The organism is Polynucleobacter tropicus (assembly GCF_013307225.1).
Lineage (GTDB): Bacteria > Pseudomonadota > Gammaproteobacteria > Burkholderiales > Burkholderiaceae > Polynucleobacter > Polynucleobacter tropicus.
In genome coordinates this window covers 1379679-1610364 of the sequence record NZ_CP028942.1, presented here as the reverse complement: position 1 = coordinate 1610364, position 230686 = coordinate 1379679, and the positions used below count along the sequence as shown (strand labels likewise).

240 protein-coding genes, 1 tRNA gene and 1 pseudogene (2 of these 242 only partly in view) are annotated in these 230686 nt (G+C 45.0%); 165 read left to right on the top strand and 77 right to left on the bottom strand.

All coding sequences use genetic code 11. The features are described from left to right. The 6 genes in view from pstA to DCO17_RS08285 are tightly spaced (at most 56 nt apart) and all read left to right on the top strand, a layout consistent with a single transcriptional unit that may run on beyond the window. A protein-coding gene (gene pstA, locus DCO17_RS08310) for a phosphate ABC transporter permease PstA (protein ID WP_173956262.1) crosses the window boundary here: on the top strand, positions 1-278 show its end. It extends 589 nt beyond the left edge of the window; the window shows 278 of its 867 coding nt (coding positions 590-867); the start codon falls outside the window, past its left edge; it ends in the stop codon at positions 276-278. Positions 279-334: 56 nt separating this feature from the next. Continuing rightward, positions 335-1123 (top strand): phosphate ABC transporter ATP-binding protein PstB, encoded by a 789-nt coding sequence (gene pstB / locus DCO17_RS08305; RefSeq protein WP_173956768.1) that lies wholly within the window; start codon positions 335-337, stop codon positions 1121-1123. 12 nt (positions 1124-1135) lie between these two features. Continuing rightward, positions 1136-1840, top strand: coding sequence for a phosphate signaling complex protein PhoU (gene phoU / locus DCO17_RS08300; RefSeq protein ID WP_173956261.1), 705 nt, complete (start codon positions 1136-1138; stop codon positions 1838-1840). Positions 1841-1854: 14 nt separating this feature from the next. Then, positions 1855-2568 carry a phosphate regulon transcriptional regulator PhoB gene (phoB, locus tag DCO17_RS08295; RefSeq protein ID WP_173956260.1) on the top strand — a complete coding sequence of 238 codons (714 nt, stop codon included), beginning with the start codon at positions 1855-1857 and terminating at the stop codon, positions 2566-2568. A 26-nt stretch (positions 2569-2594) separates the two neighbouring features. Beyond that, the gene (gene phoR / locus DCO17_RS08290) at positions 2595-3896 is read left to right on the top strand and encodes a phosphate regulon sensor histidine kinase PhoR (protein ID WP_173956259.1); all 1302 of its coding nucleotides are present in this window, start codon (positions 2595-2597) and stop codon (positions 3894-3896) included. 11 nt (positions 3897-3907) lie between these two features. Continuing rightward, a complete protein-coding gene (locus DCO17_RS08285) occupies positions 3908-5461 on the top strand; it encodes a Ppx/GppA phosphatase family protein (RefSeq protein WP_173956258.1) in 1554 nt (517 codons plus the stop codon). Here the strand turns inward: DCO17_RS08285 and DCO17_RS08280 are convergent, their stop codons facing one another. Genes DCO17_RS08280 through DCO17_RS08265 form a run of 4 tightly spaced genes read right to left on the bottom strand, consistent with a single transcriptional unit; the run spans position 5462 to position 8675 of the window. Continuing rightward, positions 5462-6388 carry a GNAT family N-acetyltransferase gene (locus DCO17_RS08280; protein ID WP_367652083.1) on the bottom strand — a complete coding sequence of 309 codons (927 nt, stop codon included), beginning with the start codon at positions 6386-6388 and terminating at the stop codon, positions 5462-5464. It lies immediately after the preceding gene. Positions 6389-6420: 32 nt separating this feature from the next. After that, positions 6421-6828 (bottom strand): diacylglycerol kinase, encoded by a 408-nt coding sequence (locus DCO17_RS08275; RefSeq protein ID WP_173956257.1) that lies wholly within the window; start codon positions 6826-6828, stop codon positions 6421-6423. Between the two features lie 12 nt (positions 6829-6840). Next, a complete protein-coding gene (locus DCO17_RS08270) occupies positions 6841-7869 on the bottom strand; it encodes a glycosyltransferase family 4 protein (RefSeq protein ID WP_173956256.1) in 1029 nt (342 codons plus the stop codon). Next, complete coding sequence (locus DCO17_RS08265) at positions 7866-8675, bottom strand: UDP-2,3-diacylglucosamine diphosphatase (RefSeq protein ID WP_437342800.1); 810 nt, start codon at positions 8673-8675, stop codon at positions 7866-7868. The genes DCO17_RS08270 and DCO17_RS08265 overlap by 4 nt, the downstream gene beginning before the upstream one ends. A gap of 103 nt (positions 8676-8778) precedes the next feature. Between DCO17_RS08265 and DCO17_RS08260 the strand changes: the two genes are divergently transcribed. Together DCO17_RS08260 and ppk2 are read left to right on the top strand one after the other, a co-directional pair. Beyond that, positions 8779-9573, top strand: coding sequence for a lysophospholipid acyltransferase family protein (locus DCO17_RS08260; RefSeq protein ID WP_173956255.1), 795 nt, complete (start codon positions 8779-8781; stop codon positions 9571-9573). 48 nt (positions 9574-9621) lie between these two features. Further along, positions 9622-10527 (top strand): polyphosphate kinase 2, encoded by a 906-nt coding sequence (gene ppk2, locus DCO17_RS08255; protein WP_173956254.1) that lies wholly within the window; start codon positions 9622-9624, stop codon positions 10525-10527. A gap of 7 nt (positions 10528-10534) precedes the next feature. On the opposite strand, the gene DCO17_RS08250 is transcribed toward ppk2, so the two are convergent. Continuing rightward, the gene (locus DCO17_RS08250; protein ID WP_173956253.1) at positions 10535-11947 is read right to left on the bottom strand and encodes an MltF family protein; all 1413 of its coding nucleotides are present in this window, start codon (positions 11945-11947) and stop codon (positions 10535-10537) included. Between the two features lie 175 nt (positions 11948-12122). On the opposite strand from DCO17_RS08250, the gene DCO17_RS08245 reads away from it, so the two are divergent. Beyond that, positions 12123-13079, top strand: coding sequence for a sodium-dependent bicarbonate transport family permease (locus tag DCO17_RS08245; RefSeq protein ID WP_173956252.1), 957 nt, complete (start codon positions 12123-12125; stop codon positions 13077-13079). A gap of 78 nt (positions 13080-13157) precedes the next feature. Next, entirely contained in the window at positions 13158-15059 is a 1902-nt protein-coding gene (htpG, locus tag DCO17_RS08240) for a molecular chaperone HtpG (protein ID WP_173956251.1), read from the top strand. Between the two features lie 80 nt (positions 15060-15139). Here htpG and DCO17_RS08235 read toward each other — a convergent pair whose 3' ends face one another. The 3 genes from DCO17_RS08235 to DCO17_RS08225 form a co-directional block, all read right to left on the bottom strand. Further along, on the bottom strand, positions 15140-15952 hold the full coding sequence (locus DCO17_RS08235; RefSeq protein WP_254598752.1) for a hypothetical protein: 813 nt from the start codon (positions 15950-15952) through the stop codon (positions 15140-15142). 72 nt (positions 15953-16024) lie between these two features. Continuing rightward, positions 16025-16660, bottom strand: coding sequence for an NAD(P)H-dependent oxidoreductase (locus tag DCO17_RS08230; RefSeq protein ID WP_173956250.1), 636 nt, complete (start codon positions 16658-16660; stop codon positions 16025-16027). A 54-nt stretch (positions 16661-16714) separates the two neighbouring features. Next, complete coding sequence (locus DCO17_RS08225) at positions 16715-17629, bottom strand: LysR family transcriptional regulator (protein WP_173956249.1); 915 nt, start codon at positions 17627-17629, stop codon at positions 16715-16717. Between the two features lie 124 nt (positions 17630-17753). Between DCO17_RS08225 and DCO17_RS08220 the strand changes: the two genes are divergently transcribed. The 3 genes from DCO17_RS08220 to DCO17_RS08210 are packed head-to-tail and all read left to right on the top strand — an operon-like array spanning position 17754 to position 20340. Beyond that, on the top strand, positions 17754-18947 hold the full coding sequence (locus tag DCO17_RS08220) for a CaiB/BaiF CoA transferase family protein (protein WP_173956248.1): 1194 nt from the start codon (positions 17754-17756) through the stop codon (positions 18945-18947). Positions 18948-18972: 25 nt separating this feature from the next. Next, the gene (locus tag DCO17_RS08215; protein WP_173956247.1) at positions 18973-19899 is read left to right on the top strand and encodes a hydroxymethylglutaryl-CoA lyase; all 927 of its coding nucleotides are present in this window, start codon (positions 18973-18975) and stop codon (positions 19897-19899) included. Positions 19900-19941: 42 nt separating this feature from the next. Further along, positions 19942-20340: a VOC family protein gene (locus DCO17_RS08210; protein ID WP_173956246.1), complete on the top strand. Its 399-nt coding sequence runs from the start codon at positions 19942-19944 to the stop codon at positions 20338-20340. On the opposite strand, the gene DCO17_RS08205 is transcribed toward DCO17_RS08210, so the two are convergent. After that, positions 20337-21098, bottom strand: coding sequence for an SDR family oxidoreductase (locus DCO17_RS08205; protein ID WP_173956245.1), 762 nt, complete (start codon positions 21096-21098; stop codon positions 20337-20339). The two genes, DCO17_RS08210 and DCO17_RS08205, sit on opposite strands and share 4 nt — an antisense overlap. Positions 21099-21173: 75 nt before the next feature. Beyond that, a complete protein-coding gene (locus tag DCO17_RS08200) occupies positions 21174-21518 on the bottom strand; it encodes an HNH endonuclease (RefSeq protein ID WP_173956244.1) in 345 nt (114 codons plus the stop codon). A gap of 60 nt (positions 21519-21578) precedes the next feature. Between DCO17_RS08200 and DCO17_RS10560 the strand changes: the two are divergent. The 3 genes and pseudogenes from DCO17_RS10560 to DCO17_RS08185 all read left to right on the top strand — a co-directional run bounded on the left by DCO17_RS10560 (position 21579) and on the right by DCO17_RS08185 (position 23546). Beyond that, positions 21579-21847 (top strand): annotated as a pseudogene (locus tag DCO17_RS10560) (TIGR03643 family protein). Further along, entirely contained in the window at positions 21844-23379 is a 1536-nt protein-coding gene (locus DCO17_RS08190) for a cryptochrome/photolyase family protein (protein ID WP_173956243.1), read from the top strand. The pseudogene DCO17_RS10560 and the gene DCO17_RS08190 overlap by 4 nt, the downstream one beginning before the upstream one ends. 5 nt (positions 23380-23384) lie before the next feature. Then, positions 23385-23546 (top strand): DUF2256 domain-containing protein, encoded by a 162-nt coding sequence (locus tag DCO17_RS08185; protein ID WP_173956242.1) that lies wholly within the window; start codon positions 23385-23387, stop codon positions 23544-23546. 7 nt (positions 23547-23553) lie between these two features. Here the strand turns inward: DCO17_RS08185 and DCO17_RS08180 are convergent, their stop codons facing one another. Continuing rightward, positions 23554-24249, bottom strand: coding sequence for an SDR family NAD(P)-dependent oxidoreductase (locus tag DCO17_RS08180; RefSeq protein ID WP_173956241.1), 696 nt, complete (start codon positions 24247-24249; stop codon positions 23554-23556). Between the two features lie 59 nt (positions 24250-24308). Here DCO17_RS08180 and DCO17_RS08175 point away from each other — a divergent pair, with 59 nt between their 5' ends. Genes DCO17_RS08175 through DCO17_RS08165 form a run of 3 tightly spaced genes read left to right on the top strand, consistent with a single transcriptional unit; the run spans position 24309 to position 25812 of the window. Next, the gene (locus DCO17_RS08175; protein ID WP_173956240.1) at positions 24309-24704 is read left to right on the top strand and encodes a thiol-disulfide oxidoreductase DCC family protein; all 396 of its coding nucleotides are present in this window, start codon (positions 24309-24311) and stop codon (positions 24702-24704) included. Beyond that, complete coding sequence (locus DCO17_RS08170; protein WP_173956239.1) at positions 24704-25267, top strand: chalcone isomerase family protein; 564 nt, start codon at positions 24704-24706, stop codon at positions 25265-25267. The genes DCO17_RS08175 and DCO17_RS08170 overlap by 1 nt, the downstream gene beginning before the upstream one ends. Next, on the top strand, positions 25264-25812 hold the full coding sequence (locus DCO17_RS08165) for a DUF3833 domain-containing protein (protein WP_173956238.1): 549 nt from the start codon (positions 25264-25266) through the stop codon (positions 25810-25812). The genes DCO17_RS08170 and DCO17_RS08165 overlap by 4 nt, the downstream gene beginning before the upstream one ends. Positions 25813-25884: 72 nt before the next feature. On the opposite strand, the gene ahpF is transcribed toward DCO17_RS08165, so the two are convergent. Both ahpF and ahpC read right to left on the bottom strand, forming a co-directional pair. Beyond that, positions 25885-27465 carry an alkyl hydroperoxide reductase subunit F gene (ahpF, locus tag DCO17_RS08160; protein ID WP_173956237.1) on the bottom strand — a complete coding sequence of 527 codons (1581 nt, stop codon included), beginning with the start codon at positions 27463-27465 and terminating at the stop codon, positions 25885-25887. A gap of 100 nt (positions 27466-27565) precedes the next feature. Continuing rightward, positions 27566-28129, bottom strand: a complete 564-nt coding sequence (gene ahpC, locus DCO17_RS08155) for an alkyl hydroperoxide reductase subunit C (RefSeq protein WP_173956236.1) — start codon at positions 28127-28129, stop codon at positions 27566-27568. Positions 28130-28348: 219 nt separating this feature from the next. On the opposite strand from ahpC, the gene DCO17_RS08150 reads away from it, so the two are divergent. Both DCO17_RS08150 and DCO17_RS08145 read left to right on the top strand, forming a co-directional pair. Then, on the top strand, positions 28349-29011 hold the full coding sequence (locus tag DCO17_RS08150; RefSeq protein WP_173956235.1) for a lipid-binding SYLF domain-containing protein: 663 nt from the start codon (positions 28349-28351) through the stop codon (positions 29009-29011). A gap of 112 nt (positions 29012-29123) precedes the next feature. Then, positions 29124-29657, top strand: coding sequence for a phasin family protein (locus tag DCO17_RS08145; protein ID WP_173956234.1), 534 nt, complete (start codon positions 29124-29126; stop codon positions 29655-29657). A gap of 8 nt (positions 29658-29665) precedes the next feature. On the opposite strand, the gene DCO17_RS08140 is transcribed toward DCO17_RS08145, so the two are convergent. Beyond that, on the bottom strand, positions 29666-30565 hold the full coding sequence (locus tag DCO17_RS08140; RefSeq protein ID WP_217425415.1) for a histone deacetylase family protein: 900 nt from the start codon (positions 30563-30565) through the stop codon (positions 29666-29668). Between the two features lie 111 nt (positions 30566-30676). Between DCO17_RS08140 and DCO17_RS08135 the strand changes: the two genes are divergently transcribed. The 35 genes from DCO17_RS08135 (at position 30677) to DCO17_RS07970 (ending at position 61475) form a co-directional block, all read left to right on the top strand. After that, positions 30677-31657 (top strand): quinone oxidoreductase family protein, encoded by a 981-nt coding sequence (locus DCO17_RS08135; RefSeq protein ID WP_173956232.1) that lies wholly within the window; start codon positions 30677-30679, stop codon positions 31655-31657. 76 nt (positions 31658-31733) lie between these two features. Beyond that, complete coding sequence (locus DCO17_RS08130; RefSeq protein ID WP_173956231.1) at positions 31734-32144, top strand: carboxypeptidase-like regulatory domain-containing protein; 411 nt, start codon at positions 31734-31736, stop codon at positions 32142-32144. Positions 32145-32275: 131 nt separating this feature from the next. After that, positions 32276-33121, top strand: coding sequence for a metal-dependent hydrolase (locus DCO17_RS08125; RefSeq protein ID WP_173956764.1), 846 nt, complete (start codon positions 32276-32278; stop codon positions 33119-33121). 130 nt (positions 33122-33251) lie between these two features. Further along, positions 33252-33671 carry a MarR family winged helix-turn-helix transcriptional regulator gene (locus tag DCO17_RS08120; protein WP_173956230.1) on the top strand — a complete coding sequence of 140 codons (420 nt, stop codon included), beginning with the start codon at positions 33252-33254 and terminating at the stop codon, positions 33669-33671. 35 nt (positions 33672-33706) lie between these two features. Continuing rightward, positions 33707-34261, top strand: coding sequence for a flavodoxin family protein (locus DCO17_RS08115; RefSeq protein WP_173956229.1), 555 nt, complete (start codon positions 33707-33709; stop codon positions 34259-34261). A gap of 1 nt (position 34262) precedes the next feature. Then, the gene (locus DCO17_RS08110) at positions 34263-34808 is read left to right on the top strand and encodes a cytochrome b (RefSeq protein WP_173956763.1); all 546 of its coding nucleotides are present in this window, start codon (positions 34263-34265) and stop codon (positions 34806-34808) included. Continuing rightward, positions 34798-35373, top strand: coding sequence for a YceI family protein (locus DCO17_RS08105; RefSeq protein ID WP_173956228.1), 576 nt, complete (start codon positions 34798-34800; stop codon positions 35371-35373). Before DCO17_RS08110 ends, DCO17_RS08105 begins: the two co-directional genes overlap by 11 nt. Positions 35374-35481: 108 nt before the next feature. Next, a complete protein-coding gene (locus tag DCO17_RS08100) occupies positions 35482-36057 on the top strand; it encodes a YceI family protein (RefSeq protein ID WP_173956227.1) in 576 nt (191 codons plus the stop codon). A gap of 162 nt (positions 36058-36219) precedes the next feature. Further along, the gene (locus DCO17_RS08095) at positions 36220-36678 is read left to right on the top strand and encodes a single stranded DNA-binding domain-containing protein (protein WP_173956226.1); all 459 of its coding nucleotides are present in this window, start codon (positions 36220-36222) and stop codon (positions 36676-36678) included. A 166-nt stretch (positions 36679-36844) separates the two neighbouring features. Then, complete coding sequence (locus DCO17_RS08090) at positions 36845-37339, top strand: hypothetical protein (RefSeq protein ID WP_173956225.1); 495 nt, start codon at positions 36845-36847, stop codon at positions 37337-37339. A 326-nt stretch (positions 37340-37665) separates the two neighbouring features. Beyond that, positions 37666-39696 carry a PAS domain S-box protein gene (locus tag DCO17_RS08085; protein ID WP_173956224.1) on the top strand — a complete coding sequence of 677 codons (2031 nt, stop codon included), beginning with the start codon at positions 37666-37668 and terminating at the stop codon, positions 39694-39696. Beyond that, the gene (locus DCO17_RS08080; protein ID WP_173956223.1) at positions 39693-40337 is read left to right on the top strand and encodes a response regulator; all 645 of its coding nucleotides are present in this window, start codon (positions 39693-39695) and stop codon (positions 40335-40337) included. The genes DCO17_RS08085 and DCO17_RS08080 overlap by 4 nt, the downstream gene beginning before the upstream one ends. Before the next feature lie 143 nt (positions 40338-40480). After that, positions 40481-40837, top strand: coding sequence for a c-type cytochrome (locus DCO17_RS08075; protein WP_173956222.1), 357 nt, complete (start codon positions 40481-40483; stop codon positions 40835-40837). A 69-nt stretch (positions 40838-40906) separates the two neighbouring features. Further along, positions 40907-41878, top strand: coding sequence for a DmsE family decaheme c-type cytochrome (locus DCO17_RS08070; protein WP_173956221.1), 972 nt, complete (start codon positions 40907-40909; stop codon positions 41876-41878). Positions 41879-41909: 31 nt separating this feature from the next. Then, on the top strand, positions 41910-44276 hold the full coding sequence (locus DCO17_RS08065; RefSeq protein WP_173956220.1) for an MtrB/PioB family decaheme-associated outer membrane protein: 2367 nt from the start codon (positions 41910-41912) through the stop codon (positions 44274-44276). A gap of 27 nt (positions 44277-44303) precedes the next feature. After that, a complete protein-coding gene (locus DCO17_RS08060; RefSeq protein ID WP_173956219.1) occupies positions 44304-44900 on the top strand; it encodes a NapC/NirT family cytochrome c in 597 nt (198 codons plus the stop codon). 96 nt (positions 44901-44996) lie between these two features. After that, positions 44997-45620, top strand: a complete 624-nt coding sequence (gene ccmA / locus DCO17_RS08055) for a cytochrome c biogenesis heme-transporting ATPase CcmA (protein ID WP_217425414.1) — start codon at positions 44997-44999, stop codon at positions 45618-45620. Continuing rightward, a complete protein-coding gene (gene ccmB / locus DCO17_RS08050) occupies positions 45617-46282 on the top strand; it encodes a heme exporter protein CcmB (protein ID WP_173956218.1) in 666 nt (221 codons plus the stop codon). The genes ccmA and ccmB overlap by 4 nt, the downstream gene beginning before the upstream one ends. Continuing rightward, positions 46279-47046: a heme ABC transporter permease gene (locus tag DCO17_RS08045; protein WP_173956217.1), complete on the top strand. Its 768-nt coding sequence runs from the start codon at positions 46279-46281 to the stop codon at positions 47044-47046. Before ccmB ends, DCO17_RS08045 begins: the two co-directional genes overlap by 4 nt. Next, positions 47043-47237, top strand: a complete 195-nt coding sequence (gene ccmD / locus DCO17_RS08040) for a heme exporter protein CcmD (protein WP_254598748.1) — start codon at positions 47043-47045, stop codon at positions 47235-47237. The genes DCO17_RS08045 and ccmD overlap by 4 nt, the downstream gene beginning before the upstream one ends. Next, a complete protein-coding gene (gene ccmE, locus DCO17_RS08035; RefSeq protein ID WP_173956216.1) occupies positions 47234-47665 on the top strand; it encodes a cytochrome c maturation protein CcmE in 432 nt (143 codons plus the stop codon). The genes ccmD and ccmE overlap by 4 nt, the downstream gene beginning before the upstream one ends. An 11-nt stretch (positions 47666-47676) precedes the next feature. Next, entirely contained in the window at positions 47677-49599 is a 1923-nt protein-coding gene (locus DCO17_RS08030) for a heme lyase CcmF/NrfE family subunit (RefSeq protein WP_173956760.1), read from the top strand. A 7-nt stretch (positions 49600-49606) separates the two neighbouring features. Further along, positions 49607-50137: a DsbE family thiol:disulfide interchange protein gene (locus tag DCO17_RS08025; RefSeq protein WP_173956215.1), complete on the top strand. Its 531-nt coding sequence runs from the start codon at positions 49607-49609 to the stop codon at positions 50135-50137. After that, a complete protein-coding gene (locus DCO17_RS08020; protein ID WP_254598747.1) occupies positions 50138-50602 on the top strand; it encodes a cytochrome c-type biogenesis protein in 465 nt (154 codons plus the stop codon). Then, positions 50599-50871, top strand: coding sequence for a c-type cytochrome biogenesis protein CcmI (ccmI, locus tag DCO17_RS10500; RefSeq protein ID WP_254598746.1), 273 nt, complete (start codon positions 50599-50601; stop codon positions 50869-50871). Before DCO17_RS08020 ends, ccmI begins: the two co-directional genes overlap by 4 nt. Before the next feature lie 7 nt (positions 50872-50878). Continuing rightward, positions 50879-51814 (top strand): tetratricopeptide repeat protein, encoded by a 936-nt coding sequence (locus DCO17_RS08015; RefSeq protein WP_254598745.1) that lies wholly within the window; start codon positions 50879-50881, stop codon positions 51812-51814. After that, positions 51814-52311: a hypothetical protein gene (locus DCO17_RS08010; RefSeq protein WP_217425413.1), complete on the top strand. Its 498-nt coding sequence runs from the start codon at positions 51814-51816 to the stop codon at positions 52309-52311. The genes DCO17_RS08015 and DCO17_RS08010 overlap by 1 nt, the downstream gene beginning before the upstream one ends. A gap of 208 nt (positions 52312-52519) precedes the next feature. After that, positions 52520-53743, top strand: a complete 1224-nt coding sequence (locus tag DCO17_RS08005) for an NAD(P)H-dependent flavin oxidoreductase (protein ID WP_173956758.1) — start codon at positions 52520-52522, stop codon at positions 53741-53743. Next, positions 53724-56108 carry an adenosylcobalamin-dependent ribonucleoside-diphosphate reductase gene (locus DCO17_RS08000; RefSeq protein ID WP_173956213.1) on the top strand — a complete coding sequence of 795 codons (2385 nt, stop codon included), beginning with the start codon at positions 53724-53726 and terminating at the stop codon, positions 56106-56108. Before DCO17_RS08005 ends, DCO17_RS08000 begins: the two co-directional genes overlap by 20 nt. Further along, complete coding sequence (locus DCO17_RS07995) at positions 56065-56514, top strand: hemerythrin domain-containing protein (RefSeq protein WP_173956212.1); 450 nt, start codon at positions 56065-56067, stop codon at positions 56512-56514. Before DCO17_RS08000 ends, DCO17_RS07995 begins: the two co-directional genes overlap by 44 nt. Before the next feature lie 126 nt (positions 56515-56640). Further along, positions 56641-57945, top strand: coding sequence for a TAXI family TRAP transporter solute-binding subunit (locus DCO17_RS07990; protein WP_173956211.1), 1305 nt, complete (start codon positions 56641-56643; stop codon positions 57943-57945). 72 nt (positions 57946-58017) lie between these two features. Further along, a complete protein-coding gene (locus DCO17_RS07985) occupies positions 58018-58986 on the top strand; it encodes a Bug family tripartite tricarboxylate transporter substrate binding protein (RefSeq protein ID WP_173956210.1) in 969 nt (322 codons plus the stop codon). Between the two features lie 26 nt (positions 58987-59012). Then, positions 59013-59768: a 2OG-Fe dioxygenase family protein gene (locus DCO17_RS07980; RefSeq protein ID WP_173956209.1), complete on the top strand. Its 756-nt coding sequence runs from the start codon at positions 59013-59015 to the stop codon at positions 59766-59768. Between the two features lie 10 nt (positions 59769-59778). Further along, complete coding sequence (locus DCO17_RS07975) at positions 59779-61155, top strand: acyclic terpene utilization AtuA family protein (protein WP_173956757.1); 1377 nt, start codon at positions 59779-59781, stop codon at positions 61153-61155. After that, positions 61152-61475, top strand: coding sequence for an AtuA-related protein (locus DCO17_RS07970; RefSeq protein ID WP_173956208.1), 324 nt, complete (start codon positions 61152-61154; stop codon positions 61473-61475). Before DCO17_RS07975 ends, DCO17_RS07970 begins: the two co-directional genes overlap by 4 nt. Positions 61476-61490: 15 nt before the next feature. Here the strand turns inward: DCO17_RS07970 and DCO17_RS07965 are convergent, their stop codons facing one another. Then, complete coding sequence (locus DCO17_RS07965) at positions 61491-62462, bottom strand: Bug family tripartite tricarboxylate transporter substrate binding protein (protein WP_173956207.1); 972 nt, start codon at positions 62460-62462, stop codon at positions 61491-61493. An 84-nt stretch (positions 62463-62546) separates the two neighbouring features. On the opposite strand from DCO17_RS07965, the gene DCO17_RS07960 reads away from it, so the two are divergent. The 9 genes from DCO17_RS07960 to DCO17_RS07915 all read left to right on the top strand — a co-directional run bounded on the left by DCO17_RS07960 (position 62547) and on the right by DCO17_RS07915 (position 71780). Continuing rightward, a complete protein-coding gene (locus DCO17_RS07960) occupies positions 62547-63782 on the top strand; it encodes an MFS transporter (protein ID WP_173956206.1) in 1236 nt (411 codons plus the stop codon). Between the two features lie 4 nt (positions 63783-63786). Beyond that, positions 63787-66231 carry a heavy metal translocating P-type ATPase gene (locus DCO17_RS07955; RefSeq protein ID WP_254598744.1) on the top strand — a complete coding sequence of 815 codons (2445 nt, stop codon included), beginning with the start codon at positions 63787-63789 and terminating at the stop codon, positions 66229-66231. A gap of 9 nt (positions 66232-66240) precedes the next feature. After that, a complete protein-coding gene (gene ccoS, locus DCO17_RS07950) occupies positions 66241-66420 on the top strand; it encodes a cbb3-type cytochrome oxidase assembly protein CcoS (RefSeq protein WP_173956205.1) in 180 nt (59 codons plus the stop codon). 164 nt (positions 66421-66584) lie between these two features. Beyond that, complete coding sequence (ccoN, locus tag DCO17_RS07945) at positions 66585-68024, top strand: cytochrome-c oxidase, cbb3-type subunit I (protein WP_173956204.1); 1440 nt, start codon at positions 66585-66587, stop codon at positions 68022-68024. 12 nt (positions 68025-68036) lie between these two features. Next, positions 68037-68687, top strand: a complete 651-nt coding sequence (gene ccoO / locus DCO17_RS07940; RefSeq protein WP_173956203.1) for a cytochrome-c oxidase, cbb3-type subunit II — start codon at positions 68037-68039, stop codon at positions 68685-68687. 196 nt (positions 68688-68883) lie between these two features. Further along, a complete protein-coding gene (ccoP, locus tag DCO17_RS07930; protein WP_173956202.1) occupies positions 68884-69810 on the top strand; it encodes a cytochrome-c oxidase, cbb3-type subunit III in 927 nt (308 codons plus the stop codon). A gap of 21 nt (positions 69811-69831) precedes the next feature. Next, on the top strand, positions 69832-71289 hold the full coding sequence (gene ccoG / locus DCO17_RS07925; RefSeq protein WP_173956201.1) for a cytochrome c oxidase accessory protein CcoG: 1458 nt from the start codon (positions 69832-69834) through the stop codon (positions 71287-71289). A 30-nt stretch (positions 71290-71319) separates the two neighbouring features. Next, positions 71320-71523: a FixH family protein gene (locus tag DCO17_RS07920; RefSeq protein WP_173956200.1), complete on the top strand. Its 204-nt coding sequence runs from the start codon at positions 71320-71322 to the stop codon at positions 71521-71523. Then, entirely contained in the window at positions 71520-71780 is a 261-nt protein-coding gene (locus DCO17_RS07915) for a hypothetical protein (RefSeq protein ID WP_173956199.1), read from the top strand. The genes DCO17_RS07920 and DCO17_RS07915 overlap by 4 nt, the downstream gene beginning before the upstream one ends. A gap of 3 nt (positions 71781-71783) precedes the next feature. Here DCO17_RS07915 and fnr read toward each other — a convergent pair whose 3' ends face one another. Beyond that, positions 71784-72554, bottom strand: a complete 771-nt coding sequence (gene fnr, locus DCO17_RS07910) for a fumarate/nitrate reduction transcriptional regulator Fnr (protein ID WP_173956198.1) — start codon at positions 72552-72554, stop codon at positions 71784-71786. 73 nt (positions 72555-72627) lie between these two features. On the opposite strand from fnr, the gene DCO17_RS07905 reads away from it, so the two are divergent. Beyond that, positions 72628-73347, top strand: a complete 720-nt coding sequence (locus DCO17_RS07905) for a sulfite exporter TauE/SafE family protein (protein WP_173956197.1) — start codon at positions 72628-72630, stop codon at positions 73345-73347. Here the strand turns inward: DCO17_RS07905 and DCO17_RS07900 are convergent, their stop codons facing one another. Then, positions 73348-73602 carry a GIY-YIG nuclease family protein gene (locus tag DCO17_RS07900; RefSeq protein ID WP_173956196.1) on the bottom strand — a complete coding sequence of 85 codons (255 nt, stop codon included), beginning with the start codon at positions 73600-73602 and terminating at the stop codon, positions 73348-73350. 106 nt (positions 73603-73708) lie between these two features. Here DCO17_RS07900 and clpB point away from each other — a divergent pair, with 106 nt between their 5' ends. The 9 genes from clpB to DCO17_RS07855 all read left to right on the top strand — a co-directional run bounded on the left by clpB (position 73709) and on the right by DCO17_RS07855 (position 83737). After that, the gene (clpB, locus tag DCO17_RS07895; RefSeq protein ID WP_173956195.1) at positions 73709-76312 is read left to right on the top strand and encodes an ATP-dependent chaperone ClpB; all 2604 of its coding nucleotides are present in this window, start codon (positions 73709-73711) and stop codon (positions 76310-76312) included. 48 nt (positions 76313-76360) lie between these two features. Beyond that, positions 76361-77593, top strand: coding sequence for an MFS transporter (locus DCO17_RS07890; protein WP_173956194.1), 1233 nt, complete (start codon positions 76361-76363; stop codon positions 77591-77593). 304 nt (positions 77594-77897) lie between these two features. Next, entirely contained in the window at positions 77898-79196 is a 1299-nt protein-coding gene (gene aceA / locus DCO17_RS07885; protein WP_173956193.1) for an isocitrate lyase, read from the top strand. A 103-nt stretch (positions 79197-79299) separates the two neighbouring features. Next, positions 79300-79740 carry an HIT family protein gene (locus DCO17_RS07880; protein WP_173956192.1) on the top strand — a complete coding sequence of 147 codons (441 nt, stop codon included), beginning with the start codon at positions 79300-79302 and terminating at the stop codon, positions 79738-79740. 65 nt (positions 79741-79805) lie between these two features. Beyond that, positions 79806-80477, top strand: coding sequence for a 3-oxoacid CoA-transferase subunit A (locus tag DCO17_RS07875; RefSeq protein ID WP_173956191.1), 672 nt, complete (start codon positions 79806-79808; stop codon positions 80475-80477). Further along, a complete protein-coding gene (locus DCO17_RS07870) occupies positions 80474-81139 on the top strand; it encodes a 3-oxoacid CoA-transferase subunit B (protein WP_173956190.1) in 666 nt (221 codons plus the stop codon). The genes DCO17_RS07875 and DCO17_RS07870 overlap by 4 nt, the downstream gene beginning before the upstream one ends. Before the next feature lie 27 nt (positions 81140-81166). Then, complete coding sequence (locus tag DCO17_RS07865) at positions 81167-82114, top strand: tripartite tricarboxylate transporter substrate binding protein (RefSeq protein WP_254598743.1); 948 nt, start codon at positions 81167-81169, stop codon at positions 82112-82114. Positions 82115-82148: 34 nt separating this feature from the next. Then, the gene (locus DCO17_RS07860) at positions 82149-83330 is read left to right on the top strand and encodes a thiolase family protein (RefSeq protein ID WP_173956188.1); all 1182 of its coding nucleotides are present in this window, start codon (positions 82149-82151) and stop codon (positions 83328-83330) included. Further along, complete coding sequence (locus DCO17_RS07855; protein WP_173956187.1) at positions 83327-83737, top strand: Zn-ribbon domain-containing OB-fold protein; 411 nt, start codon at positions 83327-83329, stop codon at positions 83735-83737. Before DCO17_RS07860 ends, DCO17_RS07855 begins: the two co-directional genes overlap by 4 nt. A gap of 25 nt (positions 83738-83762) precedes the next feature. Here DCO17_RS07855 and DCO17_RS07850 read toward each other — a convergent pair whose 3' ends face one another. From DCO17_RS07850 to DCO17_RS07830, 5 genes are all read right to left on the bottom strand, one after another. Continuing rightward, positions 83763-84194, bottom strand: coding sequence for a DUF1841 family protein (locus tag DCO17_RS07850; protein WP_254598742.1), 432 nt, complete (start codon positions 84192-84194; stop codon positions 83763-83765). After that, positions 84181-84837: an endonuclease III gene (nth, locus tag DCO17_RS07845; protein ID WP_173956754.1), complete on the bottom strand. Its 657-nt coding sequence runs from the start codon at positions 84835-84837 to the stop codon at positions 84181-84183. The genes DCO17_RS07850 and nth overlap by 14 nt, the downstream gene beginning before the upstream one ends. Then, on the bottom strand, positions 84837-85514 hold the full coding sequence (gene rsxB, locus DCO17_RS07840; RefSeq protein WP_254598840.1) for an electron transport complex subunit RsxB: 678 nt from the start codon (positions 85512-85514) through the stop codon (positions 84837-84839). Before rsxB ends, nth begins: the two co-directional genes overlap by 1 nt. Positions 85515-85580: 66 nt before the next feature. Beyond that, positions 85581-86849 carry a polyhydroxyalkanoate depolymerase gene (locus DCO17_RS07835; protein ID WP_173956184.1) on the bottom strand — a complete coding sequence of 423 codons (1269 nt, stop codon included), beginning with the start codon at positions 86847-86849 and terminating at the stop codon, positions 85581-85583. A 28-nt stretch (positions 86850-86877) separates the two neighbouring features. Next, positions 86878-88077, bottom strand: a complete 1200-nt coding sequence (locus tag DCO17_RS07830) for an amino acid aminotransferase (RefSeq protein WP_173956183.1) — start codon at positions 88075-88077, stop codon at positions 86878-86880. Between the two features lie 159 nt (positions 88078-88236). Here DCO17_RS07830 and uvrB point away from each other — a divergent pair, with 159 nt between their 5' ends. From uvrB to DCO17_RS07780, 10 genes are all read left to right on the top strand, one after another. Then, positions 88237-90393, top strand: coding sequence for an excinuclease ABC subunit UvrB (uvrB, locus tag DCO17_RS07825; protein ID WP_173956182.1), 2157 nt, complete (start codon positions 88237-88239; stop codon positions 90391-90393). A gap of 145 nt (positions 90394-90538) precedes the next feature. Beyond that, positions 90539-91108 carry a Fe-S cluster assembly transcription factor gene (locus DCO17_RS07820; RefSeq protein ID WP_173956181.1) on the top strand — a complete coding sequence of 190 codons (570 nt, stop codon included), beginning with the start codon at positions 90539-90541 and terminating at the stop codon, positions 91106-91108. Positions 91109-91136: 28 nt separating this feature from the next. Next, positions 91137-92396: an IscS subfamily cysteine desulfurase gene (locus DCO17_RS07815; RefSeq protein WP_437342799.1), complete on the top strand. Its 1260-nt coding sequence runs from the start codon at positions 91137-91139 to the stop codon at positions 92394-92396. Positions 92397-92430: 34 nt separating this feature from the next. Next, positions 92431-92817, top strand: coding sequence for a Fe-S cluster assembly scaffold IscU (gene iscU / locus DCO17_RS07810; RefSeq protein ID WP_173956180.1), 387 nt, complete (start codon positions 92431-92433; stop codon positions 92815-92817). Between the two features lie 40 nt (positions 92818-92857). Next, positions 92858-93181 carry an iron-sulfur cluster assembly protein IscA gene (gene iscA / locus DCO17_RS07805; protein WP_068948041.1) on the top strand — a complete coding sequence of 108 codons (324 nt, stop codon included), beginning with the start codon at positions 92858-92860 and terminating at the stop codon, positions 93179-93181. Further along, on the top strand, positions 93147-93686 hold the full coding sequence (hscB, locus tag DCO17_RS07800; protein ID WP_173956179.1) for a Fe-S protein assembly co-chaperone HscB: 540 nt from the start codon (positions 93147-93149) through the stop codon (positions 93684-93686). The genes iscA and hscB overlap by 35 nt, the downstream gene beginning before the upstream one ends. Before the next feature lie 17 nt (positions 93687-93703). Next, a complete protein-coding gene (gene hscA, locus DCO17_RS07795; protein WP_173956178.1) occupies positions 93704-95569 on the top strand; it encodes a Fe-S protein assembly chaperone HscA in 1866 nt (621 codons plus the stop codon). A 38-nt stretch (positions 95570-95607) separates the two neighbouring features. Then, complete coding sequence (fdx, locus tag DCO17_RS07790) at positions 95608-95946, top strand: ISC system 2Fe-2S type ferredoxin (protein WP_173956177.1); 339 nt, start codon at positions 95608-95610, stop codon at positions 95944-95946. Positions 95947-96217: 271 nt separating this feature from the next. Continuing rightward, entirely contained in the window at positions 96218-96526 is a 309-nt protein-coding gene (locus DCO17_RS07785; RefSeq protein ID WP_173956176.1) for a DUF485 domain-containing protein, read from the top strand. After that, complete coding sequence (locus DCO17_RS07780; RefSeq protein ID WP_173956175.1) at positions 96523-98250, top strand: cation acetate symporter; 1728 nt, start codon at positions 96523-96525, stop codon at positions 98248-98250. The genes DCO17_RS07785 and DCO17_RS07780 overlap by 4 nt, the downstream gene beginning before the upstream one ends. Before the next feature lie 49 nt (positions 98251-98299). Here the strand turns inward: DCO17_RS07780 and DCO17_RS07775 are convergent, their stop codons facing one another. The 8 genes from DCO17_RS07775 to DCO17_RS07740 all read right to left on the bottom strand — a co-directional run bounded on the left by DCO17_RS07775 (position 98300) and on the right by DCO17_RS07740 (position 105784). Next, positions 98300-98956: a 3'-5' exonuclease gene (locus tag DCO17_RS07775; RefSeq protein WP_173956174.1), complete on the bottom strand. Its 657-nt coding sequence runs from the start codon at positions 98954-98956 to the stop codon at positions 98300-98302. Then, positions 98953-100782, bottom strand: coding sequence for a putative nucleotidyltransferase substrate binding domain-containing protein (locus DCO17_RS07770; protein ID WP_173956173.1), 1830 nt, complete (start codon positions 100780-100782; stop codon positions 98953-98955). The genes DCO17_RS07775 and DCO17_RS07770 overlap by 4 nt, the downstream gene beginning before the upstream one ends. A 105-nt stretch (positions 100783-100887) precedes the next feature. Continuing rightward, positions 100888-102222 (bottom strand): sulfate adenylyltransferase subunit 1, encoded by a 1335-nt coding sequence (locus DCO17_RS07765; protein WP_173956172.1) that lies wholly within the window; start codon positions 102220-102222, stop codon positions 100888-100890. Then, entirely contained in the window at positions 102222-103145 is a 924-nt protein-coding gene (cysD, locus tag DCO17_RS07760; protein WP_173956171.1) for a sulfate adenylyltransferase subunit CysD, read from the bottom strand. The genes DCO17_RS07765 and cysD overlap by 1 nt, the downstream gene beginning before the upstream one ends. 45 nt (positions 103146-103190) lie before the next feature. Beyond that, positions 103191-103919: a phosphoadenylyl-sulfate reductase gene (locus DCO17_RS07755; RefSeq protein WP_173956170.1), complete on the bottom strand. Its 729-nt coding sequence runs from the start codon at positions 103917-103919 to the stop codon at positions 103191-103193. Continuing rightward, a complete protein-coding gene (locus tag DCO17_RS07750; RefSeq protein ID WP_173956169.1) occupies positions 103916-104710 on the bottom strand; it encodes a sulfite exporter TauE/SafE family protein in 795 nt (264 codons plus the stop codon). The genes DCO17_RS07755 and DCO17_RS07750 overlap by 4 nt, the downstream gene beginning before the upstream one ends. A gap of 13 nt (positions 104711-104723) precedes the next feature. Further along, a complete protein-coding gene (locus DCO17_RS07745) occupies positions 104724-104888 on the bottom strand; it encodes a hypothetical protein (RefSeq protein WP_173956168.1) in 165 nt (54 codons plus the stop codon). Between the two features lie 119 nt (positions 104889-105007). After that, the gene (locus DCO17_RS07740; RefSeq protein ID WP_173956167.1) at positions 105008-105784 is read right to left on the bottom strand and encodes a ferredoxin--NADP reductase; all 777 of its coding nucleotides are present in this window, start codon (positions 105782-105784) and stop codon (positions 105008-105010) included. A 163-nt stretch (positions 105785-105947) separates the two neighbouring features. Between DCO17_RS07740 and DCO17_RS07735 the strand changes: the two genes are divergently transcribed. Beyond that, positions 105948-106436: a disulfide bond formation protein B gene (locus DCO17_RS07735; protein ID WP_173956166.1), complete on the top strand. Its 489-nt coding sequence runs from the start codon at positions 105948-105950 to the stop codon at positions 106434-106436. 99 nt (positions 106437-106535) lie between these two features. Beyond that, on the top strand, positions 106536-107510 hold the full coding sequence (gene cysK, locus DCO17_RS07730) for a cysteine synthase A (RefSeq protein ID WP_173956165.1): 975 nt from the start codon (positions 106536-106538) through the stop codon (positions 107508-107510). Between the two features lie 90 nt (positions 107511-107600). Here cysK and lysS read toward each other — a convergent pair whose 3' ends face one another. The 4 genes from lysS to DCO17_RS07710 all read right to left on the bottom strand — a co-directional run bounded on the left by lysS (position 107601) and on the right by DCO17_RS07710 (position 113028). Continuing rightward, the gene (lysS, locus tag DCO17_RS07725; RefSeq protein WP_173956164.1) at positions 107601-109157 is read right to left on the bottom strand and encodes a lysine--tRNA ligase; all 1557 of its coding nucleotides are present in this window, start codon (positions 109155-109157) and stop codon (positions 107601-107603) included. A 12-nt stretch (positions 109158-109169) separates the two neighbouring features. Next, positions 109170-110274, bottom strand: a protein-coding gene (gene prfB / locus DCO17_RS07720) for a peptide chain release factor 2 (RefSeq protein WP_173956163.1) whose coding sequence is annotated in 2 segments (ribosomal slippage) — positions 109170-110201 and positions 110203-110274 — 1104 coding nt in all. Because the reading frame shifts where the segments join, the coding sequence is not laid out codon by codon here. 34 nt (positions 110275-110308) lie between these two features. Then, the gene (gene recJ / locus DCO17_RS07715; protein ID WP_173956162.1) at positions 110309-112066 is read right to left on the bottom strand and encodes a single-stranded-DNA-specific exonuclease RecJ; all 1758 of its coding nucleotides are present in this window, start codon (positions 112064-112066) and stop codon (positions 110309-110311) included. Further along, entirely contained in the window at positions 112063-113028 is a 966-nt protein-coding gene (locus tag DCO17_RS07710; RefSeq protein ID WP_254598741.1) for a hypothetical protein, read from the bottom strand. Before DCO17_RS07710 ends, recJ begins: the two co-directional genes overlap by 4 nt. A gap of 70 nt (positions 113029-113098) precedes the next feature. On the opposite strand from DCO17_RS07710, the gene DCO17_RS07705 reads away from it, so the two are divergent. The 4 genes from DCO17_RS07705 to DCO17_RS07690 all read left to right on the top strand — a co-directional run bounded on the left by DCO17_RS07705 (position 113099) and on the right by DCO17_RS07690 (position 118390). Next, the gene (locus DCO17_RS07705) at positions 113099-114358 is read left to right on the top strand and encodes a lipoprotein-releasing ABC transporter permease subunit (protein WP_173956750.1); all 1260 of its coding nucleotides are present in this window, start codon (positions 113099-113101) and stop codon (positions 114356-114358) included. Continuing rightward, positions 114351-115061: an ABC transporter ATP-binding protein gene (locus DCO17_RS07700; RefSeq protein ID WP_254598740.1), complete on the top strand. Its 711-nt coding sequence runs from the start codon at positions 114351-114353 to the stop codon at positions 115059-115061. Before DCO17_RS07705 ends, DCO17_RS07700 begins: the two co-directional genes overlap by 8 nt. Positions 115062-115068: 7 nt before the next feature. Continuing rightward, entirely contained in the window at positions 115069-115905 is an 837-nt protein-coding gene (locus DCO17_RS07695) for a TatD family hydrolase (protein ID WP_173956752.1), read from the top strand. A gap of 64 nt (positions 115906-115969) precedes the next feature. Then, positions 115970-118390, top strand: coding sequence for a DNA internalization-related competence protein ComEC/Rec2 (locus DCO17_RS07690; RefSeq protein WP_437342798.1), 2421 nt, complete (start codon positions 115970-115972; stop codon positions 118388-118390). 54 nt (positions 118391-118444) lie between these two features. Here DCO17_RS07690 and DCO17_RS07685 read toward each other — a convergent pair. Continuing rightward, positions 118445-118521 (bottom strand) — tRNA-Met (locus tag DCO17_RS07685). A gap of 257 nt (positions 118522-118778) precedes the next feature. On the opposite strand from DCO17_RS07685, the gene DCO17_RS07680 reads away from it, so the two are divergent. Genes DCO17_RS07680 through radA form a run of 3 tightly spaced genes read left to right on the top strand, consistent with a single transcriptional unit; the run spans position 118779 to position 122520 of the window. Further along, a complete protein-coding gene (locus DCO17_RS07680) occupies positions 118779-120620 on the top strand; it encodes a potassium transporter Kup (protein WP_254598839.1) in 1842 nt (613 codons plus the stop codon). A gap of 14 nt (positions 120621-120634) precedes the next feature. Then, complete coding sequence (locus DCO17_RS07675; RefSeq protein ID WP_254598739.1) at positions 120635-121126, top strand: hypothetical protein; 492 nt, start codon at positions 120635-120637, stop codon at positions 121124-121126. Positions 121127-121155: 29 nt separating this feature from the next. Further along, positions 121156-122520 carry a DNA repair protein RadA gene (radA, locus tag DCO17_RS07670; protein WP_173956157.1) on the top strand — a complete coding sequence of 455 codons (1365 nt, stop codon included), beginning with the start codon at positions 121156-121158 and terminating at the stop codon, positions 122518-122520. A 23-nt stretch (positions 122521-122543) separates the two neighbouring features. On the opposite strand, the gene prmB is transcribed toward radA, so the two are convergent. The 3 genes from prmB to dapD are packed head-to-tail and all read right to left on the bottom strand — an operon-like array spanning position 122544 to position 125489. Further along, positions 122544-123440 (bottom strand): 50S ribosomal protein L3 N(5)-glutamine methyltransferase, encoded by an 897-nt coding sequence (prmB, locus tag DCO17_RS07665; RefSeq protein WP_173956156.1) that lies wholly within the window; start codon positions 123438-123440, stop codon positions 122544-122546. Between the two features lie 39 nt (positions 123441-123479). Next, on the bottom strand, positions 123480-124631 hold the full coding sequence (gene dapE / locus DCO17_RS07660) for a succinyl-diaminopimelate desuccinylase (RefSeq protein WP_173956155.1): 1152 nt from the start codon (positions 124629-124631) through the stop codon (positions 123480-123482). A gap of 30 nt (positions 124632-124661) precedes the next feature. After that, positions 124662-125489, bottom strand: a complete 828-nt coding sequence (gene dapD, locus DCO17_RS07655) for a 2,3,4,5-tetrahydropyridine-2,6-dicarboxylate N-succinyltransferase (RefSeq protein ID WP_173956154.1) — start codon at positions 125487-125489, stop codon at positions 124662-124664. A gap of 174 nt (positions 125490-125663) precedes the next feature. On the opposite strand from dapD, the gene smc reads away from it, so the two are divergent. From smc to DCO17_RS07635, 4 genes are all read left to right on the top strand, one after another. Beyond that, positions 125664-129185, top strand: coding sequence for a chromosome segregation protein SMC (smc, locus tag DCO17_RS07650; RefSeq protein ID WP_173956153.1), 3522 nt, complete (start codon positions 125664-125666; stop codon positions 129183-129185). A gap of 18 nt (positions 129186-129203) precedes the next feature. Continuing rightward, a complete protein-coding gene (locus DCO17_RS07645) occupies positions 129204-130262 on the top strand; it encodes a cell division protein ZipA C-terminal FtsZ-binding domain-containing protein (protein WP_173956152.1) in 1059 nt (352 codons plus the stop codon). An 8-nt stretch (positions 130263-130270) separates the two neighbouring features. Further along, positions 130271-132286, top strand: a complete 2016-nt coding sequence (gene ligA / locus DCO17_RS07640) for an NAD-dependent DNA ligase LigA (protein WP_173956151.1) — start codon at positions 130271-130273, stop codon at positions 132284-132286. A 65-nt stretch (positions 132287-132351) separates the two neighbouring features. Then, positions 132352-132846 (top strand): NUDIX hydrolase, encoded by a 495-nt coding sequence (locus DCO17_RS07635; RefSeq protein WP_173956749.1) that lies wholly within the window; start codon positions 132352-132354, stop codon positions 132844-132846. Here the strand turns inward: DCO17_RS07635 and DCO17_RS07630 are convergent. Together DCO17_RS07630 and map are read right to left on the bottom strand one after the other, a co-directional pair. Beyond that, complete coding sequence (locus DCO17_RS07630) at positions 132835-135432, bottom strand: [protein-PII] uridylyltransferase (protein ID WP_173956150.1); 2598 nt, start codon at positions 135430-135432, stop codon at positions 132835-132837. The genes DCO17_RS07635 and DCO17_RS07630 overlap by 12 nt on opposite strands. 4 nt (positions 135433-135436) lie before the next feature. Beyond that, a complete protein-coding gene (map, locus tag DCO17_RS07625) occupies positions 135437-136273 on the bottom strand; it encodes a type I methionyl aminopeptidase (RefSeq protein ID WP_173956149.1) in 837 nt (278 codons plus the stop codon). A gap of 268 nt (positions 136274-136541) precedes the next feature. On the opposite strand from map, the gene rpsB reads away from it, so the two are divergent. The 16 genes from rpsB to DCO17_RS07545 all read left to right on the top strand — a co-directional run bounded on the left by rpsB (position 136542) and on the right by DCO17_RS07545 (position 151512). Then, positions 136542-137291, top strand: a complete 750-nt coding sequence (rpsB, locus tag DCO17_RS07620) for a 30S ribosomal protein S2 (protein ID WP_173956148.1) — start codon at positions 136542-136544, stop codon at positions 137289-137291. Beyond that, the gene (gene tsf / locus DCO17_RS07615) at positions 137291-138175 is read left to right on the top strand and encodes a translation elongation factor Ts (RefSeq protein WP_173956147.1); all 885 of its coding nucleotides are present in this window, start codon (positions 137291-137293) and stop codon (positions 138173-138175) included. Before rpsB ends, tsf begins: the two co-directional genes overlap by 1 nt. Positions 138176-138352: 177 nt before the next feature. Then, positions 138353-139063 (top strand): UMP kinase, encoded by a 711-nt coding sequence (gene pyrH / locus DCO17_RS07610; protein ID WP_173956146.1) that lies wholly within the window; start codon positions 138353-138355, stop codon positions 139061-139063. A gap of 11 nt (positions 139064-139074) precedes the next feature. Beyond that, on the top strand, positions 139075-139635 hold the full coding sequence (gene frr, locus DCO17_RS07605; RefSeq protein ID WP_173956145.1) for a ribosome recycling factor: 561 nt from the start codon (positions 139075-139077) through the stop codon (positions 139633-139635). A 21-nt stretch (positions 139636-139656) separates the two neighbouring features. Further along, entirely contained in the window at positions 139657-140430 is a 774-nt protein-coding gene (uppS, locus tag DCO17_RS07600; RefSeq protein WP_173956144.1) for an undecaprenyl pyrophosphate synthase, read from the top strand. A gap of 18 nt (positions 140431-140448) precedes the next feature. Beyond that, positions 140449-141276, top strand: a complete 828-nt coding sequence (locus tag DCO17_RS07595; RefSeq protein ID WP_173956143.1) for a phosphatidate cytidylyltransferase — start codon at positions 140449-140451, stop codon at positions 141274-141276. After that, entirely contained in the window at positions 141276-142466 is a 1191-nt protein-coding gene (gene ispC / locus DCO17_RS07590) for a 1-deoxy-D-xylulose-5-phosphate reductoisomerase (protein WP_173956142.1), read from the top strand. The genes DCO17_RS07595 and ispC overlap by 1 nt, the downstream gene beginning before the upstream one ends. 25 nt (positions 142467-142491) lie before the next feature. Next, positions 142492-143619, top strand: a complete 1128-nt coding sequence (locus DCO17_RS07585) for a M50 family metallopeptidase (RefSeq protein ID WP_173956141.1) — start codon at positions 142492-142494, stop codon at positions 143617-143619. A gap of 29 nt (positions 143620-143648) precedes the next feature. After that, positions 143649-145964: an outer membrane protein assembly factor BamA gene (bamA, locus tag DCO17_RS07580; protein WP_173956140.1), complete on the top strand. Its 2316-nt coding sequence runs from the start codon at positions 143649-143651 to the stop codon at positions 145962-145964. A gap of 19 nt (positions 145965-145983) precedes the next feature. After that, positions 145984-146511: an OmpH/Skp family outer membrane protein gene (locus tag DCO17_RS07575; protein ID WP_173956139.1), complete on the top strand. Its 528-nt coding sequence runs from the start codon at positions 145984-145986 to the stop codon at positions 146509-146511. 3 nt (positions 146512-146514) lie between these two features. Beyond that, complete coding sequence (gene lpxD / locus DCO17_RS07570) at positions 146515-147567, top strand: UDP-3-O-(3-hydroxymyristoyl)glucosamine N-acyltransferase (RefSeq protein ID WP_173956138.1); 1053 nt, start codon at positions 146515-146517, stop codon at positions 147565-147567. Positions 147568-147622: 55 nt separating this feature from the next. After that, entirely contained in the window at positions 147623-148072 is a 450-nt protein-coding gene (gene fabZ / locus DCO17_RS07565) for a 3-hydroxyacyl-ACP dehydratase FabZ (protein WP_173956137.1), read from the top strand. After that, positions 148072-148869 carry an acyl-ACP--UDP-N-acetylglucosamine O-acyltransferase gene (lpxA, locus tag DCO17_RS07560; protein ID WP_173956136.1) on the top strand — a complete coding sequence of 266 codons (798 nt, stop codon included), beginning with the start codon at positions 148072-148074 and terminating at the stop codon, positions 148867-148869. The genes fabZ and lpxA overlap by 1 nt, the downstream gene beginning before the upstream one ends. Then, complete coding sequence (lpxB, locus tag DCO17_RS07555) at positions 148829-150094, top strand: lipid-A-disaccharide synthase (protein WP_173956135.1); 1266 nt, start codon at positions 148829-148831, stop codon at positions 150092-150094. The genes lpxA and lpxB overlap by 41 nt, the downstream gene beginning before the upstream one ends. Continuing rightward, the gene (gene rnhB, locus DCO17_RS07550; protein ID WP_173956134.1) at positions 150091-150684 is read left to right on the top strand and encodes a ribonuclease HII; all 594 of its coding nucleotides are present in this window, start codon (positions 150091-150093) and stop codon (positions 150682-150684) included. The genes lpxB and rnhB overlap by 4 nt, the downstream gene beginning before the upstream one ends. Positions 150685-150687: 3 nt before the next feature. Further along, complete coding sequence (locus DCO17_RS07545; protein ID WP_173956133.1) at positions 150688-151512, top strand: TrmH family RNA methyltransferase; 825 nt, start codon at positions 150688-150690, stop codon at positions 151510-151512. A 10-nt stretch (positions 151513-151522) separates the two neighbouring features. Here the strand turns inward: DCO17_RS07545 and ppsR are convergent, their stop codons facing one another. Next, the gene (gene ppsR, locus DCO17_RS07540; protein WP_173956132.1) at positions 151523-152350 is read right to left on the bottom strand and encodes a posphoenolpyruvate synthetase regulatory kinase/phosphorylase PpsR; all 828 of its coding nucleotides are present in this window, start codon (positions 152348-152350) and stop codon (positions 151523-151525) included. A 105-nt stretch (positions 152351-152455) separates the two neighbouring features. Here ppsR and ppsA point away from each other — a divergent pair, with 105 nt between their 5' ends. Continuing rightward, entirely contained in the window at positions 152456-154861 is a 2406-nt protein-coding gene (ppsA, locus tag DCO17_RS07535; protein WP_173956131.1) for a phosphoenolpyruvate synthase, read from the top strand. 39 nt (positions 154862-154900) lie between these two features. Here ppsA and DCO17_RS07530 read toward each other — a convergent pair whose 3' ends face one another. The 5 genes from DCO17_RS07530 to smpB all read right to left on the bottom strand — a co-directional run bounded on the left by DCO17_RS07530 (position 154901) and on the right by smpB (position 159627). Further along, on the bottom strand, positions 154901-155782 hold the full coding sequence (locus DCO17_RS07530; RefSeq protein ID WP_173956130.1) for a proteasome-type protease: 882 nt from the start codon (positions 155780-155782) through the stop codon (positions 154901-154903). 63 nt (positions 155783-155845) lie between these two features. Further along, positions 155846-156643, bottom strand: coding sequence for a transglutaminase family protein (locus tag DCO17_RS07525; protein ID WP_173956129.1), 798 nt, complete (start codon positions 156641-156643; stop codon positions 155846-155848). A gap of 12 nt (positions 156644-156655) precedes the next feature. Further along, entirely contained in the window at positions 156656-157633 is a 978-nt protein-coding gene (locus tag DCO17_RS07520; RefSeq protein WP_173956128.1) for an alpha-E domain-containing protein, read from the bottom strand. Positions 157634-157636: 3 nt separating this feature from the next. After that, positions 157637-159049, bottom strand: a complete 1413-nt coding sequence (locus DCO17_RS07515) for a circularly permuted type 2 ATP-grasp protein (protein WP_173956127.1) — start codon at positions 159047-159049, stop codon at positions 157637-157639. 125 nt (positions 159050-159174) lie between these two features. After that, on the bottom strand, positions 159175-159627 hold the full coding sequence (gene smpB, locus DCO17_RS07510; protein ID WP_173956126.1) for an SsrA-binding protein SmpB: 453 nt from the start codon (positions 159625-159627) through the stop codon (positions 159175-159177). A gap of 25 nt (positions 159628-159652) precedes the next feature. Here smpB and DCO17_RS07505 point away from each other — a divergent pair, with 25 nt between their 5' ends. Genes DCO17_RS07505 through DCO17_RS07455 form a run of 11 tightly spaced genes read left to right on the top strand, consistent with a single transcriptional unit; the run spans position 159653 to position 168390 of the window. Then, the gene (locus tag DCO17_RS07505; protein WP_173956125.1) at positions 159653-160084 is read left to right on the top strand and encodes a type II toxin-antitoxin system RatA family toxin; all 432 of its coding nucleotides are present in this window, start codon (positions 159653-159655) and stop codon (positions 160082-160084) included. Then, positions 160077-160427 (top strand): RnfH family protein, encoded by a 351-nt coding sequence (locus tag DCO17_RS07500; protein WP_173956124.1) that lies wholly within the window; start codon positions 160077-160079, stop codon positions 160425-160427. Before DCO17_RS07505 ends, DCO17_RS07500 begins: the two co-directional genes overlap by 8 nt. A gap of 26 nt (positions 160428-160453) precedes the next feature. Continuing rightward, positions 160454-161917: an IMP dehydrogenase gene (gene guaB / locus DCO17_RS07495; RefSeq protein WP_173956123.1), complete on the top strand. Its 1464-nt coding sequence runs from the start codon at positions 160454-160456 to the stop codon at positions 161915-161917. A 36-nt stretch (positions 161918-161953) separates the two neighbouring features. Further along, positions 161954-163561, top strand: a complete 1608-nt coding sequence (gene guaA, locus DCO17_RS07490; protein ID WP_173956122.1) for a glutamine-hydrolyzing GMP synthase — start codon at positions 161954-161956, stop codon at positions 163559-163561. A gap of 15 nt (positions 163562-163576) precedes the next feature. Then, positions 163577-164374, top strand: coding sequence for a ferritin-like domain-containing protein (locus tag DCO17_RS07485; protein WP_173956121.1), 798 nt, complete (start codon positions 163577-163579; stop codon positions 164372-164374). A 25-nt stretch (positions 164375-164399) separates the two neighbouring features. Then, positions 164400-165101 carry a hypothetical protein gene (locus tag DCO17_RS07480; RefSeq protein WP_173956120.1) on the top strand — a complete coding sequence of 234 codons (702 nt, stop codon included), beginning with the start codon at positions 164400-164402 and terminating at the stop codon, positions 165099-165101. Beyond that, positions 165077-165805, top strand: a complete 729-nt coding sequence (locus tag DCO17_RS07475) for a hypothetical protein (RefSeq protein WP_217425411.1) — start codon at positions 165077-165079, stop codon at positions 165803-165805. Before DCO17_RS07480 ends, DCO17_RS07475 begins: the two co-directional genes overlap by 25 nt. Before the next feature lie 28 nt (positions 165806-165833). Further along, positions 165834-166487, top strand: coding sequence for a 7-carboxy-7-deazaguanine synthase (queE, locus tag DCO17_RS07470; protein ID WP_173956119.1), 654 nt, complete (start codon positions 165834-165836; stop codon positions 166485-166487). Between the two features lie 38 nt (positions 166488-166525). Then, positions 166526-166990 (top strand): 6-carboxytetrahydropterin synthase QueD, encoded by a 465-nt coding sequence (gene queD / locus DCO17_RS07465; protein WP_173956118.1) that lies wholly within the window; start codon positions 166526-166528, stop codon positions 166988-166990. Beyond that, positions 166991-167449 carry a tRNA adenosine(34) deaminase TadA gene (gene tadA / locus DCO17_RS07460; RefSeq protein ID WP_173956117.1) on the top strand — a complete coding sequence of 153 codons (459 nt, stop codon included), beginning with the start codon at positions 166991-166993 and terminating at the stop codon, positions 167447-167449. Beyond that, positions 167446-168390, top strand: coding sequence for an LD-carboxypeptidase (locus tag DCO17_RS07455; RefSeq protein WP_173956116.1), 945 nt, complete (start codon positions 167446-167448; stop codon positions 168388-168390). The genes tadA and DCO17_RS07455 overlap by 4 nt, the downstream gene beginning before the upstream one ends. Positions 168391-168421: 31 nt before the next feature. Here DCO17_RS07455 and DCO17_RS07450 read toward each other — a convergent pair whose 3' ends face one another. The 5 genes from DCO17_RS07450 to DCO17_RS07430 are packed head-to-tail and all read right to left on the bottom strand — an operon-like array spanning position 168422 to position 173963. Beyond that, positions 168422-169291 carry a 23S rRNA (adenine(2030)-N(6))-methyltransferase RlmJ gene (locus DCO17_RS07450; RefSeq protein ID WP_173956115.1) on the bottom strand — a complete coding sequence of 290 codons (870 nt, stop codon included), beginning with the start codon at positions 169289-169291 and terminating at the stop codon, positions 168422-168424. 5 nt (positions 169292-169296) lie between these two features. Next, positions 169297-170088, bottom strand: a complete 792-nt coding sequence (locus DCO17_RS07445) for a phosphatase PAP2 family protein (protein ID WP_173956114.1) — start codon at positions 170086-170088, stop codon at positions 169297-169299. Positions 170089-170092: 4 nt separating this feature from the next. Continuing rightward, positions 170093-171352: a glycosyltransferase family 9 protein gene (locus DCO17_RS07440; protein WP_173956113.1), complete on the bottom strand. Its 1260-nt coding sequence runs from the start codon at positions 171350-171352 to the stop codon at positions 170093-170095. Between the two features lie 15 nt (positions 171353-171367). Continuing rightward, the gene (locus DCO17_RS07435) at positions 171368-172417 is read right to left on the bottom strand and encodes a lysylphosphatidylglycerol synthase transmembrane domain-containing protein (protein ID WP_173956112.1); all 1050 of its coding nucleotides are present in this window, start codon (positions 172415-172417) and stop codon (positions 171368-171370) included. 49 nt (positions 172418-172466) lie between these two features. Then, complete coding sequence (locus tag DCO17_RS07430; protein ID WP_173956111.1) at positions 172467-173963, bottom strand: glycosyltransferase family 39 protein; 1497 nt, start codon at positions 173961-173963, stop codon at positions 172467-172469. A gap of 47 nt (positions 173964-174010) precedes the next feature. Between DCO17_RS07430 and DCO17_RS07425 the strand changes: the two genes are divergently transcribed. Further along, positions 174011-174808, top strand: a complete 798-nt coding sequence (locus tag DCO17_RS07425; protein WP_173956110.1) for a DUF3047 domain-containing protein — start codon at positions 174011-174013, stop codon at positions 174806-174808. Between the two features lie 18 nt (positions 174809-174826). Here the strand turns inward: DCO17_RS07425 and DCO17_RS07420 are convergent, their stop codons facing one another. Continuing rightward, on the bottom strand, positions 174827-177103 hold the full coding sequence (locus tag DCO17_RS07420) for a heavy metal translocating P-type ATPase (protein WP_173956109.1): 2277 nt from the start codon (positions 177101-177103) through the stop codon (positions 174827-174829). Positions 177104-177154: 51 nt separating this feature from the next. On the opposite strand from DCO17_RS07420, the gene DCO17_RS07415 reads away from it, so the two are divergent. The 14 genes from DCO17_RS07415 (at position 177155) to DCO17_RS07350 (ending at position 189901) form a co-directional block, all read left to right on the top strand. After that, positions 177155-177349, top strand: a complete 195-nt coding sequence (locus DCO17_RS07415; RefSeq protein ID WP_173956108.1) for a heavy-metal-associated domain-containing protein — start codon at positions 177155-177157, stop codon at positions 177347-177349. 67 nt (positions 177350-177416) lie between these two features. Continuing rightward, on the top strand, positions 177417-178064 hold the full coding sequence (locus DCO17_RS07410; protein ID WP_173956107.1) for a DUF47 domain-containing protein: 648 nt from the start codon (positions 177417-177419) through the stop codon (positions 178062-178064). An 80-nt stretch (positions 178065-178144) separates the two neighbouring features. Beyond that, complete coding sequence (locus DCO17_RS07405; protein WP_437342822.1) at positions 178145-179086, top strand: inorganic phosphate transporter; 942 nt, start codon at positions 178145-178147, stop codon at positions 179084-179086. Positions 179087-179219: 133 nt separating this feature from the next. Beyond that, the gene (gene apbC / locus DCO17_RS07400; protein WP_173956105.1) at positions 179220-180308 is read left to right on the top strand and encodes an iron-sulfur cluster carrier protein ApbC; all 1089 of its coding nucleotides are present in this window, start codon (positions 179220-179222) and stop codon (positions 180306-180308) included. A gap of 31 nt (positions 180309-180339) precedes the next feature. Then, complete coding sequence (locus tag DCO17_RS07395) at positions 180340-180858, top strand: DUF3305 domain-containing protein (protein WP_254598738.1); 519 nt, start codon at positions 180340-180342, stop codon at positions 180856-180858. Further along, positions 180855-181457, top strand: a complete 603-nt coding sequence (locus DCO17_RS07390; RefSeq protein WP_173956103.1) for a DUF3306 domain-containing protein — start codon at positions 180855-180857, stop codon at positions 181455-181457. The genes DCO17_RS07395 and DCO17_RS07390 overlap by 4 nt, the downstream gene beginning before the upstream one ends. Positions 181458-181467: 10 nt before the next feature. Then, the gene (locus tag DCO17_RS07385; RefSeq protein ID WP_173956102.1) at positions 181468-183558 is read left to right on the top strand and encodes a 4Fe-4S binding protein; all 2091 of its coding nucleotides are present in this window, start codon (positions 181468-181470) and stop codon (positions 183556-183558) included. Then, the gene (locus DCO17_RS07380) at positions 183555-184205 is read left to right on the top strand and encodes a TorD/DmsD family molecular chaperone (protein ID WP_173956101.1); all 651 of its coding nucleotides are present in this window, start codon (positions 183555-183557) and stop codon (positions 184203-184205) included. Before DCO17_RS07385 ends, DCO17_RS07380 begins: the two co-directional genes overlap by 4 nt. Positions 184206-184320: 115 nt before the next feature. Further along, positions 184321-184542, top strand: coding sequence for a hypothetical protein (locus tag DCO17_RS07375; protein WP_173956100.1), 222 nt, complete (start codon positions 184321-184323; stop codon positions 184540-184542). 64 nt (positions 184543-184606) lie between these two features. Next, entirely contained in the window at positions 184607-187582 is a 2976-nt protein-coding gene (locus tag DCO17_RS07370) for a formate dehydrogenase subunit alpha (RefSeq protein WP_173956099.1), read from the top strand. Positions 187583-187608: 26 nt separating this feature from the next. Then, positions 187609-188265 carry a formate dehydrogenase FDH3 subunit beta gene (fdh3B, locus tag DCO17_RS07365; RefSeq protein WP_173956098.1) on the top strand — a complete coding sequence of 219 codons (657 nt, stop codon included), beginning with the start codon at positions 187609-187611 and terminating at the stop codon, positions 188263-188265. Next, positions 188265-188498, top strand: coding sequence for a hypothetical protein (locus DCO17_RS07360; RefSeq protein ID WP_173956097.1), 234 nt, complete (start codon positions 188265-188267; stop codon positions 188496-188498). The genes fdh3B and DCO17_RS07360 overlap by 1 nt, the downstream gene beginning before the upstream one ends. A 55-nt stretch (positions 188499-188553) precedes the next feature. Beyond that, the gene (locus DCO17_RS07355) at positions 188554-189609 is read left to right on the top strand and encodes a formate dehydrogenase subunit gamma (protein WP_173956096.1); all 1056 of its coding nucleotides are present in this window, start codon (positions 188554-188556) and stop codon (positions 189607-189609) included. A gap of 10 nt (positions 189610-189619) precedes the next feature. Then, a complete protein-coding gene (locus tag DCO17_RS07350) occupies positions 189620-189901 on the top strand; it encodes a hypothetical protein (RefSeq protein ID WP_173956095.1) in 282 nt (93 codons plus the stop codon). 11 nt (positions 189902-189912) lie between these two features. Here the strand turns inward: DCO17_RS07350 and DCO17_RS07345 are convergent, their stop codons facing one another. After that, complete coding sequence (locus DCO17_RS07345) at positions 189913-190620, bottom strand: ATP-binding cassette domain-containing protein (RefSeq protein ID WP_173956094.1); 708 nt, start codon at positions 190618-190620, stop codon at positions 189913-189915. Next, entirely contained in the window at positions 190613-191308 is a 696-nt protein-coding gene (locus DCO17_RS07340) for an ABC transporter permease (RefSeq protein ID WP_173956093.1), read from the bottom strand. Before DCO17_RS07340 ends, DCO17_RS07345 begins: the two co-directional genes overlap by 8 nt. A gap of 67 nt (positions 191309-191375) precedes the next feature. Here DCO17_RS07340 and DCO17_RS07335 point away from each other — a divergent pair, with 67 nt between their 5' ends. The 3 genes from DCO17_RS07335 to cls are packed head-to-tail and all read left to right on the top strand — an operon-like array spanning position 191376 to position 193800. Further along, complete coding sequence (locus tag DCO17_RS07335; protein ID WP_173956092.1) at positions 191376-191570, top strand: (2Fe-2S)-binding protein; 195 nt, start codon at positions 191376-191378, stop codon at positions 191568-191570. 38 nt (positions 191571-191608) lie between these two features. Then, the gene (locus tag DCO17_RS07330; RefSeq protein ID WP_437342821.1) at positions 191609-192328 is read left to right on the top strand and encodes an endonuclease/exonuclease/phosphatase family protein; all 720 of its coding nucleotides are present in this window, start codon (positions 191609-191611) and stop codon (positions 192326-192328) included. After that, positions 192325-193800, top strand: a complete 1476-nt coding sequence (cls, locus tag DCO17_RS07325) for a cardiolipin synthase (RefSeq protein ID WP_173956090.1) — start codon at positions 192325-192327, stop codon at positions 193798-193800. Before DCO17_RS07330 ends, cls begins: the two co-directional genes overlap by 4 nt. On the opposite strand, the gene DCO17_RS07320 is transcribed toward cls, so the two are convergent. Together DCO17_RS07320 and DCO17_RS07315 are read right to left on the bottom strand one after the other, a co-directional pair. Further along, the gene (locus DCO17_RS07320; RefSeq protein ID WP_173956089.1) at positions 193797-194981 is read right to left on the bottom strand and encodes a CaiB/BaiF CoA transferase family protein; all 1185 of its coding nucleotides are present in this window, start codon (positions 194979-194981) and stop codon (positions 193797-193799) included. The two genes, cls and DCO17_RS07320, sit on opposite strands and share 4 nt — an antisense overlap. 13 nt (positions 194982-194994) lie before the next feature. Then, complete coding sequence (locus tag DCO17_RS07315) at positions 194995-196164, bottom strand: acyl-CoA dehydrogenase family protein (RefSeq protein WP_173956088.1); 1170 nt, start codon at positions 196162-196164, stop codon at positions 194995-194997. A gap of 147 nt (positions 196165-196311) precedes the next feature. Between DCO17_RS07315 and DCO17_RS07310 the strand changes: the two genes are divergently transcribed. Beyond that, entirely contained in the window at positions 196312-196815 is a 504-nt protein-coding gene (locus DCO17_RS07310; RefSeq protein ID WP_173956747.1) for a YqaA family protein, read from the top strand. Between the two features lie 48 nt (positions 196816-196863). Next, positions 196864-197640 (top strand): 3-hydroxybutyrate dehydrogenase, encoded by a 777-nt coding sequence (locus DCO17_RS07305; protein ID WP_173956087.1) that lies wholly within the window; start codon positions 196864-196866, stop codon positions 197638-197640. Between the two features lie 37 nt (positions 197641-197677). Here the strand turns inward: DCO17_RS07305 and DCO17_RS07300 are convergent, their stop codons facing one another. Beyond that, positions 197678-198664 (bottom strand): Bug family tripartite tricarboxylate transporter substrate binding protein, encoded by a 987-nt coding sequence (locus DCO17_RS07300; RefSeq protein ID WP_173956086.1) that lies wholly within the window; start codon positions 198662-198664, stop codon positions 197678-197680. Between the two features lie 174 nt (positions 198665-198838). On the opposite strand from DCO17_RS07300, the gene DCO17_RS07295 reads away from it, so the two are divergent. After that, entirely contained in the window at positions 198839-199432 is a 594-nt protein-coding gene (locus tag DCO17_RS07295) for a urate hydroxylase PuuD (protein WP_173956085.1), read from the top strand. 76 nt (positions 199433-199508) lie between these two features. Here DCO17_RS07295 and DCO17_RS07290 read toward each other — a convergent pair whose 3' ends face one another. Next, positions 199509-200678, bottom strand: coding sequence for an NAD(P)/FAD-dependent oxidoreductase (locus DCO17_RS07290; protein WP_173956084.1), 1170 nt, complete (start codon positions 200676-200678; stop codon positions 199509-199511). A 62-nt stretch (positions 200679-200740) separates the two neighbouring features. Further along, on the bottom strand, positions 200741-200908 hold the full coding sequence (locus DCO17_RS07285) for a rubredoxin (protein ID WP_217425410.1): 168 nt from the start codon (positions 200906-200908) through the stop codon (positions 200741-200743). Positions 200909-201029: 121 nt separating this feature from the next. Here DCO17_RS07285 and DCO17_RS07280 point away from each other — a divergent pair, with 121 nt between their 5' ends. Next, the gene (locus tag DCO17_RS07280; protein ID WP_173956083.1) at positions 201030-201977 is read left to right on the top strand and encodes a hydrogen peroxide-inducible genes activator; all 948 of its coding nucleotides are present in this window, start codon (positions 201030-201032) and stop codon (positions 201975-201977) included. A gap of 8 nt (positions 201978-201985) precedes the next feature. Here the strand turns inward: DCO17_RS07280 and DCO17_RS07275 are convergent, their stop codons facing one another. The 4 genes from DCO17_RS07275 to DCO17_RS07260 form a co-directional block, all read right to left on the bottom strand. After that, entirely contained in the window at positions 201986-202162 is a 177-nt protein-coding gene (locus tag DCO17_RS07275) for a hypothetical protein (protein WP_173956082.1), read from the bottom strand. Positions 202163-202174: 12 nt separating this feature from the next. Next, positions 202175-202717 carry a cytochrome b gene (locus DCO17_RS07270; RefSeq protein WP_173956081.1) on the bottom strand — a complete coding sequence of 181 codons (543 nt, stop codon included), beginning with the start codon at positions 202715-202717 and terminating at the stop codon, positions 202175-202177. A 100-nt stretch (positions 202718-202817) separates the two neighbouring features. After that, positions 202818-203543 (bottom strand): bestrophin-like domain, encoded by a 726-nt coding sequence (locus DCO17_RS07265; protein WP_254598735.1) that lies wholly within the window; start codon positions 203541-203543, stop codon positions 202818-202820. A 60-nt stretch (positions 203544-203603) separates the two neighbouring features. Then, the gene (locus DCO17_RS07260; RefSeq protein ID WP_173956080.1) at positions 203604-204749 is read right to left on the bottom strand and encodes an alpha-hydroxy acid oxidase; all 1146 of its coding nucleotides are present in this window, start codon (positions 204747-204749) and stop codon (positions 203604-203606) included. 104 nt (positions 204750-204853) lie between these two features. On the opposite strand from DCO17_RS07260, the gene DCO17_RS07255 reads away from it, so the two are divergent. The 7 genes from DCO17_RS07255 (at position 204854) to DCO17_RS07225 (ending at position 211937) form a co-directional block, all read left to right on the top strand. Further along, positions 204854-205768: a DMT family transporter gene (locus DCO17_RS07255; protein ID WP_173956079.1), complete on the top strand. Its 915-nt coding sequence runs from the start codon at positions 204854-204856 to the stop codon at positions 205766-205768. Between the two features lie 62 nt (positions 205769-205830). Then, a complete protein-coding gene (gene tcuA, locus DCO17_RS07250) occupies positions 205831-207243 on the top strand; it encodes an FAD-dependent tricarballylate dehydrogenase TcuA (RefSeq protein ID WP_173956078.1) in 1413 nt (470 codons plus the stop codon). Further along, positions 207230-208372, top strand: coding sequence for a tricarballylate utilization 4Fe-4S protein TcuB (gene tcuB, locus DCO17_RS07245; protein WP_173956077.1), 1143 nt, complete (start codon positions 207230-207232; stop codon positions 208370-208372). The genes tcuA and tcuB overlap by 14 nt, the downstream gene beginning before the upstream one ends. A 66-nt stretch (positions 208373-208438) precedes the next feature. Continuing rightward, entirely contained in the window at positions 208439-209368 is a 930-nt protein-coding gene (locus DCO17_RS07240) for a fumarylacetoacetate hydrolase family protein (protein WP_173956076.1), read from the top strand. Positions 209369-209373: 5 nt separating this feature from the next. Beyond that, positions 209374-210321 (top strand): Bug family tripartite tricarboxylate transporter substrate binding protein, encoded by a 948-nt coding sequence (locus DCO17_RS07235; RefSeq protein ID WP_173956075.1) that lies wholly within the window; start codon positions 209374-209376, stop codon positions 210319-210321. Between the two features lie 54 nt (positions 210322-210375). Beyond that, positions 210376-211524, top strand: coding sequence for an aminotransferase class V-fold PLP-dependent enzyme (locus DCO17_RS07230; protein WP_173956074.1), 1149 nt, complete (start codon positions 210376-210378; stop codon positions 211522-211524). A 155-nt stretch (positions 211525-211679) separates the two neighbouring features. Beyond that, positions 211680-211937: a protein tyrosine phosphatase gene (locus tag DCO17_RS07225; protein ID WP_173956073.1), complete on the top strand. Its 258-nt coding sequence runs from the start codon at positions 211680-211682 to the stop codon at positions 211935-211937. A gap of 24 nt (positions 211938-211961) precedes the next feature. Here DCO17_RS07225 and DCO17_RS07220 read toward each other — a convergent pair whose 3' ends face one another. Further along, complete coding sequence (locus DCO17_RS07220; protein WP_173956072.1) at positions 211962-212936, bottom strand: DMT family transporter; 975 nt, start codon at positions 212934-212936, stop codon at positions 211962-211964. Between the two features lie 6 nt (positions 212937-212942). Next, on the bottom strand, positions 212943-213899 hold the full coding sequence (locus DCO17_RS07215; RefSeq protein ID WP_254598734.1) for an NAD(P)H-hydrate dehydratase: 957 nt from the start codon (positions 213897-213899) through the stop codon (positions 212943-212945). On the opposite strand from DCO17_RS07215, the gene DCO17_RS07210 reads away from it, so the two are divergent. Then, positions 213898-215313, top strand: a complete 1416-nt coding sequence (locus DCO17_RS07210) for an MBL fold metallo-hydrolase RNA specificity domain-containing protein (protein WP_173956071.1) — start codon at positions 213898-213900, stop codon at positions 215311-215313. The two genes, DCO17_RS07215 and DCO17_RS07210, sit on opposite strands and share 2 nt — an antisense overlap. 17 nt (positions 215314-215330) lie before the next feature. Here the strand turns inward: DCO17_RS07210 and DCO17_RS07205 are convergent, their stop codons facing one another. After that, positions 215331-216068 (bottom strand): ABC transporter substrate-binding protein, encoded by a 738-nt coding sequence (locus DCO17_RS07205; protein ID WP_173956070.1) that lies wholly within the window; start codon positions 216066-216068, stop codon positions 215331-215333. A 127-nt stretch (positions 216069-216195) separates the two neighbouring features. Next, complete coding sequence (locus tag DCO17_RS07200; protein ID WP_173956069.1) at positions 216196-216399, bottom strand: hypothetical protein; 204 nt, start codon at positions 216397-216399, stop codon at positions 216196-216198. A 170-nt stretch (positions 216400-216569) separates the two neighbouring features. Between DCO17_RS07200 and DCO17_RS07195 the strand changes: the two genes are divergently transcribed. Genes DCO17_RS07195 through DCO17_RS07185 form a run of 3 tightly spaced genes read left to right on the top strand, consistent with a single transcriptional unit; the run spans position 216570 to position 219211 of the window. Next, complete coding sequence (locus DCO17_RS07195; protein WP_173956068.1) at positions 216570-217427, top strand: LOG family protein; 858 nt, start codon at positions 216570-216572, stop codon at positions 217425-217427. Between the two features lie 42 nt (positions 217428-217469). Next, positions 217470-217982, top strand: a complete 513-nt coding sequence (locus DCO17_RS07190; protein ID WP_173956067.1) for a hypothetical protein — start codon at positions 217470-217472, stop codon at positions 217980-217982. An 11-nt stretch (positions 217983-217993) separates the two neighbouring features. Next, a complete protein-coding gene (locus DCO17_RS07185) occupies positions 217994-219211 on the top strand; it encodes a BaiN/RdsA family NAD(P)/FAD-dependent oxidoreductase (protein WP_173956066.1) in 1218 nt (405 codons plus the stop codon). Between the two features lie 18 nt (positions 219212-219229). Here DCO17_RS07185 and DCO17_RS07180 read toward each other — a convergent pair whose 3' ends face one another. Then, entirely contained in the window at positions 219230-219997 is a 768-nt protein-coding gene (locus DCO17_RS07180) for a TerC family protein (protein ID WP_173956065.1), read from the bottom strand. Positions 219998-220059: 62 nt separating this feature from the next. On the opposite strand from DCO17_RS07180, the gene DCO17_RS07175 reads away from it, so the two are divergent. Then, positions 220060-221037, top strand: coding sequence for a Bug family tripartite tricarboxylate transporter substrate binding protein (locus tag DCO17_RS07175; RefSeq protein WP_173956743.1), 978 nt, complete (start codon positions 220060-220062; stop codon positions 221035-221037). Here DCO17_RS07175 and DCO17_RS07170 read toward each other — a convergent pair. Beyond that, entirely contained in the window at positions 221034-221423 is a 390-nt protein-coding gene (locus tag DCO17_RS07170) for a group II truncated hemoglobin (protein WP_173956064.1), read from the bottom strand. The two genes, DCO17_RS07175 and DCO17_RS07170, sit on opposite strands and share 4 nt — an antisense overlap. A 124-nt stretch (positions 221424-221547) precedes the next feature. Here DCO17_RS07170 and DCO17_RS07165 point away from each other — a divergent pair, with 124 nt between their 5' ends. Continuing rightward, on the top strand, positions 221548-222078 hold the full coding sequence (locus DCO17_RS07165; RefSeq protein ID WP_173956063.1) for a phasin family protein: 531 nt from the start codon (positions 221548-221550) through the stop codon (positions 222076-222078). A gap of 58 nt (positions 222079-222136) precedes the next feature. Here DCO17_RS07165 and DCO17_RS07160 read toward each other — a convergent pair whose 3' ends face one another. Next, complete coding sequence (locus tag DCO17_RS07160; RefSeq protein WP_173956062.1) at positions 222137-222370, bottom strand: TIGR02450 family Trp-rich protein; 234 nt, start codon at positions 222368-222370, stop codon at positions 222137-222139. 19 nt (positions 222371-222389) lie between these two features. Beyond that, positions 222390-222656: a hypothetical protein gene (locus DCO17_RS07155; protein ID WP_173956061.1), complete on the bottom strand. Its 267-nt coding sequence runs from the start codon at positions 222654-222656 to the stop codon at positions 222390-222392. Positions 222657-222833: 177 nt separating this feature from the next. Here DCO17_RS07155 and DCO17_RS07150 point away from each other — a divergent pair, with 177 nt between their 5' ends. Beyond that, the gene (locus tag DCO17_RS07150; RefSeq protein ID WP_173956060.1) at positions 222834-223883 is read left to right on the top strand and encodes a fumarylacetoacetate hydrolase family protein; all 1050 of its coding nucleotides are present in this window, start codon (positions 222834-222836) and stop codon (positions 223881-223883) included. Between the two features lie 30 nt (positions 223884-223913). Here DCO17_RS07150 and DCO17_RS07145 read toward each other — a convergent pair whose 3' ends face one another. Further along, positions 223914-225503: a rhodanese homology domain-containing protein gene (locus DCO17_RS07145; protein WP_173956059.1), complete on the bottom strand. Its 1590-nt coding sequence runs from the start codon at positions 225501-225503 to the stop codon at positions 223914-223916. A 46-nt stretch (positions 225504-225549) separates the two neighbouring features. Then, a complete protein-coding gene (locus DCO17_RS07140; protein ID WP_173956058.1) occupies positions 225550-226521 on the bottom strand; it encodes a Bug family tripartite tricarboxylate transporter substrate binding protein in 972 nt (323 codons plus the stop codon). Positions 226522-226684: 163 nt separating this feature from the next. Here DCO17_RS07140 and DCO17_RS07135 point away from each other — a divergent pair, with 163 nt between their 5' ends. After that, complete coding sequence (locus tag DCO17_RS07135; RefSeq protein WP_028819023.1) at positions 226685-226873, top strand: Hc1-related histone H1-like protein; 189 nt, start codon at positions 226685-226687, stop codon at positions 226871-226873. Between the two features lie 56 nt (positions 226874-226929). Here the strand turns inward: DCO17_RS07135 and DCO17_RS07130 are convergent, their stop codons facing one another. Further along, entirely contained in the window at positions 226930-227232 is a 303-nt protein-coding gene (locus tag DCO17_RS07130) for a DUF1330 domain-containing protein (protein WP_254598733.1), read from the bottom strand. Positions 227233-227286: 54 nt separating this feature from the next. Between DCO17_RS07130 and DCO17_RS07125 the strand changes: the two genes are divergently transcribed. Beyond that, the gene (locus tag DCO17_RS07125; RefSeq protein ID WP_173956056.1) at positions 227287-227556 is read left to right on the top strand and encodes a cupin domain-containing protein; all 270 of its coding nucleotides are present in this window, start codon (positions 227287-227289) and stop codon (positions 227554-227556) included. A 12-nt stretch (positions 227557-227568) separates the two neighbouring features. Then, a complete protein-coding gene (gene mmsB / locus DCO17_RS07120) occupies positions 227569-228447 on the top strand; it encodes a 3-hydroxyisobutyrate dehydrogenase (protein WP_173956055.1) in 879 nt (292 codons plus the stop codon). A gap of 12 nt (positions 228448-228459) precedes the next feature. Here the strand turns inward: mmsB and selD are convergent, their stop codons facing one another. The 3 genes in view from selD to DCO17_RS07105 are tightly spaced (at most 31 nt apart) and all read right to left on the bottom strand, a layout consistent with a single transcriptional unit that may run on beyond the window. Further along, entirely contained in the window at positions 228460-229521 is a 1062-nt protein-coding gene (gene selD / locus DCO17_RS07115; protein ID WP_173956054.1) for a selenide, water dikinase SelD, read from the bottom strand. A gap of 31 nt (positions 229522-229552) precedes the next feature. Next, positions 229553-230095 carry a TlpA family protein disulfide reductase gene (locus DCO17_RS07110; RefSeq protein ID WP_173956053.1) on the bottom strand — a complete coding sequence of 181 codons (543 nt, stop codon included), beginning with the start codon at positions 230093-230095 and terminating at the stop codon, positions 229553-229555. Between the two features lie 21 nt (positions 230096-230116). Then, positions 230117-230686 carry the 3' portion of a transglutaminase-like domain-containing protein gene (locus DCO17_RS07105; RefSeq protein WP_217425409.1) on the bottom strand. Its footprint extends 540 nt past the window's final position, so the window shows 570 of its 1110 coding nt (coding positions 541-1110); its start codon lies beyond the right edge, outside the window; the stop codon is at positions 230117-230119.

Below are 230686 nucleotides of genomic sequence, written 5' to 3'. Positions count from 1 at the left end.
CTGCGCAAAGTGGAGTTATGACTGGAATTTTGCTGGCACTTGCTCGTGTAAGCGGCGAAACTGCACCACTTCTATTTACAGCGCTTAATAACCAATTTTTCTCAACAAATATGAATGCGCCAATGGCGAACTTGCCAGTGGTGATATTTCAGTTTGCAATGAGTCCATATGACAATTGGGTAAGTTTGGCATGGGGTGGGGCGCTGTTGATTACATTCGCCGTACTTGGATTAAATATCTTGGCTCGTGTGGTTTTTCGAGACAAGGTTAAAGCGTAATGAGTGATATGAGAACAATGTTTGACTTAAATCAGATTGATGGTCAAGGAGCTGGAATGAACACTGGTATTCAAGAGCCGCAGAATTCGGCCGTTAATGCGATTGAGGTTAGAAATTTAAATTTCTTCTATGGCTCATTTCAAGGCTTAAAGAAAATAAACCTTGATATTGAGCAAGGCAAGGTAACTGCATTTATTGGACCATCCGGCTGCGGTAAATCTACTCTTCTCAGAACCTTAAATCGAATGTATGACCTTTATCCAGGGCAGCGTGCTGAAGGAGAGATTAATTTTTATGGTCAAAATATCCTTGAGCCTGGTTTAGATTTAAATTTATTGCGTTCTAGGATTGGTATGGTTTTCCAAAAGCCAACACCTTTCCCAATGTCAATTTATGAAAACATTGCTTTTGGAGTTCGACTCTATGAAAAGCTTAGTCGCTCAGAGATGGATGAGCGAGTGGAATGGGCGTTGAACAAGGCTGCCCTCTGGTCTGAGGTTAAAGATAAGCTAAATCAAAGTGGTTTATCTTTATCTGGTGGTCAGCAGCAGCGTTTATGTATTGCTAGGGGCGTAGCCGTTAAGCCTTCGGTGATATTGCTTGATGAGCCAACTTCAGCGCTTGACCCTATATCTACTGGCAAGGTTGAGGAGCTTATTCATGAGCTAAAAAATGAATACACTATTGCAATCGTTACTCATAATATGCAGCAAGCGGCACGCGTATCGGACTATACGGCGTATATGTATTTAGGAAGCCTGATTGAATATGGTAAGACTGATGAAATCTTCATCAAGCCAAAGCGCAAAGAAACTGAAGATTACATTACCGGTCGATTCGGTTAATAGGAGACTGCTATGCCAGATAAACACTTATCCTCACAATTTGATGCCGATTTAAATTCCTTGTCTAGCCGCCTCTTGGAAATGGGCGGATTGGTAGAGTCTCAAATCGCTACTGCGATGCGAGCATTTACTCAAATGGATGTAGATACTTGCAACGTGGTTATTGAAAATGAAAAGCTAGTAAATGATCTTGAAATTCAGATCGACTTGGCTTGCACTGAATTAATTGCCCGTAGACAGCCGACTGCAAGAGATTTGCGTTTAGTAATGGCGGTTTCTAAAGCAATTACCAATTTAGAAAGAGCTGGTGATGAGGCTGAGCGAGTGGCTAAAAGAACCAAACGACTGATTGAATCCGGGGTTAACAGCAAAATCAACGTGGCTGAAATTCGCCTGTCTGGTCAAATGGCAATTTCACTCCTGAGGCGTAGTTTGGATGCATTTGCGCGACTCGATACGGTTGCGGCTGCTGAGGTGGTTCAAGAAGATCGTCAAATTGATGAAGAGTTCCGTGCATTTGTGCGTAAACTAATAACCTATATGATGGAAGACCCCCATACAATTTCAACAGGTCTGGATATGCTCACCATAGCAAAGGCTATTGAGCGTATTGGCGATCATGCAAAAAACATTGCTGAATTTGTCATCTATGTGGCTAAAGGCTCTGACGTGCGTCATATGCCGCATGAAGATCTTATTCGTGAGGCAAGTAAATAGGATTTAAGAGTCAGTTGGCACAGCAAATACTCATTGTTGAAGACGAACCATCAATCGCTGAACTGATTGCGGTGAATTTGACGCATGCAGGCTATATTGTTAGCAGGGCTATGCAATCTGATGAAGCAATATCTATGCTTGCTACCCAAGTGCCTGATCTAATCGTGCTCGACTGGATGTTGCCTGGTAAGTCTGGCGTTCAACTTGCTAAAGAGTTAAGGGCCAACGAAAATTACAGCGGTATTCCAATCTTGATGTTAACTGCCAAAGGGGAAGAGGCTGATAAGGTGGCTGGCCTAGATGCTGGCGCAGACGATTATGTTACCAAGCCCTTCTCGCCAAAAGAGCTAATTGCCCGAGTAAAGGCCTTATTAAGAAGATATTCAGCAACTCCAGAAGAGGGGCCCTTGGTAGTGGGGCCCATGAGTCTCGATGCAGTGACTCATCGAATTTCTGTGAATTGGCCAGATCAAGAGATGAAGAATCTTTCTTTGGGTCCTACAGAATTTAGGCTTCTAAATTTTCTGATGGCTAATCCTGAGAGGGTTCATTCAAGAGCCAATTTACTTGATCATGTCTGGGGTAATGAGGCATACATCGAGGAGCGAACTGTCGATGTTCATGTAAAAAGACTCAGGGCGGCATTGGCGCCATTTGGCTGTGATCAGTTTATTGAAACTGTCAGGGGTAGTGGATACCGTATTACCAAAACACCACTTTCCCAATAAAGCCCCTCATGCTCTAAGATGATGGCATGTTGGCTGTAATTACTCGATTTCTAACTATTTTGGCTGTTGCGATCGTATTCGCATGGCTTGCCAATGGTTTTTGGGGGCAATATGCCGCCTTTGTGGCTGGGCTTACTGTTTTATCAGTGCCCCTTATATATGCCTACTTTAATCTGGCAAGACTTCAGAAATTTATTCTATTAAATAGGGTCGAGGCATTACCTGCTGCAAGTGGTCTATGGGGAGAAGTCTTTTCTCGCCTTGAAAGACTCGTGCGCAATATGAAAGGCCAAGTGCGAAATATAGAGAAGCAGCATGAGCGCTTCATACAGGCATTTCAGGCGTCTCCTAACGGGATCATCATGCTTGATGATCAAGACCAGATTGAGTGGTGCAACTCAATTGCCGAATATTTCTTTGGCCTTAATTTCAAAAGTGACGCCTTACAAAAAGTAAATTACTTAATTAGAAGACCAGAGTTCATTCGTTACTTAAATGATCGGTTGTTTGATGAGCCACTTTTAATAGAGCAAATGGGGCCATCAGCCAATCTTTCCTTAATGTTGCAGGCATTTCCATTTGCTGAAAACCGACGTTTGTTGCTTGTGCAGGACGTTACAGATTTACGTAAAGCAGAGGCAATGCGACGAGACTTCGTCGCCAATGTGTCTCATGAGATGAGAACTCCGCTTACCGTCATGATGGGTTTTTTAGAAACCGTTCAGACTTTAGATTTGGAAGAGCCTCAAAAAGAGCAATATCTTGAGATGATGATGACTCAGGCAAGGCGTATGAAGAACCTCGTAGAGGACTTGTTGACATTGGCAAATTTAGAAGCCAATACCTTGCCAGCCTCGAATCAAAAGGTGCAGATGAGCACCATTTTTGCCTTGTTGAAAAACGATGCCGAAGCTTTGTCGCAGTCTAAGCATTCTTTAAATTTTCATGCTGATGATCAAGTCAATATTTTGGGTGATGAGCGTGAGCTGTTGTCTGCATTTGGTAACTTAGTATCAAATGCTGTCCGATATACCCCAGAGAGTGGAAAAATCGATGTCAGTTGGTCTGTAACAGAACATGGGCAAGGAGTCTTTTCAGTTTCTGATAGCGGGCCAGGTATTCCACCCGAGCATTTGCCAAGATTAACCGAACGTTTTTATCGGGTTGATCGTAGTCGTTCTCGTGAGACTGGTGGTACGGGGCTTGGTTTAGCAATTGTCAAGCATATTGCGAATCGTCACCAAGCGCAGCTATTAATAGAAAGTCTTTCGGGTAGCGGTAGCACTTTTAAGCTCGTCTTCCCTGCGGATAGACTTACCTCTTCATAAAGCCTTCCATAGTGAATTCATCAGTCGTTAATCAAGAGCAAGAGCTTGTTGCCGCAGTTGATCTTGGATCTAATAGTTTGCGCCTTTTAGTTGCACAAGTTATTGATACACCCTCTGGTACTCAATTAAGGCCGATTGATACTTTACGGGAAACAGTTCGTCTAGCTGCAGGCTTGACGGAGGAAAAAATTCTTGGGAATGATGCGTATCAAAGAGGGTTAGTAGCAATTCGTAGATTTGGCGAGCGTATTCGTGGATTCAATCCCGCCAATGTTAGAGCTGTTGCGACCAATACTTTGAGGGTTGCAAAAAATGCGGCTCAGTTTGTAGCAGATGCCGAAAAAGTTTTGGGTTTTCCAATAGAAGTTATTGCGGGCGTTGAAGAAGCGCGTCTAATTTATATAGGAGCTGTACATGAAGTGCAGTCTGTGCCAGGTAATAGATTGGTTGTGGATATTGGTGGCGGATCAACCGAGCTTGTTATTGGCAAGGGATATGAGCCAAAGCAAATGGAGAGCCTTTATATCGGCTGTGTATCTCATAGCATGCGGTTCTTCCCCAAAGGCAATATTGATGCCCATGCATTCAAAGAGGCAGAGTTAGCAGCTCGCCGCGAGATACAAGTTATTTCAGGCGCATATTTGAAAAGTGGTTGGGATCAAGTTATAGGATCCTCGGGAACAGCTCGTGCACTTGCCGAGTTGATTGCCGACAATCAGCTTGGTGGGTATGGCGATAGTCTAAGTATGGGTCGTATCAATGGTGCAAGTGGTTTGATTACGCGCGAAGGATTAAAAAACTTGAAGAAGTATTTGCTCAGGTACGAGCATGTGAATGAAGTCGAATTAATTGGCTTAAAGGATGATCGAAGATCAGTTTGGCCAGGCGGTTTGGCAATTATGTTAGCGGTATTTGATGAATTGAATATTGATAGCATGGAGGTAACTGATGCCGCCCTAAGGCTTGGTGTGCTCTATGATTTATTGGGTCGTTCGCAGCATCATGATATGCGCTATGTAACGGTTGAGCAGTTTATGCAGCGCTATGCGGTAGATCGTGAGCAGGCTGGAAGGGTCAGCAAGTTGTCTGCTGAATTTTTATCACAACTACCTGAATCAAATGCAGAGAGTAGGTCTGACAATATTGCTTTATTGCAATGGGCGGCTAATTTACACGAGATAGGTCTCTCAATTTCTCACAATGGGTATCACAAACATTCGGCATATATTGCTGGGTATGCTGATATGCCGGGGTTTTCTAAAAATGATCAGGCTCGCCTAGCGACTTTATTGCTGGGACACACTGGAAAACTGGGAAAACTTGCAAATAATTTAGCATTTAATGACTGGCGCATGCTTTTTTGTTTGCGTTTAGCCCATGTTTTAAGTCGGGGCAGGAGTGATTTGAGTCAACCTCAGGTTAAGGTATCTGAGAGCAAGGGCTCATTTGCAATTGAGCTACCTAAGGAGTGGGCTAAAAGCCATCCTCTGACGGAGTTTAGTCTGCAAAAGGAGGCGGCCGAGTGGGAGCGTGTCGGCCGATCATTTAAGATTGCCCTAAAGTAGTTAAAGACCTAGGAAATGTTTTGCGTAGCGAGGATTAATTTCCGAAAGACGCAACATGGTTAATACATCTGCAGTATTAAAGTCAGGATCCCAGGCAGGTGCGCTACAAATTTTGGCGCCTAATTTCAAATAACCTTTGATAAGCGGCGGTGGCTGTACATCCAATCCCCCATTTAACTTCTCTAATGGTAATGGTAGCTTCGGAAATGCATGAAACTCTGTTGGCGCTAGGTGACTCTTATCTAATGAGTTGTAAAGGCTTGCTGCAAAGTGGCCGCCATCAGCCATAGGAATGCTGGCACAACCAAGCATTATCTCGTAACTATTCTTTTGCATATATTGAGCAAGACCGCTCCATAGAGCCATAATCACAGCCCCAGATCGATAGTCTTGATGGACACATGATCTCCCTAGTTCTACCAATTTAGGCCGAAGATGATTAAGGCGAGACAAGTCAAACTCGGAATCAGAATACAGTCTTCCAATTTCTTTTGCTTTATGAGGTGGTAAAACTCGATATGTGCCAACTACTTTAAGGTTGTCTTTGTCGCGAATTAACAGGTGATCACAATGGACATCGAAATCATCAATATCCAGACCTTCTGCGTTTTTAGGGAGGTTGGCGCCCATCTCTTCAGCAAATACTTTGTAACGAAGGCGTTGAGCCTCTTTTACCTCGCTGGCACTGCTAGCCCATTCAATTTGAAATGCGGGCTTTTTTACTTTTCCAATCTGCGAGACTGGAGGAACTTCGAAAGTCGCAGCTAACTCTACGCGTGTTTTAGTAGCATATTTTTTACCAAATAGTTTTTTTGCCAATTTTTTAGATAACTTTTCAAGTGGGTGTACTTTTTTGGATTTTGGTGCCTTAACTTGTTTTCTTATAAAAATTTCAAACGCGCCAATTGGGTTTGGGATATCAGACATAAACTCTCTTTCGTGTAAATTAAATAGTGGGTTTACTGGCTTTGTAAAAAAGCGGGTATACAAATGGCAAGCCAGATCAGCAATGCAATCAAAAGAGCTAGCATGACTGCGGCGCTACCAAAGTCCTTTGCCCTTTTGGAAAGGTCGTGATGCTCAAAGGAAATTCGATCAATGGCAGCCTCTACGCTCGAGTTCAAAAGCTCAATGACAAGAACGAGTATTAAGGAGGAAATCAGCAGTGATTTTTCTAATAAGGAAATTGGCATAAGAACTGCTGCTGGGGTTAACAAAGTGATCAGTGTTAACTCTTGCCTGAAGGCACTTTCTTCTTGAAATGCGTAAACTAGACCGCACCATGAGTTCTTGGCTGCATGTATGGCCCTTGCAAAGCCACGGTTGCCCTTATGGGGATTTTGGTCAATGTGGTACGGGTGGCTCACAATGAGATGCTCTTAAGCAAGTGCAGTAATGTGGACTTCAGGCGATGGAACAGGTTTTAGATGCAGAGCAAATTGCTCTGAAGCAGCTTTCCATGAAAACTTTTCAGCATGTGCCCGAGCAACTTCACGCGGAATTTTTAGTGCTTGTAAGCAAGCCTCACGCAGGTCATCATTCATGGCTCCTGCTTTAGAGTTTCCTAAGACATCTATTGGGCCAGTAACTGGGTAGGCTGCGACTGGAGTTCCGCATGCCATTGCTTCAAGCAGAACCAAGCCAAACGTATCAGTCTTGCTTGGAAATACAAATACATCTGCCGCTGCGTATACCTTAGCAAGCTCATGTTGCTGCAGTACTCCTAGATAATTCACCTCTGGGTACTTTTCTTTTATGCTAGCCATTGCTGGACCGTCTCCTACCACCCACTTGGAACCCGGTAGGTCAATTTCTAAAAATGCATTAATGTTCTTCTCAATAGCGACACGGCCAACATATAAAAAAATTGGATGTGAGGTATTTAGTGCTTTGGATTCTTGAACTTTAAAAATATCTAGGTCGACACCTCTTGACCACAGTACGACGTTATTAAGACCATACTTTTCAAGATCGTCCTTAACTATTGTTGTTGGGGCCATTACTGCCATCGAAGGTTTGTGAAACCAGCGAATAAATGTATAGGTGAGCGTTAGGGGTATGCCCGTGCGAGCTTTTACATATTCTGGAAATCTGGTGTGATATGCCGTTGAGAACGGAAGGCCATTTTTAACTGCATAAGCACGTGCTGATAGTCCTAATGGTCCTTCGGTTGCAATATGCATTGCATCTGGAGCAAATTCTTTGATGCGACGAGCGACTTCTTTTCCAGGGAAGAGTGATAAAGCAATATCGGGATAAGTGGGGCATGGAATAGATTTAAATCCAGTTGGAGTAATTAACTCGACTTGATTGCCCATGGCAATTAACTCGGCGCGAGTTTGTTTAAGAGTGCGTACAACTCCATTTACCTGTGGATCCCATGCATCGGTAATAATCATTATTTTCATAGTGTCGCCTCTTCAATGAGTGATTGGATGGCTGGCTCAAGGTCAGCCGCAGAAGTAACAATGGGCTCGCCTTTAATTTGAGTCCAGTGAATGATTTTTAGTTCGCCAGTTTGTGTTTCGACTAGGGCGGTAAGGCTTTCAACCCAATCGCCATCATTGCAATAGAGCAGTCCGTCAATTTCACGAATCTCGGCCTTATGGATATGGCCACAAACTACGCCGTCGCAACCTCGGAGACGCGCTTCTCTGGCCATAATGTGCTCAAAGTCGGCGATATAGCTGACTGCATTTTTGACTTGGTGTTTAAGGTATTGCGATAGAGACCAATACTGCAGTCCCATCTTGACGCGCAGCATGTTGAAATACCGGTTCACATGCAAGATGAATGAATAAAGGGTATCGCCAACGTAAGCAAGCCATTTAGCGTATTGCATTACCCCGTCGAATTGATCGCCATGAGTTACCCATAGCCTTTTGCCATTGGCGGTGGTGTGTATTACCTCTTCAACAACTTTGACATCTCCAAATGAGAGTCCAAAAAATTGTCTAGCGCTCTCATCGTGATTACCTGGCACATATATAACTTCAGTCCCCTTACGAGCCTTACGAAGTAACTTTTGAACCACGTCATTATGTGATTGAGGCCAGTAAAAAGATTTCTTTAGTCTCCAGCCATCAATAATGTCGCCTACTAAATAGAACTTATCGGCTTCATTATGTTTGAGAAAATCCAGAAGGTAATTTGCCTGACACCCAGAAGTTCCAAGGTGTACGTCCGAAATCCAGATGGCTTTGTAATGCATCATGAAATCGTATTAGGCCAAGCCAGTGTGAAGCTAGCATGACAATTTGAAGTCAATTTGATGACATTAAGCCCGCTTCAATAAATGATTTATATTCAGATTGTTTATGTCTGATTCGAATAACGCTACGCAACCTAAAACACCATTCATTATTCAGGCTTGGTGTTGGATTCGTATTGCTATTCATGTGGTTTACGGGATTCTGTTGTTATCCATACGTTTTCCATTTATTCAGCAAGGCGCTAAGAATGAATATATTCAGTCATGGTCTTCAGTATTACTGTCAATATTTGGAGTGAGGCTTAGTGTTCACAATCAGGACATATTGCCTTCATCTCCATTTTTGCTTGCAGCAAATCATGTTTCTTGGATGGATATTCATGCGATTAGTGCATTTAAGGCTATTCGCTTCGTAGCTAAATCAGAGGTTGCTAATTGGCCAATATTTGGCTGGATGGCAAGACAAATAGGCACAGTGTTTATACGCCGCGATAGCTCTCGGCACGGGAAGCATGTTGCCGAAGAATTAAGTAAGGTGCTACAGCATGAATCAATCTGTATTTTTCCGGAGGGCACCTCAACATCAGGTGCAAGCGTTCTACCCTTTAAGCCTAACTTATTCGAGTCGGCAGTTTTATCTAAGGTCCCCGTGTTTTCATTGGCAATTTTTTATGAATCAGCTATTACAAATCAGAGAACAGATATTCCCGCCTTTGTTGGCGATATGAGTTTGCTTGAGTCTATTGCTAATATTCTGAAGCATCGACATTTGTCTGTTAATTTAGTATTTTTGCCGCCATCTGGCTCTAGTCAAGATTCCCCTAATGATCGCAAATGGCTAGCCTTGCATAGTCAAGAGGCAATCCAACGTCACCTCCGTAGCGGTAAAGTACCCATGTAATAAAAGTGTCACTTTTACCCTTTATAAGTACTGTAGGAGCAAAGGGAAATGACATCAAAACGCATTGAAATGGCAGAGTGGTATCGCCGTGCTCAAGAAGAAATTCTGGATAGCATGGATGAAGAGCTTGAAATGGAGCTTGATGATGATCGTTTATCGCCGGATGGTGATAGTAAATCCCAAATTCCCCGAAATCTGTACTTCAAAGAATTATTTCGCCTACAGGGCGAACTTGTAAAGCTACAAGATTGGGTGGTTGCCAACAAGGTTAAGGTTGCTGTTTTATTTGAAGGCAGGGACTCTGCTGGTAAGGGTGGGGCAATCAAGCGCATTACTCAGCGACTAAATCCACGGGTTTGTAAAGTTGTAGCTTTACCGGCACCGAATGAGCGTGAAAAAACGCAGTGGTATTTTCAAAGATATATTTCGCATTTGCCGGCAGGTGGTGAGATAGCCCTTTTCGATCGTAGTTGGTATAACCGTGCGGGCGTTGAAAAGGTAATGGGATTCTGTACCAAAAAAGAATATGATGAGTTTCTTCATACGGTTCCCGATCTTGAGCGAATGATGATTCGCTCCGGAATTATCTTAATTAAGTATTGGTTCTCAATCTCTGACGATGAGCAGTACAACCGTTTTATGATGCGCATTCATGATCCACTGAAGCAGTGGAAACTCAGCCCCATGGATTTAGAAGCACGTCGTCTTTGGGAGGCATATACCAAGGCAAAAGAGACAATGTTAGAAAAGACGCATATACCTGAAGCGCCTTGGTGGGTTGTAGCAGCCAATGATAAGAAAAAAGCCCGCTTAAATTGTATTAGCCACTTGCTTTCACAGATACCGTATCAAGAAATTGATCACCCTGAAATTAAGCTTCCTGCCCGTGTGCACAATCCGGATTACCTCAGGGGTCCTGTTCCACCAGAAATGTACGTACCGGAGATTTTTTAACTAGGATCTATTTAATCAATCGATCAGGAATTAAATTCTCCTGAGTAATGGGAATATTTCTCTGTCGTATGTCATATACAACGTAGTACTTGTAGACGCTACGAACATACAAGAATGTTTCAATGCCAAATAGCTTGGCGGTAGCCATTTCTACATTATCAAACCACTTGTTTGGATCAAAACCCATCGTTTTTGCAAGTGCGCGGGCTTTGCGAATGTTATTTGGGCCTGCGTTATAAGCAGCAACGCCAAAGAAATTGCGCTCCATGTCTGATAAATCACCCTCAATGGAGAGTGCATAAAGTAGGGAGCTCATATATTTGGCTCCAGCATGGATATTAGGCTCTAAGAGATGAATATTCCCGACGCCCAGGGAATCACCGGTTGAGGGAAGTAATTGCATCACCCCGATTGCACCAGTTGGACTAACTGCACTTTGATTGAGCATGGATTCTTGGAAACCCAAGCTAGCAAGAAAGAGTGGGTCTAGCTGATTTTGATGTCCATATAACCTGAAAAAGTTAATCATGCTTTCAAAACGACTCCACTCTTCAGGTGTAACTGGACTTTTCAGAGCATCTTTTCGTTGATTAAATTGATTCTTGCGATAGATCTTCAGGGCATCTTCTATATCAGGGCTTGAGGCAAAGCTCAGAACATCATCGGCTAGGTTCTTATCTCCGGCGCTGACAACAAGATCTCCCGGAGATCCTCCTGGGCTAATGGTTTGTTCATTTAGCTGGAGATTTGTAAAGTAAGGCTTCCAGAGTTGAGCTTTCCAACTGGCTACAAAAGTGTTGGATATGAGGCCTGCATTTAACATCTGCAGAAAATCTTCATCATCAAGAGCATGTTTATCTTGGTAGATATTGATGGGTTTTCTGCCAGACTTGATCAAAGTTTGATTGGCATCTAACAACGCTTTGATATCTTTGAAGCGACTTACGCAAACATCTTGGCCTGATAAATCTAGCAGGCTATTGATTGGATCTGTCCCAGACTTAGAAACAATGAGACTTTCTTCGAAATGAGGTCTTGTGTATCGTAAATACTTTCCGGCTTTCAGTTGCTTATCGTATTCGCTAGAGTAAATTAATACAAAGTCTGCTTTGCCTTCTTCGAGCGCATTTATAAGGTTTCCTGGTGTACTTGGCACCAATGTCACCTTAATTGGCTTCTGATATTTTTTGCTTAGGTAAAGACCAAGATATTTAGCGATCTCTGGAGCATCACCCAGTATTTGTTTCTTGGACTCAACGTAGATAGTTCGCTCATAAGGAACTGCCATGCGGATTTCGCCAAGTTCGAGCATTTGCGCATAACTGCGTTGCGTCTGAGCTTGGCTTTCTGCCGCGAAAGAGGCGAAGGAAGCCATTCCCATCCACAGGGTGGTGATGAAAGTGGTGAGAATGCGATTCATAGCCTGAATTATCAACTGAAATTTAAGTAACTTTGGACTCTGGTTCTACAAATACTGCTTTTTTATTGACGGGTTGCGAGTGCCAGCAAATGCCTGCTTATAGGGCTGGGGTGCTATTAAGCCCACAATTTGAATGGCTAATGCAGAAAATTGAGAACTTACCTAATATAGAAACATGACCAACTTCCTAGATCCGGCAATACTATTTTTCATATTTGGTGTTTTTGCGGGGTTGGTGAAATCCAATTTAGAGATACCGCAACCAATTGCTCGGTTTTTGTCACTCTACTTATTAATGGCACTGGGTTTAAAAGGGGGCTTTGCTCTTCATAAATCCGGCTTCACCATCGAGATTGCTTTAGCTCTTGGTCTAGCGATATTTCTGGCGATTCTTGTTCCTCTGATGGGCTATCTGATTCTCAGAAGTAGGCTCAACAGTTTTGATGCTGCAGCGATTGCCGCCACTTATGGTTCGGTTAGTGCAGTGACCTTCATAACCGCCACACAAGTATTAGGTCAATACAGTATTGAGTATGGCGGTCACATGGCTGCGGCAATGGCATTGATGGAATCCCCGGCGATTATTCTGGCCATCTTATTGGCAAACAAAGCGCGTGCTGAGTCGACTCAAAATAAACAATCCCTGGGCTTATCAAATATTCTTCATGAATCATTTACCGACGGTGCACAGCTTCTATTGTTAGGTTCGATGGTAGTAGGTCTTGTTAGCGGAGATGCAGGTCAAAAATTGATGGCGCCATTCTCCATCGACTTATTTAAGGGGATGCTCGCATTCTTCTTATTGGATATGGGATTAATGGCGGCAAAGAACTTTGAAGGCTTAAAAGGTAAGCCGCCCATTACTTTGCTCTATGCCATTCTTGCCCCTTTGCTACACGCAACGATAGCTCTTGGACTTTGCAAATTATTGGGTCTACCGCTAGGCGACACAGTTCTTTTGATGGTGCTTGCTGCAAGTGCCTCATATATTGCGGTGCCAGCCGTCTTGCGGCACGCCTTACCTGAAGTCAACCCTGCTCTATATATGGGCATGTCGCTAGGCATTACCTTCCCATTTAATATTATTTTGGGCATACCGCTCTATATTTACATTGCCAAATTGGCGTCCTGACCCCCAATTTTGACCCTTGAAATTTGAAAAATAGCCCTTATATACAGGGAGTTATTGGATTTTTTATAGGATGCTGAAATGACAGTTGCAAGTAAAGAAACGATGGGGTTCCAAGCAGAGGTAAAACAGCTTCTGCAGTTGATGATTCACTCTTTGTATTCCAATAAGGAGATATTTCTCCGTGAATTGATTTCCAACGCATCAGATGCTGCGGATAAATTGCGGTTTGAGGGCATCGCACATCCCGATTGGTATGGTGACGATCCTGAGCTCAAAATTAGGGTTGACTTTGATAAAGCTGCTAGAACCATTTCTATTTCCGATAATGGTATTGGCATGAGCCGTGAGGAAGTAATCAACAACCTGGGAACGATTGCCCGCTCTGGCACAAAAGAATTCTTTTCGAAACTGTCTGGTGATCAGCAAAAGGATGCTGCGCTGATTGGTCAGTTCGGTGTTGGCTTTTACTCCGCCTTCATTATTGCGGATCGCATCACAGTTGAAACCCGTCGCGCTGGATTACCTGCGGCAGATGGCGTTCGCTGGGAGTCAGATGGCTCTGGCGAATTCACAATTGAGAGCATTGATCGTCCACAGCGTGGAACAACGATTACCTTGCATTTACGTGAGGGGGAAGATGATTTCCTCAACAGCTATAAGCTGAAATCGATTATTCGCAAATACTCCGATCACATTTCTCTGCCAATTCAGATGCGCAAGGAAGAGTGGGATGAGGAGAAGAAAGAGCAAGTCATCAAAGATGAGCTGGAAAGCATCAATCAGTCCTCAGCTCTTTGGGCGCGCAACAAATCTGAAATCACAGAAGAGCAATACAACGAGTTTTATAAGCATCTCTCACATGATTATGAGAATCCGCTTTGCTACTCCTTAAATCGAGTTGAGGGCAGAAACGAATTTACACAATTACTCTTTGTGCCATCTCGTGCACCATTTGATCTATGGGATCGCAATAAGCGTGGCGGCATTAAGTTGTATGTGAAGCGCATCTTCATTATGGACGACGCTGAAAAGCTCATGCCGATGTACTTGCGTTTTGTAACTGGCGTGATTGATTCTGCTGATTTGCCATTGAATGTGTCACGTGAAATCTTGCAAGAGTCACGTGACATTAAAGTGATTCGTGAAAGTTCTACCAAGCGTGTCTTGAGCATGCTGGAGGAGCTTGCCAACAGCGATGATGAAGCGAAGAAGGAAAAATATCGCACCTTCTGGGCTCAGTTTGGTCAGGTCTTAAAAGAAGGTGTTGGCGAAGATCAAGCCAACCAAGAGCGCATCCTAAAGCTCTTGCGTTTTGCGAGCACCCATACCGATTCCTCTGAGCAGACAGTCTCATTAGCTGAGTATGTGGCTCGTATGAAAGAGGGTCAGGACAAGATTTATTACGTTACTGGCGAAACTTTCAATGCTGCCAAGAATAGCCCCCATTTAGAAATCTTCCGCAAGAAAGGTGTTGAGGTTCTCTTGCTTTCAGATCGGGTGGATGAGTGGATGCTTTCATTCATCACTGAGTTCGATGGCAAGCAATTGGCGTCTGTTGCTAAGGGAGGCTTAGATCTGGGTAGTCTGAGCGATGAAAAAGAGAAAAAAGAGCACGAGGAAACTGAAAAGCAATTCAAGGACTTAATTGATCGCATGAAAAAAGTCCTTGAAGATAAAGCTAAGGATGTTCGGGTTACCTTCCGTTTAACGGATTCTCCAGCATGTTTAATTGCTGATGAGAATGAGCTTTCTGGCAATCTGTTGCGAATGCTTAAGGCTGCAGGACAGCAGGCACCCGACATGAAGCCGATTTTGGAAATTAATCCAGAGCACCCATTGCTATTAAAGCTTAAGGGTAATGATCAGCAATTTGATGATTGGGCTAATTTATTGTTCGATCAGGCGCTGTTGGCAGAAGGTGGTCAATTAAATGATCCAGCAAGCTTTGTGAAACGAATGAATCAATTGCTGCTTAAGTAATTGGTTGAGCCCTAAGATGAAATGCCAACCGGAGGGTTGGCATTTTTATTTCAGTTAACAGTTGCAACAATATTGAGGGCTTAGAAATTAAATGATAGTTTCCCGTAGATAGACCAGTCATATTGGTTGTAGGTTTGCACAACTTGTTTGCTAGCGCCAATTGCAAATAAAAAGTTCTTAGTGAGTCTATGAGTCACCATGGCATCTAGTGGTACAAACCAGCCGCCACCGGCGGAGTTATAAATGACCCCGTTTTCATCCCAAAAGCGGATTTGTGTAGATGGATTAATTTGAAATCCCAGGGTAGGGAAGAGCTGTAAGTTTCTCACCAGGGGTGGTTGGCTAGGATTAACTTGGAACGAATTGTTCTTGGTATCAAAGCCATACATATACCGAGCTAAGGGTGAGAAGTCAGCTAGATTAAGAAAAGCATTTTCCTTCGGCCTAAAACTTGCCCCAACCTGTGGTCCGATGGCCCATTGACCATTATTTCCAAATGGAAAAATAACTCGCGCACCTAAATTGCCTCCCCATTCTGGAAAGAAGTGCGGATGATTTCCCCAAGCAGTCAACATCGTGTTGCCAGCACTGTATTGTCCTGTTGATTGCGCAGGATAACTTGGGCCATAACTAGACACATAGGACGTATCCAATCTTATAGTGCCTTGAAAACTCCCGATATCCAATGGCTGGTAGTAACGAAGCTTAAGAGTGTCCGCGTAATTTTGGTTGCCATGGTATTCATGGTATCCCCAGAACTCTAATATTCGGCTGCGAGAATATTCCTTGGATACATTTTGAAATTCAGCGGAAAATTTAGCCTCATCCTCTGCGCCAAAAGCAGAAGCATGAAGCATTACTAAGATAGTTATTAAAGCGGCATTCGCCTTCATGAGATATCTCAATATGAGATGAGCTAGCTCTACGGCTAGCCCATTCTTTCCAAGTGATGCTGAATTGATTATTTACTTAATCCAACTCACAAATTGCTCAGCAGGACGTCTTACCTTCTTGAGATTTAGCAACCAATCTTCATCAGATTTGCGGTAGCCCAATGGAAGCATAACGACGCTACGCAACCCTTTTTCTTTTAGACCAAGGATCTCATCTAGGGCTTTAGGATCAAAGCCTTCCATCGGAGTGGCATCTACTTCCGCCTCTGCTGCGGCAATCAAAGCAGTTCCAAGACCAATGTATGCCTGCTTGGCTGTGTGCGTGAAATTGACTTCCGGATCTCTTGCTGGGTAATTTTTTAGGAGCATTTGTCGATAAGCAATACCTGCATCATTTTTAAAGTTGCGAACTTGTTCTGTCATATCAAACGCATCATTAATACGCTGTTCTGTGTAGTGATCCCACGCTGCAAAAACTACTAGATGAGAGCAGTCAGTAATTTGAGATTGATTGTTGGCAATCGCTTTAATCTTTTCACGTAAATCTTTATTAGTAATCACTATGAGTTCATAGGGCTGTAAGCCGCTAGAACTTGCCGTCAATCTGATGGCTTCTAGAATTTGCTCTACTTTTTCCGCTGGAACCTCTTTGCTAGGATCCATTTTCTTGGTGGCATAGCGCCATTTCAGTTTATCTAAAAGACTCATATTTTTCCTTATGTACTTTTGTTATTGTGAGTTTGTGGATTGATAGATGGTAGCTTAACTTCTTGATTTTTGAAGGAGGTGCTCAATGAGTAATATGCAGGCCGGAGATTGGCGGCCATGCTCCTTGGTGGCCAGAAGTAGATTGCGCTTTGCCCAAGTATCCTCAAGGCGCACCACTTTGAGATCCATGGCCTTGATCTGTGGGGCACAGGCTTGTAGCGGCAATATGCCTACACCTAAATTTACCCCGATCATTTGGCACATCGCATCGTAACTTCGAACCTGAATTCGTAGGCGCATTTGTTTGCTTAGTCGCTCAGCCTGTCTTGAGGTGAGCTCAAGTAATGAGCTGCCACGATTGAGTCCAACAAAGTCATAGTCCAGACATTCTTCAAATGAGATGCTTTTGCGATTCTTGATTGCGTGAGATTTACTGCAAACTACAACTAATTCGTCTTGACCAATGATGTGGGTTTCCAATCCAGCTGTTGGAGTGCCGTCTGCAAACACGCCAATATCCGCAATGCCATCAAGCAGTGCTTTGACAATATCGCCACTGATTTGTTCTTCTACTTCTACCTGAATGTCGGGATGTGCTTTTAAGAATCCAGCAAGAGAAGTTGGCAAAAACTCAGTCAGCGCAGACATATTGGCCCATAGGCGGACATGCCCTTTGATGCCTTTAGCGTACTCACCAAGCTCATTGCTAAATTGCTCAAAGCCTTGGAAAAGACGTAAGGCGTGTTGCATCACTGCATGGCCAGCCTGAGTCAGAGTGACGCCCTTTGCTGATCGATCAAGAAGTGTCAGTCCAACCGTCTCTTCTAGCTCAGAAATTCTGCGGCTGGCTGCTGAGAGCGCGAGGCTGCATTCATTGGCCCCTTTGGTAATGCTGCCAGATTGGGCAATGGCGCAAAACAGCTTCAGGGTGACAAAGTCGATCCTGGCGGGGTTAATTTGGGGTTTCATGGGGGATATTCTAGCAAGCCTTCGCAAAATGAGAAGGCTTGCGTAAGACATAGCAATTCCCAAGGTGGGCTCAGTGGAGTTATTTTTCTACTATTGAAAAAATAAAGAGACAAAGGGAGCTCGCATGGAGCCGCTTGCAGGGTTAAAAGTGATTGAGATGGGTCAGTTGATTGCCGGTCCATTTGCCGCAAAGACGTTGGCAGATTTTGGTGCGGATGTAGTAAAGATTGAGCCTCCAAAGGTAGGTGATGCATTGCGTAAATGGCGCCTATTGAAAGATGGCACTTCTGTTTGGTGGCAAGTGCAATCCAGAAATAAACGTTCGCTCTCATTGGATTTACGACAAACGGATGCGCAAGACATTGTTAGAAAGCTCGCCACAGAAGCGGATATCTTGATTGAGAACTTTCGTCCTGGAACATTAGAAGGCTGGGGCCTTGCTCCAGAAAAATTACTTGAGCTAAATCCAAAACTCATCATTCTGCGAATCAGTGGGTATGGTCAGACAGGTCCTTATAAAGACAAGCCTGGTTTTGGTGTTGTTGCAGAAGCCATGGGTGGTTTGCGCCATTTAACCGCAGAACCTGGACGGGTTCCGGTCCGCGTAGGCGTTAGCATTGGCGATACCTTGGCATCTTTGCATGGCGTAATCGGAATCTTATTGGCATTGCAAGAGCGTCACCGTAGTGGTAAAGGTCAAGTGATTGATGTGGCTTTATATGAAGCGGTATTTAATTGCATGGAAAGCTTGCTGCCTGAGTACAGCGCTTTTGGTGAAGTTAGACAGGCAGCTGGTAGCGCATTACCCGGTATTGCTCCATCAAATGCATATCAGTGCGCCGATGGTGGCTATGTCTTAGTTGCTGGTAATGGCGATAGTATTTTTAAGCGCTTGATGAAACTCATTGGGCGCGATGATTTGGGTAATGATCCTGAGTTAGAAAATAATGATGGTCGTGTAAAGCGAGTGCAAGAGCTAGACCAAGCTATTGGAATGTGGGCAAAAGCGATTGCTACTGATAAGGCACTTGAATTACTTGATTCAGCAGCCGTCCCCGCAGGACGTATCTACACAGTTGCGGATATTGCCAATGATCCTCATTACCGGGCGCGAGAAAATATTCAAACGATTCAAATGCAGGACGGTAGCAATCTAGAAGTGCCTGGCGTATTGCCAAAGCTGTCACGTACGCCAGGATCAATTAAGACGCTTGCGCCAACAATTGGCCAAAATACCGATGAAATCCTAAAAGAAATCGGTTTGAATGACTCTCAAATTTCCTCCCTAAAAGAACGTGGCGTTGCCTTTACACAATAAGACTCAATAAGACAAAAAGAAGATCATGACCAGAATATATTTCAATGACGTAGTAACTAGAGACGGATTTCAGATTGAGCCGAACTTTATTCCAACGGAAGATAAGGTGCGCTTAATTGATGCCATGAGTCAGTGCGGTTTCGCAAAAATCGAAGTGACCTCCTTTACATCTCCTAAAGCCATTCCAATGCTAAGAGATGCCGAAGAGGTGATGGGGAAGATACACAGAGTTCCTGGTGTTGAATATACGGTGCTGGTGCCCAATCTTCGCGGCGCAGAACGCGCTCTAGAATCCCGTGCGGATGAATTTAATCTAGTGATGTCCACATCCGAAACACACAATCTCGCAAATTTGCGCATGACCCGTGAGAAAAGTTTTGCGGGATTGGCCGAGGTAATTAAATACGTGGATGGAAAAACGCCAATCAATATTTCTTTATCGACTGCGTTTGGCTGCCCTATGGAGGGCGATGTTCCACAAGAGGTGGTTGAGCAATTCTGCCAACGCTTTGCGGATCTAGGGGTTCGCGGTCTAACAATATGTGATACGACTGGCATGGCAAACCCAGCACAAGTTACAAAAATGTCAGAGTCTTTGCAGAAGAAATTTCCGCAATTGCAACTGACTATGCACTTTCATAACACGAGAGGCATGGGTTTGGCCAATGTGCTGGCGGCAGTGCAGAGTGGCATCGTTCGGTTTGATGGGTCTCTGGGTGGTTTGGGTGGTTGCCCATATGCGCCTGGTGCTAGCGGCAATATCTCTAGTGAAGACGCCATTCATATGTTGGATGCTATGGGATATGACACAGGCATGAATATTCCTAAATTATTAGATCTTGCAAGAGAGTTGCCTCAGATAGTGGGTCACTCAGTTCCAGGGCAAGTTGCCAAAGCGGGGCGTAGTTGTGATTTACATCCTGCGCCTGAATATATTCATGATCTTAAATAAGTTAAAAACAATAAATGCAATGGCAAAAAATAAAGGGCTTAAATGATTGATCACTTAGACCACTTAGTATTAACTACTGCTAATGAGTCAGCATGTATTGATTTTTATACTCGAGTGCTCGGTATGAAGTTGGACTCCTTCGTAGGTGGAACTCCGCCGGTGGAGCGCAAAGCATTTACCTTTGGTAATCAGAAAATTAATTTGCATATCAAGGGTAAAGAATTTGAGCCAAAAGCAAATATTCCAACCCCTGGTTCACTAGATTTGTGTTTCATAGCAGATCGACCTCTAACTGAGGTAATCAATCATTTAGCAAAAGAGAACTGGCCCATTATTGAAGGCCCAGTTATACGGACAGGTGCGATATCAAAGATTAATTCAGTCTATGTACGTGACCCCGATCTGAACCTTATAGAGATTAGCGAGTTATTTAAACCTTAGCCTCGACCAACAAACGGCATTTTTGTAGCCATGATGGTCATATTGAGGATGTTGGACTCCAAGGGAAGTTGTGCCATATGGAGTACCGCTTGACCCACATGATCTACATCCATGCGAGGCTCTACCTTGATGGATTGATCCGCTTGTATGATGCCTGCAGCCATGCGCTCAGTCATTTCAGTGGCAGCGTTGCCAATATCGATTTGTCCGCATGCAATATTAAAAGGGCGACCATCTAAAGCGATTGTTTTTGTAAGTCCGCTGATGGCATGCTTCGTGGCGGTATAAGGGGCCGACATTGGTCTTGGCGCATGCGCAGAAATAGAGCCGTTATTAATAATTCTACCGCCTTGGGGTGATTGCGCTTTCATCATGCGAATCGCCTCTTGGGAGCAAAGGAAGGCGCCGCAAAGATTGGTGTTGACTACATTCATCCATTGCTCGTATGTTAAGTCTTCCATAGGAATGGCGGGGGCACCAAGCCCTGCATTATTAAATAGAACATCAATGCGACCAAACTTTGCTTTGGTTGCTGCAAATAAATTTTTTACTTGCTCAGGATTTCCTACATCGCAAGCAACTGCTAAGCAATTATTCTCATTGCCACCAATATCGCTGATAGCCTTCTGTAGCTTTTCTAAATTACGCCCTGTCAGTACGACTTGGTAACCGCCTTGCAACAAAGCTTTGGCGGCAGCTCTACCAATTCCAGCTCCTGCACCAGTAACTAAGGCAACTTTATTATTTGATTGAGTCATGATGTCTTTCTGGATTTGCCTCGATATAAGTTTTTATTAAATTTGTGCCAGTCTACGCTAAATACGCAATACGTCTTAGTTTTTGATGCGGGTACTTTTGCGAACTCTCTCATAAAACGCATCTGGCTTTGTTTTTACCCATTGAATAAATCGTTGCATCTCTGGATGGTCCTGTAAAGCAGTCGCATTATTGAATTGGTTGGCTAGTTCAGTTTCTGTAAAGAGGGCATGTATTTGTCTGTGGCAGATGCGATGCAGAAATTCTGTAGTTCTACCTCCCTTAGATTTCGGGATGAGGTGGTGAGCATCTTTTTGAGATGCTGGAATTGATCGATCGCATATTGGGCAGATGATTGCCTGAGTATTTGAAATTACTCGAGGGGCTTGCGAAATCAATTTTTGACGAATTTTGCCAATCATCTTGAATTGCAGAATTAATGGGTCAGTACAAGTTTAGTGAATAAGTCTTAAACTTGCAGGATGCCAAAAGCTCTGCCTAAAGCCCTTTCCAAGGACGAATTGTCTCGCCTCATTGAGATGGCTTGGGAGGACAGAACGCCATTTGAAGCTATTGAGCAACATTTGGATTTGCAGAGCCTCAAGTGATTCAATTAATGCGTCGAGAACTTAAGAGAAGTTCATTTAATTTATGGAGAGAGCGAGTCTCTGGCAGAGTCACAAAGCATGTGGCACTACGCAGTAAATTGGTTCAACGCGCTTATTGCTCAACTCAATATAAAAATAAATGAGTAAGCCTAAACGACTAGTCCTCATTCTGGGCGATCAACTGGATAGGCAAAGTCCCGCCCTAAGGGATTTTGATTTCCAGAATGATGAAGTCATCATGATTGAATCTATTCCTGAGGCTCAAGTGGTTTGGTCACATAAAGCAAAGATTGCTTTATTTCTATCGGCAATGCGCCATTTTTCAGAAGAACTAAAAGCTGATGGCTATCCGGTGCACTATGTTCAAGAATCCAAATTATCAATAGTAGATTCTCTTAAAGAGATATTGCTTGAGAAGGGCATTAGGCATCTTGTTTGTATTGAGCCTGGCGAGTGGCGCTTAAAGCTGGCTATAGAAAAGCTTGCAAAAGACTCAAAAGTGCAACTTGATATGCGCGAAGATAGTCACTTCTATTGCAGTCATCAAGAGTTTAGGGACTGGGCCGCTAATAAGAAAGAATTGCGACTCGAGTTTTTCTATCGATTAATGCGGAAAACTCACAATATTCTGTTGGATAAGGATGGAAATCCAGAAGGCGGCCAATGGAATTTTGACCAAGACAACCGCAAACCATACCCAAAATCAGGGCCTGGAATTATTGAAACACCTATTTTGTTTGAGCCTGATGCGATAACCCAAGAGGTGCTTCAATTTGTCCAGAGTCATTACTCCGGGTACCCTGGCTCACTGGGGCATTTTCGCTGGCCGGTGACTAGGGATGAAGCATTGGAGGCTCTGCAGTATTTTGTGGATTACCGCTTGAGAAACTTTGGTATTTATCAAGATGCTATGTGGACAGATACGCCGTATGGATGGCATTCCATTTTGTCTAGCTCATTAAATCTAAAGTTATTAAATCCACGCGAGGTTATTTCTGCTGTCTTAGATGCATGGAAAAAATATTCGCTTGATTTATCGACAATCGAAGGATTTATTCGTCAAATATTAGGCTGGCGTGAATTTGTTCGGGGAATGTATTACCTCGATATGCCAAAGATGGCTACAGACAATTTCTATGATCATCAACGCGCTTTGCCCGACTGGTATTGGACTGGCAAAACCAAAATGCGTTGTATGCAAGATGCCGTGGGTCAGACACTTAAATATGGATATGCTCACCACATTCAGCGCTTAATGGTGACTGGTAACTTTGCGCTTTTGGCAGAAATATTACCTTCAGCCGTATGCGATTGGTACTTAGCGGTTTATGTAGATGCGATTGAATGGGTTGAATTGCCTAATACTGCTGGCATGGCCCTATTTGCCAATGGCGGCCGTTTTACCAGCAAGCCCTATATTGCTAGCGGAGCCTACATTAAGAGGATGAGTAACTATTGCGGTGGTTGCCAATACAAATCAGATGTACGATTTGGCGAGAATGCATGTCCTGTAACAACTTTGTACTGGAATTTCTTAATTAAACATCGTCAGCAATTTGACAGTAATCCGCGCACAAGATTAATGACTGCAAATCTAAAGAAGATTAGCGATGATGATCAAGCTGCGATAGTCCAGCATGCCCAACAGGTATTAAACAATCTCAATAATTTGTAAGAGCTATGAAATCCTCTTTCAAAGGAAATAAATCCTTTTTGCCAAGCAAGATTTGTGTTATTTGCAAAAGAGAAATGACTTGGCGAAAGTCATGGGAGAAAAATTGGGAGTCAATTAAATACTGCTCAGATGCCTGTCGCAGGCGCTCTGGTAAAACTCAAACCTAGATTGCTATTACCAGGGTAATCTTTCTCCGGAATAAGAAATAAAGCTGCCAGAATCTTTCGGCTCAATGGTTTTCATGACATTGAGCATATCGGTGCAAGCATCAATTGCAGGCCTACCGATTTGTTGCCCTTTAAAAGGTTTGGATAACCTAGAGTTCACAGTGCCAGGATGCATCGCGATAAGGGTGATGTTAGGTTTAGTTCTTGCAAGCTCAATCGAAGTTGTCTTGATGAGCATATTCAATGCTGCTTTAGAGCTGCGATAGCTATACCAACCTCCAAGACGGTTATCTTCAATGCTGCCCACTTTTGCGGAAAGCGTCACCATCAAACTCCCTGTTGGATCTAGTAGGGGTAGGAAATGACGAATGGTTAATCCGGGCCCAATAGCGTTTATTTGCATTAGCTCAATGAGCTGTTCAGAATTGAGATCATCCAAACGTTTTTCAGGCATCCAGTGGTCTGTATGTAAAACCCCGATCGTATTAATAATGAGTTGATAAGGTCCTTGTTGGGTCAGTGCGCTTGTGCAAGTTTGAATAGTGCTGGGATCAAGGTAATCAATGGCAGGTATAGATTTACGGTGAATGCCTGCAACCCCTATACAAGAGGGGTTATTTTGCAGAAGATCAACAAATGCCGATCCAATGGTTCCGGAGGAGCCGATGACTAATGCGCGAAAGGGTTTGGATAGAATTTGCAAAGTTTTATTAAATAAATTGATGCTCTGCCAGTTTATTCAATAAGTCTTACACTTGCTCAATGGTCAGCAATTTACAAAAACTTACCTTGTTTTACGATGGCACATGTCCTTTGTGTCAGGCGGAAATCTTATTTCTATCAAGGCGTAATCAGCAGGGTCTGCTTGATTTTGTAGATGTCAACTCTGAAAAGTATGATGCTGCCAAACTGGGAATTTCTTGTGAGCAAGCTTTAGCAGCAATGTATGCGCAGTATGCTGATGGCTCTTTGATTCATAGTGCAGCGGTATTTCCCGAGGCTTACAGAAGAGCCAATCTTCTTTTTTTAGCCTGGCTTTTCTCCCGAAAAGCTCTGCAGCCACTTCTGAGATTTTCTTATCAAGTCTTTGCCAAAAATCGGCATGCGATTTCCAATGCTATTGGACCTTTTGCTTTACGTTTGGTGCAGAAAAAATAATGAGATATTTTGCAAAGTTATTTTTAGCTACATTACTGCTTATAGTTTATGGAACTGCCCCCATAAGTTTCGCTCGTGATTTGGTTTACATTGACCAAGCACTCAATCCAGCAAAACTTCAGGGTAGTGGCAAGCTAACTTGGTGGGGCTTACATATTTACGATGCAAACTTTTATCGAGCAGGCTCTTTTAATTCATCTGAATTTGCCTTAGATCTTCAATATCACAAGTCATTAAGTGGATTAGCGATTGCGAATCGTTCTGCGGAGGAGATGAAGAAGTTAGGTGTACCTGATACCCAAGCCCAGATTTGGGGAAAGCAATTAGCGACATTTTTGCCAAACGTAGAGCCAGGCCAAAGTTTGACCGCAATCTATAACCCCAAACAGGGAACCACTTTTTATTTTGATGGCAAGCCACTTGCGCAAATTGCTGGTGCGGATTTTTCAAAGGCATTCTTTGGTATATGGCTGGATTCAAAAACTACTGCGCCAAAATTACGCGATCAATTATTGGGCCAACATTGCCCACCACCTTTATTAGAGGAAACCTGTAAGCAATGAAAAATTTAGCAAAAAGATTTTTAGCTATTACCTTATCTACGCTTTTTTTGTTAGGTTGCGCAGGCCCACAGGTTTCACAATATGCCAATGAAAAGCCGACCCTTGATTTAAGTGAGTATTTCAATGGCACCATTGATGCATATGGCATCTTCACGAATCGAAGTGGCGAAGTGGTCAAGCGTTTTACTGTGCTAATGCAGGCTAGCTGGAAAGTAGCAGATGGTAAAAAAGTAGGCACTTTAGATGAGAGTTTTGAATACTCAGATGGCACTAAACAAAAGCGTATTTGGGTAATTACTGAAGTTTCACCAGGCAAGTATGTTGGTAGGGCTGATGATGTGGTGGGTGATGCCAATGGCGTTGCGGCTGGCAATGCACTCAATTGGGCTTATACGCTGGCATTACCAGTAGATGGCACGATCTATCATGTTCAGTTCGATGACTGGATGTATCTCATGAACTCAAAGGTAATGATCAATAAAGCCAAGATGAGTAAATTTGGCATTGAATTGGGTGAGGTCACCCTAAGCTTTTATAAGCGCTAATAGTTACATTTCAATGTAAAAAATAAAAATCCCCAGAAATTACTCTGGGGATTTTTATTTGCCCAACCCTTATTAAGCTGCAACCAGGGCTGGCTCCTCTTTGCTGACTGAGTGACGAATGAGGTAATCAAACGCACCTAGTGAAGCTTTTGCACCTTCGCCCATGGCAATGATGATTTGCTTGTATGGAACAGTAGTGCAATCTCCTGCAGCAAATATTCCGGGCACGGAAGTTTCACCTTTGGCATCCACAATAATCTCTCCGCGTGGGGATAGATCTATCGTGCCTTTGAGCCATTCGGTATTTGGTAGTAAACCAATTTGCACAAAGATGCCTTCTAGCTCAATCGTATGTTCTGCATTGTTGGTGCGATCTTGATAACGCAAGCCGTTAACCTTGCTGCCATCACCTAATACCTCTTTGGTCAGAGCACTCTTAATCACAGTCACATTAGGCAGGCTGAACAATTTGGTTTGCAATACGGCATCAGCTCGTAATTGACTATCAAACTCAATCAAGGTAACGTGACTTACGATACCTGCTAAGTCAATTGCAGCCTCCACCCCTGAATTGCCGCCGCCAATGACGGCAACACGCTTACCTTTAAATAAAGGACCATCGCAGTGAGGGCAGTAAGCTACGCCTTTATTGCGATACTCTTGCTCGCCTGGAACATTCATTTCCCTCCAACGTGCGCCCGTGCTGATGATGACGGACTTGCTTTTCAGAACTGCACCGTTGGCCATTTCCACTTCAATGCCTGCATTGGTTTTGCGTAAAGCATTAGCGCGCTGCAGATTCATGATATCTACTTCGTAGTCTTTGACGTGTTGCTCTAAAGCTTGAACGAGCTTTGGGCCTTCTGTATGAGAAACGGAAATGAAGTTCTCAATACCCAAGGTATCCATCACTTGGCCGCCAAAACGCTCAGCAACAATACCAGTGCGGATACCTTTGCGGGCGGCATAAATTGCCGCTGCCGATCCAGCGGGGCCACCGCCAATAACTAAAACATCAAAATCACCCTTGGCATTGAGTTTGGCTGCTTCTTCTTCGGCGCTACCAGTATCGAGTTTGGCAATGATCTCTTCCGCACCCATGCGGCCTTGACCAAATACTTCGCCATTCAAGATTACGGTTGGAACAGCCATGATTTGATATTGATCAACCAATGGCTGGAAGAGGGCGCCATCGATCATTTCATGTTCGATATTGGGGTTGAGCGCAGCCATCAAATTGAGTGCCTGAACTACGTCCGGGCAGTTATGGCATGACAAAGAGATAAATGTTTGGAAACGGAACTTGCCATCCAATTTGCGAATGCGAACCAATATATCTTCTTCAACTTTTGGTGGGTAACCGCTGGCTTGCAAGATCGCCAAAATAAATGATGTCATTTCATGACCCATTGGTAGGCCTGCAAAACGAATACGAGCTTCTTCGCCAGTTTTGCTTACGGTAAAGCTAGGTACGTGTTTATCACTACCATTGGTTTCAACGGTGATCTTGTCTGATTGCTCAGCCACTTCATTTAATAGCTCGCGCATTTGAGCGGAAGTTTCGCCGTCATCAAGAGATGCAGTTAGCGTGATTGGTGAAACAATCTTTTCAAAATAAGCTTTTAATTGGGTCTTAATGTTGTTATCTAACATGGTGACATCCTTTGTATAAATTTCAGTGAGTCCATTGGGCAGGATCTTGTCCTCTCCAATAGACTCTCCGGTGAGAGTCTGATTGGCTAGGGATGATTAATTAGATCTTGCCTACGAGGTCCAAAGAAGGAGTCAAAGTAGCTGCGCCTTCTTTCCATTTAGCTGGGCATACTTCACCTGGGTGGGCGGCTGTGTATTGAGCAGCTTTGAGCTTACGCAATGTTTCAGAAACATCGCGAGCGATTTCATTAGAGTGAATCTCAGCTGTCTTGATCACGCCTTCTGGGTTGATGATGAATGTGCCACGCAATGCCAAACCTGCTTCAGGAATGTGTACGCCAAAAGCATTTGTCAATGTATGTGTTGGGTCACCAACGAGCGGGAACTTCGCTTTGCCAACAGCAGGAGATGTCTCGTGCCAAACTTTGTGTGAGAAGTGAGTATCAGTTGTAACGATATACACTTCAGCGCCTAATTTTTGGAACTCAGCATAGTTCTCAGCTGCGTCTTCAATTTCAGTTGGGCAGTTAAATGTAAATGCTGCTGGCATGAAAATGAGAACTGACCACTTACCCTTGAGGGTCTCGTCAGTAATAGTTACAAACTTGCCATTGTGGAATGCTTCGGTTTTAAATGGTTGTACGGCTGTATTGATAATAGACATGGTGCTCCTTTTCCTTTTTTAACTAAATGATTCGTGAAAACTATGACAACGGAGTCCATTCTAGGCACTATCTTGATATTTGTATAATGAATAATATTGATATAAATAATCGATTTATTAGATAATAGAAAAGCCCTAGGAGATAGCTCAAATAGGCCTCTAAAAGAGTGGATAATTGCGGCAAAGCCCAATTTCCTTAATTACGACCCGAATCTGAATATGCGCATCCTATTTCACAAGCTACTAAAGCCAATTTCCTTAATCGCAGTTGCTGCCTTGATTCTTTCGGGCTGCCAATCCACGGGTCAAGATGGCAAACCTCTGACTCAACAAGAGATCATGCAGAAGCGAGAAGCAACCTTGAAGATGGCGCAAACGGGTTTAGATGCTCTGCTTAAGCAAAATCCAGCAGCCAAGAAAGAGATTGATGCGGCGGCTGGTTATGCAGTTTTCAATGCCACAAATATCAATATTGTTTTAGTAGTTGTGGCGCGTGGTGAAGGCGTTCTATATGACAAGCGCCGCAAAGAGCCTGTGTTTATGCAAGACGTTAAAACAGGCGAAGGCTTGGGTGCTGGATACCAAAAACAATATCAAATTGTCATTTTCAAAACAGCTTCGGCTATTGACCAATTCTTGCTGTCCACGATAGATGGTCAACAAGGCGGAATTGATGTAGATGCCAATTTCTCCGCAGGATCTGGTGGAACAATTCGCTCATTTAATCCCAATATCACTATTTATACAGTGGGCTTATCTGGCTACGACTTGCAGGCGAACTACGGTGGTGCGCTTTATTTAGTAGATCAACAATTGAACGACGCTGCTACACTCAACAGCATGCCCAAGAAAGCAGCATCAGGTTCTACAACATCAAAATAGGTGTTTAACGCAGATGGAGCCTGGTGAATCTGGGCTCTACTGGTATTCCTCTATAGCAACACCCTAAAACCGGAGTAGATTGGTATTTACCAATATCTCTAATGGAGGGGTCATGAGTAAAAGTCCACAAAAGGCAATTGATGCAAGCAAGGCGGTTAGCCGTGTTGCCATGGAAAGTGCGCAAGCAATTGCCAGTATCAATCAAAAGGCAGCCCAAGAATTCGCAGAGTTAATTCAAAAGCGTGTTTCTGATCTGATGAAAACGCAAGACCCAAAAACGGCATTTGATTATGTTCATGCCGAGGTTTTGCAAGATGCTGCCAAAGAAGTGGCTCACTATCATCAGCAGCTACTGGATGTCCTTAGAAGCGGGAATAAAGAGTTGTCTGAAATCGCTGAAGAGATGATTCAGGATTCAAAGGCTGATCTTATTCACTTTGTAAATGATGCTACCAATAACGCACCCGCTGGGAGCGAGGCTTATGTTTCAGTCTTTAAGACCTCTTTTAATAATGCGCTACAAAACTTTGAATTAGTGCGAGCTGCAATGGCAGACTCTTTTGCTAATTTTGAAAAAAGTGTCGAGAGCGTAACTAACTTATCTGCCCCTAAAGGTTCTTCAAAGAAGAAGCAGAGTAAAGATTAAGGTTGGCATCAATACCGCATCTGAAACTGCAGGGCGGTTTGAATGGTTTGAAAGTGAATCTCGACGGTAGAGGCAATTTCTTTGCCATAACCACCTGCCATTGAAAATGCGATGGGGATGTTTTGGTCAAGGCCATATTGAAATACGGTCTCATCCCTTAATCGCATTCCTTCTTTAGTGATTTTTAGTCTACCGAGGCGGTCATCCTCATGAGGATCAGCGCCTGCAAGGTAAATGACAAAGTCAGGTTTAAATCGACTATCTAATTGATCAAGACATTCGTTGAGAGTCTGCAAATAAGTTTGGTCATCACAGCCATCTTGAAGACCGTAATCTAAATCACTTACTTCTTTTTGGAATGGGAAGTTATTTTCCCCATGCATAGACAAAGTGAATATTGAGGAATCATGTTGAAGTATCGATGCAGTCCCATTGCCTTGATGAACATCGAGATCAATAATTGCAATCTTAAGTTTGGAGTTGATTTCTTTCTGGAGGGTGCGTGCAGCAACCGCCGCATCATTAAAAACGCAGAACCCGCTGCCACGATTGCGATAAGCATGATGTGTGCCGCCAGCAAGATTTCCTGAGATCCCTTCTTGCATGGCTGTTTTTGCCGCGGCAATAGTTGCGCCTGCGGAACGTCTAGAGCGCTCCACCATTTTTTCACTCCACGGGAAACCAATTTCTTTTTGCTCGGCTTCGCTCAAACTCCCATTTACTACCCTTAATAGATAGCTTGGGTCATGGGCGTAAAGTAATTGCGTATCGCTTGCAGCGGGAGCTTCGATTAGAAAAAGATTGGGTAGTTCACCAACCAAATCACGCAAGCGAGAATATTTTTCCATCGGGAAGCGATGCCCCGGCGGAAGAGGTAAAACAAAGTGGTCAGAGTAATAAGCTTTCAAAGGTTGTCAGTCGAGGGTTTGATTCATTCTAGCGGTGCTTTGCGGCCCCTGCTCAAGAACGTCTTTTGGGGTATGATATTTTTTCTCATAACAAATATAAATAGGTGACACGTGACCAAAGCGCGAGTAGTGAGCTTAGATAAGCTAGGCAGTGCAGACGTAATCAAATTGATTGATAAAGAATTGCCTCCGCCAGCTAAAGGTGAAGTGCAATTGCGACAAACAGCGATTGGCTTTAACTTCATCGATGTCTATCAACGATCAGGGGTTTACCCATTGGATTTGCCAACAGGCTTGGGTCATGAGGCTGTGGGCGTAGTAGAAGCATTGGGCGATGGTGTGACCGGTCTCAAAGTAGGTGATCGCGTTATGTATATGAACGCTGGTATCGGCGCATATGCAAGTGCACGCAATGTTGCGGCCGATAAGGTGGTGCCTGTACCTAGCAATATTTCCGATGAAGTTGCTGCTGCAGTTTTCTTTAAGGCAATGACAGCGCAATATTTGGTGCAAAAGACTTACAAAGTAAAGGCCGGCGATATTGTTTTGGTGCATGCAGCTGCTGGCGGTGTTGGTCAAATATTGGCGGGTTGGGCAAAAGCATTGGGCGCTTTTGTGGTTGGTACGGTTGGTTCGCAAGCAAAAGTGGCGGCAGCAAAAGCTGCGGGTTGCGATGCGGTGGTGGATTACTCCAATCCAAACTGGGTTGAGGAAGTTATAAAGGCAACGGGCGGCAAGAAGGCTAATGTGGTTTATGACTCTGTTGCTAAAGATACATTCTTGGGTTCTTTAGAATGCGCTGCGCCTTTTGGTACTGTTGCACTCTTTGGTGCGGCCTCTGGTCCCGCTCCTGAAATTCAGCCAGAGATTTTGAATAAGAAGGGTTGTTTGTTCTTAACTAGACCGTCTGTTTTTCCGCACAATGCAACGCATGCTTTGCTTCAAGAAAATGCGAAGGCAGTATTTGATGCGATTTCTAAAGGACACGTCAAAGTTCAAATTGGTGCGAAATTCCCTCTGGAGCAGGCTGCGGATGCGCACCGTGCCGCTGAGGGTAGAAAAGTGTTTGGTGCAATCGTGATGATCCCTTAAGTGTATTGATGTTCTTAAATTCAAGCCCTGCCTAGCAGGGCTTTTTTATTTTGTGGGCTAGCGGTAACATTAAAAAATGAATACATTTCTTAAGCACGCAATTGCCGGCCTCTTTCTTATTGTTTCTGGTTTTGTCTTTGCGCAAATTCCAGATACTCAGCATTCCGAAGGGATTGCCTTCATTAGCGGTGGTGTTGGCGATGGTGAAAGTGAAGCCATATTGGCTGAGGCAAAGCAGTGGCCTGTATTACTAGAGCTTTCTCAACTTGAGAATGGTAGGGGAGTGTGGATATTTGGGGTGCAAATTAAGCTAATCAATGAGCAGCAAAAAGTGATATTTAATGCGCAAGCAGACGGCCCATATATGTTGATTAATCTCACTCCAGGCGATTATCAAATTCTTGCAACTTATCAGGGCGTAGAGCAAAAGCGCGCTTTGGCAGTAAAAGCGGGCTCTTCTCAAAAGCTCAATATTTTTTGGAAATAAATCAATGCGGCACTGATTGGATAAAGTATTTCAATATTGTTGCGGTGCCGTACAAATCCATCAAACTGATATCTCTGATATGAGATATAGTTTTCTTATTCATAAATAGATTGGGAGACAAGTTGATGGGAATGCATTCACTTAAAAAACTCTTTGCTGCTGCTTTAGCAATGCCTTTGTTGTTAAACGCTGGACAATCTGCAATTGCTCAGAGTGCTCCTAGCGCACAAGGCAAAACAGAGCTGTTATGGTTTGGTCAAGCAGGCTTTCGGATTAAAACCCCTGAGGGCAAGATGATCTTGATTGACCCATGGATTACTGGCGGACCAAAAACACCGCCGCAGTATAAGAATGATCTTGCTGCAATTGGGCCGATAGATGCGGTGTTGGTAACGCATGCGCACGTGGATCATATTGGCGATGCACCAGCTGTTGCGAAATCGAATAACGTCAAACTATATGGCCCAGCTGATATGGTGACACCACTCATTACTTTAGGAATACTCCCTGCGGATTTGGGTTGGCGCTTTAATAAGACTGGACGTGTTACTCCATTACCGGGTGTAAAAGTAACCGCAGTGCAAGCTGAACATTCTTCTTTATTGGTTTGGAAAAATCCAGCCACTGACAAATTGGAATCCCACCCTGCTGGCGAGCCAGTAGGCTACATCATTGAATTGGAAAATGGATTCAAGATTTGGCACATGGGTGATACCGGCTTATTTAGCGATATGAAATTTATCAGCGAACATTACAAACCAGACTTGGTATTGATTCCGATTGGCGGTAATTTCACAATGGCCCCAGATGATGCAGCCTATGCTTTAAAAACTTGGGTGAAGCCAAAAATGGTGATCCCAATGCACTACAACTCCAATCCAATTGCAAAAGGTACCTTGGCTGAGTTCCAGGCTGCGATGAAGGGAAGTAACATCAAAATCATTCCCATGATCGAGGGAGAAACAGTCCAGTTTTGATGCTTTATATGCCCAAAACCTCTAACCCCACATAAATTGTGGGGTTTTTTATTTGGGAATAGGGGGGTATTGCAATTAGTTCTAATTAGTACTAAACTAGTCCTAGTTAGTACTTTTTAATGTTTATCCAATGCAAACGAACTTTTTGCCCGTTTTGAGAAATTTGGTATCTGCCTATCAAGCTTTTGAGCGGTATTCAGCGCCAGATCTTCGATCTATGGGCTTAACCATGACCCAGTTTGATGTGATTGCGACATTGGGCAATCAACCGCCAATGACTTGTAAAGAGTTAGGAGAAAAAACCTTGGTTACTAAGGGAACTCTAACAGGTGTTTTGGAAAGGCTGGAATCAAAGGGTATTTTGGAGCGCAAGTTAAATCCAGAAGATGCTCGTAGTCAGATGATTGGATTAACTATAGAAGGTCAGAAATTATTTGAGCAAGTATTTCCTGCGCATTTAAAGCATCTAGAAGGCGCATTTCGGAAGTTGAATGTCGAGAAGTTGGAATCTTTACGGGCATCACTTAAATCGTTAGAAGAGATTTTTTAATTTATTTAATCAAACAAAGGAAGAAGGAGATCAAGATGAGTAAAGTCGTTGTGGTGTTCCACAGTGGATATGGCCATACTGTTAAGCAGGCAGAGGCTATTGCCAAGGGAGCGAATGGCTCATTGGTGGCAATTGATGCGGATGGAAATATTTCCGAAGCGCAGTGGGCTGAATTAAATGAGGCTGATGCAATTGTGTTTGGTTCGCCTACTTATATGGGAACGGTCAGTTGGCAGTTCAAAAAATTCGCCGATGCAACTTCTAAGCCATGGTTCTCACAGCAATGGAAGGATAAGGTATTTGGTGGTTTCACAAACTCTGCAACCATGAATGGCGATAAGCATTCAACTTTGCACTATTTCTTCACCTTGGCGATGCAACATTCTGGTTTGTGGGTTGGCACTGGTTTAATGCCATCAAACTCAAAAGCAGCGAAGCGTGATGATGTGAACTACGTTGGTTCATTCGCGGGCGCCATGATGCAAACACCGTCGGATGCAGGTGCGGATGAAGTGAATGCTGGTGATTTAGAAACTGCTCGTTTGTATGGTGAACGTATTGCAAAAATAACCCAGCAACTGCGTGGCTAAGATGCAAAAACGGTACTCTAGTGTCGCGATCATTTTGCATTGGGTGATGGCCTTGCTCATATTCCTTGCTTGGTCTATCGCAATAGCAATTGATGATATGCCGCTTAGTCCAACTCGTATTACAGGACTGAGTTGGCATAAATGGCTGGGAGTAACCGTTTTCTTCTTGGTATTGGTGCGGCTGGTTTGGCGAGCCACCCACCCTGTGCCGCCCTTGGCAATCAAAATGCCAGTATGGCAGGAAAAGGGAATGCATTTAACGCATTGGGGTCTATATGTATTGATGCTGATCGTTCCAGTTGTTGGGTGGTTAATGAGCTCTGCCAAGGGTTATACCGTGAATTATTTTGGCTTATTTGAATTGCCTGATCTTGTTGAAAAAGATAAGGCGCTTGGACATCTTCTAAAAGAAATTCATGAGTTTTTAGCAAATGGTTTGATGCTGTTGGTTGGATTGCATATTGCGGCTGCATTAAAGCATCAATGGATTGATAAGGATGGCTTATTGAGTCGCATGTTATTTGGTGGTTCAAAAAATGAAAAATAAATTGTTAATATTGATCAATGGCGTCGTATTCGCGGCAACAATAGCTTTATCTAGTTCATTGAGCGCCGCCGAGTACTCAGGAATTGATGTTGCTAAAAGTAAAATTGCCTTTACCAGCAAGCTAATGGGTTCTAAGTTATCTGGTGGCTTCGGTAAATTCTCGGGAAAAATATCATTCAACTCCGATGAACCCGAAAAATCTAAAGCAAATCTCGTAATTGATCTTGCAAGTTTTAACGCTGGTGGAGAGGAACTGCAGAGAGAGGCGAAAGGCAAGGATTGGTTTAATACCAAGGTCTTTCCAACTGCTAATTTTGTCGCTGATTCAGTCAAAGTGATCAGTCCAAATAACCTTGAAATACGTGGTTCCTTGGCGATGAAGGGTAAGGCAGTGCCATTGGTGATATCCGCTAAGTATCAGGTGCAGGGTAAGCAGGCTGTATTCGATGCTAGTTTTCAGTTGCTACGACTTGACTTCGGACTTGGCTCTGGAAATTGGTCAGATACGTCAGCTGTAGCCAACGAAGTTCCTGTCACCGTGCATTTGGTGCTCAATCAAAAATAGCAAGGAATGGCAAGAAATAACAAGGAATAGCGAAACAAGTTATTAAGGAAGTTATTAAGTAGTATTCAGCAATTTTTAGTTAAATCATTTTTTATCACGGAGAAATATATGAAATCAAAATTACTAATCGCATTATTTGCAACTATTGGTGTAGTTACTGCGGCTGTTGCAGCGCCAGCTACTTACACGGCGGATGCAAATCACACATTTGCTCAGTTTGAGTACAACCACTTAGGCTTTTCAAATCAGACAAGCCGTTTTAATACAGTTACAGGAACTGTGACGATTGACCAAGCCGCTAAAAAAGGAAGTGCTGATATTACGATTGACGCTAAGTCAGTTGATACTGGGTCTACTCTGTTCAACGGTCATATTCAAGGCGAAGACTTTTTGTCAACAACCGAATTCCCAACAGCCACTTTTCAATCGAATGACATGATTTTTAAGGGTAATAAGCCTGTGGCCCTCAAAGGTACTTTGACTTTAAAGGGTGTTAGCAAGCCTGTAACGCTGAAGATTACCAACCTTGATTGCAAAAAGCACCCTATGACTGGCGTTGATTATTGCGGTGCTAATGCTGAGACAAAAGTAAAGCGTACCGAATTTAATATGGGCAAGTATGCGCCTTACGTCGGTGATGATGTAACGATCTTGATCGCAATTGAAGCCGCAAAGAAAGAGTAAGAAAAAGTGATAAGCCTTTCAGGCTGAGGGTGCAGTTATTTGCCCTAAGTTAATTAAGCTACCTTCGGGTGGCTTAATTGCTTTTTGCCTATGAATAATTCTATTGATTGAATAAAAAGATTAATATAAGAAAATTCAAACCTTATTAATCTATAAATCAATATGAAAACACTACTTTTTGCGATCTTGCTAGGATTTTTTGGCTTATCCTATGCTGTTGATGCCACTACAGCGAATCCCCATGGGAGTTCCCCGCATGGGTCTGTAATGAGTACAGTAGATTTGGGTGATATTAATGTAGGCAAGGCACCCGGCCAAAATGCATACACTGTGGCTGAAGTTGTTGATCAAGCCTCAGCCCTAAAAGATAAGCCTGTTGTAGTGAGGGCTAAGGTTGTCAAATTCAGTCCAGAAATAATGAGTAAGAATTGGATTCATTTACGCGATGGTTCTGGTTCGGTGGCAAATAAAAATAATGATTTGGTTGTTACCAGTAAAGACCAGGCAAAAGTAGGTTCGGTAGTTATTGTTAAAGGGATTGTCCGAACCAATAAAGATTTTGGACATGGCTACAGTTATAGCGTTTTGATAGAGGATGCCTCAGTCAAGGCTCAGCAATAAAGCCAAACATTTCCCAATAAGTTTGAGCTATATCAATATCTAGGCAGTTGCAAGGAGTACATTTACACGACTAGCGGGGGTGTAAATGTACCTATTTTTTCAAGCAGAACTAGAGTATCGCAAGCACCGTGTTGAAAGTGAGGTGCTATCGCTTTATGGATTGCCAGTGCAAGCTGTTCCCCACTATTTTTGTGACAATGCTTTTTGCTCGCGCAAGTCCATTAAAAATTTCAATACATTAGAGTTATTAAAATTCTGCTGGATACAGCAATTTCAACAGTCGGCAATTATGCTGGCCTTGCCAAGAGAAATTGAGTCAGACCATTTATTAATTCAGCACTTTGGTGATGGCTATCTGGGGTGTGTGTCCGGATCCATCAGAAAGAATGAATTATTAACATTAGCTTTATCTTATGATCGTTTGATTAAGGTTGAGGGAAGTCGAAGACTATTTGCTCTTCCTAAATTTGTAGTAGAGGAAAGGCTGAAGCATAGCCCCTTTTCTGAAGCTGAGATTAAAGAATTAACAAAAGTTCAAGAAATGAACTTAAAGCTTGTAGATCAATTTATTGAGAAAAAAACCCAAGAAATACGCAAAGACTTGGATTCATGCCCAAGAATTCTTAAGAGGGGGATTGGGCTTGCGAGCTCTCTAAATTAAGCCATATCGCCAAATTTACAATTACTTTCAGAAATGTTGTAACTTTCATTGTCACGCTTGCCCATTTTTTGTTTCGAAAAGCAACCATCTAACGGGCAAGAGTCATCATCAAAGCATCCATGTACAGAAATGCAATTGGCCTCAGTAATGTCAACACGAACATCTTCGTTTACTCGGGGGCATCTCATGGTTTTCATCTTGAGTCTCCTCTGCTAATTAAGGTTGATTCAGTATAGGCAGATCTAGATTGCAATTGGTATGAATTCTGAAAATCCCAATGGTTTGTTGATATGGATCAAATGTATCTAATCGGGTAATATGCATCCATGAATTTTCATGGGCGCCCAGCCTACCCCATTGGCTTTTTTGCCACTGTAACTATTGTTATAGTGGCTTTGTCCACGACCTTTTTGCTTTGGGATTTACGTAAGCGTGAACTTGCTCATACTCGCGCAGAGACGGTGGGCATTACCAAAATTTTTGTTGAGCAGACCGAGCGTAGTTTTGAAAGTGCAGACTTGGTATTGCGGGGCGTGCAAAATCGTTTAGCCGCTCCTTATGCTGCGCAATTGTCATTGGATAGTTTTGAAATCCATTTACTACTAGCTACCAGAGTTTTGGGTATGCGCCAAATGGATTCCCTATTCTTAATTGACCCAAATGGCTATGTAATTAATTCATCGGTTGAGCAACCTAAGAAAAGGATTGATGTTGGTAGCCATGAGTACTACAAGACCTTCTTAAGCCAAGGAGGTAAAAATCTTTTTATTAGTAAGCCCATTCATGATGCACAAACAAAGTCATGGATTATATATTTGGCAAGAAAAATTATCAGTGAAGATGGTGTGTTTAGAGGGCTGATTGTTGCCACCATCGATATCGCGCATTTTGAGGATGTATACAAACTGATGAAGCTGGATTATCCGCGTCCAGTATCCCTATATAGGGATGATGGTATTTTGCTTGCAAGCTTTCCGCATCGAGACAATATGATCGGTGAAAGAGGTCCTGAGTTGGGTTTGGAATTGCCCAGGTTGGATTATGGAAAATTACTGTTTTTGCCACACCTAAAAAATATCGGAGAAAACGAGGATTTAGTTTTAGGTGCCGTACCCAAGTTTCCATTATTCATTGCAGTGACTAATGATGAGGAAGAGGCTTTGGCTTCTTGGCGTGAGACTGCCATTCCTATCGTCATGAGTTCAACTTTGGTCAGTCTTTTTATCATAGTGGCCGCCGGATTGCTGATTCGTGAAGCAATGCGTCAACAAAAGTTGGCCGACGAATTGGGTATGGTTCATGATCGATATCGACATACCATTGAGTCAGTAATGGATGCGATTATTGCAGTTGATGAGGATAAAAATATCATTTTATTTAACCCCTCGGCAGAGCGTATGTTTGGTTTGGAGGCTAAGGATGTGCTGGGGCAACCATTGGCGATGTTATTGCCTGAACGATTTCGTGATGCCCATCATTCTCATGTGAAAAAATTTGGCAGTTCAGAAGTGGGATCTCGGGCCATGGGCCCTCAGCTCGGTATTGTTGGGCTTCGTTCTGATGGTGTCGAGTTTCCAATTGAGTCGACTATTTCTCAAACGATCATTAATGGCAAAAAGCAATTAACTGCGGTGCTGCGGGATGTAACTGAAAGACGTAAGTCGGAAATTGAATTGCGCGAAATGAACCGTCAATTGAGGGGGTTATCTGAAGCTTTAGAGAATATTCGCGAAGAGGAAAGGGCGCGTATCGCAAGAGAGTTGCATGATGATTTGGGTCAGCAGCTGACGGGCTTAAAGTTGGAATTAACTTGGCTTAATGGCCGTATTAAAGAGGGGCGTTTACCTCCGGAAGATCGCATTTTAGAAATGAAGCAGCAGCTTGATGGGGCAATTGCTTCGGTGCGCAGAATCTCCACTGAATTACGCCCCATCATATTGGATGATCTCGGATTTGCCGAGGCGGTTAAATGGCTTATAGGCGAATTTACAAAACGTACTCATGTGCCTGTAGAGCTGAATTTGAATGCGGAAGTATGTGTGAGCAATTCTGAATTGGCAACTGCACTTTTCAGAATTGTGCAGGAATCATTAACCAATATTGCTCGACATGCACAGGCAACTTTAGTGCAAATTACTTTAGACAAAGATGAGCATTATTTAACTCTAACAATTTCTGATAATGGCATTGGTTTGCCAGCGGAAATGCAGTCTGGCGGATTTGGATTAGTTAGCATGCGCGAGCGAGCGAATGCATTGGGTGCTAAGTTCACCATGGCAAATGGTAGACTGTCTGGAGTTGTCATTCGGGTTGAGTTTGACTTGGATTCCCCAATCTTTTCTGAGGTTAATGCATGAAGCTTGAGGTGTTGGTAGCAGATGACCACGCAATTATTCGGGATGGCCTTAGAAAAATTTTGGCCGATACGGATGATCTTGTTGTTGCTGGCGAGGCTGCTAACGGTAATCAAGTCTTAGAGAGAGTCCGTGAGCGCGACTGGAGTATGGTGGTATTGGATTTATCTATGCCCGGCAGAAATGGCATTGAGCTTATTAAGCTTATTAAAGCTGAAAGCCCCAAATTACCCATATTGATTTTCAGTATGCACCCTGAAGAGCAATATGCGGTGAGAGCAATTCGCGCCGGCGCATCAGGTTACCTTTCAAAAGAAGAGGACAGTGATCATTTCGTTCCTGCGATACGAAAGGTTGCTACTGGAGGTATGTTTATTAGTCAAAAAGTAGCTGAACTATTAGCTACAGATGTAGCGCCTGGTGCCAATAACCATCTTCATAGTGCACTCTCAGATCGTGAACACGAGGTTCTGGTTCGCATTGTGAAGGGGGTAAGTCTGACTGATATTGCAGACGAGTTTTCCTTGAGCATTAAGACAATTAGCACCCACAAAACCCACATTCTTTCAAAGCTTGGACTTTCCAATCAGGCAGACCTCATTCGGTATGCCATTGAGCATAAATTGTTAGATTTAGATAAATAAGCAGATTAGTCCTATCTCCTATAGGAATATTCCTATGGATATTTACCTAAGCAATCCTATATCTAATAACTAGCCTAAAAAATAGAATTCTCCTTAAGTAATTGTGTCTTGGGTATTTCCAAGGCACCCACAAGGAGAATTAAATGACACAAGCTAAACAAATCTTCAGTGCTGCAGTTATCGGTTTTGCAGCCTTGGCATTCTCATCAGTAGCAAGCGCTGCACCAGATGCAGAAGCTGCTAAAGCATTGGCCAAACAAAATAATTGTTTCAAGTGCCACGCTATTGATAAAGATAAAGATGGTCCTTCATATCACAGTGTTGCCGAAAAATACAAAGGCAAACCAAATGCTGAAGCGAAATTAGTGAACCATTTAACTTCTGGTGAAAAAGCAAAGTTCCCAGATGGTCATGAAGAAGAGCACAAGGTTGTAAAAACCTCCCCACCAAAAGATATGGATCAAGTGAAGAACTTGGTGCAGTGGATTTTGGCTCAGTAAGAATTAAAAGCTGAAATTAAAAAAAGAAATAGAAATAAAAACTCGAAATCGTAGTCACGAGGAATGCAAATGAAGATCTTCAAAAAACTTCTAGTAATTAGCGCGGTGTTGGGTGCCATTGGTGTGGCACCCTTTGCATTTGCACAAAATAATCTGCCAGATTTAACTCCTACCAAAGCAGATGTTGCAAAGGCCGCTTTTAAAGAAGATGCCAAGTGCACCAAGTGCCACGATGAGAGTGAAAATGCTCCAATCCTTTCTATCTATCAAACTAAGCACGGTGTAAAAGGTGATTCCAGAACACCATCTTGTACTTCCTGCCATGGCCAAAGTGATAAACACTTGGCCGGTGATAAGGATGGCAAAGGTCGCCCATCACCTGATTTTGTATTTAAGAAGGGTGTTTACGATAAGAGCCCAAGTCAAGAGCGCATGGGTCAGTGTCAGAATTGCCACAAAGGTGAAAAGCGCACTAACTGGAATGGTTCGCAGCACCAAGTAAATGACGTTGCTTGCAATGATTGTCACGTTGTCCACAATCCAGTTGACAAAGTACGTGTCAAGAAAACCCAAACTCAAGTTTGCTACACCTGCCACAAAGAGCAGCGTGCAGATAGTTATAAAACATCTACTCACCCAATTGAGGTTGGAAAAGTAGTTTGCTCTGATTGTCATAACCCACACGGTTCTGCAGGTCCACAACTGCTCAAGAAAAATACGCTCAATGAAACCTGCTTCCTTTGCCATGCAGAGAAACGCGGTCCAGTATTGTTCGAGCATCAGCCTGTGGTGGAGAACTGCGCAAATTGCCACACCCCGCATGGTTCAAATATCACACCGCTATTAAAAGATCGTCCTCCATTCTTGTGTGACGACTGTCATGATAAGCCGCATGATAGTGGTAAGTTGCCTGGCCCCAATGTTGCCGGCAAGCCATTTACTACATCTCCAAGTTCTAGTTTGATGGGGCGTGCTTGTATGAACTGCCACACGATGGTGCATGGCTCCAATAGCCCAGCCGGCGGATATTTGCAGCGTTGATATTTAATGAAATTAATTCAGAGAGCATGAAATGAAAAATGCAAAAATATTTAGTTTCAAAAAAACTGCTATTGCAATGGCAGTTACGACAGTCTTTTTCACCAATACTGCAATAGCGGACTCGGATGAGATTAGGGATTTGACACAGCCCAAAAGTACCGTTCAAGTTGAGGTAATTGGTGTTGATCAAAATTCTGCAAAATTTGGTGAATACAACGGCCTCTATGGAAATCCCTCTGGAATTTATCCGAATGGTGCTTTGAACATTCGTGGTGGAGGTGCTTATAAAAATAACGAGAGTGGTGATACTACTCGCTGGTCGGTTGTTGGCGATAACTTAGGTTTGACCTCCCGTTCAGCTAGTGCGTCATATGAGGATCAGGGGAATTGGAGTGTTGGCGTTGGCTTTGATCAGTTGCAACACAATATTAGCAATACATACAATACGCCATATCGTGGTTCGATGGGTGGGAATTATTATGTATTGCCAAGTAATTTGACTGGTGGAGCTTCGACAGGTACCAATCCAGCGACGTCTTCGACTGTGATTGGTGATTTAAGTAACATGGGCGTATCGAGCACTAGATATAACACTAGCCTATCTGCAAGCAAAATAATAGATAAAGACTTTAACATTTCTTTTGAATTTAATAATTTAGTGCAAACAGGTGCAAAGTTGCAGGCTGTTGCTGGAGCGGTTGCGGCTGGGGGGAATGCTGGTACCTCCCAGACAATTGCAATTTTGCCAATGCCGACGAACTATCAAACGAATACATTTAATTTGGCGGCAAACTGGAAAGGTGATAATTCACACTTTACAGCCTCATATTTTGGCTCATATTTTGAAAATGGCTATAAAGGATTTCAGTGGCAAGCCTTTAATACTACTGGCGCTACATCTGGCTCCGGAAATGGCAATCCAATTCAAACAATAAGCACGGCCCCTAGCAATTTTTTAAATCAGCTGAATTTAGCTGGTGGTTACGATTTTTCCTCAAAAACTAAATTGACTGGAAATTTCTCAATTAGTCAAAATACGCAAAATCAAGGATTTTCGGGAAGTTATGATCCCGGCGTTACGACCAGTAGCGCCAATAACGGGATGATGGCACAAGCTGCGCCTTATGGATCTTTAAATGGGGTTGTTAACACAACCCATGCAGACTTAAAGGTTACCGATCAATCTGTTAAGGATTTAACTTTAACTGCGGCTGGAAAATTTGATCAGCGTGATAATTTAACGCAATCTAATATGTATAACTTTTTTGCGGTAGATGGCACTTCTAGTACACGAAATACTCCTCACATGTCCAATATTCCCAATACACCAGAGAGTATTAAGCAGGCGCAAATATTGTTGGGGGCGGATTATCGTATTACTAATGCCCAGAGGGTAAGTCTTACACTTGAGAATTCTAATGTTAACCGTTGGTGTAATCAGTACGGCACACCTGGTCAGACGCCTGCAACATACTATTCATCTGCAACCATCGCAACCGGATCAACTTTTTACAATAGTTCAGGCTGTATGCCAGCGAATGCCAGTGTGCAAAATAGTGCGAATGCACTTTATAAGGTTAAAGTGGTCGATGGAGTTAATGTTAAATTGGGTGCGGGCTATAGCAACCGGCAAACCACTTGGGATAATACCAATTCAATGATGGCTATTAGCGGAAATTCAAGTCCATCAAATTGGAACATTAATTATCCTGGGTTTTATCCATTTTTTGAGGCTTCTCGCAGACAGTATTCGGGTAAAGGTAGCGTAGATTGGCAAACAACAGAGCAACTATCTTTTACCCTTGGTGGAAAATATACCAGCGATACTTATCCTAATTCAGTGTATGGTGTTCAGAATGGCTATTCTTGGAGTTTAAATTTAGATAGCACATACGCTTATGCCGAGGCTGGAACCATAAACGCTTACGTTACTCAGCAGAGTATGCAGCGGGTATTGAGCGATCAATCAACTGTTGGCGTATATTTTAATCAGCTACAAACCAACGCTACCACTATAGGCTTGGGTCTTAAGCAGGGTGGACTGCTAAATGGCAAGGTAACATTAAATGCGGATGCTACTTTATCTCTTGCTAATTCAATTTACAACACAACATCTACGCCAGGAGTTTGTGCAACTGCAAATGCTGGATATTGTGGAAGCGCACCTGGAATTCAAAATAATTTAGCGATATTAAAGCTAGGCGGTAATTACCAACTAGATAAAAATTCCAAACTAGGAATGCAATATTGGTATCAGCGTTTATATAGCAGCGATTATTTTTATAACGCATATAGCGTTAGTTCAGGAGGCGTATCAGGAATTATGCCCACCAATCAGACTGCGCCAAGCTATGCTGTTAATGCTGTGATGGTTAACTACACCTACACCTTTGATTAACCTTTAATGCCTTATCGGAGAATATTTATGAATAGAGAACCAGGGGCATTAAAGAAGCTGTGGGCTTTCCTGAAAAAACCCAGTGCAAAGTATTCGATACTGGCAATTTCTGTAACGGGATTTATTGCTGGCATCTTGTTTTGGGGTGCTTTCAATACCGGGATGGAGGCGACAAATACTTTGGCTTTCTGTACAACCTGTCATGAGATGCGTGATACGGTATATCAAGAGTACAAAGAGACTATTCACTACAGCAATCGTTCTGGCGTTCGAGCAATTTGTTCTGATTGCCACGTACCTAAGGACTGGGTACACAAGATGATTCGCAAATCCAAAGCTAGCTTTGAGGTTTGGGGAAAAATCACTGGCTCAATTGATACGCCTGAGAAGTTTGAAGCTAAGCGTATGGAACTGGCTGGTCATGAATGGAAGCGCATGAAGGAGAGTAACTCTCGTGAGTGCCGTAATTGCCATGACTTTGATGCAATGAGCCCAGAGCTGCAGAAGCAAACGCCTTACAAGAAGCACATGAAGGCTAAAGAGGCTGGCAAAACATGTATTGATTGTCATAAAGGTATTGCGCACCACTTGCCAAAAGAGTATGAGGAGCCTGATGATGACTGATGTGCAAATAAGGGTTTGACAGCCCCTCAAGGCTCTTGGACAATGGCTGAGATAGATTTCTCAGCCATTTTTTTGTCAATTTATAAGAGTTAGCATTTGGCGATTCATTCACTCTCATTAAGTGTCCGTTCTTTAACCTGCGTGCGGGGTGAACGCACCCTTTTTACCAACTTAGATCTGCAGGTGACTAGTGGGGAGTGGCTCCACATTCGTGGCGAGAATGGGATTGGTAAAACAAGCTTGCTCCGCATCTTGGCCGGTTTATCAAAACCCGCTACTGGTGAGATTCTATGGGGTAACCAATCGATTTTTGAAGATCCTTCTCAATATCATCGCGATTTGCTATTTCTGGGTCATCGCGACTCTCTTAAGGAAGACTTAACTGCATTTGAAAATTTATCGATTGCTACGGCTTTAGATGGGGTTGCGGTTTCCGATAAAGAGATTTTGCAATCATTGCATCGCTTTGGTTTGCGAGGGCGCGAAGAATTGCCTGTCAATTGTTTGTCTGCTGGCCAAAAGCGAAGAGTGCTTCTGGCCAGATTGCTTTTACGTAAGGCCAAGTTGTGGATTTTGGATGAGCCATTCAATGCATTAGATGTTAATGCGGTTGAGATGCTCTCGAAATTGATTGCTGAGCATATTGCCAATGATGGCATTGCTATTTTGACTAGCCATCAGACTATTTCAATTGCAGGCGGAAGAGTGGTTCAGTTATGAATGCTTTTTTAGCCGTCATTCGTCGAGATTTATTGCTAGTGATGCGTCGCAAGAGCGAAGTTCTGACTATTTTGTTCTTTTTTGTGATTGTGACCAGTCTATTTCCTTTGGGTATCGGCGCTGATACTGCTTTATTGCGCAAGATTGCGCCTGGAGTGATATGGGTAGCCGCTTTGCTCTCGACGATGTTAGGTTTACAGCGACTTTTTGCTGCTGATTATGCAGATGGAACTCTAGAGCAAATGGCTCTCTCGCCTACCCCATTAGTCTTACTTGTGGGGGGTAAAATTGTTGCACATTGGCTGGTATGTGGTTTGCCATTAGTGTTGTTGGCACCAGTCATTGGTATTCAATTTGATTTGGATATGGGCACATTAGGAGTCTTTATTTTGGCCTTATTGTTAGGAACACCTATTTTGTCTCTGATTGGCGCAATTGGCGCAGCATTAACTCTTGGGGTTCGCGGTGGCGGTGTTTTGTTAAGTTTATTGATATTGCCTCTATATATTCCCGTATTAATTTTTGGTGCAGGTGCAGTCTATGCACAAAGCGTCGGCCTTGATATTGGCGGGCATTTTTCTGTATTGGGAGCTTTGCTAGTACTAGCATTATTTTTTGCTCCATGGGCAACTACTGCTGCTGTAAGGATTGCAATCGAATGAGTGATAAAGAAAATAGCAAAGCCCATCCGTTAGTAAATTGGTTTAGGTTTTCAAGCCCAGCAACGTTTTACCCATTAGCTGGCAAGTTAATTCCATTTTTCTGGGCTCTCGCGGTGATATTTGGTATTGCGGGTTTATGGATTAGTTTTTTTGTTGCGCCCGTTGATGCCGTTCAAGGTCAAGGCTACCGTATTATCTTCGTCCATGTGCCTGCTTCTTGGATGTCCATGTTTATTTATATCGTCATGGCGGTATGGGCTGGTTTAGGCCTAGTATTTAATACTCGTTTATCAGCCATGATGGCGCAAGCTCTGGCTCCAACTGGCGCTCTGATGGCTTTTTTATCTTTATGGACCGGCGCCTTTTGGGGTAAGCCGATGTGGGGCGCTTGGTGGGTTTGGGATGCGCGCCTAACATCAGAATTAATCCTACTATTTTTGTACCTCGGTTTTATGGCATTGCAAGCATCTATTGATGATCCACGTCGTGCTGACAAAGCTGGCGCAATATTAGCGTTAGTCGGTGTAGTGAATGTGCCGATTATTTATTTTTCTGTGAAGTGGTGGAACACTTTGCACCAAGGCGCATCTGTTTCAATTAATAAGGCTCCTGCAATGGCGCATACGATGCTATGGGGTATGTTGTTGATGGCACTTTGCTTTTGGATGTATTCCATAGCAGTTGCACTAATGAGGGTGCGAGTCATTATTTTGGAGCGCGAGTCCCATTCAGATTGGGTTAGATCTCTAGAGGGGGTGAAATGAGCATGTGGAACTCACCAGTTGAATTTTTTGCTATGGGCGGTTATGCCCTTTATGTATGGGCTAGTTTTGGACTGTGTTTATTAGTATTGATCATTGAACCCCTAATGATTCGATCTAGACGAGCTGCAGTAGTTTCTAGATTGCGCCGTGAAGTGCGTGCTGAGAGATTTGATAAAGAAGGAATGAAGTGAAACCGAGACATAAACGTGCGCTCATTATTGTTGGCGCTCTAGCAACATTGGCCATTGCCGCAGTTCTGATCCTGAATGCTTTAAATAGCAATATTGCACTCTACGTAACCCCAAGCGAGGTTGCTGCAGGTAAAGCGCCTCAAGGTCAAACATTTAGGATAGGCGGAATGGTAAAAGATGGTTCGCTTAGACGAGATGATTTAGTTGTGCACTTCATCATCACCGATATGGTTAAAGAGATCCCAGTTGCATACAAGGGCATTCTTCCGGATTTATTTAAAGAAGGTAAGGGTGCCGTAGTGCAAGGCAAGCTTGATGCTAATGGCCAATTTGTTGCAAGCGAAGTTCTTGCCAAGCACGATGAGAACTATATGCCGCCTGAAGCTAAACATGCTTTAGAGCAAGCGCAAAAGAATGGATCTAAATAATGAACTATTCCATGATTCCAGAGATTGGACATTTTGCGCTGATATTGGCTTTGTGCGTTTCTATTATTCAGGGTGTATTGCCTTTGCTTGGAGCGCAGCAAGGCCGTCGTGAATGTCTAGTACTCGCTAGACCTGCAACACAGATTTCATTTTTGCTTTTGGCAATCTCTTTTGGTGTGCTTGCATGGTGTTTCTATGTAAATGATTTTTCAGTTTTATATGTAGCAGAGCACTCAAATTCTCAATTACCAACGGTATATCGTTTGGGTGCGGTTTGGGGTGGGCACGAAGGTTCGTTGTTGCTGTGGATTTTCTTGTTGACGGGTTGGGCATTTGCAGTGGCGCAATTGTCAAAAACCTTAGATGAATTCATGGTGGGTCGAGTGCTAGCTGTACTTGGTTTGGTGGCAACAGGACTTTTACTTTTTGTGCTGACGACATCCAATCCTTTTGAGCGCCTCTTGCCAGCAGCTCAAGATGGGCGCTCGCTCAATCCACTTTTGCAAGACCCAGGTTTAGTATTTCATCCGCCGATGCTCTACATGGGATATGTTGGTTTCTCAGTGGCTTTTGCTTTTGCAATTGCATCATTGCTTTCTGGCAAGCTAGATGCAGCATGGGCACGTTGGTCACGTCCTTGGACCACTACTGCATGGATTTTCTTAACCCTTGGTATAGCTTTGGGTTCTTGGTGGGCTTATTACGAGTTAGGTTGGGGCGGTTGGTGGTTCTGGGATCCAGTAGAAAATGCCTCGTTCATGCCCTGGTTAATTGGTACGGCTTTGTTGCATTCTTTAGCTGTCACTGAAAAGCGCGGTGGATTTAAAAACTGGACAGTATTGCTAGCGATCATCGCATTTTCAATGTCCTTGTTAGGAACCTTCTTGGTCCGTTCTGGTGTTCTGACTTCAGTTCATGCCTTTGCTACTGATCCACGTCGCGGCATTTTTATCTTGATGTTGCTCTCCTTGGTTGTGGGGTCTTCATTGTTTTTGTATGCCTTAAGAGCGCCTAAAAGTACATTGGGTGGCGCTTTCTCCTTGATATCACGTGAGACCCTTATATTGTTGGGGAACGTTTTCTTAGTTGTCGCAGCAGGATCAGTTTTGTTGGGAACCTTATACCCACTCTTAATCGATGCATTAAATTTAGGAAAAATTTCTGTTGGTCCTCCCTACTTTAATGCGGTATTTGTGCCGATTATGGTGCCCGTATTGTTCCTAATGGCAGTAGGCCCATGGGCAAATTGGAAAAGTGCTGAATTAAAGCAGTTGATTCAACGTCTGTGGCTTGCGGCTCTAATTGCTTTTATTGCCGCAATTGTGATTCCACTATTTATGGGTGAGTTCACCATCCTGACGGCATTGGGATTCTTGATGGCGTTCTGGATTATTGTCTCGAGCACCTTGCAAATCATTAGGCAGTACAAGGTAGGTAAACCTACTAGATCCTTTATTGGTATGCAGTTAGGTCATATTGGCATTGCGGTATTTGTGATTGGCGTCACCATGGTAGGCGCCTATCAAGAGGAAAAAGATGTCCGCATGTCTCCGGGTGATACGGTAAGTGTTGGCGGGTATCAGATTGAGCTCATCAGTGTGAAACCCGCGCAAGGACCAAATTACCAAGCAATGCGCGGTGCTTTTGAATTGAGTCGTCGCGGTAAGCTTCAAGAGGTGCTTTATCCAGAGAAGCGTAATTATGATTCTTCAGCGATGCCTATGACTGAGGCGGCTATTGATGCTGGTCTGACGCGAGATATTTATGTATCTCTGGGCGAACCTCTTGAGAGAAATGCTTGGGCCGTGAGGGTGTATTACAAACCATTTGTTGATTGGATCTGGGGTGGTTGCTTGTTGATGGCGCTTGGCGGCTTATTTGCGGTTCTGGATAAGCGTTATCGCTTAAAAATCAAAAAGAACTCAAAAGAATAAAAAGAATATGAAAGCAAAATTTATCATCCCTCTACTCCTGTTTGTAGTGCTTGTAGGGTTTTTGGCGGTTGGTTTGAATCGCGATCCTCGTGAGGTTCCGTCACCTTTGATTAATAAGCCAGCGCCTGCATTTAGAGTTCCACAACTAACTGAGCCCAGCAAAACATTCTCGCCAGAAGATATGAAAGGCCAGGTGTGGATATTGAATGTCTGGGCGTCATGGTGCGTTGCTTGTCGCGAAGAGCATCCTATGTTGGTTGAGTTGGGTAAATCGCAGATAGCCCCATTAATTGGGCTTGACTATAAAGATAAGCGAGCCGACGCTATAGAAATGTTAGCTAGACAAGGCAACCCTTATGTCTTATCCGCAATGGATAACGATGGTCGAGTGGGGATTAATTATGGCGTATACGGAGTCCCAGAAACTTACATCATTGATAAAGCGGGGATTATTCGCTTTAAGCAAATTGGACCTGTTACACGGGATGTTTTAGAAAAGTCTATGTACCCGCTTATTGAAAAATTGAAAAAAGAGTAAATGATGCTTAAGAAAATATTTATCTCTTTTGGTTTAGTGGTGTTATTTAGCTTTGCGCATGCCGATGAAGCTGCCCCGCTGGCTGAGGATCCTGTTGTAGAGCAACGCTTGATATCCATCTCCGAAGAAATGCGCTGTTTGGTTTGCCAGAATGAATCTTTATCGGGATCGCGTTCGGAGTTAGCCCAAGATTTGCGCCGAGAAATTCGTGATTTGATTAAGCAAGGCAAAACCGATGCTGAAATAAGAACCTTTATGGTTGATCGATATGGCGACTTTGTTTTATATCGTCCACCTGTTAAACCGACAACATGGCTACTTTGGGCGGGCCCGTTTGTATTAATGATTGCAGGTATGGTAGCTTTGCTAATGTATTTACGTCGACGCAATAGCCAAGTGGTCAACGTTACCCTCTCAGATGATGACAATAAACGCGTCGATGCGCTCTTGCGAGATGATCAATGATTACTTTTTATGCTGCAGCCTTCTTGTTGGTAGTTTTGGTTTTGGTGCTTCTATTTAGACCATTTGTTTGGAGGGCTAATGATCAGCACGCCTCTCGTAAGCAGTTAAATGCCGCCATATATAAAGAGGAGCTTGCTAAGATTGAGAAAGAGCGAGCTGATGGTTTAATTGATGAGCGTAGCTATCAAATAGCCCATGCAGAAATTCGTCAGCGATTGTTTCAAGATACCCAAGATGAGGATGGCGTTGCGGTTCTAGGTTCTACCTAAAAAAACCATGATTGCTGCAATAGTCTTTGTGCCTGCACTGGCGGCGCTTATCTATTACTGGCTTGGAAGTGCGCAGCAAATTGCGGATGGCAGTGCAAAGCAACAGGTGGCTCAACAAGATGTTGAAAAAATGGTTCAAGGCCTTGCCGCGAAATTGGAGCAAGATCCCAGTAATTTGAAGGGCTGGGCTATGTTGGCCAGATCTTATAAGGTGATGGGTCGCCCAAAAGATGCTGAAAAGGCATATGATCGCGCAGGCTCATATTTAGATGGGGATGCGCAATTGTTGGCTGATTATGCTGACGTTGCCGCAAGTAATGCCAATGGGAACTTTGCGGGTAAGCCTAGGGCAATTCTGAAGAGGGCTTTGAAAGCTGATCCGAACAATATGATGGCGCTTTGGCTTGAAGGAACTGCTGATTACAACGAAGGTAATTACAGAAGTGCCATTCAAGTTTGGACGCGTTTGAGTAAATTATTGCCAGCAGATTCGGATGACGCCAGAATGATTCAGGGGTCTATCATGGAGGCCCGTGGTAAAGCCAATCTACCACCTGAGAATGTTGCGCAAGATAAACCAATAACACCAAGCGTTAGTGGAGGGAAAAGCGTTGGTGGCATTGTTGAGCTTAGTCCAGATCTTAAATCTAGAGTTAAACCAGATGACATTGTGATGGTAATTGCAAAAGCGCCTGATGCGCGTATGCCGGTAGCGATTATGCGTAGCAAAGTATCCGAATTGCCAATGCGCTTTGTATTAAACGATGCGCTTGCGATGACACCAGATGCACTTATATCTAATTTAAATGCCGTTTCAGTTGAGGTGAGGGTATCAAAATCAGGTCAAGCTAAGCCAGTTTCTGGTGACCTATATTCAGCGCCAATTGTGGTGAAAGTTGGCGCTAACCAGTTAAAGCTCGTGGTTGATCAGGTAAGGCCATAATGATTGATATGCAATTTAAGCTAAGAAATGTAATTGTTTGCATATCTCTTGCCTTAATTGCATCTCCAGAAATACATGCTCAGGTTGACGTTAAAAAACTGGAGTCCCATTTAATTGGTAGATGGGTCGTTGATGCACAAAATATGTGTGTTAACCCAAAATTCTCTGGAGCAGGAATCTTTTACTATTACGATAAAACCGGAAAATTAATAAACGAATTACGCCTACCTGGAAATGGGCAAATACAAGTTGTTCGCCGTAGCGTGTTTAAGAATATTGAAGTGTTTGATCAGTCAAATTTAGTCTATAAAACTACTGCCCAATCTGAGAATCTACAAAATAAATCAAATTATTTAACGGTCTCATTAATTCAGCTTTCCGAAGATTTACGCACAATGCATCTGCTAGATCAGAGCATGGACGGCGTGTTTAACATTAGGGATAGTGTGGTCTTGGCAACCAGGCAAAAACAATCCCCCTTTTTTAAATGTGAGTAATGGACCTCATTTAAATTCAGATAAGACTTTGCCGATATGGCATAGGAGATATCCTACTCTTATGCATTGATTTATATAGAATTTTTATTGCGTTTCCTTGACGTATTTCTCGATCCAAATACTATTTCCTTTCTTGATTTGAATCAAAACCCTTCTAAGTAAGTGCTTGCATTATGCGTTGAAGAGTCTCTCTTCGCGAGGTGAGGTAATGCATGTTCGAGTGCCAGTCAGTTTTGAGTTGCCGTTTCAGAAAAGCGGTCTTACCCCGCTGAAAATTATGAACAAGCAAATACTCCCCATCATTCAAGGTGGCATGGGTGTTGGAGTGTCTGCTCATAAATTAGCTGGAGCGGTGGCAAGGTGTGGAGGAATGGGTACGATCTCGTCTATTGACCTGCGGCGCCTACATCCCGATTTAATGGGCCGTACAAAATATTTGACTCCATCGATTGAAAATAAAGAAACAATTAATCAAGCGAATATTGAGGCCTTAAGAAGAGAAATTCAAATGGCCCGTGAGGATTCCATGGGGTGGGGCATGATTGCAGTTAATGTCATGCGCGCGGTCAGCGAATACGAGTCTTATGTGAGGTGCTCGCTGGAAAGTGGTGCAGATGCCTTGGTTGTTGGAGCTGGGCTTCCATTAGATTTGCCTGATCTTGCGGCTGATTTTCCTGATGTTGCTTTAATTCCAATTCTTTCTGAGGTGCGAGGAATTTCACTTTTGTTGAAAAAGTGGGAAAAGAAGGGGCGCTTGCCAAACGCGATTGTGATAGAGCACCCGCGCTGGGCTGGGGGTCACGTAGGCGCTTCGAGCGTCGAGGACATTCACAATCCTAAGTTTGATTTTGAAACGGTTGTTCCTGAAACTCTAGCCCTATTTAAAACCTTGGGTATAGAGGGGAAGATTCCATTAATTGTTGCAGGTGGCATCAATAGCTTTCAGGATATTAAAAAAGCACAAAGTCTGGGGGCGTCCGGAGTTCAGTTGGGAACGGCATTTGCAGTTACAACAGAATGTGATGCTAGTGATGAATTTAAAAATATCCTTGCACAAGCTAAACCAGAAGATATCGTTGACTTTTTGAGTGTCGCAGGTTTACCTGCGCGTGCAGTTAAAACTCCATGGCTAACTAAGTATTTGGAAGTATTGCCTAGCTTAAAAGATGTGGCTAGAAAGAAGCCGCGGTGCACGATGATATTTGATTGTCTGCATCAGTGTGGTTTGCGTGATGGCAATGCTCAGTGGGGGCAATTTTGTATTGATAAGGTTCTAGGAAGCGCTTTGATGGGGAATATTCAAAAAGGACTTTTCTTCAGAGGAGCTGGCGCTTTACCTTTTGGCGACCAAATCAAATCAGTAGCCGAACTCATTAATAAACTTTTAGAAAAAACTGTGGAGCCAATTATTCATGTCCATCCAGCCCATTAGCATTGATGTACTTATTGAGAAATACGCAAAGGATGGCGAGCGTGATCCAGATGTAATCTTTAAGAGGGTAGCCAAAGGTTTAGCTGTAGTTGAGGATGAGTCGATCAGATCGACCATAGAGAATCGTTTTCTGGAGAATATGCGCAATGGCGCTATTGGTGCTGGGCGCATCATGAGCGCCGCTGGGACTGAGATTCAGGCAACGCTGATTAATTGCTTTGTTCAGCCGGTAGGCGATTGCATACAGGGCTTTGATGATGATGGATATCCCGGAATTTATGAGGCACTAAAACAGGCTGCTGAAACGATGCGTCGTGGTGGCGGTGTGGGTTACGATTTTTCCCGGATTCGACCAAAGGGTGCTGAAGTCAAGGGCACGGCATCAATCGCCTCTGGCCCATGTAGCTATATCAATGTGTTTGATCAGTCTTGCTCCACTGTTGAAAGTGCGGGGGCACGGCGTGGTGCGCAAATGGGTGTATTGCGTATTGATCATCCAGATATATTTGAATTTATAACTGCGAAGCGCACCACGGGACGATGGAATAACTTTAATGTTTCAGTGGGTGTGTCAAATCTCTTTATGCAAGCTGTTCATGAAGATCAAGTTTGGGAATTGGTGCACAAAGCCAAACCAAGCGCATCTCTGTTGAGTGAGGGTGCCCATCAAAGAGCAGACGGACTGTGGGTTTATAAGAAAGTTGCCGCAAAAGAGGTATGGGATACCGTCATGAAATCTGCCTATGATTTCGCGGAGCCAGGCATTCTTTTTTTAGACAACATTAATCGAGAAAACAACTTAAATTATTGCGAAAACATCTCTAGTACAAACCCATGTGGTGAACAACCTCTTCCGCCATATGGATGCTGTGATCTTGGGCCAATTATTCTTCCACGTTTTGTTAAAAATCCATTTGGTTTTTCTGCTGAGCCTAGTTTTGACTTTGAGGCTTTTGCTGAGTCGGTTAAAACGCAAGTACGAATGCTGGATAACGTTTTAGATGTTACGTATTGGCCTTTGCCAGAACAGGCCGCTGAGGCGCGAGCTAAGCGTCGAATTGGTGTGGGGTTTACGGGGCTTGGTGATGCATTAGTAATGTTGAAGCTGCCATACAACGAAGAGTCCGCTCGAATTATTGCCGCAAAAATTGCTCGCGTAATGCGTGATGCGGCTTATGAGGCCTCGGTTGAGCTAGCTAAGGAGAAAGGTGCCTTCCCAGCTTTGGATGTGGAGAAGTATTTGGGTGGTAATGGGTTTGTTAGTCGGCTAGATAGCAAGTTAAAGGACGAGATTCGTCAACATGGGATTCGTAATAGTCATTTGTTATCAATCGCACCCACCGGTACTGTAAGCCTGGCTTTTGCTGATAACGCCTCGAATGGAATCGAGCCAGCCTTTTCATGGATGTATCGACGCAAGAAAAGGGAGTCAGATGGCAGCATTACGGAGTACGCTGTTGAGGATCATGCGTGGCGGGTCTATCGTGAATTAGGTGGCAATGTCGATGAATTGCCGTCTTATTTTATTTCCGCACTGGAAATGGCTGCTACAGATCATATTGCAATGATGCAGGCGGTTCAGCCATTTATTGATACAGCAATTTCTAAAACTGTTAATGTTCCAGCGGACTATCCATATGAAGACTTTAAGAATTTATATGAGCAAGCGTGGCGCGCAAACTTAAAGGGCTTAGCCACCTATCGACCAAATAGTATTTTGGGATCAGTATTGGAACTCCCGGTCGATAAGCCTTCAGAAACGAGTGTTGAGTTGCCTGATGTTGATCCTATGCGGATGGTGATTGAGAGTCGTCCGAAGGGAGTCTTGCCAGCTGTGGCTGAGAAAATAGAGTACTGGACGCAGGAAGGGCACAAAACACTGTATTTAGTAGTTTCATTTATGTCGATTCCCAAAGATGGTGTTGCTGAAGGTGTTGAGCGCGCGGTTGAGTTCTTTATGCCAGTCGGTCAGAATGGTGAATCGCAGCAGTGGATTACTTCTAGCATGCGTTTGTTGTCATTAGCGGCGCGCGGAGGGTTTTTAGAGCGTGCGTTGAGTGATATGCGTAAGGTAGCCTGGGATAGGGGTGCTGTAAGGTTGGGAACATTTGAAAAAATTGATGGCACGAGAATGCCCTTGTGGCATGACTCTGAAGTAGCTGCGATTGCATATGCCATTCAAAACATTATTCAGAGACGAAATGGTATGTCAATTAATGACTTATCTGAAATTCCTGTGCCAAGTACCTCTGCGCCACCGGTGATGGCTGGCAAGAAGTGTGGTGAATGTGGTGCGCATGCCATGATCCGCAAGGATGGATGTGACTATTGCACACAGTGCGGCCATATTGGAAGTTGCGGGTAATGTTATGGCGAGCGCTCAATACTTAATGTTGCCTCAGAATCTACTTACAAATATTAGTGTCGTGGATTCTGAGCATAATGAATTATTTGTTTTTTTAGAGGGGTTCAAGGAGTATTGCTTTGGGGCTCAAGATATCCCTCAATCAAAACGCGACACTTTGTATCAAATGTTGGTTAGTCATTTTGAAACCGAATCTCAATTAGCGCATGCAGCGGGAGTCGACTTCTCATATCATGAGACCGCACACCTAAAGGTATTGGATGTGGTGTCGAAAACACTTAATCAAATGTCTTCAAACAACAGTGATTTATATAGCTTGATTCGGTATATAGGATATTGGTTTGAGCAGCACATTCTCGAATTTGACCTGCGTTTTGCTCTAAATGTCACCCTAGTCAAGTCATAGCTAGTCAGATATCGATTTTTGGCTAAACGCCATGGCGGTTGCTAAGTTGGGTTTATTAGTATTAATGACGCACCATAGTTTCTCTATTATTATTCTGAAGACCTAGCAAGATCGAATAGAGAGCGTATGACAACTTATAAAAGATATCTATACAACCCATTTGCTATTGCTGTGGGTTTCTGTGTGGTGCTGGTTGCTATTTTTGCAGTCTTATGGATTTTGGTGCCACCACCACCAAAAGTCATTGAGATGGCCACAGGGTTCCCAACTGGTCTTTATTACCAATTTGGTGAGCGCCTCAAAGAAGAGGTTGCCAAAGATGGTGTCAGCCTAGAGGTTAAGGCAACTGGCGGAACAATTGATAACCTGGGCTTATTGAATGATCCAAAATCTGGTGTGAATTTTGCGATGGTGCAGGGTGGCGTTGCGGATGTAAGCAAGTATCCGAATTTGGTTTCTATTGCTGGAATGTTTTATGAGCCAATTTGGGTCTGGTATCGTGAGCCTGGATTTAAGAGTGAGGGCGGGCGCTTGCAAGTATTGAGTCAACTTAAAGGCAAGCGGGTGGCGATCGGTAACGAGGGTAGCGGCACACTTGCTTTAAGTACAGCCCTTATGAAAATTAGCGGCATTAAAGAAAACGAGATCCACGGTGAAAAGTTAAAGCCAGATCAGGCTTTGACTAAGCTTAGTAATGGTGAGCTTGATGCGGTGTTTATTGTGGCAGCAGCAGAGGCTCCAATTTTGAAGAAATTCTATGAAGTGCCTGGTATTCGTTTGATGAACTTTGATCAAGCAGATGCCTATACGCGTAATTTGCCGTATTTATCCAAGGTAAATGTGCCAAGAGGCTTGTTAAGTATTGAGTACGATATTCCAAGGCAAGATATCCAGGTTATTGCACCAACAGCTACCTTGGTGACCCATGACAACGTTAGCCCCGCGATGATTTCACTTATGTTGAGTGCCTCTTATGACATCCTGAAATCCTATTCCCGTCTACAAAAGCCGGGAGAGTTTCCCTCTAGTGTTGGTATGGATTTTCCTTTGCATGCCGATGCAGAGATTTATTTAAAAGATGGCCCTTCTTTTTTGCATCGCCATCTACCATTCTGGACAGCAGTTTGGGTTGGCCGCTTTGTAAAGATTGTGATTCCGTTATTGGTTATTTTTATTCCACTCTTTACTTATATTCCATCAGCAAAGAATTTTTTATTAAGACTCAAGCTGGCTCAGGTATACGCAGAGCTGCGCGAGCTTGAAAAGAACGCTTATGATCCGGATCAAAAAGATCGGAAACGGATGGATCTAGATGAGATTGAGCGACGCGTCAATAATATTAAAGTTTCAATGATGGATTCTAAAGAGTTATATGACCTAAAGAGTCACGTTGGGGATGTGCGAGCACGATTGAAGCACTTGTATTCTTGAGCGACAGCCTCGAAAACAATGGAGGCAGTCGTTTGAAAAAACTTCAATACAAAAATAGTAGGAGACAAAGCAATGCATAAAGTAATTTTTAAGACAATTGCGCTTCTAAGTGGCGCCTTTCTTTCCTTGGTATTGGCTGCGCAGCCCTATCCTAATAAGCCAATTTCTTTGGTGGTTCCGCAGGCAGCAGGCGGAACGAATGACATTGTGGCTCGCTTGATTGCGCCTGCGTTCGGAGATGCGATTGGTGGCTCAGTAGTTGTTGAGAATAGGCCGGGGGCTGGCGGCAATATTGGCACTCAAAGTGTTGCTCGTTCTACTAAAGATGGTTACACATTACTTCTCACTATCAATAGCGCTCAAGCGATTAATCCTGCTTTGTATAAGAACCCTGGATTTGATCCGGTGAACGATTTTGTTCCGCTCTACTACATTGGAGCAACGCCATATGTATTGGTTTCACCACCAGGTTCACCATACAAGACCTTAGCTGATGTGATTGCTGCTGCTAAAAAGAAGCCAGGCGAGTTGTCTTATGCCTCTGCTGGTAATGGAACGATCAGCCACCTCTTAGGCGCCATGTTAAATACGAGCGCTGGAGTGGATATGCAGCACATCCCTTATAAGGGTGTAGCCCCTGCAATTAATGATGTTCTTGGCGGACAAGTTCCCTTGGCATTTGCTAGCTTACCTTCTGCATTAAATTACATCAAAGCAGGGAAGCTTCAAGCAATTGCGATTAGTTCAGCAAAGCGCTCTAGTGCGGCACCAGAGATACCAACAATTGCAGAGACCTACCCAGATTGTGTGGGCGAGGTTTGGGTTGCTTTATTTGCCCCAAATGGGACGCCGCCTGATGTTGTGAAGAAAATCCAATTAGCAATGGATAAGTTAATGGCCAAGCCAGATGTACGCGAAAAATTGATCGCCCAAGGCTTGGATTTAAATCCAGTGCCACCAGCAAAACTCTCTGGATTACTTAAAGATGAATTGGCTAAGTGGGCGAAAATTGTGAGGGCATCTGGCGCACAGCTTGATTAAGCCTTTGCTTGCCCTACAATCAATCTATGACTGCTGCCATTCTCTCGCCTAGGCTAACTCCAGCAAAAGAGCTTGCTAAAGCCTTGAGCCAGGATGGTTTTGTGGTGGCCTCACCGGACACAGTGGCTGAAATCAGCGGTGTACCACTAGCAAATTTGCAAAGCCTCTCTCAATATTGGGAAGGTTTGCCGCGCGATCCTTATCTTAAAGATGGGGGTCGATATCGGTTTCGTCGTCACGCCAGTTTTGAGATTCAAAACCAAAAGTTAAATTTAGTTCCGCATCGCGCTCATTGGCAATCGCTTGACTACAACGCCTTGCATGGCGGTATAGAGCGTTGGTTTGAGTCTGTTCTGCCTGCCGTTTTGAATGATTCTGCTTGGCAAGGCGTGTTACTTGGTCTAGCCAATCTCTTAAGAGGATTAAAGCCGGTAAAGACATGGTTTGTTGAGGCCCATCAGTTCCGAATTGATACAACTGATGGTATTGGTCGTCCAACACCTGAAGGCGCGCATCGTGATGGAGTGGATTTTGTTGCAGTGTTTTTATTGGATCGCGTGGGTATTAAGGGCGGCGAAACTCGAATCTTTGATGCAAAAGGTTCTGCAGGATTGCGTTTCACATTAACTCAGCCTTGGTCATTGTTATTAATGAATGACGAGCGAATGATTCATGAATCTACACCTATTCAGCCACTTGCTGACTATGGGTATCGTGATACCTTGGTTCTCACATTTAGATCTAACGGTTTTCAAGATTCTCCTAACCGCAGTCAACAATAACCCTTAATCCATTGTGTCGGACATTTATCGCGTAGCTTGTGCCGCAGGGTTCTCAGGCGATCGCTTGGGGGTGGCGAAGCCGCTGGTTAATGCCTTGATAAAGCATGGAGAGCCAGCATGCCTTATTTTTGAAAGTCTAGCTGAGAGAACGCTTGCTCTTGCGCAATTAGAGCGTCGACAAAATGATCAATTGGGGTATGAGCCCTTGCTTGAAGAAATGCTCGAGCCCATTTTGTCTGATTGTGTACAGGCAGGTATTCCAATTGTTGGTAATTTTGGCGCTGCCAATCCGTTTGCAGCTGCTGCAGTTATTGCACGCTTGGCAAAAGAAAAAAATTTACCAGAATTAAAGATCGCAGTTGTTGTGGGTGATGATATTTCTGAATCCAGCTATCGAAAAATGATTGAGGCGCATCTTGCTAAGTCAGATCAAGAGTTATTGGGGCATAGTCAGCTAGTTAGTGCGAACGTATATCTTGGTGCTAAAGAGATTTCGGATGCGTTAACTGCTGGTGCTCAAGTTGTGGTGACAGGTCGCGTTGCTGATCCAGCGCTTACTGTAGGTCCATTGATGGCTCACTTTAAAAAGAGTTGGGAAGACTGGGACTTCTTGGCTAGCGCCACGATGGCTGGGCACCTGCTGGAGTGTGGGGCTCAGGTCACAGGCGGTTATTTTGCGGATCCAGGTTATAAGGACGTTCCTAACTTAAGTAATGTCGGTTTTCCAATTGTCGAGTTTGATGCGCAAGGCAATATCTGTGTTACTAAGCCTGAAGGTACAGGGGGTGTTGTTAATCGCTTAACTGTCACTGAGCAATTGCTGTATGAGTTGCATGATCCTGCGTCTTATTTAACTCCTGATGTTGTAGCAGATATTACGCAGGCTGCGATTTGTGATCTTGGAAATAACCGAGTTGAATTGAAGGGTGTCATAGGACATCCCAAGCCGGATTCTCTGAAAGCAAATATTTGCATTGATGGAGGATGGCTCGCTGAGGCTGAGATTTCGTATGCGGGTCACCACGCCCTTGAGCGCGCAAAGCTAGCAGCACAGATTATTCGTGATCGAATTGGGAAAGATTTAATGCTCAGGATCGATTTCATTGGGTCGTCTAGTGTTTTTATGGGTGATTCTGGAGAGGGCCCCGCAATGAATCCTTCGAAATCGTTTGAAGACATTCGCCTTCGTGTTGCAGCGGCTCATCAAGATCGACAACTGGCAATGCGAGTGTGTCGTGAAGTGACTGCTTTATATACCTGTGGCCCCGCAGGTGGGGGCGGTGTTCGAACTAGCTTGAAACCTAGACTGAATACCTTGGTTGCCCTTATTCCTCGTGCCGAAATAAAGTCTTCCTATGTGTTTTATAAGGAGGAGTGCTCAAAATGAAAAATCATTTAGTGCCTCTGCATCAAATTGCGCATGCGCGTACGGGGGATAAGGGCTCTCGATCCAACATCAGCGTGATCGCCTATCGAAAAGAAGATTTCCCTATCTTGCAAAGAGAATTAACAGAAGAGAAAGTCAAGGCTCATTTTGGATTCCGCAATCCGAGTGCGGTAAAGCGCTATGACTTGCCTAATCTGCAGGCACTCAATTTTGTTATTGATGACCTATTAGATGGCGGCGTTAATCTATCTTTAAATTTAGATTCTCATGGAAAGAGCCTTTCATATTGGCTCTTATCCATGGAGATTAACGCAAATTAACGCAAATTAAACTTTTTATTCCGCTTCCATACCTGCAGCTTTAATAGCCTTTGCCCACTTATCAGTTTCTAGCTTAATCTTCTGGCCAAGCGCTTCAGGGCTTCCTGGTTGTGTTTCAAAACCCATAGAAGCAAATCGTTCAGTTAATTCTTTTGATTTCGCCGCATCGTTAATAGCTTTGTTAAGTTTCAGCACAGCATCTTTTGGCATGCCTGCAGGCCCAAAGGCTGCAAAGAAAGCAATTAATTCATAGTTCTTGATGCCAAGTGCCTCATTAACTGTTGGCAATTCAGGAATAGCTGGAGAGCGCTTTAAGGAGGTCACTGCTAGTCCTCGAATTTTTCCTGCTTGAACTTGTGGCAAGGTCACTGCAAAGTCTGCCGTAAACATATTGACTTGACCGCCAATAAGATCAGTCATTGCATTTGGACCGCTTTTATATGAAACACCAGTCATCTTGATGCCTGCATCGTTCGCTAGCATCTCTGAAGAGACGCGTTGAGAGGTGCTGGCATATGCAAATGTCATTTTTCCAGGATTGGCTTTAGCAATAGATACAAAACCATTGAGCGATTTAGCTGGAACATCATTATTTATGGCAACAATGAGAGGTACCGAACCAAAGTAGCCAATTGGTGTAAAGGCTGTATCTTGGTTGTAAGGCAAGTTCTTAACCAAACTTTTTAAAGCGGCATTGGTGCTATTGGTTCCAAATAGTAGGGTGTAACCATCAGCGGGGGATTTTGCAACTACATCAGCGCCAATCATGCCATTGGCCCCAGGTCGATTTTCAACGACTACTGGTTGACCAAGGGACTCAGCCATCTTGGCGGCAAATGCTCTACCGATTTGATCAGTGGCGCTGCCTGGCGCAAAGGGAACAATAGCTTTGATAGGTTTAGAGGGGTAGTTATCCGCACATGCAAATGAGCTGCCGAGTGCAAGTAATGCGCCAGTTAGGTATCTGAGGAAAATTGTGCGTTTCATATGGTCTCCATCTAATTTTTATTAGTGTAGCGGGTCTGGATCATCTGGGCGAGTAGAATGAGCTGACGATTTCACCGGTACTCTATGCGTTTTCGATCAGTTGGCTACACCCCATTTATGCTTATGGCACAAACCTGTGCCTTATTGGGTTTCGCATGCTATGCCGTAGTCCTAGCCCCCTTGCAGGAAGAGTGGCATTTATCTAATCTCCAGTCCGGCCTAATTGCGAGTGCTTTTTTCTTTGGTTATATGTTGGCGGTGCCTTTGGCGACAGCGCTCACTGACCGTGTCGATGCCCGTAAAGTTTATTTAGTAGGGGGGATTTCCGCTACTTCTGGCTTATTGGGAATGGCCCTATTGGCAAACAATTTTTGGACAGCTCTGTTGTTTATGTCTATTAATGGCGCTGGGCTTGCAGGTACCTATATGCCGGGACTCAAAATATTGTCCGACCGCATTCAATCAGGAGAGTTGACAAGGCACATTGCTTTTTACACGGCATTCTTTGGTATTGGCACTGGCTTTTCTTATTTATGTTCGGGTTGGATCTTGAGTGCCTTGGGTTGGCATTATGTATTTGGAATCATTGCGCTTGGACCTTTCGCGGCATTTTTAATTGTGCTCTTCTGTATTCCTCCGCTGGCCCATGAAAAATGGAAGGGTCCAATTCGAATTCGCTTGCATGACATATTTCCTGTAGATAAATGGAAATTAGTCTTGATGGATAAAAAAGCATCAGGATTTATTTTTGGTTACACCGCGCACTCTTTGGAGTTATTCGCCTCTAGAAGTTGGATTGTGGCGTTCTTTGCATTTTGCGCTGCCGCTTCCGGGGAAAGCTTCTTTTTAACCGCAACCACATTAGCTGGAGTGATTAATTTCTTTGGGGTGCCTTCATCCATTCTTGGTAATGAAATCGCTTTGCGAGTAGGGCGACAAAAGTGGGTTTGCATCGTGATGTTGACCAGCGCCATCATGGGAATTACTTTGGCCTCTTCGACTGGGCACTCGTGGTGGTTGATTGTTGCGCTTGCGATTGGTCACGCCATTTTTATCATGGCAGACTCTTCAACCTTAACTGCTGGTCTAGTGATTAGCGCTCAAGAAAATATTAAGGGTGCTGCGATGGGTCTGCATTCATTAATGGGATTTGGTGGCGGCTTAATGGGGCCAGCTATTTTTGGTTTCGTATTAGATGTTGCTGGTTCACGCTCTTCTTCGATTGCGTGGATTTGGGCATACGCAGCCGTTGTCATTTGGGGTGTTTTATTTGTAATCTATGAACGCCGCAGCGGTTGGGTTGATAAAGTGAATTCATGACTCAATGATGAATAGCAATCATTCATTCACTTGCTATCACTGTTCAAGCAGCATCTTACCTAGTGATCTTATTGAAGCCGAGTTGGCTGGTGTACAGCGTCAATTTTGTTGTGCGGGCTGCATGGCGATTGCGCAGACGATCCATGGCGAAGGTCTTGAAGTGTTTTATGCGCGACGAGCACAGTCTAGCGAAAAGCCCACAGCCTATCTTGCCAGCAATGAGATTCCTGAAAATCTAAAGCCTTACGATGATCCATCATTGGGCGCGCGTTTTACTCGACCTTACGGCGAGGTAGGCGATTTAGAGACAACTTTGCGCCTAGAGAAGATCCGTTGCGCTGCATGTGTATGGTTGTGTGAGCAGCATCTTAGAAGAATCGCTGGCGTGAAAGATGTGCAGATCAATTACGTAACGCAGAAAGTCATTGTGCGTTACTCGCCTGAAAATTCTAGTCTTGCTCGTTTGTTATTTGAGATTGAGCGCATTGGTTACGAAGCTTGGCCTTTTGAGCCCTCGCTTTCTGCCGAGAGGTCCAAGAAGGAGCGTCGCCAATTATTAACTCGGCTTGGTGTGGCGATGTTAGGCATGATGCAAGTCATGATGTATGCATGGCCAAGCTATGTAGGCGCCGACATCACTCCCGAGTTTGAGGTCTTGCTGGGCTGGACAAGCTGGGCCTTAACAGTGCCGGTGATGGTATATTCAGCTGGCCCTATTTTTCAAGCTGCATGGCGTAGCGTGCGTACATTTAAACAAACCCATATGTTGGGTATGGATGTACCAATTGCCCTGGCATTATTTCTCGCATTTACTGCTGGCACGATTAATCTCATCAAAGGATCGGGCCAGAGTTACTTTGATTCAATCACCATGTTTGTCGCATTTATTTTGGCGGCTCGTTATGTAGAGCTATTAGCAAGACAGGATGCACAAGGTGGTGCGGAAGCATTAGCAAAACAACTTCCAGCAACATGTGGGCGATTGGGTAATTACCCAGAGTCAAAAACAGTTGCTGTTGTGCCTGTGGTTAATTGCAGCGCTGGCGATTACTTGCGTGTTTCGCCAGGAGAGGTGCTTCCTGCCGATGGCATATTGATTGAAAGCCCCAGCTCCTTAGATGAGTCCTTGCTAACTGGCGAGTCCAAGCCGGTCGATAAAGGAATTGGTGATCGTGTTTATGCGGGAACTCACAACATTCTCAACCCTTTGATTATGCGAATTGATGCGATAGGGCAGTCAACCCGTATCGCTGGTATTGCCTCTTTGTTAGATCAAGCGCTGCTTGCCAAGCCAGTGATGGTTGGCTTAGCTGAAAAATGGACGGCTTACTTTGTTGGGTTTCTTTTGCTTAGTGCATTTGTTTCTGCGACGATTTGGTTGTACTTTGATCCGAGTCAGGCGTGGACAGTATTGGTATCGGTTTTGGTAGCAAGTTGTCCATGTGCTCTTTCACTGGCTGTACCAACTGCGCTTGCTGCAGCCCAAGGTGCCGTTACAAAATTAGGCTTATTGATTGTGCGTGGTCATGTGCTCGAAGGTTTATCTAAAGCAAGTGATTTGGTTTTAGATAAAACCGGTACGCTTACTATGGGGCAGCCTGAGCTTAAGGAGATTGCGATATTGCGCTCAGGATTTCTTAAGCGTGATGCTTTATCAATTGCGGCAGCTCTAGAGGCTGGACAAAAGCATCCACTGGCTTTATCGATATTGCGAGCTGCTGAATTAGAAAACGTAACTCCAATTAAGCTATCTGAGCAAGTAAATAATCTGCTTGGCAAAGGCCTGAGTTCTGGCTCGTATCGCCTTGGAAGTTCGGATTGGCTAGGCTTGCAGCAGGGTGTAATGAATTCATCTGATGGGCAATATGGTCAAGTGCATCTAGCGGATGAACAAGGAATCATTGCCAGCTTTGTTTTCTTAGATACACCAAGACCTGGTTTAGAAAATCTATTACAGGCAGTTAAGAGAAAAAATATTCGAGTGCATTTGGTGTCTGGTGATAATGCACATACAGTTGCTTGGTGGGCAAAGTTAGTCGGAATTGAAAGTTATCGTGGTGCTTGTACGCCCGAAGATAAATTTGATTACATAGATCGCTTGCAACAAGAGGGGTGCTTTGTATGGGCAATTGGAGATGGTGTAAATGATGCGCCTTTACTGGCGCGCGCTGATGTTTCAGTTGCGGTAGGCGCAGGTGCACCACTTGCTGCCGCTGGTGCCGATGCCATATTGACGGCAAACTCTTTAGAGCCCCTAGCTAAAGCCCTGACATTAGCCGACAAAACTCAAGCAATCATCAAGCAAAATTTGTTGTGGGCATTGATATATAACGTATTGGCAATACCAGCCGCGATGCTGGGTTTGGTAAATCCATGGATAGCGGGAATAGGAATGTCTTTATCTTCGCTGGCAGTCACATTAAATGCCTGGCGATTGAGAAAGGCATAGACTGTCGGAATGGAAAGTTTATATTTATTGATCCCGATCTCTCTAGGCTTATTGGTTTTGATTGTTTGGTTTTTAAATTGGTCAATCAAGAGTGGTCAATTTGATGATTTGGATGGTCCTGGCGAGGCTATTCTTATGGATGATGACGCTCCAAATCTAGATAAAGTTAGTGAACACTTCAATAAATAATCTTATAAATCATATAGTTAGTATTTTGTCAGAGAAATTTTTATGACAAAATCAATTTGCCCCACCCTTTTTGACATAGATCAAACCTCTGATAGCGCCTTAATTTGATAATCAGCACAGTCTATTTGGATTATGTCGCTGTTTGGTCAAAAAAAGGAGAAACCATGGGACTAGCCGTGGGGAGCAATCAAGATACCTTCAATTACAGAGTAGTTAGTCAGTTCGCCATTGTTACTGTCCTATGGGGAATTGTTGGTATGCTCGTGGGCGTAATACTGGCTGCGCAATTGATTTGGCCTGAAATTACATTCAACATTCCTTGGTTAAGCTATGGCCGCTTGCGCCCATTGCATACCAACGCTGTGATTTTTGCTTTTGGCGGTTCAGCGCTTTTTGCAACCTCCTATTACATTGTTCAGCGCACTTGTCAGGCTCGTTTATTTAGCGATAAGTTAGCCGCATTCACTTTCTGGGGTTGGCAGCTGGTCATTGTTGGCGCAGCGATTACTTTGCCATTGGGAATTTCTACATCGAAAGAATATGCAGAGCTCGAGTGGCCGCTTGATTTGCTGATAACTGTAGTGTGGGTTGCTTATGCAATTGTCTTCTTTGGCACCATAATGAAAAGGAAGACTAAACATATTTATGTTTCTAATTGGTTCTTTGGTGCATACATCCTCACTATTGCAATCCTCCATATCTTTAATAATATTGAGATGCCTGCAAGCCTATGGAAGTCTTACTCAGCGTATGCGGGCGTACAAGACGCAATGGTTCAATGGTGGTATGGTCATAACGCAGTAGGATTCTTCTTAACTACCAGCTTCTTGGGCATGATGTATTACTTCATTCCGAAGCAAGCAGAACGTCCAATCTACTCATATCGTTTGTCAATCGTTCACTTCTGGGCATTGAACTTCACTTATATGTGGGCAGGTCCTCACCACTTGCAACACACTGCCTTGCCTGACTGGACTCAATCTTTGGGTATGGTGTTCTCTCTAATCTTGTTGGCACCTTCATGGGGCGGCATGATCAACGGCATCATGACTTTATCTGGCGCATGGCATAAATTGCGTCGTGATCCAATCTTGAAGTTCTTGGTAGTTGCTTTGTCCTTTTACGGTATGTCTACCTTCGAGGGCTCCATGATGTCTATCAAGACAGTGAATAGCTTGTCTCACTATACAGACTGGACTATTGGCCACGTACACTCTGGCGCTCTAGGCTGGGTTGCAATGATCACCATTGGTTCTTTGTACTATCTCATCCCACGTTTGGTTGGTCAGAAAGATATGTACAGTACAAAATTGATCGAGTTACATTTTTGGATTGCCACGATTGGTGTTGTGATCTATATCGCTGCTATGTGGATTGCAGGTGTAATGCAAGGATTGATGTGGAGGGCCTTCGAGCCAGATGGCACTCTAACTTATAGCTTTGTTGAGTCGGTAAAAGCGACTTACCCCTTCTACGTCATTCGTTTGCTTGGTGGATTGTGTTACCTAACCGGCATGTTACTTATGGCTTACAACGTATTTAAAACCGTGCAGGGCAAAAAATTTGTGAATGCACCAATTCCAACAGCAATAGTTGCCCACTAAAAGGAGAAGAAAATGTCTAGTGAAAATAAATTCTTTTCCCATGGCACGCTTGAGAAAAACGTTGGCTGGTTGATTATCGCTACGATTGTGGTTGTTTCAATTGCAGGCTTAGTACAAATTGTTCCATTATTTTTCCAGCACTCCACTACAGAGCCTAGCCCTGGGGTGGTGCCGTACTCTGCATTGCGTTTAGCGGGTCGTGACATTTATCAGCGTGAAGGGTGTGTTGGATGTCATTCGCAGCAGATTCGTACTTTGCGTTCTGAAGTTGAGCGTTATGGCCCATATTCGCTAGCTGGTGAATCTGTTTTTGATCACCCTTTCCTTTGGGGAAGTAAGCGAACTGGTCCAGACTTGGCGCGTGTAGGCGGTCGATATTCCGATGCTTGGCATCAAATTCACTTGAACAATCCACGAGATGTAGTGCCGGAATCAAACATGCCCGCATATCCTTGGTTGTCAAAAAATGCTGCTAACGCTGGCACCATTCAATCTCATATGACAGCAATGCGCCGTCTAGGTGTTCCATATACCGATGAGGATATTGCTAATGCGCCAAAAGAGTTAGAAGGCAAGACTGAGCTTGATGCTTTGGTTGCCTATCTTCAGGGCCTTGGAGTTTCACGTCGTTACATCATTGTTGATGAAGTAACTAGTAAGTAAAAGTGATTAAATAGTTAAAACGTATAAATCAAATGGAAAAGATTGTTCCTTATCTTTCAGCATTTTCAACATCCATAGGCTTAATCTTTTTTCTGGGAATAGTTTGGTGGGCTTGGTCACCAAGAAGAAAAAAGGCGAACCAGGAATCGGCTGAACTTCCATTTGATCTACCGGATGAATTTAGTAAGGAAAAATCATGAGCGACTTTCTTAGTAGCGGTTGGAGTACCTATATTGCTCTAGTGGCATTAGTTGGGATTGTTTGGTGTGTATGGCTCTTGTTTTCACAAAGGAAGGCGAAGGTAGTTCATACCCCAGATGGAGCTGTCGCCGATACAGGTCACGTTTGGGATGGCGACTTACGTGAATTGAATAATCCACTCCCACGCTGGTGGATGTGGATGTTCTTGATTTCCTGCATATTCGCATTAGTTTATTTAGCTCTTTATCCAGGATTGGGTTCCTATCCGGGTATTTTGGGCTATAGCACTGATGGTGCATTGATGAAGTCGATGACTACAGCCAACGATGAGTTAAAGCCAGTCTACGCAAAATACGTGAAGATGGATATTGCGCAAATCGCAGCTGATCCTCAGGCTCGTGAAATGGGTCAACGTTTGTTCTTGAATTCTTGCGCACAATGTCACGGCTCTGATGCTGGTGGCTCTAAAGGGTTCCCGAATTTGACCGATGGCGACTGGTTATATGGCGGCTCACCAGAAAACATCAAAACAACTATTACCAATGGTCGTGGTGGTGTGATGCCTCCATTCCCACAGTTAGACAGCAAGCAAATTGTGGACGTAGCAAATTATGTTCGTAGCTTGTCTGGCTTGCCAGCTGATGATCTCAAGGCAGCCCGTGGTGCAGAAGTATTTAAAGCAAACTGCGCGGCATGTCACGGCCCAGATGGGAAAGGCAATATTGCTTTAGGCGCGCCTAATTTAACGGATAAAACTTGGTTGTATGGTGGTTCTGAGGCGACTATTGTTGAGACTGTTACAAAAGGTCGTATGGCACAAATGCCTGCCCAGGATAAAGTATTAAGTCCTGAGAAGATTCAGTTGCTAACAGCTTATGTATGGGGCTTATCAAATAATAAGCAAGCACCTGCAAGTAAGTAAAGCGGCGTAAGTGAAGTAACAGTGTCAGAGAATTCGCCGGGTGGAAAGCCCGTTCCGATAGAAGTAATAGAGGAATCTCTTTACGAGGTCCGGCGAAAGATTTACCCACGATCCGTCTCAGGCTTGTTTGCCCGCTGGCGTTTCATCCTCGTATTTGCCACCCAACTCCTCTTTTATGGTCTACCTTGGCTGAGTTGGAATGGTCGTCAAGCGGTTCTCTTCGATTTAATTCAGCGTAAGTTTTACATCTTCGGTTTGGTTTTATGGCCGCAGGATGTGATTTATCTCACACTACTTTTAATTCTTTCTGCTTTAGCGTTATTCCTGTTTACTGCGGTAGCAGGTCGTTTATTTTGCGGATACGCATGTCCACAGACGGTGTACACAGAGATCTTCATGTGGATCGAGCGCAAGGTAGAGGGTGATCGTTTTGCGCGTATTCGTTTAGACGGCGAAGAGTGGCCATGGAGTTTCAGAAAGTGGCGCCTGAAGATCACCAAGCACTTCCTTTGGTTATTGATTGCGTTCTGGACTGGTTTTACCTTTATCGGTTACTTCACTCCGATTGAAACCTTGGGTGCTGCTATTTTGCATTTGTCTCTTGGTCCGTGGCAGACATTCTGGCTATGCTTCTATAGCTTTGCAACTTGGGGTAATGCAGGCTTCATGCGCGAGCAGGTTTGCAAATACATGTGCCCTTATGCACGCTTCCAAAGTGTGATGGTTGATAAAGATACATTCTTGGTGACCTATGACAAAGTCCGTGGCGAGCCTCGTGGTAGTCGTAGCAAGTCTGCCGACCATGCCGCTTTAGGCTTGGGTGACTGTGTTGACTGCAGTATTTGCGTGCAAGTATGTCCAACGGGAATTGATATTCGTGATGGATTGCAATACATGTGCATCGGTTGTGGTGCCTGTATTGATGCATGCGATCAAGTAATGGAGAAGGTTAATTATCCAAAAGGCCTAATTCGCTACACCACCGAGAGAGCGATGTTGGATAAAGAGACCAACCAAAGCGCCATCAAACATATATTCCGCCCGAGAGTGATTTTCTATACCGCATTCATTACGCTATTGACTTCCGCATTCCTATTTTCATTAGCCACTAGAAATCCTCTTCGTGTGGATGTCATGCGCGATCGTGGTGCCTTAGCGCGTGAGGTGGAGGGTGTTCGCATTGAGAATATTTATCGTATTCAAATCATGAATGCATCTGAAAATCCTATGAAGGTGCAGATGAAGGCGACTGGTCTAAATGATTTGAAGATTTTGAATTCTCAGGGTCAAGAGGTAACTGAGGTCAATGTTGGGCCCGCAAGCAATCAGTTGATACCGGTTAAAGTAAGTACCAATATTGGTCAAAATGACTCTGGAAACTACCCAATTCATTTTGATGTAACGGCACAAGAGCAGGCTGGCAATGAGATCATTACCAGAACTCGTAATGAAAAATCCAGCTTTATCATTCCTCGTTAAGCTATCAGGCAAAAGATGGAGAGTAAGCATATGACCGAACAGCAAATTAGCAAGCCCTGGTGGAAGCAGTTGTGGCCTTGGCTCTTAATTAGTGGCCCTGCAGTTGCGATGATTGGTTGCATCATTACAATTTGGCTTGCGGTCAATATGCATGCTGATAAACCTTTGCGTGATGGAGTAATGAAGCAAGGTTTAAAAGTTGAACAACTTAAAGACGCGCAGGCTCACAAATGAAATATCGACTACTCATTTGGATTTTGTGGCCCTCATTCCTGGTCGCCGGCATGGCGGAAGGGTTGTTGTTTACCGTTATCCATCCGCAGGATCTGTTATTTTTTGGATATCACCCAGAAGTATCGGATGAGGGTGTTTACACGATTGGATTTTTTGTCATCTGGACTTTTTGCGCCGTCTCTAGTGCTCTAACGGCTTATATCCTGCCTGGCATCGAATCTCCAGACAATAAAGAAATCGATCGCGGATTAATTTAGTGCTTATCCCTGTTTTACAGGGATATCAGGGCTTACACAGACAGTTCTATCGGGATTTGGTATGCCCGCCAATTCATAGAGGCCATTCATATCAATGAGTTTGATATGACGTTGTTTAATTTGAATCAGGCCTGATTCGGCAAATCTTGAGAGCATGCGACTGACAGTCTCAATCTGAATACCTAGGTAGCTACCGATATCCACGCGACTCATGCGTAGATCGAATTCGTTGTTCATGTAGCCGCGCGCTGCTAAGCGTTGTGAGAGGCTTAATAAGAATGCTGCCAATCGCTCTTCTGCGCGCATTGTGCCAAGAGAGAGAAGGTGGCGCTGATCTTGAGTGAGCTCGCGACTCATAATTCGATGAAACTGATTTTGTAGAACCGGGATTTGTCTTGCAAGATCTTCAAAGGCTTCGTAACGAATAATGCATACGTCACTCTCCTCTAGGGCAATCGCGTCAGATTGATAGTGACCATCCCCAATGCCATCTAGACCAAGAATTTCACCGGGAAGATGAAAGCCAATGACTTGCTGTCGGCCATCTTGAAGGCAGTACTCAGTTTTGAGGGTGCCAAACCGCACGCTGTATACAGAACTTAATGGATCTCCGTGGCGATAAAGACTTTCGCCCTTTTGTAAATGCACCCGCTCTTTTACCAGGGTATCAATTTTGGATACATCGCTAGAGCTTAAGCCAACCGGAAGGCAAAATTGCCCCAAAACGCAAACCGAGCATTTGCTGGTAGGGGTATCGGTAGGCTTGTAATTCATATTGGGTTAATTATGCAGACAGTTTATTCTACTAGGGTGAAAGACGTTTCTACCCCAAAATTGGCGAATTGGCATGCTAACCGCTAGCTTATTGACCGCTATTTTTTTGGGTTCGCTTGTCAGTGGCTGGCATTGTGCATTGATGTGTGGCGGCATTGCCGCCGCAATTGAGCGTCCTGTAGCCTCTCAGGTGCCCTTGCGTGCTAAATCCCAGTTGATATATGACCAGCTGATCATGCATTTGGGGCGAATCAGCACTTATGTTTTATTGGGTGCTCTCGCTGCATGGATTGGGGTGGTTGTTTGGCAACAAAACATATTGCCCATTCAGCGCACCTTATTTGTACTGACTTCCATCCTATTATTTGTAATGGGAGTGCGCTTGCTCAACTCAGGTGGTTCTAGTGTGCGGATTGGTGGTAAATGGCTCGGTGCTCAAATCGCCAATTATTGGGCTAAATATCTTGGACGTTTTGCTAACGGGCCGTCTCGCTGGTTTAGTGGAATGTTATGGGGGCTAGTGCCTTGCGGTTTGGTTTACGGGGTCTTGCCATTAGCTTTTTTGTCTGGTGATGTATTGACGGGCGCAACCATCATGTTTGTTTTTGGCTTAGGAACTTTGCCAAACCTATTATTGATTTCCAAGTTCTCTGCAGCATTAACCCAGTTTGGACAATACGCATGGGTACGATATTTTGCTGCTTCCTTGCTATTTACTGGCGCTGGTTTTGGTTTGTATCGGGCATGGACTTTGCCTGAGGCATTACTTAAAGGGGGCTTTTGCCTGTCCTAATTAAAGCTCATCATCGGGTTGAAAGAATGCCAATTTTTGAGACCGAGCAAGACGTTTAAGTTGCGCCTCAGCCTTAGAGGCTGCAGATCGATCCGGATGCTCTTGGGTTGCTAATAATTTCACTGGCCCGCGAGATCGGGTATAGCGTGCGCCTTGCCCTGAGTTGTGAGCATTGATGCGATGTTCGAGACGATTGGTGATCCCAGCATAGTAGCTGCCATCAGAGCACTCGAGGAGGTAAACAAACCAGGTCAATTTGAGGCTAAATTTGGGTAAAAAGTGCTTTAAGAAGCCTTGAAATTCGCAATATAGTCCTTATATTCTATAGATATAAATACATGGAATACATGAGGCAATAAAAATGAGAATTGATAAATTAACAACCAAATTTCAACAGGCTTTGAGCGAGGCTCAGAGCATAGCTTTAGCTAAAGACAATCAATATATCGAGCCAGCTCATTTGTTGCTGGCAATGTTGCGGGACTCAGATGGCGCTGCCAAGAGTTTATTAACTCGTGCTGGGGTCAATATTGCTGGTCTGGAAAAAGGCGTAGAAAAGATCATCAATAACTTGCCAGAAGTGCAGGGCACTAGTGGTGAGGTTCAAGTAGGGCGCGATCTCGCTAATTGGCTCAACTTATGTGAAAAAGAGGCAAACAAACGCAATGATCAGTTCATTGCTGGCGAATTATTTTTGCTAGTGGTGGCAGATGATAAAGGCGAGCTCGGTAAAGTAGCTCGTGAGAATGGTTTAAATCGTAAATCACTTGAGGCGGCGATTGATTTAGTCCGCGGAGGAGAGTCAGTGAATAGTGCAGATGCTGAAGGTCAACGCGAGGCCTTGAAAAAATATACCGTGGATCTAACTGAGCGTGCTCGTATGGGCAAGCTTGATCCCGTGATTGGTCGTGACGATGAAATTCGCCGCACCATTCAGATTTTGCAAAGACGCGGTAAAAATAATCCTGTTTTGATTGGTGAGCCAGGTGTAGGTAAAACTGCGATTGTGGAAGGCTTGGCACAACGCATTGTGAACGGCGAAGTGCCTGAGACACTAAAAGACAAGCGTGTTTTGGTGTTGGATATGGCTTTGCTTTTGGCGGGCGCGAAGTATCGTGGCGAATTTGAAGAGCGCCTAAAAGCAGTTCTAAGCGATGTAGCTAAAGATGAAGGTCAGACTATCATCTTTATCGATGAGATCCATACGATGGTTGGCGCGGGCAAGAGTGACGGCGCAATGGATGCTGGCAATATGCTTAAGCCTGCTTTAGCTCGTGGCGAATTGCATTGCATTGGCGCAACCACCCTGGATGAATATCGTAAGTACATCGAAAAAGATCCTGCATTAGAGCGTCGCTTCCAAAAGGTCATGGTAGAAGAACCCAGTGTTGAGGCAACTATCGCTATCTTGCGCGGTTTACAAGAGCGCTATGAGCTTCACCATGGCATTGAAATTACTGATCCAGCAATCGTTGCTGCGGCTGAGTTATCTCACCGTTACATCACTGACCGTTTCTTGCCAGATAAGGCAATCGATTTGATCGATGAGGCGGGTTCACGCATTCGCATGGAGATTGATTCCAAGCCTGAAGTCATGGACAAGTTAGATCGCCGTTTAATTCAGCTCAAGATTGAGCGTGAGGCTGTGAAGAAGGAGAAAGACGAGGCTTCTCAGAAGCGTCTAGCTTTGATTGAGGATGAGATTAAGCGCCTTGGTGCTGAATATGCCGATTTAGAAGAAATCTGGAAGGCTGAAAAGGGTGCGGTACTGGGTGCTGCTCATTTGAAAGAAGAGATTGAGAAGACACGCGCTGAGATTGCGAAATTACAACGTGAAGGCAAGCTCGAGAAGGTTGCTGAATTGCAATACGGTAAATTGCCTGAGCTCGAAGCAAAGCTGAAGTCAGCCGCTGCCGCTGAAGCAAAGGGTGATAAGGATGGTGTAGTGAAGAATAAGCTACTTCGCACACAGGTTGGCGCAGAAGAAATTGCGGAAGTGGTTTCTCGTGCGACAGGTATTCCTGTATCAAAGATGATGCAAGGCGAGCGTGACAAGCTGCTCAAGATGGAAGAGCTATTGCACAAGCGTGTGGTTGGTCAAGATGAAGCGATTCGCGCTGTGTCTGATGCAATTCGTCGTTCCCGTGCTGGTTTGGCAGAAGAGAACCGTCCTTATGGATCTTTCTTGTTCTTGGGACCAACGGGTGTTGGCAAGACTGAGCTTTGCAAGGCATTGGCTGGATTTCTCTTTGACAGTGAAGACCATTTGATTCGTATCGACATGAGTGAATTTATGGAGAAGCATAGTGTTGCTCGTTTGATTGGCGCGCCTCCTGGTTATGTTGGTTACGAAGAAGGTGGTTATTTGACTGAGCAAGTGCGTCGTCATCCTTATAGCGTGATCTTATTTGATGAGATCGAGAAAGCGCATCCAGATGTCTTTAACGTACTGTTACAAGTGCTTGATGATGGTCGCCTGACTGATGGTCAGGGTCGCACTGTAGACTTCAAGAACACTGTCATTGTGATGACCAGCAATATTGGCTCGCAGCTAATTCAATCCATGGCGGATAAGAAGCAGGCCGAAATCAAGGAAGCAGTTTTCGAGGAGTTGAAGAATCATTTCCGCCCTGAATTCTTAAACCGTATTGATGAGATTGTGGTCTTCCATGGTTTGGATAAAGACAATATTTCTAATATTGCCAAGATCCTGTTGAAGAACTTGTCAGAACGATTGGCGAGGGTCGATATGCAACTTGAGGTAAGCGATGCCGCTTTAAGCAAGCTTGCTGAGGTTGGTTTTGATCCGATCTTCGGTGCGCGTCCATTAAAACGCGCCATCCAGCAACACATTGAGAACCCTGTTTCCAAGATGATTCTGGAGGGCAAGTTTGGTCCTAAGGATGTTGTGCCAGTAGATGTGGATAAGAATGGCGAGTTCAGCTTTACCCGCCAAGTACATTAAACCTCGGTAGTTTTTGCAGGAATCATCCTGCGCTAGTACACTCGGTACATGACTGTTGCGCTTAGTAGGCGTGCCAGTGATGTCCGGGTTATTGGTCTTATTAGCCTAGCGCACGGCAGCTCCCATTTTTTTCACCTGATTCTTCCGCCAATGTTTCCGTGGTTGAAGAATGAATTCGCACTCAATTACGCTGAGCTTGGACTATTAATGTCCGTCTTCTTTGTAGTTTCTTGCGTAGTGCAGGCATCTTCTGGATTTTTGGTTGATCGCATTGGTGCGAGACCCATTCTCTTTGCGGGGGTGGGCCTACTAGCTTTGGCTGCCCTTACTTATTCTCAAAGCAATGGATATTGGATGTTGGTGATGGGCGCGGTGATTGCGGGGTGTGGTAACGGTATATTTCATCCGGTTGATTACACACTCATTAATCACAAAATCTCCCCGCCAAATTTGCCTTATGCCTACTCTATGCATGGTGTAACAGGTTACCTAGGCTGGGCCGCAGCGCCGGCATTTATGGTGGGAATTGCGCAGATTTCAGATTGGCGCATCGCTTTCTTATCGGCAGCTTTATTGGAGGCAATGATTCTATTAATTCTTTGGATGAATAAGAGTCAACTGATTGATAACGTTAAAGAGCGTCATGAAAGTGTTCAAGAAAGTAATTCATCTAGTAAATCTGGGGCAACTACAGAAGGAACGTTTGCATTCTTAAGATTAAAAGCGGTTTGGTTGTGCTGGATATTCTTTTTCTTTAGCATGGCCTCTACTTCAAGCCTGCAATCATTTTCGCCCAGTGCGCTTTTCAAGATTTATGACTTACCTGTTAACGTCGGAAATTATTACTTAACGCTTTTGGCGCTTGGTAGTGCAGCAGGTGTTTTGGTGGGTGGGTATCTGGCTGCGAAGCTGTATACCCCCGAGCGAATAGTGTCGAGCTTTCTATCCATCACCATCGTCATTTGCTTGCTTTTGGCTACAGGTTTAATTCCTATGCAAATTATCCCAATTGCTTTTTGCACTTTGGGGTTTGGTTATGGTGTTGTTGCTCCTTCAAGAGACTTGTTGGTGAAATTGGCAACACCAAAAGGTGTTGCTGGGCGGGTTTACGGCATCGTGTATTCAGGAATTGATTTGGGTGCGGCTGTTGGGCCGTTCGTGTTCGGCTTCTTTATGGATGCCGGATTACCAAAAGCGCTCTTCATTGGTATTGCGCTATTCCAGTTGATGATTATTCCAACCGTATTTAAAGTTTCATCAACTTCTCATAAGCCCGCTTAAATACTTCATGGAGGTTAGCGCAGGGCGTCCATATTTTCATAATATGAAACTTCATTACACTGCATAAAATGCACTGCAGCATAGCGCCACCATTCTGATTTCGCAGAGCGGGTATACATTCCGCATTATAAAAAAATATTCCTAAGTAACTGAAAATTATAGGTTAAATATTTTCAAAAAAGATTGAAATAGATCTTGTCTGCTTTTTATATCCCTCTAAACTCTTATATAAGACATAAGACTTAAATCAGTTCTTAAAGCTCTTCGAATTTTTGAATTACTTGTTTAACTTAGGGAGAAAAACATGGCAGATCGCAAAGCTGAAATCGCAGCAATTCAGAAGGATTGGGATACCAATCCACGTTGGAAAGGTATTAAGCGCGGCTACACAGCGGAGGATGTTGTACGTCTTCGCGGCTCATTAATGATTGAGCACACATTGGCAAAGCATGGCGCTGAAAAATTATGGGATCTCGTTAATAACGAAGCATATGTAAATTGCTTAGGTGCATTGACTGGTGGTCAAGCAATGCAACAGGTTAAAGCTGGCATTCAAGCAATCTATTTGTCTGGTTGGCAAGTAGCTGCTGACGGTAACTCATATGCAGCAATGTACCCAGATCAATCTTTGTATCCAGTTGATTCTGTTCCAAAGATGGTTGAGCGTATTAACAACTCATTCCAACGTGCTGATGAAATTCAAACTGCTAAAGGTATTGGCCCTGGCGATGCAGGTTATATCGACTACTATGCGCCAATCGTTGCTGATGCTGAAGCTGGTTTCGGTGGTGTATTGAATGCATTTGAATTGGCTAAAGCATTGATCAAACAAGGCGCTGCTGGCGTTCACTTTGAAGACCAACTTTCTTCTGTTAAGAAGTGTGGCCACTTGGGCGGTAAGGTATTGTTGCCAACTGGTGAGTCTGTACAGAAGTTGATCGCAGCCCGTTTGGCTGCTGACGTAATGGGCGTGCCAACTATTATCTTGGCTCGCACTGATGCTGAAGCTGCTGACTTGTTGACCTCTGACTACGATGAAAACGACAAGCCATTCTTAACTGGTGAGCGCACCGCAGAAGGTTTCTACAAGACTCGCAAAGGTTTGGATCAGGCAATTTCACGTGGTTTGGCTTACGCTGAATACGCTGATATGGTTTGGTGTGAAACTGGCACACCTGATTTGGATTTTGCGCGTCAGTTTGCTGAAGCGATTCGCGCTAAGTTCCCGGGCAAGATGTTGGCATACAACTGCTCACCATCTTTTAACTGGAAGAAAAACTTGGACGATGCAACGATTGCGAAATTCCAACGTGAGTTGGGCGCGATGGGCTACAAGTATCAGTTCATTACTCTCGCTGGTATTCACTCCATGTGGTACAACATGTACGACTTGGCGCAAGACTACTCTAAGCGTGGTATGACTGCTTATGTTGAGAAAGTACAGGAGCCAGAATTTGCTGCGCGTGATCGTGGTTACACTTTCGTGTCACACCAGCAAGAAGTTGGCACAGGTTACTTTGATGATGTAACAACTGTTATTCAGGGTGGCAAGTCATCTGTTACAGCGTTGACTGGTTCTACTGAAGAAGAGCAGTTCCACTAAGAATCCCTAAGTAGTCTGTAGTAGCAGTAACACCCTTACTGCCGCGGCATCTAAATTACCCCACAAAGGTGACTTAGATGCCGTTTTCGTATACATTCATTGCATGACCAATTGCACACTTTGTAAGGATGAGCTCAAGCCCGAGGAGGGCGAGTTAATTTGGCGTGGTGACGACTGCCGAGTGATTATGGTGAATGATCCAGATTTGCCGGGATTTTGCCGGGTAATCTGGAATCGTCATGTACCCGAGATGTCTGATCTTACTTATGGCGAGCGTGAGCACATCATGTCTCTAGTGTTTGCTGTTGAAGAGGTTATTCGTGAGGTAATGGAGCCGCATAAAGTCAATCTCGCCACCTTGGGTAATATGGTTCCCCATATTCATTGGCATGTGATTCCTCGATATCAGGATGATGCATATTTCCCAGGTTCACCCTGGTCTGCCAAGGTGAGAGAAGGTTCAAAAACGGCGCTTGAGTCTAGAAGAGCGCTTGCCAAGAAGCTGCCTGCCATTATTCGGGATGCGATCTCGCAAATGTATTAAATTAATAGAAAATCAGCGCAAAGCTGAAAAGCAGCACCCATAATAAAAATAGATGGAGACAAGTAGTGATAAACAAAATTATTCCTGGTGTGGCGCAAGCCGTCCAGGATATATCTGATGGCTCAACCATTTTGGTTTCAGGTTTTGGTGGCGCTGGCCTGCCAATTTATTTATTGGATGCCTTGGCAGAGCAGGGTGCAAAAAATCTCACCATCATCAGTAACAATGCTGGAAATTCAGGAATCGGTATTGCCAAGTTAATTGGTAATGGCCAGGTTAAAAAAGTAGTTTGCTCATTTCCTCGTCAGCCAGAATCAGGTGCATTCGATGATCTGTATCGCGATGGAAAAATTGAGCTGGAGTTAGTTCCGCAAGGCACCCTGGCTGAGCGTATCCGTGCTGGTGGCGCTGGTATTGGCGGCTTTTATACGCCCACCGGTTTTGGCACAGAGTTGGCTAAAGGAAAAGATACGCGCGTTATCGATGGCTTTGATCATATTTTTGAAACGGCGATAAAAGCGGACTATGCGCTCATCAAGGCCGATAAAGGTGATCGTTGGGGTAATCTTACTTATCACCGAACTGGCCGTAACTTTGGACCCATTATGGCAACGGCTGCGCGCTGCACGATTGCGCAAGTCAATGAAGTGGTGGAATTGGGTCAACTAGATCCTGAAGTGATCGTCACTCCTGGAATTTTTGTAAAACGTATTGTGTTGGTGGAGGGTAAATTATGATTGACCTCTCTAAAGTACAAAAACGCACAACAGCAGACATTGCTAAGCGCATTGTTCAAGATATTCCCGATGGCGCGCATGTGAACTTGGGTATCGGACAGCCGATGACCATTTCTAATTACCTACCTTCAGATAAAGAGATCCTATTGCACTCCGAGAATGGATTGCTTGGCATGGGCCCACTTGCAAAAGATCATGAGATAGATGAAGAGTTGGTGAATGCTGGTAAGCAGCCGGTAACCATGTTGCCTGGCGCATCACTCTGCCATCACGCAGACTCCTTTGTGATGATTCGCGGCGGTCATATTGATATCTGCGTATTGGGAGCCTTTCAGGTCTCAGTAAAAGGCGATATCGCAAATTGGCGCACCAGTGATCCAAAAGCTATACCAGCGGTTGGTGGGGCAATGGATTTAGCTTTGGGCGCAAAGAAATTATTTGTCATGATGGAGCATCTCACTAAATCCGGTGAGTCAAAATTTGTTAAAGAGTGCACTTATCCTTTGACTGCTTTGGCTGCTGTTGACTGTGTCTATACCGATTTGGCAACAATCGCCGTTACATCCGAAGGGCTTGTTGCAGTGGATTGGGTAGATGGTCTCAGCTTTGAAGATCTACAAGCCTTAAGTGGTGTGCCAATGATTCAGGGGTCTTCACGCTAAATGAGGGCGCACAGCAAAATAGTATTTTTGATTGCTGCTGGGATTTTCGCAGGAATCGCATACGCTCAGAACAAAACTGAATATCCAAGTAAGCCAATTCATTTAATTGTGGGATTTTCTCCTGGAGGTTCCGCTGATACAGTTGGGCGAGCATTAGCAGAGGGGCTTTCGGTGAGGCTGGGTCAGCCAGTCGTTGTTGAAAACAAGGCAGGCGCAAACGGAAATATCGCCGCTGAGTATGTTGCGCGTTCAGCGCCGGATGGTTATGTTTTGTATTTCCCTTCGATTGGACATGCGGTCAATGCTTCACTCTATAAAAATCTTCCTTATGATCCTGTAAAAGATTTCACGGCGATTGGTGGGGTGTTTTCGGCACCAAACATCCTCATCGTTCCCGCAAATTCGCCTTATAAATCTGTAAATGAATTGATTGCGGCTGGAAAAGCAAATCCCGGTAAGCTCACTTTTGCCTCTAGTGGTAGCGGAACATCTGTCCATCTATCAGCAGTGTTGTTTGAAAAGATGGCTAAGATCGACATGATTCATGTACCCTATAAGGGTACGGGAAGTGCTATGCCTGATGTCATTTCAGGGCAGGTTGATATGAGTTTTCCAAACTTGCCAAGCGGCTTGCCGCATGTAAAGTCAGGCAGCTTGAGAGCGCTTGGTGTCACCACTGCAAAACGATCAGCGGCAGCACCAAACATTCCGACGATAGCTGAATCTGGACTTCCTGGTTATGACATGGCTACTTGGTATGGTTTAGTGGCGCCAGCAAATTTACCGGTAGAGATTCGCAATCGAATTAATAAAGAGCTGCAGGGTATTCTGGCTGATCCAAAATTTAAGGATAAGCTCATTGCGCAGGGGGCCGATCCGATGCCGGGAACGCCTGAACAATTCTCCACTTTCATTAAAGCTGAAATTGAGAAGTGGCGTAAATTAATTGCGCAATCTCAAATTACGATCGATTAATTCAATAAAAGATTTAGAAAGGCATTAAACATTCATGTCATTTGCTGCTAATAAGTATGATGCCTGCATAGCTGGCATTTATGAGCACCCGCTAAGGGTTGCGCCAGATCATACGGTGGCTCAGTTACATGCTGAAGTTGCTCGGGGTGCCTTGCAAGACGCGGGCCTCACTTTGGATGATGTGGATGGATATTTCTGTGCTGGTGATGCGCCTGGAATGGGGCCTGTATCAATGGCTGATTATCTGGGTTTAAAGAAATTAACCTATCTTGACTCTACCGATACTGGCGGATCATCTTACTTAACGCACGTTAATCATGCCGCTCGCGCTATCGCCGCTGGTCAATGCAAAGTAGCGCTCATTACCTTGGCGGGACGCCCAAAATCCGAGGGATCTAGTGGCACACAGGTGCGCAGCCAATGGGCGAGTGCACCTGACTTTGCCTTTGAGAAACCCTATTCTCCAGCGCCATTAAATACCTATGCAATGTGCGCGATGCGTCACATGTATGAGTTTGGCACTACGAGTGAGCAACTTGCTTGGATTAAGGTGGCGGCATCCCATCATGCACAACACAATCCAAATGCCGCTTTGAAAGATGTGTTAACGGTGGATGATGTGTTGAATTCACCGATGATTGCAGATCCACTGCATCGTGCAGATTGCTGTGTAGTGACTGACAGTGGTGGCGCGTTGGTAGTAGTTCACCCTGATATTGCTAAGACCTTAAAGAAACCAGTGGTCACCATGATGGGTGCTGGAGAAACAACTAAGGGTCAAATGGGTGGCAAAGTCGATTTGACCTATTCTGGTCTGGCTTGGGCTGCGCCTTTGGCATTTAAAGAAGCAAAGCTAACCCCAGAGCAAATTCGTTATGCGTCTATTTATGACAGTTTCACTATTACCGTATTGATTCAGTTGGAAGATCTTGGGTTTTGTAAAAAAGGGGAGGGCGGTAAGTTTGTTGAAGGTGGTCAACTCATTTCTGGCAAAGGAATATTGGCATTCAATACAGACGGCGGCGGTCTCTGTAATAACCATCCCGCAAATCGTGGCGGTATGACCAAGGTTATAGAGGCAGTTAGACAGTTGCGTGGAGAAGCTCATCCAGCAGTGCAAGTTCCAAATCTAGAATTTGCACTTGCATCTGGCATTGGAGGTGCGTTAGGCACTCGTCACGGCGCTTCAGTATTGATTATGGGGAGATTGCAATGAGTCAAGTAAATCAAAAAAATTCAGAACATCGACTTCCAAGTCCTGTTGCAAATCCTGAGAACAAGGCTTATCTTGAAGCAGCTCAAAAAGATGAGTTGTTAGTGAAGCATTGCAATGCTTGCAATCAGGCGCATTACTATCCGCGAACCATTTGTCCGCACTGTGGAAGCAATGACACGACTTGGGTTAAGTCAGCGGGGCTGGGAGAGATTTACTCCTATACCGTCATGAGGCGCGGTGTAGAAGTTCCTTTTGCAATGGCCTACGTAAAATTGCAAGAAGGGATTTCTATGCTGACCCACCTGGCTAACTGCGACTTTGATTCAATTCGGGTTGGGCAAAAGGTAAGGGTGGTGTTTCAAGAAACGCAGGATGGTCAAAAAACCCATCTTTTTGAACCTGTTTAATTATTAATTAAACCTTAGCAGAGCTTTAACAAAGTTTCCTGAGGGCCTCGAGATAATTCTCGGGATTAAGGGGTTTGCCTTCTCTCTGTGATTCCCACATCACTTGCCCCAAACATTCCATCATGAGGTGCTGAGCTTCGTGTTCCGAGCCTAGTTTCTTACTCAATTTCTCAGCAATTTCTCTAATGCCAGGTGGTTGGTTAATCGAAATTTGTTCGCTAATTGATAAATGCATGGATAAGTGTAAGAAGGGGTTGGTTTCCCCGCGCTCTGGTGTGTAGTCTTGGGATAAAGCTCCCTCTGGGTCTGCTAGTAGATTGTGATATTCCGGATGCTGCGCTATCCAGTCGCTAGCAAGTGTCTCCATCGAATCTAAGATCTGCCCTTCACTTTTTTTCTTCCAAGTGTCACAAAAAAAGCGTCGAACTTCTTCGCGAGTAGGATTAAATAGTGCCACGAACTTTTCCTTTAGCAGTTTTTTCTTTAAATCCACATAGTGGCTCAACAATGCATTGTGCACAGTCAGGGTTGCGAGCTTTGCAAGTATATCTACCATGCAAGATTAACCAGTGATGCGCATCTAGAAGATACTCTTTTGGAACTCGCTTGAGTAATTGTTTCTCTACTTCCAGAACGTCTTTGCCCGGCGCCAAACCAGTACGATTGGATACGCGAAAGATATGTGTATCTACCGCTATTGTGGGTTGGCCAAAAGCGGTATTTAAAATAACATTTGCTGTTTTTCTACCAACGCCTGGTAAAGCCTCAAGATCTTCTCTGTTTTGCGGTACTTCCCCACCATGTTTTTCAATGAGTAAGCGACAGGTTTCTTGGATGTGTCTACCTTTGGAATTAAAAAGCCCAATATGTTGAATGTAAGGACGTACACCTTCTTCGCCCAGATCTAGAAGTGCTTGAGGGGTATTGGCGATCTTAAACAGTTTTCGAGTGCCCTTATTTACTGACACATCTGTCGCTTGAGCGGATAGCAATACGGCAATCAGCAACTCAAAAGGTGAGTTATATTCCAGTTCGGTAGTAGGCGTTGGATTGTTTGCTTTTAGTTGCTCGAAAAAAGCACGCCGCTTTTCTGGGTTCATCATGATTTTTGCTGAGCCCTTGCAATCGCGGCGGCAATAATTGCGCGCTTGCGCTCTTTCTCTTTTTCTTCTTCGGCTGAGGAGGGCTGCTCTGCATTTACAGTAGCTAATTTAACTGCTGCTTTCTTAGCCAAGCGCTCATCATTATCTTTTTGCTCGCGATCTAAGCGCTGTTCACGATCATGGTAGCGCTGACGTGCAAGTTCGGCTAAATCACTGCTCCATGCATCCCAGCCAGTTTTTTCTTCTGTCACATTGATCATCGAGATGCAATCAACAGGGCAAGGCGGAATGCAAAGATCGCAGCCAGTACACCAATCAGAGAGCACTACATGCATTTGCTTAGATGCTCCCACGATCGCGTCTACAGGGCATGCTTGAATACAAAGAGTGCAGCCGATACATTTCTGCGGATCAATAAAGGCTACTGCTCTTGGGCGTTCAATACCGCATTCGGGATTGATATTTGGATGCAAATCAAATTCATCTTGTGGATAGATTGGCGCTAGTATTTTGCTAAGCCTTTTGATACCCTCAACTCCGCCAGGAGGACATTGGTTGGGAAGTGCTTCACCCTTGGCCAAGGCTTCGGCATATCCCCTGCAATCTGGGTAGCCACATTTAGTGCATTGGGTTTGAGGAAGGAGATCCTCTAGGCGATCAGCAAGCTCTTTCATCTCGTTGATCTTCATGAATTGCTAGTTCCCAATTTAAATGAGAGACGCTAAGGTCTCTCATTTGTATTAATTAGCGCCAGATTTGCGTTTTTTAGGTTGATGCTCTCGGATAAAGGATTTAATTTTTGGATAAACCTTTTCGCGCCAGCGACGACCTGCGAAGATTCCGTAGTGACCAGCGCCTGCGACTTCATAATGCGCTTTCGCCTCTTTAGGAATGCCAGCACATAAACCATGGGCTGATCGTGTTTGACCACTTCCAGAAATATCGTCAAGCTCGCCTTCTACTGTGAGTAAGGCAGTCTTTTTAATGTCTTCTGGTTTTACGAGTTTGCCTGCAACTTCCCAGGTGCCGTTTGGCAACGCATAGTCTTGGAACACAGTTTTAATCGTATCGAGGTAGAACTTTGCATCTAAATCTAAAACCGCGTTGTATTCATCATAGAAGCGAATATGCGCTTCAGCGTCCTCTTCATCTCCACGCACGAGATTGGTGAAGTAATCCCAGTGTGATTGCAAATGGTTTTGAGGGTTCATGGCGATAAAGCCAGTGTGTTGGAGGAACCCTGGGTAAACACGACGACCAGCGCCTGTATAGGTTGGTGGAACCTTGTAAATTACATGACTTTCAAACCAGTCATGAGACTTTTGTTCTGCCAAGTTATTTACAGCGGTTGGTGATTTACGTGCATCAATAGGACCGCCCATCATGATCATCGAAGCGGGCGTCTTCTCTCCGACTGAAGCCATTAATGAAATGGCGCCTAATGTAGGTACGGTAGGCTGGCAAACAGAGATGACGTGCAAATCTTCTGCGCCGATGTAGCGAATAAATTCTTGAACATAGTGAACGTAGTCATCTAAACCAAACTCACCTTCGCTTACGGGAACATTCCGAGCATCAACCCAATCAGTGATGTAAACCTTATGATCTTGCAAGAGTGTGCGAACGGTATCGCGTAGCAAAGTTGCATGGTGACCAGAGAGTGGCGCCACGATTAAAACAGATGGATCATCCTTTAATTTCTTGATGGTTTCTACATCATCTGAGAAACGCTTAAAACGAATCAGGTTGCAAAATGGTTTTGCAACCTTAACCATTTCATGAATAGCAACTTCATGTCCATGTGCAATCACGGAACGAATGCCGAATTCTGGTTTTTTGTAGTTCTTACCTAGGCGATAGAGAAGTTCGTAGCTGGCAGCCAAACGCTCAGAGCCTGGAACTTTAGACGCAGGGTTGGCTGCGTTAATCAATGCTTCAGAGGCAGCGCGTGCCCATGAACTCATTGGTTGAAGTAAGGCTTTTTGGAACTCGTGTAACTGATAAAGCATGCTACCTCCTCTAAATCTTGATTACGGCTTAGGCTAAAACGCGGGCAATTGCTTTGGCTACCTTATCAATATTTTTGGTATTGAGAGCAGCAACACAAATACGTCCAGTTGAAAGGGCATATATGCCATCTTCTTTTTGCAAACGATCTACTTGTTCAGCGGTTAGACCGGAATAAGAAAACATGCCGCGTTGTTTTTCAATAAACGCGAAATCTTGTTTAACGCCAGCAGCAGCTAATTTTTGAACTAAACCTTGACGCATGGCTTTAATACGATCACGCATCTCTGCTAACTCATCTTCCCAAAGTTGACGTAGTTCAGGTGAATTCAAAACGGCTGCAGCAATTGCTGCACCATGAGTAGGTGGGTTTGAGTAGTTTGTACGAATAACACGCTTCAATTGCGAGAGAACGCGTGTGGATTCATCTTTACTTTGTGTAACGATAGATAAAGCTCCAACACGCTCACCATACAGTGAGAATGATTTTGAGAAGGAGCTAGACACAAAGAAGGACATGCCAGATTCAGCAAAGAGACGCACGGCGACGCCGTCTTTTTCAATACCGTCAGCAAAGCCTTGATAAGCCATATCTAAGAATGGAATCAAACCTTTGTTTTTGCAGATGTCGATGACTTGACGCCATTGCGCTTCAGTAATATCCGCACCTGTTGGGTTGTGGCAGCAAGCGTGCAACAAAACAGTCGTATTTTTTGGGAAGGACTCAAGAGACTTCACCATGCCGTCAAAATCAACGCCACGAGTTTTGCCATCAAAATAGGTGTACTCAAGCACTTCAAAACCAGCAGATTCAAAAATACCGCGATGGTTTTCCCAGGTAGGGTTGCTGATTGCGCAAGGGGCATTCAAATTTAAGCGTTTGATAAAGTCAGCGCCAACACGTAATGCACCAGTTCCACCTAAACACTCTGCAGTCACTACGCGTCCATCTTTAATTAATGCTGAATCTGTGCCGAACAATAAGTTTTGCACTGCAGTGTTGTATGGATTTGGACCTTCGATTGGAATGTAGCTGCGTGGAGAATGCTTTGCCACAATTGCTTCTTCAGCTTTAATAACTGCCTTCAAAAGAGGTACTTTGCCTTCATCGGTGTAGTACACGCCAACACCAAGGTTTACTTTGTCAGCACGTTGATCGGCTACATAAGCTTCTGTGAGGCCAAAAATAGGGTCTTTTGGGGCTAATTGAACTGAGGCAAACAGGGTCATTTGGTTTCGAAAATGGAGGTTTAAGGGTGGTTTTGTTATTAATTGACGTTAAATTAGGCTAAATTGTCTGTTTTTGTGATCAGAGCTAACTATTTCTTAATAAAAACGGCAAAATCATTGTTTGTACAAAATTCGCTGTGAAGAAAACTCACAGGTGAAATGATAGCCGAGATGCCCCCTAAGTTAAGCAAAACTGACGCAAAAAACGAGCCAAAAGTGGCTCAGAAAAAAGCCAGCTCGGATTCCCCTGAAAATGCCGGGCATGAGCTTGATTCAGTCAAATTTGTCAGCTTTCCCGACTCTCCCTATCAGCTATACCAGCCATTCCCACCAGCGGGTGACCAACCCGCGGCTATTGATGCCCTGGTAGAGGGGGTTGAGGACGGTTTGACCTACCAGACCTTATTGGGGGTCACCGGGTCTGGAAAAACCTTCACGATGGCCAATGTGATCGCCAGAACTGGGCGTCCAGCCATTGTTTTTGCCCCTAATAAGACCCTTGCGGCTCAGCTTTATAGTGAATTTAGGGAGTTTTTCCCTAAAAACGCGGTCGAGTACTTTGTTAGTTACTACGACTATTACCAGCCAGAAGCCTACGTTCCTCAGCGTGACCTCTTTATTGAGAAAGATTCTTCCATTAATGAGCACATTGAACAGATGCGCTTATCGGCGACTAAGAGTCTGTTGGAGCGTCGCGATGTAGTGATTGTGGCGACAGTTTCAGCGATCTACGGTATTGGTAACCCTGGCGACTATCACAGCATGGTGATGACCTTGCGACCCGGCGACAAAATGAGTCAGCGCGATATTTTGACCAGATTGATTGCGATGCAGTATGAGCGCAACGAAACGGATTTCAAGCGCGGTGTATTCCGAGTGCGTGGCGACACGATTGATATCTTCCCAGCTGAACATAATGAACTAGCACTTCGAGTCGAATCATTTGATGATGAAGTGGAAAGCTTGCAATTCTTTGATCCGCTTACTGGAAAGATTCGCCAAAAAATTCCACGCTTTACGGTTTACCCAAGTTCGCACTACGTCACTCCTCGTGAAACTGTTTTGAAAGCGATTGAAACGATCAAAGAAGAATTACGAATTCGCTTGGATGAATTTGTTAAAGATGGGAAATTAGTCGAAGCACAGCGTTTAGAGCAACGCACACGTTTTGATTTAGAAATGTTGAATGAGCTTGGCTTTTGCAAAGGAATTGAGAACTACTCTCGCCACCTATCAGGTGCTGCGCCAGGCGAGGCCCCACCTACCTTGGTGGACTACTTGCCGAATGACGCTTTGATGTTTTTAGATGAGAGTCATGTGCTTATTGGGCAGTTGAATGCTATGTATAACGGCGATAAGTCTCGTAAACATACTTTGGTTGAGTTTGGTTTCCGCTTGCCATCTGCAATGGATAATCGCCCACTCAAATTCACTGAATTTGAAACCAAAATGCGTCAGACGATTTTCGTATCCGCAACTCCTGCGGATTATGAAAGTCAACATCAAGGTCAAGTTGTTGAGCAGGTTGCTAGACCTACCGGTTTGGTTGATCCCGAAATTGAAGTATTACCGGCGAGCACCCAGGTTGATGACTTGCTCAGTCAAATTCATGAGCGTGTCAAAGTTGGTGAGCGCGTTTTAGTGACGGTTCTTACGAAACGCATGGCAGAACAATTGACTGACTTTCTCTCTGACAACGGAGTGAAAGTGCGTTACGTACATTCGGATATAGATACTGTTGAGCGCGTTGAAATTTTGCGCGATCTTCGTTTAGGTGTCTTTGACGTGTTAGTTGGCATTAACTTACTTAGGGAGGGTTTGGATATCCCCGAGGTGTCTTTGGTAGCCATCTTGGATGCGGATAAAGAGGGTTTCTTACGCTCCGAGCGATCGCTTATTCAGACAATCGGCCGTGCCGCTCGAAATGTTCGCGGTAAAGCAATCTTGTATGCCGATAAGGTGACTGATTCCATGCGCAGGGCGATGGGCGAGACAGAGCGACGCCGTAGCAAGCAAATTGCTTTCAATAAAACCCATGGCATTGAGCCTAAAGGGGTCCAAAAACGTATTAAGGACATTATTGACGGCGTCTATGACGTTAAAGAGAAGCGTCAAGAAATGGCTGTTGAGCAAGAGCGGGCTCATTATGAAGATATGAGTGAGAAGGAATTGTCTAATGAAATCAAACGCTTAGAAAAGCAGATGATTGCCGAAGCCAAAAATCTCGAGTTTGAAAAAGCCGCCAGTACGCGAGATAGGCTCTCCAAGATCAAGGAGATGGCATTTGGGGCGCGATCTAGGGATCTTCCAAGTTAATTCCCCTTTTGTCTCATGAGCAATAGGGTTTTTTGAGATAATTCCCGAGCAGTTTGCTAGGGATTATGTTAAAGTCGAGTGGAATAGTCAGGTATTACCCGCCAGTCTATTAGCTGTCCATAACAATCCATTACCAAGGTGACATATGAGACTTACAACTAAAGGTCGTTTTGCAGTAACCGCAATGATTGATTTAGCCCTGCGTGAGACGCATGGTCCTGTGACATTGGCAGGAATTAGTCAGAGACAAAAAATTTCGCTTTCTTACCTCGAGCAGTTATTTGGCAAGTTACGCCGTTTCAATATTGTTGAAAGCACGCGTGGCCCTGGAGGTGGATACACATTGGCACGCCCCTCTAATGAAGTGAGTGTTGCCGACATCATTGTGGCGGTTGATGAACCTTTGGATGCCACTCAGTGTGGCGGTAAAGGCAATTGTCATACCGATGAAGAAAATCATGGCCGTTGTATGACGCACGATCTCTGGAGCAATCTCAACTTAAAGATGGTTGAGTACCTTAGCTCTGTGACTTTGCGTGATTTAGTGCAGCAGCAAGAGGGGCGCGGCATTGTGATCCAAGACATGCGTCCTAAAAAAGTCAAGATTGAAGGTGCAAAGGCTGAAAAACCAGCCCCAGTACTAGCAGCAAAAAAAGAAGTTGCCCCAAAGGCGCCACTTGTGAATTCCGTATTTAATTTAGCGCGGCAAAGTTAATTAGCAATTCTTTATTTAGAAATACAACATGAACGCACCACAAGACCTTCCTCAACAACCGGTTCCGATGTTTAGCCCTAAACACTTTCCGGTGTACATGGATTACTCGGCTACAACTCCAATAGATCCGCGTGTTGTTGACAAAATGTTGCCTTATTTGCGCGAGCAATTTGGTAATGCTGCTTCTCGTAGCCATGCATACGGCTGGGCTGCGGAGGAGGCGGTTGAGTGGGCGCGTTCTGAGATTGCGCAATTGGTTCATGCGGACCCAAGAGAGATCGTCTTTACCAGTGGCGCTACTGAAAGTATTAACTTGGCCTTGAAAGGTGCCGCTCACTTTTACAAGGATCGCGGTAATCACATCATTACCGTTAAAACAGAACACAAAGCCACATTAGATACTTGCCGCGAATTAGAGCGCGAAGGTTTTGAAGTGACTTATTTAGATGTATTGCCAAATGGCTTGATTGACTTTGCTCAGCTCGAGACTGCAATGAAGCCAGGAACCATTTTGACTTCCGTGATGTATGTCAATAATGAGATTGGCGTAGTGCAGGATATTCCTCGCATTGGTGACTTATGTCGTTCTCGTGGTGTGATCTTCCACGTAGATGCAGCTCAGGCGACTGGCAAAGTTGAAATTGATCTTGAAAAGATCAAAGTTGATCTCATGAGTTTTTCTGCTCATAAGACTTACGGCCCGAAAGGCATTGGGGCCTTGTTTGTACGTCGTAAGCCACGTATTCGTATTGAAGCGCAAATTCATGGCGGTGGGCACGAGCGAGGCATGCGTTCTGGTACTTTGGCGGTTCACCAAATCGTGGGTATGGGTGAAGCATTCCGTATTGCTCGTATCGAAATGGCCGAAGAGAACAAGCGTATTCGTGCTTTGCGCGATCGCTTATTGGCTGGTTTAAAAGATATTGAAGAGGTATATGTAAATGGCGACATGGAAAGCCGTGTGCCACACAATCTCAATATCAGCTTTAACTATGTTGAGGGCGAGTCCATGATGATGGCCCTCAAAGATTTAGCAATCTCATCGGGTTCTGCCTGCACTTCCGCATCATTAGAGCCTTCTTATGTATTGCGTGCTTTGGGCCGCAATGATGAGTTGGCGCACAGTTCGATTCGTTTTACCTTGGGTCGTTTTACTACCGAAGAAGAAGTGGACTTCACAATTAAGTTGGTTAAAGAAAAGATTGCGAAGTTGCGCGAGTTGTCCCCATTATGGGAAATGTACAAAGATGGAATTGATCTCAGCACTATTCAGTGGGCTGCGCATTAAAGAAACAAAATTGAGAAATTAAAGAGGAAATACCATGGCATATAGCGATAAAGTCATCGACCACTATGAAAACCCCCGCAACGTTGGTTCTTTTGAGAAGGGTGATAACAGTGTGGGTACTGGTATGGTTGGCGCCCCTGCGTGTGGCGACGTGATGAAATTACAAATCCGCGTAAATGATCAAGGCGTTATTGAGGATGCTAAGTTCAAAACATACGGTTGCGGTTCTGCGATTGCGTCTTCTTCTTTAGTTACCGAGTGGGTTAAGGGCAAGACTTTAGACCAAGCGCTTGAAATTAAGAATTCCTTGATTGCAGAAGAGTTGGCCTTGCCGCCTGTAAAGATTCACTGTTCTATTTTGGCTGAAGATGCTATCAAAGCGGCTGTTGCTGATTACAAAGAAAAGCATCCTGCAAAATAAGTTGAGCAGGAAATACTAGAGATTTAGTTCGAGATTCATTATGGCAATTACCTTAACAGAAAAAGCTGCAAAGCACGTTAATCGCAACCTAGAGAAGCGTGGCAAAGGTTGCGGCTTGCGCTTGGGTGTTCGCACCACTGGCTGCTCTGGTTTGGCTTATCAGTTGGAGTATGTGGATGAGCCTGCGGCCGAGGATCAAGTATTTGAATCCAATGGCGTTAAGGTATTCGTAGATCCAAAAAGTTTGGCTTATTTAGATGGAACTGAATTGGATTTTGTGCGCGAGGGTTTGAACGAGGGATTTAAGTTTCAGAATCCGAACGTAAAAGATGAGTGTGGTTGTGGCGAATCTTTCCGCGTCTGACGATTACTTTCGATTCTTTGGTCTAAATCAGCAATTCAACATCGACTTGCCTGCACTCGATCAGGCATATTTAGCGATTCAAAAAGAAGTTCATCCAGATCGTCATGCTCGCGGCAGCGAGGCTGAGCAGCGCGTGGCTATGCAAATGGCAACCTTAGCTAATACCGCATACCAAACCCTTAAGAATCCCATTCAGCGTGGACTTTATTTATGTCAGTTGCATGGTGTGGATGCAAAGTTGGAGACAAATACTGCAATGCCAGCTGCTTTTTTGATGAAGCAAATGGAGTGGCGCGAAACGCTTGATGAGCAAGCGGAAGAGTTGCCAGAGCTTGAAGTATTAATGGCTGAGGTAGAACAAACAAAGGCCGATATCTTGGTAGAAATTGCACAGGCGATCGATAACGCAAAAAATTATCAGCGTGCCGCTGAGCTTCTTCGAGGCCTATTGTTTGTCGACAAATTTGCTATTGAGTTAGATGATGCGATTGCTGCGCTCATCTAGCGATACACTGAAATCTTATGGCCTTATTACAAATCTCCGAACCCGGTAAATCTCTAGCCCCACATCAGCGTCGCATAGCTGTGGGAATTGATTTGGGGACGACAAACTCCTTGGTAGCGATTGTTCGTGATGCTTTGCCAAAAGTACTGCCAGATGAGCAGGGTCGCGAGTTATTGCCTTCGGTAGTGCGCTACTTACCCAATGGTAGAACCCAAGCGGGGTTCGAAGCCTTAGAGAACGCGGTAAGCGACCCGAAAAATACCATCATTTCTGTAAAACGCTTTATGGGTCGTGGCTTAAGCGATGTTGAAAATAGTGAAAGCGCACCATATGACTTTGTAGATCAACCTGGCATGCTGAAGTTAAGAACAGTTGCCGGAGATAAAAGCCCCATTGAAGTTTCTGCAGAAATATTGGCGCGTTTGCGTCAGTTAGCTGAAGATTCTGTTTCGGAAGATATTGTTGGTGCGGTGATTACTGTGCCAGCTTATTTCGATGATGCGCAACGTCAAGCAACAAAAGATGCTGCTAAGTTGGCGGGCATTGAAGTACTGCGTTTATTAAATGAGCCGACCGCCGCAGCGATTGCCTACGGATTGGATAATGCTTCCGAAGGTGTTTACGCTGTCTACGATCTTGGCGGTGGAACTTTTGATATCTCTATCTTGCGAATGAGTAGAGGCGTCTTTGAGGTGCTCTCTACTGGCGGTGATTCTGCACTGGGCGGTGATGACTTTGATCATCGTTTGTATTGCTGGGTTCTAGAACAAGCAAAGCTACCGCCTTTATCCGTTCATGACCATCGCACATTGCTGCAGGCTTGTAAGCATGCAAAAGAATTGCTAAGTCACAACCCTTTGGCGCGTGTACATGAAACGCTATCTGATGGAACTGTAGTGAATGTTGGGGTTAGCCAAGCCCAGTTTTTTGAGATTACTCAAAACTTAGTGGCTAAAACCTTAATGGCATGTAAAAAAGCCTTGCGTGATGCTGGTCTTAAGGCGGAAGATGTCAAAGGCGTTGTGATGGTGGGCGGTTCTACACGCATGCCTAACGTGCAGCGCGCAGTTGGTGAGTTATTTGGTACCCAACCATTAAATAATTTAAATCCCGATCAGGTAGTGGCATTAGGTGCTGCAATGCAAGCTGATTTGTTAGCTGGCAATCAAAGTAAAGATGACGAGTGGTTGTTATTGGATGTGATTCCCTTATCCCTCGGTTTAGAGACTATGGGCGGTTTGGTGGAGAAAATTATTCCCCGCAATACCCCGATTCCAGTCGCTAGGGCGCAAGACTTTACAACTTTTAAAGATGGTCAGACAGCTCTGGCTATACAAGTAGTGCAGGGTGAGCGTGAACTTGCTCAAGACTGTCGATCTCTTGGCCGCTTTGAGTTAAGGGGTATTCCACCGATGGCTGCTGGTGCCGCGCGCATACGCGTGACCTTCCAGGTGGATGCTGATGGATTATTGTCTGTAAGCGCCACCGAGCAAGGCTCAGGTGTGAAGGCTTCTATCGACATTAAGCCTTCGTACGGCCTAACGGATGCCGAGATCACCCGAATGCTGCAGGATGGCTTTGCCTCTGCCAAAGAAGATTTGCTCGCAAGATCTCTGAGGGAAGAGCAAGTTAGCGCGCAACGTTTAATTGATGCAGTTCAGGCTGCATTAGCGAGTGATCGTGATCTTTTAGATCAGGAAGAGCAGTCTGCTATTGATCGTGAAATCAAATTGCTACAAGAGATTCTGAATGAAGAAACAGATAGCGCAATTGTTCGCAAGGCTGTTGATCATGCAGCAAAAGCTACTGATGATTTTGCGCAAAAACGTATGAACGCCAGTATTCAGAAAGCTTTGGCTGGTAAAAATGTTACCGAGATTTAAGATAGATAAAACAGCAACTAAAAAGTTAAGAATCCATCATGACCCAAATCGTTGTTCTTCCTCATAGTGAATATTGCCCTGAGGGTGCTGTTGTAGAAGTATCTCCTGGCACATCTATTTGCGAAGCTTTATTGGAAAATGACATTCCGATTGAGCATGCTTGTGACATGGTCTGTGCTTGCACGACTTGTCATGTGATTGTGAAAGAGGGTTATCAAAGTCTTAATCCTCCTGATGAAAATGAAGAAGACATGCTTGATCGTGCTTGGGGATTGAATTCTCAGTCACGTTTATCTTGCCAAGCAATTGTGGCCAGACAGGATTTGGTGATCGAAATCCCCAAATATTCAATTAACCATGCCAAAGAGAATCATTGAAGCACTAAATTAGTGCACAGTGCTTCATAACTAAGCATCTGGTATGAATTCTTGATAAACACATAGTTAATATGGAGTTGTTGTTCTGTACCTCCATAAATCTCTTTAAGCCATCGGAAGCGATGGCTTTTCTTTTCTAGGGATTACCTTCATAGGATCAACCCTAGTCGTATGGAGATAGACCCTTAGATATGGGCTTTATAAGCAAATCCCTTATTAGAATCATGGTTTATTTAGTTGTTCCATGAGTAGTTTTTTCAAGGAGAGATGCATGTCTGATGCTGTCGTAACACGCATAGAGGCTAATCCAAAATACCAAGAGCTAAAGCGTAAGCGCAGTACTTTTGGTTGGGCCCTCTGTATTTTGATGTTTATCGTCTATTACGGTTACATCGCCTTAATTGCTTTTGATAAGCCATTTTTGGCACAACCAATCGGGGATGGCGTTATTACCTTGGGTATTCCAATTGGTATGGGCGTAATCGTTTTCACTATTTTGATTACTGGCATTTATGTTCGTAGAGCTAACAATGAATACGACACATTAACTGCAGAGATTTTGAAGGATGCAAACAAATGACACGTATTCAAAAAATTCTTAGCGCTTTAGCGCTATTTGCCCTCCCAGTTTTGGCAATTGCTGCTGGCGCCGATATGGGTCAAGTTGAAAAGCAAGATACCAACTGGGTGGCGATCGGTATGTTTGCTGCTTTCGTAGCGGGCACTTTGTACATTACAAAGTGGGCTGCTACTAAAACTAAATCTGCGGCTGATTTCTATACAGGTGGCGGTGGTATCACTGGTTTCCAGAATGGCTTAGCAATTGCAGGCGACTACATGTCTGCCGCTTCCTTCTTGGGTATTTCAGCAGCGGTAATGGCTAATGGCTATGACGGCTTGATTTACTCCATTGGATTCTTAGTGGGCTGGCCTGTGATCACCTTCTTGATGGCAGAACGTCTGCGTAATCTCGGTAAGTTCACATTTGCTGACGTAGCGGGTTACCGCTTCCAACAAACCCCAATCAGAGCATTTGCTGCTTCTGGTACTTTGGTTGTTGTAGCTTTTTACTTGATTGCTCAGATGGTTGGCGCTGGTCAATTAATTAAGTTGCTCTTCGGTCTTGAGTACTGGATGGCGGTTGTGATTGTTGGCTGCTTGATGATGATCTATGTGTTGTTTGGTGGTATGACCGCAACTACTTGGGTTCAAATCATTAAGGCTTGCTTGTTATTAGCAGGCGTTACATTCATGGCATTCATGGTGTTGGCTCAATATGGATTTAGCCCAGAAGCATTGTTTGCTAAAGCTGTTGAAGTAAAAACAGCGATTGCTGGTAACGCAGGTAAAACTCCAGAAGAAGCAGCAAAAGCAGGCTTAAGCATCATGGGCCCAGGCGGCTTCATTAAAGATCCGATTTCCGCGATTTCATTTGGTATGGCTTTGATGTTTGGTACAGCTGGTTTGCCACACATCTTGATGCGCTTCTTTACAGTACCTGATGCTAAAGAAGCTCGTAAATCTGTATTGTGGGCAACTACATGGATCGGCTACTTCTACATCCTCATCTTCATCATTGGTTTTGGTGCGATCACTTTGGTGTTGACCAACCCTGATATGGCTGATGTTGCTAAAGGTGTTATCAAGGGTGGTGCTGGTACTGCAAATATGGCAGCTGTATTGGTTGCTAAAACTGTAGGCGGCAACGTGTTCTACGGCTTTATCTCTGCCGTAGCCTTTGCAACCATCTTGGCAGTGGTAGCTGGTTTGACATTGTCTGGCGCATCCGCTGTGTCACATGACCTTTATGCAACAGTTATTAAAAAAGGTAATGCTGATAGTGCTGCTGAGTTGAAAGTATCTCGTTTGACAACCTTGACTTTGGGTGTGATCGCCGTGGTATTGGGAATCGCTTTTGAAAAGCAAAATATCGCTTTCATGGTTTCCTTGGCCTTTGCGATTGCAGCATCTGCAAACTTCCCGGTATTGTTTATGTCAGTACTTTGGAAGAATTGCACAACTAAGGGTGCGGTGATCGGTGGTTTCTTGGGCTTGGTATCTTCTGTTGCTTTAACAGTGGTATCGCCTTCAGTGTGGGAAGCGGTTTTGGGCAACCCTAAAGGCTCCGCTTTGTTCCCATACTCATCACCAGCTTTATTCTCAATCACGATTGGTTTCGTAGGTGTTTGGTTGTTCTCCGTATTGGATAACAGCGAAAACGCTAAGAAAGAGCGCGCTTCATTTGCTGCACAGCAAGTTCGTTCTGAAACTGGTCTTGGTGCTTCAGGAGCATCTGGCCACTAAGCTAGAGCGAAGTTGAAACAAATAAAAAACCAGGAGCAATCCTGGTTTTTTATTTCCTGAGTAGTTCTCGTAATTTGATAAATGCCATTCCCGTCATAACGGCATCATTCATCGCATCATGCGCATCGCGTGTAGGCAGGCCAAGATCTTTCATCAGAGTGTCAAAACGCAAATCAATCATCTGTCCGCGTTGATTTGGTGGCAACTTGGAATTTTTGTACTCATAGTACATTTCGGAAACTTCAATCTTTTCTTGGGGGAGGCCTTGCCCTAACATTGGCCAGATCACTTTATGAAGCATTCCCAAGTCGAACTCTAAGTAATACCCAACGATAGGGCGGCTACCAATAAATTGCATAAGTTTGGCAACGGCGATTTCTGGATCTAGACCATTTGCGACATCAAGTTCGCGCAGTCGATGAATCTTGACGCTTTCGGCGGATACTTCCTTGTCGGGTTTAACCAAGATTTCAAGACGTTCGCTGGTCATGATTTTATTGCCAACAATCTTGACGGCGCCAATCGAAATGACTTGATCTTTAGCGATATTCAAACCGGTTGTTTCGCAGTCAATAACTACCCACTCATTAGCGGGTGGTTTATCAAACATGAACTTATAGCGCTCATCACCAAGATGAAAGATGAGCCATTCGCGCCAAACAGAGCGATAGAGTTTTTGTATGAACCCAGGCAGCAACTGGCTCATGCAAATTCAAGATGAAAGTGTTGACGCAAGTATTGCTTGAAGCGCTTCACTACACTTAAGCTATCCTTAAGCAGGTCTCGTTCAAGCGTAGATAGTCGGCTAAGATCAATTTCACCAGAAACTTCTTTGCCTGTTTCTAGTTCAGCTATGCCACTTTTTAGCCTGAGTTCCATTAAGAGATGCAAAGATTCAACAACCTCGTTTCCAAGATCATGGGGAATCTTATGCATTTGGATGAGTTCGCGCACTCGTTCGGCTGTGGAGTTCGAGCGTATGTGATTTTCAAGGGCTAGGGAACGAATACCATGGGTGATAGCGAAGATGCCCGCTTTTTTCAGATTGATGCGATTGTCTGAATTATCGCCACCAAGAGTAAGTAAACGGTTCCACCAACCTACCTCTGAGTTAAAGCTCTCAATGGCAGCAGCAAATCGTGCCATTAAGAATTGGTTGTCAGTAGCCAATTTAAATAAGTTCTGCTTTACGCTTTCCAGGAGTGAAGAATTGCCGCTGATCGCATGAGAATCTAAAAAGATAGCTAAATTCATGAGGCTATCTGGCGTGGGTTCAAGTAACCAGTGCTTTGCAGTCTCGGTAAAGTCTTTTTCTGGCATTCGCCAAGCGGGATTATTGACCATAATCTTTCCTGGGCATTCAGGGTAGCCAAACTGAATTAATGCAGCGGAAAATTGCTCGCAAGCACTTACCACCTCGGCATTGATTGCATAGTCGTTGGCGATAATTAAGCCATTATCTTGGTCAGTTTTTAGAACTTGCTCGCCCCGACCTTCGCTACCCATCACAAAAAGACAGCTATTTTTCTGCAAATCTGGGCTTGCAATTAATGACCATGCCTTTTCAAAGAGTTTGGCATTTAGCTCTTGAACCAGTCGGCCAATCATGGCTACTTTGGTGCCATTGCGATGTAAAAGAGTAATGAGGTTTGTGATTTGATTGGCAGCTTCCTTCAAATCATCTAGCGTCTTAGCACCAAGAATGCCTTGGACTACAAGCGATGAGCTATTAGCGATAAAGCTCAATAAATCTACTTGCTCCAAAGTGCCTATTGGCTGCCCCTCGTTCATCACGATGACGCGATGAACAGAGTGACGAATCATGATGGCTAAAGCTTCATATAAATGATCCTTAGCTTCAACAGTAATGAGTTTGTAATTGCTTAGAGGTCCTGCCGGCGTTGAATCAAGGGGGGCTTTAGCAAGTATCGCCCGTTGCAAACTTGTTGTTGTGAATATTCCCAATTCTTCGTTGTCAGGATCTTTACTGCGAACTAATACATTATTTGTTCTTTTGTCGTTGAAAATTTTGACAACATCAAACAGGCTAGTATTAAAGTCAACGATATGAATTTCCCTCAGAAAAGCCTCGCTTACTTGCGCAAGACTAAGAGAGTTAATTTCATATTGACTACGTCTTTCTGCTAAGGCATTGAGCTTCTTAGAAAGATCTGCAAAAAGAAGGGCGCCAAATGTCGCATTGGTTGAGATGAGCTCAGTTACTGTTGACTTGGCCAGTTGATAGCTGACTACCTCTTCAGATGCAACAAATTGACTTGAAACTTTACCGGCAATCAGCCCGCGACCATCAAAGCAATCATCTGGGCCATAAACAGCTGCCTCTTCGCCATTCTCAAGCTGCTTAACGTATCCTTTGATAGGAATAAATAAATGGGTTGGTGTTGAACCCACATCTAGAATAATTTCACCTTCTCTGAAGTAGGCGATATCGACACTATTTCGAACTAGATCTTGCTCTTGGCTGTTCAGGCAATCGAAAGGGGATGCTGAGAAATTAAAGGCGTTAGGCATCTCTCCATTCTATTTCTTTAAGGCTGGGCTGGAAAGAGAGGATTGACCCTGTATCAATAAAAAAGCCTCGCATTGCGAGGCTTTTGGACTGGCGATTAATTGCAATTATTGGGCGACTGCCTCTCGAATCATGCCAGCCGCAACCGTGTGATTGGTGGCTTCATCGATTAAAACAAAAGCCCCAGTGCGCTGAGATTGATCATACAAGTCGGCAACAATCGGTTTTTGCAAAATGAAATCCACTCTTCCAATTTCGTTAGTGGATAAGGCGTGAACATCACTCGCATGCGATAAGGTTTGAACATCCAATACTTGCTGAATATTCTTTACTTTTGCGCCAACAGTATTGGTGGTATGACGTAAAGCATACTTACGACTCAGGGATAAAGGCTCGGTATCAAGCCAGCAAAGATCTGCTGAGAGTTGCTTGCTTAATACTGGAGGATTGCGGTCTTCAGCGCTGATAAATAACGAGCCACGTGATACATCGATGTCTTCGGCTAATTGAATAGCAACTGCTTCGCCAGTTTGAGCCGAATCTACGGCATTACTACCCTTGCTATCCGAACCATTGCCTAAATAAATTTCTGCAACAGTAGCTTCTGAGCCGCTTGGGAGAACAGTAATTTTTTGACCCTTACGAATACTGCCTGACTCAATCTCACCGAGGTAACCGCGGAAATCATCAGAAGCGCTACCATCTTGACGTGCAACGTATTGAACTGGGAAGCGTAAAGCGAGCTTCTCAGATTCTGGACTGGTATCTAAGCTCTCTAACCACTCCAAGAGGGTAGGGCCTTGGTACCAAGGGGTATTCTTGCTTGGGGTAACGACATTGGCGCCCAGTAAGGCTGAGATCGGAATTAATGTTGGCTTAGATAGACCAATTTTTTCTGCAAGATCATCAATCGCAACTTTAATGGTGTTGAACACTTTTTCATCGAATTCAAACAAGTCCATCTTGTTGACGGCAAACACCACATGGCGCAAGCCTAGCAAATGAACAATAGCCGCGTGACGTTTTGTCTGGGCTAGTAAAGTTGCAGGGTTTGTATTGAGGTCTACACGAGTAGCATCAACCAGAATGATAGCAACATCAGATTGAGATGCTCCAGTAACTAAGTTGCGGGTGTATTGCTCATGACCAGGCGCATCAGCCACAATAAATTTACGTTTAGGGGTTGCGAAGTAGCGATAAGCAACGTCAATCGTGATCCCTTGTTCGCGCTCAGCCTCTAGACCATCGGTGAGAAGAGCTAAATCTACCCCAGCGTCTGAGGACGTTACACGGGCATGCTTTGTTTTAGAGAGGGACTCAAGTTGGTCAACCAGAATAGATTTGGTGTCATAAAGCAAGCGACCAATTAAGGTGCTCTTGCCGTCATCTACGCTACCTGCAGTAATAAAGCGAACCACATTTTGATGTTGATTAGTTGTCATCAGAAGTAACCCTCTTTCTTACGGCGCTCCATTGAGGCCTCATTTGTTTGGTCATCCATACGAGTTGCGCCACGCTCTGTAATTTCAGTAATGGCGGTTTCGGCAATGATGTCTAGTGGGTTAGCGGCTGTGCTCAGAACGGGGCAGGTGCAGCTGATATCGCCAACGGTGCGGAAACGAACGCTGAGAATCTCGCTGATATCACCAGGCGCTTTAGGGGTGACGTCGGTAACCGGCACAAGAAGATTGTTTTTCTTCACTACTTCGCGTTGATGTGTGTAATAGATGCTAGGTAACGCTAGATTTTCGCGGGCAATGTATTGCCAAACATCAAGCTCAGTCCAGTTTGAAATTGGGAACACGCGCATGTTTTCGCCTTTGGCAATGCGGGCGTTATAGAGTTTCCAGAGCTCAGGGCGTTGTGCCTTGGGATCCCACTGGCCAAATTCGTCGCGGAAGGAGAAGATACGCTCTTTAGCCCTTGCTTTTTCTTCATCGCGGCGTGCTCCACCCATTAGGGCATCAAATTCATATTCAGCGATTGTTTCTAGCAAGGTGACTGCCTGAGCGGCATTGCGAGAGTCTGTCTCTTTACGTAAGCGAACAGTACCCTTTTTAATAGAGTCTTCTACGTGACCAACAATGAGTTTGACGCCAGTGTTCTTAACAACATCGTCACGGTATTGAATTACTTCAGGATAGTTGTGTCCTGTATCAATGTGCAAAATCGGAAACGGTAACTTCACAGGGCGATCACCAAATTGGAATGCCTTACGGGCCAAGTGGAACATTACAATCGAATCTTTTCCGCCCGAAAACAGCATTGCGGGATTAGAGCACTGTGCTACCACTTCACGGATAATGTAGATCGACTCGGCTTCGAGCCAATCTAGGTGATCATCAAGTATTTTTTGTTCTGACATTCTGTAAATCGCTTTTGTTTCTACTAAGTTTTAATAATGAATACGTTATTGGTTGACGTGTAGTCCACATTCTTTGCTATCGCTTTGAAGCCACCACCAGCGTCCAGCGCGGATGTCTTCGCCTTGCTTTACTTGGCGTGTACAAGGCTCGCAGCCAATGCTGGGATAGCCCTTTAGGTGTAGTGGATGAATGGGAACATTTTCTTGTTTGATGTAAGCCCAGATATCAGCTTCACTCCAATCAAACAGAGGGTTAAATTTAGCAATACCTCTTGCGTCATCCAGTTCTTCAAGATTCAGTTCAGTGCGGGTAGTTGATTGTTCGCGACGTTGACCAGTAATCCAAGCATCTGCACCTTGTAATGCGGCATTCAAAGGTTTGATTTTGCGCGCGCCGCAGCAGGCTTTCTTGGGCTCTTCACCATCGTAAAAACCATTCATGCCATATTGATCGATGAAAGCCTGAACATCGTTTTCTTGAGGGTAGACTTTTTCAATCGTTACCCCGTAATGATCTTCGGTTGTCTTAACCATATCGACAGTCTCTTGATGAAGACGGCCTGTGGCTAAAGTAAAAAGCTTGATATTGGCTTTTGCTTTTTGAATGGCATCAGTGACCACCATATCTTCAGCGGCAAGACTCGTAGCAAAGCGAACGTCTGAAAAGCGCTTAACAATTTCAGCCAGACGTTCTTTTAAAACAGTGGACTTTTGTGCAAGCTCGGCTGGGCTTAAGGTTCTAGCCGGAATAGACCAAAATTCTGGAGTAATCATGAAGAGACTAATTTAATTCCAACTAAAAACAAGGTTGCAGCTAGAGTGGTTCTTGTGGCGCGCTCTGATAGAGCGCTAGAAAGTTTTGCACCTAGCCAAATTGCAGGAACCGATCCCAATAGGAGGCCAAACAACAAATCAAAGTGCACATTGCCTAACCACCAGTGACCTATGCCGGCTAAAGCCGTTAGGGGGACGGCGTAGGCAATATCAGTACCTGCTACCTCTGCTGGTTTGAGGTGTGGATAAAGTACCAATATCAAAGTTGCTCCTATCGCACCAGCACCGATCGAAGAGACGGTTACTAAGACGCCAATTACCGCACCAACAATAATGGTGGCTGCCTTTAAGCGCACACCGCTTGGTAAGAAGCTTGGGTTATCTTGAACCCATTTGAGAATTTTTGCTCTAAATAACAATGAAACTGCTGTTAGTAATACTGAGATGCCAATAGAAACGCTAATAAAGTGATTGAAATTTTTTGAAACTGGGCCAACAAACTTCAACGTCAAAATTGAAATCACTGCGGTCGTTAAGCTGCCAATGCATAACAAGCGAACAATATCCCAGCGAACATTGCCATGCAGTCTGTGTGCGGCAGTGCCAAACCCTTTAGTAATTGCCGCAAATGCAAGATCGGTTCCAACGGCGGTTGTTGGCGCTACGCCAAAAATAATCGTTAGGAGTGGTGTCATCAAAGAGCCGCCACCAACTCCAGTCATGCCAACCAAAAGGCCTACAAGTGCACCGGAAATGATGAACTGCGTGGAGTCGAAGAAAAATTGAATCATGATTTATTCCTTATCAAGCAAAAGACTGTTCAAACTCTTCGAGCTTGATAGTGTTCATGAGAAATAGAATTTGACGCTGGAATTGCTTGCGTTCTGCGACCTTCTCATGCGGAAGGCGGTCATGTTCCCGAAGTAGCTTGGTAATGACGGGGTTGTAATGCTCGCGAACGGGGGACATCGAAATTCCTTGGTAAATAACTCGTTAAAGAGAATTTACCAAGGGGTCTATATATCTACAAGAAATATATAGCGATATTTATATTACTTTTAGATATATAAAGCTTGACTAGTTTGAAGTTATTTTTCTACGAAAGCACGCTCAAATACGTAGTCACCCATCTGACCAAGGCTTGGAGAAACCTTGAAGCCCTTTGCATCCAGCATTTCAGATGTTTCTTTGAGCATAGATGGGCTGCCGCAGATCATCGCGCGATCAACTGCTGGATCTAGTGGTGGCAAGCCGATGTCTTTAAAGAGTTGACCCGATTCAATCGCAGTTGTTAAACGTCCAGTGTGTTTGAATGCTTCACGAGTGACTGTTGGGTAGTAGATAAGCTTCTCGCGAATCAGTTCACCAAGATATTCATCTTGGGTTAACTCATTTTTGATGTAATCAGCATAAGCAAGCTCGCTCACTAAACGCACGCCATGAATTAAAACTACTTTCTCAAATTTCTCGTAAGTCTCTGGGTCGCGAATGATGCTCATAAATGGAGCAAGGCCGGTGCCAGTACTAAAGAGATAGAGGTGTTTCCCTGGGTTGAGATCATCCAGAACCAAAGTCCCAACTGACTTTTCACTTACAAGAATAGGGTCGCCCACCTGAATTTTTTGTAGGCGAGACGTTAATGGACCGTCTTGAACTTTGATGCTTAAAAATTCTAAGTGCTCCTCGTAGTTAGGACTTGCTACGCTGTAGGCACGAACTAATGGTTTGCCTTCAACTTCAAGACCGATCATAAGAAAATGGCCGCTACGAAAACGTAGGCCTTTGTTGCGGGTGGTAGTAAAGCTAAATAAGGTGTCGTTCCAATGGTGAACGGTTAAAACGGTTTCGGTGTTATATGCGGCCATAGCAAGTGGGGTAAATTTTGCAAAACCTTAATTATCCTCATTATTTGACTGCTTACTAAGTGTTTGATGAAATAACTTTTTATATTTAGTCAACTTTTGGTAATAAAGTGAATGAAAACTATGTGTTTGCGCTGTTATTTAAGTAGACAGCTATCATTTGTATATGACTCGATCCCAATATCTATTCTTATCCTTGTTAAGTCTTTGTTTGGTTGTCTTCGCAGTTATCTTGCAGCAAACAGGCTATCAGGGCGTTAGTTTCTTGCCGTGCCCCCTGTGCATCTTGCAGCGAATTGGCTATCTAGGAATCGCTGTCTTTTGCTTCATGGCTGCTGGAGCCAATCCATTGCGAAAGCTTTTTCATTGCCTAGCGACATTGTCGGCTGCTTATGGGTTTTCAGTGGCCGCTCGCCAGGTGTGGCTGCTTTCTCACCCAGAAAGTTCATGTGGCATTGATCCGTTGGAGACATGGATTAATCAATTTCAATTGGCTCAGGATATTCCTTGGTTATTTAAAGCAGATGGACTTTGTTCTGCGAAACTTCCGCCCATTATTGGTTTGCAGGTGCCTGAGTGGTCTTTGCTTTGGTTCACCATTTTTCTGCTTTTATTGATTGCAACATTCTTTAGAAAGCCAAAATTAAGCGTATAGAAGATTTAGTGCTTAGCTAATAAGAATCCTTTCTTTTACAGATTTTGTTTTACCTCATAAGATCTCAACCAAACTGATTGATTGTTTTAAGGAATATTAATGACTTACTTTGCTGACAACTCACAAACAATTGGACGTACACCTTTAGTGCGCCTTAATCGCGTTATCGACGGAGCCAAGGCAACCGTGCTCGCCAAAATTGAAGGGCGCAACCCTGCCTATTCAGTGAAATGCCGTATTGGTGTGGCCATGATTAACGATGCCCAAGAAAAAGGTCTTTTGGGACCTGGCAAAGAGATCGTTGAGCCAACTAGCGGTAATACAGGTATTGCATTGGCTTTCGTAGCTGCTGCACGCGGTATTCCGTTAACACTGACAATGCCAGAAACGATGAGTTTAGAACGTCGTAAGTTATTGACTGCTTTGGGCGCCAAGATTGTTCTGACTGAAGGTCCGAAGGGAATGAATGGCGCCGTTGCTAAAGCTAAAGAAATTGCCGAGTCTGATCCTAGTAAATATGTATTGCTTCAGCAATTCAGTAATCCATCGAATCCAGCGATTCATGAGAAAACTACTGGTCCAGAAATTTGGGAAGACACCGATGGAAAGATTGATGTCTTTGTCGCGGGTGTAGGCACTGGTGGCACGATTTCTGGCGTGGGTCGCTACATTAAGAATGGGAAGAAAAAGAATATTGAGGTGGTGGCAGTTGAGCCAACTGCCAGCCCAGTCATTACTCAAAAACTCAATGGTGAAGAAATTAAACCTGCCCCCCATAAGATTCAAGGCATTGGAGCTGGCTTTATTCCAGACAATCTCGATTTATCAGTGGTAGATAAAGTCGAGCAGGTCAGCAATGAAGAGGCAATTGAATTTGCCCGCCGTATTGCTAAGGAAGAGGGTATTTTGGTTGGCATTTCCTGTGGCGCCGCTGCTGCCGTTGCGGTACGTTTGGCTAAAAAGCCAGAGTATGCGGGTAAGACAATTGTGGTCGTATTGCCAGATGCTGCCGAGCGTTACTTGAGCTCTGCTTTATTCGAAGGCGTCTTCGATGAAAAGGGTTTGCCAGCTTAAGTTAGCTTAGATCATCGTAGTCAAATAAAAAGGCACCATAAGGTGCCTTTTTATTTCTCATTCAATCCGATATTAAAACTTGTCGCCGAATTATTCTTCTTCGCGACGTAAGTGTGGGAAGAGAATCACGTCACGAATATTGGGTGCGTCAGTGAGAAGCATGACTAGACGGTCAATACCAATGCCACAACCGCCTGTCGGAGGCATGCCGTATTCAAGGGCGCGAATGAAGTCATGGTCAAAGTACATCGCCTCTTCATCACCCGCTTCTTTTTGCTCTACCTGCTTGCGGAAGCGATTTGCTTGATCTTCAGCATCGTTGAGCTCGGAGAAGCCATTAGCAATTTCACGACCAGTAATAAATAACTCAAAGCGCTCGGTGATGCCTGGGCGGGTATCGGATTCTCTGGCGAGCGGACTAACTTCAATTGGGTAATCAATGATGTAAGTTGGCTCCCAAAGGTGTTCCTCGGCAACCAATTCAAATAGCGCTAATTGCAATGCGCCAATACCCGCGTTTTTGAGGGTTGGGGAATCTGGATTTTCGCCACCTTTTTTGAGCTCCGCGCGAATGAACGCAGCATCTTCAAGTTGAGCGGGGTCATAGCTTTTTCCAGACTGACCGCAGTATTTGAGAATGGCTTCATTAATAGTTAAGCGTTGGAACGGCTTGCTTAAATCAAGTTCACGACCTTGGTGGGTTAGTACGGCAGTACCTTGAGCATCAATTGCTGCAGCGCGAATTAAACTTTCTGTGAAGTCCATCAACCAGCGGTAATCTGTGTATGCCGCATAGAACTCCATCATCGTAAATTCTGGGTTGTGGCGAGGACTTACGCCTTCATTACGGAAGTTGCGGTTGATTTCAAATACTCGCTCAAACCCACCTACTACCAAGCGCTTTAAGTAAAGCTCGGGAGCAATACGCAAGAACATTTGCATATCTAAAGCGTTGTGATGGGTAATAAATGGTTTAGCTGCTGCGCCACCAGGAATGGGGTGGAGCATTGGCGTCTCGACTTCCATGAAGTCGGCATCCAGCATATGACGGCGCATAGAAGCAATTGCCTTACTACGCGCTTTAAAGGTATTGCGGCTTTCTGGGTTAACAATCAGATCAACATAACGCTGACGATATTTTGTTTCTAGATCGGAGAGGCCATGAAACTTATCTGGCAATGGGCGCAGTGATTTGCTCAATAAACGTAATTGATTGCATTCAACAGAAAGTTCACCCTTATTGGTTTTAAAGAGGTTACCTTCTGCGGAAATGAAGTCACCCATATCCCAGTGCTTGAAAGCGCCATGGGTATCGGCACCAGTGAGTTCATCATTGATGTAGAACTGAATCTGTCCGCTACGGTCTTGAATGGTGGCAAAGCTAGCCTTACCCATCACGCGTTTAAGGACCATACGACCAGCGACTTTAACGTGGATCTTTTTCTCGGCGAGCTCTTCTTTAGTCAGGCTGTCGTAGTGAGCATGAAGATCTGCTGCCAAATGGGTTGGCACAAAATCATTAGGAAAAGCGACTCCGTTTGAGCGGAGTTTCGCTAGCTTCTCGCGACGCTCGGCGATGATGTGATTTTCATCAACAGCTTCAGTTACTGGACCTTGGGTGTTAGCTGAATTTGTTTTATCGTTCATATTCGTGATTAATTAAACGCCTTGCTTCAGGCTGGCTTCAATAAATGCATCGAGATCACCATCCAATACTTTTTGAGTATTCGAAATCTCAACGTTGGTGCGTAAGTCTTTAATGCGGCTTTGATCCAAAACATAGGAGCGAATCTGATGACCCCAGCCCACATCGGTTTTGCTGGCTTCTAACTTATCTTGCTCAGCACGACGCTTCTGCATTTCATGTTCATAGAGGCGAGACTTCAGCATGCTCATGGCTTCCGCACGATTACGATGTTGACTGCGATCGTTTTGGCACTGCACAACAATTCCAGTTGGAACGTGCGTTAAACGCACAGCGGAGTCGGTTTTATTGATGTGCTGACCACCAGCGCCTGAAGCGCGATAGGTATCAGTACGAATATCAGCAGGATTCACTTCAATTTCGATTGAATCATCAATCTCTGGATAGACGTAGATGGAAGCAAAGGAGGTATGACGACCGTTAGATGAGTCAAAAGGGGACTTGCGTACTAAGCGATGCACGCCTGTTTCAGAGCGCAGATGTCCATAAGCATATTCACCATCGACTTTGATCGTTGCACTCTTGATGCCTGCAACATCTCCATCGGATTCTTCCAAAATCTCCGTTTTGTAACCTTTGCGCTCGCAATACTTTAAGTATTGTCGATAGAGTATGCTTGCCCAATCGCAGGCTTCAGTACCACCAGCCCCAGCTTGTATATCAATAAAGCAGTTACAAGAATCCATCTCATTGTGGAACATACGACGGAACTCAAGATCATTAATGATCTTGCTATAACTCTCCACATCTTTCTCGATAGCAGCGATTGTTTCAAAATCACTCTCTTCTTTAGCCATATCGAAGAGTTCGATAGCGCCAGTGATATTGGTATTGAGATCGGTTAGTGTAGAAACCACGCCATCAAGCAATTTCTTTTCTTTGCCTAAGGCCTGCGCTTTCTTTTGGTCATCCCAGATGCTCGGATCTTCTAGGATGGAATTAACTTCAGTAAGGCGACGTGACTTTACTTCGTAGTCAAAGATACCCCCGAAGAGCTTGCTCACGGGTGAGCAGATCGGACAAGGTATTTGAGATGGTGTTTAGTTGTTCAGCTTCCATCCCCTAATTATAAGGGGGTTATTGCAATTGCCTCTTAGGCGGCTGGGCTTTCATCGTGAGCTTCAATCATCAGTTGGACGCGGGCTTGCCCTTGATAGCGGTCAGTAACTAGGCGGTAGGCAAGCTTGGCTTTAGTTGGCAGGCTTTGGGTGCGATTGAACCAAACGGCTGTTAGTGGTTTTGCTGTGGCTGGGTTTGAGTCTGCACCTAATGGCTTTACTAGCAAACGTAGATGTTTTTCTTTCATCAGACTCTGCTGGGTGATTTCAAAGTCGCCATAGAAAATGGGCTGTGGAAATCCTTGGCCCCAGATTTCATCGGCAAGAAGATCACCAATTTCAGGGGTGAATTCTGAAGTTTGTAGAACACCATCATGAATATGTTGTCGCTCTAGTAACTCATCGGTCAGCAAGCTATTAGCAACTTCCTGAAAGCAGGCATCGAAGCGATCAAAGTCATCTTTGCGAATAGTTAAGCCTGCGGCCATCGCATGGCCACCAAACTTCAAGATCAAGCCAGGTTCTTTTTTCGAAACAATGTCTAAAGCATCGCGCAAATGAAATCCCGTTAAAGATCTACCCGAACCCCTTAGTTCTTCCCCAGTATTGCCATCGGGAGCAAAGATAATCGCAGGGCGATTAAAACGTTCTTTTAGGCGTGATGCCACAATGCCAACAACACCTTGGTGCCATTCGGAATTCCACAGGCAAATGCTAGAGCGTTGTGACAGCGTGCCTGCGAGTTGCTCTTCAGAAAGGTGGGCAAGAGCGGTTTCTTGCATGCCTGCCTCGATCACACGTCGCTCACGATTAATGCGATCTAGCTCTTGGGCAAGACTCAAGGCTTCATCCGTACTGTCAGTTAATAGTAGTCGTATGCCTAGCGTCATATCCGCAAGACGCCCAGCGGCATTGAGCCTTGGTCCAATGGCAAAACCAAGATCAAAGGTATTGGCTTTGCGGGGATCTCGAGCCGCCACTTGGAAGAGTGCTTGCATTCCAGGTTGAGATATACCTGCACGAATCCGTTTTAAACCATTGGAAACCAAGATTCGGTTATTGCGATCTAGTTGCGCAACGTCCGCGACAGTGCCAAGTGCTACTAAATCTAATAGATTTTCTAGTTTAGGTTGTGTTTCATTGGTAAATTTGCCACGCTTACGTAATTCCGCACGAAGCGCAACCAACACATAAAACATTACTCCAACACCAGCCAATGCCTTGCTTGGAAATGCACAATTTGGTTGGTTGGGATTTACGATGGCAGCGGCCTTGGGTAATTTGTCGCCGGGCAAGTGATGGTCAGTCACAATCACGGACATGCCAAGTTCATTGGCACGCTCAACCCCCGATTCACTAGCTATGCCGTTATCAACAGTAATTAAATATTTTGGTTTAGGGATTTGTTGGGCTGCTAGCTCAACGACATCAGGCGTTAAGCCGTAACCCATCGTAAAACGATTGGGCACTAAAAACTGAATAGGAGTATCTGCGCCACCAAGCATCCGTAAGCCGCGCAGGCCAACGGCGCAGGCTGTTGCACCATCGCAGTCATAGTCCGCAACGATCAGCATGGGCTCTTTTTTTTCTAAAATATCAGCGAGCAAAGATGCAGTACTAATGCAGTTTTTGAGATCATTTGGAGAGAGTAGATTTTTTAGCTCAAGAGAAAGTTCCTCGGGAGATTCCACGCCTCGAGCTGCATATAGTCTGGCTAATAATGGATGCAAGCCGCTTTGCTCTAGCCAAGTAGCAGCTCTTTCTGAAAAAGATCGTTTAGAAAATTGACTCACGATTGAATTAAATCATTCAAAGCAAGAACTTCTGGTTTTTTCCAGAACATCCAAGATTTCTTTTGAATATCAGGCAAGGTCAATATCCGCTCGCGAGTTTTTCCCTCAGGAAAATCAATAATCATCACTTCATCAAGCTGTTTATTCAGTAATTGACTTGCCAATTGAGGCCAAAGCATTTCCGGATTATCTGGCCAAGCAAAAGCACCAACAAGATTTTCATTGGCGACTGAGGCGCTGACTGGAATGCCGCAGAATTTTGCTAGTCCTGATAGTAGAGAGTGTTTCCCATATATCTTGCTTGCGCGCGCCAATGCTGACGGTACTTTGACATCATTTAGCTTGCCAATGCCGCTAATCCAGATGGAGTTGATGCTAGGCAAACCTCTTGCTTGCCGTTCTTCATTAACTGAATCGATGTGCCAAAGCATTTGAATTTCATTTTGTAATTTACGCCAACGCTTAGCGACGCCTTGCTCATGAGTATCGTGAGGCATCCACCAATCAATATTGCGACCTTGTGCTTGATCAACGCTATAGCTGGCTAATTTACTAAATGGTCCAGCTGGAATAAACCAGTGGTATGGATTATGAAATAGCAACTGATGATCAAAGTCCTCTTTAAGGAGGGGCAGTGCCGCATCTAGTAATTTATTTGATTCAGTTTCTGTGAGATCAATTTGATTCTGACCCATCAAAATCAGATGGTCGCGAGTGGCGTGCAGATGAACTGGTTGTAAGCATGCGATTTCGAGATTGGGATCAAAGCCGATTGTGGATTGTCCCAAAAGAAGAATTGGCGCAAGAGGAACCTTATCTCCAAGCAGATAGCGTTCATGTGGCAATCCTTGGCGAGCCTGATTGTCGCCTTGTTCATCCAAGGCATCCTCCCCCGTTAGCATCAGGGTAAGGCGTCTAGGCTGACCTTGGGTATTTTGGGTTTGAGCTGAATTCTGAGTCATTCCCTCAATTTTAGGTGGCATTTGGAGTTTCCATCAGTATGCGCTCGCAATTGTCTAAACTGTGGCTATGTTGAGATTTCCAATTGACCTAGAAATTGGCTTGCGCTATACCCGCTCCAAGCGCCGAAAGGCCGTTGGTAAGTGTGACGGCTTTCTTTCCTTTATTTCAGGAATTTCTACTGCCGGAATCGCATTGGGGGTCGCTTCCTTAATTGTGGTTCTGTCGGTGATGAATGGCTTTCAGAAAGAGGTGCGCGATCGCATGCTGTCCGTGCTTTCCCATGTAGAAATTACTGCGCCTGATGGTTTGAGCAATTGGGAGTCGCTTGCCGAGAAGCTGGCTAACGAGCCACATGTAATAGGAGTTGCTCCTATGGTGAGCTCACAAGGATTGCTAACTCGCAATAGTGTTATGCGTGGCGTTGCTATTCGCGGAATTGCTCCAGGCGAAGAGGGAAAGGTTTCTGATCTTCCGAAACAATTTATCGCTGGAAATATTAACGATCTTCAGTCTGGCAGCTTTGGTGTTGCATTAGGTGCTCAATTAGCCTCTATCGTTGGCGCACGTATTGGCGATCGAATTAATTTAATTGTCCCTGAGAGTGATTTAACTCCAGCAGGTGCAATGCCAAGAATGCGCACCCTTCAAGTAATGGGTATTGTGGATAGCGGTCATTATGAATACGATAGTTCTCTAGCGATCATGCATTGGAAGGATGCCGCCGCCTTATTACGCTTACGCGACCCATCTGGTTTGCGCATCAAAGTGGATGATATGCAGCGTGCTCCTGAAGTTGCAGCTGAGCTTGCGTCTGTTGTTCCGCAGGCCTTGTGGGTTACAGACTGGTCTCGATCTAACCGCAATTGGTTTGCAGCAGTGCAAACCGAAAAGAAAATGATGTTCATCATCTTGACACTCATTATTGCTGTAGCTGCGTTTAATTTGGTCTCTACATTGGTAATGACAGTGAATGAGAAGCAAGCTGATATTGCAATCTTAAGAACAATGGGCGCAAGCCCAGGGCTGATACAGAGAATATTTTTAGTTCAAGGATTGGCAATTGGTTTAATGGGATCATTGGCTGGTGTTGGTCTTGGATTATTAATTGCATGCAATATTGATGTTATTGTTCCAGCAATTGAAGCCATCTTCCGCGTGCGATTCTTGCCACGCGATGTCTATTTCATTAGTGAGTTGCCATCGGATGTGCGTATGGGCGATGTGGTCACAGTGGGATTAATGGCTTTTGGATTATCAGTCTTGGCAACTCTATATCCAAGTCGGCGTGCATCTAAAGTTCAACCTGCTGAGGCACTCCGATATGAATAATGCAATGATTCAAGAGGGCCTCAATTCTGTGTTGGTTGCTCGTAACCTCAGTAAAACTTATGGCAAGGGAGTTAACGCGGTTGAGGTCTTAAAGGGCATTAATTTGGATGTTGACCCCGCAGAGAAAGTCGCGATTGTGGGCTCTTCAGGATCTGGTAAGAGTACTTTGCTTCATTTGTTGGGTGGCCTTGATACCCCCAGCGCTGGTTCAGTTACGCTATCAGGTTTAATCCTTTCGCAACTTTCAATTAAGCAGTTGGATTTACTACGCAATGAGAATTTAGGATTTATTTATCAATTTCATCACTTATTGGATGAGTTCACAGCTTTAGAAAATGTTGCATTGCCCCTTCGTATTAGGGGGCTTGATCGCATAGAGAGTGAGCGTAGAGCTGCAAAGATGTTGGAGTCTGTCAGTTTGGCTAATCGCATCGAACATACACCCGCAGAGTTATCAGGTGGGGAGCGCCAGCGAGTTGCTGTGGCTAGAGCCTTGGTTGGTAACCCAAGTTGTGTTTTGGCGGATGAGCCTACTGGAAACTTAGATGCTGAAACTGCTGATGGCGTATTTGATTTGATGTTGGATATAGCACGCGACCAAGGCACTGCCTTTGTAATTGTGACGCATGATCCAGTTCGCGCTCAACGTTGCGATCGCATTTTGCATTTAGAGCGCGGAGTACTCAAAACCTTTGCGCAGTAACGCTCCCATGTGGATTGATACGCACTGTCATTTAGATGCACCAGAGTTCTCATCATCTCTGACGGAAATCATTGCTTCAGCTAGAGAAATGAGTGTGAACGCAATTCTGTTGCCTGCAGTGAAGGTGGCGGATACACAAAATGTGCAATCCCTTGTTTCACAATACAGCAATGAAATTCCAGGATTAGTTTATACATTGGGTATTCATCCCTTGTATACCAATCAAGCGCATGAAAGCGATCTCAATTTATTAGAGGAGCAAATAAACAAAGCTCTTTCTGACCCAAGGTTTGTTGGTATTGGAGAAATTGGCTTAGATTATTTTGTTGAGGACTTAGATCCGCATAAGCAAGAACATTTCTTTCATGCGCAATTAGATTTGGCGGAGCAATTTAAGTTGCCTGTCATATTGCATGTGCGTCGTTCGCAAGACTCCATATTAAAAGCTTTGCGTCGACGCAAAGTACCGGGAGGCATTGCGCATGCATTTAATGGTAGCTTTCAGCAGGCAGAGCAATTTATTGAATTTGGCTTCAAGTTAGGGTTTGGCGGTGCTGCAACTTATGAGCGTGCTCTTCAAATTCGTAGACTCATCAAGGAATTGCCTCTTGAGAGTATTGTTACGGAAACTGATGCGCCTGATATCCCGCCGGCTTGGTTGAAAGCAGAAAATTTAACATTCAATGAACCTGCATTCTTGTCTAGAATTGCTAAGGAGCTAGCGATCATTCGTGGCGTGAGTGATTCAGAGTTTGCTTCCGCAGTATGGCGCAATGCCATGCAGGTTTTGCCTCGTTGGTCGGCGCTTTATGCCGGCAATCTAAATTTAAACTTAGCCTCTTAAATTTTTGCGCTTAGCAATTACGGCATTTATTGCCGGGGGATCGTTCCTTTTTCTTTTGCCGAAGGTGCCATCTCAATGGCATTGGTTTTCTATTGGGACCGGCTTGATGTGCGCGTTGCTGATATATCTGTTTCAACGGACTGGGTGGGTGCGTCAATTTTCGATCTGCGCGTTGTTATTTATTCTAGGTTTTGCGTGGAATGCAAACTACGCTGATAGTCGTTTGCAAAATATTCTTGCTCAGGAATTGGAGGGGGAAGAATTAAGTATTGAGGGCAGAGTGATTGGTTTGCCTCAGGGTGGTGAGTCTGGCGTAAAGTTTGCATTTGAAATCACACAGATGATTCTTTGGGGGGAAGACAAGACCCAATTCCCGCATCAAATTTATCTTAGTTGGCAGCCTGCCTGGAGAAGTCATCAAATCATTCCAGAAATTATTCCTGGCCAACGCTGGAATTTGAAGGTGAAACTTAAGAGGCCTTATGGGTCCTTAAATCTTCATACGTTTGATTTTGAGCGCTGGTCTTTCCATCAAAACTTTGGCGCTAGTGGATCAGTTAAATCAGGCGAATTATTGCGAGCGAATGACATTGGCATTTTCGAGTTTGCATTGCAAATGGAGTTAGCGCGCTACAAACTACGAAGAAAAATTAAAACTGCACTATCACCAGATGCGCGATATGCGGGTGTGATTATTGCTCTTGTAATAGGTGATCAAAATGCAATCCATCAAGATGATTGGGGTGTATTTAATGCAACTGGTATTGGTCATTTGATTTCAATATCGGGCTTGCATGTCACGATGTTGGCAGGTGCTGGAGCAGCTTTGGCCGCATTTTGTTGGAGGCGTAGATCTTTGCCACTACTCCTTCCTGTTGGGAGGGTTGAGGCATTGTCAGGTTTCTTGACTGCGTTTGTTTATGCATGGCTAGCTGGATTTCAGATACCGGCTCAAAGAACCATGTACATGGTTGGGGTAGTTGCTTTCGCCCTTTGGACTGGCAGAAATCCAAGGTCCTTTGACATTTGGTGGTGGGCGCTTGCGTTTGTTTTATTGATTGACCCGATGGCGCCTTACACACCAGGGTTTTGGTTATCGTTTGGCGCTGTGGCTGCCATCTTATATGCGATGAAAGATTCATCTGGGTTGTTAGGTGTTCCGACGGGCAGGGAGTTAGAGGCGCCATTGATATCGCGGTTGATGCAAGCATGTCGCGAGGCTTGTCGAGTGCAGGCTGTTGTGACAATTGCGCTCTTACCTATAACGTTATTTTGGTTTTATCAGGTATCAATAGTTTCCCCACTAGCTAATGCTTTTGCTATTCCTGTGGTGAGTTACATCGTTACTCCTTTGGCCATAGCTGGATCATTGTTACCAGAATTTTTTGGTAAGTGGCTTCTAATACCAGCCCACACAGTTATGGAGTACTTAGCAATTTTATTAGAGTGGATGGCAAGTTGGAATTGGGCAGTAGCTTGGTCAAGTCAACCCCTTTGGTGGCTTTTAGTTCCATCAATCATTGGAATGATTTATGCCATTCAGCCTGGTGAGTTGTCGGTATCTTGGCGATCGAGGTTAGGCGCGCTAATACCAACTGCAATACTCTTTATGCCTTTGCCTCATTTCATGGGTAAGACCTTAAGATCGGGCGAATTTAAGGCGACCGTACTGGATATTGGTCAAGGTACCGCAGTATTAGTTGAAACTGCAAACAGGCGCTTACTGTATGACACGGGACCTATACAGGGCAAAGGGGACGATGCTGGACAGCGAACCATATTGCCATATTTGCGTGGCAGAGGAATTGCTCAAATTGATCGCATGGTGATTAGTCATAGTGATAGCGATCATGTGGGTGGCGCGGCTTCATTGCTAAAGCAAATTACATTTAACGGGATGATGGGTTCTTTACCAAGCGATAACCCATTATTAATGAATCTGAGCGCCAGAAACATTCCTAGTATTCCTTGTCGTTATGGTCAGCGCTGGATATGGGATCAGGTGGAATTTGTGATTTGGCATCCCCATGAATTCACTAATTTTCAAAAACAATATCCCATGAAGCCTAATGAAATGAGTTGTGTTCTTGAGGTGCGGAATAAAAATTATTCATTTTGGTTGACGGGTGATGTAGAGCGTCAAGGCGAAGCAGAAATTACTGAGCGCTTAGACGCGATGATGTTGAATGAGATTGGCGATCGACAAATCATTTTTATGGCGCCACACCATGGCAGCAAAACATCTTCATCGATTGAGCTGTTAAAAGCTTTAGAGCCAGACATCGCTTTTGCTCAAAATGGTTATCGCAACCGCTACGGGCACCCACATCCCACGGTTATAGCTAGATATAAGAGCCTAGGCATCCCGTTTTATCAAACCCCAGAAACAGGTGCTCAAGTTTGGACCTTCGGAATTGGTTCGTCTGGCGCATCAAGTCGTTTTCTGCGTTGGGATAGTGGGCGTCTATGGCATCGACATGATTAGATTGCTCTAAAAAGCAAAAAGCCCTTAAAAATTAAGGGCTTAGTGTGTAAATCTTGGTTGCGGGGGCAGGATTTGAACCTACGACCTTCGGGTTATGAGCCCGACGAGCTGCCAGACTGCTCCACCCCGCGTCTGAGTCAGAGATTCTACCATTTTTTGCACTGCAATGTCGACCATTTCTACAAAATATGCTTAAAAAATGCGGTTTTGGGTTGCCTAATGTCATTTGGGGAGGTCTAGTTTAGGGAGTAATATATTGCCACGCAACAAGAGCCAAAGGCCTGCAATGTCAATTAGCAATCCAGAGTTTTCCAGTTCAACACTATTAAACCCGGTCAATTTGCATGAAGACCCTAACAGCCATAAAAAGGGTAGCTTGGGAGCGGTAATGCTCGCTGCCATCGGTGTTGTGTTTGGTGATATTGGAACAAGCCCGCTATATGCACTTAAAGAATGCTTTGATCCAGAGCATGGCATTGCATTTTCTCCAGAGGCTTTGTTCGGCGTAATTGCCATGATGATCTGGTCGCTGATTTTGGTGGTGACTTTTAAATATGTATTGTTTGTGATGCGTGCTGACAATAAGGGCGAAGGCGGCGTTCTCTCTTTGATGGCTCTTGCTCTGCGATCTTATAAGAGTGACTCAAAAACGTATTTCTGCTTGATGATTTTAGGCATGCTTGGTGCATGCATGCTCTTGGGCGAGTCGGTTATTACTCCAGCTATTTCTGTTCTTTCTGCGGTTGAGGGTATCGAAATCGCAACACCGAGTTTGCATAAATTCATCATTCCAATATCGTTAACCATTTTGATTGCGCTGTTTTTAATTCAGAAATTTGGAACCGCTGCCGTAGGAAAACTGTTTGGTCCGATTACTCTAGCTTGGTTTATTGTGCTCGCAATTCTGGGGGCGATTAATATCGGAGCCGCACCGCAAATTATTGGTGCGATTAATCCAATGCATGCAGTTCATTTTGTGTCTCTGCATCCTACTACTGCTTATATTGTGATGGGCGCAGTGGTATTGGTCGTAACTGGAGTAGAGGCTTTGTATTTGGATATGGGGCATTTTGGTCGGAATCCAGTTCGTTATGCGTGGTTATTTGTGGTTTTACCAAGTTTGTTGATTAATTACTTAGGTCAAGGTGCGCTGCTACTTTCTAATCCAGATGCTGCATCTAATCCGTTTTATTTGATGGTCCCTGAATGGGCTCTGTGGCCAGTAGTTGGTTTGGCTACTGCAGCCACTGTAATTGCTTCCCAAGCGGTTATTTCTGGCGCTTATTCTCTAGTGAGTCAGGCAATATTGCTCGGCTTTATGCCGCGTATGACCATCATGCACACCTCTGACTCTGAGCAAGGACAGATTTATGTGCCAGTGGTTAACTGGGCCTTATTGTTTATGGTTGTGATTACCATTATTGAGTTTAGGGCGTCTGTTAATTTAGCGGCTGCGTATGGTATTTCCGTGACATCGACAATGATGATTACTGCGGTATTGCTTGCGGTTGTGATGTATCGCGAATGGAAGATGAATTTAATTCTGGTGATTGCGCTTACTTCTTTATTTTTCACTTTAGATTTTTCTTTCTGGAGCGCAAATCTCATCAAAATTAAAGATGGTGGTTGGTACCCATTATTTTTGGGGCTCTTAATTTTTACCTGCCTAATTACCTGGTATCGGGGCCGCAAACTTTTGCGCGCAAAAATGGTTGAAGGCTCCATTCCATTGCAGGCTTTCGTCGAAGGTTTATTGGCTCACCCGCCGCATCGAGTTGAGGGCACCGCAATCTTTTTGACGGCACATGTTGACTACGTTCCAGTAGCTATGTTGCACAATTTAAAGCATAACCGTGTCATGCATGAGCGGATCTTTTTTGTTAAGTTGAGTACTTGGGATGTGCCTTATGTGAATGATGATCAGCGCATTACGATGAAAGACTTTGGTGGGGGCGTGTATTTGGTGAGAGCGGTTCATGGGTTCAAAGAGACGCCCGACATTAATAATGTGCTTAAATTGATCGAGAAGCATGAAGGTATTCACTTTGACGTCATGGATACCTCTTTCTTTATTTCACGAGACACTATTGTTCCGTCTTCATCTCCCGGTATGGCATTGTGGAGAGAAAAGCTTTTCAGTTGGATGATGCAGAATGCTGCAAAGCCGTCTGATTTTTTTAGAATTCCAGCCAATCGCTTAGTTGAGTTAGGCGCTAAGGTAGAAATTTGAGAATATTTCTTCCCTTGAAATCTAAGTTCTTCACCGTCTTTTTTCTACTGGTTAGCGCCATTAGTGGGGTGACGCTTGCCACGCCGGCTGAAGAGCTTGAATTGGAGCAGTTAGATAGAATTGAGCGGGACCTAGAGTTGCAACGTGATTGGGCTAAGTATCGCTGGGGCAAAGCACAGACTGATTGCTATCAAAATTACTGGGTAGATTACTGTTTGCGGAGCGCGCGAGCCCAGTATCGAAAGGAAATTGATCCTATCGGCGAGCAAGAGCGCGCGTTACATGAAGTGCAGCGAACTTTGCGTAAGAGTATTAAAGATCAGAAGGATCAGAAGCGTGCTGCCGAACGCGTATCTCCAGAAAAATCTGCCGAGCGTGCTGATAACCAACGTGATTTTGAACAAAAGCAAAAAGCTTCAGCTGCTAGAGCGGCAGATCTAGAGCAACGTCGTAAAGATGCGCCTAAGCGCGCTCAAGAAAATAAAGCTGGTACACAACTCGATTAACAATTCAATTTGGTATTGCTGGATATCTCTTGGCTAAAGTAAAAACGGTTTATATCTGTCAGTCTTGTGGCGGCACTTCGGCGAAGTGGCAAGGACAATGCCCATCTTGTCAGTCTTGGAACACGATGGAAGAGGGTTTGCCAGAGACGACATCCAACTCTCGGTTTCAGGGTCTAGCGCAATCTTTGCCTAGACAAAAGCTCTCGACGATTACCGCTGAAGATTTGCCAAGATTTAGTACTGGTGTAGAAGAGTTTGACCGCGTATTGGGCGGTGGATTGGTGCCTGGTGGTGTTGTGTTGCTTGGTGGTGATCCCGGCATTGGTAAATCCACTCTGCTATTGCAGGCGCTTGCTGAGATGAGTGCTGCTGGAATGAATGTTCTCTATAGCAGTGGTGAGGAATCAGCCGCTCAAATTGCTTTGCGTGCGAAGCGAATTGCATTGGATGCACCACAATTAGAAGTTTTGGCAGAAATTCAGTTGGAGAAGCTGATTTCTATTATGGACACTGTTAAGCCACAAGTCTTGGTTGTGGACTCCATTCAAACTTTGTACTCTGAAGTATTAAGCTCCGCCCCTGGCTCAGTTGCGCAGGTGAGAGAGTGCGCTGCTCAATTAACCAGAGCGGCTAAAGCCAGCGGCATTTGTGTATTGATGGTGGGCCATGTCACAAAAGATGGCCATTTGGCGGGCCCAAGGGTGTTGGAGCACATTGTTGATACCGTGTTGTACTTTGAAGGCGATACACACTCCTCGTTTCGTTTAATTCGTTCTATTAAGAATCGTTTTGGCGCAGTCAATGAGCTAGGTGTATTTGCAATGACTGAAAAAGGTTTGCGGGGTGTTACAAACCCATCAGCAATTTTCTTGTCGCAACATGAGCAAATGGTTCCCGGCGCATGTGTGTTGGTTACGCAAGAGGGTAGTAGACCTCTCTTAGTTGAGATTCAAGCGCTTGTTGATACTGCCCATGTGCCTAATCCTCGCCGCTTAGCCGTTGGTTTGGAGCAGGCACGTTTAGCTATGTTGTTAGCGGTCTTGCACCGTCATGCTGGAGTAGCCTGTTTTGATCAGGATGTGTTCTTGAATGCCGTTGGCGGCGTGAAGATTTCAGAGCCAGCTGCTGACTTGGCAGTGTTACTTGCGATTCAATCATCTATTCGTAATCGCGCATTACCAAAAGAGTTAATTGTGTTTGGTGAAGTGGGCTTAGCGGGAGAGATTCGTCCATGCCCACGCGGTCAAGAGCGTCTTAAGGAGGCGGCAAAGCTGGGTTTCACAGTCGCCATTATTCCTAAGGCAAATATGCCAAAGACGAAAATCCCCGGATTAAGAGTGATTCCTGTAGAGCGAATTGATCAGGCGATAGCTGCAGCGGCCGAGTTAAGCTAAATAGATTGTCTAAGTAAACTGAGTTAGCGCAGATCTTCAGCTTGAATGAGTAGCACTTGTTCTTCTCCGGCTGAAACTTCCATCCAAATAGCAGGTATTTGGGGAAATGCTTTTTTGAAGTTCTCATACTCATTGCCGATTTCAAGCAGAATCGCACCACGCTCAGAGAGGTAGTCGGGCGCGTTGGCAATAATTCTTCTGATGAGATCCATCCCATCATCACCGCCAGCGAGCGCTAATGCAGGCTCAGCTTGGTATTCAGCTGGCAAGGCATTCATGGAGTCTGCATTTACGTAAGGTGGATTGCAAATAATCAAGTCGAATAGATTGTCTTCATTTGGTTCTGGCAAGGCTTCCCATAGATCACCCTCTAATAGTTCAACTTGAGAGTTAAGTCCATGGCGATCGACGTTGCGAGCTGCGACTGATAGTGCTGGCAAACTAATGTCACATGCGCTGACGTGAATATCTGGGCACGAAAGCGCCAGTAAGACCGCCAGTGACCCATTGCCGGTACAAAGATCCAAAACTTTTCCATCAGCTGGAAGCCAGGGTTCTAGTGAGCCATCAACGATGAGCTCTGCAATCCAAGAACGCGGAACAATACTTTGTTCGCTGCAGAAAAATGGAACACCCATCAACCAAGCTTCACCAAGAATATAGGCGAGTGGCTTACGAGAGGTGATGCGTTCATCAGTAACAGCTAATGCTTGTTGATGCTGCTCACTGGTGAGTATTTGATCTAAATGATCAAGTGCATCAGCAGGACTCAGCCCTAATTGCTTACTAACAATCCAAAGGGCTTCACTTTGCGCATCAATGGCACCATGCCCGTAATGCAAGTTTGCGGCTTCTAATTTATGGGTAATGAGCTCAATCGATTGATTGACTGAAAGGGCTTGTGAAGGCTCAGGGTCCATGATGGATAAAGGTGTTATTAAAGAAGCGAAATTGCAAACTTAAGCAATGAGCTGCTCAAGTGTTTTGCGATAGATATTTTTAAGAGGCTCAACATCATCGACGTTTACGCACTCATCAATTTTGTGGCTAGTGGCATTTAGGGGGCCAAATTCCACAACTTCTTTGCAGATTTTGGCAATAAAGCGACCGTCGCTGGTGCCGCCGGTTGTAGAGAGCTCAGTATCCACTTGGGTTTCAGATTTAATTGCCTTGCGCAATGCACCTGCTAAGTCACCATCGCCGGTAATAAACGGACTGCCACCAAGAACCCATTCAATCTCGAAATCTAGGTCGGCATCATGCAAGATTTTTTCTAGACGCTCACGCAATCGCTCGGGCTTACTCTCTGTGGAGAAGCGGAAATTAAAGTCAACCACTAGTTCACCAGGAATAACATTGTTTGCTCCGGTGCCAGCATGCACATTAGAGATCTGAAAGCTAGTTGGCTGGAAATATTCATTCCCCTTATCCCACTCGGTTTCAACTAAAGTGGTAATTGCTGGTGTTGATAAATGAATTGGATTTTTACCAAGGTGGGGATAAGCAATATGAGCTTGAACACCCTTTATTTTTAATTTGCCAGATAGTGATCCACGGCGGCCATTTTTAATCATGTCGCCCAATTGATCTACTGAAGTAGGTTCGCCGATCACGCAGTAATCTAGACGCTGACCATGTTTTTGGAGGCGTTCACACATGATCACTGTGCCATCGTTGGCGGGACCCTCTTCATCGCTGGTAATCAGAAAGGCAATCGAACCTTGGTGATCTGGATGGGAAATAACAAACTCTTCAGCGGCAACAACAAAGCCAGCGAGAGAAGTTTTCATATCAGCAGCGCCGCGGCCGTATAGCTTGCCATCACGAATACTTGGCGTGAATGGATCGCTAGTCCATTTTTCTAGTGGACCAGTTGGGACAACGTCGGTGTGGCCAGCAAACATGAGTACCTTGCCTTGATCGCCAGCTTTACCCTTTTTAATTGCCCATAAGTTTGTTACCTGAAAATTATCAGGACCACTAACAACGCTTTCAGTATGAAAGCCAATGGCTTGCAAGCGTTTAGCAATTAAATCTTGGCAACCGCCATCTGCTGGAGTGACGGAACGACATGCAATGAGAGCTTCAGTTAACTCAAGGGCGGCGCTCATAAGTAATTGTCGAAAGTTGAGAAAGTTAAATTAGTCGCGAAGCAATTCGTTGATGGCTGTTTTTGCTCGGGTTTGCGCATCTACTTTTTTCACAATCACGGCTGCATAGAGGCTGTACTTGCCACATGCGGAAGGAAGCGAGCCAGGAACTACTACCGAGCCTGCTGGAACGCGACCGTAGTGAACTTCACCAGTCTCGCGATCGTAAATCTTGGTGCTTTGTCCAATGTAGACGCCCATGGAGAGAACAGCGTTCTCTTCAATCACTACGCCTTCCACTACTTCAGAGCGAGCGCCAATAAAGCAGTTATCTTCAATAATTACTGGGCCAGCTTGAATTGGCTCCAGGACACCACCGATTCCTACGCCGCCAGAAAGGTGAACATTTTTGCCAATTTGGGCGCAAGAGCCAACGGTTGCCCATGTATCAACCATGGTACCCTCGCCAACATAAGCGCCAATATTGACATAGGAGGGCATCAATACTGCATTTTTGCCAATAAAGGATCCACGACGAGCAACGGCTGGCGGAACTACGCGGAAACCGCCTGCAGCAAAGTCAGCGGCTGTATAGCCCTCAAACTTGCTTGGAACCTTGTCATAGAACTGGGTGTAACCCCCGGCGCTCATTGGAGTATTGTCTTCTAGGCGGAAAGAAAGCAGCACAGCCTTCTTAACCCATTGATTTACCTCCCACTTACCCACATCACGGCGCTCGGCAACTCGAATACTGCCATTATTTAGGCCTTCCAAGACCGCATTTACGGCGCTACGGACATCTCCAGGAACACTGTTTGGTGAGAGGTTTGCGCGGTTTTCCCAGGCTTGTTCAATGATGTTTTGTGGTGATTGGCTCATGCTTTTTGGTTAACTATCAGATTGTTAAGGGATTTTGTCCCTGAAGGTAGATTTATCATTATATCGATGGGGCAAAAACCCGTCTAAGTAGCCCTAAGCTTGCTATCATCTTCCCACTTTAGATGTAATTTTTAGTCCTTTATTTAGAACCCCTTTTTCCCTGCAAAGTACGCCGTGCAACTGAAATCCATCAAACTTTCCGGCTTTAAGTCTTTCGTTGACCCAACCCATTTTGAAATGCCTGGCCAATTAATTGGTGTTGTAGGGCCAAACGGTTGTGGAAAGTCCAACATTATTGATGCTGTTCGCTGGGTTTTGGGTGAATCCCGCGCCAGTGAATTGCGTGGCGAGTCCATGCAGGACGTTATTTTTAATGGCTCTGGTTTACGTAAACCATCAGGTCGCGCCAGCGTTGAGTTGATTTTTGATAATTCTGAGGGTCGTGCGCAAGGTCAGTGGAGCGCATTTACTGAATTGGCTATTAAGCGTGTATTAACGCGTGACGGGAATTCTAGTTATTACGTGAATAATCAAGTGGTACGCCGTAAAGACATTCAAGATATTTTCTTGGGTACTGGTATGGGTCCAAGAGGTTACGCGATTATTGGTCAGGGAACAATCAATCGCATTTTGGAAGCGAAACCAGAGGAGTTGCGTGTATTCCTTGAGGAAGCAGCTGGCGTTTCTAAATATAAGGAGCGCCGCAAAGAAACTGCAGCTCGCCTTGAAGATACTGTAGAAAATTTAACGCGTGTTGAAGATATTCTGCGCGAGCTCGATCAACAACTGACTCGTCTAGAAAAGCAAGCAACGGTCGCAGAGCGTCACGCTGAGCTTTCTGCGCAAATGAAATCACAGCAACAGCTCTTGTGGTTTGTCCGCCAGACTGAGGCTGGTAAAGAGCAAGAGCGCCATGCCAACGGCATTCGCGATACTCAGGTCAACCTAGAAGAGCAAACCGCCAAACTACGCCACTCCGAGGCTGAACTTGAGACAATGCGCACTCAACAATATGCATTGCAAGACAAGGTGTCCGAAGCGCAAGGCGAGTTGTATCAAACCAATGCTGATGTAAGTCAGGTTGAGTCACAAATACATTACGTTCAAGAAGCGCGCCAACGCTTGCAGCAACAAACTCAAGATCTACAAGCGCAGTTACAGCGTTGGACTGTTCAAGAGACTGATGCCGCACAGGCACAACGCACAACTGAACATGAGCTCACATTGGCGAGCGAAAAAGAGCAAATATTATTAACAGAATTAAACGGTTTGCAAGACCAGATGCCAGGTCGCGATGAGGCTTACCAAAGTGCTTCCCGCGATTTGAATAATGCACGCGAAGCTTTGGCAACAATCGAGCAACGTCTCGCGAGTTTAGGTGAGCGCATTCGCTCGATGTCTGCGCAGGCTGATGAGCTTAAAGGGCGTGAGACGCGTTTAACCAGCGAACTCGATGGGATGCGTCGTCCTGATGCTGAAGCGTTGCAAATGGCGATTGATCGTCATGCGATGGCGCAACGTAAGGTTGAAGAAGCAAGAGCACGCGCTGGTGAAACCCAGCAACGTGTTCCAGCGGCTGATGAAGCTCGTAATGCCGCTCAGCAAAAAATACAAACTGCTAATCAGGACCTGGCCCAAACAGAAGCTAGGTTAACTGCGTTAACAGCTTTGCAAGCAAGCGTTCAAGCGCAGGGTAAGATTGGTCCATGGCTAGAAAGTAAGGGGCTTAAAGAAAGTAAGCGTCTCTGGCAAGAGTTAAAAGTGGAGAGTGGTTGGGAAGCTGCTCTTGAGTCTGTATTGCGTGAGCGTTTAGCTGCGGTTACCGCAAAAAGTGTTCAAGAAACATTGGCATTGGCGAATGATGCGCCTCCAAGCCGTTTGGCAATTTTGCTTACAGAAGAAATTAGTCCTGCGCATACATCTGCTCCAGCGGATTTCACGCCTTTACTCAGTCGTGTTCAAAGCGCTGGCGCTGCTAGATTGACTTCGGTATTGCAAGAGTGGTTAGACAATATTTATATTGCTTCTAGCCTCGAAGATGCTTTACATCGTCGTGAAAAGCTTCCAGCTGGCGGCGCATTTGTTACCCAGCAGGGCCATTTAGTTAGTCGTGTTGGTGTTCAGCTTTATGCAGCTGACTCTGAGCAAGCTGGTATGTTGGCCCGTGCTCAAGAAATGGAAAGCCTTGAGAAGCAGTTGCGCGCCCAAAAATTAATGCAAAGTGAATTGCAGGGTGAGCTTGAGCAGTGTGTAGCGAACTATCAGGCTGCTCATCAGGCTGCTGAGCAAGCGCGCATTAATGCTGAGCAATCTGTGCAAGAGGCCCATGGCTTTGAAGTGGAAAGAATGCAGTTGACTCAAGCTGAAGAGCAATACAGTCAACGCGCTACTCAAATTCAGAATGAGATGAGTGAGCTACGTCAGCAAATGGAGCAGTTGAGCTTGACACATGAGCAAGCAACTACAGAGCAAACTCAATCAGAGGATTCTAGACAAGGACATCAAGAGGCGTTGGCTCAAGCTCAGCAAAAATTGGAGCTCACTACGCAAGAACGCGATCAATTGCGGGAGTCATTGCGTGTTGCCGAGATGGCCGCTCAAGAAGCAGCATTTGCTACTCGCTCATTACAACAACGTATTGCTGATTTGCAGCGTGACCAAAGTACTGCGCGCACTCAGATCATGGAGATTCAGGATAAGCATGATCTAGCTACCCAAGAGCTTGAGTCGCTGAATGATGAGGAGGCGCAAGAGAAGTTACAGGGTCTGCTATTGGCTCGTAGCGCTCGCGAAGCTGCTCTGGCAAACGCGCGTACGGAGCAGGATGCTCTGTTGCACCAATTGCGCGAGGTTGATGAAGTCCGTATGCAAATTGAACGTAGTTTGCAACCAATGCGTGATAAGGTCGTAGATCTGCAGTTGCGTGAACAAGCTGCTCGTTTGAACTATGAACAGTTTGCGACATTGCTGGCAGATGCAGAGGCCGACCTCAGCGCATTAGAGGCAAACTTTAGTCCTGATCTGAAGATTGGCGCGCTACAAAGCGAAGTGAATCGTCTCAATACTGAAATTCAGTCTTTGGGCCCAGTCAATATGGCTGCGCTGGATGAGCTCGCAAGCTCACGTGAGCGTAAGCAGTTCTTGGATGCTCAATCTGCTGACTTGAATGAAGCAATGCAAACCTTGACAGATGCGATTGCCAAGATCGATGCTGAGACTCGCGATTTATTACAGGGTACCTTTAATCAAGTTAATACACACTTTGGAAAACTCTTTCCAGAATTATTCGGTGGTGGACACGCTGAATTAGTTATGACTGGTGAAGAGATTTTGGACTCTGGCGTTCAGGTTATGGCGCAGCCCCCAGGCAAGAAAAATAGCAGCATTCATTTGCTCTCTGGTGGTGAAAAGGCCTTGACTGCGATTGCCTTGGTTTTCTCATTGTTCTTATTGAACCCAGCCCCATTCTGCTTGCTCGATGAGGTGGATGCGCCACTGGATGATGCGAACACCTTGCGTTACGCGCAGATGGTTGCCAAAATGTCTGAAAAAACCCAGTTTGTATTCATCTCGCATAACAAGATCACCATGGAAATTGCCCATCAATTGATTGGTGTGACGATGCAGGAGCAGGGTGTATCTCGCATTGTTGCAGTGGATATCTCTTCAGCCGTTTCAATGGTGGAGGCTGCTTAAGTGTTTATAGAACAAATCATGACGATGTTAGGCTTGTCTGATTTGCAGTTTGCATTGATCGTTATCGGCTTGCTGATATTAATATTGGTGGCCGTTCTTAATTGGAAATACTCTCGCGCTCGTCATGAAGTTAATGATCGGGGTGAAAATGCATTTGATGAGCAGGCTACTCGCAAACCTTCTGTGGCAAGAGGTTTTGCTGACCCAGATATTGTGGATCGTGTTGAGCCTAGTTTTACTAGTGCGCCTCATTTAGCTATTTCTAAATTACAAAAATTTGCAATTGATCCCCGCATTGACTGTGTCATTACGCTTCGTTTCGATGAGGCAATTTCTGGAGCGGAAGTTCTCGATGAGATAAATTCATGGGCAGATTTGCGTTCTAGTACGTCTCCGCGATGGAGTTATGAAGGTCTCAATGTCGATCAAGGCACATTGGTAAGATGGGAAGATCTTAGAGCAGAGGCTTTTTATTCTGACGTGCAATTAGCGATTCAATTAGCTAGTCGACGAGGTCCAATTAGCGTCCTTGAGTTATCAGACTTTTGTTCTCGAGTCCAGGCCTTAGCAAATACCTTGGGGGCTCAAATTGATATGCCAAGTGTCAGCGCGATGCTCGAAAGTGCGAAAGAATTAGACGCAATGGCAGCCGAGAGCGATATTCAACTGAGTATTAATGTTTTATTTGATGAGCCCTATCCTTGGGGAAATTTCGACGCCCTTATGAGAAGGCGTGGTTTCAAATTGGCTCGCAATGGACGTAGTTATGAGTTTTTTAGTAATGACACTTTAATCTTTAATAGTGCTGATCTAGATCCAAATGTACCTGTCACACAATTAACTCTATTACTTGAAATTCCTTCTGTTGCTCAAGATCAACGGGCGTTTGAAAGAATGTTAGGCGAAGGTGTCGAAATTGCTCAAGTGGCGCACGGTCGCTTGGTGGATGATAGTGGTATTAATCTCAGTGAGGCTGCTGTGATTAGTATCCGTCAGCACCTTGATATGCTCTATTCCAACCTGGAGAGGTCTGGCATCGCAGCAGGCTCCTCGGTAGCTGGTCGACTATTTAGCTAGGAACCCCCTTGTCGTCTAATAGTCCGACAAACTTAGCGGAGCGTTACTCATTTCTACAAATGGAATTGGCTCGCTTAGAGCATGCCTACTATGTTCTTGATAATCCATTATTGCCAGATATCGAATATGACAAGCTCTATCGCGAGTTATTAGAAATTGAAGCAGCTCATCCTGAATGGGTCACCCCTGAATCCTTATCTCAGCGTGTTGGGGGTGTTGCATTAAAAGAGTTTGACTCGGTAACGCATGAAGTACCAATGCTATCTCTCAATAATGCATTTGAAGAAGCAGAATTAGTTGCATTTGATCGTCGCTGTCGTGAGGGTTTGCATACTGATCACGTTGCTTATGCTGGCGAGCTAAAATTTGATGGCCTTGCAATTTCTTTGCGTTATGAGAATGGCTCTTTGGTACGTGCCGCCACTCGTGGGGATGGTGCTAGCGGTGAGGATGTCACTGCCAATATCAAAACGATTCGTGCTATTCCATTGAGATTAGCTGGCAAAGACATTCCTAAAGTCTTAGAGATTCGTGGTGAGGTCTTTATGTACCTCAAAGATTTTCAAAAAATGAATCAACAGGCTGCTGCTTTGGGGGAAAAAGAATTTGCAAATCCTCGTAATGCAGCTGCAGGTAGTTTGCGCCAGTTGGATTCCAAGATCACGGCTAAACGTCCACTTTCTTTCTTTGCATATGGCCTAGGTGCACTTGAGCCCCAATCATGGCTTCCCAAGACGCATGAAGAATTACTAAATAAATATGTTGAATTGGGATTGCCTGTTTGCTCTGAGCGCAAAGTATTGCACTCCGTTCAGGAGATCCTAGATTTCTACAATGCCATTGGGGCTAAGCGGGATGCATTGCCATATGACATTGACGGCGTTGTCTATAAGGTGAATTCATTTGCCGAGCAAGCCAAGTTGGGCTATGTCTCCAGAGCCCCTCGATTTGCATTAGCACATAAATATCCTGCCCAAGAGGCTCTCACAACGGTTTTGGGAATAGATGTTCAAGTGGGGCGCACAGGCGCGATTACTCCAGTAGCACGCCTAGCTCCCGTTGAAGTAGGTGGCGTCACCGTGACTAATGCCACGCTTCACAATGAAGATGAGGTTAGACGTAAGGATGTTCGGATTGGCGATACGGTTTCTGTAAGACGGGCGGGCGATGTAATTCCTGAAGTGGTATCGGTTATTAAAGACCGTCGCCCTAGTGATACCAAAGAGTTTCAAATGCCAACCCGCTGTCCAGTATGTGATTCTCATATTGAGCGTTTGGCGGATGAAGCTGTTGCGCGTTGTAGCGGCGGCTTATTTTGCGGCGCTCAGCGCAAACAAGCTCTGATTCACTTTGCCCACAGAAGGGCTATGGATATCGAAGGCTTGGGCGAAAAGATTGTAGATCAATTGGTTGATCAAAATTTGGTGAGAACGCCAGCAGATCTCTATCGTTTGGGTTTTACCGCTTTAGCAAATCTTGAGCGCATGGGTGAAAAGTCTGCCGACAATCTCATACAGGCAATTAATCAGTCTCGAAATACAACTCTAGCGAGATTTATCTTCGCCTTGGGTATTCGTCATGTTGGTGAAACTACAGCTAAAGATTTGGCGAATCATTTCCAATCAATGCATGCATTAATGGATGCGAATATGGAAGAGTTGCTCAGCGTTAAAGACGTTGGCCCTGTAGTCGCTGACTCCATTCTGAGCTTCATGGAAGAGGCCCACAATCGTGAAGTAATTGAGCAGCTTTTGGCTTCAGGCATGCAGCTTGCGGTAGAAGAAAAAGTGATCAGCGCCGCTGTGGCTGGAAAGACCTTTGTTCTAACGGGTACATTCCCCACCATGACTCGTGATGAAGCAAAAGATCTGCTTGAGAAAGCGGGCGCAAAAGTTGCTGGATCAGTGTCAAAGAAAACAGATTATGTAGTTGCAGGCGCGGATGCTGGAAGCAAACTCACTAAAGCAGAAGAATTAGGCGTGCCCGTCATTGATGAGGCGGGCATGCTGGAATTGCTGAAGTAAGAACTTTCTTACGCTGTTTTAAGGTAGTGGCATTGTTAAATTCAATCTATGCTTAGCTCATGAGAATGAATCTTCTAGAAAAAATTACCCCATTGGTTCGTCAATCTAATTATGCAGAGCAAGCAAGCGTAATTCTCGCTTCTTCATCGCCTTGTTCACGATTGACCAATGAAGGGCATATTACCGCCAGTGGATTGGTGATTCAGGGCGATAGAGTGTTGCTGATACTTCACCCCTATATTAAGAAGTGGTTTCAACCAGGCGGTCATATTGATGAAGGGGAGTCGCCTATTGAGGCTGCAATTCGTGAGGTTTACGAAGAGACTGGCTTAGTTTGTATAAGTGCCATTGAGAATCCCGAACCGATTGATATTGATGTTCATGAGATCCCAGCCAATCCAAATAAAAATGAAGGCGCTCATCTGCACATTGATCTCCTTTATCAATTAAAAGTACTGCGTGAAGAAGTGCCTCTGGAGAATATTACTTTGGGTTGGTTCTCTTTCGATCAGATTGAGAGCCTACGTATTCAGAGGGCGATTAGTCGTTTAAGTGCTTAAAGCCTCTAGCAACTCTGTTTCTAACTGAATCTGCAGCTTTGGATTTTTTCCGAGGTTGGCAGCATCCAATAGCAATACGTCCTCAACACGCTCACCAAGGGTATTAATTCTGGCAGAGTGAATAGAAACCTGGTGCTTTGCTAAGACTCTAGAAATTGTGTAAAGCAAGCCTGTGCGGTCGCTAGCAGATAGCGCAAGGGTGTAATAGCGTCCACGATCATCTGGCATCATATGAACGCGCGGTTGAATTGGAAAGATGCGCGATTGTCTAGATAGACGTCCCATGCTGGGGTTTGGCAAAGGATCCGCTTTAGAGAGTGCAGCAGTCAGCTCGAATTCAACTAGCTGAATGAGATCTCGATAGCTACCACCTTCATCCACAAGATTACTTCCTGAGATTTGGAAGCTATCAAGGGCGTAGCCATGATGCGTTGTATGAATGCGTGCATCCCAAATAGAAAAGCCATGTCTTTCAAAGTAAGCGCAAATCCGAGCAAATAGATCCTCTTGGTCTTTTACATAGATCGCTACTTGCAAACCTTCGCCAACGGGAGAAAGTCTTGCTCTGACGATCGGTTGATCTGTATTGACTTTGTTATATAGGTGGCGTGTTAGCCACGCGATATCAGATGAATCTTGTCTTAGAAAGAATGCAACATCCAATTGTTTCCAAAGATCCTCATAGGAGGCATCACTAATTCCATAAAGCCGAAGTTTGGCTCGGGATTCTTCTTGGTGCAGCGCCAGCTCTGATGAAGCATCAGGTTTTGCACCACCCAATACTCTCAAGGTGGCGCGATACAGATCTTCAAGTAGTTTTCCTTTCCAAGCATTCCATACTTTAGGGCTTGTTCCACGGACATCGGCTACGGTCAAGAGATATAGAGCAGTGAGGTGTCGTTCATCACCCATCTTCTTGGCAAATGCTTTCACAACATCGGGATCGGTAATGTCTTGTTTTTGAGCAACCTGACTCATATTGAGGTGCTCTGCAACTAACCACACTAAAAGCTCAGTATCTTTTTTGTCTAGGCCATGCTCTTTTGCGAATTTGCGCATGTCCGCTTTGCCAAGTTGCGAATGATCACCACCGCGACCTTTTGCAATATCGTGAAAGAGCGCTGCAATGACGAGTAGCCAAGGTTTCTCGAAACGAGCAATTAAGCTACTGCAAAATGGAAATTCATGGGTGTACTCCAGCACCATGAAACGACGCACATTACGTAGCACCATCAAGATATGCTGATCAACGGTATATACATGAAATAAGTCATGCTGCATCTGACCAACAATCTTTCTGAAAGCAGGCAAGTATCTTCCGAGCACGCTGCTGCGATTCATGAGGTGGAAAGCTCGACTGACACCCTCGGGTTGCTTCAGGATTTCAATAAACAGGGCTCGATTGATGGGGTTAGCTCGCCATTTGCTGTCCATCTTTGTGCGAGCGTTATAGAGTGCTCTAAAAATATTGGCAGAAAGACTCTTTACGCTGGAGGTCTGCGCAAACACTAAGAAGGTTCGCAGAATTTGTTCTGGATGTTTTTGAAAGAGTTGTGGGTCCGTGATATCTAGAACGCCTTGACGCTCAATGAAGAACTCATTTCCTTCGCCGGGGATAGGGTGGGTAGTTTTTGATTCTTGCGGAAATAGAAGCGCTTCAATGTTTTGCAGTAGTACATCATTTAATTGGGTTACAGCTTTGGCAGCCCAGTAATAGCGACGCATAATGGCTTCGCTTGCGCGGCGCGAAGACTCTTCTTCAATGCCCATGGCGTGAGCGAGAGGGGATTGCAGATCAAATGCAATGACATCTTGCCTACGTCCTGCTATGAGATGCAGATTGGCGCGCAAGGTTTCCAATAGTCGTTGATTGCGATTGAGTTCCGTGAGCTCTCGATTGGTGATCAAGCCAGCTTCATGCAAATCTTTGAAGGTGTTCCCAAGTAGGGCTGCTTTACTAACCCATGAGATCACTTGCAGATCGCGTAGACCACCAGGACTCTCTTTGCAGTTTGGCTCTAGTGAATAAGGTGTGTCTTGATATTTATAGTGACGTTGGATTTGTTCGGCTAATTTCGCTTGGAAAAATGAGCGTGGATCCATTGCGCCTTCATAGGCTTTGGCAAACTCTTTAAATAAAGATCTTTGCCCACAGAGATAGCGTGCCTCGAGTAAAGAGGTTCGAACCGTGATGTCTTGCTCTGATTCAGAGATGCATTCCGCAACGGTTCTTACTGAAGAACCAATTTCCAGGCCAGTATCCCAGCAGCTAGCAACAAATCGCTCAACTTGTTTTGAGAGCGTTCTAGCCTTTTCTTCGTCAGCCGGCAGCAAAATCAGAATATCTATATCTGAGTATGGAAATAATGCGCCTCTGCCATAGCCACCAACAGCAACTAGCGTCGCTTCATTGTTTAAATCGCAAGCACTCCATAGTTGAGCGAGTAGTTGATCGGTAAGTTTGCTGAGTTGTTTAGTAAGCTTACCTACAGCCTGAGTTTTCTTGAATTCGGTGTATGCAACTTCACGAGCAGATCGAAGGCTTGCTGCATCCGTGATTTTGTTTGTCGTTACCGACGAATTCATATGATTAGGCGCTAGCAGTGGATGGTCTAAATGAAAGACCTTTTACACAATCAGGAGGAGGGTTGCTTCCATCTGACCAGGTGAGTACTTCAACACCAGTATTGGTTACTAGAAGCGTGTGCTCCCATTGCGCTGACAAGCTACGATCTTTTGTTTTAACAGTCCATTGATCGGGCATAGTGCGAATATCACGTTTACCTGCGTTGATCATTGGCTCAATGGTGAAAGTCATGCCTGCTTGCAATTTTTCACCAGTGCCAGGTTTGCCGTAATGAAGAATTTGTGGGTCTTGATGAAACACTTTGCCAATACCATGCCCGCAGTATTCGCGTACTACTGAGTAACCTGCTTTTTCTGCATGCGTCTGAATTACGTGACCGATGTCGCCTAGTGATGCGCCTGGTTTGACTTGAGCGATGCCAAGCCACATGCATTCAAAAGTAATTTGTGTGAGACGTTTTGCCATGACTGAAACTTCGCCGACCATAAACATACGGCTCGTATCTCCGAAGTAACCATCGGGAGTAATCACGGTGATATCTAAATTAACAACATCACCATTTTTTAAAACTTTGTCACCGGGGATGCCGTGACAAATCACATCATTTACTGAGGTGCAGATCGATGCCGGAAAAGGAGGGTAGCCAGGCGGCTGATAGTTCAATGGAGCAGGAATGGTTTTTTGGACATCACGCATATATTCATGGCAAATCCGATCCAATTCGCCTGTGGTGACACCCGCTTTTACATGGGGGGCTACATGATCGAGAACTTCGCTGGCTAGTCGGCCGGCTTCACGCATCCCCTGGATGTCATTTTCTGCGGTAAATACACTATTCATGCCTTGATTATCAACGACTTGAGAGGATTTTTCTGGTCAAAAATGCTTAAAAATTAGGCAAGATTCACTTTTTTAGGGCATTTGAGGCAGTAAACGCTCCCATCAGTTCTAGATGGGGGTGGGCTCAACCTAGCTAGATCATTGATATTTAAGCTATAATTTTTTGCTCAGGTCTGTTTTGGACTTGAAATCGCGAGTTGAGCCTTCCAGGGTGGCGTTGTTTAGCGCAGCTAGGACTCAACTTTAGAACCAACCCTTAGGAGAAGTTATGTCAGTAACAATGCGTCAAATGCTGGAAGCTGGTTGCCATTTTGGTCACCAAACACGTTTCTGGTCCCCAAAGATGGCCCCTTTCATTTTCGGCCATCGCAACAAAATCCACATCATCAACTTGGAAAAAACATTGCCAATGTTTCAGGACGCCCTGAAATTTGCAAAACAAGTTGCTGCTAATCGTGGCACGATTTTATTTGTAGGTACAAAACGTCAATCACGCGAAATCATTGCTGAAGAAGCAACTCGCGCTGGTATGCCTTATATCGATAGCCGTTGGTTGGGTGGCACACTCACTAACTTCAAAACTGTTAAGGGTTCCCTCAAGCGTTTGAAGGACATGGAAGTTGCTAAAGAAGCTGGCGACTGGGAAAAGCTTTCTAAGAAAGAGGCTTTAACAAACGATCGCGAACTCGACAAATTGCAAAAAGCACTTGGCGGTATCAAAGATTTGAATGGCGTTCCTGATGCGATTTTCGTTGTGGACGTTGGTTATCACAAGATTGCTATTACAGAAGCTAACAAACTTGGTATTCCAGTAATCGCTGTTGTTGATACTAACCACTCACCAGAGGGTGTTGATTACGTTATTCCTGGTAACGACGATTCAAGCAAGGCAGTAACTCTTTATGCGCGTGGCATTGCTGATGCAATTTTGGAAGGCCGTGCAAATGCAGTTCAAGAAGTATTGACTGCAGTTAAAGAAGGCGAAGAAGAGTTTGTTGAAGAAGGGAAAGCTGAATAATGGCCGCTATTACCGCTGCAATGGTTGGCGAACTCCGCGCCAAAACCGATGCTCCAATGATGGAGTGTAAAAAGGCATTGACTGAGGCTGATGGTGATATGGCCCGCGCAGAAGAAATTCTGCGTGTAAAGCTTGGTAGCAAAGCAGGTAAGGCAGCTTCTCGCGTTACTGCTGAAGGTATCGTTGCATCTTCAATCAATGGCACAACGGGTGCTTTGTTGGAAGTGAACTGCGAAACCGATTTCGTATCTAAGAATGATGATTTCTTAGCTTTCGCAAATGATTGCGTGAAGTTGGTGGCGGAAAAGAATCCTGCTGACGTAGCCGCTTTATTGGCGCTGCCTTTGAACGGCTCTACTGTTGACGAAGTACGTAGCGCTTTGATCGGTAAGATTGGTGAGAACATCATGCCGCGTCGCTTCAAGCGTTTTGCTGGTGGCAACAAGTTAGTTTCTTATCTCCACGGTACTCGTATTGGTGTAATGGTTGAGTTTGATGGCGATGAAGTTGCTGCAAAAGATGTGGCAATGCACGTTGCTGCCATGAAGCCGGTTGCTTTGTCTACTGCAGATGTGCCAGCTGAGTCCATCGCAATTGAGCGTAGCGTAGCTGTTCAAAAGGCTGCTGAATCTGGCAAACCACCAGAGATCGTTGAGAAGATGGTTGAAGGTTCTATTCAGAAGTACCTCAAAGAGGTGTCTCTCTTGAACCAAACTTTCGTTAAAAACGATAAGCAAACTGTTGAGCAAATGCTCAAAGCCGCCAATACCAGCGTGAAGGGATTCACGATGTTTGTTGTGGGTGAAGGCATTGAGAAGCGTCAAGACGACTTTGCTGCTGAAGTGGCTGCCCAAGTAGCTGCCGCCTCTAAAGCGACTGCTTAATTAGCCCTTTTCGGGCTTGTCCCGATCGGCCTAGCCTCATGGGCACAGAAACCTTGGTTTCTGTGCCCTTTTCTTTGGCTACCTCTAAGCCATTTATAATTCAGGGCAGGTATCAAAAGTGCTTAAAGATCAATAAGCTAAGTATGAAAATTACTTGGCAAATTACGGAAAATATATATGCCAGGCTACAAACGCGTCCTCCTAAAATTATCTGGTGAAGCCCTGATGGGGGATGATGCTTTCGGCATTAATCCGGTCACCATCGATGCCATGGTTTCTGAAATTGCTCAAGTAGTAAATAGCGGGGTTGAGCTTGCGATTGTGATCGGCGGAGGAAATATTTTCCGCGGGGTTGCGGGTGGGGCAGCTGGCATGGATCGAGCAACTGCTGATTACATGGGTATGTTAGCAACCATGATGAACTCACTTGCTTTGCAAGATGCATTGCGTCAAAAGGGCGTTGAGGCTCGTGTTCAATCTGCACTAAGAATGGATCAAGTGGTTGAGCCGTATATTCGTCCTCGCGCAATTCGGGCAATGAGCGAGGGTAAGGTTGTTATTTTTGCCGCAGGTACTGGAAACCCATTCTTTACCACTGATACAGCAGCAGCCTTGCGCGGCGCTGAAATGGGCGTAGAGGTCATGTTGAAGGCAACCAAGGTAGATGGTATCTACAGCGCTGATCCGGTGAAGGATCCTACGGCAACTCTCTACAAAACCATTACCTTCGATGAAGCATTAATTAAAAACTTACAAGTTATGGATGCCACTGCTTTTGCATTGTGTCGTGACAGAAAATTACCAATCAAAGTATTTTCGATACTCAAGCCGGGCGCGTTAATGCGCGTAGTACAGGGTGAGCCTGAAGGTACTTTGGTGCACGTTTAATAGGAGGCCAGATGTCTGCAGTAGAAATTAAAACCAATACCGATCAAAAGATGCAAAAGTCACTTGAATCTTTGAAGACCAGTCTTGCAAAGATTCGTTCAGGGCGTGCCAATCCTGGAATTTTGGAACATATCCAAGTTGAGTATTACGGTAACCCCACTCCATTGAGTCAGGTTGCGAGTTTAGGTTTGGCTGATGCCCGCACGATCAACGTTCAGCCTTTTGAAAAGACAATGGTTGCTGTTGTAGAAAAAGCCATTCGTGATTCCGACTTGGGTCTGAATCCAGCTTCACAAGGAACTGTAATCCGTGTGCCAATGCCAGCATTAACAGAAGAGCGCCGTCGTGAGCTTACTAAAGTCGTGAAGAGCGAAGGTGAAGATGCAAAAATCGCTGTGCGTAATTTGCGCCGTGATGCAAATGAGCATTTAAAGCGCCTGACTAAAGATAAAGAAATTTCTGAAGATGAAGAGCGTCGCGCCACTGATGAAATCCAGAAGATGACCGATAAAGCTGTTGTTGAAATAGACAAAATCATCTCTGAAAAAGAAAAAGAGATCATGACGGTTTAACCGTAGTGAGTTTTACTCTTTATGACTCAGCACCTTAGTTCAACCCAGGCAATACCAGAAGTTAGCTCCATTCCTCGCCATGTGGCGATCATTATGGACGGCAATGGGCGTTGGGCTAGTAAGCGCATGATGCCCAGGGTTGCTGGGCACTCTGAAGGCTTAGGCGCTGTTCGAAAGATTGTTCAAGAATGTCGCCGTATTGGCGTTGAGTATTTGACCGTATTTGCATTTAGTTCAGAGAACTGGCGTCGCCCACCAGAAGAGGTGGGCTTTTTAATGAAGTTATTTCTGAAATCCCTCAAGGGTGAAGTATCACGCCTCGCTGAAAACGATATCTGTCTGCGACTGATTGGGGATTTAAGTCGTTTTGATAATGCAATTCAGGAGATGGTTGAATTTTCTGAAGCAAAGACGGCGGGTTGTAAAGCGCTGACATTTACGATTGCTGCAAATTACGGCGGGCGTTGGGATATCTTGCAGGCAATGCAGCGCTGTGTTGCAGCGAATCCCCACTTAAAACCTGAAGATATTAGCGAAGAGCTATTGCAGTCACATCTCTCTATGGCTTATGCGCCTGAGCCTGATTTATTTATTCGTACGGGTGGTGAGCAACGCGTTAGTAACTTTTTGCTTTGGCAATTGGCCTATACAGAGTTGTATTTCACAGATGTACTTTGGCCAGATTTCGACGAAACCGAATTACACAAGGCGATCAACTGGTTTAGTCAGCGTGAGCGTCGCTTTGGGCGAACTAGTGCTCAACTTGCATCGCAAGTAATGAGCGATGCCGTCTAATTTCAGAGTCCACTTTTCATGTTGAAGACCCGAATTATTACTGCCTTTGTTCTATTGGCGGTCTTATTACCAATTCTATTTTTCCTGCCTCCTGTATTTATCGGCGCCTTTTTTCTTGTGGCGGTGTTGGCAGGCGCCTGGGAGTGGAGTCGCTTATTAAATCCTGATGCACCTCGTGCAGCTTGGCTTTATGCCACATTTTGTTTGGTAATCATTTTTGTTTTGCTGGCCTTGCAAAATGTGGCCTGGCAATTTTCTTTGCTTTTGCTAGCAGTCATCTTTTGGTTTTTTATTGCCCCATTCATTTTGGCAAAAGGGATGAATATATCTTTGCAAAAATTACGTCCTTTTTATGTTGTGCTTGGTCTAATACTGTTACCAGCAACTTGGTTTGCAATTGTTTTCTTGCGAGAGTTAGGCTTAGTCTTTCTGCTTTCCGCAATGGCCTTAGTTTGGGTGGCGGACATCGGCGCTTATTTTGTTGGTAAAGCTTTTGGCAAGCGTAAGCTTGCTGTGCAAATTAGCCCGGGTAAGTCGGTTGAAGGTGCGGTGGGTGGTCTTGTACTTTGTTATGCGTACGCTCTAGCGTGCGTATTCTTCTTGCCATTTGAGTCCACTATATTTGGCGCTTGGGCTATTCGTTTTGGATGGGTGCCGATGCTATTGATGGTGACTTTATTAACGGCATTTAGTATTTTTGGCGATCTTTTTGAATCCCAGTTAAAGCGCTTGGCAGGTGTCAAAGATAGTAGTCAGTTATTACCAGGCCATGGCGGTGTGCTTGATCGTGTGGATGCATTAATTCCAACAATGCCCATTGCGGCTATCCTTGCGGGTCTCGTGTGATGGCAAGGTACATTGCCATTCTGGGCTCTACTGGATCGATTGGCGTTAATACATTAGATGTTATTCGCGCTCATCCAGATCGCTTCAAGGTGGTTGCGCTTACTGCGGGTAAGCAGATCGATCGGTTGGCAGAGCAGTGCATGGAGTTTAAGCCTGCGATTGCAGTGGTATCTGAGGCTGATGATGCTAAGCGTCTCGAAACGCTATTGCGCCAAAAGAATATCTCGACCCAGGTGATGTATGGCCCAGCATCGCTGGTGACGGCTGTGACTGATTCCGGCTGCGATACGGTAATGGCGGCAATTGTGGGGGCGGCAGGCTTAGTCCCTGCGCTGGCAGCTGCTAAAGCAGGCAAAAGAGTTTTGTTGGCCAATAAAGAAGCCTTGGTCATGTCTGGTAATTTATTTATGCAGGCTATTAGCGCTGGTGGCGGCGAATTATTGCCGATTGATAGTGAACATAATGCGATTTTTCAATGCTTGCCAAATAATTTCACTCAAGATTCCTCATTGCAAAATGCTTATTTAGGCGTTGAAGAATTGTGGCTAACGGCATCTGGCGGCCCATTCCGAAATACTCCGCTAGATCAGCTTGCTAGCATTACTCCAGAACAGGCATGCGCTCATCCAAACTGGGTGATGGGTAAAAAAATCTCGGTGGATTCGGCAACCATGATGAACAAGGGGTTAGAGGTGATTGAGGCCTTTTGGTTGTTTGGTCTTCCGCTGGAAAAAATAAAAGTACTGATACATCCGCAAAGCGTTGTGCATTCGATGGTTCGCTATCGTGATGGCTCTGTGTTGGCGCAGTTGGGTCAACCGGATATGCGTACCCCTATTGCTTATGGATTGGCATGGCCAGACAGAATCGCTGCGGGAGTTGCGCCACTGAGTTTGACTCAGTTAACTAACCTCAGTTTTTCAGAGCCCGATTTATCACGTTTTCCATGTTTATCATTGGCGTTTGCCGCAGCGAGGTCTGGCGGTACAGCGCCCACTGTATTAAATGCTGCGAATGAAATTGCTGTTGCTGCGTTTTTGGACGAAGGTCTACCGTATTTGCAAATACCTGTGGTTGTTGAGAAAGTGTTAAACGCAATTACAGAAAGCAACGCCGATTCTCTGGACGCTATTTTGCAGGTTGATGCACAAGCCAGAGCCGAAGCGCGGGATTTGATTCGAGCTCTGTAGGGTGGATGTTTAAGGTAATGATTTCATGCAAGCGTTAATTACTCTTGGAGCATTTTTATTGACCTTAGGGGTCTTGGTCAGTTTCCATGAGTTTGGCCATTTCTTAGCAGCACGAGCATGCGGCGTTCGAGTATTGCGGTTCGCTATTGGCTTTGGAAAACCGTTGTTTACATATCGAGCACCCAATCAAACCGAGTGGGTATTGGCTTCCATTCCTTTGGGTGGCTACGTGAAGCTCTTGGATGGTCGCGATCGGAATCAAGTTATTTGCCAAAATGATCGAAAGGATGCCTTTGATCACAAACCACTTTGGCAACGTTCTTTAATTGTGGCAGCCGGACCATTTGCCAACTTCTTTTTAGCAATCCTTCTTTTTTCTGTGATTTATATTTCTGGCGCACCTCAATTGCCAGCGGTTTTGCAAACCCCGCCAGAAAATTCAATCGCTTCTCAGTTGGGCATTGCTCAAGGTGATCGAGTGCTAAGTTGGCAAAAATTAAGTTCCGGTGGGCCGCCTATCGCCGGAGAATTTGAGGCTGTACGGAGTTGGAATTCCTTGCGCTGGAATTTGATGGATGCCTTAACTGGCAATACTGGATTTGCTTTGGAGATTGAAGATTCCGAGGGCGGTCACCTCATAAAGTCGTTTAAGGCTGAGGGTCTTCCAAGAATGAGGCCGGATGGAGATCCGATGAAAGAGCTTGGTCTCTTGCCGATAGCTACCCCCTTAAATCAGTGGAAAGAGCTGAAATTGAGGCCCTTGGATGCTTCAGTGGTTGCCGCCCAAAGGGTTTGGTTGATTACCAAGGTCTCAGCAAGGTTGATGCTGGGGATGTTGACTGGCCAGGCTTCTCTAAAGCAGCTTGGGGGGCCTTTAAGCATTGCCGATATGGCTGGAAAGTCCGTCCAGGTTGGCTGGCAAGCCTTTTTAGCATTTTTGGCACTAATTAGTATCAGCATTGGGATGCTCAATCTCCTTCCTTTTCCCATGCTAGATGGGGGTCAGCTCCTGTATGATGCATGGGAGTTAGTTGCTGGAAAGCGGGTTTCGGTTTCGGTGCAAGAGCAGCTCCAAAAAGTGGGCTTTTTATTGCTGATTTCCCTTTCGCTTTTGGCATTGTTTAACGATTTACAACGCTATTTTTTGCCTTGAATTTTCTGAACCTATCCTCCTTCGGCCTTATGCGATTTTTAGCAAGACTCATTCTGCTTTTATCTATTGGATTGAGTTTGCATGTTCATGCAGCAGATTCTTTCGTTGTTAAAGATATCCGAGTAGAGGGTTTGCAGCGGGTAGAGCCTGGAACCGTATTCAGTTATTTGTCTGTGCAGGTTGGCGACACATTTACAGAAGAAAAGGGTGCTGAAGCAATTAAAGCTCTTTACAGCACAGGATTCTTTAGGGATGTGCAAATTCAAGCGCAGGGTGATGTCCTTATTGTGATTGTTGATGAGCGTCCCACCATCTCGCGGATGGAGTTTACGGGTATGAAAGAATTTCAGCCCGAAAGCATTCGAAAATCGTTGCAAGTTGTTGGCGTTGCTGAAGCTCGTTTTTATGATAAAGCCTTAATAGACAAGGCTGAGCAAGAATTGAAGCGTGCCTACGTTGGAAAAGGTATGTTTGCTGCCGAGGTAGTGGCTACAGTAACTCCGGTTGAGCGTAATCAAGTGGCCGTCTATTTCAATGTTGATGAAGGCCCTGTTGCCAAAATTGAAGAAATTAACTTTATTGGTAATGCAGCTTTTAGTGAGGGCACTCTTAGAAGTGAGATGCAGCTTAAAACTGGCGGTTGGCTGTCTTGGTATAGCAAAGATAATTTGTATTCGAAGCAAAAATTGATGGCAGATCTGGAGGCTATCCGCTCATACTATTTGAATCGTGGTTACTTGGAATTTACTTATGAAGCCACTCAAGTTTCGATTACTCCTGATAAGAAGGCAATTTACTTAACCATTAGTATCAATGAGGGTAAAAAATTTACCGTCAGAGATGTTCGTTTGGCTGGCGAGTTATTAGGTAAAGAATCTGAGCTTAAGGAATTAATCGTATTGAAGTCTGGCGACACCTATTCATCTGCTCTATTAACGCAGAGTACAAAAGCGATTGCTGATGTTCTAGGTGCCTATGGGTATGCATTTGCCACTATCAATCCACAGCCAGATATTCGTCGCGACCTATCCGAGGTCGATGTCACTTTAGTGATTGATCCAGGTCGTCGTGTATATGTGCGAAAGGTTGAGATCTCGGGAAATGCGAAGACGCGTGACATGGTGATTCGCCGCGAAATGCGTCAGTTCGAGAGCTCTTGGTTTGATAGTGAAAAAATTGATTTATCTAAAAAACGACTTGGCCGTCTAGGGTACTTCACTGAAACAGACATTACAACTGAAGATGTGCCTGGTTCCCCGGATCAGGTGGACGTCAATGTGAAAGTAACTGAAAAACCTACCGGGGCAGTGACGGTTGGCGCTGGATTCTCTTCTACTGAAAAATTAATATTATCTGCCGGCGTCAATCAGGATAATGCTTTTGGTACTGGAACTTCAGTTGGTCTTAATGCCTCATTGGGAAAAATAAATCAAAACTTAACCCTCTCTAATTACGATCCCTATTTTACTGAAGAGGGAATTAGTCGCTATACCGATTTGTACTATCGATCATCAAAGCCTTTGTATTACGTCGGCGATCCTGATTACCAAATTAAATCCGTTGGTACAAACATTAAATTTGGAGTGCCATACACTGAAGTTGACCGAGTATTTTTCGGATCGGGTGTTGAGGCTTTCCAAATTCAGACTACGGAAAATACTCCGCAGCCTTATCTAAATTATGCAATGAGCTATGGAATTGCATCTCCTGGATACCCTGGTACCTTGACAACCTATAACGTCCCCTTAACAGTTGGGTGGGCGCGCGATGGTCGTGATAGCGCGCTAATTCCGTCGGATGGTTCTTTGCAGCAATTGTCAGCAGAAGCTGGAACGCCTGTTGGGAATATGACCTTTTATCGTTTATTTGGTCAGTATCAGAAATATCACTCTTTCTCTAAGGGAAACATCCTCTCATTTAACGGAGAGGTTGGTTATGGTCAGGCTTATGGAAATAACCCTTATCCAATCACTAAAAACTACTATGTGGGTGGTATCGGGTCTGTGCGAGGATACTCGCCTGGGTCCCTTGGGCCACAGTACTACAACACGATTATCGGAGCTTGGCAGCCTACTGGTGGTCAGTCAAAAATCGTAACTAATTTAGAGTACACGGTTCCAGTTCCTGGGTCTGGGGTCGATAAAACCTTGCGAGTTTTTGGTTTTGCGGATGGCGGTAATGCTTTTGGGCAAAATATTAATTTGGTTCTTAGATACTCTTATGGTTTGGGTTTATCATGGATATCACCGCTTGGGCCTCTAAAGTTTAGCTATGGTATTCCGTACAAGGCTCAGCCTACGGATAATATTCAACGTTTGCAGTTCCAGGTTGGTACGGCGTTTTAAATGTTTAAGGAAAGTATTTATGAAGTTTGTTAAATCACCTAAATCACTTCAATGGATTTTGACTGTTATTACTCTCGCAATTTCAGTCCCGCAGGTTTTTGCGCAAGATGCTGGTACGCGAGTTGCTGTCGTAAATTCTGAAAAGGTATTTAACGAATCGAATCTTGCTAAGGCAATGCAGACTCGTTTGCAGAATGAATTTACCAAGCGCCAGAATGATTTGCGTGACAGCGCGCAAAAAATTCAGACTGCAGCCGAGAAGTTAGATCGCGATGCAGCGGTAATAAGTGAGGCGGATCGTGTTCGTCGTCAGCGTGATTTAGCAGACCAAGATCGTGAATTACAACGCAAGCAGCGCGAGTTCACTGAGGATCTCAATCAGCGTACTTTTGAAGAGCGCGCAAAGATTGCAGAAAAGGCAAATGCGGTTTTGCGTCAGATTGCGGAACAACGCAAATTGGACATCATTGTTCAGGAAGCGGCCTTTGCAAGTCCAAAAGCCGATATTACTGATGATGTCATCAAGGCATTAAATAGCCAGAAGTAATCTATGCCTACCGCCATCGAGCTGGCCAATCAGTTTCAAGCAAGCTTGGTGGGGGAGGCTTCCAGCCCCTTTGTTGGCTTAGCCCCTTTAGAGCGGGCAGCACAAAACCAAATCTCGTTTTTATCGAATCCCCTATATCGTCAGCAGGCTGCTGATAGTAGCGCGGGAGCGCTCATTGTAAGTAAATCCGATTTTGAATTTTTGCAAGCCAACCCTGGCCAGCATTTCGCGAAACGCGTTTATTTTATTGCGCAGAACCCTTATGCAACTTTTGCCAGAATGGCGCAGCATTTTGCAAAACAAAACACTCCGACTCATGCTCCGGGTATTCATGCAAGCGCGGTAATTGATTCTTCGGCAGTTATTCCCGCCTCATGCCATATTGGCCCATTTGTGCAAATCGGGCCAAATGTAAAGTTGGGTGAGCGGGTTGTGATTCTGGGCAATACGTCTATTGCAAGAGATAGTGTAATTGCGAGTGATTCCCTGATCTATCCATCTGCATCTCTTTACTCTGGTACGCGGATTGGTGAGCGTTGCATTATTCATAGTGGCGCAGTCATTGGGTCAGACGGATTTGGATTTGCTCCAGACTTTTCTGCGACAGGTGGTGAGTGGGTCAAAATACCCCAAACTGGTAATGTGGTGATCGGTGACGATGTTGAGATTGGCGCATCAACCACAATTGATCGTGGTGCTATGAGCGATACTGTAGTTGGCTCGGGAACTAAGATTGATAATCAAGTTCAGATTGCGCACAATGTGATCGTAGGAAAGTGCTGCGTCATCGCAGGTTGTGCAGCAATTTCAGGTAGTACGAAGATCGGCAACTTCTGCATCATCGGTGGCGCGGCTAATTTTGCCGGACATTTAACGATCGCTGACAGAACGACCATTTCTGGCAATACCTCGATTATTCGCTCTATTACAGAGCCTGGTCAGCATTTCACGGGTGTTTATCCATCGATGTTGCATGCAGCTTGGGAAAAGAATGCGGCAATCTTGCGCGGCCTAGATAAAATACGTCAACGTTTACGATTATTAGATAAAAAGTAGAGGTCAATAATCTTCGGATTTAGATCAAGAAAATACAAACTTAGGTAGCCATGTTATGAGTACACCAATCGCAATTGACATCAATAAAATTTTGCAATTATTGCCACATCGTTATCCATTTTTATTGGTCGATCGCGTGATTGAAATTACTCCTCGCGAAACTATTACCGCGTTAAAGAATGTGACTATGAACGAGCCATTCTTTCAGGGACATTTTCCAGATTTTCCAGTGATGCCCGGCGTTTTGATTATTGAGGCCTTAGCGCAAACAGCTGCATTGCTCACGTTTTCTGAAGAGCGCGCTGAAGATGCGATTTATTACTTTGCTGGAATTGATGGCGCGCGTTTCAAAAAGCCAGTGCTGCCTGGCGATCAGTTGATCATGACTGCAAAATTGGAACGTGGACGCGCTGGCATTTATAAGTTTGCTGTTCAGGCAACGGTTGACGGCGAGATCGCTGCGGAAGCGAATATTACTTGCGCAGTTCGGACGAAGGGCGCGTAATGACTCGGATTCATGCATCTGCAGTAGTAGATAGCAAGGCTGAGCTTGCCAGCGATGTTGAGGTTGGCCCGTACTCTGTTATTGGCCCCAATGTCAAAATCGGCGCGGGCACCAAGGTAGGCTCTCACACCGTGATTGAGGGTCACACCACCATTGGTAAGGAAAATAACTTCGCTCACTTTGCCGCGATTGGTGGACCGCCGCAGGATATGAAGTACCGCGGTGAACCAACTCAACTCATTATTGGGGATCGTAATACCGTTCGTGAGTTCACGACTATTCATACGGGTACATCGCAAGATGAGGGCATCACCCGCATTGGCAACGATAACTGGATCATGGCTTATGTTCATATTGCCCATGATTGTCAGGTTGGAAATCACACCATCTTCTCTAGTAATGCTCAGATCGCTGGGCATGTCCAAGTGAGTGATTGGGCAATTATGGGTGGTATGTCTGGCGTACATCAATTTGTGCGTATTGGTCAGCATGCCATGTTGGGTGGCGCATCTGCCTTGGTGCAGGATATCCCGCCTTTTGTCATTGCGGCGGGCGATAAGGCTTCTCCGCATGGCATTAATGTTGAGGGCTTAAAGCGCCGCGGCTTTTCAAGCGAAACTATTTCCGCTTTGCGTCAAGCTTATAAAGTTCTTTACAAAGATGGCTTAAGTTTTGAAGAGGCAAAGGCGGAAATTCAGAAGATGGTATCTGCGAGTGCCGCTGATCCAGCGACTGCAGAAAAGCTCGCGCAGTTCCATGACTTTATTGCAGCCTCAACACGCGGCATCATTCGATAACGGGAATACCTTGCCAAAGTTAGCTTGTGTAGCTGGCGAACCTTCTGGCGACTTATTAGCTGCGCCAGTTCTGAGTGCCTTAAATCAAATTCCGGACATGGCAGGCCTGGAGGTATACGGCATTGGTGGTCCGCGTATGCAGGCACAGGGTATGCGCTCCGATTGGCCCATGGAAACCTTGAGTGTGCGGGGCTATGTTGAGGCAATAAAGCAATTGCCTGCCATTTTGAAATTGCGTAAAGAGTTAATCACCAATCTTTTGGGTGATGGACGGCCTGATGTCTTTTTAGGGGTTGATGCTCCTGACTTTAATTTGGGTGTTGAGCTTCAATTACGAAAGGTGGGTATTCCCACTTTGCATTTGGTTTCTCCATCAATTTGGGCGTGGAGAGCAGGGCGTATCAAAAAAATCGCGCAAGCGGTTGATCGCATGTTGTGTATCTTCCCTTTTGAAACCGAGATCTATGATCGCGCAGGCGTAGCCTCTACTTATGTAGGACACCCTCTAGCAAGTGAAATTCCGTTAGAGCCAAATACATCTCAAGCTAGGGAAAAGATTGCGCAAGCACTTCATCTAGATCGCAATGGCAAAGATGGTTTAGAGGGATTAGTCATCGCAGTGTTACCTGGGAGCCGATCTTCGGAGATTGAGCTAATAGCCCCTGTGTTTTTTGAAACGATGCAGCTACTGGCAAAGAAGCTGCAAGGTCAAAAACTCCATTTCCTGATTCCGGTTGCTACTCCACGTTTGCGAGCACCTCTAGAGGTCCTATCAAAAGCAACCCAGAATCAATTTCCTGATATCCAAATTCATTTGCTTGATGGCATGGCAGATGAGGTTTTGGAGGCGTCTGATGTTGTACTCATTGCGAGTGGGACTGCCACTTTGCAGGCTGCCCTCTGGAAAAAGCCAATGGTGATTTCATATAAAGTGCCTTGGCTTACTGCTCAGATCATGAAACGCCAGGGATATTTGCCATATGTTGGCTTGCCTAACATTTTGTGTGGCGAGTTTGTTGTGCCAGAGTTATTGCAAAGTGATGCAACCCCAGAAAAATTAAGTGCTGCGATTTTGGAGTGGTTAAATCATCCAAGCAAGGTTGCGCAGTTAAAAGAGCGTTTTACAAAAATGCATGAAACTTTGCGTCGCCCAACAGGTCTCCTAGTGGCTCAAGCTGTAGCGCAAACTATTATGGATCGTCGTATCGGACGAATTGCTTCATGAGTGTTCTTTGGGTTTGCGGGGTGGATGAGGCAGGCCGCGGCCCTTTAGTAGGCGCAGTCGTTGCTGGTGCAGTAGTTCTTGATCCAGCCAAGCCTATTGATGGTCTAAAAGATTCTAAAAAATTGACAGCAGCAAAGCGCGATTTTTTATATGAGCAAATTCTGGAAAACGCGAAAGCTTGGGGCGTTGGTGAAGCCAGTCCAGTCGAGATTGATCAGATCAATATATTGCAGGCAACCATGTTGGCTATGCGTCGCGCTATAGAGGATTTAAGTATTCGTTTGGGTGCTTGGCCAGAGAAAGCGTTAATTGATGGCAATCGATGTCCCGAGCTACCCATACCAGCTGAGGCAATTATTAAGGGTGACGCAAAAGAGCCTGCAATTTCTGCGGCTTCTATCATTGCAAAAGTGACTCGTGATCGACAAATGATGCATCTGCATGACCGATATCCAGAATATGGGTTTGCTCAACATATGGGCTATCCTACTGAGGCGCATTTTGCTGCCCTGAAACAGTATGGCGCTTGCTCTGAGCATCGCCGAAGTTTTTCCCCGGTCCGAGAAGTTTTGGAATCTCTTGCAAGTTGAATAATGAACTTTGATCAAATTACCTCTAAAGAGAATCCGCTGTTCAAGGAACTGCGTTTATTACAAGCGACAGGATCTAAAGGGCAGAAGGCTCGATTAAATAGTGGATGCGCATTACTTGAAGGAATTCATCTCGTTCAGACTTGGGTGGGTGATCCCGCGTTAAAGACGCTCTTTACTTCCGGGATGGGTTTGCAAAATCCCGAAATTTCCCAGGCTGTTTATTCCCATCTTGAAATTTGTCCAGAGACTAAGGTCTATCAACTGGACAGCGCCCTCTGGAATGTATTAAGTGACTTGGTTAATGCTCCTCACATTGCTGGGTTATTAAGCTTACCAAAATCATCTTTAACATCCCCTCAATCGATCGCAAATCTTGATGGGGATGTCGTGATATTGGATCGGATTCAAGATGCGGGTAATGTTGGTACTATTCTGCGCACGGCTGCAGCAGCTGGATTTACACAGATCATTGCTTTATCGGGTTGTGCTCATCTCTGGTCCAACAAGGTTTTGCGTGCGGGAATGGGTGCCCATCATTTATTGGATCTATATGAGGGCTGGACCAATCAACAAGTATTAAGCGCTGTTACAGCCCCTCTGATGGCTGCAACAGCTGACGCTGAGCAAGACCTTTTTAATTTGAAGCAAGAATTACTGAAACCCGTAGCTTGGGTGATGGGAAGTGAAGGTCTAGGCGTATCCGAAGATCTGCTAGCGCAAGCAAAGGGAGTTTCTATTCCGATTGATCCGCGTGTAGAGTCCTTAAACGTTTCTACAGCAGCCGCAATTTGTTTGTTTGAAACCGTCCGCATTCGACGCAGTTAACCAACCGACATTAGCCTAAAATCGTTTTATCGGATTTGATTGCTTGCAATACTGTAGTAGCGATTTCTTCGATGGATTTACTAGTTGTCATCACCCAAGGAATAGATTGTTTTTTCATCATCGCTGTCGCTTCGTTAATTTCATAACGGCAGTTTTCAAGCTTGGCATAGTTGCTGCCAGGGCGACGTTCATTGCGGATTTCTGAAAGACGTTCCGCATCAATCATGAGGCCAAAGATTTTTTGGCGATAAGGGACTAAATCCTTAGGTAGTTGACCTCGTTCAAAATCCTCGGGAATTAATGGGTAGTTCGCAGCCTTTAAACCATACTGCATCGCCAAGTAGAGACTCGTCGGCGTTTTCCCAACGCGAGATATTCCCACCAAAATAACGTCAGCCTCAGCAAGGTTTTGGTTGGATTGGCCGTCATCGTGTGCCAAGGAGTAGTTGATCGCCTCAATCCGGTTCTTATAGGCTTCAGTATCAGCATTATGGTGTAGGCGGTTCATGGCATGGGTGGATTTCATGCCTAGGGCAGCCTCAAGAGGGGCTACGAAGGTCTGAAACATGTCCAAAATGAGTCCATTAGCCTTGCCAACGATGGAATTGAGTTCAGCGTTCACCAAGGTGGTGAAAACGATAGGTTGAGCCCCGTATTTATTGGCCGCCTGATTGATGCTGCTGACGGCAGCATGAGCTTTATCAACGCTGTCCACAAAAGGGATCCGGATATGCTTAAAACTGGCCTCAAATTGCGCCAAAATCGACTGGCTGAAGTTTTCGGCGGTAATGCCTGTGCCGTCAGAGACAATAAAAACAATGCGGGTTTCAGTAGACATCAATTTGGCCTAAATGTGGGGTCAGAACTACAATAGAATCATATTAAATGAAGTCGCATTTTAGGCGACCGCTTGACCAGTTTCCTTATCTTTTGAGAGTATTTTATGTCCAACCAACAGCAACAAAATAGCAGTATGGCTAACGCCTATGTTTTGCCTTTTGAGCAGCTTCGAATGACGGATGTTGAGTCAGTCGGCGGTAAAAATGCATCTTTAGGTGAAATGATTTCACAGCTCGCTTCAACAGGGGTTCGTGTACCAACTGGTTTTGCGACAACTGCATTGGCGTTTCGTGATTTTCTGAAACATAACAATTTGACCGAGCGTATTCAAAAGCGTTTAGAAGGTCTCAATATTGATGATGTGCGTGCATTGGCACAAGCGGGTGCAGAGATTCGCGAGTGGATCGAAACTGCGCCATTTCAGCCAAAGCTTGAGGAAGATATTCGCAAGGCATTCGCAACACTAGACGATTCTGGTAAAGGCTCGTTTGCTGTTCGCTCATCCGCTACTGCGGAAGACTTGCCTGATGCTTCGTTCGCTGGTCAGCAAGAAACATTCCTGAATGTCGAGGGAATTGAGGATGTATTAAGCAAGATTCGCGAAGTTTTCGCTTCTCTTTATAACGACCGCGCTATCTCCTATCGTGTTCATAAGGGCTTTGCCCATGAAGAGGTTGCCTTATCGGCTGGTATTCAGCGCATGGTGCGTTCTGACTTAGGCGCTTCTGGCGTGATGTTTACGCTGGATACCGAATCCGGATTTGAGGATGTGGTTTTCATTACATCTAGCTATGGTTTAGGTGAAACTGTTGTGCAGGGCGCTGTAAACCCAGACGAGTTTTATGTATTCAAGACCACCTTAGCGCAAGGTAAAAAAGCGATCATTCGTCGTACCTTGGGATCCAAATTGATTCAAATGCAATTTGCTCCAAAGGGGTCTGCTGAAAAAGTACAAACGGTAGATGTCACCCCTGAAAAGCGTAATCGTTTTTCTTTGGAAGATGCAGATATTACAGAGTTAGCAAAATACGCAGTGATCATTGAGAAACATTATGGTCGCCCAATGGATATTGAGTGGGGCAAGGATGGTCAAGATGGTCGTATCTATATTTTGCAAGCACGTCCTGAGACAGTGAAGAGCCAAGCAGCCGGTCAAGTTGAGATGCGCTACAAACTTAAAGGTAGCTCTAAGGTATTGGCAAAAGGCCGTGCGATTGGTCAAAAGATTGGCGCTGGTCCAGTACGCGTAATCCGTGATCCAAGTGAAATGGACCGTGTGCAGCCTGGTGATGTATTGGTTGCCGACATGACTGACCCAAACTGGGAGCCGGTTATGAAGCGTGCTTCCGCGATTGTGACCAATCGTGGTGGTCGTACTTGCCACGCGGCAATTATTGCCCGTGAATTAGGTGTACCTGCAGTGGTTGGTTGTGGTGATGCCACTGAGCAATTGCAAGATGGCATGGTAGTGACTGTATCTTGTGCCGAGGGTGATGAAGGCCATATTTATGATGGCTTGATTGAAACCGAAGTGACTGAAGTTTCTCGTGGCGCATTGCCAGATATCCCCGTCAAGATCACCATGAATATCGGTAACCCACAGTTGGCATTTGACTTCTGTCAATTGCCAAACGCAGGCGTTGGATTGGCTCGCTTAGAGTTCATCATCAATAACTACATTGGTGTGCATCCACGCGCAGTGTTGGAGTACCCAAATATTGATCCCGATCTCAAGCGCGCAGTGGAAAGCGTTGCTCGTGGCTATGCAAGCCCACGCCAATTCTATGAGGATAAGTTAGTTGAGGGTGTAGCGACTATTGCCGCCGCTTTTTATCCAAAGCCAGTAATCGTGCGTTTGTCAGACTTTAAGTCAAACGAGTACAAGAAACTCATTGGCGGTTCTCGTTATGAGCCTGATGAAGAAAACCCGATGTTGGGTTTCCGTGGTGCATCCCGCTACGTATCGGAAGAGTTTGGCGAGGCATTCGCGCTTGAATGTGCAGCAATGAAGCGTGTGCGTGAAGACATGGGTCTTGATAACGTTGAGATCATGGTTCCATTCGTGCGTACCATCAAGCAAGCTGAGCGCGTCATTAATATGATGGAGAAGTTTGGTCTCAAGCGTGGCGTCAATGGCTTGCGCCTTATTATGATGTGCGAGATCCCATCAAACGCAATTCTTGCCGATCAGTTCTTAGAGTATTTTGACGGCTTCTCTATCGGTTCAAACGATATGACCCAACTAACACTCGGTCTTGATCGTGACTCCGGTATGGAATTGCTGGCGATTGACTTTGATGAGCGTGATCCAGCGGTTGAGTTTATGGTTGAGCGCTCCATTGTTGCCTGCCGCAAGCAAGATAAATACGTCGGTATCTGCGGTCAAGGTCCATCTGATCACCCAGACTTTGCGCGTTGGTTGGTTGAGAAGGGCATTACTTCAATCTCACTTAATCCAGACAGCGTAGTGGAAACTTGGGAAATGTTGGGCAAGAGTTTAAAAGCCTAACTTCAATCAAGCGTAACTAAAAAAAGCCTGGAGAAAACTCTAGGCTTTTTTCTTTGTTGCGGATTTTTTCGTAGGTCTTTTGGGATTTACTCTTGATGAAGGCTTAGAAGGTTTATTTGCCTTCGAAGATAGCTTATGAATAGGTATTGCTCCCATCTTCCTCGCTGGCACTGAAATCACATTAGATTTTTTTCCGCCATGCCAGTTTGGCTCTGGAATGGAATTAAATGCTTCACGTAATTTTTCGCCCCATGAGCTATGAATCATGGCGAAATAGGGATTATCTTCATCAAGTGTGACAGTCTTGGTGGCCTGCAAAGAATCTTTTTCATAGACTACCATGTCTAATGGAACGCCTACCGAGATATTACTTTTTAACGTGGAATCCATTGAAATCAGTGCGCATTTAGTTGCCAGATTTAGTGGTGTTGAAAAATTTAACACTCTATCTAGAATAGGTTTCCCATATTTGGATTCGCCAATTTGAAAGTAGCAGGTTTCTGGGGTGGCCTCAATAAAATTACCAGCGGAATAGATATTAAATAAGCGCGGTCTCTCATTTTTTACCTGGCCACCGAAGATGAGATTGCAATTGAAGTCAATCCCGGCCTTTTCAAGCGCTTTGTGGTCTCGATCGTAAACTTGTTTGACCGCCTCGCCAATCACAACGGCAGCATCATGCGAGTTCTCGGCATTCCAAAGATTTATACCATTAAAGAGTTGACCTTGAAGCAAAATTTCTTTTACTGCCTGGGTAACAGCAAGATTGCCAGCACTCATCATGGCAAAGAAACGATCGCCATCTTTCTGAAATAGAGCCATCTTCCGAAATGTCCCTATTTGATCGACTCCAGCATTGGTGCGGGTGTCGGATAAAAATACAAGACCATCTTTCAGGCAAAGCCCAACGCAATACGTCATCTACATCTTTCCTTAATTGTTTTGACTATTATCCCTTAACGCCTTGAAGATCCTACTCAAGCGTTAGGATAGCTGCTGGATGGAGATATTTGCGGTCAGTTCCTCGCCAACTCCGCCAGTGCGAACGCCTTTAACAGGCGCAGCGGAGTAATAATCACAGCCAATCGCCAGGCGAACATGTCGCGCATCAGTTAAGCAGGCATGTGTAATGTCTACGCTATTCCAGACCCCACCATTGATGTCACTGCAAAAATCGATCCAGGCATGGCTAGCCAAATTAGGGGATTCTTCAGCAAAAAAGTAGCCGCTGACATAACGCGCAGGGATTTGCGCTGCTCTGCAAAGGCTCAGCATCACGTGGGCATGATCCTGGCATACGCCAGATTTCATGGCAAAGGATTGGGCTGCGGTAGTAGCAAAGTTGGTTTTGCCTGGAACATACTCAATTGCGCCTTGGACTGCGGATGCTAATTTCAGGATCTCATCAATCGTATTTTTCTTGGGAAGCGAAGAGGAGAAGTAATTTAGCATTTCCTCCGAGGGTTCCGTCAGCTTCGTTTGTTGCAAAAGGTAGTAGGGTGAAACTGCTTTAGGGTCATCTACATACTCATGCGCATCTTGAGTGAGGATTTCACCTTCTGCCTCGATCATCATCGAGGTATATGAAGCTTCCTGAACAAAGACACTACAGAGATTATTGAATGCATCAATAGAGTTAGAGGCTTTAATTGGCGTATTAATCTTCCAGCGTTCCACTTTCTGTCCATCTGTGGTGGGCGGAGTCAATCGCAACTCTTGAATAGAGTAGCGTACTGGAGTCTCATATCGATATTCGGTGCGGTGTCGTATTTTGAGGTGCATAGGTATGTCGCTCTAGGCCACAGCTAGGGGAATAAGGTAGGCGCTACTGAATTCATCAGCGATGTGATTAATTCTTTCTAGAAAATTCTCGATGAATTCCTCCAAGCCCTGTGAAAAGACTTCATCAACATCTGAATAATCCAAGCTAGCTTTGAGTTTTCCTAGCAGGCGTTCAATTTCTTTGGATTGCTGATTCTTCACTTCGGATACGAGGGGAATTAATTCATTTACGCAACTGACGAGTGATCTTGGCATTTGTTTATTGAAAATCAAAAGCTCTGCCACTTGCTTCGGAGTGACTTGATCTGAATAAATTTGACGATAAATTTCAAATGCGGATACGGATCTTAATAAGGCCGCCCAGTGATAGAAATCAAAAAATTCTCCACTAGATTCTTTTTCGATCGCCTGCGGTTTGCCTATTGCCGAAAGTGCTTCTTGGTCTTCATACTTAGTTTGCAAAATACGAGCCGTATTGTCGGCACGCTCAAGCAATGTGCCTACATTAATAAAGTAAAAAGATTCATTTTTGAGCATCGTGCCATGCATAACGCCTCTAAATAAATGGCAGCGGTGTTTTACCCATTCAAGTAGCCTGCTTGGATCCGCTTGATGTCTAGTTTGCAAGATGCGTTGCAATTCCAACCACGTGGTATTTTGCGTTTCCCACACCTCGGAGGTGATCTTTCCACGTATAACCCGAGCATTCTCACGAGCTGCGAATAGGCAAGATACGATGCTCGATGGATTGCTGGTTTCATAAATCATGAAATCCAAGACATTTTCGCGATTGATTACATCATATTTACTCAAAAATGAATTTTCTAGTTTAGAAATCGTGAGTAATTTTTTCCAACTTTGCTCTAAAAATTCTGGTGGCTGAGGCAACAAAGAGGTTTGATGATTTACATCAAGCATACGGGCGGTATTCTCGGCACGCTCTGTGTAGCGCGCCATCCAGTATAGGCAGTCAGCTGTGCGGCTCAACATGGCTTATTCCTCCAGTACCCAAGTGTCTTTGGTGCCACCGCCTTGAGAGGAGTTCACCACCAGTGAACCTTCCTTGAGCGCAACACGAGTGAGACCGCCAGGCACCATCTTGATGGTTTTGCCAGACAACACAAATGGGCGTAAATCAATGTGTCTTGGCGCTACACCAGATTCCACAAATGTAGGGCAGGTAGATAGTGCTAGTGTGGGTTGGGCAATGTATTTATCTGGGTTTGCCACCAAGTGTGCCCTGAATTCTTCAATTTCCGCTTTGCTCGATGCTGGGCCCACTAACATCCCGTAACCACCTGCGCCATGCGTGAGCTTGACCACTAATTTTTCCAAATTAGCTAAGGTGTATGCAAGATCTTCTGGTTTTCGACATTGATAGGTCGGAACATTATTGAGGATGGGTTTTTCTCCTAGATAAAACTCAATCATGTCTGGTACATAAGGGTAGATTGACTTGTCATCGGCAATGCCTGTGCCGATTGCATTAGCTAAAGTGATGTTGCCTGCACGATATGCTGACAATAATCCTGCGACCCCTAAGGTCGAGTCCGAGCGAAACGCAAGAGGGTCTAGAAAGTCATCATCAACACGACGATAAATCACATCCACTCGCTCAGGGCCCTGTGTGGTGCGCATATAGACCTGTTCATTTTTTACAAATAGGTCTTTGCCCTCGACAAGCTCTACGCCCATTTGTTGCGCTAAATAACTATGCTCAAAATAGGCGGAGTTGTACATGCCAGGTGTTAGCACAACCACATTGGGTTTTTTAACATCATCCGGTTTAACGGATTTGAGGCATTCCAAGAGTAGGTCTGGGTAATGCTCAACAGGTGCAATTCGGTATTTTTGAAATAGATCTGGGAAAAGCCGCATCATCATTTTGCGGTCTTCAACCATATAAGAAACTCCAGAAGGGACGCGTAAGTTATCTTCAAGAACGTAGAACTCGCCTTCACCTGCACGAACAATGTCAATACCAGCGATTTGTGCATAAATATCACGCGGCACATCGATATTGCGCATCTCGGGTCGATACTGCGCATTATTAAAAATTTGTTCAGCCGGAACAATGCCCGCTTTAATGATTTCTTCATCGTGATAGATGTCATAGATGAAGCGGTTTAGTGCTTTCACGCGCTGTCTTAGGCCAGTTTCTAGTTGCTCCCATTCTTTTGCAGCGAAGATCCGAGGTACTTGATCAAAAGGAATAGTTCTTTCTGCCCCCAGATCATCGCCATAGACTGCAAATGTGATGCCAACACGCCTGAAGATGAGGTCTGCCTCAGCGCGCTTTAGACCCATGAGGGTGTCACTTTGTTGCTTTAACCAATTATGAAAAATTTCGTAATGGGGGCGTGCTTTGCCAGAGGCGTCCAGCATTTCATCAAAAGGCGGTTTCATGCTTATAAAGCTAATGCCTTTGATGTGGCTGAATTAAAAAATGTGAAGCAGCTTGGTGCTGTTATGCACCAGACGGGTGCAGCATGCTTAAATACTGGACTTTAGATTAGTCCCCCGTGGGGTTGTTACGCGTTTAGATCGCCGCGAGCAATCCTGCCTTTTTGCACTTCCCATTCGCGCTCTTTCGTGGCTGCACGTTTGTCGTGTTGTTTTTTACCTCTCGCCAATCCAATCTCGCATTTCACTCTGCCTTTGGAGAAATGCAGATTTAATGGAACGAGTGTGTAACCTTTTTGTTCTACTTTGCCAATCAACTTACGAATCTCGATCGCATTTAGCAATAGCTTTCTGGTGCGGACGCTATCGGGAACAATGTGAGTGGAGGCGGAAAGAAGGGGGGTAATGTGGCAACCGATCAGAAAAAGCTCAGCCTTACGTATCACCACATACGCTTCTTTAATGTGCACGCGACCTGCTCGGATGGCTTTTACCTCCCAACCCTCCAGAACTAGCCCTGCCTCAAAGCGCTCCTCGATAAAATAATCGAAGAAAGCTTTTTTGTTATCGACGATACTCATATTTATTTAGCTTCCAATAACGATTATGGCAGACGTCTACAAGACCGTTTTAATTGGCCAATCAGCCGACCGAATGTATGGCTTGGTGACTGATGTAGCGCGATATCCTGAATTCCTGCCCTGGTGTGGCGGAGTGGAAATCTTTGAGCAGACCGAAACCGTTTTAGATGCCAAAATCAATATCAGCTTTAAGGGCATAAATCAGTTTTTCCATACGCGTAATGTGAATCATCGACCTGAAACCATTGACATGGTTTTTGTGGATGGGCCATTCAAGTATTTCTCGGGTCAATGGAACTTCATCCCTCTGCGTGAAGATGCTTGTAAGGTGGAGTTCAAGTTGCATTGGGAGTTCAAAAGCGTCATTCTGGACAAAATTATTGGACCAGTGTTTGGGCACATTGCTGGAACTTTCGTGGATTGTTTTGTTAAGCGAGCTGAAGAAGTGTATGGCTGATCGAATGCTTAATATTTGGCTATGTGATGCAAGAGAGGGTGAGCCCACTCTCAAGCCATTCGAGCTGGTCATCAAGCTAGGCGAGAGCCCAACTATTGGGCTTGCCTTAGTAAAAGCGGGACTCGCATTAAGCCAAGAAGATCCAGCAATCTCCAGAAAGGGCTGTTTTGGGGTTTTCGGGAAGCGCAAGGACTGGGATAGCCGAATTTATGAAGGTGACCGCCTAGAGCTTTATTCCCCCTTATTAATTGATCCCAAGGCGGTACGCCGCAAGAAGGCGAACCAGAACCAGGATGCCAAATTCCAGGCTGCAGCAGCAAAAAGGAGGGCTAGGAGGCTATAATCTGTTTTTGCGACTAGGGGTTTTGCATGCGACTCATTCAAAAAGCACTCACTTTTGACGATGTGCTCCTCGTACCGGCCTACTCATCGGTACTCCCTCGAGATGCCAGTTTGGCTAGTAAATTAACTCGGGATATTTCACTCAACACGCCATTAGTATCCGCCGCGATGGATACCGTCACGGAAGGCCGTTTGGCCATTGCCATGGCAAGCGAGGGCGGCATTGGTATTGTTCATAAAAACTTGAAGCCTGCCGAGCAAGCTCGTGAAGTGGCAAAAGTAAAACGTTATGAGTCTGGTGTTTTGCGCGATCCCATCACCATCAGTCCAGATGTGACGGTACGTCAAGTAATTCAACTATCACGTGAACATGGATTTTCTGGGTTTCCAGTTTTGGTTGGCAAAGAAGTGGTTGGCATCATCACCAATCGTGATTTGCGCTTTGAAGAAGATTTGGATGCGCCAGTAAAAAACAAGATGACTCCACGTGAGCGCTTGGTGACAGTAAAAGAGGGTGCCTCATTAGAAGAAGCAAAACGTTTGATGAGTCAGCATCGCTTAGAGCGCGTTCTTGTTGTTAATGACAAATTTGAATTGCGTGGCCTCATTACCGTAAAAGATATTCTGAAAGCGACTGAGCATCCTAATGCCTGTAAAGACAGCGAAGGCAAGCTCCGTGTGGGCGCGGCGGTTGGAGTGGGCCCAGATAATGATGAACGTATTGAGTTATTGGTACGCGCAGGAGTTGATGTAATTGTTGTAGATACCGCTCATGGCCATAGCCAAGGCGTTCTCGATCGTGTGAAATGGGTGAAGAAGAACTATCCGCAAGTACAAGTTATTGGCGGTAATATCGCTACTGGAGATGCCGCAAAAGCATTAGCTGATCATGGTGCTGATGGCGTGAAGGTGGGCATTGGGCCGGGTTCAATTTGCACTACTCGTATCGTGGCGGGCGTAGGCGTTCCTCAAATTACCGCAATCGTAAATGTGGCTACCGCACTAAAAGGTGCTGGCATCCCGCTAATTGCGGATGGTGGTATTCGTTACTCCGGAGACGTTGCAAAAGCATTGGCTGCAGGCGCAAGCGCTGTAATGATGGGCGGTATGTTCGCAGGCACTGAAGAAGCGCCTGGTGAGGTGTTCTTGTATCAAGGACGTTCTTATAAGAGTTATCGTGGCATGGGCTCTTTGGGCGCGATGGCTGATGGTTCTGCCGATCGTTATTTCCAGAGCGATATTGTTGCGAATGCTGAGAAGCTAGTTCCTGAGGGTATCGAAGGGCAAGTTCCATACAAAGGTAGCGTGCTTGCTATCTTGCACCAACTGACAGGTGGCATTCGTTCTTCCATGGGTTATCTCGGTTGCAAAACGATTGCTGAACTGCATGAAAAAGCCAATTTTGTGGAAATCACATCAGCAGGTGTGCGTGAATCACACGTGCACGATGTGAAGATCACCAAGGAAGCGCCTAACTACCATATTGATTAAAAATAAATAAATGCTGACTTAAAGAGTGATTGTTTCGTGCACGACAAAATACTGATTCTCGACTTTGGTTCACAAGTAACTCAATTAATTGCAAGACGTGTGCGTGATGGGCGCGTGTATTCAGAAATACACCCCTATGATTGCGATCCAGAATTCATTCGCAAATTTATTCAAGAGCAGGGTGGCAAGGGAATCATTCTCTCTGGTGGTCCAAGCTCGGTTACAGAGGCTGGCAGTCCACGAGCACCACAAATTGTTTTTGAGCTTGACGTTCCCGTATTGGGTATCTGCTATGGCATGCAAACTATGGCAACCCAATTGGGTGGCGCTGTTGCCTCGGCTGAGTCACTCGGCAAGGCTCGCGAATTTGGTTACTCTGAAGTGCGTGCACATGGCCACACAAATCTGCTCAAAGGCATACAAGATTTTTCTACCAGTGAAGGCCATGGCATTCTGAAGGTGTGGATGAGTCACGGCGATTCAGTAACTAAACTGCCTCCCGAATTTGCCTTAATGGCTTCGACTGATTCTTGTCCAATTGCAGGTATGGCGGATGAGAAGCGCCGCTTCTATGCTTTCCAGTTTCATCCAGAGGTAACACACACCATTCAAGGGACTGCAATTCTGGAGCGCTTTGTACATCAAATCTGCGGTTGTAAGCCAGATTGGGTCATGGGCGATTACATTGCAGAAGCAGTTGAAAATATTCGCAAACAAGTTGGCGATGAAGAAGTTATTTTGGGCTTATCTGGTGGTGTTGACTCGAGTGTTGCCGCTGCCTTAATTCACCGCGCTATCGGCGATCAGTTAACTTGCGTTTTCGTCGATCACGGCCTGCTTCGTCTAAATGAAGGCGATATGGTTATGGAGATGTTTGCTCGCAATCTAGGTGTGAAGGTGATTCGCGTTGATGCAAAAGATACCTTTATGTCTAAGCTTGCTGGTGTGGCTGATCCAGAAGCCAAGCGAAAAATTATTGGCAAAGAGTTTGTGGAAATTTTCCAGACTGAGTCTGGAAAGATTAAGAACGCTAAGTGGTTGGCGCAGGGTACCATCTATCCAGACGTGATCGAGTCTGCCGGTAAAGGTAAAAAAGGTGCTCATACTATTAAGAGTCACCACAATGTGGGCGGCTTGCCTGAAGATATGCATCTCAAATTGCTTGAGCCATTGCGTGAGCTCTTTAAAGATGAGGTGCGTGAACTTGGTGTGGCCTTAGGGCTTCCTCGCGAGATGGTCTATCGCCATCCTTTCCCTGGCCCAGGTCTTGGTGTTCGCATCTTGGGTGAGGTTAAGGCAGAGTTTGCAAGTCTGCTGCAAAGAGCGGATGCGATTTTTATTGAAGAGTTGCGCAGTACCATTGATGAAGCCAGCCATAAATCTTGGTATGACCTGACTAGCCAGGCATTTGCAGTGTTCTTGCCAGTGAAGTCAGTTGGCGTGATGGGCGATGGCAGAACTTATGAGTATGTTGTTGCTCTGCGTGCAGTGCAAACCCAAGATTTCATGACTGCGCACTGGGCGCATTTGCCGCATGATCTGCTTGGTAAAGTTTCTAATCGCATCATCAATGAAGTGCGTGGCATTAACCGTGTGGTGTACGACATTAGCGGAAAACCTCCTGCTACGATCGAGTGGGAATAAGCATCGGCTTTTGTGATGACTGAGTTGCGCCAAACTGCCCTTGAAATTTTGGCAATAACGAACCCACAGATTAAAGTTAGTCGAACATTTCAGTTATTTGACGACTATCAACAGCAAAAGATTAATCTCAATGCTGCTGCAATTTACGATGGCACTAAACTTGATCTTCCAGGTCGACCACATAAGCCAGAGTTAGTTCCTCCTTTAGAGGTTCCCAAACGAAAGATGGACACTGTTGAGGGCAGGGCTTCTTTGCTGCATTCATTGGCGCATATTGAATTTAATGCCATCAATCTTGCTCTAGATGCCATCTGGCGTTTCCCGGATATGCCTGAGCAGTATTACGCAGACTGGTTAAAGGTTGCCAAAGAAGAAGCTTATCACTTCACCCTGGTAAATGAATATATTCAATCGTTTGGATACTCTTACGGAGACTTTCAAGCACACAACAGTCTGTGGGAGATGGTTGAAAGAACTCAGGATTCGGTAATCGCCAGAATGGCTTTGGTGCCCAGAACCATGGAGGCAAGAGGCTTAGATGCCGTGCCGATGATTCGCGATCGTTTCAAGCAAATCAAAGACGTCCGAGCTGTCGAGATTCTCGAGATTATTCTTCGTGATGAGATTGGACACGTTTTTGTTGGTAATCATTGGTTTAACTTCTTATGCAATAAGGCAAGCTTATCCCCAATTTCTGCCTATAGGGATCTTGCCAAGCAGTATCGCGCTCCAAAATTGAGGGGGCCATTTAATCTTGACGCTCGTAAGCAAGCAGGGTTTACGGTTGAAGAGTTAAGTTTGCTTGGGGTATAGTTGTTTGAGGATTTTTGGAGGAAATATGAATTTATCTCGTCGTGTATTCATCGCTTCAGCAGCTTTGGCCCCAGTAGCTTGTGGCGTGCCATTGGGTTATGAGCGCGGTACACCTGTTGCACAGCCAAAGCCATTGCCATCTGTTCGCCTTCCACAAGTGGGGCAAGAATGGACCTATATAAAGCGTGATGTATTTGATGGCAAAAATCTAGGCTTGGTAACCGAGCGAGTGGCTAGTGTTGGCTCAACCATTGTGATTGAGCGCTCGGACGAAAGCGGTGGAAGATTAGCCAACGAAGTTCAGGGTCCTTGGGGTATGGTTTTGACTGATCCACAGTGGCCTAAAGTAGTGAGCTTCAGCCCCGCTATTCCATTGTGGCCTCAAGAGTTAAGCGCTACTTGGAATAAGCAATTCATCACTAAATACAAGCTGGCGGGATACCCCGATTCTGCTTATAACTGGCAAGAATATATGAGCGCCCATGGCTGGGAGCAAATTACCGTTCCCGCAGGAACTTTCTTAACATTGCGTTATCAAAGCTTGGTGAACTACGAAAGTAATGATGACAATAAAGTGAATTGCATTCGTAGAGAGACTGTTTGGTTTGCCCCAAGCATTGGTCGCTGGGTTGCGCGCGAGTCTTCTGGTTCATACATGATTCAAGGTCAGCTTGGAACTCCCAATTTAGAAGATAGCTTGCAGTGGCAATTAACTTCTTACAAGTGATCTCTTGTAGGGCGCTTTCATCTATCGCCCTATCAATATTATTGGTAGGGTGTATTTCTTCCCAACCCTTTCCTGAGGGCCCAGCACTAGCGCAACCGACTCCCGCTCCAGTAGTTAGGACGCCAAAGATTGGTCAAGAGTGGGTATATCAAGTACGAAACGTCTTTAATCAAGAAATTATCGACACCGTAACTGAGAAGGTGGTTTCTGTTGGTGATGTGATTCGGATTCAACGTGTCGGAGTCAAGGCGGGACCACTGCCAGATGAAATTCAGTCACCTTGGGGATTCATTTTGCAAGATCCCCATTGGAGTCCGCCACAAAGGTTTCAGCAGCCAATACCTTTGTGGCCAGCACAAATGCAATCAGGTTCGAATGCATTTTATAAGTCGCGTTATGAAGTGCTATCAAATCCAGGAAGTAATTTTTACTGGGGCTTGAATATGGTGGCATTAGGCTGGGAGCAAGTAGCTTCTCCAGCAGGTCGTTTTGCTACCCTTCATTACCATAATGAAATCCCGTATTTTGAGAGTAATGATCTATTTAGGGTGATGAACATCCGCGAGGAGGATGTGTGGTTCTTCCCGGAAATCGGCCGCTGGGTCATACGCAGGGGATCTGGGCGCTACATTACTCCTGGAGTCTTCTGGTCAAATGCATACTGGGAAGACTATTGGCAGTGGGAGCTAGTCTCCTGGAAGTAGGCAATACGCTTAAAATGAGCGTATTGCCATGTATACCGTAAAAGAACTTTTCCCAACTCTTCAAGGCGAAGGCGCACATGCTGGTCGTGCTGCGGTTTTTTGCCGCTTTGCTGGTTGTAATTTATGGAGTGGTCGCGAAGAGGATCGCGCTAGTGCTGTTTGCCAATTTTGCGATACTGATTTTGTGGGAAGCGATGGCATTGGTGGCGGTAAATTTAATACTGCGCAGGATCTCGCGGCAGCAATTGAGCAGTCTTGGAAAAGCACCTCAGCGGGCCCTCAGCAACGATATGTAGTTTTTACCGGTGGCGAACCGTTGCTACAGTTAGATGAAGATCTTATTAATGCACTTCATCAAAAAGGTTTTGAGGTCGCCATTGAAACAAATGGAACCATCAAGGTGCCCAAGGGTGTAGATTGGGTGTGCGTCAGCCCGAAGGCTGGATCTGAACTAATTGTTCTCCAGGCGAATGAATTGAAATTAGTGGTGCCGCAAGCGGGCCATGATGCCCTTGAAAAATTAATGTCTCGATTTGAGAAGATGGACTACCGCAATCGCTTCTTGCAGCCTATGGATGGACCGGACGTAAAAAGTAATACTGAGTTGGCTGTTTCTTTGTGCCAAAAGCGTCCATTATGGAGATTAAGTATTCAATCGCATAAACTGATTGGAATCCGATAAATAGGGCGCATATAGCAGCCACGCTTTGATAAATTTGAATGACTAAAAAACCATCCAACATCTCCATTACACGTCGCCTTGAATTTGATTCAGGTCACCGCATTCCTAATCATGATGGCCAGTGTCGACATTTGCATGGACATCGATATGCCATTGAGGTAACCCTAACTGGCGAGGTAGCGGATCATCCTGGTAAGGCGGACGATGGAATGGTATTGGATTTTGGAGATATCAAGCGTCTCACCAATCAATATGTAGTTGAGCTCTGGGATCATGCATTCTTGGTGGCAAAAGAAGATGAAAAATTGGTAGCATTCTTGGCCAGCATGCCAAATCATAAAACTGTGATCATGGAACATGTGCCCACAGTAGAAAACTTAGCCAATACCGCTTTTGCAATTTTGCAACCAGTATTTAATAAAGCTTTTGGTGGCCGACTTGAACTCTCCGCAGTTCGTCTTTATGAAACACCCAATTGTTGGGCGGATGTATATCGCCAATAAATGACTCAAGCTGAACTTGATCATCAATTTATGCAGCAAGCCATTGAGCAAGCGCAGTTGGCCGCCCTAGAGGGTGAGGTTCCTGTGGGTGCGGTTTTGGTTCGAGATGGCAAGGTTATTTCCAAGGCATTCAATCAGCCTATTACTCATCATGATCCGAGTGCTCATGCAGAAATGTTGGCGCTTAGGGGTGCCGCTAAGGCCGAAGAAAACTATCGCTTGCCTGGTAGTACCCTTTATGTGACTTTGGAGCCCTGCACAATGTGCGCCGGTGCAATGCTTCATGCGCGCTTGGATCGTGTTGTCTATGGAGCACCCGATCCAAAGACGGGAGCCGCTGGAAGCGTTTTAGATGTATTCTCATCAAAACAAATCAATCATCAGACAACAGTCGAGGGTGGGGTTATGGGTGAGGAGTGTGGCCAGCTACTACGCAGCTTCTTTAAGGAGCGTAGGTGAAATCTATTTATCTTATCGCCCCCTCTGGCGCTAATATCGACCCTAAAAGTCCTGAGGTAGGTATTGCCTATCTTCAAAGCCAAGGTATTGAGATTGCCAATGCTCAGTGTGTACATCGCGTTCAAGAGCGTTTTGCTGGTAGCGATGCTGAGCGTTTAAATGAATTAAATGGTTTAGCAAAAGTGGATCCAAAAAATCTGGTGATGGCAATGCGGGGTGGGTATGGTATTCATCGCTTATTGCCTGACATTGATTGGAATGGGATTGCTAATGCGGTTAAGGGCGGCTTGCAAATTTGTGGACATAGTGATTTCACAGTGTTTGAGCTTGCATTACTAGAGAAGACTGGCGCAGTCACTTTATCTGGCCCAATGCTCAATTATGACTTTGGTCGATTTGATGAGAATGGTAAGAATCTCTCTCCAGACCCATTCATGTGGAGGCATTTCGTATCGGCCGTAAAAGACCGGAAGTTGGATTGTCAAATTCAAGCGCCACAATCTTTTTTGGGTGAGGTGGCTGCAGGTTCGATCACAGGATTGCTTTGGGGTGGTAATTTGACCGTGATAGCTAGTCTTGTTGGAACGTCTTATCTGCCATCTTCAGCGCAAACGAAGGGCGGTATTCTATTTTTAGAAGATGTGAACGAGCATCCTTACCGATTGGAAAGAATGATGATGCAGTTGGTTGATGCTGGCATTCTTCAAAATCAGTCCGCCATATTATTGGGTGGCTTTTCTTCCTATCGTTTATACGATAACGATAAAGGCTACAACTTAGAGCGTGCAATAGAGGTAATTCGTAGCCGTTTGCCAAAACAGATACCGATTTTGACGGACTTACCGTTTGGTCATCAGGCAGAAAAGCTGACGTTACCTGTTGGGGCAAAAGCGACCCTAGAGTACAGTCCAACTGGATTTAGCATTAAAGCTAGTTGGTAAGTGAGCTTTATTTGCTCCCCCCTTAGGTTCCTTAGGCCTCAAAACTCTTCAATATTAGTTTTGCGCCACCATCCAAGCCAAGCGCTTTAACAAGTACCGGCATTGCTTCGGCTAGATGTTTCTCTAGCGTCCATGGCGGGTTGATAATGAACATACCACTCGCTTGCAAACGACGCTCTCCCGGAGCATTTTCTACTCTTAACTCTGCATGCAGCCAAGAGCGTTTGTTGGTGGTGGCAATGCGTTTCATGCGTTCAGGAAGTTCTGCGGATTCTCTTCTAGAAATGACTGGATACCAAATTGCATAACAACCCGTTGCAAAACGACGCAGGGCTTCCTCAATTGCGATCTCTAGATTGCGGTAATCTTGTTTATCTTCATATGAAGGATCAATGAGCACAAGACCCCGTCTACTTGGAGGTGGGAGTAGTCCTTTTAGCCTGCTAAAGCTATCTTCGGCATAAATATCTATTTGTTTAGCTTGCTTCAGCTGCGCAACATTTTCACGAAGGATATCAATCTCTTTGGGATGAAGTTCAAATAGCTTAAGACGATCTTGTGGTCGCAAGAGGTCCGCAAGAATAAATGGTGATCCTGGGTAGAGCTTCATTCCACCTTCTGGATTATCAGCTTGAATACAGTCTAGATATTGTTGAATGCTCTGAGGAATTGAGTTGCCAGCCTCAACGAAATCTCGTAGGCGATATATTCCGCCTTCAGCTTCTTTGCTAACAGCCGCAAATCCATCCTCAAGACTATAAATTCCAGCGCCAGCATGAGTGTCAACGATGGTTAATGCGCCAGGCTTTTCTTGCAAATACTGAACTAGCTGAATGAGGGTAATGTGCTTAAGAATGTCGGCATGACTGCCCGCATGAAAAGCGTGTCGATAGCTAAACATGAGAATTATTTCGCTTTCTCTTGCGTATTGCCTGTCTGGACCTTAATAAAAAATATCAGGGTAATGACAACAATCGCAATCGAAGCGTATTGCAGTGGAAGATTTAACTCAAGATCCATTACTTGGGTGTAATGAGCATAAATCGACACAAGACCGCCAATCGCAATAAAGCGCGTCCAAATAGATTGAGGTTTCAGTTGTGATTCAGGGATGTAGGTTGCTAATTGAGCACCGAGCATGCCGCACCACATGCCAACTCCTGCGCCCGCCAATACATCAGTTAACCAGTGGGCCCCGACAGCATTGCGAGATAAGCCTACAAGACTGGCAATAAGAAATAGAATTAATAGGCGAACGCGTTTATTTTTGGCGCAAGAAAAATACAAAGCGCTGGCAATGGCAAAAGCAGTCAGCGTATGACCTGATGGGAATGCTTTGTGGAGTAGGGGCTCGCCAATGCGATAGAAGCTGCCTTCTTCCAGTAAGCCTGCCGGTCTAGGTAAATCAAAAAAGTTTTTGAGAATGGTGCTCGCTATTGCGGAGATGCCGCCGCCCAAAATTCCAGCGCTAAATATCCGTGGCGCCAATAAAATCAGTGGAAATGAAAGTGCGAATATTCCCCAGCCATTACCTAGGAATGTGAGCCAAGCCCATAAAGTGTCCGGCAGGAGTTGGGTAAAGCGATTGATAAATAAAAAGCTAGCGCTTTGAAGCTCACCAAAATAAATTGCTGCGGCAAGACTTAATGGCGCAAGCGGGATAAACCAAGCTAGCGTAGAAATCGCTTTCTTGCTCATTTGGCTAGCGGCCTTTAGCCTTGTCTGCTTCTTGCAATTGAATATTCACTTTTTCCAATACTTGAGCAACGCTAATTGCTTGCATGCAAAGATTGTCATGACAGGGTGTCTTGCGGTGATTGGCTGCGCTAACGCATGGAGAGCAAGCAAGATTTGCGGTAATCGCAATAGAGTTACCAACTGAACCATATAGTGCGGGAGTTTCAGGGCCAAATAACACTACAGTTCTGAGTGGCGTTACTGCAGAAAAGTGTCCTGGGCCAGAATCGTTGGTGACCATCACATCTGAGAGTGTATATAAGGGGGGTAACTCAGCAAAACTCACCTGACCAGCAAAATTCAGGGCGTTCTTAACGTTAGCGACGAAGCGCACTTTATCAACGTATACAAATTCAGCTGGTGAGCCTGTGATCAAAATCAGATCATCGGGATAGCGTTGGTTAACTGCTTGAATCAGCTCAGAGAAGCGCTGTTGTGACCAACGACGTTGAGGCAAGAGATCGCTCGCATTTGGGTTTATCAAGATAATCCGATTTTTTCCATAGGTAAATGGAATGCCAGCTTCAGCAGCTTTCTTTTCAATACGAGAAAGCACTTTCTTCAAAACATCGGGATTAATAACCGCTTGCTCAAGCTTTACTTCGTCATCAGAAATATGAACCTTGCTAAATGGCACTTCAATCTCTTTAGCAAATGCAGCATGAATGAGTGATAGAAAGTTCTTGGTAATGTGAATGTGCGGGTTGTAATGAACTTTGCGTGTCAACATGAAGCCGCGCCACAATCCTTCTCCATGAAAGATGTGATAACCAATACGCTTACGAGCGCCACATAAACCCGTAAGAAGAGCGGTGAAGCGTGAGAAAAGTTCCAAGTCAATAACGGTATCAATGCGGTGATAGCGAGCCAAAACCAAAAAACGCAATGTATCTTTGATGAGGCCGCCCAGACTGGAAGAATCAATTGTGAAGATATTTTCTGGCTTCACAGTATTGAGTAGGGTAAGACTTGCACGATTACTTTTAAAGATTAAGAAGAAAATCTCCGCACCACGTGCTTGCGCGTTTCGCATAGCGGGGTCCACCAGTATCGCGCTACCCATTTCAGAGAGCTCAATAAAGAGTAATTTTTTTGGCGCCTCAGGCCCACGGCTAAATATATTTTTGATGCGGTCGATTAATGCCACAAGAGGGCTAACAATTGCGCAAAGGGGTACACCAACCCAATGATCAATTGCCCGCATAGTGTTGACGCTAATAGCCATAGTTTTGCTCTGAGATTATTTTCGTTTTAGTAAAAAATAGGCGCCTGGTAAAACAGATATCACAGTAAGTGCGCCGTAACTAATTGAGGCGAGTACTGTTAGCGATGGGCTAACTCCCCATAGGGCTAAGACTGAAGATAGGGTTGCCTCGCGTAGCCCCCAACCTGAAATACTAATTGGCAGCATTAATAAAAGGCTTAATGCAGGCAAGCCAATCATTAAGCTCGAGATTGGCGCTTCCGCGCCATAAGCTCTTAAGCAAAAACCAAAAGCCAAAATAATAAATCCATGAATTGCAATTGCAAAAATCGCTTGAGCAATGTTCATGGGCCATGAGAATGCAAGACGTATGCCTGGAATTGCATTGCCCATATTCAAGCGAGTTAGTAATTTCTGCAGTAGCTCGGTAGTAGGTTTCCAGGCTAGAACTAATGCGATTACAAGTCCTGCCAACACCATGACAGCGATAACGGCATAACCTAGATCTTGCCCCCATGCGGCAAGAGTAGCGCCGCCCAAAATAAGTCCAAGACCGCCAAGCAAATTATTTCCAGCCAAACCTAAAAGGCGATCAACAAGCACCATCGCAAAACTCAAACGCAGTTTTGGTGTTGCATGCTCCAAATCAACGGAATGATGCAATTCTTGGTCTAACTCTTTTGTTTCGCTAAGATTGCCAGCGCTATTAAGATGTGTGGCAGTAATTGCGCGATAGCTATCACCACCGAGGGTGCTTGGCAGACCTTGATTAATTAAGCCGCCAGCAAAATATAGGGCGACATATTTAAATAGGCTTCCTTGAAAACCTACGCTACGCATCAGAAAGCCCCAGCGCAAGCCCCCACAAATAAATGCACAGCAAATTGCAATTGCTGCGGCAACGAGCCAGATTGGCTGCATCTTGATTTCTGAATCCAGAAGGGTGTGCCAATCAATTCCACTGGTTGCCTTCCATAGCAGGGCGACTGATAGGACGATGCGAATCGTTGGCCATGCACGCTTCAAAATGGATTTCCACCCAGCAGCATCTTTTGGATTTGGGGCGGATGTGACTTGTGAACGCATAGGCGTAAGGATAATGCTTTGGGCGCCTAAGGTCTTGAATTTTGACGATTTACCTTGCTAATTCAGGCCCCTGCCAGTTGCTACACACGCTAAAGTCAAATTTGGACAAAATTTGTCCAAAACGCCTAATTTCTAGGCTGTCTAAGGGCTCACAACGCTCAAAAGAGTCCTTGTTTCCCACTGGCGCTGGAAAGGGCATCCCAGACCAGTTAATGAGAAGGATATTTGCCCCTTGGGGTAACTTACCAAACCAGAGATCAAATTGGTCTTGCCGTTGATCCAGTACAAATACCGGGGTCGGTTTGGCATACCAAGCTGCTCGGCTACCCAATGTCCAATTTTGTACGGCAATGCCATTCGCTTTGCTTGCTTGCGTTAGTTCGGCCGCTTTTTGCCCTGCCAATTTCCAGCCATAGAGATCGGCAATCGGATTGGATTTAATCATTGCTGAATTAATTCCTCCTGAGAGTGCGTAAGCAATTCCAAAACCGCAAAGTGTCAACTGAGATACAAAAAGAATTTGAATAAGACGGCGATGTTGAGTAGACCAAGCTTTTGCTAAGCCAATACCCGCAAATGGAGCAAGACAAAACCATGCGGGAGATGTCCAGTGTGGAAGCCCGCCTCCACCAGCAAGCGTTGTAAAGATTGAAAATGGAATTGCAAAAAATCCTAGCAAAGCCCAGATAGAAAGTTTGGCGCCATGAACACAATATTTAATAAATAAATAAGCGCCAAGCACCAGTAGCGACCCATAAACCAAGACCTGAACGCCTATGTAGGTCGCCAGTCTTCGCCATAGCCATGTGCTGCCTGCGCCGTGAGCAATTTGATACTTAAATGAAATCCAATCATTTACCCAATTCCAATACAGGACAGGGCTAATGCAGAGTAGTGCAATGATGGCGGCCAACCAAAATCCTGCAGTATTGATCCAAGCTTTTCTTGGGCTACTCAAGAATACTAACAAGAGTGCAAAAGCACTAAAAGCAGCGGTGTATTTACTAAGGCCTGATAGGCCTAATAAGATGCCGGTAAAAATCCAATCGCGGGTGCTAAAGCGATCCTTGCTGAGCCAGCGAAGTGCCATCAACATCAGTCCAAGACTTAGAGGCGCAAGCAAAGTATCAGGCAATAAACCGATCGCCAGTATGTGAGGAATGGGTGCAGCAACAATTGCGAGCACAGCCATGAGTCCGCAGGTATTTTGAGAGGGCAGTGTGCTAGTTAGGTAGCCTGCATTTCTGCCTTGAATTAAATGGTGTATTTCTAACGTGACTTGATAGACCAAGTAACAAGAAAGTATCCAAAGAAATTCTGGAATGAGGCGAATGATTCCCTCGGAGGGGGTAATGGCAACGAGTGGCCACTGAATCCAGCCCACTAGCGGCGGATGATCAAAGTAGCTCCAGGCAAGATGCTGTGCGTACAAGGCATAGTGAGCCTCATCCACCGAAAATTCAATTGCAAAGCCCAAGACAAAGTGCGCCAATGCCGCAATGCAAATGCTAATCGCGGCCCAGCTTGATGGTGAGTATTGGCGCATATGACAATTTTAGACTTAGTTAAGTAAAACTTTGGGACAATTCCCTTATGCGCAAACTCGCCATGCTCCTCACGACGCTCTTGATAGCCTTTGTGCTATCGGGCTGCGCTGGATTTGGCGGAAGCTCGGTTCAGGATGAGTCTGGGCAAGCATTTCGCGCTGATCAGATTCCTGCTCAGGAAGAGTTGCCAAAGTTCTCTGCTGAGGCGGCAAAAGAGGGGGTACCGCAAGGATGGAGTTTTTATCGTATTGCTCCTTATAAAAAGAACACCGTCTATCGTTTGGAAAATTACCAAGGTAAAACGGTCTTAAGCGCAAACTCAAAAACAGCTGCATCAGGATTGGCAGTAAAGCTGAAGCCAAAGAAGGCGAATAACTTGTGGTTGCAGTGGGAGTGGAAAGCGCTAAGTGCTATGCCTGAAGCTGATAATAGCGAGGGTTATCGTGATGATGCGCCCTTAAGAATCTTGGTTGCGTTTGATGGCAACAAATCCAAGCTGTCATTAAAAGAAAAAATGAATTTTGAGATGGCGAATTTAATCAGCGGTCAAGAAATGCCATACGCTACCTTGATGTACATCTGGTCTGGCAAATCACCTGTTGATTCCATCCTTACCAATGCCCATACCTCGCGTATCAAAATGATTGTGGTGGATTCAGGTTGGGATAATTTGGGGCAATGGCATAAGCATCAGCGCGATTTATCTGCTGACTACAAACGCGCGTATGGTGAGGCGCCAGGAGATGTGATTGGTGTTGCATTGCTCACTGATACAGATAACACCAAATCTGAAACACGTGCTTTCTATGGTGATATCGAACTCGTTCGCAAGCCCGCAAAATAATACTGGGCGATAGCCTAATTAGCGATGAGTTGGGCGCCAGCGTTTTAGTAAAAGTGCATTACTTAATACGCAGAAACTAGAGAGTGCCATGGCGCTACCCGCAAGCATTGGTGATAAATAACCAAGTGCCGCTAGGGGAATGCCTGTGGCATTAAATGCAAAAGCCCAAAAGAGATTTTGCTGAATCTTTTTCCAGGTTCTTTTGGAAATATCAATCGCATCTGCTACCAAGCTCGGGTCACCACGTATGAGGGTGATGCCTGCTGCCTGCATGGCAACATCTGTGCCTGTAGACATGGCCATACCAACATCGGCGGTTGCCAATGCTGGCGCATCGTTAACGCCATCGCCTACCATGGCGACGTATTGTCTGGATTGGTCTTTTCCAGAAGATTGCAATTGACGAATAATTTCAGCCTTATTGTTTGGCAATACTTGTCCAAAAACCTCATCAATACCGATTGAGTCACCAACTCGTTTTACAGCAGCCGCGTTGTCACCGGAAAGCATCACAGTCCGAATATGTAACTGATGCAAAGCAGAGATTGCGGCTTTTGCTGAACTCTTGAGTTCATCGCCAAATCCGATGATGGCAAGAGGTAATGATGAAATTTCTGCATTCATTAATACAGATACCGTTTGCCCCTGATTAAAGCAGTGTTGTGCCTTAGCCAAAATTTCTGAATAGTGCGGATTATTTTCTAGCGAAGCAATACTTTGAAGTGAGAGCTTTTGATTGGCCCACGGTCCCGAGCTTGGTACGCCGCTGATGCCAACCCCAGGCAAAGCCGCGCTTTGGGATGGGGGGATGGGGTTGGTGTCAGCGAGTTTGGCGGCACCTATCAGTGCTTTTGCTAAAGGATGCTCGCTACCCATTTGTAAACCCGCAGCAGTGGCAAGAAGGGAATTATTGTCCTTGGTGCCGCTGAGATCAATGAACTCTAGTACCTGTGGCTTGCCAATGGTGAGAGTGCCAGTTTTATCGAAGGCAACAATGTTTAAGCGATGCGCTAGCTCTAGAACTTGAGGATCTTTAATGAGGATGCCAAAGCGCGCAGCCACTCCTGTTCCTGCCATGATGGCCGCTGGCGTGGCTAGACCAAGTGCGCAAGGACAGGCAATCACGAGAACGGATACAGAGCGCAAGATGGCAATAGAAACCGAATCAAGATAAATCCAATTTATGAGACCTGTAAGTAATGCGATGATGATGACGCTTGGAACAAAAATAGCGCTAACTCGGTCAACTAATTTATGAATAGGTGCTTTTTGCGTTTGTGCATCTTCCACTAAGGTGATGATTTTTGATAAGACACTTTCAACGCCAACCGCTTTAGCGTCAATGATGAGAACCCCTTCGCCATTGAGCGATCCGCCAATCACTTTCGCTCCAAGTGATTTTTTAACGGGGTCGCTTTCGCCAGTTAAAAGGGATTCATCAATATGGCTATTGCCCAATAGAATCAAGCCATCCACCGGGATGCGTTCGCCGGGCAACACGAGGATATGATCGCCGGGAAAAACTTGGTCTAAAGGTAGTTCGCGATATTGATCAAAGGCAATACCTTCTTTGATTTCAATATTTGAATTAAGAACTTTCGCATTCTCTGGCCATAGTTTTTGAAGTGCGCGAATCGCTTCACTCGTCTGTCGTTTTGCTCTCGCTTCCAACCATTTGCCAAGCAAGACCATGCAAATGATGACAGTAGAGCCTTCAAAGTAGAGTTCATGGTTGGCATGTGGCGACGCAATCATTTGATAAACACTTAAGCCATATGCGGCACTGGTTCCAAGTGCAACCAATAAATCCATATTTCCAGCGCCAGCTAAAACAGATTTGAAGCCAGCTTTATAGAAACGCCAACCCAAAATAAATTGCACGGGTGTTGCCAGCAAGATTTGCCACTTCGGAGCAAGTGCCCAATGGATTCCAAAGGGCATGAAAAACATAGGCAAGAATAGGGGGGCAGACAAGGCAAAGCTCAGCAATACTCGACCTAGTCCATCCGATCCCCAAAATGCATGTGTAGGGTTGGGGTCAAGGTTGCCATGGGGTGAGCTGATCTTGGCTCCATAACCTGTTTTTTGCACCAAATTGATGATTTCTTCGGCTGAGGTGGTGGAGCCGGGCTCGAGACGGACTTTTGCTTGCTCTGTAGCGAGGTTAACGCTGGCAGCTTCTACTCCGGGGATGCGATCTAGCGCCTTTTCAACCCTTGCCACGCAAGAGGCGCAGGTCATACCGTCAATATCTAGGGTGAAAATTGAGGAATTTGTGTCTTTTTGCTGGCTCATATGGAAGATAATCTACCCCATAGCAAGCGAAATTACTTAAAAAGGGTCGATATGTTGAGTCTAAAAGTGTCGGGAATGACCTGTGGGGGTTGCATTAATGCGGTGACCCGAGCCGTACAGGCTCAGGATCCTGGGGCTAAAGTGCAGGCCGATTTAGCAACCCAGACTGTGACTCTTGAAACTACCCTTTCTGCCGAAAAAGCGGCTCAGCTTATAACAGATGCCGGCTTTCCGGTTGTTCAATAAGCTTTTGTTTAGAATGACGCCAAACCTAACAAAACCCGTAGTTTTTGTTCCTAAAGGATCGTGATTTATGTTCTTCAGTAAGTTAATGCCTCACGATGGTAATTTCTTTGAATTGTTCAATGAACATGCTGGAAATATCGTTGCAGCTTCAGAATCCTTTTTGAAGTTTGTTGAACATTACAACGATGAAGCTTTGCGTGCGAAATACACGCAAGAAGTTGATAAAGCGGAACACGCTTGCGATGATGTGGTTAAAGAAGTGCATCGCCGCTTGCATAAAACATTTATTACCCCAATCGATCGCGATCAAATTTTTTCACTCATCAATACGATGGATGACGTTGCAGATTTATTGCAAAACGGCACAGAAGCGATGCATCTTTATGATGTGAAGCAAATGACGCCAGAGATGCTGCAGATGGCTGAGCTATGTAATCAGTGCTGCATCAGCATGAAGAACGCTGTAGGTACTCTAAAAGATATCTCCGATCCTGAGGTTGCTAAGGCTGCTTTGAAGACTTGCGATGAAATCGATCATCTCGAGTCTGGGGCTGATCGCCTGCTATCGACCGCTATTACAAGGCTGTTCCGCGAGGATATCGAGGTCCGTGAGCTAATCAAGTGCCAACGTATTTATGAATTGCTCGAAGAAGTAACCGATAAATGTGAAGACGTTGCCAATTTGGTTGAAGGCATTGTTCTTGAAAACTCTTAAGGCGAACTAAGTTGCCAGCGACAGAAGTAGCTTTTTGGGTGGTAGCGCTTTTAGTAATACTTGCGCTTGGTTTCGACTTCATGAATGGATTTCATGATGCGGCGAACTCTATTGCAACTGTTGTATCCACTGGTGTTCTGAAGCCGCAACAAGCCGTTGTGTTTGCGGCCTTCTTTAATTTTTTAGCAATCTTTATCTTCCATCTTAGTGTTGCCGCAACTGTTGGTAAAGGAATCGTTCATCCATCAGGAATTGATTTGCATGTGATCTTTGGCGCTTTGGTTGGTGCCATTGTTTGGAATGTGGTGACCTGGTTTTATGGAATTCCATCCAGCTCTTCCCACGCCTTAATTGGCGGTTTGGTTGGAGCTGCGCTTCCGAAGGTGGGTCTTGCCGGTTTGGTATGGGGCGGCATCTTTAAGACGGTTGCCTTTATTTTCATATCTCCTTTAGTTGGTTTTCTGTTGGGCTCGTTGATGATGTTATTGGTAGCTTGGGTTTGCCGACATGTAACGCTATCAAAAACTGATCGTTGGTTTAGGCGGTTGCAGCTACTCTCTGCGGGCGCTTATAGTCTTGGGCATGGTGGAAATGATTCACAAAAGACAATCGGCATTATTTGGTTGTTATTAATAATTACTGGCTATACAGATGCCTCTGCCAGCATGCCTCCCACCTGGACCATTATTGCTTGTTACATCGCGATCGCTATGGGTACCATGTTTGGTGGTTGGCGTATTGTTAAAACCATGGGCCAAAAACTCACGAAGCTCAAACCAGTTGGCGGTTTCTGTGCTGAGACTGGTGGTGCGATTACTCTTTTTGCAGCCACAGCTTTGGGCGTTCCAGTTTCAACTACCCACACAATCACTGGGGCTATTGTTGGTGTGGGCTCCACTCAAAGAGCTAGCGCAGTGCGCTGGGGTGTGGCTGGAAACATCGTATGGGCATGGATTTTCACGATTCCTGCGACTGCCTTGATGTCTATGGTTGTGTATTACATCAGCTTAGCCATTTTTTAATCTAGCCTCACGAGATCACGCGATCTCATTTCAAGCAATTTTTTGCTGGTGCGGTTAATCTACTTCTTATTAATTCAATATTTTTTGTAACTCCGTGATGTATTGCATGGGTTACTCGCCACAGGAGAAAGTAGTGTCAGTTACTGTTGAAGCGGTTCAAGGTGCCTTGAAAAGTGTCGTTGATCCTAATACGAATATCGATTTTGTTACCGCTAAAAATATTAAAAATCTCAAAGTAGAGGATGGCGATATTTCTCTGGATATCGTTTTAGGTTATCCAGCAAAAAGTCAGTTCGATTTAATTAGAAAAGCAGCGATTAATTCTTTGCGTAATTTACCAGGCGTTAAAAACGTTAGCGTGAATGTCAACAGTCAAATCGTTGCGCATGCCGTTCAACGTGGCGTTAAGTTGCTCCCTGGTGTGAAAAATATTATTGCCGTTGCAAGCGGTAAAGGCGGTGTTGGCAAATCGACTACAGCTGTTAACTTAGCACTAGCTCTAGCTGCTGAGGGCGCGCAGGTCGGAATATTGGATGCAGATATTTATGGACCAAGTCAGCCGATGATGTTGGGTATAACTGGTAGACCAGATTCTCTTGAGGAAAATACGATTGAGCCGATGGAAGGACATGGTTTGCAAGCAAGCTCAATTGGTTTCTTAATTGATGATGATGCGCCGATGGTATGGCGTGGCCCAATGGTGACTTCAGCATTAGAGCAATTGTTGCGCCAAACACGTTGGCGTGATTTGGATTACTTGGTAGTAGATATGCCGCCAGGTACTGGAGACATCCAATTAACGCTTTCTCAAAAAGTGCCAGTAACAGGTTCGGTGATTGTGACCACACCGCAAGACATTGCCTTGCTTGACGCCCGCAAAGGTCTCAAGATGTTTGAAAAGGTTGGAGTGCCTATTGTTGGCATTATTGAGAATATGAGCACTTATGTTTGCCCAAGTTGCGGACATGAAGAGCATGTATTTGGTGCTGGTGGCGGTGAAAAAATGTGCAAGGACTACGGCGTTGAGTTCCTGGGTGCGTTGCCTTTGAATCTATCGATACGTGAGCAGGCTGATGCGGGTAGGCCTACTGTGGTTGCCGATCCTGATGGCGCCATCAGTGCAATTTATAAAAACATTGCTAGACGAGTCGCTATTAGAGTCGCTACGCTATCTAAGGATATGAGCAGCAAGTTCCCTAACATTGTGGTTCAAAACACTTAAGAGCAAAATCTCTATGCGCTTTGCGGTACTCATGCGTAAACAAAAAATGGATAACCCATGGGTTTCGCACCGCTGGGTTCCTCAAGAGGTTTTGCCTGATTTTGGGCAGTTCGAAAGTCAAACACCCAATTCAATCACGGGGAAATTTCATGAGCGTGATGCGGATAGCGAAACATGGTTGTTTACTGGATTTGAATTAGACCTTTTTCAGGATGAGTCAGAGGGTTACTACCTCAATACCTCAGCTCCCAAGCCGTGTTGGTTTGTGATGTGGCGCCTTGAAGAAGATATTGATCGCTATATTGATGTGCAGTCTCTTCCTTTGGCTAGGGCTGACGCAACCATTGCCGTGCCCCATCGTATTTGCGTAAGCTATAACGAGGCAGCTCGATTACTTGATGGCGGCGAGTCTGTTGATACAGTGCCGATGAGCCAGGAACATACCGCCTGGTTACAGGAGTTTGTCGATGACCATTACCGACCAGAACCTAAAAAACGTCATAAGCCCGCTTCATTCAAAGGTGCTGAGCGCCCTACGGAGGAGAGATGACCGAAGGCTTCTTTAGTCGCTGGTCTCGTCGCAAGTCTGGTAAAGAAAAGGACGTCGATCCTCCTGAAGAGTTGATTAAGCCAAGTTCCACAAAGCAGGCCTTGGATGGCAGCACGCTAGATAAGACAAAAGAAGAAATTCAAAATCCACCTCCAGTGACGCTTGAGGACGTGGAAAAAATCGATCGATTTGCACCTGATTTCTCCGCTTTCATGAAGCCAGACGTTGACCCCGCTGTTCAGCAGGCAGCTTTAAAAAAGATGTTTACTGACCCGCACTTCAATGTGATGGATGGCCTAGATATTTATATTGATGACTATTCCAAGCCAGATCCACTACCGCAGGGTATGCTAGAGCGGATGGTTCAAAGCGATATGTTGAATCTATTCCGCAAGAAGGCAGAAGTAGTTGCGACAAAGGATGGCGGCAAGTCAGCCGACGCTTTGTCCAACCCCGAAAGTCAGGCTTTAGCGGCAGAAACTCAAACTGCTATAACATCTTTCGATATTCAGGGGGTTAATCGGTCGATGAATGAGTCATCAACTGTGGCGACAAATATTGGCATCCCCTCATCAGAGTTAGAGCAGAAAAAAACCTAGAAGGTAGTTCATGGGTCAAAAATTCGTATGTAATTGCAATGGCACAATGCCTCTAGACGCCAAGGCGTTAGGCGTGACCATGCACAACTCTTTATGTAGGCAAGAGGTGGGTTCTTTCTTGAAGGGCTTGGATAGCCCTGAATCCATAGTGGTTGCTTGCACGCAAGAAGCTTCTTTATTTGGTGAGTTGGCAAACCAATCTGAAAAGCCGTTAATTGCTCCATTAAAGTTCGTCAATATTCGAGAGGTTGCCGGTTGGACGCAAGAAGCAAAAACATCGGGGCCTAAGATTGCTGCACTACTCGCCTTAAGTGAGATGCCAGAAGCAGAGGCTGTGCCAGTCGTTAATTACGAGAGCCAAGGTAGGTTATTAATTTTGGGTCCTGGTGCTCAAGCAATACCTTGGGCGGAAAGGTTTCAAACCTCATTAGATGTTTCGGTTCTCTGTACTGAGCCAAGCGAATTACCACTTGCTCGTGATTACCCCATCTACAGCGGTGCAGTTACCAAGCTAGATGGTTATCTTGGTAAATTCACGGTAACTTGGGAGGCGCAGAATCCCATTGATTTAGAGATGTGTACTCGTTGCGGAGCATGTCTTGAATCCTGTCCAGAAAATGCAATCGATCTTTCATTTCAAATTGACTTAAATAAATGTAAAGCGCATCGCTCTTGCGTAACCGCTTGTGCAAGTATTGGGGCAATTTCATTTGATCGAGAAGAGCGTGAACGCATTTCTGAATTCGATTTAGTTCTAGATTTGCGCCAAAACCCATCAATGCGCATGAGTCAAACACCGCAAGGCTATTTTGCGCCTGGCAGCGATCCCCTAGAACAAGCATTGATCTTGAATCAATTGCTTGAGATGGTGGGCGAGTTTGAAAAACCTAAATATTTTGTATACAACGATAAGCTTTGCGCGCATGGCCGAAATGGCAAAGTTGGATGTAGCGCTTGTATCGATGTTTGTTCTACCGGGGCAATCAGCTCTCTCTTTAAGAATTGCCAAGGAGCCGTTGAGGTCAATCCCAATCTTTGCATGGGTTGCGGTGCTTGCTCCACCGTTTGCCCATCTGGGGCGATGCGCTATAACTATCCAAGTGTCTCGCATCAAGGAAAAGAATTAAAAACTATCGCTAGCGTATTTAACGCAGAGGCTGCAAAACTTAATTTGGATCTCTCACCAAGCTTGTTGCTGCATAACTTCAAGGCAGGTACCGAACTGATTGATAGCTTGGGTCGATCTGCCCATGTTTTACCAAAACAGTTTGAGGGTCTTCCAGCTTTTGTGGTTCCGTATGGTATTGAGCATATTGCATCGACTGGTTTAGAGCTATGGCTTGGAGCCTTGTCATATGGTTTTGCTGAGCTCATCTTGCTATTAAGTGGGGATGAGGATCCAGCCTATCGCGATGCGCTAATCAATCAAGTGAAGCTGGCTAATTCAATTCTGAATGCGTACGGATTTGATAATCGCATTCAATTGCTAATGGCCGATTCTCAAGATGACTTGAACTCAGTATCTAAAGTAATGGGTAATCTGCGCCAACGCGGTAGTTTAAAGGCCATTTGCGCACCGGCAAGCTTTGGTTTATCAAATCAAAAGCGGGAAACTTTAGAAGCGGTTTTGGAGTATTTACAAAAACAAGCGAAGACACGATTACCTGAAGCAGGCGCACCTCTTCCTAAAAATTCTTTATTGGGTGGATTAAAGATTAATCGTGATGCATGTACTTTGTGCATGTCTTGTGTTGGCAGTTGTCCAGAGGGTGCGCTTCTGGACAATGTCGATGAACCCATTCTGTCCTTTATTGAAAAGCAATGTGTTCAATGTGGCATCTGTGTTCAAACATGTCCTGAAAATGCGTTGGGCTTAGATCCACGTTTGCAGAGTGTTGAGCAACGCAAGCAAAAACAAACCCTAAATGAGACCCAAGCTTTCCATTGCATTAGTTGCGGTAAACCTTTCGGAACTACAAAAATGGTGGATCTCATGCTGGCTAAATTGGGGGCGCATAGCGCCTTCAGTGGTGCAGCCATGGATCGTTTAAAAATGTGCGGCGATTGCCGAGTGGTGGATATGGTAAAGAAAGAGTTATGACAGATCAGGGTACCCAGAAGACAGATAAGCCATCAGCTACCGAAGTTGGGGATGTCGGTTTGCCAGAAGACTTGGCTAGAGCGGATCTGTATGGATTAATCGCACGCTTTTTCCATTTGCCGCCTGACCAAGAATTTTTAGATCAAATTGCCGCTACCGGTGATCAGCAGGGTGCTTCTGATGATGCTCCATTGGCTAGAGCATGGTTGGATCTGGTTGAGGTTGCAAAAAATAATCCTGCTAAAGCTTGGCATGACGAATTTGATTTGAATTTCATTAGCGTTGGCAAGCCAAATGTTGTTTTAAATGGTTCGTTTTATATGGCCGGCCATCTCAATGAAAGACCGCTGGTAAATATTCGTAAAGCGCTTGAGGGGTTTGGGCTTGAGGCCGCTGAAGAGGTCACCGAAACTGAAGATCATATTTCCTCGTTATGTGAGGTGATGCGCTATCTAATCGCAGGGGATGATGTAGAGGTATCAAACCTTACCAACCAAAGGGTTTTTTTCAACGAGCATATCCGCCCTTGGTATGAGGAATTATGTGATGCCATTCAAGATCTCCCAGAGATGCATCTCTACCATCCTGTTGCCGTGCTTACTAGAGAGTTCCTAGATATTGAAGGCCAAAGTTTTGACATGATTTAATGTTGCATCGCAATATAGGGGAATCCTTATATTTGTTTTGCTACATAGATATGTCAAAAGTGCAATAAGTGATTAAACTTGATGTAAGTCAAGAAAAAACACAAAGGAGCATGCCGTGAGCACAAAATCCAAAGTAGCTTCAAGCAAAGAGACTAAGACTTCTCGTCGAATGTTCTTTATTGGTGCAAGCGCTGCAGTGGGGGCTGTTGCCGTCGCTTCGCAAACATCCGTTGGTAAAGCAATTACCAAAGAAATCGCTGGAGTCACAAAGGGTTCGGAGGAGACAAAAACCATGACCGAGCATATGCGCAAATATTACGCAAGCACCATGATTTAAGAGATTGGCATTTTTACCAAACTTACTGTTCTTCAATAGATATAAAAATTCTCAGGGATAAAACATGAGTCTGACTCGTAAATCCAACACACCTCAAAGTAGTCGATCTACTACACGCCTTATTGGCAGTTTGTCTCGCGGCCTTAAGGCGGCTCCTACAATGGATCGTCGTACCTTTTTAAAGCGCTCCGGAATTGGCGTTGGCGCAGGCATTGCTGCTAGCCAGTTAAGCCTAGTACAAAAGGCTGCCGCCGAACCAAGCAAAGCCATGCTGGATGGCAAGGGCAAGATTGAGGTTAAGCGTTCTATCTGTACGCACTGTTCAGTGGGTTGCGCTGTAGATGCGACGGTTGAGAATGGCGTTTGGGTGCGTCAAGACCCTGTATTCGATTCTCCAATCAATATGGGTGCTCACTGTGCCAAAGGCGCTGCCTTACGCGAGCATGGTCATGGTGACTATCGTTTGCGTTATCCAATGAAATTAGTGGACGGCAAATATCAACGCATTTCTTGGGATCAAGCGCTTACTGAAATTACTGCGCAAATGAAGGGCATTCGTGAGAAATATTCACCGGATGCAATGTTCTTTATCGGATCTTCTAAGCACAACAATGAACAGGCCTACTTGCTGCGTAAGTGGGTCTCTTTCTTTGGAACAAACAATACAGACCATCAGGCCCGTATCTGTCACTCAACAACCGTTGCCGGTGTAGCAAATACATGGGGCTATGGCGCCATGACCAATAGTTACAACGACATGATGAATGCCAAGGCGGCCTTGTACATTGGTTCAAATGCGGCAGAGGCTCACCCTGTGTCGATGTTGAGCCTGTTGCACGCTAAGGAAAACGGTTGCAAGGTGATCGTAGTTGATCCACGTTACACCCGTACTGCAGCAAAGTCTGATCAATACGTGCGCATTCGTTCGGGTACTGACATTCCATTCTTGTTTGGTGTTCTTTATCACATCTTCAAAAATGGTTGGGAAGATAAAAAGTACATTAATGATCGCGTTTATGGAATGGAAGAAATCCGTAAAGAAGTGATGGAGAAATGGACTCCTGCAGCTGTTGAGGAGGCCTGTGGAGTTCCTGAAGCGCAGATGTATAAAGTTGCTGAAACAATGGCAAAGAATCGCCCAAGTACCGTTGTATGGTGTATGGGTCAAACTCAGCACACCATTGGCAACTCTATGGTGCGTGCCTCTTGCATCTTGCAATTGGCTTTGGGTAACGTAGGTAAATCAGGTGGTGGTACCAATATCTTCCGCGGACACGATAACGTTCAAGGTGCAACTGACGTAGGACCTAACCCAGACTCATTACCTGGCTACTATGGTTTGGCTGCAGGCTCATGGAAGCACTTCGCGACTGTTTGGGGTGTTGATTACGATTGGATTAAGGGTCGTTATGCGCCAGACATGATGGAAAAGTCGGGCACTACTGTTTCTCGCTGGGTTGATGCCGTTCTTGAAAAGAACGACATGATTGATCAACAGACAAATGTGAAGGGCCTCTTCTTCTGGGGTCATGCGCCCAACTCTCAAACCCGTGGTTTGGATATGAAGCGCGCGATGAATAAGTTGGATCTGTTGGTGGTGGTTGATCCATACCCAAGCGCGACTGCGGCAATGGCGGCAATGCCTCCAGCAGAAGGCGACACTGTTAATAAGAATCGCAATGTCTATCTATTGCCTGCTGCTACCCAGTTTGAAACAGTGGGCAGCGCAACCGCATCGAATCGCTCATTGCAGTGGCGCGAAAAAGTAATCGATCCATTGTTTGAGTCTGTGCCAGACCATGTGATCATGCAAGCTTTTGCTGATCGTATTGGTTTTGGTGAAGAGTTGTCTAAGAACTACAAGATTCTCAATTCTAAGTTTGCAGGCAAGCAGTGGAGAGAGCCGCAAATTGAAGATATCTTGCGCGAGATTAATCGTTCATGCTGGACTATCGGCTATACCGGTCAGACGCCAGAGCGCTTAAAAGCGCATATGAGAATGGTTGCCACTTTTGATCCGAAGACTCTGAAGTCTCGTGGTGGCGTGGATCCAGTAACTGGATACGACACGACTGGCGATTACTATGGCTTGCCTTGGCCTTGCTATGGCACGGCGGCAATTAAACACCCAGGTTCACCAAATCTTTATGACACCAGTAAGAGTGTGATGGAAGGTGGTGGTAACTTCCGCGCTAACTTCGGTGTTGAGCGTGATGGTGTAAGTTTATTGGCTGCTGATGGCTCTTGTTCCAAAGGCTCGGCAATTACAACTGGCTACCCAGAATTTGACCATGTATTGGTTAAGAAGTTGGGTTGGTGGGATCAGTTAACTGAAGATGAGAAGAAGTTAGCAGAAGGTAAAAACTGGAAGACGGACTTATCTGGCGGTATTCAGCGCGTTGTCATGAAGAATGGATGTCATCCATTTGGTAATGCGAAAGCTCGCGCCGTAGTTTGGAATTTCCCGGATCCGGTTCCAATTCACCGCGAGGCGCTCTACAGTACCAATGCAGCGATGATGCGCAAGTATCCTACTTCAGCAGATAAGAAGAACTTCTGGCGTTTACCAACGCTGTACAAGACTGTTCAAGATCAAAACTTGAACAACAAGCTTTATGAGAAGTTCCCGATTATTCTGACTTCAGGTCGCTTGGTGGAGTACGAGGGCGGTGGTGATGAGACCCGTTCGAATCCTTGGTTGGCTGAACTTCAGCAAGAGAACTTTGTGGAGATCAATCCAAAGGCTGCGGCTGATCGTGGCATTAAGAACTGGGATTATGTTTGGGTCAAATCTCCTACTGGCGCCAAGATCAAGGTACGCGCATTGGTAACTCAGCGCGTTGATCAAGGAACTGCTTGGGTGCCATTCCACTTTGCTGGTTGGTGGCAGGGTGAGAATCTTCGCAAGTACTACCCAGAGGGCGCAGCCCCAGTAGTTCAGGGTGAGGCCGTTAATACCGCTACAACATATGGTTACGACCAGGTCACGATGATGCAAGAGACCAAGACAACCATGTGTCAAATCGAAAAATTTGCCTAAGTAAAAGATAGAGTCAGGAGAACACAATGGCAAGAATGAAATTTATCTGCGATACGGAGCGTTGTATTGAATGCAACGGCTGTGTCACTGCTTGTAAGAACGACAATGAAGTGCCTTGGGGCGTGAATCGTCGTCGTGTCGTAACGGTAAACGACGGCATTATCGGTCAGGAGAAATCTGTATCAGTTGCTTGTATGCACTGTACTGATGCGCCTTGTATGGCGGTTTGTCCAGTGGATTGTTTCTATCGCACTGATGAAGGCGTGGTCCTTCATGACAAAGATATTTGTATCGGCTATGGCTACTGCTCATTTGCCTGCCCATTTGGAGCGCCTCAGTTCTTGAGTAAAGGCGCCTTTGGTTCACGTAGTAAGATGGACAAGTGCACATTCTGCAGTGGTGGTCCAGAGGAGAATGGCAGTGTCGCTGAGTTTGAGAAGTATGGTCGCAACCGTTTGGCAGAAGGTAAGTTGCCATTGTGTGCCGAAATGTGTTCTACCAAGGCATTGATCGGTGGCGATAGTGATGTGATTACCGATATTTTCAATAATCGCGTTAAAACTCGTGAGAAAAATGGCAAGTATCCTGGTTCCAAGGCATTTGGTTGGACAACTGCTTACGGTGGCCCTGATTCACCAGCGCCAACTCCAACACCTGCTGCAAAAATTCCGGGGGCTAAATAATGAAATCACATTTTAAGATTCTCGGCCTTAGCATTGTTGCTGGATTATTGACTGCATGCTCTGAGCCTCCTGAGATTGCCGCTAAGGCTGCTAAGCGTCCTGATGTTGCTCCTTACATGGGTGCCAATAATGGCTTCATGACAAAAGGCTGGACGCCTGGCAATCAAGCTAGTTGGACTGAGTCGATTGACAAGCGCAACCAAGGTCAAAACGAATACAGTCGTATTAAGTGATCATCTAAAAACAATAAATAAAACGATAACGTCGATAACGTTCAAGGACATTTTTATGAAACGATCATTTTCTAAAGTACTAGGCACTTTGGTGGTGACTTTAGGTTTATCACTCACGCTAGTTAGTGGCATGACTTTTGCGGAACGTGCGCCAATGGCGCCATTGCCTTCACCAAGTGGTGTAGATATTCCACCGTCATCAGTGCCCGCAAATCCTAATGCGCTTGCTAGTGGAACACAGGCTCAGTCTCAGCCTGCGAACCCTTCAATCTTCACTGCGCCTAATAGCGATCCGCAAAACTACGTCAGCATTCCTGATAAGCAAGCTGGTGTGTTGATTCAGCGTGCTGGCCAAGAGTGGCGCGTGATTCGTAACGGCGTTATTACCGTTTATGGCGGTTGGTTATTGGCTATTGCCTTTTTTGGCATCATCGCAACCTATACCTTAAAAGGCCCAATGAAGTTGCATGAACCAATGTCAGGCACAAAGATCAAGCGGTTTAGCGCATTTGATCGCTTGGTCCATTGGTTGATGGCTTTTAGCTTTCTAGCTCTGGCGTTTACGGGTTTAATGATTCTTTATGGAAAATACTTTGCGATGCCGCTGATGGGTGGGGCAGCGTATGGATCTTTCTTGATGGTTTGCAAAAATATCCATAACTTTACCGGCCCATTGTTTACGATCTGTATCGTTATTTTCTTCCTTCTCTTTGCTCATAAAAATTTATTTGGCAAGGGTGATATGGAGTGGATTATGGGTTTTGGCGGGATCTTTACTGGCAAACATATTCCAGCGGGATTCTTTAATTTTGGTGAGAAGTTCTGGTTCTGGTTTGGCATGACATTCCTCGGCTTGGTAATTTCTGGTTCTGGCTTCGTGCTCGATATGATCGTTCCATTTATGGATATGCAGTACCTGCGTGGCACGATGCAAATTGCCAATGTCATTCATAGTAGCTCTGCGATTTTGATGACCGCAATGGCAATGGGCCATATTTATATTGGCACTATCGGTTCGCAAGGCTCAATCGATGGCATGAAAACTGGCTACGTGGATGCTACTTGGGCTAAAGAGCACCATGAGCTCTGGTACAACAAAGTAAATAAGTAAGGACAAAGCCATGAAAAAAATCATTGCTTTTACATTCAGCACGCTAACTAGTGCGGCTGCTTTAGCGGCATTGCCTCCATTAACCCCCGAGCAAGCAGAAGCAGCGGCTTTAACAAAGGCAAAAGCTGCTTATGGGGATAAGGTTGCCGCTTATCAATTGTGCCAAGCGCAAAATCGAGTGGCTGATAAATTCAGGGTTGCCGGAACTCCTGCGCCAGCTGCTTGTGTTGCGCCACCACCATTTGTTGCGCCTGTAGCTGCAGCTCCTGCTCCAGCGCCAGCCGCAAAATAATTGCTTGGAAATTACTCGGTAATAAGTTCTTGATGTAGGTAGCGTTTTGCTGCTGTAGTTTGCGGATTTAAAAAGAAGGGGCCTACGGGTCCCTTTTCTTTTATCTCTCCTTGATCAATAAATAGTATGTATTTGGCTAGTCTTTGTACCTGAGCAAGCTGATGGGAGGAGAAAAGAAGATCGGCACCGTTCCGATTAAATTGTCGAATCATTTCTTCTACTTGTTCAGTGGTGTTGGGGTCTAGGTTGGCTGTAGGCTCATCCAGTAGAACCAGATTTGGTTTTTGTAATATGGCTCTAGCAAGGCAGAGCTTCTGACGTTCGCCTGCTGAGAGCTTGTGGGCGGGGTTTTGCGCTAATTTATCAAGCCCCACTTGCTTTAATGCAATATCAATCTCTTGATCGGTAATGGAGGCATCAACATCTCTAACTAAGCCTAAATTGGCGCGTACTGATGCTTTGATCATTGGGGTGTGATGAAGTACTAAAGCAGTTTTGCCGCCAAATGAAAATTGAATGGAGCCTGTATCAGGCTGTATCAACCCAGCCAGCACTTTAAGTAGGGTAGTTTTGCCAGCGCCATTAGGGCCAATGCAGGCAGTAATTCGATCCGCTGGAATCAGGGCATGAGGGATATTCAAAATTATTCGACCATCCCTTGCAACGGTAATATCGTTGAGTTCGATGAATCGTTCAAATTGTTCATTGATATTAACCATAGCGACGCTCCACAATTTGTCGCACAGCAAAAGTAAATAAATTTGCTAGGAGAACAATAGTTAACAGAATGATTCCCAAAGCTAAAGCTAGGGGCAAGTCACCCTTACTCGTTTCCAGGGCAATTGCAGTGGTCATGGTTCTGGTTGAGTGATCAATATTGCCGCCCACAATCATGACTGCTCCAACTTCGGAAATGGCCCTGGCAAGGCCGGCCAAAATCGCGATCGTTAGTGAGAAGCGGCAGTCCCAAATAAGCCATTTGTAGCGAGCAAAGGGGGGTAAGCGAAGGCTTAAAAAAGAGTCTCGATGAATCTTCCATGAGTCTTCCAGGATTTGCCTGCTGAGGGCTGCAATTAATGGGGTAGTTAGGAGGGTCTGGGCAAGTGTCATGCCCTTCGCAGTAAAAAGCCATCCCCAAGCCCCTAAGGGTCCAGAGCGGGATAGCAACAGATAAACAATGACCCCAACAATGACGGTGGGAACCCCCATCAAGGTGTTGAGGGTCACAATAATTGTTTTTTTACCCTGGAATTCTTCGGTAGCCAGTAATGCGCCAATGGGGACCCCAAGAAGGGTGCCAAACAGGAGGGCGGTTAAGCTAACCTGCAGAGACACCAGAACGATACCCAGTACGCCACTATCTAGGTGTGCAAGCAGGGCAAAGGCATCGCGAAAGGCAGTCAACATGCGCTTGATTCTATCAAGGCAATGGCAAAATGACTGAAATGAGATCGATTTCCCTTATTTTTAACTTATGGCTGAAATAGTTTGCCTCTGTAATGAGGTGTTTGATATTGATTTGCGTGAGTATTTAGACGCCAACCCAATTAGCTCAATAGATGAGCTGAGGGAGCAAGCCTCGATTTGCAATAAGTGCATGCAATGTCAGGACTTGGTTGAAAGTGAAATTTATATGGCGCGGATTCGACGCCAAAACGCTGCGGGATAGTCTTAGTGACTCAAATACAAACCACCCGCTTTACAGTAATGAGTATGAATGTTCACAAGGGGTTATCTCCCTTGCATCGTCATTCAACTATTTATCAATTGCGCCAAAAAATGCGTAGTCATCATCCAGACATTTTGTTCTTGCAAGAATTGCAGCAAGAACATCGTGGGCGCATTCGTCGTTTTGGTCAGTGGCCAATAACAGAGTTAACTGATTTTTTGTCTGAAGATTTTTGGCATGATTGGCATTACGGAAAAAATGTTGAGTATCCAGATGGTCATCATGGAAACGCGATTCTTTCTAAGCGACCTTTATTCAAGGGAAATAATTACGATATTTCCGCATATCGTTTTGAAAAGCGTGGCTTGCTACACAGCATGATCCAATTTGATGGGCTTGCTCCAGCTATTCATTGCTTTTGTGTTCATTTGGCCTTGTTCGAGCGAGGTAGGGAGCGCCAGGTTGGAGAAATCATTCGTTACATCGAAGAATTAACTGGGGGCGCTCCGACGATTGTTGCTGGTGACTTCAATGATTGGCGCAATCGGGTGGGCTCCCCAATGCGGGACGCTGGGTTTAATGAGGTTTTTGAGGTTCTTACTGGCGCTCCTGCCAGAACATTTCCCAGCGTGAAGCCAATTTTGCCCATGGATCGTATTTATGTGCGTGGACTTAAAATTCATTCAGTAGAAATTTTGCATGAATGGTTAAAGTTGTCGGATCATCTAGGTATTGCTGCTGAATTGGAATTGGAATGAACATACTGTCTTATATCTTCGGATCAGTTTTTGGGTTTTCATTAATCTGGATCCCAATCCTGCATGCCAGCATCGTTTTTTTATTTGGTCTTTATCTCATCTCAGCTAGAAGACCTGTGGGAGTAGCATTTGCTTGGTTCCTCATTGTGATCCTAGTGCCTCTTATCGGTATATCTTTATACATTTTGATCGGTGAGCGTCCAGTTGGACGTAAGCTAACTAGAAAGATTGTTCGCATGAATCATGAGTATGAAAAGATTACTCAAGAAATGCGCCAACAATACTTGGCAGATCGCAAGAAGCTGCCATTGGAAGGTCAGGCATTAAGTTTGCTTGCAGAATCCCGTAATGGATCGCCTGTAGTCGCCGGAAATAAGATCGAGTTGCACACAGAATCTCTAAAGATATTGCAATTATTTATTCATGAGATTGATCTAGCTAAAAAGAGTTTGCATTTGGAGTTCTATATCTGGGCTTTGGGTGGCGATGCCGATAAAGTGGGTGAGGCATTAATTGCTGCCGCTAAGCGTGGTGTTGCGTGCCGAGTATTACTGGACTCCTTGGGTAGTAAAGATTGGTTTAAGTCACAATGGCCCGAGCGTTTCCGCGCCGCTGGTATTCAGGTAACGGAAGCCTTACCAATTCAGTTTGGCCGTTTTCAGTTTCGGCGCGCGGATTTGCGTCTGCATCGAAAGATATTTGTTATTGATGGCGCTGTAGTGTGGACTGGCAGTATGAATATGGTTGATCCACGTACATTTAAGCAGGACTCCGGTGTTGGAGAGTGGGTTGATGCCATGGTTCGCATTGAGGGCCCTGTGGCGTCCCAATTTGAACTCACATTTGCTTTTGACTGGAGTGTTGATAACCCTCGAATCAAGCATTTCAATGATCGTGAGCCACCAGCATCTCCGCATGAAGGCGCGGCATTGGCGCAAGAATTCTCATCTGGACCAGTATATCGAGATGATGTTTTGTATCAAGTTCTACTCTCGGCAATTATGGATGCTCGCCAGGAGCTCACCATCACCACGCCTTATTTTGGTCCGGATGACGGATTGATCCAGGCCTTAATGGCAGCGGCAGGTAGGGGGGTTAAGGTCACTCTGATTGTTCCAAAACTGAATGACTCCACACTTGTAGCCTGGAGCAGCAAGAGCTTCTATTCTGACCTAATGAGTGCTGGCGTCCAAATCGCAGAGTTTCATGGGGGATTACTTCATACCAAGAGTTTGCTGATCGATAAGCGCATTGCAATCTTTGGGTCAGTGAACTTTGATCAACGCAGTCTTCGTTTAAATTTCGAGATTAGCCTGATTGTCTATAACGATGCATTCTGCGCCAAGCTTGAAAAGTTAATTGAAACTTATTTGCAGCAATCCGATTTTGTGGATCCTAAGGTTTGGGCAAAGCGTCCTCGCTGGCATCATTACCTAGAGAACGCCGCGCATCTAGCTTCACCTCTGCTTTAAATCGCTCCGCTAGCGCGCATTTTCGCGATATCCGCATCGCTCATGCCGAGTTCTTTCAGAATGGATTCGGTATGTTGTCCAACCGCAGGGATGGCATCCATCCGGAAGTGATAACTATCATTTAAGCCAGGCGGTAGAAGGGCGGGGATGTTGCCTGCTGGAGTGCCGACTTCTGTCCAACGCTGGCGAGCCTTTAGTTGCTCATGCTTCCAAAGGCCTTCCATATCATTGAGTCGCGCATTAGCAATCTGCGCTTTATCCAGCCTCGCAATCACCTGCTCCGCTGTGAGCTTCTCAAAGCATGTATTGATGATCTCTAATAGCTCAGCTCGCTTCTCATTGCGCTTGTAGTTTTTGTCAAAGCGCTCATCTTTTGCTAGCGAAGAGTTTTCTAAAACGATCTCACAGAACTGTACCCACTCACGCTCGTTTTGTAGGCCTAACATTACCGTCTTTCCATCGCCGGCTTTAAAAGGGCCGTAGGGATAGATGGTGGCATGCGATGCGCCATTTCTAGAAGGGGGGTTAGCACCTTTGTATGCGTAATACATAGGAAAGCTCATCCACTCACTCAATGCCTCTAACATTGAGATATCAATTACTGTGCCTTTGCCTGTTTTTCCTCTTTGCAAGAGGGCTGCCAGAATATTGGTATAGGCATACATACCAGCAGCAATATCAGCAATGGAATTTCCTGCCTTACTTGGCACCTCTGGTGTGCCAGTAATAGAAAGAAAGCCCGCCTCACTCTGAATTAAAAGGTCATACGCTTTTTTATCACGGTAAGGGCCATCATTGCCATAGCCGGAAATCGCACAAAGAATCAGGCCTGGATTTTCTTTTTGCAGTGCTTCTGGAGTGAGTCCCATGCGAGCTGCCGCACCAGGAGCAAGATTTTGAATGAATACATCAGCTGTTTTAAGTAGGTTCTTTAAAACATCAAGCGCAGAGTTTTGCTTGAGGTCAAGGGTGATGCTTTCTTTAGAGCGATTTACCCAAACAAAGTGAGAAGAAAGGCCTTCTACTTGAGTGTCATACCCTCTTGCAAAGTCGCCATCACCTGGACGTTCAATCTTAATAATGCGAGCCCCAAGATCAGCGAGTTGTCTTGTGCAAAAAGGTGCAGCTATGACATGCTCTAAGGCAACAACTGTAATACCGTCTAAAGGGCGAACGCTCATATTTATTTTTTTATTAGAAAGATCTTGGAAGACCAAGAATATGCTCGGCAACGTAGGAGTAGATTAAGTTGGTAGAGATTGGCGCAACTTGATAGAGACGCGTTTCGCGGAACTTGCGCTCAACGTCATATTCATTAGCAAAGCCAAAACCACCATGAGTTTGCAAGCAGACGTTCGCCGCCTCCCATGAAGCCTTGGCTGCTAAGTACTTGGCCATATTTGCTTCAGCACCACATGGTTGCTTGGCATCAAATAGATTGCAAGCCTTAAAGCGCATCAGGTTTGCTGCCTCTGTTTCGATATAAGAGTCAGCAATCGGAAACTGAATACCTTGGTTCTTGCCGATTGGGCGATCAAATACGACCCGTTCATTGGCGTAGCGACGAGCTTTATCCACAAACCAGTAGGCGTCACCAATACATTCAGCAGCAATCAAAGTACGCTCCGCATTAAGTCCGTCTAGGATGTACTTAAATCCTTTGCCTTCTTCGCCAATTAAGTTCTCTGCAGGAATCTCTAGGTTATCAAAGAAGACTTCATTGGTTTCATGATTCACCATATTGGCAATCGGTTGAATAGTCATGCCTTTGCCAATATCTTCTTTGAGATCGACAATAAAGATCGACATGCCTTCAGACTTTTTAGTCACTTCAGCTAATGGTGTGGTTCGAGCCAAGAGAATCATTAAATCAGAATGTTGAATGCGGGAGATCCACACTTTCTGGCCATTGACTACATACTTGTCACCTTTTTTGACGGCAGTAGTTTTGAGCTTGGTGGTGTCTGTACCTGTAGTTGGCTCTGTAACAGCCATCGTTTGTAAACGTAATTCCCCGGTTGCAATCTTGGGAAGATAGAGTTTCTTTTGCGCCTCTGAGCCATGGCGCAATAAAGTGCCCATGTTGTACATCTGTCCATGACAAGAGCCCGCATTGCCGCCAGAAAAATTAATCTCTTCCATAATCACTGAGGCTTCTGCTAAACCTAGGCCTGATCCACCATATTCTTCTGGGATCAAGGCGGCCAACCAACCTGCTTGTGCCATCGCATCCACAAACGCCTCTGGATAATCGCGCTCATGGTCAATTTTTTGCCAGTAAGCCGAATCAAAGCTGCCGCATAAATCGCGCAATGCTTCACGCATATCTTGGTATTGGTCTGGCTTGGGGATGGGGTGGTTCATGATGGATCTCTATGGCAATTAGGTGCAAACCATTAGTTTAAGCAAGATTTGAAAATCATGAGGAATGCATAAGTGTGCTTGAGCTTAAAATGAATGTATCCAATACGAAAGCAGTTCTATTTTGAAAAAATCCGGAGTTTTTGCTTGATAGAACAAGCACTTCAGCACTTTTTTGCATGGTTTGGTATGCCCTCGGTAGGGCTGCCGGCTGTATTCGTTAGTGCCTTTGTTTCTGCAACGCTATTGCCCCTTGGGTCAGAGCCAATTTTATTCGGCTACATCACTCTAAATCCTCAGTTGTATTGGGTGGCTATTATGGTTGCAGCAGTTGGTAATACCTTAGGTGGTATGTTGGACTGGTGGCTTGGATACCTTGCACGTCAAGGCATGAAGTCCGTAGGAGAGCCCAAAAATACCAAGCTTAAAGTTTGGCTGGAAGATTGGGGCCCAAAAATACTGTTGCTTTCTTGGTTGCCGGGTTTTGGTGATCCTCTGTGTCTGGCAGCAGGGTGGCTCAAGTTGGCGTGGCAACCCTGTTTGATTTATATGTTTATCGGGAAGTTGTTGCGCTATTTAACAATGACCTGGTTGCTGACTTTGGTGCCAGAGAGCTTTTGGCACCAGCTTGGCCATTGGCTACATTTGATTTGATATTGTTCGTTGTATTCTGTATTCACTTAACTTCTTGAGAGAGTTTATATGTCTTCTTTAAAAGGTAAAACAGCACTAGTTACAGGCTCAACTAGCGGCATTGGTCTTGGAATGGCGATTGCTTTGGCAAAGCAAGGCGCCAATATTATGGTGAATGGCTTTGGTGAAAAAGACGAGGCAATTGCTAAGATCAAAGCGTGCGGCGTGGAAGTTGATTACCACGGTGCTGACATGAGTAAGCCAGCAGAAATTGAAGATCTCATTAAGCAAACAGAAAAACGTTTTGGATCTTTAGATATCTTGGTTAATAACGCCGGTATTCAGCACACTGCGAGTATTGACGAGTTTCCAACTGATAAGTGGGATGCGATTATTGCTATCAACCTCAGTTCGGCATTTCATACAACACACCATGCCCTTCCTGGCATGAAAAAACGCAACTGGGGCCGCATTATTAATATTGCATCCGTGCATGGTCTAGTTGCATCAACACAAAAAGCTGCTTATGTAGCTGCTAAGCATGGCATTGTCGGTTTAACCAAAGTAACCGCTCTCGAAAATGCACGCACCGGTATTACCTGTAATGCGATTTGTCCTGGTTGGGTATTGACACCATTGGTGCAAAAGCAGGTGGATGCTCGCGCAGAGCGTGAAGGTATATCAAACGAGGCCGCTAAGATTGCGCTGGTGTCTGAGAAGCAGCCGTCCGGACAGTTTGTAACCCCAGAACAGTTGGCGGCATTGGCGGTATTCCTTTGCGGTCCTGATGCATCGGAAGTCCGCGGGGTGGCTTGGAATATGGATGGGGGCTGGACAGCTCAATAAAAGACTGTTCAGTTTTACTTATATCACCGCTGCGTATTTACTCAGCGGTGATTTTTCTATCAGCAATAATTTTTCCCCACATCGCAGATTGACTGGCGATATATTTCTGCAAATCTTCACGACTGCCTGGATTCGGCATCAGGCCATGTTCCGCTAGTTGCGCATTGGTTGTCTTATCTTTTAGTGCAGCAACTAAAGCCTTATTCCATTTTTCTAGAATGACATCCGGTGTTTTTCCAGGCGCAACAAATGCATACCAGTTGCTTGCATCAAAGCCTGGGTAGCCTGATTCTGCAATCGTAGGAACATTTGGAAGGGTAGGCGCGCGTTTCAACCCCGTTGTCGCAATTGGAATGAGCTTGCCATTTTTAATATAGGGGTCAGCCGTAGCGAGTGCGGAGTAGTAAGAAGACACTCGACCACCCAAAAGATCAACCATAGCTGGGCTGCCACCTTTATAAGGCACGTGGACAGTATCAATATCCGCGCGCACATTCAAAAGCTCTCCCTGTAGGTGGGAGGCAGATCCGCTTCCTGTTGAGGCGAAGGTAATTTTGCCAGGATTCTTTTTCGCCAGGGCAACATATTCTTTGAAATTCTTAACGCCAAGCTCTGGAATGACTACTAAGACATTTGGAAAGGTAACGCCCATTGTGAGTGGTGCTAGATCTTTTTGCGGGTCATATGGCAACTTCATGAGATGAGGCGCAATTGAAAGTGGACCAATTGAGCCAAATAAAATTACCGAACCATCTGCGGGCGCGGTTGCGGTATAGGCATGAGCGATATTGCCGCCAGCGCCAGGTTTGTTATCAACGATGACGTTTTGACCTAGATCCTCACTTAGCTTTTTGGCGATTACACGTGCCGCGCTATCGGCGGAACCTCCTGCAGCAAAGCCAACCACAATCGTGATGGTTTTCTTAGGCGGAAATTCTTGAGCATAGGCGCTGTATGAAAGATGGGTGAGTCCAAGCAAGCTTAGGCTGCTCAGTAAGCGCAAGAATCTAGATCGGGTCATCATAAGTTGTGTCTCATTGTTCTAATTAGTCAGTTTTTAGAGATTTTGCCCTTGAATAAGCGCTAAGTCACTATCTAGCTTGCCATTTTGGGCTGGATTTTCAAAAATTTGCCCTGTCGAACAAAATTAGCAGAATCGTTTATAGTTAGAACGCATTTATATATAGGAGATCCATTCATGGCTTCAATCTTGTCTTCATTAGGACGCACTGTATTTGCTGGTTTTGTGCTTCTCGTTTTGATTATTCTCGCTTTAGGCGGTAACTTCAGCTCCGCTGAATTGCCATTCGTATTCCGTTGGTTGCATGTAATGTTTGGTGTGATGTGGATTGGTTTGCTCTGGTACTTCAACTTTGTGCAAATTCCTTCTATGCCAAAGATTCCTGATGAGCAGAAGCCAGCGATTGGTAAAGTAATTGCGCCAACCGCATTGTTCTGGTTCCGTTACGCAGCTTTGTTTACCGTATTGACAGGTTTGATCGTGGCTACATTAAGTGGCTATGCTCACCAAGCGTTTACATTGCAAGCTCCATTCCGCGCAATTGGTTTGGGTATGTGGATTGCATTAGTAATGGCATTCAATGTTTGGTTCATCATTTGGCCAAACCAAAAACGTGCCCTTGGTATCGTTACTGTAGATGCTGATACAAAAGCAAAGTCTGCTCGCGTAGCGATGTTGACATCCCGTTTGAACACATTACTCTCAGTACCAATGCTGTTCTTAATGGTTGCTCAGTCTCACAACACAACTTGGTTCGTGATTGTTTCTTAATCAAGTCAGCAATTGTTAAAAAGGCCCGCTATGCGGGCCTTTTTGTTTTCAAGTATCAACAAAGGCTCTAGAGGGCTTAGGTAAGAATAGGGGGTAGCTCTTTGCTCAAGGTAGCTCGTTGAGCAGTTGCCGAACCCATCAATACAAATCCCAGTAATTTTCCGTCATCAGATTCAAAACGTGCTTCTAGGCCACCCTCAATCTTTTGGGTTTTCCATTGACCATTTACGCCTTTAGCGGGAGGAGAAACAACTGTAGGTAGCGCAGGCGTTTTTACCATGACCGGCATTGCAGGGTAGCTTAATGCGGTGCGTGGACCGGTAAGTGTTTGAGCTAGCGCTCTAGCGGCTTGCATGATAGGCATCACATATGGAAGAACGAGACCTTCGACTTCTGCGCAATCACCCAGTGCATAAACATCTGGAAGATTGGTTTGCAACTCTCGATTTACTTGAATACCGGCACCGGTAAAAATACCGCTAGCTTTAGCTAAATCCACTCTTGGTTTTAATCCAACTGCCGAGAGTACAAAATCACAGGTGATATTAGAACCATTTGCTAGAGTCACGCTGAGACTATCGCCTGAGCGGTCTACTGTTTGCACGGTGGTATTAAAGTGCCACCGGACTCCTGCTTCACTGAGTTTTGTTTGTAGCTCGGCTGCGGCTGTTTCGGGGATTAGACGGCCCAGAGCTTGCGGGGCAAGGTCAATAACATCCACCTTGTAACCACCCAGCGTTAAATCATTTGCAAACTCGCATCCAATCAAGCCTGCGCCAAGAATCGCGATACTCTTTTTATTGGCAATAGCTTCGCGGAATTGACCATACTCTTCTAGATCATTCACGGTCATCACTTCATTTGCCGCATTACCTTGAAGTGGGATACGAATCTGATCGGCACCCAAAGCTAAGACTAGTTTTTCAAAGGGAATCTCTCCTTTGTTGGTAGAGACTACTTTTTTACTTGCATCAATTGCACTCACATCCGTTTGTGACAAGATGTTGATTTCAAGTTGAGCTGCCATTCCATCGGCGGGTGTCGATATGAGTTGCGCAGCTTCTTTCTTGCTGGCAAATGCTGTCGATAGCATTGGCTTTGAATAAAAGTAACCAGGCTCACGCGTGATGAGGGTAATAGGAGTCGTTTTATCTAGTTTCCGAATTTCACGGACCAAGGTGTACCCAGCCAAGCCGCTACCAATAATGACGATAGGGGATGTTGTTTGTGACGCGTTCTGATTCAAGGCTGGGCTCCTTATTAATGCTTTAAATATGTGGATATTTTTAAATGACGGAATAGAGGGGGTTAGCTAATCCGAACCATTTCAAAGTCGGATTTGGCTACGCCGCAATCAGGGCACTCCCAATCCTCTGGGACATCAGCCCAAGCTGTACCAGGTGCGATGCCGTCCTCAGGTAAGCCCTTGGCTTCGTCATAGATGAAGCCGCACACGATACATTGCCAAGATTTCATATTGATTCCTTCATTATTTCTATCAATTTTAAGTGGAGATGACTTTTCCCGTTCGACCCTATTAATCAACCCGGTAAATGAAGATGCTAATATTTATCTAAATATCCGATAAGGGGGCAGTATGGCCTATTTACCGTCATTAAAGCAGTTAACCTACCTCGTTGCTTTGGCAAAGGAGCTCAATTTCACACGAGCAGCTGAGGCCTGTTTCGTTGGTCAATCTACTCTGAGCGCGGGTTTAAAAGAGTTAGAAGATGGGCTTGGGATTCAGTTGGTAGAGCGTGATCGCCAAAGCGTTTCGATTACCCCGGCGGGTACGGAGGTGTTAGAGCGAGCAAAAACCATTTTGACGGCCTCTGAGGATTTGGTTGAGTATGCGAGTGCATCCGGTAAGCCCATGACGGCAACTATTCGATTGGGTGTGATTCCAACAATCGCCCCATTTTTATTGCCTTCCGTATTGCCAGAAGTTCGTGAGCGCTTCCCAAGTTTGAAAATTACTTTGCGTGAAGATTTAACTGCTAACTTACTTTCCAGGATCGCCGATCATAAATTAGACTTTGCGCTAATTGCCTTGCCTTATGACGTTGATGGTCTGTTGGTAGAAGAGTTGTTTGACGATGGTTTTTGGTTGGTTGCAAAAGAAGGCGATCCAGCCCTTAAAGGAAAAGAAGTTACGCTGCCTGCCAAGATGGCAGAGCGACTATTGCTCTTGGAAGAAGGGCACTGCTTGCGTGAGCACAGTTTGCAAGCATGCAGGAAGGTTGACATCCGTAAAGACGAGAGCATGGAAGCAACCAGCCTTCTCACTTTATTGCAAATGGTTGAATCTGGATTGGGGATTGCTTTGTTGCCAGAGATGGCCGTTAAGAGTAGTCTCCTAAAAAATACAGATCTGCTTGCTAAAGAATTGAGTGCGCCAGTGCCTAAAAGGGTTATTGCTCTAGTGGCAAGATCTTCAACGGCTCATCTCGCGGAGTTCACTGCCTTGTCAAACTGTATTCGTGATCAGTTTGGTGTGCACCTGGAAAAAAGCAAAACAACAGAAATAAAACCTTCGCGCTTATGAAGGCTTAATTATTTTTTGTCTTCAGGATCTTTGAGAAGGTCATAGTGGTTGGCGACCAATAGCAAGGCTAGAGAAGCACAACCCATGGCGAAGAATTGCCATTGATGCAGTATTGCGGTACCCACTACAGTCATTAGTACGGTCCAGCCGACAGCCATCTTGGCTTTTTTAGATAGCGGTTTCATTCGAATTAATCCTTATGCGAGAGTTTTGCCTTTACGCAACATTCTACGCAAGGTGTCATCCTTGACTACGTAATGTTTCCATAAGGCGGCTAGCGCATGAATCCCAATTAGGAAATAAAGCATATTGCCTAAAAACTCATGAATGCCTTCCACGAATTTTTTCATTTCAGGGTTAGGCGTAACAAACTGTGGCCATACCAACCCAAAGAAATGAATTTCCTTGCCAGCGTATTGAAAATACAGAATGCCAAAAATAGGGGATATCAATAGCAAGGCGTAGAGCAAGAAATGCATAGCTTTTGCCAAGCGAGTGAATAGGGGTATGGGATTTGTTGGTTGGGGTACGCCATAAATCTTACGAATGGCTAAGCGAACGATCATCGCTAAAAAAATCAATTGACCAAACACACCGTGAATCGATTTGCATAAATCTCTTGCTTCACTACCTTTAGGGAATTGCCCCTTTAATTCAATGGCAATAAAGGCTGCTATCACCAGTAGGAATACAAGCCAGTGGAGAAAGATGGAAGCCGGATGATATTGGGGTCTCGACATATTGCTTAGCGTTATTGAGGTTTTTTATTGATTTAAATGATAATCAATCTCATTAACATTATCAATGCTAGGGGGAATTTCCCTGTATGGGAATCAAACCTTATTTATTGGGAGAGGGGGTTTTGGCTATTAGGCTGTTCTGTAGGGTGATGAGGTTTCGGGGCTCAATGCGGATAACTCCACCTCTTGGACTATCAATATCGGCAATTAAGAAAAAAGAAACCGAAGTGACAAAAGGGAAAATCATGAATAAGCCCACATTCTTTTTGAAATTACGAGCTCCAAAGCCAACCAGTAAGTTTGCGCAAATGGCAATTGCAGTCATTAAGGACCATGCTGCAATAGGTATGCGATTCCACCAAGCTGCCTGCACATAGCCTTGGGAATTTAGTACGTCATTCATACCAGAGATGATTAATGCATTGGTCGGACTTGCTTGGTTCCGCGCAACTGGTAGAACTTCTTTCCACAACGCATCTTGAAGTTCATCCGTTTTTTGGCGAATCTCCTGAATTTTTTCTTTATCTTGTTTTGAGTAGAACAAGATGCGTTGCTCTAGGTATTGCTGAAGCAAATCTTTTGTTCTTGCGGATGCCTGTGATGGTAAAAGATCGGCTCTGAGATATTCAGTGCCAATTGCATTGGCTTCACTTTCTTCAAGAATTTCGCGATTGTCATGGCGGTCAATCGCCATGGAGAACGTGAAGCCGATGATCAGGGCTAATAATGTCAGGGTTGCTGTCTGAATCACCCCCAGATCTTGTGATGTTTCGGTATCTTTGCTTCTATAGGGGCTTAGCACGACATTGCCAAGCCAAACAGACAAGCAAAAAACTAGAAGCGAGGCTCCAAAAACTAGGACGGGGTGATTAAGCAAGTAGGAAATTTAGAAGGTTCCTGGATACAAAATATCTTTTGTTACGTTCTGAATATCACGATGACCAGTAAACGCCATCGTGATATCCAATTCATTGTGGATGAGCTCTAAACACTTTGTTACACCAGCTTCGCCCATGGCACCTAAGCCATAGAGGAAGGGTCGACCAATCATCGTGCCGCGAGCGCCCAGTGCCCAAGCTTTGAGGACGTCTTGACCCGAGCGAATGCCGCCATCCATCCAGACTTCAATATCTTTACCAACCGCATTCACAATTCCTGGGAGTGCTTGAATGCTAGACACGGCACCATCAAGTTGGCGACCGCCGTGATTGGAAACAATCAGCGCGTCAGCGCCGGAGTTCGCAGCCATTCTTGCGTCTTCTTCATCCAAGATGCCTTTAATAATGAGCTTTCCACCCCAGAGCTTTTTGATCCACTCTACGTCGCCCCAATTGAGGCCTGGATCAAATTGCTCAGCCGTCCAAGAGGAGAGGGAGGACATATTGCCTACGCCAGTGGCGTGGCCAACAATATTTCTAAAAGTTCTGCGAGGAGTCATCGCCATACCCAAGCACCAACGTGGCTTGGTGGCCATATTGATCATATTGGCAATGGTCAATTTGGGTGGAGCTGATAAACCATTTTTCAAATCCTTATGGCGTTGACCAAGAATTTGTAAGTCCAGCGTTAATACAAGCGCAGAACATTTTGCGGCTTTAGCGCGTTCAATCAAGCGCTCAATAAAGCCACGGTCTTTCATCACGTACAACTGAAACCAAAAAGGTTTGGTGGTGCGTTCTGCAACATCCTCAATAGAGCAAATGCTCATTGTTGAAAGGCAAAATGGCACACCAAATTTTTCAGCGGCTTTTGCTGCCAAGATTTCACCATCGGCATGTTGCATGCCAGTGAGTCCAGTTGGGGCAAGCGCTACCGGCATAGCTACTTCTTGCCCCACCATTTTGGTTTTGGTGGTGCGGTTTGTCATATCAACGGCTACGCGTTGACGTAATTTGATTTTCTGAAAGTCAGATTCATTGGCGCGATAGGTAGACTCGGTCCAAGAGCCAGAGTCTGCGTAGTCGTAGAACATCTTGGGGGTGCGTTTTTTGTGAAGAACCCGCAAGTCTTCGATATTGGTAATAACTGGCACAATCAATCCTTCTAGTGTATTCGTATGCGTCTATAAGCTCTATCTTAGCAATACCAAGGAATTGTTTCTACAATGCTAGACAGCGCCTAATCCGCTAAGCCTAAATGCCTAAACTCACCCTTGCTACCGTTGTCTATTTGCTAATTGCCACAGCTCTGTGGGCCGGGAATGCTATAGCAGGTCGCCTCTTGGTGGGGAGTGTTTCACCAATTACGCTGAGTGCTATCCGCTGGGGTTTGGCTGCTTTATTGTTATTGCCCTTGGGTTGGCGCGTCTTTAAACCAGATAGCGCTTTATGGCAAAACAAAAAACGCTTCATTTTATTGGGGCTCTTTGGGGTGGGCAGTTATAACGTATTGCTTTATCTAGCCCTACAGACCTCAACCGCAATTAACGTTACCTTGATAGGCGCAAGCATGCCAATTTGGATGCTATTCATTGGCGCTGTTTGGTACCAAGTCAAACCCACTCTCTTGCAGTTGTTAGGCGCAATCGTTTCATTGATAGGGGTGGCTATTGTGCTAACTAGAGGTGAGTTATCCGCATTACTTTCTATGGAAATGGTGGTGGGTGACTTATTGATTATGTTGGCCACTATCTTGTGGGCTTTCTACAGTTGGATGTTGAGTCGTCCAGGTGCTAGTACTGAGCGACAGTGGCCGTGGGCAGACTTCTTGATGGCGCAGGTCTTGGTCGGTTTGTTGTGGACCAGTTTCTTTGACGGATTTGAGATAGCCATGGGGCTTGCGCATCTTGAGCTTAACGCTTGGACTGGCTCACTTATTTTGTTTGTCGCAGTGGGCCCTTCCTTAATCGCTTACCGCTGCTGGGGACTGGGTGTGAATGGTGCGGGCCCTACCATCGCGGCTTTCTTTGCGAACTTTATTCCTTTATTTACGGCTCTTTTGTCTGCCGCGATGTTGGGTGAGCCTCCGCAGCTCTTCCATGGAGTGGCATTTGCTCTCATCGCGCTTGGCATCTGGGTATCCTCGACCAAGGGCCGATCCTCCGGCGCTTGATTTGGGTCTTGGTAAATAAACCAAAAAAACAGTAAAGTATTTCCTTTTCTTCTAAAAGTCTCATGGTTGATGTTCTAGTGATTGGTGGCGGTAATGCCGCTCTGTGTGCTGCCCTGATGGCCAGGGAAGCAGGCGCTAGCGTTCTTCTTTTAGAAGCTGCACCAAAAGAGTGGCGTGGTGGCAATTCTTCGCACACACGCAATATTCGCGCGATGCATGATCAGCCTGAAGACGTGATGCTGGAATCCTATACTGAAGAAGAATATTGGCAAGACGTATTAAAAGTGACTAGTGGCAATACCGATGAAAAATTAGCTCGTCACGTTATACGTTCTTCATCGCAATGTCGTCAGTGGATGCAACATCACGGCGTTCGTTTTCAACCTCCACTTTCTGGCACATTAAATCTCTCGCGTACTAATGCATTCTTTATGGGTGGTGGCAAAGCTTTGGTCAACGCTTACTATCGCAGTGCAGAAAACTTAGGCGTGCAAATACGTTATGAGTCGCCTGTATCGTCTGTAGAAATTCAGGATGGTAAGTTTGTCGCAGCATACGTTGGAAACGAACGTATTGAAGCTAAGGCCTGTGTCATGGCTGCCGGAGGATTTGAATCAAATCGCGAGTGGTTAAAAGAAGCGTGGGGTATTAATGAATATGGCGAGTCACCTGCTGAGAATTTTCTCATTCGTGGTACACGCTATAACCAGGGTGTATTGATTAAGCAGTTGATTGAGTTGGGCGCCGATTCAGTTAGCGACCCCACACAAGCACATATGGTTGCGATTGATGCTCGTGCCCCTTTATATGATGGCGGAATTTGCACTCGTATCGATGCGGTGTCATTCGGCATCGTTGTAAACAAAAATGCTCAGCGTTTCTCGGATGAGGGTGAGGATTTCTGGCCCAAGCGTTACGCTTTTTGGGGAAGACTGGTAGCACAGCAACCAGGTCAGATTGGATACTCCATCATCGATTCAAAAGTACTGGGGCGTTTTATGCCTCCGGTTTTTCCAGGTGAGAAAGCCGATACTCTTGAAGAGCTCGCTAACAAACTAGGCCTGAATCCTCAGGCTCTCCTAGAAACCGTCAAGACATATAACGCGGCATGCAAGGTGGGTAGTTTTGATCACACTATTTTGGACGATTGCCATACAGAAGGTATTGAGCCTGCAAAAACACATTGGGCTTTGCCGATTGACGAAGGTCCTTTCTATGGATACGCAGTACGCCCTGGCGTGACATTTACTTACCTTGGTTTAAAGACAGATGAAACCGCTGCCGTTCGTTTTAATGGCGTACCAAGCTCAAACTTATTTGTTGCTGGCGAGATGATGGCTGGCAATGTCTTGGGCAAAGGTTATGCAGCAGGGATAGGCATGGCGATTGGTACTGTGTTTGGACGCGCCGCTGGAGTTCAAGCCGCGCAGGCAGCAGGAAAACAAACAATGGAGCTTCGACATGCAAGCGCTTAACACGCTAATTCAAGAGGCAAGAACTATAGCCGTTACTCCAGAGACTGAAGCGGATCGCATGCTGCAGATTTGTAATGCGTGTCGCTATTGCGAGGGATTCTGTGCCGTATTCCCAGCGATGACACGTCGCATTGAATTTACTCCAAGCGTCGTCAACTATTTAGCAAATCTATGTCATAACTGCGGCGCCTGTCTGCATGCTTGTCAATATGCTCCGCCACATGAGTTTGCAGTGAATATTCCGCAGGTAATGGCGCAAGTTCGCAAAGATACCTATATGACCTATGCCTGGCCAAGAGCCCTAGGTGGTCTATATAGGAAGAATGGTTTGGCATTGTCATTAGCAACAGCTATTTCAATTAGTTTCTTCTTATTGCTGAGTGCTGCGCTCAATGGTTCGCTCTCATCGGCACCATTGAATGGAAATTTCTACGCAGTCTTTTCACATAACACCTTAGCCTTGATGTTTGGCGCAGTCTTTGGTTTTTCATTGCTGGCGTTAACAATGGGCTTGATTCAGTTTTGGCGCGGCATTACTCCTGGCGCCATCTCAGGTGGCGCACTGGTAGAAGCTACTCATGATGCCTTGACCTTGAAATATCTCGGCGGTGGTCATGGGGATGGTTGCAATAACGAAGACGATGCTTTTTCTCTATGGAGAAAACGTTTCCATCATTTCACTTTCTACGGGTTCATGTTGTGCTTCGCTGCGACATCTGTAGCAACGATTTATCACTACTTCCTTGATTTACATGCGCCCTATGATTTAACTAGTTTGCCCGTGATACTGGGAACATTGGGCGGCATTGGTTTGCTGATTGGACCAGCAGGGTTGCTGTATTTGAATTTACGTAGAAATGCCGCTCACGGCGATGCCACTCAAAAACCCATGGATAGGGCATTCATTGTGCTGCTATTTTTAATTAGTGCATCTGGTTTGGCGCTACTAGCCTATCGCGATACTTCGTCAATGACGCTTCTATTGACTATTCACTTGGGTTTTGTAATGGCATTCTTTCTAACAATGCCGTATAGCAAGTTTGCACATGGCTTCTATCGGATGGCCGCTTTGCTTAAGAATGCTATTGAGAAGCGTCAGAAGAATCATTTACAGTTTGGCGCAGACTGACTGTTATCGCTAATTCTGCAACTGTAGAAATAATTTTCATCAAAACATAACCATAAGAAGAGCAATATGAGACTAATTACCTTTATTCGAACTGGATCAAGCCATCCCGAAATTGGCGCACGCTTACCTAATTCTGCTGGCGATCAAATACTTCCATTTGCTGATATAGCTAAGAAGCTGGGTATTCAGGATTTCCCCGTGGATATGAAATCCTTTTTGCGAGCGGGTAATGCTGTGATGGATCAGGCCAAGTCATGGGTCGCCTCGTCAGCCGAGCACGGCGCATTATTGATTGATGCAAAAAATATTCGCTACCTGCCACCGATTACCGATGCTGAGAAGTTTCTTTGCGTTGGGAAAAACTACCGCACTCACTTGGAAGAGTTAAAGCGTACTAATTTAATTAAAGAGATTCCTCAGGAGCCAACTTCTTTCATTAAGTTAAATTCTTGTCTGTCTGGACATGAGGCTAAAGTGGTGCGCCCTAAAGGGATTACACGCTTAGATTACGAGCCAGAGCTGGTATTTGTGATTGGCAAGCGTGCTTTAGGCGCTAAAAAATCTGAGGCAATGGATTATGTCGCAGGCGTGACCATTCTGAACGATTTAACTTGTCGTGATTTGCAGTTGCGTGAAGTTGCTTCGGGATCTCGTTTTTGGACGGGAAAAAATATTCCAGGATTTGGCCCCCTTGGCCCAGAGATTGTCACAATTGATGAAATTCCGGATGTCTATGATCTTTGGATGACTTGTTCAGTTAATGGTCAAGAGCGTATGCGTGTGAATACGGTAGATCAGATATGGAAGATCTCGGATATTTTGGAGCATTTTTCTCGCTTTATTCCTATCGAAGCCGGCGACATGTTCTCTACAGGGGCGCCAGGTGGGGTGGCGGTAGGCAAAGAGAACGCCGAAGATCTTTATCTCAAGCCTGGCGACGTGGTTGAATGTTCAATTGATGGCATTTCTACTTTACGAACCACCATTATCGAATAAAAGCCATGAAGCACTTATTACGCAGACTTGGTTTATTGCTCACTTGTTTTAGTTTAGGCATCTCTACTGCGCATGCTGCAGAGATTTATCCATCTAAGCCAATTAAAGTTATTGTTCCTTTTCCGCCTGGGGGTGGGGCAGACACTCTCATTCGGCTGATCTCTCCAACGCTTGGCGAATTATGGAAGCAGTCGGTCATTATTGAAAATCGTCCAGGAGCTAGTGGTGCAATTGGGGCTGAGCTTGTTGCTCAAGCATCTGCTGATGGCTATACCTTACTCATGGGATCAACCGCTGCTGTAACTGAAAAAAATATCGCGCAGTTTGCACCGGTGGCTCTAGTTTCTGCTTCGCCGTATGTGGTGACTGTAAGCCCTGCATTGAATGTAAATTCGATAAAATCTTTAATTGCTTATGCAAAAGCAAACCCGGGAAAGGTGAGATATGGTTCATCTGGACCAGGCTCAGCATCTCATTTAGCGGGTGAGTTGTTTGCTTCAATGGCAGGACTTGAGTTGCTGCATGTTCCTTATAAAGGAACTGGTCAAGCTTTAACGGATTTGTTGGCGGGGCATATTGATCTGATGTTTGCACCTGCGCAAACAGTGATGCCACAAATTGAATCTGGAAAATTAGTCGCTCTAGCGCAAACAGGTGCTAAACGTTCTGAAGCACTTCCTAATATTCCGACGGTGACTGAAGCAGGTTTGTCTGGATATAGCGCGGTAGGATGGTTTGGGCTTTTTGCGCCGGTAAATACCCCAAAATCAGTTGTGCAAAAAATCAATCAAACCGTGATGTTTGTCCTTAGCCAAGATCGAATACGCAAGGCTATGTTAGAGCGCGGAAGTGACCCCGCCAGCGGTAGTGCTGATGAATTTGCCGCTTTTTTGCGCTTAGATCAATCAAAATGGGCTAAATTGATCAAAGAGAACAAGGTTGCGGTGCAATAAATACGTAAATCAGTATCATTTAGGGCTATTCACAGATATTCCCAGGAAATTACTATGCCAGGCTTACTCCCTAATGTTGATCCAGATGGATTGTTAGAGTTCTCAGTCGTCTACACCGACCGTTCTTTGAACCATATGTCTGAAGAGTTCAAGCGCGTGATGGTTGATATCTCTAGCGTATTGAAAGATGCATACAACGCAAGCTCAGCGGTAATCGTTCCCGGCAGCGGTACTTTTGGTATGGAGGCAGTTGCGCGCCAATTCGCTAATAAGCAAAAGTGCTTAGTCTTGCGTAATGGATGGTTTAGTTATCGTTGGACGCAAATTTTTGACTTGGACAATATTGCCAGTGAGGTTTCAGTACTCAAGGGTCGTCAATTGGATAACTCTGCTCAAGGTGTATTTGCGCCTGCTCCAATTGAAGAGGTTGTCGCCTTTATCAAGAAAGAAAAGCCTGCAGTAGTTTTTGCGCCGCACGTTGAGACATCTGCTGGAATTATTCTGCCGGATGACTACATTAAAGCTGTGGGCGAAGCAGTGCGTTCCGTAAATGGATTGTTTGTATTGGATTGCATCGCTTCTGGTGCGATGTGGGTTGATATGAAGGCCTGTAATGTTGATGTATTGATTACTGCACCTCAAAAAGGTTGGAGCAGTTCTCCTTGCTGCGCTTTGATTGCCTTGGGTGATCGGGCTCGTGAGCGTATTGATGCAACCCAAAGCAGTAGCTTCTCTATGGACTTAAAGAAGTGGTTGCAAATCATGGAAGCCTATGAAAAAGGCGGTCATGTTTATCACACTACAATGCCTACTGATGCGCTCAAAATTTTGCGTAATGTAATGAAAGAAACGCAATCACTTGGTTTTGCTAATCTCAAAGCAAAACAAGTGGAGTTGGGCGAAAAAGTACGCAAGCTTTTAGAGTCAAAAGGTTATCACTCTGTTTCAGCTAAAGGATTTCAAGCTCCAGGCGTAGTTGTTAGCTACACCACAGATCCGGATATTCAGTCAGGTAAGAAGTTTATTGAATTAGGATTGCAGACAGCAGCAGGTGTGCCTTTGCAATGTGATGAGCGTCCGGATTTCCGTACATTCCGCATCGGTTTGTTTGGCCTAGAAAAGCTGGGTCATGTAGATCGCACAGTGGACCATCTTGCTGGCGCTCTAGAGAAGATCAAAGAAACCCAAACTCAACCAGCATAAAGTCAGCGAAATATAGTTGAACTAAAGGCCATCCTTGATGGCCTTTTTATTTACCTCCGAAAAGGTTCACTGGACTAACAAAAATCATAGATTTGGTATTTATCTACATTTTTTAGGTATTATGTGCGCATTAATAAATCTTTTTGGAGTACTGCATGATTTCTCGTACCGCTCGTTTGGCTTTGGCATCGCTGGTTACAGCCAGCATTGCTTTGTCACCACTCTCAGTTTTGGCAGCTGATCCTGCGCCAGTTTCAGCACCTGAGGTAGCTCCAGCACCAGTTGCGGCACCAGCGGATAAAGCGGATACAAAGAAAGTCAAGAAACAGGCTAAACAGCAGAAGAAAGCAGAAAAGAAAGCGAAGAAGAAGTCCAAGAAGAAGGCTAAAGCAGCAGAAGCCGCAGCTCAGTAATTCACTTCTATTGCTGAGTCATTATTAATTTAATGGCTCAACATCTAGGTCGCCCGACTTTTCCGAGTTCGGCGACTTTTTTGTTGGCGGATCATTGCGCACTAGTAACCACATTGCAGCGATTACCAGAATCATGCCGCCGATTTGCATGCCTGTAATGGGCTCAGACAATACAAAGTAACCCAAGAAAATAGTTGAAACTGGTCCGAGGATACCCGCTTGTGCGACCAGTGGTGAGCCAATACGATTGATTGAAATCATAATCAATAACATTGGAATCACAGTGCACAAGCTCGCGTTGAGCAGGCTGAGCCAATAAATCTCCGCAACTTGTTCAAAGATCGCGCTCGGGTTATGAAGGGTAGATTGAATAACGCTAAATACCATTGAGGCTGAGCTGGCATAGACCACTAGGCGCACGCTGCCAATACGTTTGACCATTTCGCCTGAGCCAATCATGTACAAGGCATAACTACAAGCACTGCCAAATACAAGCAACATTCCTAGCCAGGCATATAGTCCTGTTGAGCTGGCGTCTTGAATAAACACAACAAAAACACCGAGGTAGCCAACAATTAACGCGTACCACTGCATGCGAGAAATGGGCTTGCCTAAACCAAAGTAGGAAATTAATAAAACAATGGTGGGCGTGAGGTAGAGAACAATACGCTCTAAACCAACAGAAATATATTGAAGGCCTAAAAAATCAACGTAGCTCGAGAGAAAGTAACCGAGAAATCCCAGGAAAAATAGCTTGCCACGGTCGAGCCAAGTAATGGGACTCATGGGTTTTCTTCTGGCCTCCCACCAGAAGATCATTAAGAACAGTGGTAGGGCCATGAGCATGCGTAAAGCCAATAAAGTTTCCGCATTTGCGCCATACGTAAAAGCTAACTTCACCAATACGGCTTTACCAGAGAACAACATGGCCCCAATAGCAGCCATCAAAATGCCATAAAGGTAACGTTGGTGGTGATGTGCAGAGCTGACTGATTGCATGCTGTTTTATAACAGGTTATTCAGAAGAGTTCGCATCTCAATAATGGTCTCTGATGGGGTAAGGCCAATAGGACCAGTTCCTTTTTGCATTAGGCTATCTGCAGCGGAGGCGTGCAATTGGACTGCTACGCAGCTTGCTTCCCAAAGATTTAGATGATGGCGTACACCTTGGGCAGTAATGGCGCTAATGCTGCCAGTTAACACATCTCCCATTCCGCCAGTGCCCATACCTGGGTTGCCTTGTTCGCATTGGAGTATGTCTCTATCTGGTGCAGCAATTAAGGTATGTTGCCCTTTAAGAATGACGATGGATTGAGTTAAGGAAACAAGTTTTTTAACGGCACTTACTCGATCTGTCTGAATATCGGATATCAGTTGACCAAGTAGTCTTGCTGCTTCACCCGGGTGGGGTGTTAGAACAGTTTGACCTGGATAGTGTTGGTTGCGAAGTTGTAGGGCGTTTAACAATTCAGATGAATCAGCAATAAGATTTAGAGCATCGGCGTCAATCACCAATGGAATCTTTTCGGACTCTAGACAAGCTTTAAGCCATTGGGTCGCAAAATGAGAGGTTCCTAGTCCAGGACCAATAGCCAGTACATCTGGCAAGCTTTGCTTTAATGATTGCTTTGGATCTGTATTGGCCAGACGAATCATCAGTTCAGGTTGCTCATGGTCTGCGTGTGCGGAGGCAGGATCAAGCATTTCAAGAATGGTCCAGCCTGCTCCAAGATGTAGACATGCATTTCCTGCAAGTAGTAGTGCGCCAGCCATGCCTGCTGAGCCGCCCACCAAAATCACTTTGCCAGCATGGCCCTTATGTTCCTCAGGAGCACGGCTTAGGCGCGAGATGAGTCCTAATGCACTGAGCGTATGTGGCTTGCTTGGCATAGAGGTCATTTGAGTATTGTGGTCTTCATTGAGTGCTTGAGCTAATTGTAAGAGAGAGTATTCTGAGGGCATGAAGATTCAGTTTTTAGGCGCGGCAGGCGAGGTGACTGGCTCCCGACATTTGGTTGAGGCCAGGCTCGCTGACAAAGTACATCATTTCATGGTGGACTATGGAATGTTTCAGGGTGGACGCGAGGCGGGCAATAGGAATCTAGAGCCCATGCCCATAGCGCCACAGGATTTGGATTTCGTTGTTCTTACGCATGCGCATATTGATCACAGTGGGTTACTGCCTCGCCTATGTGCACAAGGATTTAAGGGCCCCATCTACTGCACTAAAGCAACATACGAATTACTAAAGATCTTATTGCCTGATAGCGCGCATTTGCAGTTGGCGGATTTAGAGCGCGCAGAACGAAAAATGAAACTGGGTAAGTGGCGCGGCGAGTTGCCAGTGACTTTGTATTCTCGAGAAGAGGTTGACCTAGCTCTTACTCAATTTGAGGTCTTGGAATATGGCCAGATTCATGAGCTCATGCCAGGAATTCATCTGCAGTTTCAGAATGCGGGTCATATCTTAGGGTCCGCCATTGCCGTGATTGATGTGCAAGAGGATGGTGCTCCAAAAAAACGTTGCGTCTTTTCTGGTGATATCGGCATGAAAGGCAAGGTGCTAATGCCTGATCCAGATTTGATTGCGAAGGCTGATGTGGTTGTGATTGAGTCAACCTATGGCGACCGATTGCATCGAGGTTTGAGCGAGACCGAACAAGAATTCATTGAAGTGATTCAATCGACAATGGCTAATCAGGGGAATGTCGTTATACCCGCATTTGCTGTAGGTCGTACCCAAGAGATATTATTTATTCTGATTGATTTGGTCAGAAGAAAATTATTGCCTCATCTATCCGTTTGGGTTGACTCACCCATGGCAACTGCCGCAACGCAGCTGACTGAGCATTACTTCTCGCAATTGGATTCACACTCCCAGTCAACATTAAGTTGGTATAAAAAGAATCCTAGCGCAGTAGACCTGCGATTTATTGCAGATGTTGAAGAGTCAAAAGCGCTCAATAAGATCAAGGGTGGCGCCATCATTATTTCTGCGAGCGGTATGTGTGATGCTGGACGAATAGTGCATCACTTAGCGAATAACTTGCCTAGAGCGCAAAATGCGATTGTGATTACTGGTTTCCAAGCATATGGAAGCTTGGGTCGTCGTTTGGTGGATAAGGCTACTAAAGTGAAGCTGTTTGGTGAAGAGGTGGTCGTCAGAGCCTCGATACACACTATCGGAGGTCTCTCGGCTCACGCTGATCAAGCAGGCTTATTGGATTGGTTGCGTGGTTTTCAGTCACCGCCAAAGACTGTCTTTGTTGTTCATGGTGAACCAGAATCAGCCTCGGTGTTAGCTCAATGTATTCGTGAGGAGCTGAACTGGAAAAATGTGATCATTCCAGAGCGACTCCATTCGTATATTTGTTAGCTGCTAGACGCTAGTCTTTACTCGGCTACCTTGGCGCCTTCAATGTGATGGCGTTGCATTGCCTGCGCTACAAACCCTGATTGCTTAAGCTGGGTAATGATTTCGCTTAAGTAAGCAGTCGTGCTTTCGTATTGAGGCCTTGCTTTTGGAATGCCAATTGCTTGATTAATTGCCATAAAGCGACCAGGAAGCATGCGCAATCCAGTATATCGCTTTGCATCGCTCTCTAGTTGCTGCTTTACACCTGCAGCAACGTTGCCTTTGCCAGACATAAAGTCATCTACTACTGCCTGAGAGCTTGCCGCCCTCAAGAGGCTAGCGTTCTTAATTTCACGAGTGAGAAAAAGGTCATAAGCACTCCCTTTGCCGACCACGATTTCATTGCCGACAACATCCACTTGTTCGTTCGCTTTGAGGGGGGAGTTTGCTTTCACCATATACGCTCCTTCAATCTGAATATAGGGCGGGGTGTAGCTAATATCAGCACCACGTATAGGATCAATGGCAACAAAGACTAAATCAATGTTGCCAGTCTTAATGGCGTCGACTGTGTTGCCAGCAGTCTTAAATGGAATTAGTTCAACAGGTAAGCCAGTACGCTTGCCGATTTCGCGAGCGATATCAATGGTCACACCTTGTAATTGATGGGTTACTGGGTCTTCGCCTGCCAGAATTGGGTTACCAAGATTAATACCAACTCGCAAAGTGCCTGTTGGCGCAAATGAAGAAAGCATGGTTGCATTAGCGGTATTCATAGTCCGAGTACTTTGACTGTGGCAAATAGAGGAAAAGCAAAATAGCAGAAAGGAAAAAAGAATTTTTTTCATGCGGTGAGGATAATAAAACCGCGGCGGACCGCGGTTTTGGTGTGCTTAATGAATATTACTTCTTAGCATCAGCGGCAGGGGCTGCGGCTGGAGCTTCAGGAGCAGCAGCTGGAGCATCCTTTTTCGCTTCTTCAACATGAGTTGCTTCTGCGCCATGCTTTTCACCGCTCATATCAACGTTGCCGTCGCCCTTGAGGAGTAGGTAGGCAGTAGCACCAATTAACACCAGTACCATAATGATGATTGAACGATTGCTCATGAGGGTTTCCTTCAGTTTGGTTGAAATTGAGTCAATATTAACGCTACTTGGAGGCATGGTAAATCTTTGGGGGCATTTGCCTAAGGATAACCTCGCTAAACTAGGTATTAATACTGATTTTTGTGATGTAAATAGTAAGATGAGATTACATACATGTTGAAGGTAGCAATATGAGTCCAAAGCTCCCGGTAAATAATGCGCAGACTATTACTGAGTTTTTAAATCTGCATAAAGCGCAGACCTCCGAAGAGGAGTCTATCGATTCATATAAATTCGCTTTTGATGATGAAGCATTTTTATCCCGTAGAGAAACTATAGGTATACGTTTCGAGCTGGAGTTGCTAAAGCCCGAGATTCTTTTAAAAGAACATGGGATAGAGCACACAATTACTGTATTTGGCTCTACTCGTTTTGTTAGTCGCGAATCAGCGGAGGCGCTCGTTCGAGAGGCAAAGACTCCTGCAGAAAAAGCAGAGGCCGAAATAGCCCTGATTCATAGTCAATACTATGAATCGGCTAGAGAGTTTGGTTCGCTCGTCGCAAGCTATAACAAAACACAGAAAGAGGACGCTAATAAGTTACATATTTGTACTGGCGGTGGCCCTGGAATTATGGAAGCCGCCAATCGTGGGGCTTTTGAGTGCGGCGATCAAACCATTGGTTTCAACATTAGCTTGCCAAGAGAGCAGTACCCCAATCCATATATCAGCCCAGGTTTAAGTTTTCGCTTTCATTACTTCGCTCTTCGCAAGATGCACTTTATGTTGCGTGCTAGAGCAATCGTTGCCTACCCAGGTGGCTTTGGTTCATTTGACGAGTTGTTTGAAGTGCTGACGCTCATTCAAACCAAGAAGGTGGTGGGCATTCCGGTGATATTAGTTGGTAAATCCTTTTGGCATGAGATGGTGAACTTTAAAGAAATGGTGAGGTTCGGTGTCATCGATGAAGACGATATGCACATTATTCATTTTGTAGAAACTGCCCAAGAGGCGTGGAAGCTAATTCAAGATTGGTACCAGTTGGCCTGATATCGTTCTCGGTAAAATGCTGAAAACACTCTTTATATCAATATGAACTCCTCCCATCTTAGTATTGCTACCGCCATGGATTTACCCGGATATTTTATGGGTGGCATCATGCTTTTAGTCGTCATGGTATTTCATGGGGCGATATTGCTACAGATTGCAAAACGCTATGAAGTAAAAACGTTTGTTTTGCTTGCTGACAAAAAATATTCCGAAGTCGGACTTTGCTTTTATGTCAGCGTGCTGTGTTTGTTCTTAACGCATATCGCTGAGATATTGCTTTGGGGTTTGGCGCTATATGGGATGAAGTTGTTGCCCGCTTTAGGGCAAAGCATTTTGTTTAGTGGAAGCACCTACACTGCGATGGGCTTCATGGAAGACATCTTGCCTGATGGCTGGAAAATGCTGGCGGTGATTATTGCTTTCTCGGGTATGTTTTCCTTTGCTTGGACTGCATCTGTCATGATCTCGATGACGAAAAACTTTCGTCAAGCTTACGCCAAGCTTCACATGAAAAAACTCAATGTTTCCTCTGAGATCATTGATCGTTTTGAGTAGCGCCTACTTCAATGAGTAAAACATGGGATGCCATCATTATTGGTGGCGGGGCAGCGGGCTTATTTTGTGCAGGGGTTGCTGGTCAACTTGGTAAGAAGGTTCTTGTCGTAGACCATGCTGCCGTTCTAGGTGAAAAGATTCGGATTAGTGGTGGCGGCCGGTGTAATTTCACGAACCTGCATAGTGGCCCGGCCAATTTCTTGTCACTCAATCCCCATTTTGTTAAAAGCGCATTAGCTAGATATCCGGCCGCGGAATTCATCAAACTGATTCAGTCGTACCGCATTGCTTATCACGAGAAACATCAGGGGCAACTCTTTTGCGATGACTCTGCTAAGCAGGTTGTTGAAATGCTCATATCTGAGTGTGCTCGTGGCAATGTTGCCATTCGTCATCCAGTAGTAATTGAATCGATTGCCCAAGAGGGTAATCAGTGGCTGATCAATACCAATGCGGGGGTTGAAAAATCTAAATCGGTAGTCATGGCGACGGGTGGACTACCTGTGCCAGCTATCGGGGCAAGCGCGTATTCACTAGATATTGCCAAGCAATTTGGATTGAATGTCATAGAGCCTCGACCTGCTCTAGTGCCACTGTCATTTACCGCGGAGACCTTTTCTGGTCTGAATGAGCTTGCTGGGCTGAGTGTGCCCATCGGGATTGACTCAGGATCAAAGGGCTCAAGATATGGTGCTTGCCATTTTAATGAAGATGTTTTGATAACCCATAAGGGTCTGTCGGGACCCGCAATTTTGCAGGCAAGTAGTTATTGGGTCGAGGGTGAGCCCATCCGAATTGATTGGCTTGCAAATCTTGACCAGTCTGGCGCAGTTCGTTGTGATGAGATTTTTAATGATGATGAACTTCGACTGAAGCTAACGGAAACAATATTGGCTTCTCTAATGCCGCAGCGTTTAGCCAAAGCCTTTGCAGAGCAATGCAGTCTAAATGGACGCAAATGGGTAGAGGCATCCAAAAAAGATCGCCAAACACTAAAAGAACTTTTAACAAACTGGTCTGTTAAGCCTGCCGGCACTCTAGGTTGGAAAAAAGCAGAAGTAATGTTAGGTGGCGTAAGCACCAAGGACCTCGATAGTCAAACCATGATGTCACGCAAACATCAAGGTCTGCACTTTATTGGTGAGTGTGTAGATGTTACTGGGCACTTAGGCGGCCACAATTTCCAGTGGGCATGGGCTAGCGGTTTCGCTTGCGCGCAAGCCATTTAGTAAATACTTTATGAGCGCTTAAGCTTGAGCTTTGCGCTTTTTCTTTTCTCTTGAGCGAATGTTCAGTAGTTCAACTGCTAGTGAAAAGCCCATTGCAACATAAACATAGCCTTTGGGAATATGTACACCCATGCCTTCGGCTATGAGCACTACGCCAACTACCGTCAAAAACGATAAAGCCAAGACCTTAATAGAGGGGTGATGGTGCACAAAGTCGCCAATTGGCTTGGCTGCAATGAGCATAATCAAAATTGAGGCAATGACTGCGGCAATCATGATGCTAATTTGATCGACCATACCAACGGCGGTAATCACGCTATCTAGCGAGAAGATGATATCGAGCAAGCCAATCTGCAGAATAGAGCCCACAAACAAGCTGAACATGGATTTGTTGACCTTGTGTGGGCCATCGGGTGAAATCTCATCATCATGTTCGCCTACTTCTACTTCGGTATAGATTTCTTTAGAGGCCTTCCAGATGAGAAAGAAGCCACCAAGCAACAAGATGAGGTCTCTACCGCTGATTGGATGATCAGAAATGGTGATGAGTGGTGCGGTTAAGCTCATTACCCAAGATAGGCTCAGTAACAGAAGTATCCGAGTGCCTAGTGCAAACAATAGACCAAAGCGACGTACTTTTTCACGAATTTCAATGGGTAAGCGATTAGCGATGACGCTAATAAAGATAATATTGTCTATGCCGAGAATAATTTCTAAAGCTGAAAGTGTGAAAAACGCGATCCAAGTATTGGGGTCGCTTAATAAGAGTAGGGCGCTTTCCGTCATATTCTCATTCAAAAAGTCGTATTAAGATAAAGTGTATCGAACTTAATTAAATTGTCAGGATGATGCTCAAGCCCACACAAACTATCAGGATATTATTTCTTGCGATTGCTCTTTTAAATCCGTTCTATGGGGTTTGGGCGGCTTATCCAGAAAAGCCCATTAAGATCATTATTGGTTTTCCAGCGGGCGGGCCATTAGATGCGCACATTCGATTGCTCAGTGACAAGCTGCAATCAATTTTGGGGCAACCGGTGATCGTGGATTACAAGGCGGGCGCAGGTGGCGCGGTTGGAGCGCAATTTGTGATGCAGTCTCCTGCTGATGGTTATACCGTACTGCTAGCCAATACGGGGACGATGGTAATTAACCCAGCTATTTATTCAAAGTCGCCTTATGACACGCTAAGAGATTTTCAGCCGATTGCTCGAACTGCTCAACAGCCTTTAGCGTTGATTGTGAATAAGGATGTACCTGCAAATACCCTCAAGGAATTTATTGCATATGCAAAAGCCAATCCAGGTAAATTAAATTACGGTTCAGCTGGTAATGGCGGCATCTCACATTTAGTTCCAGAGATGTTGAAAAATGAGACTGGGATTTTCATGGTGCATATTCCATTCAAGGGAAGCGCGCCAGCATTCACGGACTTAATCGCGGGGCATGTGCAATTTATGGCGGAGTCCGTTCCGCAAGCTGCGAACTATGCCAAACAAGGTAAGGTTAAGGCATTGGCTGTTACTAGCGCTAAGCGTAATCCCGCTTTACCAAATACTCCAACGGTGGTCGAGACGGGCGTTGCTAATTTAGAAGTTGTTGGTTTCTACGGCATTCTTGCTCCCAAAGGAACGCCGCCTGAAGTGGCAAATCAACTCAGTCATGCCTTTAAGGAAACCTTAGAGTCTCCTGACATTCAGAAGAAGATGGTTGATCAAGGGGCGGACCCCGCATACTTAAACCCCGATCAATTTAGTAAGTATCTCGCCGCTGAAATGCCAAAGTGGGCAAAAGCGGTAAAGCAAGCAGGGGCAAAGTTAGATTAAGGCGCTTGATTGCGCATCCAATTGGCAGTGTTGAAAAACGATTCTTCTAGCTGCTTAGCAATATTGCCTTCAATCCCGCACTCTTCCATTGCGCGATACATACATGCAAGCCATTGGTCGCGCTCACTAATGCCGATCTTAAATGGCAGATGTCTAGCCCGAAGCATGGGGTGTCCATATTTGGGTGAGTAAATATCGGGGCCACCCATCCAGCCAGTTAAGAAAAACTTGAGCTTTTCTCTTGAGGTGGATAAATCTTGGGGATGCATGGATCGAATCCCCTGAAATTGAGGTTCTAGTGCCATTAAATCGTAAAAACGGTCGACTAATTCATTAATCTTGTCGACACCCCCAATGGTCTCGTAAATGCTTTTTCGTAAGCTCATATCATCATTTTAATGCTTTAAATTGGTGGGGAATTAAGGGAATTGGCAGGTCGTTCATTTCGGTATAGAGTGGATACAGAAGCTTTAGTAAACCCCCTAAACCAAAGGTAGATAGGAGTTAAAAATGGATGCAAAAGATTTACAAAAATGGCAACGTGAAAAAGCTAAAGAGTTGTTTGATTATTCGCATACTCTGTTAGAAGCGGCAAAGAAACTTAGCGATCACCATATGGCTGAGATCGAATGGGGCATGAAAAACGCATTGGATAGTGCCAAGTCTGCCGCGAAAAATGATTTAAATAAATTAAAGAGTTTGCAGGAAGAGGCTGCTAAAGAGGCGGCTAAGCGTGCTACTGCATATCAAAAGAAAGTAAAAGCGGTATTGAAGGAGTTAGGCGAAGGTGCTGCAGATGAAACTGAAAAGCATCTAGAAAAAGTCCGCAGTTCTTTGGTGAATTGGCTAGAGGATGCTGAAAGTAAAGTGCCAGTTCATGCCGATAAGTTGTCAAAGGTGGTAAATGAAATGTCAGTGGCTGGACAAAAGATGTTTAAAGAAGGTCGTCGTATCGTGAACGAGGTAGCAGAGGCTGCTGAGAAGAAAATTGATGATGCGGTCAAGAAATCTTCTACCCCCAAGAAGAAAAGCGGAGAATAGTTAATTTATTCCTCGAATAGCTAGCCGCCTCACATACCATTAGTATTGAGGTGGTTTTTTATTTCCAGCCTTGTAACCATTCTTCCTTATTCAGGAGATCACGCCAGGCAATTTGACGCATCTTTTTGCTATAGACGGCTTCGATTTCGACAAACTCAATTTTTTCTTCGGGCGTCTCGGGCAAGATAACTTTGCTCACTAAAAAATGCTTTTGTTTAGCAATTGGATGAACTGCGGTCCACTTACTAAGTAGTAGCTTCTTGGGATTAATTTTGTTGGGTGCAGTATTCATCAAAAGCAAAAGCGCAACTTTATAAGGCTACACATTGATACTCTTTGCCTTGCTGTATCAGTAAACCAGTTTTAGGAGAGAAGGCGGTGCTGGACTGTTCGGTTTGATTTGAGCAGGCAGGGTCAAAGAAGCTTTGATTTCCTAAGCTGCCGCAGTATTTCAATTGAGTTCCTTGAAATTCCATTTGAGCCTTTCTCAGCACCATAGGGATTTTGGCTTCGCCAGCCGATTGGCAGTTCCAGCTTGTATAAGTCTCGCGCTCGCAGGCGGTCAGGCTTATCAACATAGCCGTACAGCTTAGCATGTGCGTTATAGGGTGACGTTTCAGATGGGACATGGCTCAAGAATAGCCAAGTTTTGGGTTTTATGCCTCATGCATGGGTTTGGTATTAAGATTTACGGCAGATACCTTGTTTTCTAATAGACAAAATCTAAATATAAAAAGCTAAATAAAGGAGACCTTGTGGATACAAATCGTAGAGACGCGCTGAAATTAAGTGCAACCGCCGCTTTGAGTGGCATGATCATGACGAATGCGCTTGCCGCTACAGAGGGTCAGCCACCAATTGTGGTTGAGCCCCTCACTGGAAAAGCGGGTTTTCGCATTGCTAACTACTTGCCAAAGATGGGTGCTACATCTCGATTGGGTTTGGTTACCAATGATGGCTTGGTAATTGATATACCGGCAGAAGCAAAGCGTCAAAAACTACAACTCTCATTTGACCCAACATCTATGATCTCATTGGCAGGTTCTGGCAATAAAGGCCTTGTAGAACTCGCAGCACTGTTTAAGAGCCGCGGCTCAAATCTGCAGAATGTGAATCAAACTATCTTGTTGTCACCGATTCCAAAGCCTCAGGCCAACATCTATTGCGTGGGCTGGAATTACTTGGATCACTTTGAAGAAGGCTTAAAGCATCGTGCTGATAGTGCAGTAAAAGAATATCCAAAGGTGCCAGTGTTCTTCTCAAAAGGCACGCAAACAATGAATGGTCCTTTTGACAATATTCCTTATGACGCTGGCGTTTCCACGATGATCGATTGGGAGGCTGAGCTAGCTGTTGTTATTGGCAAAAAGGGTAAGAATATCTCTGAAGAAAACGCAATGGATTATGTCTTTGGTTATTCAGCTTACAACGACACAACAGCGCGTGATATTCAGCAAAAGCGTCACTCAGGTCAGTGGTTTAAAGGCAAGAGTATTGATGGTCATGGGCCGATGGGGCCATGGGTGGTGACGGCTGGGGGTGTTAATTTAGAGGACACCAGAATTATTTGCAAAGTAAATGGTGTTGAAAAACAAAATGCAAGTTACAAGCAAATGTATTTCAAGATTCCAACAATCATCTCTGAGCTTTCACGGGGCTTAACACTCTTGCCGGGCGATATCATCGCCACCGGCACTCCATCTGGAGTAGGAGCGGGCAGAACTCCTCAGGAGTTTATGAAACCCGGTGACATTATGGAAACCAATATCACCGGCATTGGCATCCTGCGTAACCGGATTGGTTAAACTGCGACCAATAGAAGTATTTGCAAGGACCTAGAGAACCCAGAAGTGATGGGTTCCGTCCTTGCCCAATTGCTCCACCAAACCAAACTCCCAATCTAAGTAAGCCTGCATAGCAGCTGGATCTACGCTAGTTCCTTCATATGGGCGCTTGTAGCGATCAAGGGGTGGTGAGGCAAGATGACTTGGACCTTTTTCGAGCTTTAGACCCGCATTAACCCAAGCAGCGTTACCACCATCAAGTATTAACACTTCCGCATCGGTGAGCGCTTGAAACTCTTGTGCCGCAAAAATACTCAGTTCACTTGGAGAGCTAGTCAAAACATAGCGGTCTACTTTGGGTAATTTGCTCATGGCATCCTGAAGTAATGATCGCAGCGCATACCAGCTACCTGGAATATGTCCCTTCACGTAGTTTGCGTGTGTACTGAAATCCACCACAATCGTATTGCTGTCAGATTTAAGCCAACTGGAAAGAGTGCTCGCATCAACATTTGCTACTTGAGGTAGTTGAGGTAGAGGGGGTTTCCATGTGCCTTGCTCAGTTAGGTCGGATGCTTTGATGCCATCTAATACATACACCTCCCAGGCCATTTGCGCTAACCAAGAAGCGGGCATATTTGCGCGAACACCGCCACCGCTGGGGTCTACGAGAACAATGCGCGCACCTCTAACGGGCGCAACCATTTCAGTTTCTTGAACGAGCTGGCCACCAGGTACAGAGCGAAAGCCAGGAAGATGACAGCGCTCATATTCTTCAGGAGTGCGGGTATCAAAAAAGTAAGTTGTTCTCTCCGATTGCTTCATCCAGTCACGAACATGATCGAGATTTGTACGCTTTACGCCAGCACGATCAGCCACGCTGCGAGCACGTGTAGCCGCCTCGTTAGTAGTGCTCTCGCTCACTTCCTTGAACTTACGACTTTGACCTTTGTCTAGCTCTTGCCCTGCCAGAGTCCAACCAATTGTGCCGTTACGCAAGGCATTGACTTCATTTGGTATGCCAGCATTAATCAATGATTGGGTGCCAATGATGCTGCGAGTTCTACCAGCGCAGTTGACGATTACTTTTGTCTTGGGGTTGGGTGCTAATTCAGGTAAACGCAAAACTAGCTCAGCGCCAGGAACGCTGATGCCAGTCGGAATACTCATAGTGTTGTATTCATCAAATCGGCGGACATCAACGATAACGACATCTTCTTTATTATCTATTAGTTGTTTCACTTCTTGAGCGGATAGTGAGGGGGTATGGCGCTTTGATTCCACAAGCTCGCCAAAGGATTTGCTTGGCACATTGACATCTATAAATATCTCTCCGCCAGCGTCCTTCCAGCCTTGAATGCCACCCTCAAAAACTGAAACATCAGTAAAGCCTAGATCGATTAATCGTTTTGCTGCTAATTCTGCATAGCCTTCGCCATCATCAAGCGTGACGATAGGTACATTTTTCTTGGGAAGTTTTGCAAAAGCGTCCACTTCAATGCGGGAGAGGGGTAGATTGGCTGCAAATAGAGGGTGTTGACGCGCATGAGGATCCTCTTCCCTAACATCTAAAAATGCAATTTCTTCTTTATTTAAAAGTTTGTTGCGAACAAAGGAATAGTTTTTTGTTGAAATGCCCATTTATATTTTGTGTCTCTTATTTTGTTTTAGGTTTTAATAAATGTTTTTAATCCAGCTTCGCACCTGATTTCTTGACCACCTCATGCCAACGTACAACTTCTTGGTTGATGAAGGTGTTCAATTCGGCACGGGTCATTTTGGGAACTGTTGCCCCCATGCCCGCCCAACGTTCTTTAATGTCTGGTGAGGCTAGGGCAGTTTGTACTTCAGTACTCATTTTGTCGACGATATCTTTTGGGGTTCCTTTGATGGTCCATAGCGCATACCAGCTAGAAACAACGAAGTTGCTGATGCCGAGCTCTTGAGCTGTAGGGACATTTGGGAAAGCAGGGCTACGTTGATTGCTGGCCACAGCAACTGCGATTAATTGGCCGCTCTTAATAAAAGGCGCAGCACCAGCAAGGGTGTCAAACATCATATCTACTTGACCAGCGACAACGTCTTGTAGTGCTGGCCCAGTACCGCGATAAGGGATATGCGTGATGAATAATTTATTTTGTATCTTAAATAGCTCGCCTGTTAGGTGCTGCGAAGTTCCATTTCCAGTTGAGGCGTAGTTGTATTTGCCAGGATGTTTACGAATTTCTTCAATGATAGATTTCAAATCATTCTTAGGAAACTTCGTAGGATTGACAACAATGACATGGGGTACGCTACCGATAATTGCAATCGGCTCAAAATCTTTGGTGATGTCATATGAAAGATTTTGATACATGCTGGGAGCGATAGAATGATGAACTGCGCCTAGTAACCAGGTATATCCATCAGGTGCCATTTTTGCCGCAGCTGCAGCGCCTACAGTGCCGCCTGCACCACCTCGGTTATCCACCACAATCGAGTCGTTCAACTGAACTGAGAGTTGCTTAGCTAATGGGCGCCCAAAGGCATCCACAGCCCCGCCAGGCGGGAAGGGGTTGATAAGGGTAATTGGGCGATTAGGAGCAGGCCAAGAGCCCGTTTGAGCGATTCCCAACTCAGAAAGTAGGCTGATAGCTAATAAAAGTAGGATTTTTTTCATTTTTTTCGCAGTTTTTTCAATATTTCCCATAATTAAAGCATGTCAGCTAAATGACTGAGTCTAAGAGTTATCCCTGATGAAAATGACCGTTTTTTACACTTTTTATAGGGATATACTGATTTCGCTGTAGGTATGACTATTTACTTGATTAATGGGAGACGAGATGTCACAACACGATACATTGTTAGCTGCTTTTGAAACTTATAAAGCTGAAAACGAGAAGTTCATTGAAAAAGGCATTAAGGCATCTGCTGCACGCGCCCGTAAGGCCTTGCAAGAGATTGCAGGTGCTTGCAAAGAGCGTCGCAAAGAAATCACTGCTGCAAAAGAAGCAATGGAAGCTAAGAAATAATTCTTGCCCTAATTGATCAAAAAAAGCCTGGCTTACAAAGCTGGGCTTTTTTGTTTTTAGCTCTCAACTCCAAAGAGGGTTAACCTCATTGCCTGACTGCGAATCTTCAGAAGGCTCTGGTATTCAGCGCTATGCGCCCAAGCATGAGCGTCTTCTTTGCTGGGAAAGTGCAATTCAACACAGGCGCTAAATGCCTCGCAGCCAAGTTCATTCCAAAAGATTTCTGTTAGCGAGCCTCTAAACTCGACGCTGCCTTTATATCGCTCGACCGTCTTGCCAACTTCGGCGCGATATTGCTCGAAAGCGGAATGGTCTGTAAGCTTAATTAAGCCGATGACTTTGACTGCCATAGTGTTCATGTCCTCAAGGAAGGGGCTGCTGAAAAGAGTGTATATCCACGCTATAGTTTCATTATGAATAAAGATCGATTTCTACAAGAATTGTCTCGGTTGGGGTATCCAGATCCTGTTGAAGTCACGCAACCGCCTGGCGGCCATCTTGATAGTCATACTCACCCATTTGCGGTTCGTGCACTTGTAGTGGATGGATATATCGAAATTGAATCGCAAGACGGACTAAGGAAATATGAAGCAGGGGATATGTTCGAGCTGGCGTATGAGCAGTCCCATTCAGAGGCTTATGGACCTACAGGGGTTAAGTATTTAGCATCACGTAAAAAATAAATTAGGATCAATATGAAAATCGGATTTATCGGGTTGGGCAATATGGGTTTGCCAATGGCAATCAATCTCCTGAAAGCGGGCCATGAGGTAACTGGTTTTGATTTAGTGCAAGGGCAGATTGAGGCATTTGCAAAAGCGGGCGGCAAAGTGGCCAAGAGCGCTAATGCGACAGCTGACGGAGCTGATGTTGTTATTAGTATGTTGCCTGCTTCACGTCACGTGGAGGGCTTGTATCTTGGCGCAAATGGTTTACTAACTAACGCTAACCCCAAAACGCTATTGATTGATTGCTCAACGATTTCACCAAAAGTTGCGCAAGCAGTTGCGGCAGAGGCAAAGGCTAAAGGTTTCGCCATGGTTGATGCGCCCGTGTCAGGTGGTACCGCTGGCGCTCAAGCAGGAACATTGACTTTCATGGTTGGGGGAGAAAATTCTGTCGTGGAATGCATTCGTCCAATCTTGGAGAAGATGGGTAAAAATATTTTTCATGCGGGCGGTAGTGGCGCAGGTCAGACGGTTAAGGTTTGCAACAATATGCTTTTGGGTATTCAGATGCTGGGGACTAGCGAAGCCTTACGTTTGGGAATTGCGAATGGCATGGATCCCAAGGTGCTCTCCGACATTATGTCTAAGAGTTCTGGTCGTAATTGGGCGTTAGAGTTATATAACCCTTGTCCTGGAGTAATGGAAAACGTGCCTTCATCAAAGGACTATGCCGGTGGATTTGGAGTGGACCTCATGCTCAAAGATATGGGCTTGGCTATCGAGAATGCTCAAGACCTTGGGGCAAGTGTTCCACTGGGCGAGCTATCTCGACAACTTTACGAGTCTCACAGCAAAGCAGGAAATGGTCAGCTCGATTTCTCAAGCGTATTTAATCTAAAAGACTAACTTAAGATTGGCTTACGAAACGGCCAGAGGCTTGCCTTGGCGTTTGCTCATTTGACCAATCACGCGAGCGCCCAAAAAATGATGTTGGTTAAAGATATCCAAGACTTCTTTAACAGACTCAGGGCTGCACGATACTAATAAGCCGCCACTGGTTTGAGGGTCGGTTAAGAGGGCGCGTTGCGCTGTAGTGAAATCCGCAGGAATACCCACCTCGTCGCCATAACTTAGCCAATTACGATCCGACGCTCCAGTAATAACTCCATCATCGGCAAGATTTTGAACATTGGAGAGTAGGGGTACCTGACTCCAATCGATGTGAGCAGTGCAATTAGAGGCACGAGCTAGCTCAAGAGTATGACCAGCTAAGCCAAATCCAGTGACATCGGTTAATGCATGCACGCCATTGATTTTTGCTAAGTCTGGTCCAGCAGAGTTCAGTTTCGTGGTGTTGGAAATCATCTCGCGATAACCATCGGGACCGAGCATATCTTTCTTGAGAGCTGCAGACAAAATACCTACACCCAATGGCTTGCCAAGTATAAGAACATCTCCAGCTTGAGCGCTTGCATTACTTTTAACGTGCTTAGGATCAACGATGCCAATGGCAACTAGTCCATAGATCGGCTCAACCGAATCAATTGTGTGACCACCAGCAATAGGAATACCTGCGCTACGACAAGCCTCCGCACCACCTTCCAAAATTCTGGCAATCGTTTTGTTGGAGAGTACTTTGATAGGCATGCCAACCAAAGCAAGCGCGAAGAGCGGTGTACCACCCATGGCATAGATATCACTGATCGCATTAGTCGCCGCAATTTTTCCAAAATCAAATGGATCATCCACGATGGGCATAAAGAAGTCAGTCGTAGCAACGATTGCTTGCGATTCATTGATCTGATATACGGCAGCATCATCCGATGTTTCAATGCCAATCAAGAGTTCTTTAGGAAAAGGCAATTGCGGAACATTCTTCAGGATCTCAGAGAGAACACCAGGCGCGATTTTGCAGCCACAGCCACCCCCATGTGAGAGAGAGGTAAGGCGTGGTTCGATAGGAGTGGTTGCTGTAGTCATATGGTTAGGGTATCAGAAGATCGAAATTGCACTATTGGCGAAGTAAGACCTCAATCTTGCCTTTTACTTCCTCGCTATCGACATTCTCTATAGCCCCAATCCAAATACCTTCTATCTTGCCATTCTTGCCCACCAAGAATGTTGTTGGTATTCCGCGCGCCTTCCAGGATTTATAGGTCGTGCTATTGCGATCGAGCAGTATTTCAATGCCATTTTCAGGAAGCCCGCTTCCTTTAAGAAATTGCGTAATACGAGGCTTCATTTCCGTAAGATTGATCGCGAATACTTTTAACCCTTTACCGCCATAGTTTTCCTGAAGCTGAATCAACTCTTCAAACTCAGCGCGGCAAGGCTCACACCAACTTGCCCAGAAGTTAACTACTAAAACCTTGCCCTTGAACTCAGATAAATCAACTGGCTTTCCTGAAAGGTTGTTCAGTTGAGTTGGGGGTGTCTGGGTTAAGCCAACTTTGGATGCCGGTTGCCATTGGGCGTTGACGCTCGATGCAACACAAGTGAGAAAAACAAAAGCCAGTGCTAGAGCAACGTCTAGAACTGGCTTGGTATATCTCATTAAAAGCAATCCCTTAAATGATTAAGAGATTTGACGGCTGGTGATCTTGTATTTGAAGTTATCAGGATCAAGTGAGTCAAAACGACCTTCTGTATTTTCTGCTTGTGGATACATTAAGAATGGGATGTCAGCCTTGCTTCCAAGTTTTGATCCTGGGAGTGCGATGTCATGGCCATAGTTGTAGGCCATCCAATTCATTTCCCAATTACCAAAGAGGTAATCACGAATAGCCAATACTTTTGGATCGTTTACTGCGAGACCACCAGTTTCTTCTAGGATTACTTTGCGCACATCGGCAGGATCAACAGGCATCCAGCCATAACCAGTAGCGTAGAACTCAGCACGGCAGTGTTGCGCTTTAGTGATATCGCCTGATTTACCTAGGCTCTTGTAACCGCGAGCGGAGTCTGCAATACGGATACCGTAAACATCACGAGCTGGAATGCCGGCAGAGCGGGCAAGCGCCACAAATACCGCATTGATATCAGCGCACTTACCGCCGAGATTATTGGTTTCAAGCATCAACTTCACGTCGCCTTGACCGCAGCCACGAGTCTTTGGATCACGATGGGTGTTATCAACTACCCAGTT

Bases quoted from the DNA above. Each gene is read 5' to 3' on its own strand.
- DCO17_RS07380 (WP_173956101.1), top strand. From the start codon at position 183,555: ATGACAGATCAGGGTACCCAGAAGACAGATAAGCCATCAGCTACCGAA.
- DCO17_RS07515 (WP_173956127.1), bottom strand. From the start codon at position 159,049: ATGAAACCGCCTTTTGATGAAATGCTGGACGCCTCTGGCAAAGCACGC.
- DCO17_RS07765 (WP_173956172.1), bottom strand. From the start codon at position 102,222: ATGACAACTAATCAACATCAAAATGTGGTTCGCTTTATTACTGCAGGT.
- ccmI (WP_254598746.1), top strand. From the start codon at position 50,599: ATGATTACTTTTTATGCTGCAGCCTTCTTGTTGGTAGTTTTGGTTTTG.
- DCO17_RS08020 (WP_254598747.1), top strand. From the start codon at position 50,138: ATGATGCTTAAGAAAATATTTATCTCTTTTGGTTTAGTGGTGTTATTT.
- DCO17_RS07350 (WP_173956095.1), top strand. From the start codon at position 189,620: ATGAAAAAAATCATTGCTTTTACATTCAGCACGCTAACTAGTGCGGCT.
- ppk2 (WP_173956254.1), top strand. From the start codon at position 9,622: ATGACATCAAAACGCATTGAAATGGCAGAGTGGTATCGCCGTGCTCAA.
- DCO17_RS07750 (WP_173956169.1), bottom strand. From the start codon at position 104,710: ATGATTCAATTTTTCTTCGACTCCACGCAGTTCATCATTTCCGGTGCA.
- DCO17_RS07780 (WP_173956175.1), top strand. From the start codon at position 96,523: ATGACACGTATTCAAAAAATTCTTAGCGCTTTAGCGCTATTTGCCCTC.
- DCO17_RS07190 (WP_173956067.1), top strand. From the start codon at position 217,470: ATGAACTCCTCCCATCTTAGTATTGCTACCGCCATGGATTTACCCGGA.
- DCO17_RS07770 (WP_173956173.1), bottom strand. From the start codon at position 100,782: ATGCCTAACGCCTTTAATTTCTCAGCATCCCCTTTCGATTGCCTGAAC.
- clpB (WP_173956195.1), top strand. From the start codon at position 73,709: ATGAGAATTGATAAATTAACAACCAAATTTCAACAGGCTTTGAGCGAG.
- DCO17_RS08000 (WP_173956213.1), top strand. From the start codon at position 53,724: ATGTCCATCCAGCCCATTAGCATTGATGTACTTATTGAGAAATACGCA.
- DCO17_RS08005 (WP_173956758.1), top strand. From the start codon at position 52,520: ATGCATGTTCGAGTGCCAGTCAGTTTTGAGTTGCCGTTTCAGAAAAGC.
- DCO17_RS07370 (WP_173956099.1), top strand. From the start codon at position 184,607: ATGAGTCTGACTCGTAAATCCAACACACCTCAAAGTAGTCGATCTACT.
- DCO17_RS08095 (WP_173956226.1), top strand. From the start codon at position 36,220: ATGAAAACACTACTTTTTGCGATCTTGCTAGGATTTTTTGGCTTATCC.
- DCO17_RS08200 (WP_173956244.1), bottom strand. From the start codon at position 21,518: ATGATTGGCAAAATTCGTCAAAAATTGATTTCGCAAGCCCCTCGAGTA.
- DCO17_RS07160 (WP_173956062.1), bottom strand. From the start codon at position 222,370: ATGAATACTGCACCCAACAAAATTAATCCCAAGAAGCTACTACTTAGT.
- DCO17_RS08125 (WP_173956764.1), top strand. From the start codon at position 32,276: ATGCATTCACTTAAAAAACTCTTTGCTGCTGCTTTAGCAATGCCTTTG.
- DCO17_RS08215 (WP_173956247.1), top strand. From the start codon at position 18,973: ATGACCAGAATATATTTCAATGACGTAGTAACTAGAGACGGATTTCAG.
- dapD (WP_173956154.1), bottom strand. From the start codon at position 125,489: ATGAGCCAATCACCACAAAACATCATTGAACAAGCCTGGGAAAACCGC.
- selD (WP_173956054.1), bottom strand. From the start codon at position 229,521: ATGACTACAGCAACCACTCCTATCGAACCACGCCTTACCTCTCTCTCA.
- DCO17_RS08185 (WP_173956242.1), top strand. From the start codon at position 23,385: ATGAAATCCTCTTTCAAAGGAAATAAATCCTTTTTGCCAAGCAAGATT.
- DCO17_RS08145 (WP_173956234.1), top strand. From the start codon at position 29,124: ATGAGTAAAAGTCCACAAAAGGCAATTGATGCAAGCAAGGCGGTTAGC.
- DCO17_RS07130 (WP_254598733.1), bottom strand. From the start codon at position 227,232: ATGAACACTATGGCAGTCAAAGTCATCGGCTTAATTAAGCTTACAGAC.
- DCO17_RS07505 (WP_173956125.1), top strand. From the start codon at position 159,653: ATGGCAGACGTCTACAAGACCGTTTTAATTGGCCAATCAGCCGACCGA.
- DCO17_RS07335 (WP_173956092.1), top strand. From the start codon at position 191,376: ATGGCTGAAATAGTTTGCCTCTGTAATGAGGTGTTTGATATTGATTTG.
- cysK (WP_173956165.1), top strand. From the start codon at position 106,536: ATGACTTACTTTGCTGACAACTCACAAACAATTGGACGTACACCTTTA.
- DCO17_RS08235 (WP_254598752.1), bottom strand. From the start codon at position 15,952: ATGAAGGCGAATGCCGCTTTAATAACTATCTTAGTAATGCTTCATGCT.
- DCO17_RS07280 (WP_173956083.1), top strand. From the start codon at position 201,030: ATGGCCTATTTACCGTCATTAAAGCAGTTAACCTACCTCGTTGCTTTG.
- DCO17_RS08030 (WP_173956760.1), top strand. From the start codon at position 47,677: ATGATTCCAGAGATTGGACATTTTGCGCTGATATTGGCTTTGTGCGTT.
- DCO17_RS07485 (WP_173956121.1), top strand. From the start codon at position 163,577: ATGACTGAGTTGCGCCAAACTGCCCTTGAAATTTTGGCAATAACGAAC.
- DCO17_RS07330 (WP_437342821.1), top strand. From the start codon at position 191,609: ATGAGTATGAATGTTCACAAGGGGTTATCTCCCTTGCATCGTCATTCA.
- DCO17_RS07520 (WP_173956128.1), bottom strand. From the start codon at position 157,633: ATGTTGAGCCGCACAGCTGACTGCCTATACTGGATGGCGCGCTACACA.
- DCO17_RS07575 (WP_173956139.1), top strand. From the start codon at position 145,984: ATGAAGTTTGTTAAATCACCTAAATCACTTCAATGGATTTTGACTGTT.
- DCO17_RS07430 (WP_173956111.1), bottom strand. From the start codon at position 173,963: ATGCGCCAATACTCACCATCAAGCTGGGCCGCGATTAGCATTTGCATT.
- map (WP_173956149.1), bottom strand. From the start codon at position 136,273: ATGAATAGTGTATTTACCGCAGAAAATGACATCCAGGGGATGCGTGAA.
- ccoO (WP_173956203.1), top strand. From the start codon at position 68,037: ATGTCTAGTGAAAATAAATTCTTTTCCCATGGCACGCTTGAGAAAAAC.
- lpxB (WP_173956135.1), top strand. From the start codon at position 148,829: ATGACTTTATTGCAGCCTCAACACGCGGCATCATTCGATAACGGGAAT.
- smpB (WP_173956126.1), bottom strand. From the start codon at position 159,627: ATGAGTATCGTCGATAACAAAAAAGCTTTCTTCGATTATTTTATCGAG.
- DCO17_RS08120 (WP_173956230.1), top strand. From the start codon at position 33,252: ATGCAAACGAACTTTTTGCCCGTTTTGAGAAATTTGGTATCTGCCTAT.
- DCO17_RS07695 (WP_173956752.1), top strand. From the start codon at position 115,069: ATGTGGATTGATACGCACTGTCATTTAGATGCACCAGAGTTCTCATCA.
- DCO17_RS07710 (WP_254598741.1), bottom strand. From the start codon at position 113,028: ATGACTCAGAATTCAGCTCAAACCCAAAATACCCAAGGTCAGCCTAGA.
- DCO17_RS07385 (WP_173956102.1), top strand. From the start codon at position 181,468: ATGGGTCAAAAATTCGTATGTAATTGCAATGGCACAATGCCTCTAGAC.
- pstB (WP_173956768.1), top strand. From the start codon at position 335: ATGAACACTGGTATTCAAGAGCCGCAGAATTCGGCCGTTAATGCGATT.
- DCO17_RS08205 (WP_173956245.1), bottom strand. From the start codon at position 21,098: ATGACTCAATCAAATAATAAAGTTGCCTTAGTTACTGGTGCAGGAGCT.
- DCO17_RS08230 (WP_173956250.1), bottom strand. From the start codon at position 16,660: ATGAGTCTTTTAGATAAACTGAAATGGCGCTATGCCACCAAGAAAATG.
- DCO17_RS07970 (WP_173956208.1), top strand. From the start codon at position 61,152: ATGAAAAATCATTTAGTGCCTCTGCATCAAATTGCGCATGCGCGTACG.
- DCO17_RS08170 (WP_173956239.1), top strand. From the start codon at position 24,704: ATGAGATATTTTGCAAAGTTATTTTTAGCTACATTACTGCTTATAGTT.
- DCO17_RS07990 (WP_173956211.1), top strand. From the start codon at position 56,641: ATGACAACTTATAAAAGATATCTATACAACCCATTTGCTATTGCTGTG.
- DCO17_RS07585 (WP_173956141.1), top strand. From the start codon at position 142,492: ATGCAAGCGTTAATTACTCTTGGAGCATTTTTATTGACCTTAGGGGTC.
- DCO17_RS07175 (WP_173956743.1), top strand. From the start codon at position 220,060: ATGCTCAAGCCCACACAAACTATCAGGATATTATTTCTTGCGATTGCT.
- pyrH (WP_173956146.1), top strand. From the start codon at position 138,353: ATGCCAGGCTACAAACGCGTCCTCCTAAAATTATCTGGTGAAGCCCTG.
- iscA (WP_068948041.1), top strand. From the start codon at position 92,858: ATGGCAATTACCTTAACAGAAAAAGCTGCAAAGCACGTTAATCGCAAC.
- lpxD (WP_173956138.1), top strand. From the start codon at position 146,515: ATGCCTACCGCCATCGAGCTGGCCAATCAGTTTCAAGCAAGCTTGGTG.
- nth (WP_173956754.1), bottom strand. From the start codon at position 84,837: ATGAACCCAGAAAAGCGGCGTGCTTTTTTCGAGCAACTAAAAGCAAAC.
- phoU (WP_173956261.1), top strand. From the start codon at position 1,136: ATGCCAGATAAACACTTATCCTCACAATTTGATGCCGATTTAAATTCC.
- lysS (WP_173956164.1), bottom strand. From the start codon at position 109,157: ATGAACGATAAAACAAATTCAGCTAACACCCAAGGTCCAGTAACTGAA.
- DCO17_RS07155 (WP_173956061.1), bottom strand. From the start codon at position 222,656: ATGTTGATAAGCCTGACCGCCTGCGAGCGCGAGACTTATACAAGCTGG.
- DCO17_RS07165 (WP_173956063.1), top strand. From the start codon at position 221,548: ATGGATGCAAAAGATTTACAAAAATGGCAACGTGAAAAAGCTAAAGAG.
- DCO17_RS07125 (WP_173956056.1), top strand. From the start codon at position 227,287: ATGAATAAAGATCGATTTCTACAAGAATTGTCTCGGTTGGGGTATCCA.
- cls (WP_173956090.1), top strand. From the start codon at position 192,325: ATGAACATACTGTCTTATATCTTCGGATCAGTTTTTGGGTTTTCATTA.
- DCO17_RS08150 (WP_173956235.1), top strand. From the start codon at position 28,349: ATGCGCATCCTATTTCACAAGCTACTAAAGCCAATTTCCTTAATCGCA.
- DCO17_RS07220 (WP_173956072.1), bottom strand. From the start codon at position 212,936: ATGCAATCAGTCAGCTCTGCACATCACCACCAACGTTACCTTTATGGC.
- guaB (WP_173956123.1), top strand. From the start codon at position 160,454: ATGCGACTCATTCAAAAAGCACTCACTTTTGACGATGTGCTCCTCGTA.
- ahpF (WP_173956237.1), bottom strand. From the start codon at position 27,465: ATGTTAGATAACAACATTAAGACCCAATTAAAAGCTTATTTTGAAAAG.
- DCO17_RS07525 (WP_173956129.1), bottom strand. From the start codon at position 156,643: ATGCACCTCAAAATACGACACCGCACCGAATATCGATATGAGACTCCA.
- tcuB (WP_173956077.1), top strand. From the start codon at position 207,230: ATGCAAGCGCTTAACACGCTAATTCAAGAGGCAAGAACTATAGCCGTT.
- DCO17_RS08250 (WP_173956253.1), bottom strand. From the start codon at position 11,947: ATGAATCGCATTCTCACCACTTTCATCACCACCCTGTGGATGGGAATG.
- DCO17_RS07980 (WP_173956209.1), top strand. From the start codon at position 59,013: ATGACTGCTGCCATTCTCTCGCCTAGGCTAACTCCAGCAAAAGAGCTT.
- DCO17_RS07420 (WP_173956109.1), bottom strand. From the start codon at position 177,103: ATGAGCCAGCAAAAAGACACAAATTCCTCAATTTTCACCCTAGATATT.
- DCO17_RS07300 (WP_173956086.1), bottom strand. From the start codon at position 198,664: ATGATGACCCGATCTAGATTCTTGCGCTTACTGAGCAGCCTAAGCTTG.
- DCO17_RS07415 (WP_173956108.1), top strand. From the start codon at position 177,155: ATGTTGAGTCTAAAAGTGTCGGGAATGACCTGTGGGGGTTGCATTAAT.
- DCO17_RS07140 (WP_173956058.1), bottom strand. From the start codon at position 226,521: ATGAAAAAAATCCTACTTTTATTAGCTATCAGCCTACTTTCTGAGTTG.
- DCO17_RS07345 (WP_173956094.1), bottom strand. From the start codon at position 190,620: ATGGTTAATATCAATGAACAATTTGAACGATTCATCGAACTCAACGAT.
- DCO17_RS08110 (WP_173956763.1), top strand. From the start codon at position 34,263: ATGCAAAAACGGTACTCTAGTGTCGCGATCATTTTGCATTGGGTGATG.
- DCO17_RS07595 (WP_173956143.1), top strand. From the start codon at position 140,449: ATGTTGAAGACCCGAATTATTACTGCCTTTGTTCTATTGGCGGTCTTA.
- DCO17_RS08220 (WP_173956248.1), top strand. From the start codon at position 17,754: ATGGAGCCGCTTGCAGGGTTAAAAGTGATTGAGATGGGTCAGTTGATT.
- queE (WP_173956119.1), top strand. From the start codon at position 165,834: ATGTATACCGTAAAAGAACTTTTCCCAACTCTTCAAGGCGAAGGCGCA.
- DCO17_RS07960 (WP_173956206.1), top strand. From the start codon at position 62,547: ATGCGTTTTCGATCAGTTGGCTACACCCCATTTATGCTTATGGCACAA.
- ahpC (WP_173956236.1), bottom strand. From the start codon at position 28,129: ATGTCTATTATCAATACAGCCGTACAACCATTTAAAACCGAAGCATTC.
- DCO17_RS07820 (WP_173956181.1), top strand. From the start codon at position 90,539: ATGAGACTTACAACTAAAGGTCGTTTTGCAGTAACCGCAATGATTGAT.
- DCO17_RS08210 (WP_173956246.1), top strand. From the start codon at position 19,942: ATGATTGATCACTTAGACCACTTAGTATTAACTACTGCTAATGAGTCA.
- uppS (WP_173956144.1), top strand. From the start codon at position 139,657: ATGACTCAGCACCTTAGTTCAACCCAGGCAATACCAGAAGTTAGCTCC.
- DCO17_RS07740 (WP_173956167.1), bottom strand. From the start codon at position 105,784: ATGGCCGCATATAACACCGAAACCGTTTTAACCGTTCACCATTGGAAC.
- DCO17_RS07965 (WP_173956207.1), bottom strand. From the start codon at position 62,462: ATGAAACGCACAATTTTCCTCAGATACCTAACTGGCGCATTACTTGCA.
- DCO17_RS07915 (WP_173956199.1), top strand. From the start codon at position 71,520: ATGAAATATCGACTACTCATTTGGATTTTGTGGCCCTCATTCCTGGTC.
- DCO17_RS08260 (WP_173956255.1), top strand. From the start codon at position 8,779: ATGTCTGATTCGAATAACGCTACGCAACCTAAAACACCATTCATTATT.
- DCO17_RS07785 (WP_173956176.1), top strand. From the start codon at position 96,218: ATGTCTGATGCTGTCGTAACACGCATAGAGGCTAATCCAAAATACCAA.
- phoR (WP_173956259.1), top strand. From the start codon at position 2,595: ATGTTGGCTGTAATTACTCGATTTCTAACTATTTTGGCTGTTGCGATC.
- DCO17_RS07680 (WP_254598839.1), top strand. From the start codon at position 118,779: ATGCTCGCTGCCATCGGTGTTGTGTTTGGTGATATTGGAACAAGCCCG.
- DCO17_RS08015 (WP_254598745.1), top strand. From the start codon at position 50,879: ATGATTGCTGCAATAGTCTTTGTGCCTGCACTGGCGGCGCTTATCTAT.
- DCO17_RS07440 (WP_173956113.1), bottom strand. From the start codon at position 171,352: ATGGCTATTAGCGTCAACACTATGCGGGCAATTGATCATTGGGTTGGT.
- DCO17_RS07390 (WP_173956103.1), top strand. From the start codon at position 180,855: ATGACCGAAGGCTTCTTTAGTCGCTGGTCTCGTCGCAAGTCTGGTAAA.
- tcuA (WP_173956078.1), top strand. From the start codon at position 205,831: ATGGTTGATGTTCTAGTGATTGGTGGCGGTAATGCCGCTCTGTGTGCT.
- DCO17_RS07700 (WP_254598740.1), top strand. From the start codon at position 114,351: ATGAATAATGCAATGATTCAAGAGGGCCTCAATTCTGTGTTGGTTGCT.
- dapE (WP_173956155.1), bottom strand. From the start codon at position 124,631: ATGAGCGCCGCCCTTGAGTTAACTGAAGCTCTCATTGCATGTCGTTCC.
- DCO17_RS07735 (WP_173956166.1), top strand. From the start codon at position 105,948: ATGACTCGATCCCAATATCTATTCTTATCCTTGTTAAGTCTTTGTTTG.
- DCO17_RS07180 (WP_173956065.1), bottom strand. From the start codon at position 219,997: ATGACGGAAAGCGCCCTACTCTTATTAAGCGACCCCAATACTTGGATC.
- DCO17_RS08100 (WP_173956227.1), top strand. From the start codon at position 35,482: ATGAAATCAAAATTACTAATCGCATTATTTGCAACTATTGGTGTAGTT.
- DCO17_RS07835 (WP_173956184.1), bottom strand. From the start codon at position 86,849: ATGCTTTATCAGTTACACGAGTTCCAAAAAGCCTTACTTCAACCAATG.
- DCO17_RS07225 (WP_173956073.1), top strand. From the start codon at position 211,680: ATGATTTCTCGTACCGCTCGTTTGGCTTTGGCATCGCTGGTTACAGCC.
- DCO17_RS07205 (WP_173956070.1), bottom strand. From the start codon at position 216,068: ATGAATACCGCTAATGCAACCATGCTTTCTTCATTTGCGCCAACAGGC.
- DCO17_RS08115 (WP_173956229.1), top strand. From the start codon at position 33,707: ATGAGTAAAGTCGTTGTGGTGTTCCACAGTGGATATGGCCATACTGTT.
- ccoP (WP_173956202.1), top strand. From the start codon at position 68,884: ATGAGCGACTTTCTTAGTAGCGGTTGGAGTACCTATATTGCTCTAGTG.
- DCO17_RS07450 (WP_173956115.1), bottom strand. From the start codon at position 169,291: ATGTTTAGCTATCGACACGCTTTTCATGCGGGCAGTCATGCCGACATT.
- DCO17_RS07905 (WP_173956197.1), top strand. From the start codon at position 72,628: ATGCTAACCGCTAGCTTATTGACCGCTATTTTTTTGGGTTCGCTTGTC.
- DCO17_RS07255 (WP_173956079.1), top strand. From the start codon at position 204,854: ATGCCTAAACTCACCCTTGCTACCGTTGTCTATTTGCTAATTGCCACA.
- DCO17_RS07275 (WP_173956082.1), bottom strand. From the start codon at position 202,162: ATGAAACCGCTATCTAAAAAAGCCAAGATGGCTGTCGGCTGGACCGTA.
- ppsR (WP_173956132.1), bottom strand. From the start codon at position 152,350: ATGTCTACTGAAACCCGCATTGTTTTTATTGTCTCTGACGGCACAGGC.
- rnhB (WP_173956134.1), top strand. From the start codon at position 150,091: ATGAGTGTTCTTTGGGTTTGCGGGGTGGATGAGGCAGGCCGCGGCCCT.
- bamA (WP_173956140.1), top strand. From the start codon at position 143,649: ATGCGATTTTTAGCAAGACTCATTCTGCTTTTATCTATTGGATTGAGT.
- DCO17_RS08265 (WP_437342800.1), bottom strand. From the start codon at position 8,675: ATGATGCATTACAAAGCCATCTGGATTTCGGACGTACACCTTGGAACT.
- DCO17_RS07775 (WP_173956174.1), bottom strand. From the start codon at position 98,956: ATGAGCCAGTTGCTGCCTGGGTTCATACAAAAACTCTATCGCTCTGTT.
- DCO17_RS07955 (WP_254598744.1), top strand. From the start codon at position 63,787: ATGATGAATAGCAATCATTCATTCACTTGCTATCACTGTTCAAGCAGC.
- DCO17_RS08080 (WP_173956223.1), top strand. From the start codon at position 39,693: ATGAAGCTTGAGGTGTTGGTAGCAGATGACCACGCAATTATTCGGGAT.
- DCO17_RS07305 (WP_173956087.1), top strand. From the start codon at position 196,864: ATGTCTTCTTTAAAAGGTAAAACAGCACTAGTTACAGGCTCAACTAGC.
- DCO17_RS07285 (WP_217425410.1), bottom strand. From the start codon at position 200,908: ATGAAATCTTGGCAATGTATCGTGTGCGGCTTCATCTATGACGAAGCC.
- uvrB (WP_173956182.1), top strand. From the start codon at position 88,237: ATGATAGCCGAGATGCCCCCTAAGTTAAGCAAAACTGACGCAAAAAAC.
- DCO17_RS07745 (WP_173956168.1), bottom strand. From the start codon at position 104,888: ATGTCCCCCGTTCGCGAGCATTACAACCCCGTCATTACCAAGCTACTT.
- fabZ (WP_173956137.1), top strand. From the start codon at position 147,623: ATGAGTACACCAATCGCAATTGACATCAATAAAATTTTGCAATTATTG.
- DCO17_RS07890 (WP_173956194.1), top strand. From the start codon at position 76,361: ATGACTGTTGCGCTTAGTAGGCGTGCCAGTGATGTCCGGGTTATTGGT.
- ccoN (WP_173956204.1), top strand. From the start codon at position 66,585: ATGGGACTAGCCGTGGGGAGCAATCAAGATACCTTCAATTACAGAGTA.
- ccoS (WP_173956205.1), top strand. From the start codon at position 66,241: ATGGAAAGTTTATATTTATTGATCCCGATCTCTCTAGGCTTATTGGTT.
- tadA (WP_173956117.1), top strand. From the start codon at position 166,991: ATGACTCAAGCTGAACTTGATCATCAATTTATGCAGCAAGCCATTGAG.
- rpsB (WP_173956148.1), top strand. From the start codon at position 136,542: ATGTCAGTAACAATGCGTCAAATGCTGGAAGCTGGTTGCCATTTTGGT.
- DCO17_RS07360 (WP_173956097.1), top strand. From the start codon at position 188,265: ATGAAATCACATTTTAAGATTCTCGGCCTTAGCATTGTTGCTGGATTA.
- DCO17_RS07500 (WP_173956124.1), top strand. From the start codon at position 160,077: ATGGCTGATCGAATGCTTAATATTTGGCTATGTGATGCAAGAGAGGGT.
- DCO17_RS07815 (WP_437342799.1), top strand. From the start codon at position 91,137: ATGAACGCACCACAAGACCTTCCTCAACAACCGGTTCCGATGTTTAGC.
- cysD (WP_173956171.1), bottom strand. From the start codon at position 103,145: ATGTCAGAACAAAAAATACTTGATGATCACCTAGATTGGCTCGAAGCC.
- DCO17_RS07235 (WP_173956075.1), top strand. From the start codon at position 209,374: ATGAAGCACTTATTACGCAGACTTGGTTTATTGCTCACTTGTTTTAGT.
- fdx (WP_173956177.1), top strand. From the start codon at position 95,608: ATGACCCAAATCGTTGTTCTTCCTCATAGTGAATATTGCCCTGAGGGT.
- DCO17_RS08190 (WP_173956243.1), top strand. From the start codon at position 21,844: ATGAGTAAGCCTAAACGACTAGTCCTCATTCTGGGCGATCAACTGGAT.
- DCO17_RS08165 (WP_173956238.1), top strand. From the start codon at position 25,264: ATGAAAAATTTAGCAAAAAGATTTTTAGCTATTACCTTATCTACGCTT.
- frr (WP_173956145.1), top strand. From the start codon at position 139,075: ATGTCTGCAGTAGAAATTAAAACCAATACCGATCAAAAGATGCAAAAG.
- prmB (WP_173956156.1), bottom strand. From the start codon at position 123,440: ATGGACCCTGAGCCTTCACAAGCCCTTTCAGTCAATCAATCGATTGAG.
- DCO17_RS07880 (WP_173956192.1), top strand. From the start codon at position 79,300: ATGACCAATTGCACACTTTGTAAGGATGAGCTCAAGCCCGAGGAGGGC.
- DCO17_RS08175 (WP_173956240.1), top strand. From the start codon at position 24,309: ATGGTCAGCAATTTACAAAAACTTACCTTGTTTTACGATGGCACATGT.
- DCO17_RS07635 (WP_173956749.1), top strand. From the start codon at position 132,352: ATGAATCTTCTAGAAAAAATTACCCCATTGGTTCGTCAATCTAATTAT.
- DCO17_RS08270 (WP_173956256.1), bottom strand. From the start codon at position 7,869: ATGAAAATAATGATTATTACCGATGCATGGGATCCACAGGTAAATGGA.
- DCO17_RS07355 (WP_173956096.1), top strand. From the start codon at position 188,554: ATGAAACGATCATTTTCTAAAGTACTAGGCACTTTGGTGGTGACTTTA.
- DCO17_RS07855 (WP_173956187.1), top strand. From the start codon at position 83,327: ATGAGTCAAGTAAATCAAAAAAATTCAGAACATCGACTTCCAAGTCCT.
- DCO17_RS08245 (WP_173956252.1), top strand. From the start codon at position 12,123: ATGACCAACTTCCTAGATCCGGCAATACTATTTTTCATATTTGGTGTT.
- DCO17_RS07315 (WP_173956088.1), bottom strand. From the start codon at position 196,164: ATGAACCACCCCATCCCCAAGCCAGACCAATACCAAGATATGCGTGAA.
- DCO17_RS07240 (WP_173956076.1), top strand. From the start codon at position 208,439: ATGAGACTAATTACCTTTATTCGAACTGGATCAAGCCATCCCGAAATT.
- DCO17_RS08130 (WP_173956231.1), top strand. From the start codon at position 31,734: ATGAATACATTTCTTAAGCACGCAATTGCCGGCCTCTTTCTTATTGTT.
- aceA (WP_173956193.1), top strand. From the start codon at position 77,898: ATGGCAGATCGCAAAGCTGAAATCGCAGCAATTCAGAAGGATTGGGAT.
- tsf (WP_173956147.1), top strand. From the start codon at position 137,291: ATGGCCGCTATTACCGCTGCAATGGTTGGCGAACTCCGCGCCAAAACC.
- DCO17_RS07405 (WP_437342822.1), top strand. From the start codon at position 178,145: ATGAATGGATTTCATGATGCGGCGAACTCTATTGCAACTGTTGTATCC.
- lpxA (WP_173956136.1), top strand. From the start codon at position 148,072: ATGACTCGGATTCATGCATCTGCAGTAGTAGATAGCAAGGCTGAGCTT.
- DCO17_RS07270 (WP_173956081.1), bottom strand. From the start codon at position 202,717: ATGTCGAGACCCCAATATCATCCGGCTTCCATCTTTCTCCACTGGCTT.
- mmsB (WP_173956055.1), top strand. From the start codon at position 227,569: ATGAAAATCGGATTTATCGGGTTGGGCAATATGGGTTTGCCAATGGCA.
- DCO17_RS08105 (WP_173956228.1), top strand. From the start codon at position 34,798: ATGAAAAATAAATTGTTAATATTGATCAATGGCGTCGTATTCGCGGCA.
- DCO17_RS07340 (WP_173956093.1), bottom strand. From the start codon at position 191,308: ATGTTGACTGCCTTTCGCGATGCCTTTGCCCTGCTTGCACACCTAGAT.
- DCO17_RS07425 (WP_173956110.1), top strand. From the start codon at position 174,011: ATGCGCAAACTCGCCATGCTCCTCACGACGCTCTTGATAGCCTTTGTG.
- DCO17_RS07295 (WP_173956085.1), top strand. From the start codon at position 198,839: ATGGCTTCAATCTTGTCTTCATTAGGACGCACTGTATTTGCTGGTTTT.
- DCO17_RS07445 (WP_173956114.1), bottom strand. From the start codon at position 170,088: ATGAGCAAGAAAGCGATTTCTACGCTAGCTTGGTTTATCCCGCTTGCG.
- DCO17_RS07210 (WP_173956071.1), top strand. From the start codon at position 213,898: ATGAAGATTCAGTTTTTAGGCGCGGCAGGCGAGGTGACTGGCTCCCGA.
- DCO17_RS07200 (WP_173956069.1), bottom strand. From the start codon at position 216,399: ATGAGCAATCGTTCAATCATCATTATGGTACTGGTGTTAATTGGTGCT.
- ccmD (WP_254598748.1), top strand. From the start codon at position 47,043: ATGAGCATGTGGAACTCACCAGTTGAATTTTTTGCTATGGGCGGTTAT.
- DCO17_RS07985 (WP_173956210.1), top strand. From the start codon at position 58,018: ATGCATAAAGTAATTTTTAAGACAATTGCGCTTCTAAGTGGCGCCTTT.
- DCO17_RS07830 (WP_173956183.1), bottom strand. From the start codon at position 88,077: ATGACCCTGTTTGCCTCAGTTCAATTAGCCCCAAAAGACCCTATTTTT.
- fnr (WP_173956198.1), bottom strand. From the start codon at position 72,554: ATGAATTACAAGCCTACCGATACCCCTACCAGCAAATGCTCGGTTTGC.
- DCO17_RS07170 (WP_173956064.1), bottom strand. From the start codon at position 221,423: ATGAGCTTACGAAAAAGCATTTACGAGACCATTGGGGGTGTCGACAAG.
- hscA (WP_173956178.1), top strand. From the start codon at position 93,704: ATGGCCTTATTACAAATCTCCGAACCCGGTAAATCTCTAGCCCCACAT.
- hscB (WP_173956179.1), top strand. From the start codon at position 93,147: ATGAGTGTGGTTGTGGCGAATCTTTCCGCGTCTGACGATTACTTTCGA.
- rsxB (WP_254598840.1), bottom strand. From the start codon at position 85,514: ATGAAAGAGCTTGCTGATCGCCTAGAGGATCTCCTTCCTCAAACCCAA.
- DCO17_RS07645 (WP_173956152.1), top strand. From the start codon at position 129,204: ATGACGATGTTAGGCTTGTCTGATTTGCAGTTTGCATTGATCGTTATC.
- DCO17_RS08065 (WP_173956220.1), top strand. From the start codon at position 41,910: ATGAAAAATGCAAAAATATTTAGTTTCAAAAAAACTGCTATTGCAATG.
- DCO17_RS07920 (WP_173956200.1), top strand. From the start codon at position 71,320: ATGACCGAACAGCAAATTAGCAAGCCCTGGTGGAAGCAGTTGTGGCCT.
- DCO17_RS08280 (WP_367652083.1), bottom strand. From the start codon at position 6,388: ATGTCTGATATCCCAAACCCAATTGGCGCGTTTGAAATTTTTATAAGA.
- DCO17_RS07230 (WP_173956074.1), top strand. From the start codon at position 210,376: ATGCCAGGCTTACTCCCTAATGTTGATCCAGATGGATTGTTAGAGTTC.
- DCO17_RS07410 (WP_173956107.1), top strand. From the start codon at position 177,417: ATGTTCTTCAGTAAGTTAATGCCTCACGATGGTAATTTCTTTGAATTG.
- DCO17_RS07135 (WP_028819023.1), top strand. From the start codon at position 226,685: ATGTCACAACACGATACATTGTTAGCTGCTTTTGAAACTTATAAAGCT.
- DCO17_RS07870 (WP_173956190.1), top strand. From the start codon at position 80,474: ATGATTGACCTCTCTAAAGTACAAAAACGCACAACAGCAGACATTGCT.
- DCO17_RS07630 (WP_173956150.1), bottom strand. From the start codon at position 135,432: ATGAATTCGTCGGTAACGACAAACAAAATCACGGATGCAGCAAGCCTT.
- DCO17_RS07145 (WP_173956059.1), bottom strand. From the start codon at position 225,503: ATGGGCATTTCAACAAAAAACTATTCCTTTGTTCGCAACAAACTTTTA.
- DCO17_RS07215 (WP_254598734.1), bottom strand. From the start codon at position 213,899: ATGCCCTCAGAATACTCTCTCTTACAATTAGCTCAAGCACTCAATGAA.
- DCO17_RS07395 (WP_254598738.1), top strand. From the start codon at position 180,340: ATGCGTAAACAAAAAATGGATAACCCATGGGTTTCGCACCGCTGGGTT.
- DCO17_RS07545 (WP_173956133.1), top strand. From the start codon at position 150,688: ATGAACTTTGATCAAATTACCTCTAAAGAGAATCCGCTGTTCAAGGAA.
- DCO17_RS07195 (WP_173956068.1), top strand. From the start codon at position 216,570: ATGAGTCCAAAGCTCCCGGTAAATAATGCGCAGACTATTACTGAGTTT.
- queD (WP_173956118.1), top strand. From the start codon at position 166,526: ATGACTAAAAAACCATCCAACATCTCCATTACACGTCGCCTTGAATTT.
- DCO17_RS07530 (WP_173956130.1), bottom strand. From the start codon at position 155,782: ATGACGTATTGCGTTGGGCTTTGCCTGAAAGATGGTCTTGTATTTTTA.
- DCO17_RS08070 (WP_173956221.1), top strand. From the start codon at position 40,907: ATGAAGATCTTCAAAAAACTTCTAGTAATTAGCGCGGTGTTGGGTGCC.
- DCO17_RS07110 (WP_173956053.1), bottom strand. From the start codon at position 230,095: ATGAGATATACCAAGCCAGTTCTAGACGTTGCTCTAGCACTGGCTTTT.
- ppsA (WP_173956131.1), top strand. From the start codon at position 152,456: ATGTCCAACCAACAGCAACAAAATAGCAGTATGGCTAACGCCTATGTT.
- ispC (WP_173956142.1), top strand. From the start codon at position 141,276: ATGGCAAGGTACATTGCCATTCTGGGCTCTACTGGATCGATTGGCGTT.
- DCO17_RS07320 (WP_173956089.1), bottom strand. From the start codon at position 194,981: ATGAGCGTTCGCCCTTTAGACGGTATTACAGTTGTTGCCTTAGAGCAT.
- DCO17_RS07480 (WP_173956120.1), top strand. From the start codon at position 164,400: ATGAATTTATCTCGTCGTGTATTCATCGCTTCAGCAGCTTTGGCCCCA.
- iscU (WP_173956180.1), top strand. From the start codon at position 92,431: ATGGCATATAGCGATAAAGTCATCGACCACTATGAAAACCCCCGCAAC.
- DCO17_RS07185 (WP_173956066.1), top strand. From the start codon at position 217,994: ATGAGTAAAACATGGGATGCCATCATTATTGGTGGCGGGGCAGCGGGC.
- fdh3B (WP_173956098.1), top strand. From the start codon at position 187,609: ATGGCAAGAATGAAATTTATCTGCGATACGGAGCGTTGTATTGAATGC.
- DCO17_RS07755 (WP_173956170.1), bottom strand. From the start codon at position 103,919: ATGATTACTCCAGAATTTTGGTCTATTCCGGCTAGAACCTTAAGCCCA.
- DCO17_RS08085 (WP_173956224.1), top strand. From the start codon at position 37,666: ATGAATTTTCATGGGCGCCCAGCCTACCCCATTGGCTTTTTTGCCACT.
- DCO17_RS07435 (WP_173956112.1), bottom strand. From the start codon at position 172,417: ATGCGTTCACAAGTCACATCCGCCCCAAATCCAAAAGATGCTGCTGGG.
- htpG (WP_173956251.1), top strand. From the start codon at position 13,158: ATGACAGTTGCAAGTAAAGAAACGATGGGGTTCCAAGCAGAGGTAAAA.
- DCO17_RS08025 (WP_173956215.1), top strand. From the start codon at position 49,607: ATGAAAGCAAAATTTATCATCCCTCTACTCCTGTTTGTAGTGCTTGTA.
- DCO17_RS08075 (WP_173956222.1), top strand. From the start codon at position 40,481: ATGACACAAGCTAAACAAATCTTCAGTGCTGCAGTTATCGGTTTTGCA.
- DCO17_RS07860 (WP_173956188.1), top strand. From the start codon at position 82,149: ATGTCATTTGCTGCTAATAAGTATGATGCCTGCATAGCTGGCATTTAT.
- DCO17_RS08060 (WP_173956219.1), top strand. From the start codon at position 44,304: ATGAATAGAGAACCAGGGGCATTAAAGAAGCTGTGGGCTTTCCTGAAA.
- DCO17_RS08010 (WP_217425413.1), top strand. From the start codon at position 51,814: ATGATTGATATGCAATTTAAGCTAAGAAATGTAATTGTTTGCATATCT.
- ccmB (WP_173956218.1), top strand. From the start codon at position 45,617: ATGAATGCTTTTTTAGCCGTCATTCGTCGAGATTTATTGCTAGTGATG.
- DCO17_RS08045 (WP_173956217.1), top strand. From the start codon at position 46,279: ATGAGTGATAAAGAAAATAGCAAAGCCCATCCGTTAGTAAATTGGTTT.
- DCO17_RS08225 (WP_173956249.1), bottom strand. From the start codon at position 17,629: ATGAAACCCCAAATTAACCCCGCCAGGATCGACTTTGTCACCCTGAAG.